Source organism: Citrobacter sp. MGH105 (genome assembly GCF_001037485.2).
Taxonomy (GTDB): domain Bacteria; phylum Pseudomonadota; class Gammaproteobacteria; order Enterobacterales; family Enterobacteriaceae; genus Citrobacter; species Citrobacter portucalensis.
The window spans coordinates 342,162-569,632 of record NZ_CP073048.1; the positions used below are offsets into that span (position 1 = coordinate 342,162).

Annotated in this window: 220 protein-coding genes, 3 tRNA genes, 4 rRNA genes and 3 pseudogenes (1 of these 230 only partly in view); 142 read left to right on the plus strand and 88 right to left on the minus strand. The window is 52.5% G+C overall.

Annotated elements, in window-relative coordinates; genetic code table 11:
- Positions 1–41 precede the first annotated feature (41 nt).
- The 6 genes from asd (at position 42) to glgP (ending at position 10,791) form a co-directional block, all read left to right on the plus strand.
- Positions 42–1,148 (plus strand): aspartate-semialdehyde dehydrogenase, encoded by a 1,107-nt coding sequence (gene asd / locus SK35_RS01615; protein ID WP_048215390.1) that lies wholly within the window; start codon positions 42–44, stop codon positions 1,146–1,148.
- A 273-nt stretch (positions 1,149–1,421) separates the two neighbouring features.
- On the plus strand, positions 1,422–3,605 hold the full coding sequence (gene glgB, locus SK35_RS01620; protein ID WP_032945237.1) for a 1,4-alpha-glucan branching enzyme: 2,184 nt from the start codon (positions 1,422–1,424) through the stop codon (positions 3,603–3,605).
- Positions 3,605–5,581, plus strand: coding sequence for a glycogen debranching protein GlgX (gene glgX / locus SK35_RS01625; RefSeq protein ID WP_048215391.1), 1,977 nt, complete (start codon positions 3,605–3,607; stop codon positions 5,579–5,581). The genes glgB and glgX overlap by 1 nt, the downstream gene beginning before the upstream one ends.
- Positions 5,582–5,595: 14 nt before the next feature.
- Positions 5,596–6,891: a glucose-1-phosphate adenylyltransferase gene (gene glgC / locus SK35_RS01630; RefSeq protein ID WP_006687433.1), complete on the plus strand. Its 1,296-nt coding sequence runs from the start codon at positions 5,596–5,598 to the stop codon at positions 6,889–6,891.
- The gene (glgA, locus tag SK35_RS01635; RefSeq protein WP_003827622.1) at positions 6,891–8,324 is read left to right on the plus strand and encodes a glycogen synthase GlgA; all 1,434 of its coding nucleotides are present in this window, start codon (positions 6,891–6,893) and stop codon (positions 8,322–8,324) included. Before glgC ends, glgA begins: the two co-directional genes overlap by 1 nt.
- A gap of 19 nt (positions 8,325–8,343) precedes the next feature.
- A complete protein-coding gene (glgP, locus tag SK35_RS01640; protein WP_048215392.1) occupies positions 8,344–10,791 on the plus strand; it encodes a glycogen phosphorylase in 2,448 nt (815 codons plus the stop codon).
- A gap of 90 nt (positions 10,792–10,881) precedes the next feature.
- Here glgP and glpD read toward each other — a convergent pair whose 3' ends face one another.
- Positions 10,882–12,390 carry a glycerol-3-phosphate dehydrogenase gene (gene glpD, locus SK35_RS01645; RefSeq protein ID WP_008786343.1) on the minus strand — a complete coding sequence of 503 codons (1,509 nt, stop codon included), beginning with the start codon at positions 12,388–12,390 and terminating at the stop codon, positions 10,882–10,884.
- A 198-nt stretch (positions 12,391–12,588) separates the two neighbouring features.
- Between glpD and glpE the strand changes: the two genes are divergently transcribed.
- The 3 genes from glpE to SK35_RS01660 all read left to right on the plus strand — a co-directional run bounded on the left by glpE (position 12,589) and on the right by SK35_RS01660 (position 14,628).
- On the plus strand, positions 12,589–12,915 hold the full coding sequence (gene glpE / locus SK35_RS01650; protein WP_003827629.1) for a thiosulfate sulfurtransferase GlpE: 327 nt from the start codon (positions 12,589–12,591) through the stop codon (positions 12,913–12,915).
- A 75-nt stretch (positions 12,916–12,990) separates the two neighbouring features.
- Complete coding sequence (gene glpG / locus SK35_RS01655; protein ID WP_032945236.1) at positions 12,991–13,824, plus strand: rhomboid family intramembrane serine protease GlpG; 834 nt, start codon at positions 12,991–12,993, stop codon at positions 13,822–13,824.
- A 45-nt stretch (positions 13,825–13,869) separates the two neighbouring features.
- Positions 13,870–14,628 (plus strand): DeoR/GlpR family transcriptional regulator, encoded by a 759-nt coding sequence (locus SK35_RS01660; RefSeq protein WP_003023499.1) that lies wholly within the window; start codon positions 13,870–13,872, stop codon positions 14,626–14,628.
- A 41-nt stretch (positions 14,629–14,669) separates the two neighbouring features.
- Here the strand turns inward: SK35_RS01660 and malT are convergent, their stop codons facing one another.
- From malT to SK35_RS01680, 4 genes are all read right to left on the minus strand, one after another.
- The gene (gene malT, locus SK35_RS01665; protein WP_003827634.1) at positions 14,670–17,375 is read right to left on the minus strand and encodes an HTH-type transcriptional regulator MalT; all 2,706 of its coding nucleotides are present in this window, start codon (positions 17,373–17,375) and stop codon (positions 14,670–14,672) included.
- A 394-nt stretch (positions 17,376–17,769) separates the two neighbouring features.
- A complete protein-coding gene (locus tag SK35_RS01670; RefSeq protein ID WP_032945233.1) occupies positions 17,770–18,246 on the minus strand; it encodes a DUF1240 domain-containing protein in 477 nt (158 codons plus the stop codon).
- Entirely contained in the window at positions 18,212–19,078 is an 867-nt protein-coding gene (locus tag SK35_RS01675; protein ID WP_048215394.1) for a hypothetical protein, read from the minus strand. Before SK35_RS01675 ends, SK35_RS01670 begins: the two co-directional genes overlap by 35 nt.
- 29 nt (positions 19,079–19,107) lie before the next feature.
- Positions 19,108–19,587, minus strand: a complete 480-nt coding sequence (locus SK35_RS01680) for an Hcp family type VI secretion system effector (protein WP_048215395.1) — start codon at positions 19,585–19,587, stop codon at positions 19,108–19,110.
- A 393-nt stretch (positions 19,588–19,980) separates the two neighbouring features.
- On the opposite strand from SK35_RS01680, the gene malP reads away from it, so the two are divergent.
- Complete coding sequence (gene malP, locus SK35_RS01685; protein ID WP_048215396.1) at positions 19,981–22,374, plus strand: maltodextrin phosphorylase; 2,394 nt, start codon at positions 19,981–19,983, stop codon at positions 22,372–22,374.
- A 9-nt stretch (positions 22,375–22,383) separates the two neighbouring features.
- Complete coding sequence (malQ, locus tag SK35_RS01690; protein WP_048215397.1) at positions 22,384–24,471, plus strand: 4-alpha-glucanotransferase; 2,088 nt, start codon at positions 22,384–22,386, stop codon at positions 24,469–24,471.
- Positions 24,472–24,558: 87 nt separating this feature from the next.
- On the opposite strand, the gene gntT is transcribed toward malQ, so the two are convergent.
- The 3 genes from gntT to gntX form a co-directional block, all read right to left on the minus strand.
- Positions 24,559–25,875, minus strand: coding sequence for a gluconate transporter (gntT, locus tag SK35_RS01695; RefSeq protein WP_003023507.1), 1,317 nt, complete (start codon positions 25,873–25,875; stop codon positions 24,559–24,561).
- Between the two features lie 369 nt (positions 25,876–26,244).
- Positions 26,245–26,820, minus strand: coding sequence for a Fe-S biogenesis protein NfuA (nfuA, locus tag SK35_RS01700; RefSeq protein WP_003023509.1), 576 nt, complete (start codon positions 26,818–26,820; stop codon positions 26,245–26,247).
- A 58-nt stretch (positions 26,821–26,878) separates the two neighbouring features.
- The gene (gene gntX / locus SK35_RS01705) at positions 26,879–27,562 is read right to left on the minus strand and encodes a DNA utilization protein GntX (protein WP_048215398.1); all 684 of its coding nucleotides are present in this window, start codon (positions 27,560–27,562) and stop codon (positions 26,879–26,881) included.
- A gap of 37 nt (positions 27,563–27,599) precedes the next feature.
- Here gntX and bioH point away from each other — a divergent pair, with 37 nt between their 5' ends.
- Positions 27,600–28,370, plus strand: a complete 771-nt coding sequence (gene bioH, locus SK35_RS01710; protein WP_048215399.1) for a pimeloyl-ACP methyl ester esterase BioH — start codon at positions 27,600–27,602, stop codon at positions 28,368–28,370.
- Positions 28,371–28,414: 44 nt separating this feature from the next.
- Here bioH and SK35_RS01715 read toward each other — a convergent pair.
- The 6 genes and pseudogenes from SK35_RS01715 to greB form a co-directional block, all read right to left on the minus strand.
- Positions 28,415–28,930 (minus strand): annotated as a pseudogene (locus SK35_RS01715) (Rpn family recombination-promoting nuclease/putative transposase); the annotation flags it as partial.
- Between the two features lie 233 nt (positions 28,931–29,163).
- Positions 29,164–29,400: a [Fe-S]-dependent transcriptional repressor FeoC gene (feoC, locus tag SK35_RS01720; protein WP_003023516.1), complete on the minus strand. Its 237-nt coding sequence runs from the start codon at positions 29,398–29,400 to the stop codon at positions 29,164–29,166.
- An 11-nt stretch (positions 29,401–29,411) separates the two neighbouring features.
- The gene (gene feoB / locus SK35_RS01725) at positions 29,412–31,730 is read right to left on the minus strand and encodes a Fe(2+) transporter permease subunit FeoB (protein ID WP_008786334.1); all 2,319 of its coding nucleotides are present in this window, start codon (positions 31,728–31,730) and stop codon (positions 29,412–29,414) included.
- 18 nt (positions 31,731–31,748) lie between these two features.
- Positions 31,749–31,976: a ferrous iron transporter A gene (gene feoA, locus SK35_RS01730; protein WP_003023519.1), complete on the minus strand. Its 228-nt coding sequence runs from the start codon at positions 31,974–31,976 to the stop codon at positions 31,749–31,751.
- A 432-nt stretch (positions 31,977–32,408) separates the two neighbouring features.
- Positions 32,409–34,742 carry a Tex family protein gene (locus SK35_RS01735; protein WP_048215400.1) on the minus strand — a complete coding sequence of 778 codons (2,334 nt, stop codon included), beginning with the start codon at positions 34,740–34,742 and terminating at the stop codon, positions 32,409–32,411.
- Between the two features lie 98 nt (positions 34,743–34,840).
- Positions 34,841–35,314 (minus strand): transcription elongation factor GreB, encoded by a 474-nt coding sequence (greB, locus tag SK35_RS01740; protein WP_048215401.1) that lies wholly within the window; start codon positions 35,312–35,314, stop codon positions 34,841–34,843.
- Positions 35,315–35,539: 225 nt separating this feature from the next.
- Between greB and ompR the strand changes: the two genes are divergently transcribed.
- Positions 35,540–36,259, plus strand: a complete 720-nt coding sequence (gene ompR, locus SK35_RS01745) for an osmolarity response regulator transcription factor OmpR (RefSeq protein ID WP_001157751.1) — start codon at positions 35,540–35,542, stop codon at positions 36,257–36,259.
- A complete protein-coding gene (gene envZ, locus SK35_RS01750) occupies positions 36,256–37,608 on the plus strand; it encodes a two-component system sensor histidine kinase EnvZ (protein WP_003827658.1) in 1,353 nt (450 codons plus the stop codon). Before ompR ends, envZ begins: the two co-directional genes overlap by 4 nt.
- 74 nt (positions 37,609–37,682) lie before the next feature.
- Here envZ and pckA read toward each other — a convergent pair whose 3' ends face one another.
- Entirely contained in the window at positions 37,683–39,305 is a 1,623-nt protein-coding gene (gene pckA / locus SK35_RS01755; RefSeq protein WP_003023529.1) for a phosphoenolpyruvate carboxykinase (ATP), read from the minus strand.
- A 378-nt stretch (positions 39,306–39,683) separates the two neighbouring features.
- On the opposite strand from pckA, the gene SK35_RS01760 reads away from it, so the two are divergent.
- The gene (locus tag SK35_RS01760) at positions 39,684–41,402 is read left to right on the plus strand and encodes a DUF4153 domain-containing protein (RefSeq protein WP_048215402.1); all 1,719 of its coding nucleotides are present in this window, start codon (positions 39,684–39,686) and stop codon (positions 41,400–41,402) included.
- Between the two features lie 109 nt (positions 41,403–41,511).
- Here SK35_RS01760 and hslO read toward each other — a convergent pair whose 3' ends face one another.
- The 4 genes from hslO to igaA all read right to left on the minus strand — a co-directional run bounded on the left by hslO (position 41,512) and on the right by igaA (position 45,693).
- On the minus strand, positions 41,512–42,390 hold the full coding sequence (gene hslO, locus SK35_RS01765) for an Hsp33 family molecular chaperone HslO (RefSeq protein ID WP_003023531.1): 879 nt from the start codon (positions 42,388–42,390) through the stop codon (positions 41,512–41,514).
- 24 nt (positions 42,391–42,414) lie between these two features.
- Complete coding sequence (hslR, locus tag SK35_RS01770; RefSeq protein ID WP_003837900.1) at positions 42,415–42,816, minus strand: ribosome-associated heat shock protein Hsp15; 402 nt, start codon at positions 42,814–42,816, stop codon at positions 42,415–42,417.
- Between the two features lie 10 nt (positions 42,817–42,826).
- Complete coding sequence (gene yrfG / locus SK35_RS01775; RefSeq protein ID WP_003023533.1) at positions 42,827–43,495, minus strand: GMP/IMP nucleotidase; 669 nt, start codon at positions 43,493–43,495, stop codon at positions 42,827–42,829.
- A gap of 62 nt (positions 43,496–43,557) precedes the next feature.
- Positions 43,558–45,693 (minus strand): intracellular growth attenuator protein IgaA, encoded by a 2,136-nt coding sequence (igaA, locus tag SK35_RS01780; RefSeq protein ID WP_032945218.1) that lies wholly within the window; start codon positions 45,691–45,693, stop codon positions 43,558–43,560.
- Positions 45,694–46,015: 322 nt separating this feature from the next.
- Between igaA and nudE the strand changes: the two genes are divergently transcribed.
- Positions 46,016–46,576, plus strand: coding sequence for an ADP compounds hydrolase NudE (nudE, locus tag SK35_RS01785; protein WP_003827667.1), 561 nt, complete (start codon positions 46,016–46,018; stop codon positions 46,574–46,576).
- A 105-nt stretch (positions 46,577–46,681) separates the two neighbouring features.
- Here the strand turns inward: nudE and mrcA are convergent, their stop codons facing one another.
- On the minus strand, positions 46,682–49,234 hold the full coding sequence (gene mrcA, locus SK35_RS01790) for a peptidoglycan glycosyltransferase/peptidoglycan DD-transpeptidase MrcA (RefSeq protein WP_003827669.1): 2,553 nt from the start codon (positions 49,232–49,234) through the stop codon (positions 46,682–46,684).
- A 120-nt stretch (positions 49,235–49,354) separates the two neighbouring features.
- Here mrcA and SK35_RS01795 point away from each other — a divergent pair, with 120 nt between their 5' ends.
- From SK35_RS01795 to SK35_RS01890, 20 genes are all read left to right on the plus strand, one after another.
- Positions 49,355–50,137 (plus strand): hypothetical protein, encoded by a 783-nt coding sequence (locus tag SK35_RS01795; protein ID WP_048215403.1) that lies wholly within the window; start codon positions 49,355–49,357, stop codon positions 50,135–50,137.
- A complete protein-coding gene (locus SK35_RS01800) occupies positions 50,134–50,673 on the plus strand; it encodes a PilN domain-containing protein (RefSeq protein ID WP_048215404.1) in 540 nt (179 codons plus the stop codon). Before SK35_RS01795 ends, SK35_RS01800 begins: the two co-directional genes overlap by 4 nt.
- Entirely contained in the window at positions 50,657–51,112 is a 456-nt protein-coding gene (locus tag SK35_RS01805; RefSeq protein ID WP_048215405.1) for a HofO family protein, read from the plus strand. The genes SK35_RS01800 and SK35_RS01805 overlap by 17 nt, the downstream gene beginning before the upstream one ends.
- Positions 51,102–51,515, plus strand: a complete 414-nt coding sequence (locus SK35_RS01810) for a HofP DNA utilization family protein (protein WP_048215406.1) — start codon at positions 51,102–51,104, stop codon at positions 51,513–51,515. Before SK35_RS01805 ends, SK35_RS01810 begins: the two co-directional genes overlap by 11 nt.
- Positions 51,418–52,665 (plus strand): DNA uptake porin HofQ, encoded by a 1,248-nt coding sequence (gene hofQ / locus SK35_RS01815; protein WP_075551229.1) that lies wholly within the window; start codon positions 51,418–51,420, stop codon positions 52,663–52,665. The genes SK35_RS01810 and hofQ overlap by 98 nt, the downstream gene beginning before the upstream one ends.
- 404 nt (positions 52,666–53,069) lie before the next feature.
- Positions 53,070–53,591: a shikimate kinase AroK gene (aroK, locus tag SK35_RS01820; RefSeq protein WP_003023552.1), complete on the plus strand. Its 522-nt coding sequence runs from the start codon at positions 53,070–53,072 to the stop codon at positions 53,589–53,591.
- Positions 53,592–53,648: 57 nt separating this feature from the next.
- Entirely contained in the window at positions 53,649–54,737 is a 1,089-nt protein-coding gene (gene aroB, locus SK35_RS01825; protein ID WP_003827681.1) for a 3-dehydroquinate synthase, read from the plus strand.
- 96 nt (positions 54,738–54,833) lie between these two features.
- Positions 54,834–56,138: a cell division protein DamX gene (gene damX, locus SK35_RS01830; protein WP_008786321.1), complete on the plus strand. Its 1,305-nt coding sequence runs from the start codon at positions 54,834–54,836 to the stop codon at positions 56,136–56,138.
- Positions 56,139–56,255: 117 nt separating this feature from the next.
- Positions 56,256–57,092, plus strand: coding sequence for an adenine-specific DNA-methyltransferase (dam, locus tag SK35_RS01835; RefSeq protein ID WP_048215408.1), 837 nt, complete (start codon positions 56,256–56,258; stop codon positions 57,090–57,092).
- 17 nt (positions 57,093–57,109) lie between these two features.
- Positions 57,110–57,787: a ribulose-phosphate 3-epimerase gene (rpe, locus tag SK35_RS01840; RefSeq protein WP_003023561.1), complete on the plus strand. Its 678-nt coding sequence runs from the start codon at positions 57,110–57,112 to the stop codon at positions 57,785–57,787.
- Positions 57,780–58,538, plus strand: a complete 759-nt coding sequence (gene gph, locus SK35_RS01845; RefSeq protein WP_048215409.1) for a phosphoglycolate phosphatase — start codon at positions 57,780–57,782, stop codon at positions 58,536–58,538. Before rpe ends, gph begins: the two co-directional genes overlap by 8 nt.
- A complete protein-coding gene (trpS, locus tag SK35_RS01850) occupies positions 58,531–59,535 on the plus strand; it encodes a tryptophan--tRNA ligase (RefSeq protein WP_003827687.1) in 1,005 nt (334 codons plus the stop codon). Before gph ends, trpS begins: the two co-directional genes overlap by 8 nt.
- A 165-nt stretch (positions 59,536–59,700) precedes the next feature.
- Positions 59,701–60,606 carry a GntR family transcriptional regulator YhfZ gene (gene yhfZ / locus SK35_RS01855; RefSeq protein WP_048215410.1) on the plus strand — a complete coding sequence of 302 codons (906 nt, stop codon included), beginning with the start codon at positions 59,701–59,703 and terminating at the stop codon, positions 60,604–60,606.
- A 15-nt stretch (positions 60,607–60,621) separates the two neighbouring features.
- On the plus strand, positions 60,622–60,984 hold the full coding sequence (locus tag SK35_RS01860) for a hypothetical protein (protein ID WP_048215411.1): 363 nt from the start codon (positions 60,622–60,624) through the stop codon (positions 60,982–60,984).
- An 83-nt stretch (positions 60,985–61,067) separates the two neighbouring features.
- Positions 61,068–62,231, plus strand: coding sequence for a YhfX family PLP-dependent enzyme (locus tag SK35_RS01865; protein WP_048215412.1), 1,164 nt, complete (start codon positions 61,068–61,070; stop codon positions 62,229–62,231).
- Entirely contained in the window at positions 62,231–63,457 is a 1,227-nt protein-coding gene (locus SK35_RS01870) for a phosphopentomutase (protein ID WP_048215413.1), read from the plus strand. Before SK35_RS01865 ends, SK35_RS01870 begins: the two co-directional genes overlap by 1 nt.
- Positions 63,454–64,332, plus strand: coding sequence for a phosphotriesterase-related protein (locus SK35_RS01875; protein ID WP_048215414.1), 879 nt, complete (start codon positions 63,454–63,456; stop codon positions 64,330–64,332). The genes SK35_RS01870 and SK35_RS01875 overlap by 4 nt, the downstream gene beginning before the upstream one ends.
- Before the next feature lie 10 nt (positions 64,333–64,342).
- Positions 64,343–64,696, plus strand: coding sequence for a DUF2620 domain-containing protein (locus SK35_RS01880; RefSeq protein ID WP_003023576.1), 354 nt, complete (start codon positions 64,343–64,345; stop codon positions 64,694–64,696).
- A gap of 11 nt (positions 64,697–64,707) precedes the next feature.
- Positions 64,708–66,012 carry a YhfT family protein gene (locus tag SK35_RS01885; RefSeq protein ID WP_008786313.1) on the plus strand — a complete coding sequence of 435 codons (1,305 nt, stop codon included), beginning with the start codon at positions 64,708–64,710 and terminating at the stop codon, positions 66,010–66,012.
- Positions 66,013–66,025: 13 nt separating this feature from the next.
- Positions 66,026–67,120, plus strand: a complete 1,095-nt coding sequence (locus SK35_RS01890) for an aminotransferase class V-fold PLP-dependent enzyme (RefSeq protein ID WP_048215415.1) — start codon at positions 66,026–66,028, stop codon at positions 67,118–67,120.
- A 67-nt stretch (positions 67,121–67,187) separates the two neighbouring features.
- Here the strand turns inward: SK35_RS01890 and SK35_RS01895 are convergent, their stop codons facing one another.
- The 7 genes from SK35_RS01895 to tsgA all read right to left on the minus strand — a co-directional run bounded on the left by SK35_RS01895 (position 67,188) and on the right by tsgA (position 80,505).
- Entirely contained in the window at positions 67,188–67,358 is a 171-nt protein-coding gene (locus tag SK35_RS01895) for a YhfL family protein (RefSeq protein ID WP_048215416.1), read from the minus strand.
- Between the two features lie 196 nt (positions 67,359–67,554).
- On the minus strand, positions 67,555–73,494 hold the full coding sequence (gene bigA, locus SK35_RS01900) for an autotransporter adhesin BigA (RefSeq protein WP_156174803.1): 5,940 nt from the start codon (positions 73,492–73,494) through the stop codon (positions 67,555–67,557).
- A 310-nt stretch (positions 73,495–73,804) separates the two neighbouring features.
- On the minus strand, positions 73,805–75,178 hold the full coding sequence (gene cysG / locus SK35_RS01905; RefSeq protein ID WP_048215418.1) for a siroheme synthase CysG: 1,374 nt from the start codon (positions 75,176–75,178) through the stop codon (positions 73,805–73,807).
- A gap of 11 nt (positions 75,179–75,189) precedes the next feature.
- Positions 75,190–75,999: a nitrite transporter NirC gene (gene nirC, locus SK35_RS01910; RefSeq protein ID WP_008786308.1), complete on the minus strand. Its 810-nt coding sequence runs from the start codon at positions 75,997–75,999 to the stop codon at positions 75,190–75,192.
- A gap of 186 nt (positions 76,000–76,185) precedes the next feature.
- Positions 76,186–76,512, minus strand: coding sequence for a nitrite reductase small subunit NirD (gene nirD, locus SK35_RS01915; RefSeq protein WP_003023590.1), 327 nt, complete (start codon positions 76,510–76,512; stop codon positions 76,186–76,188).
- Positions 76,509–79,052, minus strand: a complete 2,544-nt coding sequence (nirB, locus tag SK35_RS01920) for an NADPH-nitrite reductase large subunit (RefSeq protein WP_008786307.1) — start codon at positions 79,050–79,052, stop codon at positions 76,509–76,511. Before nirB ends, nirD begins: the two co-directional genes overlap by 4 nt.
- 271 nt (positions 79,053–79,323) lie before the next feature.
- Positions 79,324–80,505: an MFS transporter TsgA gene (gene tsgA / locus SK35_RS01925; protein WP_048215419.1), complete on the minus strand. Its 1,182-nt coding sequence runs from the start codon at positions 80,503–80,505 to the stop codon at positions 79,324–79,326.
- 264 nt (positions 80,506–80,769) lie between these two features.
- On the opposite strand from tsgA, the gene ppiA reads away from it, so the two are divergent.
- From ppiA to argD, 5 genes are all read left to right on the plus strand, one after another.
- The gene (ppiA, locus tag SK35_RS01930) at positions 80,770–81,342 is read left to right on the plus strand and encodes a peptidylprolyl isomerase A (protein WP_003023595.1); all 573 of its coding nucleotides are present in this window, start codon (positions 80,770–80,772) and stop codon (positions 81,340–81,342) included.
- Positions 81,343–81,448: 106 nt separating this feature from the next.
- A complete protein-coding gene (locus SK35_RS01935; protein ID WP_003827708.1) occupies positions 81,449–81,616 on the plus strand; it encodes a YhfG family protein in 168 nt (55 codons plus the stop codon).
- The gene (locus SK35_RS01940) at positions 81,606–82,208 is read left to right on the plus strand and encodes a putative adenosine monophosphate-protein transferase Fic (protein ID WP_048215420.1); all 603 of its coding nucleotides are present in this window, start codon (positions 81,606–81,608) and stop codon (positions 82,206–82,208) included. The genes SK35_RS01935 and SK35_RS01940 overlap by 11 nt, the downstream gene beginning before the upstream one ends.
- Positions 82,209–82,239: 31 nt before the next feature.
- The gene (pabA, locus tag SK35_RS01945; protein ID WP_048215421.1) at positions 82,240–82,803 is read left to right on the plus strand and encodes an aminodeoxychorismate synthase component 2; all 564 of its coding nucleotides are present in this window, start codon (positions 82,240–82,242) and stop codon (positions 82,801–82,803) included.
- An 85-nt stretch (positions 82,804–82,888) separates the two neighbouring features.
- Entirely contained in the window at positions 82,889–84,106 is a 1,218-nt protein-coding gene (gene argD, locus SK35_RS01950) for a bifunctional acetylornithine/succinyldiaminopimelate transaminase (protein ID WP_008786303.1), read from the plus strand.
- 90 nt (positions 84,107–84,196) lie between these two features.
- On the opposite strand, the gene SK35_RS01955 is transcribed toward argD, so the two are convergent.
- Both SK35_RS01955 and crp read right to left on the minus strand, forming a co-directional pair.
- Positions 84,197–86,284, minus strand: a complete 2,088-nt coding sequence (locus SK35_RS01955; protein WP_008786302.1) for a YccS/YhfK family putative transporter — start codon at positions 86,282–86,284, stop codon at positions 84,197–84,199.
- Positions 86,285–86,335: 51 nt separating this feature from the next.
- On the minus strand, positions 86,336–86,968 hold the full coding sequence (crp, locus tag SK35_RS01960) for a cAMP-activated global transcriptional regulator CRP (RefSeq protein WP_000242758.1): 633 nt from the start codon (positions 86,966–86,968) through the stop codon (positions 86,336–86,338).
- Between the two features lie 308 nt (positions 86,969–87,276).
- On the opposite strand from crp, the gene SK35_RS01965 reads away from it, so the two are divergent.
- A complete protein-coding gene (locus tag SK35_RS01965) occupies positions 87,277–87,684 on the plus strand; it encodes an OsmC family protein (RefSeq protein ID WP_003827750.1) in 408 nt (135 codons plus the stop codon).
- Between the two features lie 93 nt (positions 87,685–87,777).
- On the opposite strand, the gene SK35_RS01970 is transcribed toward SK35_RS01965, so the two are convergent.
- The 4 genes and pseudogenes from SK35_RS01970 to SK35_RS01985 form a co-directional block, all read right to left on the minus strand.
- A complete protein-coding gene (locus tag SK35_RS01970; RefSeq protein WP_003827751.1) occupies positions 87,778–88,647 on the minus strand; it encodes a phosphoribulokinase in 870 nt (289 codons plus the stop codon).
- Positions 88,648–88,700: 53 nt separating this feature from the next.
- On the minus strand, positions 88,701–88,919 hold the full coding sequence (locus SK35_RS01975; RefSeq protein WP_003023615.1) for a YheU family protein: 219 nt from the start codon (positions 88,917–88,919) through the stop codon (positions 88,701–88,703).
- A pseudogene (locus SK35_RS01980) lies at positions 88,916–89,984 on the minus strand (hydrolase). Before SK35_RS01980 ends, SK35_RS01975 begins: the two are co-directional and overlap by 4 nt.
- A gap of 35 nt (positions 89,985–90,019) precedes the next feature.
- Positions 90,020–90,739, minus strand: a complete 720-nt coding sequence (locus tag SK35_RS01985) for an NUDIX domain-containing protein (protein WP_008786298.1) — start codon at positions 90,737–90,739, stop codon at positions 90,020–90,022.
- A 191-nt stretch (positions 90,740–90,930) separates the two neighbouring features.
- Between SK35_RS01985 and prs the strand changes: the two genes are divergently transcribed.
- Both prs and SK35_RS01995 read left to right on the plus strand, forming a co-directional pair.
- Positions 90,931–91,791 carry a ribose-phosphate diphosphokinase gene (prs, locus tag SK35_RS01990; RefSeq protein ID WP_048215422.1) on the plus strand — a complete coding sequence of 287 codons (861 nt, stop codon included), beginning with the start codon at positions 90,931–90,933 and terminating at the stop codon, positions 91,789–91,791.
- A gap of 14 nt (positions 91,792–91,805) precedes the next feature.
- On the plus strand, positions 91,806–93,296 hold the full coding sequence (locus tag SK35_RS01995) for a nicotinate phosphoribosyltransferase (RefSeq protein WP_048215423.1): 1,491 nt from the start codon (positions 91,806–91,808) through the stop codon (positions 93,294–93,296).
- Positions 93,297–93,348: 52 nt separating this feature from the next.
- Here SK35_RS01995 and SK35_RS02000 read toward each other — a convergent pair whose 3' ends face one another.
- Positions 93,349–95,250 carry an ABC transporter ATP-binding protein gene (locus SK35_RS02000; RefSeq protein ID WP_003827754.1) on the minus strand — a complete coding sequence of 634 codons (1,902 nt, stop codon included), beginning with the start codon at positions 95,248–95,250 and terminating at the stop codon, positions 93,349–93,351.
- A 132-nt stretch (positions 95,251–95,382) separates the two neighbouring features.
- Here SK35_RS02000 and kefG point away from each other — a divergent pair, with 132 nt between their 5' ends.
- The 4 genes from kefG (at position 95,383) to slyD (ending at position 98,655) form a co-directional block, all read left to right on the plus strand.
- Positions 95,383–95,934 carry a glutathione-regulated potassium-efflux system ancillary protein KefG gene (gene kefG / locus SK35_RS02005; protein ID WP_003023629.1) on the plus strand — a complete coding sequence of 184 codons (552 nt, stop codon included), beginning with the start codon at positions 95,383–95,385 and terminating at the stop codon, positions 95,932–95,934.
- A complete protein-coding gene (kefB, locus tag SK35_RS02010; protein ID WP_003827759.1) occupies positions 95,934–97,739 on the plus strand; it encodes a glutathione-regulated potassium-efflux system protein KefB in 1,806 nt (601 codons plus the stop codon). Before kefG ends, kefB begins: the two co-directional genes overlap by 1 nt.
- Positions 97,740–97,748: 9 nt before the next feature.
- Entirely contained in the window at positions 97,749–97,949 is a 201-nt protein-coding gene (locus tag SK35_RS02015; RefSeq protein ID WP_003023632.1) for a YheV family putative zinc ribbon protein, read from the plus strand.
- Between the two features lie 94 nt (positions 97,950–98,043).
- Positions 98,044–98,655 carry a peptidylprolyl isomerase gene (gene slyD / locus SK35_RS02020; protein ID WP_008786294.1) on the plus strand — a complete coding sequence of 204 codons (612 nt, stop codon included), beginning with the start codon at positions 98,044–98,046 and terminating at the stop codon, positions 98,653–98,655.
- Positions 98,656–98,768: 113 nt separating this feature from the next.
- Here slyD and SK35_RS02025 read toward each other — a convergent pair whose 3' ends face one another.
- On the minus strand, positions 98,769–98,987 hold the full coding sequence (locus SK35_RS02025; protein ID WP_003023639.1) for a protein SlyX: 219 nt from the start codon (positions 98,985–98,987) through the stop codon (positions 98,769–98,771).
- A 232-nt stretch (positions 98,988–99,219) separates the two neighbouring features.
- Here SK35_RS02025 and fkpA point away from each other — a divergent pair, with 232 nt between their 5' ends.
- From fkpA to bfr, 11 genes are all read left to right on the plus strand, one after another.
- Entirely contained in the window at positions 99,220–100,038 is an 819-nt protein-coding gene (fkpA, locus tag SK35_RS02030; protein ID WP_003827768.1) for an FKBP-type peptidyl-prolyl cis-trans isomerase, read from the plus strand.
- A 167-nt stretch (positions 100,039–100,205) separates the two neighbouring features.
- Positions 100,206–100,928: a helix-turn-helix transcriptional regulator gene (locus SK35_RS02035; protein WP_003023643.1), complete on the plus strand. Its 723-nt coding sequence runs from the start codon at positions 100,206–100,208 to the stop codon at positions 100,926–100,928.
- The gene (tusD, locus tag SK35_RS02040; protein WP_008786293.1) at positions 100,928–101,314 is read left to right on the plus strand and encodes a sulfurtransferase complex subunit TusD; all 387 of its coding nucleotides are present in this window, start codon (positions 100,928–100,930) and stop codon (positions 101,312–101,314) included. Before SK35_RS02035 ends, tusD begins: the two co-directional genes overlap by 1 nt.
- Complete coding sequence (tusC, locus tag SK35_RS02045) at positions 101,314–101,673, plus strand: sulfurtransferase complex subunit TusC (protein ID WP_003827771.1); 360 nt, start codon at positions 101,314–101,316, stop codon at positions 101,671–101,673. The genes tusD and tusC overlap by 1 nt, the downstream gene beginning before the upstream one ends.
- Before the next feature lie 7 nt (positions 101,674–101,680).
- Complete coding sequence (gene tusB, locus SK35_RS02050) at positions 101,681–101,968, plus strand: sulfurtransferase complex subunit TusB (RefSeq protein ID WP_008786292.1); 288 nt, start codon at positions 101,681–101,683, stop codon at positions 101,966–101,968.
- A 125-nt stretch (positions 101,969–102,093) separates the two neighbouring features.
- Entirely contained in the window at positions 102,094–102,468 is a 375-nt protein-coding gene (rpsL, locus tag SK35_RS02055; RefSeq protein WP_003023654.1) for a 30S ribosomal protein S12, read from the plus strand.
- 95 nt (positions 102,469–102,563) lie between these two features.
- On the plus strand, positions 102,564–103,034 hold the full coding sequence (gene rpsG, locus SK35_RS02060) for a 30S ribosomal protein S7 (protein WP_003023657.1): 471 nt from the start codon (positions 102,564–102,566) through the stop codon (positions 103,032–103,034).
- A 96-nt stretch (positions 103,035–103,130) separates the two neighbouring features.
- On the plus strand, positions 103,131–105,245 hold the full coding sequence (gene fusA, locus SK35_RS02065) for an elongation factor G (RefSeq protein ID WP_003023659.1): 2,115 nt from the start codon (positions 103,131–103,133) through the stop codon (positions 105,243–105,245).
- 69 nt (positions 105,246–105,314) lie between these two features.
- Positions 105,315–106,499 carry an elongation factor Tu gene (gene tuf / locus SK35_RS02070; RefSeq protein WP_003031109.1) on the plus strand — a complete coding sequence of 395 codons (1,185 nt, stop codon included), beginning with the start codon at positions 105,315–105,317 and terminating at the stop codon, positions 106,497–106,499.
- 185 nt (positions 106,500–106,684) lie between these two features.
- Complete coding sequence (gene bfd / locus SK35_RS02075; RefSeq protein ID WP_003031111.1) at positions 106,685–106,879, plus strand: bacterioferritin-associated ferredoxin; 195 nt, start codon at positions 106,685–106,687, stop codon at positions 106,877–106,879.
- A 71-nt stretch (positions 106,880–106,950) separates the two neighbouring features.
- A complete protein-coding gene (gene bfr / locus SK35_RS02080) occupies positions 106,951–107,427 on the plus strand; it encodes a bacterioferritin (RefSeq protein WP_003827773.1) in 477 nt (158 codons plus the stop codon).
- On the opposite strand, the gene SK35_RS02085 is transcribed toward bfr, so the two are convergent.
- Positions 107,424–107,891: a prepilin peptidase gene (locus SK35_RS02085; protein ID WP_032945174.1), complete on the minus strand. Its 468-nt coding sequence runs from the start codon at positions 107,889–107,891 to the stop codon at positions 107,424–107,426. The two genes, bfr and SK35_RS02085, sit on opposite strands and share 4 nt — an antisense overlap.
- 379 nt (positions 107,892–108,270) lie before the next feature.
- Here SK35_RS02085 and rpsJ point away from each other — a divergent pair, with 379 nt between their 5' ends.
- The 31 genes from rpsJ to arfA all read left to right on the plus strand — a co-directional run bounded on the left by rpsJ (position 108,271) and on the right by arfA (position 123,108).
- On the plus strand, positions 108,271–108,582 hold the full coding sequence (gene rpsJ, locus SK35_RS02090) for a 30S ribosomal protein S10 (RefSeq protein WP_001181005.1): 312 nt from the start codon (positions 108,271–108,273) through the stop codon (positions 108,580–108,582).
- A 32-nt stretch (positions 108,583–108,614) separates the two neighbouring features.
- Positions 108,615–109,244 (plus strand): 50S ribosomal protein L3, encoded by a 630-nt coding sequence (gene rplC / locus SK35_RS02095; RefSeq protein ID WP_015369422.1) that lies wholly within the window; start codon positions 108,615–108,617, stop codon positions 109,242–109,244.
- A gap of 10 nt (positions 109,245–109,254) precedes the next feature.
- Entirely contained in the window at positions 109,255–109,860 is a 606-nt protein-coding gene (rplD, locus tag SK35_RS02100) for a 50S ribosomal protein L4 (RefSeq protein ID WP_003031119.1), read from the plus strand.
- A complete protein-coding gene (rplW, locus tag SK35_RS02105; RefSeq protein WP_000617546.1) occupies positions 109,857–110,159 on the plus strand; it encodes a 50S ribosomal protein L23 in 303 nt (100 codons plus the stop codon). The genes rplD and rplW overlap by 4 nt, the downstream gene beginning before the upstream one ends.
- Before the next feature lie 17 nt (positions 110,160–110,176).
- Entirely contained in the window at positions 110,177–110,998 is an 822-nt protein-coding gene (gene rplB / locus SK35_RS02110) for a 50S ribosomal protein L2 (protein WP_000301869.1), read from the plus strand.
- A gap of 16 nt (positions 110,999–111,014) precedes the next feature.
- The gene (gene rpsS / locus SK35_RS02115) at positions 111,015–111,293 is read left to right on the plus strand and encodes a 30S ribosomal protein S19 (protein ID WP_001138115.1); all 279 of its coding nucleotides are present in this window, start codon (positions 111,015–111,017) and stop codon (positions 111,291–111,293) included.
- A 14-nt stretch (positions 111,294–111,307) separates the two neighbouring features.
- The gene (gene rplV / locus SK35_RS02120; RefSeq protein ID WP_000448832.1) at positions 111,308–111,640 is read left to right on the plus strand and encodes a 50S ribosomal protein L22; all 333 of its coding nucleotides are present in this window, start codon (positions 111,308–111,310) and stop codon (positions 111,638–111,640) included.
- Between the two features lie 17 nt (positions 111,641–111,657).
- On the plus strand, positions 111,658–112,359 hold the full coding sequence (gene rpsC / locus SK35_RS02125) for a 30S ribosomal protein S3 (protein WP_000529945.1): 702 nt from the start codon (positions 111,658–111,660) through the stop codon (positions 112,357–112,359).
- 12 nt (positions 112,360–112,371) lie between these two features.
- The gene (gene rplP, locus SK35_RS02130; RefSeq protein WP_000941208.1) at positions 112,372–112,782 is read left to right on the plus strand and encodes a 50S ribosomal protein L16; all 411 of its coding nucleotides are present in this window, start codon (positions 112,372–112,374) and stop codon (positions 112,780–112,782) included.
- Entirely contained in the window at positions 112,782–112,973 is a 192-nt protein-coding gene (gene rpmC, locus SK35_RS02135; protein ID WP_000644742.1) for a 50S ribosomal protein L29, read from the plus strand. The genes rplP and rpmC overlap by 1 nt, the downstream gene beginning before the upstream one ends.
- Positions 112,973–113,227, plus strand: a complete 255-nt coding sequence (rpsQ, locus tag SK35_RS02140) for a 30S ribosomal protein S17 (RefSeq protein WP_003031120.1) — start codon at positions 112,973–112,975, stop codon at positions 113,225–113,227. Before rpmC ends, rpsQ begins: the two co-directional genes overlap by 1 nt.
- A 163-nt stretch (positions 113,228–113,390) precedes the next feature.
- Positions 113,391–113,762: a 50S ribosomal protein L14 gene (gene rplN / locus SK35_RS02145; RefSeq protein WP_000613954.1), complete on the plus strand. Its 372-nt coding sequence runs from the start codon at positions 113,391–113,393 to the stop codon at positions 113,760–113,762.
- Positions 113,763–113,772: 10 nt separating this feature from the next.
- The gene (gene rplX, locus SK35_RS02150) at positions 113,773–114,087 is read left to right on the plus strand and encodes a 50S ribosomal protein L24 (protein WP_003031122.1); all 315 of its coding nucleotides are present in this window, start codon (positions 113,773–113,775) and stop codon (positions 114,085–114,087) included.
- 14 nt (positions 114,088–114,101) lie between these two features.
- On the plus strand, positions 114,102–114,641 hold the full coding sequence (gene rplE, locus SK35_RS02155) for a 50S ribosomal protein L5 (RefSeq protein WP_003031123.1): 540 nt from the start codon (positions 114,102–114,104) through the stop codon (positions 114,639–114,641).
- A 14-nt stretch (positions 114,642–114,655) separates the two neighbouring features.
- Positions 114,656–114,961, plus strand: a complete 306-nt coding sequence (rpsN, locus tag SK35_RS02160; RefSeq protein ID WP_003031125.1) for a 30S ribosomal protein S14 — start codon at positions 114,656–114,658, stop codon at positions 114,959–114,961.
- 30 nt (positions 114,962–114,991) lie between these two features.
- Positions 114,992–115,384 carry a 30S ribosomal protein S8 gene (gene rpsH / locus SK35_RS02165; protein WP_003031127.1) on the plus strand — a complete coding sequence of 131 codons (393 nt, stop codon included), beginning with the start codon at positions 114,992–114,994 and terminating at the stop codon, positions 115,382–115,384.
- 12 nt (positions 115,385–115,396) lie between these two features.
- Positions 115,397–115,930 (plus strand): 50S ribosomal protein L6, encoded by a 534-nt coding sequence (rplF, locus tag SK35_RS02170; RefSeq protein ID WP_003031129.1) that lies wholly within the window; start codon positions 115,397–115,399, stop codon positions 115,928–115,930.
- A 9-nt stretch (positions 115,931–115,939) separates the two neighbouring features.
- The gene (gene rplR, locus SK35_RS02175; RefSeq protein ID WP_000358960.1) at positions 115,940–116,293 is read left to right on the plus strand and encodes a 50S ribosomal protein L18; all 354 of its coding nucleotides are present in this window, start codon (positions 115,940–115,942) and stop codon (positions 116,291–116,293) included.
- Positions 116,294–116,307: 14 nt separating this feature from the next.
- Positions 116,308–116,811, plus strand: a complete 504-nt coding sequence (gene rpsE / locus SK35_RS02180; RefSeq protein WP_003031131.1) for a 30S ribosomal protein S5 — start codon at positions 116,308–116,310, stop codon at positions 116,809–116,811.
- A gap of 3 nt (positions 116,812–116,814) precedes the next feature.
- On the plus strand, positions 116,815–116,994 hold the full coding sequence (rpmD, locus tag SK35_RS02185) for a 50S ribosomal protein L30 (protein ID WP_001140434.1): 180 nt from the start codon (positions 116,815–116,817) through the stop codon (positions 116,992–116,994).
- A 3-nt stretch (positions 116,995–116,997) separates the two neighbouring features.
- Positions 116,998–117,432, plus strand: a complete 435-nt coding sequence (gene rplO / locus SK35_RS02190; protein ID WP_048215424.1) for a 50S ribosomal protein L15 — start codon at positions 116,998–117,000, stop codon at positions 117,430–117,432.
- Positions 117,433–117,439: 7 nt separating this feature from the next.
- Positions 117,440–118,771, plus strand: a complete 1,332-nt coding sequence (gene secY / locus SK35_RS02195) for a preprotein translocase subunit SecY (protein WP_001118864.1) — start codon at positions 117,440–117,442, stop codon at positions 118,769–118,771.
- A 30-nt stretch (positions 118,772–118,801) separates the two neighbouring features.
- Complete coding sequence (gene rpmJ, locus SK35_RS02200) at positions 118,802–118,918, plus strand: 50S ribosomal protein L36 (RefSeq protein ID WP_000868187.1); 117 nt, start codon at positions 118,802–118,804, stop codon at positions 118,916–118,918.
- A 146-nt stretch (positions 118,919–119,064) separates the two neighbouring features.
- A complete protein-coding gene (gene rpsM, locus SK35_RS02205; RefSeq protein WP_003031135.1) occupies positions 119,065–119,421 on the plus strand; it encodes a 30S ribosomal protein S13 in 357 nt (118 codons plus the stop codon).
- Positions 119,422–119,437: 16 nt separating this feature from the next.
- Positions 119,438–119,827 carry a 30S ribosomal protein S11 gene (gene rpsK, locus SK35_RS02210; RefSeq protein ID WP_003031137.1) on the plus strand — a complete coding sequence of 130 codons (390 nt, stop codon included), beginning with the start codon at positions 119,438–119,440 and terminating at the stop codon, positions 119,825–119,827.
- A gap of 33 nt (positions 119,828–119,860) precedes the next feature.
- Complete coding sequence (rpsD, locus tag SK35_RS02215) at positions 119,861–120,481, plus strand: 30S ribosomal protein S4 (RefSeq protein WP_003031138.1); 621 nt, start codon at positions 119,861–119,863, stop codon at positions 120,479–120,481.
- Between the two features lie 25 nt (positions 120,482–120,506).
- Entirely contained in the window at positions 120,507–121,496 is a 990-nt protein-coding gene (locus tag SK35_RS02220; protein ID WP_003031139.1) for a DNA-directed RNA polymerase subunit alpha, read from the plus strand.
- A gap of 40 nt (positions 121,497–121,536) precedes the next feature.
- Positions 121,537–121,920, plus strand: coding sequence for a 50S ribosomal protein L17 (gene rplQ, locus SK35_RS02225; RefSeq protein WP_001216370.1), 384 nt, complete (start codon positions 121,537–121,539; stop codon positions 121,918–121,920).
- A 107-nt stretch (positions 121,921–122,027) separates the two neighbouring features.
- A complete protein-coding gene (locus SK35_RS02230; protein WP_048215425.1) occupies positions 122,028–122,396 on the plus strand; it encodes a DUF1992 domain-containing protein in 369 nt (122 codons plus the stop codon).
- Between the two features lie 10 nt (positions 122,397–122,406).
- A complete protein-coding gene (gene zntR, locus SK35_RS02235) occupies positions 122,407–122,832 on the plus strand; it encodes a Zn(2+)-responsive transcriptional regulator (RefSeq protein ID WP_003031145.1) in 426 nt (141 codons plus the stop codon).
- A gap of 57 nt (positions 122,833–122,889) precedes the next feature.
- Positions 122,890–123,108 carry an alternative ribosome-rescue factor ArfA gene (gene arfA, locus SK35_RS02240; protein ID WP_003828276.1) on the plus strand — a complete coding sequence of 73 codons (219 nt, stop codon included), beginning with the start codon at positions 122,890–122,892 and terminating at the stop codon, positions 123,106–123,108.
- Here arfA and mscL read toward each other — a convergent pair.
- From mscL to def, 5 genes are all read right to left on the minus strand, one after another.
- The gene (mscL, locus tag SK35_RS02245; protein WP_003031152.1) at positions 123,105–123,518 is read right to left on the minus strand and encodes a large-conductance mechanosensitive channel protein MscL; all 414 of its coding nucleotides are present in this window, start codon (positions 123,516–123,518) and stop codon (positions 123,105–123,107) included. The two genes, arfA and mscL, sit on opposite strands and share 4 nt — an antisense overlap.
- A 141-nt stretch (positions 123,519–123,659) precedes the next feature.
- The gene (gene trkA, locus SK35_RS02250) at positions 123,660–125,036 is read right to left on the minus strand and encodes a Trk system potassium transporter TrkA (RefSeq protein ID WP_003031153.1); all 1,377 of its coding nucleotides are present in this window, start codon (positions 125,034–125,036) and stop codon (positions 123,660–123,662) included.
- Between the two features lie 21 nt (positions 125,037–125,057).
- On the minus strand, positions 125,058–126,347 hold the full coding sequence (gene rsmB / locus SK35_RS02255) for a 16S rRNA (cytosine(967)-C(5))-methyltransferase RsmB (protein WP_048215426.1): 1,290 nt from the start codon (positions 126,345–126,347) through the stop codon (positions 125,058–125,060).
- Between the two features lie 51 nt (positions 126,348–126,398).
- Entirely contained in the window at positions 126,399–127,346 is a 948-nt protein-coding gene (gene fmt / locus SK35_RS02260) for a methionyl-tRNA formyltransferase (RefSeq protein ID WP_048215427.1), read from the minus strand.
- A gap of 14 nt (positions 127,347–127,360) precedes the next feature.
- On the minus strand, positions 127,361–127,870 hold the full coding sequence (gene def / locus SK35_RS02265; RefSeq protein ID WP_003828283.1) for a peptide deformylase: 510 nt from the start codon (positions 127,868–127,870) through the stop codon (positions 127,361–127,363).
- Positions 127,871–127,999: 129 nt separating this feature from the next.
- Here def and dprA point away from each other — a divergent pair, with 129 nt between their 5' ends.
- The 6 genes from dprA to SK35_RS02295 are packed head-to-tail and all read left to right on the plus strand — an operon-like array spanning position 128,000 to position 131,792.
- Positions 128,000–129,124, plus strand: a complete 1,125-nt coding sequence (gene dprA, locus SK35_RS02270; protein ID WP_048215428.1) for a DNA-protecting protein DprA — start codon at positions 128,000–128,002, stop codon at positions 129,122–129,124.
- Positions 129,096–129,569, plus strand: coding sequence for a DUF494 family protein Smg (gene smg / locus SK35_RS02275; RefSeq protein WP_003031162.1), 474 nt, complete (start codon positions 129,096–129,098; stop codon positions 129,567–129,569). Before dprA ends, smg begins: the two co-directional genes overlap by 29 nt.
- Positions 129,570–129,595: 26 nt before the next feature.
- Positions 129,596–130,138 carry a DNA topoisomerase family protein gene (locus SK35_RS02280; RefSeq protein WP_008786284.1) on the plus strand — a complete coding sequence of 181 codons (543 nt, stop codon included), beginning with the start codon at positions 129,596–129,598 and terminating at the stop codon, positions 130,136–130,138.
- A gap of 4 nt (positions 130,139–130,142) precedes the next feature.
- The gene (tsaC, locus tag SK35_RS02285; protein ID WP_048215429.1) at positions 130,143–130,715 is read left to right on the plus strand and encodes an L-threonylcarbamoyladenylate synthase type 1 TsaC; all 573 of its coding nucleotides are present in this window, start codon (positions 130,143–130,145) and stop codon (positions 130,713–130,715) included.
- Position 130,716: 1 nt separating this feature from the next.
- Entirely contained in the window at positions 130,717–131,538 is an 822-nt protein-coding gene (gene aroE, locus SK35_RS02290; protein ID WP_048215430.1) for a shikimate dehydrogenase, read from the plus strand.
- The gene (locus tag SK35_RS02295; protein WP_008786281.1) at positions 131,535–131,792 is read left to right on the plus strand and encodes a DUF1488 domain-containing protein; all 258 of its coding nucleotides are present in this window, start codon (positions 131,535–131,537) and stop codon (positions 131,790–131,792) included. The genes aroE and SK35_RS02295 overlap by 4 nt, the downstream gene beginning before the upstream one ends.
- Here SK35_RS02295 and SK35_RS02300 read toward each other — a convergent pair.
- The gene (locus tag SK35_RS02300) at positions 131,768–132,322 is read right to left on the minus strand and encodes a gamma carbonic anhydrase family protein (RefSeq protein ID WP_048215431.1); all 555 of its coding nucleotides are present in this window, start codon (positions 132,320–132,322) and stop codon (positions 131,768–131,770) included. The two genes, SK35_RS02295 and SK35_RS02300, sit on opposite strands and share 25 nt — an antisense overlap.
- 474 nt (positions 132,323–132,796) lie before the next feature.
- Here SK35_RS02300 and SK35_RS02305 point away from each other — a divergent pair.
- The 7 genes from SK35_RS02305 to rrf (SK35_RS02335) all read left to right on the plus strand — a co-directional run bounded on the left by SK35_RS02305 (position 132,797) and on the right by rrf (SK35_RS02335) (position 138,238).
- Positions 132,797–134,338 (plus strand): 16S ribosomal RNA (locus SK35_RS02305).
- 71 nt (positions 134,339–134,409) lie between these two features.
- Positions 134,410–134,486: transfer RNA gene (locus SK35_RS02310), tRNA-Ile, on the plus strand.
- Positions 134,487–134,595: 109 nt separating this feature from the next.
- Positions 134,596–134,671 (plus strand) — tRNA-Ala (locus tag SK35_RS02315).
- A 209-nt stretch (positions 134,672–134,880) separates the two neighbouring features.
- Positions 134,881–137,787 (plus strand): 23S ribosomal RNA (locus SK35_RS02320).
- Between the two features lie 91 nt (positions 137,788–137,878).
- Positions 137,879–137,994, plus strand: a 5S ribosomal RNA gene (gene rrf / locus SK35_RS02325).
- 14 nt (positions 137,995–138,008) lie between these two features.
- Positions 138,009–138,084: transfer RNA gene (locus SK35_RS02330), tRNA-Thr, on the plus strand.
- 38 nt (positions 138,085–138,122) lie between these two features.
- A 5S ribosomal RNA gene (gene rrf, locus SK35_RS02335) occupies positions 138,123–138,238 on the plus strand.
- Together the 16S, 23S and 5S rRNA genes with 3 tRNA genes alongside form the textbook arrangement of a ribosomal RNA operon.
- A 256-nt stretch (positions 138,239–138,494) precedes the next feature.
- Here the strand turns inward: rrf (SK35_RS02335) and SK35_RS02340 are convergent.
- The 7 genes from SK35_RS02340 to SK35_RS02370 all read right to left on the minus strand — a co-directional run bounded on the left by SK35_RS02340 (position 138,495) and on the right by SK35_RS02370 (position 147,889).
- A complete protein-coding gene (locus SK35_RS02340; protein ID WP_003025300.1) occupies positions 138,495–139,253 on the minus strand; it encodes an amino acid ABC transporter ATP-binding protein in 759 nt (252 codons plus the stop codon).
- Positions 139,254–139,260: 7 nt separating this feature from the next.
- The gene (locus SK35_RS02345; RefSeq protein ID WP_048215432.1) at positions 139,261–140,364 is read right to left on the minus strand and encodes an amino acid ABC transporter permease; all 1,104 of its coding nucleotides are present in this window, start codon (positions 140,362–140,364) and stop codon (positions 139,261–139,263) included.
- Positions 140,365–140,373: 9 nt separating this feature from the next.
- Positions 140,374–141,555 carry an amino acid ABC transporter permease gene (locus SK35_RS02350; protein WP_048215433.1) on the minus strand — a complete coding sequence of 394 codons (1,182 nt, stop codon included), beginning with the start codon at positions 141,553–141,555 and terminating at the stop codon, positions 140,374–140,376.
- A gap of 69 nt (positions 141,556–141,624) precedes the next feature.
- Positions 141,625–142,650: an amino acid ABC transporter substrate-binding protein gene (locus tag SK35_RS02355; protein ID WP_048215434.1), complete on the minus strand. Its 1,026-nt coding sequence runs from the start codon at positions 142,648–142,650 to the stop codon at positions 141,625–141,627.
- Between the two features lie 460 nt (positions 142,651–143,110).
- Complete coding sequence (locus SK35_RS02360) at positions 143,111–143,332, minus strand: lipoprotein (protein ID WP_003025292.1); 222 nt, start codon at positions 143,330–143,332, stop codon at positions 143,111–143,113.
- Positions 143,333–143,603: 271 nt separating this feature from the next.
- Positions 143,604–146,717: an efflux RND transporter permease subunit gene (locus tag SK35_RS02365; RefSeq protein ID WP_048215435.1), complete on the minus strand. Its 3,114-nt coding sequence runs from the start codon at positions 146,715–146,717 to the stop codon at positions 143,604–143,606.
- Between the two features lie 11 nt (positions 146,718–146,728).
- Positions 146,729–147,889: an efflux RND transporter periplasmic adaptor subunit gene (locus tag SK35_RS02370; protein ID WP_032945162.1), complete on the minus strand. Its 1,161-nt coding sequence runs from the start codon at positions 147,887–147,889 to the stop codon at positions 146,729–146,731.
- A 414-nt stretch (positions 147,890–148,303) separates the two neighbouring features.
- Here SK35_RS02370 and envR point away from each other — a divergent pair, with 414 nt between their 5' ends.
- Positions 148,304–148,960, plus strand: coding sequence for an acrEF/envCD operon transcriptional regulator (gene envR, locus SK35_RS02375; RefSeq protein ID WP_047026429.1), 657 nt, complete (start codon positions 148,304–148,306; stop codon positions 148,958–148,960).
- 34 nt (positions 148,961–148,994) lie between these two features.
- On the opposite strand, the gene SK35_RS02380 is transcribed toward envR, so the two are convergent.
- The 13 genes from SK35_RS02380 to acuI all read right to left on the minus strand — a co-directional run bounded on the left by SK35_RS02380 (position 148,995) and on the right by acuI (position 160,311).
- On the minus strand, positions 148,995–149,159 hold the full coding sequence (locus SK35_RS02380) for a DUF2556 family protein (protein WP_048215436.1): 165 nt from the start codon (positions 149,157–149,159) through the stop codon (positions 148,995–148,997).
- An 82-nt stretch (positions 149,160–149,241) separates the two neighbouring features.
- Positions 149,242–150,126, minus strand: a complete 885-nt coding sequence (gene yhdJ, locus SK35_RS02385) for an adenine-specific DNA-methyltransferase (protein ID WP_048215437.1) — start codon at positions 150,124–150,126, stop codon at positions 149,242–149,244.
- Between the two features lie 88 nt (positions 150,127–150,214).
- Positions 150,215–150,511, minus strand: coding sequence for a DNA-binding transcriptional regulator Fis (gene fis, locus SK35_RS02390; RefSeq protein WP_000462905.1), 297 nt, complete (start codon positions 150,509–150,511; stop codon positions 150,215–150,217).
- 25 nt (positions 150,512–150,536) lie between these two features.
- Positions 150,537–151,502, minus strand: coding sequence for a tRNA dihydrouridine synthase DusB (gene dusB, locus SK35_RS02395; RefSeq protein WP_008785970.1), 966 nt, complete (start codon positions 151,500–151,502; stop codon positions 150,537–150,539).
- 298 nt (positions 151,503–151,800) lie between these two features.
- The gene (locus SK35_RS02400; RefSeq protein WP_231912264.1) at positions 151,801–152,535 is read right to left on the minus strand and encodes a carbonic anhydrase; all 735 of its coding nucleotides are present in this window, start codon (positions 152,533–152,535) and stop codon (positions 151,801–151,803) included.
- 170 nt (positions 152,536–152,705) lie between these two features.
- Positions 152,706–153,587, minus strand: coding sequence for a 50S ribosomal protein L11 methyltransferase (gene prmA, locus SK35_RS02405; RefSeq protein ID WP_003025221.1), 882 nt, complete (start codon positions 153,585–153,587; stop codon positions 152,706–152,708).
- Between the two features lie 11 nt (positions 153,588–153,598).
- Positions 153,599–155,050: a sodium/pantothenate symporter gene (gene panF / locus SK35_RS02410; RefSeq protein ID WP_048215439.1), complete on the minus strand. Its 1,452-nt coding sequence runs from the start codon at positions 155,048–155,050 to the stop codon at positions 153,599–153,601.
- A complete protein-coding gene (locus SK35_RS02415) occupies positions 155,040–155,282 on the minus strand; it encodes a YhdT family protein (protein WP_003828839.1) in 243 nt (80 codons plus the stop codon). Before SK35_RS02415 ends, panF begins: the two co-directional genes overlap by 11 nt.
- A gap of 107 nt (positions 155,283–155,389) precedes the next feature.
- Positions 155,390–156,739 carry an acetyl-CoA carboxylase biotin carboxylase subunit gene (gene accC, locus SK35_RS02420; RefSeq protein WP_003828838.1) on the minus strand — a complete coding sequence of 450 codons (1,350 nt, stop codon included), beginning with the start codon at positions 156,737–156,739 and terminating at the stop codon, positions 155,390–155,392.
- A 10-nt stretch (positions 156,740–156,749) separates the two neighbouring features.
- On the minus strand, positions 156,750–157,220 hold the full coding sequence (gene accB, locus SK35_RS02425; protein WP_003025210.1) for an acetyl-CoA carboxylase biotin carboxyl carrier protein: 471 nt from the start codon (positions 157,218–157,220) through the stop codon (positions 156,750–156,752).
- Between the two features lie 392 nt (positions 157,221–157,612).
- On the minus strand, positions 157,613–158,212 hold the full coding sequence (gene msrQ, locus SK35_RS02430; protein WP_048215440.1) for a protein-methionine-sulfoxide reductase heme-binding subunit MsrQ: 600 nt from the start codon (positions 158,210–158,212) through the stop codon (positions 157,613–157,615).
- Positions 158,213–159,217 carry a protein-methionine-sulfoxide reductase catalytic subunit MsrP gene (gene msrP / locus SK35_RS02435; RefSeq protein ID WP_048215441.1) on the minus strand — a complete coding sequence of 335 codons (1,005 nt, stop codon included), beginning with the start codon at positions 159,215–159,217 and terminating at the stop codon, positions 158,213–158,215. It abuts the gene before it with no gap.
- Positions 159,218–159,336: 119 nt separating this feature from the next.
- A complete protein-coding gene (gene acuI, locus SK35_RS02440; protein ID WP_003828832.1) occupies positions 159,337–160,311 on the minus strand; it encodes an acrylyl-CoA reductase (NADPH) in 975 nt (324 codons plus the stop codon).
- A gap of 225 nt (positions 160,312–160,536) precedes the next feature.
- Here acuI and csrD point away from each other — a divergent pair, with 225 nt between their 5' ends.
- Positions 160,537–162,477, plus strand: coding sequence for an RNase E specificity factor CsrD (csrD, locus tag SK35_RS02445; RefSeq protein ID WP_048215442.1), 1,941 nt, complete (start codon positions 160,537–160,539; stop codon positions 162,475–162,477).
- A gap of 8 nt (positions 162,478–162,485) precedes the next feature.
- On the opposite strand, the gene SK35_RS02450 is transcribed toward csrD, so the two are convergent.
- Complete coding sequence (locus SK35_RS02450; RefSeq protein ID WP_153752135.1) at positions 162,486–162,806, minus strand: hypothetical protein; 321 nt, start codon at positions 162,804–162,806, stop codon at positions 162,486–162,488.
- Here SK35_RS02450 and mreB point away from each other — a divergent pair.
- The 7 genes from mreB to tldD all read left to right on the plus strand — a co-directional run bounded on the left by mreB (position 162,784) and on the right by tldD (position 172,970).
- On the plus strand, positions 162,784–163,827 hold the full coding sequence (gene mreB, locus SK35_RS02455; protein WP_000913396.1) for a rod shape-determining protein MreB: 1,044 nt from the start codon (positions 162,784–162,786) through the stop codon (positions 163,825–163,827). The two genes, SK35_RS02450 and mreB, sit on opposite strands and share 23 nt — an antisense overlap.
- 66 nt (positions 163,828–163,893) lie before the next feature.
- Positions 163,894–164,916 (plus strand): rod shape-determining protein MreC, encoded by a 1,023-nt coding sequence (mreC, locus tag SK35_RS02460; protein ID WP_003828827.1) that lies wholly within the window; start codon positions 163,894–163,896, stop codon positions 164,914–164,916.
- Positions 164,917–165,405: a rod shape-determining protein MreD gene (gene mreD, locus SK35_RS02465; RefSeq protein WP_003025196.1), complete on the plus strand. Its 489-nt coding sequence runs from the start codon at positions 164,917–164,919 to the stop codon at positions 165,403–165,405.
- Between the two features lie 7 nt (positions 165,406–165,412).
- Entirely contained in the window at positions 165,413–166,006 is a 594-nt protein-coding gene (locus SK35_RS02470; RefSeq protein WP_048215443.1) for a Maf family protein, read from the plus strand.
- A complete protein-coding gene (gene rng / locus SK35_RS02475; RefSeq protein WP_003025190.1) occupies positions 165,996–167,465 on the plus strand; it encodes a ribonuclease G in 1,470 nt (489 codons plus the stop codon). The genes SK35_RS02470 and rng overlap by 11 nt, the downstream gene beginning before the upstream one ends.
- A 111-nt stretch (positions 167,466–167,576) precedes the next feature.
- The gene (gene yhdP, locus SK35_RS02480) at positions 167,577–171,377 is read left to right on the plus strand and encodes an AsmA2 domain-containing protein YhdP (protein ID WP_048215444.1); all 3,801 of its coding nucleotides are present in this window, start codon (positions 167,577–167,579) and stop codon (positions 171,375–171,377) included.
- A gap of 147 nt (positions 171,378–171,524) precedes the next feature.
- The gene (gene tldD / locus SK35_RS02485; RefSeq protein WP_048215445.1) at positions 171,525–172,970 is read left to right on the plus strand and encodes a metalloprotease TldD; all 1,446 of its coding nucleotides are present in this window, start codon (positions 171,525–171,527) and stop codon (positions 172,968–172,970) included.
- An 86-nt stretch (positions 172,971–173,056) separates the two neighbouring features.
- Here tldD and aaeR read toward each other — a convergent pair whose 3' ends face one another.
- Positions 173,057–173,986 carry an HTH-type transcriptional activator AaeR gene (gene aaeR, locus SK35_RS02490; protein ID WP_048215446.1) on the minus strand — a complete coding sequence of 310 codons (930 nt, stop codon included), beginning with the start codon at positions 173,984–173,986 and terminating at the stop codon, positions 173,057–173,059.
- 184 nt (positions 173,987–174,170) lie between these two features.
- Between aaeR and aaeX the strand changes: the two genes are divergently transcribed.
- From aaeX to SK35_RS02510, 4 genes are all read left to right on the plus strand, one after another.
- Entirely contained in the window at positions 174,171–174,374 is a 204-nt protein-coding gene (gene aaeX, locus SK35_RS02495; protein ID WP_003828816.1) for a p-hydroxybenzoic acid efflux pump operon protein AaeX, read from the plus strand.
- Between the two features lie 7 nt (positions 174,375–174,381).
- The gene (aaeA, locus tag SK35_RS02500; protein WP_003828814.1) at positions 174,382–175,314 is read left to right on the plus strand and encodes a p-hydroxybenzoic acid efflux pump subunit AaeA; all 933 of its coding nucleotides are present in this window, start codon (positions 174,382–174,384) and stop codon (positions 175,312–175,314) included.
- 5 nt (positions 175,315–175,319) lie between these two features.
- Positions 175,320–177,287: a p-hydroxybenzoic acid efflux pump subunit AaeB gene (gene aaeB / locus SK35_RS02505; RefSeq protein WP_048215447.1), complete on the plus strand. Its 1,968-nt coding sequence runs from the start codon at positions 175,320–175,322 to the stop codon at positions 177,285–177,287.
- A 119-nt stretch (positions 177,288–177,406) separates the two neighbouring features.
- Positions 177,407–177,685, plus strand: coding sequence for a barstar family protein (locus SK35_RS02510; RefSeq protein ID WP_008785955.1), 279 nt, complete (start codon positions 177,407–177,409; stop codon positions 177,683–177,685).
- A 57-nt stretch (positions 177,686–177,742) separates the two neighbouring features.
- On the opposite strand, the gene yhcN is transcribed toward SK35_RS02510, so the two are convergent.
- Together yhcN and argR are read right to left on the minus strand one after the other, a co-directional pair.
- Positions 177,743–178,009 (minus strand): peroxide/acid stress response protein YhcN, encoded by a 267-nt coding sequence (gene yhcN, locus SK35_RS02515; protein ID WP_003828812.1) that lies wholly within the window; start codon positions 178,007–178,009, stop codon positions 177,743–177,745.
- 377 nt (positions 178,010–178,386) lie between these two features.
- Positions 178,387–178,857, minus strand: coding sequence for a transcriptional regulator ArgR (gene argR, locus SK35_RS02520; RefSeq protein ID WP_003025162.1), 471 nt, complete (start codon positions 178,855–178,857; stop codon positions 178,387–178,389).
- A gap of 436 nt (positions 178,858–179,293) precedes the next feature.
- Here argR and mdh point away from each other — a divergent pair, with 436 nt between their 5' ends.
- Positions 179,294–180,229, plus strand: a complete 936-nt coding sequence (mdh, locus tag SK35_RS02525) for a malate dehydrogenase (RefSeq protein ID WP_008785953.1) — start codon at positions 179,294–179,296, stop codon at positions 180,227–180,229.
- A gap of 146 nt (positions 180,230–180,375) precedes the next feature.
- Here mdh and degS read toward each other — a convergent pair whose 3' ends face one another.
- From degS to zapG, 3 genes are all read right to left on the minus strand, one after another.
- The gene (degS, locus tag SK35_RS02530; RefSeq protein ID WP_032945146.1) at positions 180,376–181,443 is read right to left on the minus strand and encodes an outer membrane-stress sensor serine endopeptidase DegS; all 1,068 of its coding nucleotides are present in this window, start codon (positions 181,441–181,443) and stop codon (positions 180,376–180,378) included.
- A gap of 89 nt (positions 181,444–181,532) precedes the next feature.
- Entirely contained in the window at positions 181,533–182,900 is a 1,368-nt protein-coding gene (gene degQ / locus SK35_RS02535; RefSeq protein ID WP_008785951.1) for a serine endoprotease DegQ, read from the minus strand.
- 168 nt (positions 182,901–183,068) lie between these two features.
- Positions 183,069–183,467, minus strand: coding sequence for a Z-ring associated protein ZapG (zapG, locus tag SK35_RS02540; RefSeq protein WP_003025147.1), 399 nt, complete (start codon positions 183,465–183,467; stop codon positions 183,069–183,071).
- A 192-nt stretch (positions 183,468–183,659) separates the two neighbouring features.
- Between zapG and zapE the strand changes: the two genes are divergently transcribed.
- From zapE to sspB, 5 genes are all read left to right on the plus strand, one after another.
- Positions 183,660–184,787, plus strand: a complete 1,128-nt coding sequence (zapE, locus tag SK35_RS02545; RefSeq protein WP_048215448.1) for a cell division protein ZapE — start codon at positions 183,660–183,662, stop codon at positions 184,785–184,787.
- A 218-nt stretch (positions 184,788–185,005) separates the two neighbouring features.
- Positions 185,006–185,434: a 50S ribosomal protein L13 gene (gene rplM / locus SK35_RS02550; protein ID WP_003025141.1), complete on the plus strand. Its 429-nt coding sequence runs from the start codon at positions 185,006–185,008 to the stop codon at positions 185,432–185,434.
- A 15-nt stretch (positions 185,435–185,449) separates the two neighbouring features.
- Positions 185,450–185,842, plus strand: coding sequence for a 30S ribosomal protein S9 (gene rpsI / locus SK35_RS02555; RefSeq protein WP_003025138.1), 393 nt, complete (start codon positions 185,450–185,452; stop codon positions 185,840–185,842).
- Between the two features lie 316 nt (positions 185,843–186,158).
- Positions 186,159–186,797, plus strand: a complete 639-nt coding sequence (gene sspA / locus SK35_RS02560) for a stringent starvation protein SspA (RefSeq protein ID WP_003025132.1) — start codon at positions 186,159–186,161, stop codon at positions 186,795–186,797.
- Between the two features lie 5 nt (positions 186,798–186,802).
- Entirely contained in the window at positions 186,803–187,306 is a 504-nt protein-coding gene (sspB, locus tag SK35_RS02565) for a ClpXP protease specificity-enhancing factor (RefSeq protein ID WP_032945142.1), read from the plus strand.
- 55 nt (positions 187,307–187,361) lie between these two features.
- Here sspB and dcuC read toward each other — a convergent pair whose 3' ends face one another.
- Positions 187,362–188,729 carry an anaerobic C4-dicarboxylate transporter DcuC gene (gene dcuC / locus SK35_RS02570; RefSeq protein WP_048215449.1) on the minus strand — a complete coding sequence of 456 codons (1,368 nt, stop codon included), beginning with the start codon at positions 188,727–188,729 and terminating at the stop codon, positions 187,362–187,364.
- A gap of 359 nt (positions 188,730–189,088) precedes the next feature.
- On the opposite strand from dcuC, the gene nanR reads away from it, so the two are divergent.
- The 5 genes from nanR to nanQ all read left to right on the plus strand — a co-directional run bounded on the left by nanR (position 189,089) and on the right by nanQ (position 194,069).
- Positions 189,089–189,880, plus strand: a complete 792-nt coding sequence (nanR, locus tag SK35_RS02575; RefSeq protein ID WP_008785946.1) for a transcriptional regulator NanR — start codon at positions 189,089–189,091, stop codon at positions 189,878–189,880.
- Between the two features lie 259 nt (positions 189,881–190,139).
- On the plus strand, positions 190,140–191,033 hold the full coding sequence (gene nanA / locus SK35_RS02580; RefSeq protein ID WP_048215450.1) for an N-acetylneuraminate lyase: 894 nt from the start codon (positions 190,140–190,142) through the stop codon (positions 191,031–191,033).
- A gap of 109 nt (positions 191,034–191,142) precedes the next feature.
- Positions 191,143–192,633 carry a sialic acid transporter NanT gene (gene nanT / locus SK35_RS02585; protein WP_048215451.1) on the plus strand — a complete coding sequence of 497 codons (1,491 nt, stop codon included), beginning with the start codon at positions 191,143–191,145 and terminating at the stop codon, positions 192,631–192,633.
- A gap of 96 nt (positions 192,634–192,729) precedes the next feature.
- On the plus strand, positions 192,730–193,599 hold the full coding sequence (gene nanK / locus SK35_RS02590) for an N-acetylmannosamine kinase (protein WP_048215452.1): 870 nt from the start codon (positions 192,730–192,732) through the stop codon (positions 193,597–193,599).
- Positions 193,600–193,601: 2 nt separating this feature from the next.
- Positions 193,602–194,069 carry an N-acetylneuraminate anomerase gene (nanQ, locus tag SK35_RS02595; RefSeq protein WP_048216381.1) on the plus strand — a complete coding sequence of 156 codons (468 nt, stop codon included), beginning with the start codon at positions 193,602–193,604 and terminating at the stop codon, positions 194,067–194,069.
- Between the two features lie 58 nt (positions 194,070–194,127).
- On the opposite strand, the gene SK35_RS02600 is transcribed toward nanQ, so the two are convergent.
- The 4 genes and pseudogenes from SK35_RS02600 to gltB form a co-directional block, all read right to left on the minus strand.
- Entirely contained in the window at positions 194,128–195,408 is a 1,281-nt protein-coding gene (locus SK35_RS02600) for a cytosine deaminase (RefSeq protein ID WP_008785942.1), read from the minus strand.
- Positions 195,398–196,648: pseudogene (gene codB, locus SK35_RS02605) on the minus strand (cytosine permease). Before codB ends, SK35_RS02600 begins: the two are co-directional and overlap by 11 nt.
- Before the next feature lie 247 nt (positions 196,649–196,895).
- Positions 196,896–198,314 (minus strand): glutamate synthase small subunit, encoded by a 1,419-nt coding sequence (locus SK35_RS02610; RefSeq protein ID WP_048215454.1) that lies wholly within the window; start codon positions 198,312–198,314, stop codon positions 196,896–196,898.
- A 12-nt stretch (positions 198,315–198,326) separates the two neighbouring features.
- Positions 198,327–202,787, minus strand: coding sequence for a glutamate synthase large subunit (gene gltB, locus SK35_RS02615; protein WP_123969743.1), 4,461 nt, complete (start codon positions 202,785–202,787; stop codon positions 198,327–198,329).
- Between the two features lie 684 nt (positions 202,788–203,471).
- On the opposite strand from gltB, the gene SK35_RS02620 reads away from it, so the two are divergent.
- From SK35_RS02620 to mtgA, 4 genes are all read left to right on the plus strand, one after another.
- Complete coding sequence (locus tag SK35_RS02620; RefSeq protein ID WP_156174804.1) at positions 203,472–204,401, plus strand: TIGR01212 family radical SAM protein; 930 nt, start codon at positions 203,472–203,474, stop codon at positions 204,399–204,401.
- Between the two features lie 195 nt (positions 204,402–204,596).
- Complete coding sequence (gene arcB / locus SK35_RS02625; protein WP_020996355.1) at positions 204,597–206,933, plus strand: aerobic respiration two-component sensor histidine kinase ArcB; 2,337 nt, start codon at positions 204,597–204,599, stop codon at positions 206,931–206,933.
- 229 nt (positions 206,934–207,162) lie between these two features.
- Entirely contained in the window at positions 207,163–207,816 is a 654-nt protein-coding gene (elbB, locus tag SK35_RS02630; RefSeq protein WP_048215456.1) for an isoprenoid biosynthesis glyoxalase ElbB, read from the plus strand.
- On the plus strand, positions 207,813–208,532 hold the full coding sequence (gene mtgA, locus SK35_RS02635) for a monofunctional biosynthetic peptidoglycan transglycosylase (RefSeq protein ID WP_048215457.1): 720 nt from the start codon (positions 207,813–207,815) through the stop codon (positions 208,530–208,532). The genes elbB and mtgA overlap by 4 nt, the downstream gene beginning before the upstream one ends.
- Before the next feature lie 66 nt (positions 208,533–208,598).
- On the opposite strand, the gene npr is transcribed toward mtgA, so the two are convergent.
- From npr to SK35_RS02690, 11 genes are all read right to left on the minus strand, one after another.
- A complete protein-coding gene (gene npr, locus SK35_RS02640) occupies positions 208,599–208,871 on the minus strand; it encodes a PTS phosphocarrier protein NPr (protein WP_003828770.1) in 273 nt (90 codons plus the stop codon).
- Positions 208,868–209,722: an RNase adapter RapZ gene (gene rapZ, locus SK35_RS02645; protein ID WP_003025085.1), complete on the minus strand. Its 855-nt coding sequence runs from the start codon at positions 209,720–209,722 to the stop codon at positions 208,868–208,870. The genes npr and rapZ overlap by 4 nt, the downstream gene beginning before the upstream one ends.
- Before the next feature lie 45 nt (positions 209,723–209,767).
- A complete protein-coding gene (gene ptsN / locus SK35_RS02650; RefSeq protein WP_032945121.1) occupies positions 209,768–210,259 on the minus strand; it encodes a PTS IIA-like nitrogen regulatory protein PtsN in 492 nt (163 codons plus the stop codon).
- 83 nt (positions 210,260–210,342) lie between these two features.
- Positions 210,343–210,630 (minus strand): ribosome hibernation promoting factor, encoded by a 288-nt coding sequence (hpf, locus tag SK35_RS02655; protein ID WP_003025078.1) that lies wholly within the window; start codon positions 210,628–210,630, stop codon positions 210,343–210,345.
- 22 nt (positions 210,631–210,652) lie between these two features.
- On the minus strand, positions 210,653–212,086 hold the full coding sequence (gene rpoN / locus SK35_RS02660) for an RNA polymerase factor sigma-54 (protein WP_032945120.1): 1,434 nt from the start codon (positions 212,084–212,086) through the stop codon (positions 210,653–210,655).
- 46 nt (positions 212,087–212,132) lie between these two features.
- Positions 212,133–212,858: an LPS export ABC transporter ATP-binding protein gene (gene lptB, locus SK35_RS02665; RefSeq protein WP_003828761.1), complete on the minus strand. Its 726-nt coding sequence runs from the start codon at positions 212,856–212,858 to the stop codon at positions 212,133–212,135.
- 6 nt (positions 212,859–212,864) lie between these two features.
- Positions 212,865–213,413: a lipopolysaccharide ABC transporter substrate-binding protein LptA gene (lptA, locus tag SK35_RS02670; RefSeq protein WP_048215458.1), complete on the minus strand. Its 549-nt coding sequence runs from the start codon at positions 213,411–213,413 to the stop codon at positions 212,865–212,867.
- Positions 213,382–213,957, minus strand: coding sequence for an LPS export ABC transporter periplasmic protein LptC (gene lptC, locus SK35_RS02675; protein ID WP_003828757.1), 576 nt, complete (start codon positions 213,955–213,957; stop codon positions 213,382–213,384). The genes lptA and lptC overlap by 32 nt, the downstream gene beginning before the upstream one ends.
- On the minus strand, positions 213,954–214,520 hold the full coding sequence (gene kdsC / locus SK35_RS02680; RefSeq protein ID WP_032945113.1) for a 3-deoxy-manno-octulosonate-8-phosphatase KdsC: 567 nt from the start codon (positions 214,518–214,520) through the stop codon (positions 213,954–213,956). Before kdsC ends, lptC begins: the two co-directional genes overlap by 4 nt.
- Positions 214,521–214,540: 20 nt before the next feature.
- Positions 214,541–215,527, minus strand: coding sequence for an arabinose-5-phosphate isomerase KdsD (kdsD, locus tag SK35_RS02685; protein ID WP_048215459.1), 987 nt, complete (start codon positions 215,525–215,527; stop codon positions 214,541–214,543).
- A gap of 13 nt (positions 215,528–215,540) precedes the next feature.
- Entirely contained in the window at positions 215,541–216,518 is a 978-nt protein-coding gene (locus SK35_RS02690; RefSeq protein ID WP_048215460.1) for a calcium/sodium antiporter, read from the minus strand.
- A gap of 215 nt (positions 216,519–216,733) precedes the next feature.
- On the opposite strand from SK35_RS02690, the gene mlaF reads away from it, so the two are divergent.
- The 7 genes from mlaF (at position 216,734) to murA (ending at position 221,582) form a co-directional block, all read left to right on the plus strand.
- Complete coding sequence (mlaF, locus tag SK35_RS02695) at positions 216,734–217,546, plus strand: phospholipid ABC transporter ATP-binding protein MlaF (protein ID WP_003828749.1); 813 nt, start codon at positions 216,734–216,736, stop codon at positions 217,544–217,546.
- 7 nt (positions 217,547–217,553) lie between these two features.
- On the plus strand, positions 217,554–218,336 hold the full coding sequence (gene mlaE, locus SK35_RS02700) for a lipid asymmetry maintenance ABC transporter permease subunit MlaE (RefSeq protein WP_003025053.1): 783 nt from the start codon (positions 217,554–217,556) through the stop codon (positions 218,334–218,336).
- 4 nt (positions 218,337–218,340) lie between these two features.
- Positions 218,341–218,898 carry an outer membrane lipid asymmetry maintenance protein MlaD gene (gene mlaD, locus SK35_RS02705; protein WP_003828747.1) on the plus strand — a complete coding sequence of 186 codons (558 nt, stop codon included), beginning with the start codon at positions 218,341–218,343 and terminating at the stop codon, positions 218,896–218,898.
- Between the two features lie 18 nt (positions 218,899–218,916).
- Positions 218,917–219,552, plus strand: a complete 636-nt coding sequence (gene mlaC / locus SK35_RS02710) for a phospholipid-binding protein MlaC (protein ID WP_048215461.1) — start codon at positions 218,917–218,919, stop codon at positions 219,550–219,552.
- Positions 219,552–219,845 (plus strand): lipid asymmetry maintenance protein MlaB, encoded by a 294-nt coding sequence (mlaB, locus tag SK35_RS02715; RefSeq protein WP_003025045.1) that lies wholly within the window; start codon positions 219,552–219,554, stop codon positions 219,843–219,845. The genes mlaC and mlaB overlap by 1 nt, the downstream gene beginning before the upstream one ends.
- Before the next feature lie 169 nt (positions 219,846–220,014).
- On the plus strand, positions 220,015–220,269 hold the full coding sequence (ibaG, locus tag SK35_RS02720) for a BolA family iron metabolism protein IbaG (protein ID WP_003025040.1): 255 nt from the start codon (positions 220,015–220,017) through the stop codon (positions 220,267–220,269).
- A gap of 53 nt (positions 220,270–220,322) precedes the next feature.
- Positions 220,323–221,582 (plus strand): UDP-N-acetylglucosamine 1-carboxyvinyltransferase, encoded by a 1,260-nt coding sequence (gene murA, locus SK35_RS02725; RefSeq protein WP_003839949.1) that lies wholly within the window; start codon positions 220,323–220,325, stop codon positions 221,580–221,582.
- A gap of 56 nt (positions 221,583–221,638) precedes the next feature.
- Here murA and sfsB read toward each other — a convergent pair whose 3' ends face one another.
- Positions 221,639–221,923 (minus strand): DNA-binding transcriptional regulator SfsB, encoded by a 285-nt coding sequence (sfsB, locus tag SK35_RS02730; protein WP_003025035.1) that lies wholly within the window; start codon positions 221,921–221,923, stop codon positions 221,639–221,641.
- A gap of 220 nt (positions 221,924–222,143) precedes the next feature.
- Entirely contained in the window at positions 222,144–223,115 is a 972-nt protein-coding gene (gene ispB, locus SK35_RS02735; protein ID WP_003839953.1) for an octaprenyl diphosphate synthase, read from the minus strand.
- 258 nt (positions 223,116–223,373) lie between these two features.
- On the opposite strand from ispB, the gene rplU reads away from it, so the two are divergent.
- The 4 genes from rplU (at position 223,374) to cgtA (ending at position 226,243) form a co-directional block, all read left to right on the plus strand.
- Positions 223,374–223,685 (plus strand): 50S ribosomal protein L21, encoded by a 312-nt coding sequence (gene rplU / locus SK35_RS02740; protein ID WP_003025032.1) that lies wholly within the window; start codon positions 223,374–223,376, stop codon positions 223,683–223,685.
- 19 nt (positions 223,686–223,704) lie between these two features.
- A complete protein-coding gene (gene rpmA / locus SK35_RS02745) occupies positions 223,705–223,962 on the plus strand; it encodes a 50S ribosomal protein L27 (RefSeq protein WP_003025030.1) in 258 nt (85 codons plus the stop codon).
- Between the two features lie 127 nt (positions 223,963–224,089).
- Entirely contained in the window at positions 224,090–225,055 is a 966-nt protein-coding gene (locus SK35_RS02750) for a DMT family transporter (protein WP_008785922.1), read from the plus strand.
- A gap of 15 nt (positions 225,056–225,070) precedes the next feature.
- Positions 225,071–226,243, plus strand: coding sequence for an Obg family GTPase CgtA (gene cgtA, locus SK35_RS02755; protein ID WP_003828732.1), 1,173 nt, complete (start codon positions 225,071–225,073; stop codon positions 226,241–226,243).
- A gap of 105 nt (positions 226,244–226,348) precedes the next feature.
- Here the strand turns inward: cgtA and dacB are convergent, their stop codons facing one another.
- Positions 226,349–227,471, minus strand: the 3' portion of a protein-coding gene (gene dacB / locus SK35_RS02760) for a serine-type D-Ala-D-Ala carboxypeptidase (protein WP_032945109.1). It continues 311 nt past the right edge of the window; 1,123 of the gene's 1,434 nt are visible here — the last part of the coding sequence; the start codon falls outside the window, past its right edge; the stop codon is at positions 226,349–226,351.

Genomic DNA, 227,471 nt, shown 5'->3' on the forward strand with positions numbered 1-227,471 from the left:
GGTTAGCATACACAGCACACATCTCTGCAGGAAAAAACGCTATGAAAAATGTTGGTTTTATCGGCTGGCGCGGTATGGTCGGCTCTGTTCTCATGCAACGCATGGTTGAGGAGCGTGACTTCGACGCCATTCGCCCTGTTTTCTTTTCTACTTCCCAGCTCGGGCAGGCGGCACCGACGTTCGGTGGCACCGCGACCGGCACACTTCAGGACGCTTTTGATCTGGATGCGCTGAAGGCGCTCGATATCATCGTGACCTGTCAGGGCGGCGATTATACCAACGAAATCTATCCAAAGCTTCGTGAAAGCGGTTGGCAGGGTTACTGGATTGACGCAGCCTCTTCGCTGCGTATGAAAGACGATGCCATCATTATTCTCGACCCGGTTAACCAGAATGTCATCACCGACGGCCTGAACAAAGGCATTAAGACCTTTGTCGGCGGCAACTGTACCGTTAGCCTGATGCTGATGTCCCTCGGTGGCCTGTTTGCCAATGACCTGGTTGACTGGGTTTCCGTGGCGACCTATCAGGCGGCTTCCGGCGGCGGCGCGCGCCATATGCGTGAACTGCTGTCTCAGATGGGTCATCTGTATGGTCATGTGGCCGAGGAACTGGCGACCCCTTCCTCTGCTATTCTCGACATCGAACGTAAAGTGACGACCCTGTCCCGCAGCGGCGAACTGCCGGTTGATAACTTTGGCGTACCGCTGGCCGGTAGCCTGATTCCGTGGATCGACAAACAGCTCGATAACGGTCAGAGCCGTGAAGAGTGGAAGGGACAGGCGGAAACCAACAAAATTCTCAACACGTCTTCCGTGATCCCGGTTGATGGCCTGTGCGTGCGCGTCGGTGCACTGCGCTGCCACAGCCAGGCGTTCACCATTAAACTGAAAAAAGATGTGTCTATTCCGACCGTGGAAGAACTGCTGGCGGCGCACAATCCGTGGGCCAAAGTTGTACCAAACGATCGGGATATCACCATGCGTGAGTTAACCCCGGCGGCCGTTACCGGCACGCTGACCACGCCAGTAGGCCGTCTGCGTAAGCTGAACATGGGACCGGAGTTCCTGTCAGCCTTTACCGTGGGCGACCAGTTGCTGTGGGGTGCTGCGGAGCCATTGCGCCGTATGCTGCGCCAATTGGCGTAATAGTTTGTTAACGATCAAGGGGTGAGGAATCACCCCTTTTTTTGCGTAATACAGGAGTAAGCGCAGATGTTTCATTTTTTACCAGGAGTAAGATAAAGCATTGGCTATTCTTTAAGGGTGACTTAGTACCGGAGGTATTAAGTTGTTGCCTGAAGGTGGGACGACGCAGAGAGGATGCACAATTGTGCTGCGCCGTTCAGGTCAAAAAAAGTGTCACTACCTGATGTCGAAAATCAGTTGGAAGGGGTGACGCCATAAAACAGGATGACAACCATGTCCGTTCGTATCGATAGAGACGTGATTAATGCGCTAATTGCAGGCCATTTTGCGGATCCTTTTTCCGTACTCGGTATGCACCAAACTGATGCTGGACTTGAAGTCCGCGCCCTATTACCTGACGCCACCGAAGTGTGGGTGATCGAACCCAAAACCGGACGCAAAGTCGGCAAGCTGGATTGCCTCGACTCTCGCGGTTTTTTCTGTGCTGTACTTCCCCGCCGTAAAAATTTCTTTCGCTACCAGTTGGCCGTTGTCTGGCATGGACAACAGAATCTGATTGATGACCCTTATCGTTTTGGCCCGCTGATCCAGGATATGGATGCCTGGCTGTTATCTGAAGGTACGCACCTGCGACCTTACGAAACGCTGGGTGCGCATGCGGATACCATGGATGGCGTAACCGGTACGCGCTTCTCAGTCTGGGCACCTAACGCTCAACGCGTGTCAGTGGTTGGGCAGTTCAACTACTGGGATGGTCGTCGCCACCCGATGCGCCTGCGTAAAGAAAGCGGTATTTGGGAGCTGTTTATCCCCGGTGCGCAGCATGGTCAACTGTATAAATACGAGATGATCGATGCCAACGGTAAGCTGCGAATCAAAGCGGACCCTTACGCCTTCGAAGCGCAAATGCGTCCGGAAACCGCGTCACTTATCTGTGGTCTGCCGGAAAAAGTAGTGCAAAGCGAGGCGCGCAAAAAAGCCAACCAGTTTGATGCACCGATCTCTATCTATGAAGTTCACCTGGGGTCATGGCGTCGTCATACCGATAACAACTTCTGGCTGAGCTACCGCGAGCTGGCGGATCAGTTGGTGCCGTACGCCAAATGGATGGGCTTTACCCACCTCGAACTGTTGCCGATTAACGAGCATCCGTTCGACGGTAGCTGGGGCTACCAGCCTACCGGCATGTATGCGCCGACCCGTCGCTTCGGGACGCGCGATGATTTCCGCTATTTCGTGAATGCTGCGCATCAGGCGGGGCTGAACGTCATTCTCGACTGGGTGCCGGGTCATTTCCCGTCGGACGACTTTGGTTTGGCTGAGTTTGATGGCACCAACCTGTATGAACACAGCGACCCGCGCGAAGGATATCACCAGGACTGGAACACGCTGATCTACAACTATGGTCGCCGTGAAGTCAGCAACTACCTGGTGGGCAACGCCCTGTACTGGATTGAACGCTTTGGTATTGACGCGCTGCGCGTGGATGCCGTGGCGTCGATGATTTATCGCGACTACAGCCGCAAAGAAGGGGAATGGATCCCAAACGAATTTGGTGGTCGTGAAAACCTCGAAGCCATTGAATTTTTGCGCAATACCAACCGCATTCTTGGCGAGCAGGTGCCTGGTGCGGTGAGCATGGCGGAAGAGTCGACCGACTTTGCCGGCGTTTCAAGACCACAGGATATGGGCGGTTTAGGGTTTTGGTATAAGTGGAACCTCGGCTGGATGCACGACACGCTGGACTACATGAAGCTGGATCCGATTCATCGTCAGTACCATCACGACAAGCTGACCTTCGGCATGCTGTACAACTACACCGAAAACTTTGTCCTGCCGCTGTCGCATGATGAAGTGGTACACGGTAAAAAATCCATTCTCGATCGCATGCCGGGAGACGCATGGCAGAAGTTTGCCAACCTGCGCGCCTACTACGGCTGGATGTGGGCCTTCCCGGGCAAAAAACTGCTGTTTATGGGCAACGAGTTTGCGCAGGGACGTGAATGGAACCATGACGCCAGCCTCGACTGGCACCTGCTGGAAGGTGGCGATAACTGGCACCACGGCGTACAGCGTCTGGTGCGCGATCTGAACCACACCTACCGTCATCACAAAGCGCTGCACGAGCTCGACTTTGACGCCTATGGTTTTGAATGGCTGGTGGTGGATGACAACGAACGTTCGGTGCTGGCTTTCGTGCGTCGTGACAAGGTCGGCAATGAAATCATCGTGGTCAGTAACTTTACGCCTGTGCCCCGCCACGGCTATCGCTTCGGTATCAATCAGCCAGGTAAATGGCGTGAGATCCTCAATACCGACTCGATGCATTACCACGGTAGCAATACCGGCAACGGCGGTGCGGTGCACAGCGATGAAATCGCCAGCCATGGTCGTCAGCACTCACTGAGCCTCACGTTACCGCCGTTGGCAACGATCTGGCTGGTCAGGGAGGGGTAATGACGCAACTGGCAACCGGCAACGCCACCCCCCATGGTGCAACGTATGACGGCCATGGTGTCAATTTCACACTCTTCTCGGCCCACGCTGAACGCGTTGAATTATGCGTATTCGATGAGCAAGGGTGCGAACTTCGCTATGACCTGCCGGGGCGTAGCGGTGATGTCTGGCACGGCTATCTGGCCAACGCCCGGCCCGGTCTGCGCTATGGCTATCGTGTTCATGGCCCATGGCAACCGCAGCAGGGCCACCGGTTTAATCCGGCCAAGCTGCTGCTTGACCCTTGCGCCCGTCGGGTGGATGGCGAGTTAAAAGATAACCCGCTGCTGCACGGTGGGCTAAATGAACCGGATCATCATGATAATGCCACCATCGCGCTGAAGGGCGTGGTGGTGTCCGATCATTATGACTGGGAGGATGATACCCCGCCGCGCACGCCGTGGGGCAATACCGTGATTTACGAAGCGCATGTCAAAGGGTTGACGTATTTGCATCCAGACCTGCCGGAAGAGATTCGCGGAACCTACAAAGCGCTGGGCCATCCAGTGATGATCGATTACTTCAAGCGCCTCGGCATTACCGCGCTGGAGCTGCTGCCGGTGGCGCATTTTGCCAGCGAACCACGGCTTCAGCGGCTGGGGCTGTCGAACTATTGGGGCTACAACCCGGTAGCGATGTTTGCGCTGCATCCGGCCTATGCCTGTTCGCCGGAGAGTGCGCTTGATGAGTTTCGCGACGCGGTAAAAGCGCTGCACAAAGCGGGGATTGAGGTCATTCTCGATATCGTTTTGAACCACAGCGCTGAGCTGGATCTCGAAGGCCCCGTCTTCTCGCTGCGCGGAATTGATAACCGTAGCTATTATTGGATCAGGGACGATGGTGATTACTACAACTGGACCGGTTGTGGGAACACCCTCAATCTGAGCCATCCAGGCGTTGTGGAATACGCATGTGAATGCCTGCGGTACTGGGTTGAAACCTGCCATGTGGATGGTTTTCGTTTTGATTTGGCTTCCGTCATGGGGCGTACACCTGCGTTTCGTCAGGATGCGCCACTGTTTACCGCGATCCAAAACTGTCCGCTGCTCTCACGCGTTAAGCTGATTGCGGAACCGTGGGATATTGGTGAAGGCGGGTATCAGGTGGGGAATTTTCCCCCGCCGTTTGCCGAGTGGAATGACCATTTCCGCGATGCGACCCGACGCTTCTGGCTCCAGCGTAATCTCTCGTTGGGTGAGTTTGCCGGGCGTTTTGCCGCATCCAGCGACGTGTTTAAACGCGATGGTCGCAAACCCAGCGCGACGGTCAATCTGGTGACTGCGCACGACGGTTTTACGCTACGCGACTGTGTGTGCTTCACAAATAAGCACAATGAAGCGAATGGTGAGGAAAATCGCGACGGCACTAGCAATAACTACAGCGACAATCATGGTAAAGAAGGATTAGGCGGCACACTGGACCTGATTGAGCGGCGGCGCGACAGCATTCATGCGCTGTTATCCACGCTGTTGCTCTCCCAGGGGACGCCGATGTTGCTGGCGGGCGATGAGCATGGTCATAGCCAGCACGGCAACAATAACGCTTACTGCCAGGATAACGCTCTAACCTGGCTGGACTGGCAGCAGGCAAACAGCGGGCTAACCACATTTACCGCTGCCCTGATCCATCTTCGTCAGCAAATTCCTGCATTAACGGACGATCGCTGGTGGGAAGAGGGCGATGGCAATGTTCGTTGGCTGAATAAGTACGCACAACCCTTAAGTGCGGATGAGTGGCAAAACGGCCCGAGGCAGATGCAAATCCTGCTATCAGACCGTTTTCTGATTGCAATAAATGCCACGCTTGAGGTGACAGATATCGTTTTACCTGAAGGGGAATGGTGCGCCGTTCCCCCATTTGCCGGAGAGGATAATCCGGTGCTTACGGCTGTCTGGCAGGGACCTGCGCACGGACTGTGTGTGTTCCAGAGAAGATAAAAAAGGAGTTAGTCATGGTGAGTTTAGAGAAGAACGATCGTGTAATGTTGGCGCGCCAGCTGCCATTAAAATCTGTTGCCCTGATCCTGGCCGGTGGCCGCGGTACCCGCTTAAAAGATTTAACCAACAAACGTGCCAAACCTGCTGTGCACTTTGGCGGTAAGTTCCGCATTATCGATTTTGCCTTATCCAACTGTATTAACTCCGGGATCCGCCGTATTGGCGTGATCACCCAGTACCAGTCCCACACGCTGGTGCAGCATATTCAGCGCGGCTGGTCGTTCTTTAGCGAAGAGATGAACGAGTTTGTCGATCTGCTGCCTGCCCAGCAGAGAATGCAGGGTGAAAACTGGTATCGCGGTACGGCGGATGCGGTGACCCAAAACCTGGACATCATTCGACGCTATAAAGCGGAATATGTGGTGATCCTCGCGGGCGATCATATCTACAAGCAGGACTACTCACGCATGCTTATCGACCACGTCGAGAAAGGCGCGCGTTGCACCGTGGCCTGTATGCCAGTGCCTATTGAAGAGGCCAGCGCGTTTGGCGTAATGGACGTGGACGACAGCGACAAAATTATCGAGTTTGTTGAAAAACCCGCTAACCCGCCAGCCATGCCAGGCGACCCGACCAAATCTCTTGCCAGTATGGGGATCTACGTTTTCAACGCCGATTATCTGTATGAATTGCTGGCGGAAGATGACCTCGATGAAAACTCCAGTCACGATTTCGGTAAAGACATTATCCCGAAAATCACCGAAGCTGGCATGGCGTATGCACATCCATTCCCGTTGTCCTGCGTGCAGTCTGACCCGGAATCCGAGCCGTACTGGCGTGACGTGGGTACGCTGGAAGCCTACTGGAAGGCGAACCTCGATCTGGCTTCGGTGACGCCTGAACTGGACATGTACGACCAGGACTGGCCAATCCGTACGCACATGGAATCGCTGCCACCGGCGAAATTTGTTCAGGACCGTTCCGGCAGCCACGGAATGACGCTGAACTCGCTGGTTTCTGGCGGATGCATAATTTCAGGTTCGGTGGTGGTGCAGTCCGTTCTGTTCCCGCGAGTGCGGGTGAATTCATTCTGTAACATTGATTCGGCAGTGTTGTTACCTGAAGTGTGGGTGGGACGTTCGTGCCGCTTACGTCGTTGCATTATCGACCGCGCCTGCGTTATTCCCGAAGGCATGGTGATTGGTGAAAACGCGGAAGAAGATGCGCGTCGTTTCTACCGTTCAGAGGAAGGTATTGTGCTGGTCACGCGTGAAATGCTACGCAAACTGCAGATCAAACAGGAGCGATAATGCAGGTTTTACACGTTTGTTCAGAGATGTTCCCCCTGTTAAAAACCGGGGGACTGGCGGATGTTATTGGGGCGTTACCCGCAGCGCAAATAGCGGACGGCGTGGATGCCCGCGTGCTGCTCCCGGCGTTTCCTGATATCCGTCGCGGCATTCCCGATGCTCAGGTTGTAACGCGTCGGGATACCTTCGCCGGACGTATCACGCTGCTGTTCGGGCATTTCAACGGCGTGGGTATTTACCTGATTGATGCGCCGCATCTCTATGACCGCCCCGGTAGCCCGTATCACGACACTAACCTGTTTGCGTATACCGATAACGTGCAGCGTTTTGCATTGCTGGGCTGGGTTGGCTGTGAAATGGCCTGTGGCCTTGACCCATTCTGGCGCCCGGATGTGGTGCATGCGCACGACTGGCATGCGGGTCTGGCTCCGGCGTATCTGGCGGCGCGCGGCCATCCGGCGAAATCGGTGTTCACCGTCCACAACCTGGCGTATCAAGGCATGTTTTATGCAAAGCATATGGATGACATCCAATTGCCATGGTCGTTCTTTAATGTGCACGGACTGGAGTTTAACGGGCAGATTTCGTTTTTGAAGGCAGGATTGTACTACGCCGACCACATTACGGCGGTCAGTCCGACCTACGCGCGGGAAATTACCGAGCCGCAGTTTGCCTACGGCATGGAAGGTCTGTTGCAGCAGCGTCATCGCGAAGGGCGTCTTTCCGGCGTGCTGAACGGCGTTGATGAAAAAATCTGGAGCCCGGAAACCGATCTCCTGCTGGCATCGCGATATACGCGCGACACACTGGAGGAGAAGGCAGAAAACAAACGTCAGCTTCAGATAGCGATGGGACTTAAGGTCAACGATAAAGTACCGCTGTTTGCCGTGGTGAGCCGTCTGACCAGTCAAAAAGGGCTGGATCTGGTGCTGGAAGCGCTGCCGGGGTTGTTAGAGCAGGGTGGACAGCTGGCATTGCTAGGCGCGGGCGATCCGGTATTACAGGAAGGATTCCTCGCCGCAGCGGCGGAACATCCAGGACAGGTGGGGGTGCAGATCGGCTATCACGAAGCCTTCTCGCACCGCATCATGGGTGGGGCCGATGTGATATTGGTCCCCAGCCGTTTTGAGCCGTGTGGCTTAACGCAGTTGTATGGACTGAAGTACGGCACGCTGCCGCTGGTGCGGCGCACCGGTGGGCTGGCTGATACAGTCTCTGACAGTTCGCTGGAAAACCTGGCGGACGGTATCGCCAGTGGGTTTGTATTTGAAGATAGTAATGCCTGGTCGCTGTTACGCGCGATCCGGCGTGCTTTCGTATTGTGGTCCCGGCCTTCGCTTTGGCGGTTTGTACAACGTCAGGCCATGACCATGGATTTTAGCTGGCAAGTCGCGGCGAAGTCATACCGTGAGCTTTACTATCGCTTGAAATAGATATCCAGGAATCACCTATATGAATGCTCCATTTACTTATGCATCGCCCACACTCAGCGTAGAGGCACTTAAGCATTCTATTGCCTATAAGCTGATGTTCACGATTGGTAAGGACCCGGTCATTGCCAATAAACATGAGTGGCTGAACGCCACGTTGTTCGCGGTGCGCGACCGTCTCGTGGAGCGCTGGCTGCGTTCTAACCGTGCGCAATTATCTCAGGAAACTCGTCAGGTCTATTACTTGTCTATGGAGTTTCTGATTGGCCGCACGCTTTCCAATGCACTGTTATCGCTGGGCATTTATGACGATGTCAAAAATGCGCTGGAAGGTATGGGGTTGGATCTTGAAGATCTGATCGACGAAGAAAACGACCCGGGTCTTGGCAATGGCGGTCTCGGGCGCCTGGCGGCCTGCTTCCTGGACTCTCTGGCAACGCTGGGATTGCCGGGACGCGGTTACGGTATTCGTTATGACTACGGTATGTTCAAGCAGAACATTGTTGATGGCCGCCAGAAAGAGTCGCCGGACTACTGGCTGGAATACGGTAACCCGTGGGAATTCAAACGCCACAACACGCGCTACAAAGTGCGTTTTGGCGGGCGTATTCAGCAGGAAGGTAAGAAAACGCGCTGGATAGAAACCGAAGAGATCCTCGCGGTCGCCTACGACCAGATTATCCCCGGCTACGACACCGACGCCACCAACACGCTGCGCCTGTGGAATGCCCAGGCCAGTAGCGAGATCAACCTCGGTAAATTTAACCAGGGCGACTACTTTGCGGCTGTGGAAGATAAAAACCACTCCGAGAACGTCTCCCGCGTACTGTACCCGGACGACTCCACCTATTCAGGACGCGAGCTGCGGTTGCGCCAGGAGTATTTCCTGGTCTCCTCTACGGTGCAGGACATCCTGAACCGTCATTATCAGCTGCACAAAACCTACGACAATCTGGCGGATAAAATCGCCATTCACCTCAACGATACCCATCCGGTGCTGTCGATCCCTGAGCTGATGCGCTTACTGATCGATGAACATAAGTTCAGTTGGGACGATGCGTTTGAGGTCTGCTGCCAGGTCTTCTCGTATACCAACCACACCTTGATGAGCGAAGCGCTGGAGACCTGGCCCGTCGATATGCTGGGCAAAATTTTGCCGCGCCATCTGCAAATCATCTTTGAAATCAACGACTACTTCCTGAAGACGTTGCAGGAACAGTATCCAAACGATACTGCTCTGCTGGGGCGGACGTCGATTATCGATGAATCAAACGGCCGTCGTGTGCGTATGGCATGGCTGGCGGTGGTAGTGAGCCACAAGGTTAACGGCGTTTCCGAGCTGCACTCCAACCTGATGGTGCAGTCGCTGTTTGCTGATTTTGCGAAGATTTTCCCGACTCGTTTTTGCAACGTCACCAACGGCGTGACGCCGCGCCGCTGGCTGGCGCTGGCTAACCCGTCGCTCTCTGAAGTGCTGGATGAGAACATTGGTCGCACCTGGCGAACCGATCTCAGCCAGCTCAGCGAGCTTGAGCAGCACTGCGATTACCCACTGGTAAATCAGGCTGTGCGCCGCGCGAAGCTGGAGAATAAAAAGCGTCTGGCCACGCTCATCGCCCAGCAACTGAACGTGGTGGTGAACCCGAAATCGCTGTTTGATGTGCAGATCAAGCGTATTCACGAATACAAACGCCAGTTGATGAACGTGCTGCATGTGATCACCCGCTACAACCGCATTAAGGCCGATCCTGACGCTGAGTGGGTGCCGCGTGTGAATATCTTCGCCGGTAAAGCGGCTTCTGCTTATTACATGGCGAAACACATCATTCACCTGATCAACGACGTCGCGAAAGTGATCAACAACGATCCGCAAATTGGCGACAAGCTGAAAGTGGTGTTTATCCCCAACTACAGCGTCAGCCTGGCGCAGGTGATTATTCCTGCTGCCGACCTTTCTGAACAGATTTCTCTGGCCGGGACCGAAGCCTCCGGTACCAGTAATATGAAATTTGCTCTTAACGGCGCGCTGACCATCGGTACGCTGGACGGCGCCAACGTTGAGATGCTGGAGCATGTGGGCGCAGAAAATATCTTTATCTTTGGTAATACGGCGGAGGAGGTCGAGGCTTTACGCAGCCAGGGCTACAAGCCGCGTGAGTATTACGAGAAAGACGAAGAGCTGCACCAGGTGCTGACACAGATCGGCAGTGGCGTATTCAGCCCTGAGGAGCCGGGACGCTATCGCGACCTGGTGGATTCGCTGATTAACTTTGGCGACCACTATCAGGTTCTGGCGGATTATCGCAGCTACGTTGATTGCCAGGATAAGGTTGATGAACTGTATCGTCACCCGGAAGAGTGGACCACCAAGTCGATGATTAATATCGCCAACATGGGATACTTCTCGTCGGACAGGACGATCAAAGAGTACGCCGAAAACATCTGGCATATCGATTCGGTGCGGTTGTAACACACGATGCCGGGGGCGCTTCGCTTGCCCGGCCTACGTTTATGCACTCTTGTAGGCCGGATAAGGCGCTAGCCGCATCCGGCATTTTTATCAGGACGCCAGCGACAACTGGTGTTTTTCAATGTACTCCGCCAGCCACTGGGTCATACGCGACTGCTGCTCAGCATTCAGCCACATACCTTCTTTCGTGCGACGCCACAACGCATCTTCCGCACGACGAACCCATTCATGATCGACCAGATATTTCAGCTCGGCCTCATAAAACTCATGGCCAAAGTCTTCACCTAACTCGGCAAGCGAGGTGGCTTCGCCGATAACCCATTCGGTGTTGCTGCCGTAGGTGCGAGAGTAATGGCGTGCCAGCGACTCGGTCAGGAACGGGTAGCGACGGCGCAGTTTGGCCGCGTAATCTTCGCGATCGCCGCCAATGTCACCGCCTGGCAGAATGCACTCTTTCGTCCATGCCGGACCAATACCCTGGTAGTACGATGCCAGTTTTTCCATCGCGTGCTCAGCCAGCTTACGATAGGTGGTCAGCTTACCGCCAAAGACCGACAGCAGCGGCGCTTTGCCGTTTTCGTCGTGGATATCCAGCGTGTAATCACGGGTGATCGCCTGCGGTGAGTCAGACTCGTCATCGCACAGCGGACGCACGCCTGAGTAAGTCCAGACGATATCATCACGGCCCAGCTGTTTCTTAAAGTGCGCGTTGTAGACCTTCAGCAGGTAATTGATTTCGCTTTCATCAATTTTCACTGCTTTCGGATCGCCTTTGTATTCAACGTCTGTCGTCCCGATGATCGAGAATTCGTCCATCCATGGGATAACAAACACAATACGCTTATCTTCGTTTTGCAGAATATAAGCTTGCTTCTGGGTATGTACGCGCGGCACTACGATGTGGCTGCCTTTAATCAGGCGAATGCCGTACGGTGATGGCAGGTGCATACCGTCGTCGAAGAACTCTTTCACCCACGGACCGGTGGCGTTGACCAGGCCACGCGCCTGCCAGGTGTATTTTTTGCCGGTATCGATATCTTCAGCTTCAACAATCCACAAACCGTTTTCACGGCGAGCAGAAGTGGCGCGAGTGCGGGTTAATACTTCTCCGCCTTTGCGTACGACCATTTGGGCGTTTGCCAAAACCAGTCGCGCATCGTCTACCCAGCAGTCGGAATATTCGAAACCGCGCACAATCTCAGGTTTCATTACGGAATCCGCGCCAAAACGCAAACCGGTAGAGCTTGGCAAACTGGTGCGTTTGCCCAGATGATCGTACATAAACAAACCAATGCGGATCATCCACGCCGGACGCAGGTGCGGGCGATGGGGCAGGCGAAAGCGCATCGGGAAGGCGATATGCGGTGCCATTTTCAACAGCACTTCACGTTCGGCCAGCGCTTCGCTTACCAGACGAAATTCGTAGTGTTCCAGGTAGCGCAGGCCACCGTGGATGAGTTTGGAGCTAGCGGAAGAGGTGGCGCAGGCTAAATCCTGCGCTTCCAGCATCAGCACGGATAAACCGCGTCCAGCGGCATCTGCCGCGATACCGGCACCGTTGATGCCTCCACCTATCACAATCAGATCTTTGGTTTCCATGCTGGCCTCTCGCACTTTCGTTATAGCTCATTAATGTTCGTTATCGAGCATAATAGCAAAGAATCGCGCCATTGGTAACATCGGATAAACAATTTACAGTGATACATATAACATTATGGCGTTTAACTGCCGTCGGGACGTACACTAAGCAGTAACATGTCTGAAAAGCGTCACCTGCCATATAAAGAAGAGAGAGCAATGGATCAGTTTGAATGTATTAATGTCGAAGAAGCGCATCAGAAGCTGCATCAGGGGAGCGCGGTGTTAGTGGATATCCGTGATCCGCAAAGCTATGCCATGGGTCATGCCCCGCAGGCGTTTCATCTGACGAACGACACGCTGGGGTCATTTATGCGCGAGCATGATTTCGACACCGCCGTGTTGGTGATGTGTTATCACGGCAACAGCAGTAAAGGTGCGGCGCAATATCTTCTTCAGCAGGGTTATGACGCGGTTTACAGCGTTGACGGCGGCTTCGACGCCTGGCATCGACATTTTCCGGCAGAAGTGGCATACGGTTCGTAAGCTAACAAAGATGCAGCCTGAAACGGGTAGGATATATATACTGTCCTCTTTTGTGTGGATGAAGCGACAGCAACCATGTTGATGATTACCTCTTTTGCTAACCCCCGCGTGGCGCAGGCATTTGTTGATTATATGGCGACACAGGGCGTTATCCTGACGATTCAACAACATCAGCAAACGGATGTCTGGCTGGCGGATGAGTCCCAGGCCGAGCGCGTGCATGCTGAACTGGCGCGATTTCTGGAGAATCCGGGCGATCCGCGCTACCTTGCGGCAAGCTGGCAGTCGGGTCAGACCGACAGCGGTCTGCACTACCAGCGTTATCCGTTCCTGGCCACATTGCGCGAACGCGCAGGCCCGGTAACCTGGTTGGTGATGGCCGCGTGTGTGCTGGTGTTTATCGCGATGAACGTGCTGGGCGACCAGGCGGTGATGCTCTGGCTGGCATGGCCGTTTGACCCTTCGCTGAAATTTGAATTCTGGCGTTATTTCACCCACGCTTTTATGCACTTCTCGCTGATGCATATTCTGTTCAACCTGTTGTGGTGGTGGTATCTCGGCGGTGCGGTTGAAAAGCGTCTGGGCAGTGGAAAACTGATTGTTATTACCGTGATCAGCGCCCTGTTGAGCGGCTATGTTCAGCAGAAATTTAGCGGCCCGTGGTTTGGTGGACTGTCTGGCGTGGTATATGCGCTGATGGGCTACGTGTGGTTGCGCGGCGAGCGCGATCCGCAAAGCGGTATTTTCCTGCAGCGTGGTTTGATTATCTTTGCTTTGATCTGGATTGTTGCCGGCTGGTTTGATCTATTCGGCATGTCGATGGCGAATGGCGCTCATATCGCCGGATTGGCCGTGGGTCTGGCAATGGCGTTTGCCGATACGATGAATGTGCGGAAACGAACTTTGTAGGCCGGATAAGCGTTAGCGCATCCGGCAAAATTTCAGGGAACACTAATGAAGCAAACACAACGACATGACGCGATCATCGAGCTGGTAAAAAAACAGGGATACGTCAGTACTGAAGAGCTGGTGGAGCATTTCTCCGTCAGCCCGCAGACTATTCGCCGCGATCTTAACGATCTGGCCGATCAGAACATGATTTTGCGCCATCACGGCGGCGCGGCGCTGCCATCCAGCTCGGTCAACACCCCGTGGCATGACCGTAAAGCGACGCAGACGGCGGAAAAAGAGCGCATTGCCCGCAAAGTTGCCACGCAAATCCCGAACGGCTCAACGCTGTTTATTGATATCGGAACCACGCCGGAAGCGGTGGCTCACGCGCTGCTTAATCACAGCAATTTACGCATTGTGACCAACAACCTCAATGTGGCGAACACGCTGATGGCGAAAGAGGATTTCCGCATAATCCTCGCCGGTGGTGAACTGCGTAGCCGCGACGGCGGTATTATGGGCGAAGCGACCCTCGACTTTATTTCTCAGTTCCGTCTGGACTTCGGCATCTTAGGGATCAGCGGCATCGACAGCGACGGTTCCCTGCTGGAGTTTGATTATCACGAAGTTCGTACCAAGCGCGCGATCATTGAGAATTCACGGCATGTGATGCTGGTGGTGGACCACTCGAAGTTTGGGCGTAACGCGATGGTGAATATGGGCAGCATCAGCATGGTGGATGCGGTGTATACCGACACGCTGCCGCCTGCTGGTGTGATGCAGGTGATTGCTGACCATCATATCCAGTTAGAGCTGTGCTAAGGTAATTCCAGGCCTGATAAGCGTTGCGTATCAGGCATTAACTAAACGCCGTACCCCATCATCTTCAGCAGCTTCTGTGCATGTTGCACCGCATCCTGGCGATGTGCGACGCCGAGTTTTTGGTACAAATTGCGGATGTGCGTCTTGATGGTCGTTGCCGCGACGGCCAGCTCTCCGGCGATCTGCTCGTTGCTGTAGCCCGAATAAATCAGTCCCAGAACCTGCCATTCGCGCTGGGTCAGCGGGCTGGTGCGGATAAGCTCCGGCACTTCCGGGTGAGTAAGCAGACGCTCAACGAATCCTTCATCGAAGTGGGCAAATTTATGGCGGTGGTGCTGGTTAATTTCACGCAAAATGCGCTGGGCGCGGTGCTGATCGAGCTCCGGTAAGGTATTGAGCTGAATCAGCTGACGCAGTTGTTGCGCCATGGCCTCGCCTTCGATAACAAAGTGGCTGATAAACCCGGTACGGTTCGCCAGCTGTAGGGCGTCGAGTAACACACGCTGGGCGTCATTTTTGCGCCCTGCTTGCCAGTAGAGCTGATTAAGCAGCAACAGGTTGCGGTTCAGATCGCTCATCAGGCGCAGGTTGCGCGCATTTTCATTCAACTCTTCCAGCACAATCTCAGCCGGTTCAAACTCGCCGAGCAGGATTTGCGCGCGAGCGATGTTGCGCCACTGGCTTTGCAGGAAGTGGTTATTGGCGAATTCTGGTTTCGGCGTGTGGCGCAGCCAGTTGGCGGCCGAGTTTTTGTCGCCCACCATTTGCCAGTAAATCACCCGCACCTTATCGGCGTTGGAGATCCAGTCGCTGTGATAGTGACCGTTGCCCAACAGGTTTTCCAGACGGTTGAGCAGGCTGCGAGCGTTATCGAGATCGCCCCGTGCCAGTGAACACTGAACCAGCAGCGCCAGACACTGTAGCTGTTGCTGCGGCTGGAAAGTGGAAAGCAGTTCAATACCGCTACGGGCAGAAGCTTCTGATTCATCCAGACGCGCCCATGCCCACAGTAGCTGCGCGCGAATACGTACCAGGAATTCGTGCATCGGCAGCTGTTCCAGGTGCTGTTCTTTGATCAGTTGGAACGCTTTTTCCTGAGTTTCCCAGGCGGCCTGTAAAAAGCCCTGGGCAAACAAAATTTCGCTTTGCTGGATAAGACTCCACAGTGCGTAATGCCAGACGTCATGATGGCGCGCCATTTGCTCGGTTTGCTGCATCAACGCCAGAGAGCGCGTGAGATCGCCCTTACAGTGCAGGACTTCGCCGTGCACCGAGGTGGCGACGATCCGGCTATAGAACCAGGCGATGGGTAACTCATCCAGCGCCAGTTTCGCCAGGCGTTCGGCTTCGTCAGGGTTGCCGTCGTTAATCGCTACCTGCGCCCGTAAAGCGTTGAATTCGGCGTGCAGTGTTGGCTCCATGTCGCCTTTCATTTCCTGCTCTGCGCGCGCCAGCAAGGTGTTAACCTCTCCGTAGCGGTGCTGGCTTTGCATCAGCCAGGCTTGCAACAGAACCAGACGCGGATTTTCCAGCAGGCTTTCCCACGGCAGGGCTTTCAGCGACTCTTCCAGTAACGTCAGCTCGCTATGGTTAAACAGTCCCCACGCATGATTAAGCAGGATATCGCGCAGCATATGGGCGTCGCCGGCCGCCAGCGCGTGGTGGATAGCTTCGCTGGGGAAGCCTTGCGCCATCCAGCTTTCAGCAGCGGCGCGGTGTATTTCGGGCAGTTCGTTCGCCAGCTCCCATTGGCAGCGCTGGCGTAAAAAGCTGCCAAACAGCGGGTGATAGCTGAACCACTCGCCAACGTCATCCATTCGCTGCAGGAATAACCCCTGGCGCTCAATTTCTTCCAGCCGCATCTGGCCGTTTTCTTCCCCTGTAACGCGGACGATTAGCGCATCGTTCATGGAACGCAGAATGGCGCTTTTCAGCAGGAAGTGACGGGTGCCGAGGTCGACGCTGTCCAGCACTTCATCAACCAGATAATCGGACAAATGGCTGGCGTTGATCCCCGCGAGGCGTCGTGCTGACTGGTGCGCGGAATGATTGTTCTGGCGGGCGGAAAGGGCGATCAGTTGTAATGCCGTGGCCCAGCCAGCAACGTCATCGCACATCCGGCTGCTTTCAGCCGCTTCGATGGGGGAGGACAAACGTCGGTCGAAAAATTGTTTGGCTTCCTGATGGTTAAAGGCTAACTGTTGGCTGCCTATCTCCAGTAGTTGATCGCGTACCCGCAGGTTAGCAATGCCCAACTGCGGCAGGTTGCGCGACAGCACGACCAGCGTAAGGTTTTCAGGCTGGTGACGCAGGAAGAAACGCATCGCTTCGTGAATGGCCGGATTAGAGATCAGATGATAATCATCTACTACCAGGTAGAGCGGGCGGTGCCACTCGGCCAGTTCGATAAATAGCTGGGCAAACAGTGACGTCAGGCTGGCGTACTGACGTTTTTGCACCATCGCTTCGCTGGTGGTGCAGTGTCCACCGGTTGCCTGTTGGATAGCGGCGATCAGATAACTGGCAAAGCGCTCTTGCTGATTATCGCCCTCATCCAGAGAGTACCAGCCTAAATCATTTTTCCCTGCCGCCCATTGTGAAACCAGCGTCGTTTTTCCATAACCAGCAGGACTTGTTATCAGGGCAAGCCTGAAATTGTTCGCGCCGGAAAGTTTAGCCAACAGGCGCTCACGAACCACCGTATGGTCGAGTCGAACCGGACGACTTAATTTAGACGGAATCAACATAAGTTAGTCACTTCACTGTGTGAAAATAGGGAAGAATGATTTTTTTTGCGCTTCGTAATTAATAGATATAAGGTCGGCCAGATTAAGATTTATTGCAAGTTATGTCCGGGATTGGACTGTCTTATTTTGCGCTATGTCACAAATTCTTAAGATGATAGACACCTACTGAAACCGGTGTCAGGATGCGCGGCTGTTGAAGTGTTTGACCAAGGGCGGCGATTGAACCCCTTCTGACGAAGCATGATTTGCTGTTATAGAATTATCTTAATTGTTACTGTTGGTGATAATTTTTAATGTAAATCATTGGTGACTATAGATTTTGCAGAGTTCTATACTCATTTTCTTTGAAAATAACGATTCAATTCCTTAAATTAATAAAAGTATGATGAATCCGTTACCACAAGCCACGTTTATCTACGATAGTTTTACACAGTTCGATATCTGTAACGTAGAAATCATGAAGCTTCTTCTGGGGGCAGGATGTGTATGATAATCCAAACAATAAAAAAGGAACGAAACAGTTAGCAATAACGCCAATAATAAAGGAAAAAGTGATGGCAGTGAGTACCAAACTTTCATAAGGATTGGGAAGTGAACGGTACTGTGCATCTTTACTCAGTAAAATTCTGACGACAGCAATCATTGTATAACTTATTAGTGGTACTGAACCTATCAGTGCGCATGTCTTATCATAAGAGATAATATCGCCCATTTTTATTAATGATAAAAATTCAGTCATCGTCCTTCCAAATAACAAACTGTAAATAACAGCGGTTAAAAAAATAATCACAAAAAAAGCCCAGATTCGTAAGTGTATTTTTTTCATGTCATCTTTTCTAGAACGAGTAAAAATATTGAGAATTGAATCCATAATCAGAACCTCTTCTTTCCATTTTACGGAAATATTCACGGATTCTTGTTTTTAATTCTACAGATAGTCCAATATCATCCTCAATATGATTTAACCTATTATTAAGGTATAACCCTAAGGCTATTATAAAAAAAGTAGTTACAATGATGGGTGAACTGGCGAGAGCAAGCCCTCCAGCAATGACCCCAATCACTACCCCCGACACCACCGCCTTTGCAGCATCCATTGAGATATCTACCAAAAAATCCACCAGATCATAATCAGACTTAAAAATCAGTTCAATTGCCCGCCAGACAAGTGAGAAGTAGATGCAGTATTTGACACCATTTCGGATATTGTTATAAAGCCCACGTTTACCCAATGCCATTTCCAGCATCTGTGGATGGCTTGCTCCGTAGCGGGTTCCGTTAAGAATCCGGCGCAGGGCGGGATACCCGGTAATTTTGATATAGGTTTTACCGCCGATTTTGTATTCAATAGCTTTAATGCGGATTGCACTGAAATTAAAGACCAACTCCTGTGCGGAATTGTAATAGGTAGTAAGCTTAGAGAGACTGCGGAAGCCATCCAGGCCATCTTTGAAGTTGCCGGGTGCTGCGCGGTAGGAAAAAAATTTATCCACTCCGCCGATTAAATCGTCCGTCACCTGCTGTGCTTCTTCGAGAGTGAGCAGAAGGATGTGATGACTTTGCGTGATAAATGAGCCATCCATAAAGGCCATATCGCGCTGCACAGGGTTCATGGTATGCCAGCTATTAAAATCTCTTGCCTGCGGTCGTTCGTCCCGAAACCTGAGTGAGTTGCCATTTAACATGGAGTTACGTTTACGCATGATTTTTCCTTATCAAGAGATGTCTGGCGTCAGAAAGTTCGTTCACTCCACAAACTATAAGCGCTGGTACTTGCCATGCAGTGTTCCCAACTAATCGATTCATAAATAAAGGAAACGCGTTCTTGTGCTTCGTTTCCGTTTTCAATGATATTGTGAGGGACTATTAATTTAATGTTTGATATATGTGCTTTGAATAATTTAATTTTATAATAGACTTCTTGCATTCCTGTTGGTGTGGTTCGATAGAGGAATATTTCGCACTCCAGCGTTTCGTTATCGTTGATCGCTTTGTTCAGCAAAGGGGACGAACGATCAACAGGTTTGATAATCTGGAGTTCGTGGTGATTAACGTTCTGCTGACGCGTTGTTTCATGCTCAAGTCCATAAATCATAATTTGGTTGAGATGGTTTGTCTGAGATTTATTTCCTATAGAGTACCTGGAGCCGCAGTTTTCGGAAATATCACCCTGTAATTCACCTTTCAGAGTAATCCAAGATAAGTTTGCCATATATATCCTTGGATAGTATTTGTTTGATTTATTTTTATGTCGAAGATTTATCTTAGTGTGCTCTTGAATTATTTTGATTTCAACCGTCTTGTTATTTTAAAAATAGCGGCTGTAGTAATTGTTGTAAAAGTTATAATTATTAATTTGTCATCTCGTCTTGCAAGGTATTATGCTGATTCTTGTCAAATCAGGCGAGGCGTCTCAGGTACAGTGCACTGCGAAGTCAGTCGATTTATTGGCGTAGTTGGTAATAATAAAGTGGCGGCGATCACACTTTTATGCTCATCCCCGCTCCTCCTCCCTCCCTAATCCGTGCCAGGATGAGGAATGTCAACAACGAGCCAGGCAAACTAGCGATAACGTTGTTTTATTACCTAAGGATCTGGAACCCCTATGTCACAGCCTACTTTCAACAAAGATCAATTTCAGGCTGCCCTGACGCGTCAGTGGCAGCGCTTCGGTTTACTGTCGGCTCAAGAAATGACGTCGCGCCAGTGGTGGCAGGCAGTGAGTGGGGCGTTGGCTGAGTTACTCAGCGCCCAGCCTGCGGCGAAACCGGCAAAAAATCAGCGTCACGTTAACTACATCTCGATGGAGTTTTTGATTGGTCGCCTGACCGGCAACAACTTACTCAACCTCGGCTGGTATCAGGCGGTGAGCGATGAGCTGAAAGTGCATGACGTCAACCTGACTGACCTGCTGGAAGAAGAGATCGATCCGGCGTTGGGTAACGGTGGATTGGGACGCCTGGCGGCCTGCTTCCTTGATTCGATGGCGACAGTCGGCCAGTCGGCGACGGGCTATGGCCTCAACTACCAGTACGGCCTGTTCCGTCAGTCGTTTGCCGATGGCCAACAGATGGAAGCCCCGGATGACTGGCATCGTGGCAGCTACCCGTGGTTCCGTCACAACGAGGCGCTGGATGTGCAGGTTGGGATTGGCGGCAAGGTCACCAAAGAAGGGCACTGGGAGCCAGGGTTTACTATCACCGGCCAGGCCTGGGATCTGCCGGTTCTCGGTTACCGTAACGGCGTAGCGCAACCGCTGCGTCTTTGGCAGGCCAGCCATGCGCACCCGTTTAACCTGACCAAATTTAATGACGGCGATTTCCTGCGCGCAGAGCAGCAGGGCATCGACGCTGAAAAACTGACGAAAGTGCTGTACCCGAACGATAACCACACCGCGGGTAAAAAGCTGCGCCTTATGCAGCAGTACTTCCAGTGCGCCTGCTCCGTAGCCGACATTCTGCGCCGCCATCATCTGGCAGGGCGTAAGCTGCACGAACTGGCTGATTACGAAGTCATTCAACTTAACGATACTCACCCGACTATCGCGATCCCTGAACTGCTGCGCGTGCTGATTGATGAGCACCAGATGAGCTGGGACGATGCGTGGGCGATTACCAGCAAGACCTTCGCTTACACCAACCACACCCTGATGCCGGAAGCGTTAGAGTGCTGGGATGAGAAACTGGTGAAAGCACTCCTGCCGCGCCACATGCAAATCATCAAAGAGATTAACGACCGCTTTAAGACGTTGGTTGATAAAACCTGGCCGGGTGATGCTGAAGTCTGGGCGAAGCTGGCAGTGGTGCACAATAAACAGGTGCGTATGGCCAACATGTGCGTGGTCAGCGGTTTTGCGGTCAACGGTGTGGCGGCGCTGCACTCCGATCTGGTGGTGAAAGATCTGTTCCCGGAATATCACCAGCTCTGGCCGAACAAATTCCATAACGTCACTAACGGGATTACTCCGCGTCGCTGGATTAAGCAATGCAACCCGGCGCTTGCCGCACTGCTGGATAAATCGCTGAAAAAAGAGTGGGCTAACGACCTCGACCAGCTGATTAACCTGGAAAAATACGCGGACGATGCGAAATTCCGTCAGCAGTATCGTGACATCAAGCTGGCGAACAAAGAGCGTCTGGTGAAGTTTATTAAAGCGCGTACCGGTATTGAAATAACGACTAACGCTATCTTTGATATTCAGATTAAACGTCTTCATGAGTACAAGCGCCAGCACCTGAATCTGCTGCATATTCTGGCGTTGTACAAAGAAATCCGTGAGAACCCGCAGGCAGATCGCGTGCCGCGCGTATTCTTGTTTGGCGCAAAAGCTGCTCCGGGTTACTACCTAGCGAAAAATATCATCTTCGCCATCAACCAGGTTGCACAAACCATCAATAACGACCCGAAAGTCGGTGACAAGCTGAAGGTCGTCTTCCTGCCGGATTATTGTGTCTCGGCGGCGGAAATGCTGATCCCGGCGGCGGATATCTCTGAGCAGATTTCAACCGCAGGGAAAGAGGCTTCCGGCACCGGTAACATGAAGCTGGCGCTGAACGGTGCGTTAACCGTAGGTACGCTGGATGGCGCAAACGTCGAAATCGCCGAGAAGGTGGGTGACGAGAATATCTTTATCTTTGGTCATACCGTGGAAGAGGTGAAGGCGCTCAAAGCCAAAGGCTACGACCCGGTGAAATGGCGTAAAAAAGACAAAGTGCTGGATGCTGTCCTGAAAGAGCTGGAAAGCGGGAAATACAGCGATGGCGACAAGCATGCCTTTGACCAGATGCTGCACAGTATCGGCAAGCAGGGCGGCGATCCGTATCTGGTGATGGCGGACTTCGCGGCCTACGTTGAAGCTCAGAAGCAGGTTGACGTGTTGTATCGTGACCAGGACGCCTGGACCCGGGCGGCGATTCTGAATACCGCGCGTTGCGGCATGTTCAGCTCGGATCGCTCCATCCGCGATTATCAGGCTCGTATCTGGCAGGCGAAACGTTAAGGAATCGCGATGGAAAGCAAACGTCTGGATAATGCCGCGCTGGCGGCGGGGATCAGCCCCAATTACATTAATGCCCACGGTAAACCGCAGTCTATTGGCGCCGAAACCAAACGGCGTTTGCTTGACGCCATGCATCGCACCACCGCTGCCACTCAGGTGGCGGTAACCCCGGTGCCGAATGTCATGGTCTATACCGCTGGCAAGAAAATGCCGCTGGCGGTTGAGGGAAGCGGAGAGTTTAACTGGCTGCTGACCACCGAAGAGGGCGTGCAGCACAAAGGGCATGCCGTCGGCGGTAAATCTTTTAACCTTCCGGCGAAGCTGCCGGAGGGGTATCACACGTTGACCCTGACCCAGGGCGAGCTGCGTTCCCATTGTCGTATCATCGTGGCACCAAAGCGCTGCTATGAACCGCAGGCGTTGTTAGCCGGGCAGAAGCTGTGGGGCGCATGTGTTCAGCTCTACACTTTGCGATCGGAAAAGAACTGGGGGATTGGCGATTTCGGCGATCTCCGCACCATGCTGGTGGATGTGGCGCAACGCGGCGGCGCGTTTATCGGGCTTAATCCGATTCACGCGCTGTATCCGGCGAATCCGGAGAGTGCCAGCCCGTACAGCCCGTCGTCACGTCGCTGGTTGAACGTTATTTATATTGATGTAAACGCCGTAGATGATTTCCGTCTGAGTAAAGAGGCGCAGGCGTGGTGGAAGAAACCCGCGACTCAGCAAGCTCTGCAACGCGCCCGCGATGCCGAGTGGGTTGATTATTCTGCTGTTACCGCACTGAAGATGACGGCGCTACGTATGGCGTGGAAAAGCTTCTCTGCGCGTGATGATGAGCAGATGGCGGCATTTCGCCAGTTTGTGGCTCAGGAAGGGGATAGCCTCTACTGGCAGGCGGCCTTTGATGCGCTGCATGCGCATCAGGTGAAAGAGGACGCATTGCGCTGGGGCTGGCCGGTGTGGCCAGAAGCTTTCCAGTCAGTGGACTCGCCAGAGGTAAAACGCTTCTGCGAAGAACATCGTGATGACGTAGATTTCTACCTGTGGTTACAGTGGCTGGCGTATACCCAGTTTGCTGACTGCTGGAAAACCAGCCAGGGCTTTGCAATGCCGATAGGGTTGTATCGCGACCTGGCCGTTGGCGTGGCCGAAGGCGGGGCGGAAACCTGGTGTGACCGCGAGTTGTATTGCCTGAAAGCTTCAGTTGGCGCGCCGCCGGATATTCTCGGTCCGCTTGGGCAAAACTGGGGACTGCCGCCGATGGATCCGCACATCATCACGGCACGCGCCTACGAACCGTTTATCGAACTGCTGCGCGCCAATATGCAGAACTGCGGCGCGTTGCGTATCGACCATGTCATGTCGATGCTGCGTCTGTGGTGGATCCCTTACGGTGAAACTGCCGATCACGGTGCCTACGTGCATTATCCGGTCGATGATTTGCTTTCAATTCTGGCGCTGGAAAGTAAACGTCACCACTGCATGGTGATTGGTGAAGATCTGGGTACCGTGCCGGTGGAGATCGTCAGCAAGCTGCGTGACAGCGGCGTCTACTCCTACAAAGTGCTTTATTTTGAGAATGACCATGAGAAAAACTTCCGTGCGCCGAAAGCGTACCCGGAACAATCAATGGCAGTCGCGGCGACGCATGACCTTCCTACGCTTAAAGGTTATTGGGATAGCGGCGATCTGACGCTAGGTAAAGCACTGGGCCTGTATCCGGATGAAGTCGTGCTGCGCGGGTTGTATCAGGACCGGGAACTGGCGAAACAAGGGCTGCTGGACGCGCTGCACAAATACGGCTGCCTGCCAAAACGTGCCGGTCACAAGGCGTCCCTGATGTCGATGACGCCGATTCTGAATCGCGGCATGCAACGCTACATCGCTGACAGCAACAGTGCGCTGCTGGGCCTGCAACCGGAAGACTGGCTGGATATGGCTGAGCCGGTCAACATTCCGGGGACCAGCGACCAGTACAAAAACTGGCGGCGTAAGCTCACCGCCACGCTGGAACAGATGTTCGCCGATGAAGGCGTGAATAAGCTGATTAAGGATTTGGATAAGCGGCGAAAAGCGGCCGCGAAGAAGAAGTAAAAAAGCCGGGGATTTCCCCGGCTTTTTTATGGTGATGGCTCGTAGCACGTAGGCCTGATAAGCGTAGCGCCATCAGGCTCAGTTTTATCAGACCACCATACCCAGCAGCAGACACCCTACCAGACCGCAGACGGAGATAATGGTTTCCAACATTGACCATGACTTGATGGTTTCACCGATGGTCAGGTTGAAGTACTCCTTGAACAGCCAGAACCCAGGATCGTTCACGTGGGAGAAGATGACGGAACCGGAACCAACCGCAATAACCATCAGCTCAGGGCTTACGCCGGTCGTTGCAATCAGCGGTGCCACAATCCCACCTGCAGTAATCGCTGCAACGGTTGCGGAACCCAGTGCGATACGCAGTACTGCAGCGATAGACCATGCCATCAGCAGCGGAGAAACGTTAGAGCCGTGCATCATTGAAGCGATGTATTTGTCTACGCCGCTATCAACCAGAACCTGTTTGAAGGCACCACCACCACCGATGATCAACAGCATCATCGCGATGATTTTGATTGAGGACACCAGCGTGTCGTTAATCTGATCCATCGAACGTCCGCGGTTCAGACCAAAAGTGAACATCGCAATCAGCACCGCAATCAGCGTTGCCATGACCGGGTCACCGAGGAATTCTGCAACCGTCAGGAAAGCATGGCCTTTCGGCAGAATCATCTCCGCCACGGCGCGCATTGCCATCAGGATAACCGGGACCAGAGAGGTCCAGACGCTGACGCCAAAGCCTGGCATCTCTTCTTCAGTGAAGGTTTTTGCGCTGTACAGACCTTCCGGGATTGGCTTATCGATGCCTTTCAGGAAACGCGCGTATACCGGACCGGCGAGAATAACGGTCGGGATTGCCAGAATCGTACCAAACAGCAGAGTTTTACCCATATCTGCGTGGAAAATGGTGGCAATAGCGGTTGGACCCGGGTGCGGTGGCAGGAAGCCGTGAGTAACGGACAGCGCAGCCGCCATCGGCACACCAACGTACAGCAGCGGGATGTTAGCAGCGGCAGCAATGGTGAATACCAGCGGCAGCATCAGCACGAAGCCAACTTCGTAGAACAGGGCAAAACCGACGGTGAAGCCGGTTAATACCACCGCCCACTGAATGTGTTTTTTGCCGAATTTAGCAATCAGCGTGGTTGCGATGCGCTGTGCGCCGCCGCAGTCCGCCAGCATTTTGCCCAGCATGGCGCCAAAACCCATAATCAGGGCGAGGCTGCCAAGGGTTCCGCCGACGCCGGCTTTAATCGAACCGATGACTTTATCCAGTGGCATCCCTTGCATCAATCCGACAGCAAGCGCCACCAGGACGAGAGCGATGAAGCCGTTCATTTTGAAACGGATCATCAGGAGGAGTAACAAGATTACACCGATAGCAACGATGACTAATGGCATGATTTACCTGGCCTTTACTTTGTTATGGGTAACGTCAGTGTTTAGATGACAAATTCCGATTGTCCCGACCGGGAACAGAGTATTCTCAGCACCAATGCTGGTTGCCTTCAAAACTAATCAGTTTAACTGGCTATTATGGGTGTGTTAGGTGCTGATACGAATGATACGGGTAACATGCTGCGCTTGAAAATCACCTGGACAGGCAAAATTTAAAATATGAGAGGCTGGTCAAATTATGCGGGGGATTGTTGCAGGGCACAGGCAGAGAAATGCAGTGTTGTAGGCCGTTACGCTGCCATTCGGCAGCAATGCCCGATAGCGACGCGGGTGCGTCTTATCGGGCCTACGGATACTCTACAGGTTCGGGCGTTAGTAGTAAGAGTGCTCGCCGCGCTGGTGTTCGGTTAAATCGCGAACGCCTTTCAGTTCAGGGAATTCAGCCAGCAGCTGCTTCTCGATACCTTCTTTCAGCGTTACATCTACCATTGAACAGCCGTTACAGCCGCCGCCAAACTGCAGAATGGCGTAGCCTTCATCGGTGATTTCCATCAGAGAGACACGACCACCGTGGCCAGCCAGCTGTGGGTTGATCTGCGATTGCAACATGTACTCCACGCGTTCCATCAGCGGCGCATCATCGGCAACTTTACGCATTTTGGCGTTTGGTGCTTTCAGGGTCAGCTGGGATCCTAACTGGTCGGTAACGAAATCGATTTCTGCATCTTCCAGATACGGTGCGCTCAGTTCATCAACATATGCGGTCAGCAGGTCAAATTTAATGGCGGTGTCGGTTGCTTCCACGGCGTCCGGCGGACAATAAGAAACGCCACATTCAGCGTTAGGCGTGCCGGGATTAATCACAAATACGCGGATTTGTGTCCCTTCTTCCTGATTTGCCAGCAGTTTGGCAAAGTGCGCTTGTGCAGCATCGGAAATATGGATCATAGTAATGGCCTAATAGTTGACTATTTTACTTGGTTATAATACGCCCATCATCGAGGCTCTACAAGGTTCGACACAGGCACCATACCTGGACAGTCGCCGCGCCGTTGCGTAAAAGCAGCTGCGCGATTTCCGCGACGGTACTTCCGGTAGTGACGACATCATCCACAATAACCATATGGAGTCCTTGCACCGGCAATTCAAGGCGAAAGGCATTTTTCAGGTTACGTTTACGTAATCGGGCGCTGAGATGGTGCTGTGTGGCGGTTGCCCGAACCCGCGAGATGGTCCGGCTGTCCCAGTCGCAACCCAGCCAGCGCGCCAGCGGACGGCACAGTAAATCGCTCTGATTAAACCCTCTGCGCCAGTGTCGGCGTTGCCAGAGCGGGACGCTGACCAGCCTGTCCGGTAGAGGAAGGCCGCTGGCGCGCCGGGCCTGTAGTACCTCCAGTAATAGCAAACGTGAAAGAGCTGAGGCTGTTTCGCTGCGTCGTGAAAACTTGAGCTGGTGGATAAGCCCGCTCAACGGCGGAACATAGTCGCTGACGGTAACCAGTCTCTGCCACGGCGGCGGTTTTTGCAGGCAGCGCCCACAGGGAATGACGGTATGAGCGGCAGGGAGTCCACATTGAGGGCACAGGCTGGCGTGTTGACGCGTTGCCCGCGTACAGACTGAGCAGATCCCCCAATGCCCTAATGTCAGGGGCATTCGGCATAGCCAGCACAATCCCGGTACTGTTAGCATAGATGCATCCTTTCAGGCTAAAAGAGAACAATAACTGATGAATGACATCTGGTGGCAGACCCAGGGTTCGGGAAATTGCCATCTTGTGCTGCTGCACGGATGGGGACTGAATGCGCAAGTGTGGCATTGCATAAGCGAGGAACTGAGCTCGCATTTTACACTGCATCTTGTCGACTTACCGGGATTTGGTCGTAGCCAGGGTTTCGGTGCAATGTCACTGGAAGAGATGGCTGAGCGGGTATTGAAACAGGCACCGGAGAAAGCTATCTGGCTCGGCTGGAGTCTGGGCGGGCTGGTCGCGAGTCAGGTGGCGTTAACGCATCCTGAGCGTGTTCAGGCGCTGGCGACCGTCGCGTCTTCCCCTTGCTTTAGCGCGCGGGATGAGTGGCCGGGAATCAAGCCAGAGGTGCTGGCAGGTTTCCAGCAGCAGCTGAGCGAAGATTTCCAGCGTACGGTGGAGCGTTTTCTGGCATTGCAAACGATGGGCACAGAAACTGCGCGTCAGGATGCGCGAGCGCTAAAGAAAACGGTACTGGCTTTACCCATGCCGGACGTCGAGGTGCTCAATGGTGGACTTGAGATCCTGAAAACGGTCGATCTGCGAGAACCGCTGTGCGCGGTGGAAATGCCTTTCCTGCGGTTGTATGGCTATCTTGACGGGCTGGTGCCGCGCAAAGTCGTCCCGATGCTGGATGCACTGTGGCCGCAGAGCGAGTCTTTGGTGTTTGCCAAAGCGGCGCATGCGCCGTTTATCTCGCATCCCGTAGAGTTCTGTGCAGCGCTTGTGGCGTTAAAACAGAAACTATAAATTTGATGTGTTGCCCGGTGGTGCCATGCTCGCCGGGCCTGAGATTAATGGCTGCGCGTAGCCAGATTCTCAGCGGTCAAGCCAGTAATTCTGAAGATGGTTAGTGGGTCTATACCATCAGCCTGCATAGTTGATGCAATACGTAATGCTTCCTCTCGTTTGCCTTGTTGCAGACCCGTTTGTAACCCCTCCTGTAGCCCTTCTTGCAACCCTTTCCTATGGCCTTCCTGAAGACCATTTAGGTGCCCTTCCTGTCGTAATCTTTCGGCGATAGTCATCAACTTGTCCTTATGTTGGGGTAAACGTTCGGCGACTTCATGAAGAAACTCGCCAAAATGTGTGGTGTTACCGGCCTGCATTAAATAATTAAACAAGGCTTTCAACTGGTTGTCATTAGCGTGTCCTTTAACAAGCAGGATGGCCAGTTTTTCTACCAGCCCCATCAAATCGCGTTTACGAATATGCTTTTGGATGAGCTCCAACAGCGCCATCCGGCGATGCTGCATAATCTCGTCATCGGGCACAACAGTGATATCGATCAGTGGAAACGCGGTGCTATACCTGAGAAAAAAGATGACGAGACTCTACTTCCCAGGTTACCAGTAATCATCCACGAATTAATAACGATGCGTGGCTGGCTGGAGGATAGAACTTTTTTGCTGAAATAATGAAATCTGTGTGGAATCCATTACGCAAAAAAGCCGGATATCAGCGTAAACGCGTTATCCGGCCTGGACGTTTGCATCATTTGTAGGCCGGATAAGCGTAGCGCCATCCGGCAAAGAGCATCTGATTAGCGTAAAGCCCACCACTCGCGCAGGCAGGCTTTACCTTCTGGGCAACTTTTGCAGCTTCCGGAAAGACACCCGTCGGCATCTTCCTGAATCCGCACCGCTTTGCCCATCTTTTCTAACTGATTCAGCATGGCGTCAATCATGGGCTGCGGGGTATGCAGCGTGTGGCTAATTTGTGTAGCCTCCATGCGCCCCCGCAAAGCCAGTAAATCACGAACCTGAATAAGCGATGCCATTGTCGATAACCTTAGTGGCAATCGCCAGTCGTGCTGGAACAGCAGGAACTCGCCGTCCTGTTGGTTGCCAGCAGTGCGAGGTCCACGCGGCTGCGAGCTCGACGCAGCAGGCCCAGCAACACGATGTTAAACAGGATGACCGCTAAAATGCACACCAGGCTGTAGGTCGGGTGCTCTTTGTAGCTGACCGTCTGATAAAACAGCGTCGACAGAGAGTAGGCGATATTCAGGCCCCACAGAATCGAGAAGCTCATCCAGCCACGGCTGGATTCACGTGCGATAGCGCCCATCACTGAAATGCACGGTACATACAGCAGAACAAAGATCAGATAGCTGTACGCGGCGGCGGCGCTGCCAAATTTCTCGCCCATCACGCCCATTGCACCGGTAGCCATTTCACCGTCGCCCTTGCTGGCTTCGATAGGGTTAGCCAGCACGCTCAGGCTGAAAGTGTCTTTCAGGCTTTGCCAGGTTTCATCTACCGCGCTGAGCAGCTCATCACCGAGGTGGAAATCTGCCGGGTTGAACTCTTCTTCCTGAATGTTTTCTGCGGTATAGAGCGTGTTCAGCGTACCGACAACCACTTCTTTCGCCATCGCGCCGGTGAACAGACCTACGGTTGCCTGCCAGTTATCTTCGTGAACACCAATCGGTTTGAAGACTGGGGTAATGACGCGGCTCACGGAAGCCAGAGCAGAGTCGTTGATGTTGTCGACGATTTTCCCGCTCAGTGAGAAGCTGTTAAAGGCACTGAGGAAAATGCTGACGATGATGATGACTTTACCTGCACGCAGAACGAAGCCTTTCAGACGTTGCCAGGTTTGAATGATCAGACTCTTAATGTGCGGCACGTGATATACCGGCAGCTCCATCACGAACGGCGTTGCTTCGCCACGCATGATGGTGTGTTTGAGCATCAGGCCGGTCAACACCGCCATGACGATACCCAGTACGTACAGCGAGAAGACCGCCAGCGCGCCGTTCTGACCAAAGAACGCGGCGGCAAAGACGGCGAAAATCGCCAGACGTGCACCACAGGACATAAACGGCGCCATCATGATGGTCATCAGACGCTCACGCGGGGCATCCAGCGTACGTGCGCCCATCACTGACGGTACGTTACAGCCAAAGCCGACGATCAGCGGGACGAACGATTTGCCCGGCAGTCCCAGCGCCTGCATTAGACGGTCCATCACAAATGCGGCGCGCGCCATGTAGCCGGAGTCTTCAAGGAAGGAGAGGAACAGATACATCATGCCGATTTGCGGTACCAGCGGCAGCACGGTGTTAATCCCGCCGCCAAGGCCCTGGGCCAGGAAGATGGTCAGCCAGTCCGGGAAATGCAGCGTATAGCCAATCCACTGAATACCATGGATAAAGAGTGCCACGGAGCCAACATCAAACAACGGTTGCAGCGCGCCGCCAATGTTGATGGCAAGCAGGAACATCAGGTACATCACGAACAGGAAAATCGGCAGACCGAGGAAGCGGTTGAGGATAATTTTATCTACCGCGGTGGTGAAACGGCTCGGCTCTGCCGTCAGGGTATTACTGACGGTATCGCAGATAGCAGCAATGCACTGGTAACGTGCATCGGCAATATGTAGCGCCGGGTCGTCCATTGTCTCACTCAGGCGAGCAACAGCAGCATCAAGGTTTTGTGCTGCATCACCGGCGTAAGCACGGCTGTAGATATCGCCTTCGAGCATCTGCAGGCCCAGCCAGCGGCGCTGTTTAAGCGGCATATCTTTGGCCATTGCGTCGGCGAGGGAGTCAGCTTCTTGCAGCAGCGGCTGGGCATAATGGACCAGCTCAACGGTGTCGTTTTCTTTGTAGCGATCGATCGCCAGCTTCAGTGCTTCAATGCCGCGCGCACGAGTGGAAACCAGTGGAACCACCGGACAGCCAAGACGAGCGGAGAGGGCGTCGATATCGATACGGATTTGCTGTTTCTCAGCAATATCCAGCATGTTCAGTGCGACGATGCAGGGAATACCCAGCTCAAGCAGTTGCAACGTCAGGTAGAGGTTGCGTTCAAGGTTTGAAGCATCGACCACGTTGATCAAGAGATCCGCGTCGCCGCTTAAAATATAGTGGCAGGCAATCTGCTCATCGAGAGAGGTTTGCGATGAGATTGTCGTCAGAGAATAGGTGCCGGGTAAATCGACCAGCGTGACCTGGTGGTCCGTCGTGGCGAAATGGCCTTCTTTACGCTCAACGGTAACGCCAGCCCAGTTGCCTACACGCTGGCGCGCGCCGGTGAGCTGGTTGAATAAAGTTGTCTTGCCGGAATTAGGATTACCAATTAAACCAATGGTTAGTTTTTTCATTTTTATAGACTCACTGTATTAACAGGAAACCGCTTCCACTTCTAATAACGCCAGATCCTTCTTACGCAATACCAGACTTACGCGACGCGTTTCGATATGGATAGGATCGCCGAGCGGGGCGACGCGTACCACGTTGAAGGATGAGCCGGGTAGCATGCCAAGTGACAACAGTTTCTGACGATAAGCCGGGCTGATTTCACGGGCAAAACCGGTAATTTTCCACGCACTGTCAGGAGTGAATTGCATAGGGACCTACTTATATCTCGCTAACTGGATGATAACCTCATGGGGCGACAGGGCGGCATGAGACCAGATGATTAGCCAACGTAAGGAAAGAGTAAATAATCAACAAATCAATGATAATGAGAATGGTTTCTATCATCAATAGAATAAATGTGACGGAATGTACAATTGGATAATAATTTGAGCCAATTTTGATATTCCTCAATATTTATTCTGGTTGGAAACGAGTGATTCGCGGAAGTAATTATTGGGGATCTTAATGTTTAATTAAGGTTTCATCTGTTAATGAAGTGATAAATATATTGTGGTGCAAAGCGGTGCATGGATTAAATATGCCGGATGGCGTCGCTCATGCGTCTTATCCGGCCTGCAAATTAATTGCGATAACCTGGCCGGACAGGGCGTTTACACCACCATCCGGCACAGGGTTTAAACTTAGCGTTTTTTACCCATTGCCGCAGCCAGCGCATCCATCATCGCGCTGTTGCCCGCAGGCTGTGCGTCACGGCCACGCGGTTTCGCCGCTTTTGGCGTCGGGCGATTACCCTGAGCGCGATCGTTATTCCCGCCGCCGCGACGCGCATTGGTTTCACCCGGCTGCTCGTCCAGACGCATGGTCAGCGCGATACGCTTACGTTGCAGGTCCACTTCCAGCACTTTCACCTTCACAATGTCGCCCGCTTTCACCACGGTGTGTGGATCTTCGACGAACTTATTCGACAGTGAAGAGATATGCACCAGACCATCCTGATGCACGCCGATATCAACAAATGCGCCGAAGTTGGTGACGTTGGTGACTGCCCCTTCAAGAATCATTCCCGGCAGCAGATCGTTCATGGTTTCTACACCATCGGCAAACTGCGCGGTTTTAAATTCAGGACGCGGATCGCGGCCCGGCTTTTCCAGCTCTTTGATGATGTCGGTGACGGTCGGCACCCCGAAGCGTTCGTCGGTAAAATCAGCGGCTTTCAGATTACGCAATTCGCTGCTGTTACCCATCAGATCACGCAACGATTGCTCGGTGGCAGCCAGAATGCGTTCCACAACCGGATAAGCTTCCGGGTGAACGGTAGAGGCATCCAGCGGGTTATCGCCGTGGTTGATACGCAGGAAGCCCGCGCACTGTTCAAAGGCTTTAGGACCCAGGCGGCTGACTTTTAACAGTTGCTGACGGTTCTGGAATTGACCGTTCTCATCACGCCAGGCAACGATATTCTGCGCCATCATGCGCGTCAGACCAGCAACACGGGTCAGCAGCGGTACGGAGGCGGTATTCAGATCGACGCCGACGGCGTTCACGCAGTCTTCCACCACCGCATCCAGCTTACGCGCCAACTGAGTCTGGCTTACGTCGTGCTGATACTGGCCCACGCCGATAGATTTCGGATCGATTTTCACTAGCTCAGCCAGCGGATCCTGCAGACGACGGGCGATAGACACCGCGCCACGCAGAGATACGTCGAGGTCCGGGAACTCCAGCGCCGCCAGTTCGGATGCGGAGTAAACCGACGCGCCGGCTTCACTGACGATCACTTTCTGCGCGGTCACTTGCGGGAACTGCTTTTGCACGTCGAGGAAGAAACGCTCGGTTTCGCGCGACGCCGTACCGTTACCAATCGCCACCAGTTCAACGTTGTGTTTTTCACACAGCGCCGCAACGGCAACGGCGGCTTTGGCGGCCTGACCGGTATGCGGATAAATGGTGTCGGTCGCGACCAGCTTGCCGGTACCGTCAACCACTGCCACTTTTACACCGGTACGCAGACCTGGATCGAGGCCCATGGTGGCGCGCAGCCCGGCCGGAGCGGCCATCAGCAGGTCATGCAGGTTACGGGCAAAGACGTTGATAGCTTCATCTTCCGCACGTTCGCGCACGGTACCCATCAGCTCCGTTTCGAGGTGCATCAGCACTTTGATGCGCCAGGTCCAGCTAACCACGCCTTTACGCCAGCTGTCTGCTGGGGCGTTGTTCAGGCGTAGTCCCAGGTGATCCCGGATAATCTGTTCGCCGTGGCTCTCTTTTGGTGGCTCATCGAATTGCGGATCGGCATTCAGTGAAAGTTGCAACACGCCTTCGTTACGGCCACGGAACATGGCCAGCGCACGGTGGGATGGTACTGTAGAAATCGGTTCGTGGTGATCGAAGTAGTCGCGGAACTTAGCGCCTTCCTCTTCTTTACCGCTTACCACGGTGGCAACCAGATGGGCGTTTTTCCACAGATAATCACGTACTTTCGCCAGCAGAGCAGCGTCTTCAGCGAAGCGCTCCATCAGAATGTAGCGCGCGCCGTCGAGGGCGGCTTTGGTATCCGCCACGCCGTTTTCGGTGTTGAGATATTTTGCGGCTTCCGTTTCCGGGTCGTGAGATGGTTCGTTCCACAGCAGGTCTGCCAACGGCTCCAGTCCGGCCTCAATGGCGATCTGCCCACGGGTGCGGCGCTTTGGTTTATACGGCAGATAGAGATCTTCGAGTTCGGTCTTACTTAACGTACCGTTGATCGCTTTCGCCAGATCGTCGGTCAGTTTGCCTTGCTCGCCGATAGATTTCAGGATTGCCTGACGGCGGTCTTCCAGTTCACGCAGATATCCCAGACGGGTTTCCAGATTACGCAGTTGCGTATCGTCCAAACCGCCGGTGATTTCCTTACGATATCGTGCGATAAACGGCACGGTGTTCCCTTCGTCAAGCAGGCGAACGGCAGCTTCTACCTGTTCAGCACGAGCCTGAATTTCACCTGCGATAATGCGGCAGAAAGAATCATTCATCATGGATAGCTTCGTCTATAGGATAAAAAATCAGGGGATAGTTATACGGATTGACTGGCAAAAATGCCAGCCATCTGCCGGGGCTTCGGATTGTTCCGGTCTCACTTCACGTATTCAATCTCGTTCACGTACCAGCTGGCTTCGCCACTTGGGGTGTTTACTACTGCGAGATCGCCGACCTCTTTTTTCAATAGCGCCCGCGCCATTGGTGAGTCGATTGAGATGTAATCTTTACGACCGAAGATCTCATCGTAGCCAACAATACGGAATTTGCGGATGTCGCCATCGTCATTTTCAATCTCAACCCATGCGCCAAAGAAGACTTTGCCTTCCTGCTGCGGGGAGTAATCGACGATTTTTAGATTCTCCATGCACTTGGTCAAATAACGGACGCGGCGGTCGATCTCACGCAGGCGCTTTTTATTATACTGGTAGTCGGCATTTTCGCTGCGGTCACCCAGACTTGCGGCCCAGGTAACTTTTTTGGTGACTTCCGGGCGCTCTTCACGCCAGAGATAATTCAGCTCTTGTTTAAGTTTTTCATACCCTTCACGGGTTATCAGGGGCGTTTTCATCTTATTGTTTTACCTTCGACTCTGTGATGATGCGCACAATTAGTATTAAGTGAGCATATCAACAGAATAAATAATGTATTGCGAGAAACATTGTATACTTAAGCTGCTGTTTAATATGCTTTGTAACAATTTAGCCTGGAATTCATACCAGAATTCGCTGGTGACTCACGTTAGCTTTCTTAAGAATATACACTTAATTGTTGCGAACCTTTGGGAGTAATAACAATGCAAGAGAACTATAAGATTCTGGTGGTCGATGACGACATGCGCTTGCGTGCGCTTCTGGAGCGTTATCTGACCGAGCAGGGCTTCCAGGTTCGAAGCGTCGCAAACGCTGAGCAGATGGATCGTCTGCTGACCCGTGAGTCCTTTCACCTGATGGTGCTGGATTTAATGCTGCCGGGAGAAGATGGCCTGTCTATTTGCCGTCGCCTGCGCAGCCAGAGCAACCCGATGCCGATCATTATGGTCACAGCGAAGGGTGAAGAAGTTGACCGTATCGTAGGGCTGGAAATCGGTGCCGACGATTACATCCCGAAACCGTTTAACCCGCGTGAGCTGCTGGCACGTATTCGCGCAGTCCTGCGTCGTCAGGCGAATGAACTGCCGGGCGCACCTTCTCAGGAAGAAGCGGTTATCGCTTTTGGTAAGTTCAAACTGAACCTCGGTACGCGTGAAATGTTCCGCGAAGATGAGCCGATGCCGCTCACCAGCGGGGAATTTGCGGTACTGAAAGCGCTGGTAAGCCACCCGCGCGAGCCGCTGTCGCGAGACAAGCTGATGAACCTCGCCCGTGGTCGTGAATATTCTGCGATGGAACGTTCTATCGACGTCCAGATCTCCCGTCTGCGCCGCATGGTGGAAGAAGATCCGGCTCATCCACGCTACATTCAGACCGTATGGGGTCTGGGCTACGTCTTTGTTCCGGACGGTTCTAAAGCATGAGGCGAATGCGCTTCTCACCACGAAGTTCGTTTGCCCGCACGTTATTGCTCATCGTCACCTTGCTGTTTGCCAGCCTGGTGACGACATACCTGGTAGTGCTGAACTTCGCGATTCTGCCGAGCCTCCAGCAGTTTAATAAGGTCCTGGCGTACGAAGTTCGTATGCTGATGACCGATAAACTGCAACTGGAGGACGGTACGCAACTGGTGGTGCCGCCCGCATTCCGCCGGGAAATTTATCGTGAGCTGGGTATTTCCCTCTATTCCAATGAGGCCGCTGAAGAGGCCGGACTGCGTTGGGCGCAACACTATGAATTCTTAAGCCATCAGATGGCGCAGCAGCTGGGTGGCCCAACGGAAGTCCGCGTTGAGGTCAACAAAAGCTCGCCGGTCGTGTGGCTGAAAACCTGGCTGTCGCCCAATATCTGGGTACGCGTGCCGCTTACGGAAATTCATCAGGGCGATTTTTCACCACTGTTCCGCTATACGCTGGCGATTATGCTGCTGGCTATCGGTGGGGCGTGGCTGTTTATCCGTATCCAGAACCGGCCATTGGTGGATCTTGAACATGCGGCGCTGCAGGTGGGGAAAGGTATCATTCCGCCGCCGTTGCGTGAGTATGGCGCTTCAGAGGTGCGCTCCGTAACCCGAGCCTTTAACCATATGGCCGCGGGCGTGAAGCAGCTGGCCGATGACCGTACACTGTTAATGGCGGGCGTGAGCCACGATTTACGTACCCCGCTGACGCGTATTCGTCTGGCGACGGAAATGATGGGCGAGGAAGACGGTTATCTCGCGGAGTCCATCAATAAGGACATCGAAGAGTGTAACGCCATCATCGAGCAGTTTATCGATTACCTGCGTACCGGTCAGGAGATGCCAATGGAGATGGCAGATCTGAACTCGGTGCTGGGTGAAGTGGTTGCGGCAGAAAGCGGCTACGAACGTGAAATCGAAACTGCGCTGCTGCCGGGCAGCATTCAGGTGAAGATGCACCCGCTGTCGATCAAGCGTGCAGTTGCCAATATGGTGGTTAACGCCGCCCGCTACGGCAACGGCTGGATTAAGGTCAGTAGCGGAATGGAGCAGCATCGCGCCTGGTTCCAGGTAGAAGATGATGGTCCGGGCATCAAGCCGGAGCAGCGTAAGCACCTGTTCCAGCCGTTTGTCCGCGGCGACAGCGCGCGCAGTACCAGCGGCACGGGCCTGGGGCTGGCGATTGTGCAGCGTATTATTGATAACCATAACGGTATGCTGGAGATTGGTACCAGTGAACGCGGTGGGTTGTCGATTCGTGCATGGCTTCCGGTTCCCTTCACTCGCGCGCCGGGCAACACGAAAGACGCATAACAAAGGGAGGCAAAATGCCTCCCTTTTTGTTGCTGTAGGCCGGATAAGGCGAAACCGCCATCCGGCACTTTTCGTTACAGCTTCGGTCCGGCGCTAACCAGCGCTTCACCCGCAGGGGTATCGGTATATTTCTCGAAGTTCTCGATAAACAGTTTCGCCAGTGCATTGGCTTTTTCCTGCCACTGCTCCGGAGATGCGTAGGTATTACGCGGATCGAGAATGCGAGTGTCCACACCCGGCAGCTCGGTCGGGATAGCCAGGTCAAACATTGGCAGACGGAACGTTTCCGCGTCATCCAGCGAACCGTTCAGGATGGCGTCGATAATCGCACGGGTATCTTTGATAGAGATACGCTTGCCGGTACCGTTCCAGCCGGTGTTAACCAGATACGCCTGCGCACCTGCCGCCTGCATACGTTTCACCAGCACTTCTGCGTACTGCGTTGGGTGCAGAGACAGGAATGCTGCGCCGAAGCAGGCTGAGAAGGTTGGGGTCGGTTCGGTGACGCCGCGTTCGGTACCGGCCAGTTTGGCGGTGAAGCCAGACAGGAAGTGGTACTGTGTTTGGTCTGCGGTCAGGCGAGAAACCGGCGGCAGCACGCCAAATGCGTCGGCGGTCAGGAAGATCACTTTGGTAGCATGGCCCGCTTTTGACACCGGCTTAACGATATTATCGATGTGATAAATCGGGTAGGAAACGCGGGTGTTCTCAGTTTTTGAACCATCATCGAAATCGATGGAACCATCTTCGCGCACGGTGACGTTTTCCAGCAGCGCGTCACGACGGATCGCGTTGTAGATTTCCGGCTCGGCATCTTTAGACAGTTTGATGGTCTTCGCGTAGCAACCGCCTTCGAAGTTAAACACACCGTCGTCATCCCAGCCGTGTTCGTCATCGCCAATCAGGCGACGTTTCGGGTCGGTGGACAGCGTGGTTTTACCGGTGCCGGACAGGCCAAAGAAGACTGCCACATCGCCTTTTTCCCCAACGTTTGCTGAGCAGTGCATGGAGGCAATGCCTTTCAGCGGCAGCAGGTAGTTCATTACGGAGAACATACCTTTCTTCATTTCGCCGCCGTACCAGGTACCACCAATCAGCTGGATACGCTCAGTCAGGTTGAAAGCCACGAAGTTTTCTGAGTTCAGACCCTGCTCTTTCCACTGTGGGTTGGTGCATTTAGCGCCGTTCATCACGATGAAATCAGGTTTGAAATCAACCAGCTCTTCGTCGCTTGGGCGGATGAACATGTTTTTGACAAAATGCGCCTGCCAGGCAACTTCGGTAATGAAGCGCACGGAAAGACGGGTATCGGCGTTAGCGCCGCAGAAAGCATCAATGATAAACAGGCGCTTGCCGGAAAGTTGCTGGGTGACTAATCCTTTCAGATGCTGCCAGGTTTCCGGGGAGAGCGGTTTGTTGTCGTTCTTACCTTTACCTTTGTCGGACCACCACAGCGTGTCGCGCGTGGTGTCGTCACGGACAATGTACTTATCCTTTGGCGAACGTCCGGTAAAGATACCGGTATCAACGGCAACGGCGCCCAGATTCGTTAACACGCCACGTTCATAACCTTCCAGGTTTGGATCAAGTTCTTCCTGGAAAAGCGTGTCGTAGTCTGGATTGTAAACGATATCCTGAACGTCATTGATACCATAAGCCTTGAGATCTTGCGGGGTTAAACTGTTGTTCACACGCATTTCACTGCTCCTTAGCCAATATGTATTACCTGGAATAGTAAGGTTTTTTAGGGATTGTTAACCGCGACAAGGCTCATAGATTTACGCATCCGGGAAAATCACGGGCGACCGAATGCGCTGCGACTCCTGTCACAAAGAGGCAGATATTATGGCAGGAAACCCTTTTTTGTTGTGGAAAATGTTCTTAAAACGTTAATGGAGAGTGTTTTTGGCGGGAATCTTGTGAGTGTAATCGCATTCATGTAAGAAATGAATGTGGGTTATACATGAACAATATCGATTCACTTCCCGTCGTCGTGGTCTGAAATCGCTCTATCAATGCTCAAAATTGTGAAGTTGATGCGATAATTAGCTTTTCCCTTCATTCTGGATACTGACATGGATAGTGCTGAAATTTCACGTACGACGCGTTGGGGCATGATATTCATCGGCCTGTTGCAGGGGACATTATGCTATCTGCTGATGACATATCTGGTGCCCCATAATGACGGCTGGCTGTTCTATGGCATGCCTGCGACGATTGCGATCACCTCGGCTCTTTTACTTACTGTTGTTTCTTTCAAACAACGCGCGCTGTGGTACTGGATGGCGCTGATCTTTGTTGTCGTGCTGGCGATGAGTGTCTGGCTAAAGTGGCAAGTCGAGGACAGTGATAAGTGGCGGCAACATGAAGTTTTTATGTTCTATGGTTGGCGCTTACTGCTGATGGCGATGCTTGCTTTGCCCTGGATTCAGTACTCGCTTCATGTCTCTCGTGAGCAGGCGCGTTACCCTCATTTTTATCGGCAATTGTGGCTTAATGCGTTGACGTTGCTGATTGTCTTTGTCGCCAACGGTTTGTTCTGGCTGGTGCTCCTTCTATGGAGCGAGATGTTTAAGCTGGTCGGTATTCCCTTCTTCAGCACGCTCTTCTTTGATACTGACTGGTTTGGCTATGTGGCCTTTGGTCTGATTACCGCACTGGCAGTGGTACTGGCCCGAACACAGTCGCGTCTGGTCACGGCGGTACAAAAATTACTGACGTTTATCGCCACCGGTCTGTTACCTCTGGTCGCGCTGTTGGCGCTGATGTTCATACTGACCTTACCCTTCACCGGGCTGGAGGCTATTTCGCAACACGTGTCTGCGGCCGGGTTGATGTCAACGCTGACGCTGCTCCTGTTGCTGTTGATGGCTATTGTGCGTGAACCGCAAAAAGAGGCGTTACCCTATCCTGGCGCGTTACGCTATCTGATCAAATGCTCTCTGATTGTCGCGCCTATCTATATGCTGATTGCCGGTTGGTCACTGTGGGTGCGAATACAACAGTACGGTTGGACGCCTGAGCGTTTGTATGGCGTGCTGGTGGTCGTGGTACTGCTGGTATGGTCGTTTGGCTATCTGGCCAGCATTTTGCGCCGCGGGCGCAATCCACTTGAGCTTCAGGGGCCGGTCATTCTTGGCGTTTCGTTGCTGGCGTTGGGGCTGTTGGTTCTGCTGTCATCGCCGGTTATTGATGCCTGGCGCATCAGCGTTAACAGCCATATGAGGCTGTATCACAGCGGAAAAATTAAACCGGATCAAGTCAGCCTGTATATGTTGGATCACAGTGGAAAACCAGGGCGCGCAGCGTTGGAAGCATTACAAAAAGATGTGGCGTTTAATCAAGACAGTAAACGCAGACGCGACTTGATTTCTCTGCTGCAAGGGCGCCGGGATCCGGTTAAAGAGCTAACCGCAACACAGTTAGTATCGAAGGTTGTGATTGCTCCGGGGAGCCAGAAGCCAGACGATGCGTTCTGGGCGTTTGTCAAAACACAGGGGTATCGCATCACCTCTTGTGCTGAGCAGAATGCGTGCGTACTGGTGAGTCAAGACCTCAATGCGGATGGTCATCCTGAGCAGGTGTTATATGCCTTTGGCGATGGGGAGAGTCTGGTCTTCGGCGTGCAAAAAAACAAATGGGATTTGTTAGCTGTTGCCAGGCTACCTGAAGGATTCAATAAGGATAAATTGCTGCAGGCGGTGGCGAATCAGCAACTGGGCTCAGCCCCCAGAATCTGGCGGGATATCACTATTGATGGCAAAAGACTGCCGATGACTTATTACACCGAGTGAGTGTGTTGCCGACATCGTTTTTGCCGGATGGCAGCGCGAACGCCTTATCCGGCCTACGACAGTTTTTCCGTAGGCCTGATAAGCGCCGTGCCATCAGGCAAGACAGTGATTAATGCACCTGGGGATCGGCAGGGGAGGCATTGCTGCGGATCTCAGCAATATCCATGGCGTTAAACAGATAGTGACTACCGCAGTAATCGCAGTGCATATCGATCTCGCCTTCTTCCGCCAGAATGCTGTCCACTTCTTCGTCCGGCAACGTTTTCAGTGCGCCTGCGCAGCGTTCGCGTGAACAGGTGCATTTGAACTCAACGTCCTGTGGATCGTAGAGAGTAACCTCTTCTTCGTGGTACAGGCGCCACAGCACTTCGTTGGCCGGCAGCGTCAGCAGCTCTTCGGCTTTGATGGTTTCGGTCAGGGCGGTCAGGTGATCGAAATCATCTGCCTGTGCGTTTTGCGCCGGCATTACCTGCAGCAGCATTCCGCCAGCAGCGGGTTTGCCATCGACGTCGCCAGTGCGGATGAACAGGCGTGTCGGCAGCTGTTCAGAACGCATGAAGTAATCTTCCAGACACGCTGCCAGCGTGTCACCTTCCAGACCGACCACGCCTTGATAACGCTCGCCTTCTTCCGGGGTAATGGTGATCACCAGGTAACCGTTGCCCACCAGCGTTTTCAGATCGGCATCTTCAGGAATATCACCCTGCATGCGGGCCACGCCGCGCATCTGCTGGTTGTTGTTGCCGTTGATGACGGCCAGGCTCAGCGGACCATCACCCTGCAACTGCACAGTGATATCACCGGCAAACTTCAGCGTGGCGGTGAGCAAGCTGGTGGCAACCAGCAGCTCAGCCAGCACGTTTTTGACCGGCTGCGGGTAAGTATGATTTTCGAGGATCTGTTGCAGGGTTTCCGAAACGGTCACCAGCTCGCCGCGCACGGCAAAGTTTTCAAACAGATAACGATGTAATTGGTCATGTTGCGGCATAATCATCTCTCTTGCAGGTGACAGTCACTCGCTGTCGCCGTGTTTAAATCGTAACAGGTCGCGGCGCTCTTTCTTGTCCGGTCGTCTGTCCGGGTGCGGCATGGTTAACGCGTTAAGTTTACGCGCCAGCGCCATTTTTTCGCGTTTTTCCACGCTTTCCGCGGTTTCTTCATACAGCGTAACGGCTTCCGTTGCCGGGCGACGCTGCTCGGTAATGGCCTTGATAATGACCGTTCGTTCGTCATTTCCCTGGCGCAGGGTGAGGGTGGCGTTCAGCTCGACAATCTTGCTTGGCTTACTGCGCTGGCCGTTGTAGTGCACCTTACCGCCTTCAACCATTTCGCGGGCTAGCGCACGCGTTTTGTAAAAGCGTGCAGCCCACAGCCATTTATCCAGCCTGACTTCAGCAGAGGGCTTTTCTTTCATGGCGTCTCCTTCACATCAGTGAGGGGATCAGTCGGCGGTAGTCATTCAGTGACGGATGGCGTGCGTACTGTTTTTCGGCGATGCCGGAGTCGGGATTGGTTACGCCGAGGCAGTAACGAATACCGTACAGAGCAGCGGCGTCGAGAATGGGTTCGCTGTCGTCAATAAACAGCGTCTTCTCTGCACTCATTCCCGTTTCTTCAGCCACAGCGTGCCATAACCGCTGATCCTCTTTGGGATAACCAAATGTGTGGGTGGAAAGTAATAAATCAAGGTGTGAGGCCAGACCGGTATGCTCAAGCTTCACCGCCAGATTATGCGGATGCGCGTTGGTGAGCAAAATGCGGCGCTTGCCGCTGGCTTTTAAGGCATCAAGAAACGGTACGGTATCTTCGCGCAAAACGGCGCGCGGTCCCTGTTCCGTGGTCATGGCGCAAATATCCAGATCCAGGCACTCGCTCCAGTAATCCAGGCAATACCAGTTTAGCGTATGCTGCACGGCATGATACTGCTGACGAATATAGTCCTGAGCTTCCTGAGGAGAGATACCCTGCTTCGCGCCATAGGTTTCCGGCACCAGTTTTTGCCAGAAATAGTTATCGAATGCCAGGTCGAGCAGCGTGCCGTCCATATCTAACAACACGGTGTCGACATCCTGCCAGGCAATATTGATATGCATGGAAACTCCCCAGAAGAAAACATGATGCGCGACAGGGTAGCATATCCTGGCGCGCGAGCGTGTTATCGAATCAGGCTTTCCGGGTTGTCAATCAGTGTTGGATTGAGGCAACTTTCATAGTAGCTCTGAATTTCCGCGATGCGGGTGCGGTGACGCTGGTAGCGTCTGAATGCCTGTATGCTGTTGTAGATAGCGCATCCGAGCATGGAGAACATCAGCAGCGTCGTGCCAAGGTAGCGCCATAATCCTGAACGATCCGGGATACGGTGCAGTCCAATGTGCTGGGTGCCATTGGCGTCAGTCGAAATATTGGTGACGATCCCCTCCGCGCGAAACGGCGTCTGCATTAGCATCTGCGCCAGGCGCTGGAAGGCGTTCCACTGTTCCTGAGGCGGATAGTCATATAGCGAGGTCGTCGGCCACGGCTGATCGACCAGATCGCTGCCTTCGTCGCTGATAATCAGGAAACCACCGGGAGCAGGGCTATTCAGCGCCTGGGCTGCTCGCGCAGTCTCGCGTGAAATAAACGGTGCCGTAGAGGTATTCACCAGATTATCCAACGACTCTGCGCTTACCGGACGCAGCAGCACGTTCACGCCATCCAGTTTGCCTGCGTTTGCCCGTTTCACCAGCGCGGCCCAGTCTTTACTGTTACCGAGGTTAACCAGTGCATTCTTTAAGCGTACACATTCATCTTTGGCTGCACACAGATCGGCCGTTTTCAGGACAATCTCACCAAAATCGTCCAGTAACACCATGCCGGACTTTTGGATTGCCGAGCGTAGCGATGCGCTGACGCGAGAGTCATCGTCAGGTTTGGGATGCAGCTGACGGCTCACTGCCTGCGTGAGGGCGGTAGCCTTATTCACCAGGTCAGACTCAGGCAGCGGCAATGCGCGCGCGTCATTCCAGATAATTTGCGAGCAATCGAAAGGCATAAACGGCGTGGCAGGCTGCGCATTCCAGCTCCCTTGGGTATGAATGTTACACATACCCGTACCACTCAGGTGCAGCGTGTCACCCACGCGAACGCCCGCGTTTTCGAGCTGTTTAACGCTGGTGGCTTCGATAGTTTGCGCGCCCTTCATCCAGGAGAGCGTGACCTTTATCGGCATATCCAGCGGGATCCAAAACAGCAGCATCAGTAGTACCAGCAACGAGCCGCCTGCGATGACGGCGTTGCGCAGCCAGTGCTGTAACGGGAAGTTTTTCACTTCATCGTGCAGAGATAAAAAACGCCCCTGGCGGGCAACGTGGCGATCGAGATAAATATCGATATCCGTTTGCTGGCCAAGGTCTTGGGCGATGTAAGGTTGCCAGTGAGGTGGGTAGATCAGATCAATAATACCCAGCGAGATATTATTAATTTGTTCCTGGTCGTTTTCGCCAAACAACCCCCAGCGACGCGGCGTACCGCGCAGACAATGAATTTCCCGCAGAGCGCTTTTGGACGGCGGGGCGAACAATCCCCACAGACCCGCAGCTAACAGCAATACCGCGCCACCAACTGCCCACGGAACAAACGTGTTCGGGATAACCAAACAGAAAAAGAACAGCAGGAATGAGGCGGTTATCAGCAACGCCTCGCGCAATCCCGAAGGGCGGCTGAGCGCATATTCTTCATGGGTTTCCTGGCGAATATTCAGCAGTTCAATCTGCTCACTTTCTTCACCACGAATGGAAGCCTGGGTAGAAGCGGTGTGCTGTAACGCATAACCTCGCGCTTCCTGCATATATTCCTGCAGCGTATGGCCGTTCAACGAGATAACCAGCGGTATCGTATTGGTGTGGATTATCTCAACGCTGTTTTCGTCGTTGATGTATTGTTCCCAGAAAGGGGGAAGATGTACCTCAACGGAATCAAGATAGTAGCGCCATTTGTTAGGATCGTCGGTGGTAATGCCGTAACGTGTAATCGAACGAGTAAGCACGATGACGCTATTACTTTGGGCATTCAACGTTAATGAGACCGGCGCAGCACTGGCTCCTGTTGGACCAGGAACTTGCTGAATTTGACTAAGGCTTTCGAGATAGTTTTCGACTGCGCTGCGTTCTTCAGGTGTGAGTTTACGTTTCGAGGCGTCTGAGAAGACGCTGCTCAAGGGTAAATTTTTCTGCCTGGATTTTGATTTGAGTAGCCATCCTGCAAGCAATGAGCAGGCCAGCAAAGCAGCTAAAAAAATCAGAATGGTGCTCATGCTTTCCCCATCTTACTTAGTCTGTCAGGCGTGGTCAGTCGCACCCTGTTCAATATTCGTGATTCTGTGGTTGGCTATCGGCAAGTGTGGAGTCGAACTTGAGCATCTTTAAGTACAGCCCAGTAAATGCGAATCATAGCAAAATCACCAAAAATGGAATATCAGCAAATTCCTGGAGTTATTTCAACCTATTGACTTTTAATTTGAAATAGGGATTAACTTTTAGTACGTTACATAAATGTAAATAAACGGCAATTCACATTGCCGAAACCGTGCGGTATATCGCACAATAACCCCAGATTTCACAGCATAGATCCTCACAATGAGCAAATCATTACAGAAACCCACGATTTTGAAAGTGGAAACCGTCGCCCAATCCCGGCTGTTTAAGGTCGAAAGCGTGGACCTTGAGTTCAGCAATGGCGTACGCCGCGTTTATGAACGTATGCGTCCATCCACGCGTGAAGCGGTAATGATTGTGCCGATTGTTGACGACCATCTGATCCTTATTCGCGAGTACGCGGTCGGGACGGAGTCCTACGAACTGGGTTTTTCCAAGGGATTAATCGATCCTGGCGAAAGCGTGTTTGAGGCGGCGAATCGGGAGCTGAAAGAAGAGGTGGGGTTTGGCGCAAAAGATCTGACGTTTTTAAAGAAACTCAGCATGGCGCCATCTTATTTCTCCAGCAAGATGAACATCGTGGTGGCAGAGGACTTATATCCTGAATCGCTGGAGGGTGATGAACCCGAGCCATTACCGCAGGTGCGCTGGCCGCTGGCGCATTTGATGGACCTGCTGGAAGATCCTGATTTTCATGAAGCACGTAATGTCAGTGCGCTGTTCCTCGTCCGTGAATGGCTGAAAGGGCAGGGACGGCTTTAATTACGATTGCCAACTGATACCTTATCCAGCCTACAAAATTCAGGAAGATCAAATAATTGTACCGAAATTGTAGGCCGGATAAGCGAAGCGCCATCCGGCAATCGATCAGAACAGTTCGTGTGTCTCACCATTATCGATAATGGTTGTCCCTACCTCGTGTACCGCCTGCTGCGTTGGCTGAGTACCTTCAATGAAATACTCTGCACGGCTGTTACCGCCGCTCGCCAGTTGACCGGTACTGCGATCGATATTGACCGTCACGATACCCGGTGGTGGCGTCAGCGGTTGTTCAGGCACACCTTCCAGCACGGATTTCATGTAAGCATCCCATGCAGGCTGTGCACTCTTCGCACCGCCTTCGTAGCCGGAGATTTGGTCTTTGATCGCGCCGGAAGCCGTTGTATGACCAAGGTTGCGGCGATGGTCATCAAAGCCGATCCATACCGACGTTACTACCCCTGGTCCGTAACCGGAGAACCACGCATCTTTAGAGCTGTTGGTGGTCCCGGTTTTCCCACCGATATCATGACGCTGTAAATCGCGACCTGCGCGCCAACCGGTTCCCATCCAGCCTGGTTCACCAAAGATATTGGTGTTCAGCGCGCTTTTAATCAGGAAGGCCAGCGGCGTGTTGATCACGTGCGGAGCGTACTCCTGTGTGCCGCTTTGCGCGACCAGAGCCTGGTTTGCCTGCTCAAGTTGCGGCATAGGCACGGCGGCATTCTGCTGTTCTTGCGAGACGGCGACATCTTCTACGTTACTGTTTTCCAGCACATTAGATTTCTGGGTATCGCCATATATCACCGGAATATCGCATTCCGGGCAGGCAATTTTCGGCTTCGCTTCGAAGATAACGCCGCCCATATCGCTTTCAATCTTACTGATGAAATACGGATCGACCAGGAAGCCGCCATTAGACATCACCGCGTAACCGCGCGCCACCTGCAACGGCGTGAACGAAGCCGAACCCAGCGCCAGTGACTCGGTATGCACAATGTTCTGTGCCGGGAACCCGAAACGTTGCAAATACTCTGCCGCGTAATCCACGCCCATAGCGCGCATGGCGCGTACCATCACTACGTTTTTCGACTGACCCAGCCCCTGACGTAAGCGGATAGGACCGGCGTACTGCGGCGGGGAGTTCTTCGGCTGCCAGTCAGAACCAGCACCGGCATCCCAGCGGGAGATTGGCACGTCGTTGAGCATGCTCGCCAGCGTCAGACCTTTATCCATCGCGGCGGTATACAGGAATGGCTTGATGTTGGAGCCCACCTGGCGTAACGCCTGGGTTGCACGGTTAAACTTGCTCTGGTTGAAGTCAAAACCACCAACCAGCGCCAGCACCGCGCCGTTTTGTGGATTGATGGAGACCAGGGCGGAGTTGACGTCCGGCACTTGCGCCAGCCACCAGGCATCTCCCACCTGGCGTACCCAGATTTGCTGACCAGTCTGTACTACGTCGGTCACTTTACGCGGCGTTGGGCCTTGTTGAGTATCCGAACGGTAAGGACGCGCCCAGCGCATACCATCCATCCGTAATGACACTGATGTACCATCCGCCAGCGCGGCAATGGCTTCCTGTGGATTGGCGCTGGTAACAACCGCCGGCAGCAGGGGGCCATAAGTCGGCAGCGCTTTCAGCGTATCGGTAATTTTCTTGCTGTCCCAACTGCTTTCGCCCACTTTCCACAGCACGTTCGACGGGCCGCGGTAGCCGTGGCGCATGTCGTAATCCATCACGTTGTTACGTACTGCCTGCTGAGCTGCCTGCTGTACTTTGCGCGTAATGGTGGTGGTGATGCGATACCCGTCTTCATAGGCTTTCTCGCCATAACGGTTATACATCTCCTGGCGCACCATTTCAGACAGATACGGTGCAGAGAAAGCGATTTCCGGCGCGTGGTAGTTAGCGTCAATGGCCTCGCCGCGCGCCTGATCGTACTGGGCCTGCGTGATGTAGTTTTCGCTCAACATACGCGACAGTACAACGTTACGTCGCGCGGTTGCACGGTCCATCGAATAGAGCGGGTTGAAGGTTGACGGAGCTTTTGGCAGACCAGCAATCACCGCAATTTCACTTAAGCTGAGTTGATCCACCGTCTTACCGAAATAGACCTGCGCGGCAGCACCCACGCCATAGGCGCGATACCCCAGATAGATCTTGTTCAGATACAGTTCGAGGATCTCATCTTTACTCAGCAGTTGTTCAATGCGGATCGCCAGGAACACTTCTTTGATCTTACGCATCAGCGTACGTTCCGGGCTCAGGAAGAAGTTTCTCGCCAACTGTTGGGTAATGGTACTCGCCCCTTGCGACGCGTGACCAGAGAACAATGCGACGCTGGCCGCACGGAAGATCCCCACCGGGTCTACCCCATGGTGCTCATAAAAGCGGCTGTCTTCTGTGGCGATAAAGGCTTTAACCATTACCGGCGGCATCTGATCCAGCGTGACCGGGATTCGACGTTTCTCGCCATATTGCGCGATTAGCTCGCCGTCAGCGCTGTAAACCTGCATCGGGATCTGTAAACGCACATCTTTGAGCGTCGCGACGTCAGGTAATTGCGGCTCGATATAGCGATAAAGGCCATAAATCGAGCCTGCTCCCAGCAGGATGCAACATACTGCAAGGATTAATAAATACTTTACGAACTTCACTGGAGATTTCCCATTTAGTGGCATTTGGGCAGTTTATAAACAAACGCGCGGTAGTATAAAGGCAAGCCAGACGCATTGATATACCCGTTAAAGCGACGGGTGATAAGGAGATCATCAGCAATGGCTTTCAATATCTGGAAAATTGGTCTGCATATTCAGCAACATGAAGCGCTGGCTGTCGCTATCGTTCGCGAAGCATCAGGTTGGTATCTGCAACGCTGGTGGCGTATACCGCTGACGCCTCAGGCTATCGTCGATGGCCACATTCGCGAGCCTGAACAGCTGGTCGCCGCGCTGCTGCCGTGGAGCCGGGAGCTTCCTCGCCGACACCATATTCATCTCTCTTTTCCCGCCAACAGGACGTTACAAAAAAAGTTTCCTCGTCCGACAATGACGTTACGCGAGCCAGAGCAAACCGCATGGTTGTCTGGTTCGATGGCGCGTGAACTGGATATGGCGCCGGATGCGCTGCATTTTGATTATAGCGAAGACACGTTGAGCTCGGCGTTTAACGTCACTGCTGCGCAAAGCAAAGAGATTTCAGCGCTTCTGACGCTTATCCAAACCCTGAAGGTGCAGGTTACGGCGATTACACCGGATGCCAGCGCGTTACAGCGATTTATTCCCTTCTTGCCAGAGCATCAGCAGTGTCTGGTATGGCGTGATGACGCCCAGTGGTTATGGGCGACCCGTTCGGCATGGGGACGTAAATCAACGGGCGATATTGGCAGTATCGATGAGCTTGCCACGACATTATCTCTGCCCACGACAGCCATTGCGCAATGCTCCCCTGGCGGCTTCGATCCTTTGAGCGCCGTGTCTGTACGCCAGCCGCCCATTCCAACGCAAAGTCATCACTTCGCCATTGCGCTGGGACTCGCTATGGGAGGCGCGTACCGATGATAGCGACCATTAATCTTCTGCCCTGGCGTCAGACTCGGCGTTACGCTTGCCTGCGCTTCTGGGGCATCTTATTTAGCGCTTCGCTACTGCTTAGTACTGGCGTGTTGTTGCGCTATTACAGCGTGTTGAGTGTAGAAAATCGGGCTGAATTGTTGCTGGCAGATGCCGAAAAGACGCGTGTCGAGGCCTTAATGGCGCTAAAGCCGCGTATGCAGCAGCGCCAGCAACGATGGCAACAGGTGCAGGCACGGAACAAACAGCGTGAGCAGACCCGAAGCTGGCAGTCGGTTTTGCAAGAGCTGGCGGAATTACTGCCTGAGCAGGCGTGGTTAACAAAAATGGCATGGCAGCAGGACACGCTGGAACTGACGGGAAACACGCTGAACTTTGCCGCGCTGAAGACTCTGGAAGCGCAATTACGCCAGCAGCCATTATTTCAGTTGAGCAGCCCCGGTGAAACGCAGCAGGATGCGCAGGGACGCTGGCAATTCCACTATCGACTGACACGGAGCGGCGCGCATGATAACGCTCTGTGATGTCTGGTTAGCGCAGTCGCCGCGCTTTCGACTCATCTGCTGGTGCGGCTGGATGTTGGGGCTACTCATACTGGTGACGTTATGTCTTTATCCCGTAGCGCGGGAGCGGACGATGCAACGCGAGACGCTGGTCCAGCAACGGGCAGCTATTCAGATGCAATGGAGAGATGTCTATCTGTTAGCGGCATCACCAGCAGAGCCGGAAGAGAAACTGACCCTGTTCTCTCCACTACTGTTTCAGACTTCACTTACTCGTCTTATCCACTGGCAACCCTCTGCGCAAGGCGGAGAGATGGCGCTGATATCGGCCTGGGATGCTATCCCGCTGACGTTTGTCCAGTTGGCGGATCAGGGGATGAACGTCAGCCGATTTTCGCTTAGCGCAGAAGACACGGAGCTGCTGCTAACGCTACAGCTGGAGCGTCTGAATGACGGTTGAACGCTGGCTGTTGATATGCGTAAGCGTACTGATGCTCACCGGTATGCGTAATCCCTTCCTGCCGCCGGAGGACCGTTGCCAAATTGCTGAGCTGTCGACATGGCGTTTTCAGGGCATGGTGAGCCAGGGCACGCGACCCATTGGCATCGTTCAGGATAGCCAGAAAAAATGGCGGCGGGTTAAGCCAAATGACGTCCTGAAAAACGGTTGGACGATTACGCAGATAACGGCCCAGAACATAACCCTCGACACAGAAAAAAACTGCGAACCGCCGCGGTGGCAGTGGCAACGACAAGGAGCGGTAAATGAAGCGATGGATAGCGTGGATAGTAATAGCGCTGGTGGTCGGGATAACGAGCGCGCTGGCGACGAAACCGCAAAACGTGACGCTGGTGGTCGATGATGTGCCGGTTACTCAGGTATTGCAGGCGCTGGCTGAACAGGAACAGAAAAACCTGGTGGTTTCGCCAGATGTCAGCGGTGTGCTGTCGCTGCATTTGACGGATGTCCCCTGGAAGCAGGCATTGCAGACGGTGGTAAAAAGTGCCGGACTGGTATTACGCCAGGAGGGAAACATCCTGCATGTACATTCTGTTCAATGGCAGAGTGAAAATGCGGCCCGCCAGGACAATGAACAGGCGCGGATTCAGGCCAGTATGCCGCTGGAGCAGCGCAGCATTATTTTGCACTATGCCGATGCTGCCGAGCTGGCAAAAGCAGGAGAAAAGCTGCTCAGTGCCAAGGGAAGCATGACGGTGGATAAACGGACCAACCGATTACTGCTGCGTGATAATAGCGTTGCGCTTAACACCCTGGAAAAGTGGGTATCGGAAATGGATTTGCCGGTTGCCCAGGTCGAACTGGCGGCGCATATCGTGACTATTAATGAAAAAAGTTTGCGCGAGCTGGGAGTGAAGTGGTCGCTGGCTGACGCACAACACTCGGGGGCGGTTGGGAATGTCACGACGCTCGCCAGCGACCTTTCTGTAGCCACCGCCACATCCCGTGTGGGATTTAACATTGGCCGTATTAACGGTCGTTTACTGGAACTGGAGTTGTCTGCGCTGGAGCAAAAACAGCAGTTGGATATCATCGCCAGTCCACGATTACTGGCATCTCACCTGCAACCTGCCAGTATTAAGCAGGGCAGTGAGATCCCTTATCAGGTCTCCAGCGGTGAAAGCGGTGCGACATCCGTCGAATTCAAGGAAGCGGTACTGGGGATGGAGGTAACACCAACGGTGTTGCAGAAAGGGAGAATCAGGCTGAAACTGCATATCAGCCAGAATGTTCCCGGACAGGTTCTACAGCAGGCAGATGGCGAAGTGTTGGCTATCGACAAGCAGGAGATTGAAACGCAGGTCGAGGTAAAAAGCGGCGAGACGATTGCGCTTGGCGGGATTTTTTCACATAAGAATAAATCCGCAGCCGACAGCGTGCCGCTATTAGGCGACATTCCCTGGCTTGGCTCTCTTTTTCGCCATGATGGTAAAGAAGACGAACGGCGCGAATTAGTGGTCTTTATTACGCCCAGACTGGTTTCAACGGAATAACTTATGCATGAAAAGCCGTTGTTTTTGCACTGAACACGTTTCAGGGATTTGACGTGAGGGTGTATTTAGCATACAAGGAGTACCGATTTGAGCGTCGGTACTTTTCTTTACTTATGCGGCAGTGAATACGCTTTGCCTTTCCGGTGGTGAGCCATAGGCTTATTGGGTGTCATTTGACTGCGCGATACGTCGCCAGGTCTGATGTTTGCAGGGTAGCATGCCTGCCACGACCAGAAATGCGTTAGGTTTGGTGATTTATTCAGTTGCCAAACCCGCTTGAGTATTGAGATAATTTTCAGTCTGACTCTCGCAATATCTTATGAGGTTTCAGTTCATGTCCTGCTGCGCTGGGTGTCTGCGAAGCGGGTTTACCATTAACGAATAGTCTTAGTAGTACCGAAAAAATGGCAGAGAAACGCAATATCTTTCTGGTTGGGCCTATGGGTGCCGGAAAAAGCACTATTGGGCGCCAGTTAGCTCAACAACTCAATATGGAATTTTACGATTCTGATCAAGAGATTGAGAAACGAACCGGAGCTGATGTGGGCTGGGTCTTCGATGTAGAAGGTGAAGACGGCTTCCGTGATCGCGAAGAAAAAGTCATCAACGAGTTGACGGAAAAACAGGGTATTGTGCTGGCAACTGGCGGTGGCTCTGTAAAATCACGTGAAACACGTAACCGTCTTTCCGCGCGTGGCGTCGTGGTCTATCTTGAAACGACAATTGAAAAACAACTTGCACGTACTCAACGTGACAAGAAACGCCCGCTGCTGCAGGTAGAATCACCGCCTCGTGAAGTTCTGGAAGCGTTGGCTGACGAACGCAATCCTCTGTACGAAGAGATTGCTGACGTGACCATTCGCACCGACGATCAGAGCGCAAAAGTCGTAGCAAACCAGATTATTCATATGTTGGAAAGCAACTAATTCTGGCTGAATACACACTCGTCTGCGGGTACAAGTAACTAAGGTGGATGTCGCGTAATGGAGAGGATCACAGTCACTCTCGGGGAACGTAGTTACCCTATCACCATCGCGGCTGGTTTGTTCAATGAGCCAGCTTCATTCTTACCGCTGAAATCGGGCGATCAGGTTATGTTGGTGACCAACGAAACCCTGGCTCCCCTTTATCTCGATAAGGTTCGCGGCGTACTTGAACAGGCGGGTGTTAACGTTGATAGCGTTATCCTTCCCGATGGCGAGCAGTATAAAAGCCTGACGGTTCTGGATACGGTTTTCACCGCGTTACTGCAAAAACCGCACGGTCGTGATACCACGTTAGTTGCCCTTGGCGGCGGCGTGATTGGCGATCTGACCGGTTTTGCGGCAGCCAGCTATCAACGTGGTGTTCGTTTTATTCAAGTCCCGACAACTCTGTTGTCGCAGGTCGACTCCTCCGTTGGCGGCAAAACCGCCGTAAACCATCCCCTCGGTAAAAATATGATTGGCGCGTTTTACCAACCGGCCTCCGTGGTGGTGGATCTCGATTGTCTGAAAACGCTTCCTGCGCGTGAGCTGGCATCGGGGCTGGCGGAAGTGATCAAATACGGCATCATTCTTGACGGTGAATTTTTCAGCTGGCTGGAAGACAATCTGGATGCGTTACTGCGTCTGGATGGTCCGGCAATGGCGTACTGTATCCGTCGTTGTTGTGAGCTGAAAGCAGAAGTTGTCGCAGCAGACGAGCGTGAAATGGGCTTACGTGCTTTACTGAATCTGGGACACACGTTTGGCCATGCGATCGAAGCTGAAATGGGTTATGGCAATTGGTTACATGGTGAAGCAGTCGCAGCAGGTATGGTAATGGCTGCCCGTACGTCAGAACGTTTGGGTCAGTTCACCTCCGCTGATACGCAGCGCATCATTACGCTGTTACAGCGAGCTGGCTTACCGGTGAATGGGCCGCGTGAAATGTCCACCGAGGCTTATCTGCCGCACATGCTGCGAGATAAAAAAGTGTTAGCGGGAGAGATTCGTTTGGTGCTTCCGCGAGCGATAGGGAAGAGTGAAGTGCGCGGCGGAGTGTCGCACGAGGTGGTTCTTAACGCTATTGCTGATTGCCAGCAGGCGTAACAACAAGAAAGGTCAGGCTTACGTTGCGAAACGTAGGTCTTTTAGCTTCAGGTTATGTGCAAAGTCGTAAGCATTAACCTTTGAGTGGGGTGTTAAATGGATGAATTCAAACCAGAAGACGAGCTGAAACCCGATCCCAGCGATCGTCGTACTGGTCGTTCTCGTCAATCGTCTGAACGCGATAATGAGCCGCAAATCAATTTTGATGATGTTGATCTGGATGCTGACGATCGCCGTCCTGCACGTGCACGCAAAGAGCGTGAAGAAGAGCAGGACATTGAAGAAGAGTATGAATCTGATGACGATGCCGTGGATGAAGAGCGTGTAGAACGTCGTCCGCGCAAGCGTAAGAAAGCCGCCAGCAAACCTGCCTCCCGCCAATACATGATGATGGGTGTGGGTGTTCTGGTACTGCTGCTGCTGATTATCGGCATTGGTTCTGCGCTGAAAGCCCCCTCATCTTCTTCCAATGAGCAGGCAGCATCTGGTGAGAAGAGCATCGATCTTTCTGGCAGCAATGCAACGGATCAGGCGAGCGCAACGACACCTGCAACGGGCACTGAGCAGACCGCTGGCAATACCCAGCAGGATGTTTCCCTGCCACCGATTTCCTCTACCCCGACTCAAGGTCAGGCACCTGCGGCAACCGAAGGCCAGCAGCGTGTTGAAGTGCAGGGCGATTTGAACAATGCTCTGACACAACCACAGGGTCAGGAGCAGGTTAACAACGCAGTGGTTAACTCTACGCTGCCGACCGAACCTGCGACCGTTGCGCCGATGCGTAATGGTAATGCTGCGCGCCAGACGGCGAAAACGGAAACGACTGAGCGTCCTGCTGCTACGCGCCAGGAACGTAAACAGGCCGTTATTGAGCCGAAGAGCAAACCGCAAACTACGGTGAAAGCGACGCCGACAGAGCCGAAACCTGTTGCTCAGGCAAAACCAACCGTAACTGCTACCGCGCCGACCACCACAACTAAAGCACCTGTGGTAACCGCTACGCCGAAAGCGACCGCTGAGCCGAAAGCAACTGCGACGCCAACGCAGACCGCAACGCCTGCGCCAACGGCGACAGCAACAACGACAACGCCTGTTGCTGGCGGAGCGAAAAGTGCAGGTAATGTTGGAGCGTTAAAATCTGCGCCGTCCAGCCATTACACGTTGCAGCTCAGCAGTTCTTCTAACTACGACAACCTGAACGGTTGGGCGAAGAAAGAAAACCTGAAGAACTACGTGGTGTACCAGACGACGCGTAACGGTCAACCGTGGTATGTTCTGGTGACAGGCGTGTATGCGTCTAAAGAAGATGCGAAACGTGCAGTGTCTACGTTACCCGCTGATATTCAGGCGAAAAACCCGTGGGCAAAACCGCTGCATCAGGTTCAGGCCGATTTGAAGTAAGATAGGATATGTTCTGCAATGGTTTGATGTTTCGCCCAATTGCGGGACAAAGACTAAAGCGCAGGATGCTGTCGGAGCTTTCTCCACAGCCGGAGAAGGTGTAATTAGTTAGTCAGCATGAAAAAAAATCGCGCTTTTTTGAAATGGGCAGGGGGGAAATACCCCCTGCTTGATGATATCAAACGGCATTTACCTCAGGGTGAGTGCCTGATTGAACCTTTCGTGGGTGCCGGGTCGGTGTTTCTCAACACCGACTTTTCTCGTTATATTCTTGCCGATATCAACAGCGACCTTATCAGTCTCTATAACATCGTGAAGACTCGTACCGATGAGTATGTGCAGGCTTCGCGTGAGCTGTTTATGCCTGAAACCAATCAGGCTGAGGTGTACTATCGGTTCAGAGAAGAATTTAATGCCAGCGAGGATCCGTTCCGCAGAGCAGTGCTGTTCTTGTATCTGAACCGCTTTGGTTACAACGGATTGTGCCGTTATAACCTGCGCGGCGAGTTTAACGTCCCGTTTGGGCGTTATAAAAAACCTTACTTCCCGGAAGCCGAGTTGTACCATTTTGCTGAGAAAGCGCAGAATGCGGAGTTCCATTGCCTTTCCTATGAAGAGTGCATGGACCGTGCGGATAGCAACTCTGTGGTCTATTGTGACCCGCCTTATGCACCACTTTCGGCGACGGCAAATTTCACTGCGTATCACACCAACAGCTTTAGCCCGAAAGAGCAAGCGCATTTGGCCGAGATGGCAGAAAAGCTGGTCAGTAAGCAGATCCCGGTGTTAATTTCGAACCACGATACGCCCGATACCCGTGAATGGTACCGAGCGGCGAAACATTTTCAGGTCAAAGTGCGGCGCAGCATAAGCAGCAATGGCGGCACGCGTAAAAAGGTGAACGAACTGCTGGCACTGTATAAACCAGGAGTTGTAACGCCTGCGAAGAAATAAATCTCAAGGAGAAGCGGATGAAACAGTATTTGATCGCCCCCTCAATTCTGTCGGCTGATTTTGCCCGCCTGGGTGAGGACACCGCGAGAGCGCTGACTGCCGGTGCCGATGTCGTGCACTTCGACGTCATGGACAATCACTATGTACCGAACCTGACCATCGGACCGATGGTACTGAAATCGCTGCGTAAATATGGCATCACCGCCCCGATTGATGTTCACCTGATGGTGAAACCGGTCGATCGTATTGTCCCGGACTTCGCCGCCGCTGGCGCCAGCATCATTACTTTTCATCCGGAAGCCTCCGAGCATGTCGATCGCACTTTACAGCTGATCAAAGAGCATGGCTGTAAAGCGGGCCTGGTATTCAACCCGGCAACACCACTGAGTTATCTGGACTACGTCATGGATAAGCTCGATGTGATCCTGCTAATGTCCGTTAACCCAGGCTTTGGCGGACAGTCCTTCATCCCACAAACGCTGGATAAGCTGCGCGAAGTGCGTCGTCGTATTGATGAATCTGGCTACGATATCCGCCTCGAAGTGGACGGTGGCGTCAAAGTGAATAACATTGGTGAAATTGCCGCAGCAGGCGCAGATATGTTTGTCGCAGGCTCCGCCATTTTCGACCAACCAGACTACAAAAAAGTCATTGATGAAATGCGCAATGAACTGGCGAAGGTAAGTCATGGATAAGTTTCAGGAAATTCGGGGTGCTGCATTTGACCTCGACGGCACGTTGGTCGACAGCGCGCCGGGATTAGCCGCAGCGGTGGACATGGCGCTGTATGCGCTGGAACTGCCGGTTGCTGGAGAAGAACGCGTTATCACCTGGATTGGTAACGGTGCAGATGTACTGATGGAGCGCGCGCTGGCGTGGTCCCGTCAGGAGCGCGCAACATTACGTAAAACGATGGGTAAACCACCCGTTGATGATGATATTCCCGCCGAGGAGCAGGTACGTATTTTGCGTAAGCTGTTCGACAGATACTACGGCGATGTCGCAGAAGAGGGGACATTCCTGTTCCCTGATGTTGCCGACACGCTGGGCGCGCTACATGCGAAAGGATTGCCGCTGGGTCTGGTGACCAACAAACCGACCCCGTTTGTCGCGCCATTGCTCGAAGCATTAGATATCGCCAAGTACTTTAGCGTGGTCATCGGTGGTGACGACGTGCAGAATAAAAAACCGCATCCGGATCCGCTGCTGCTGGTGGCAAGTAAGCTTGGTATCAAGCCTGAGCAAATGCTCTTCGTAGGGGATTCACGCAATGATATTCAGGCGGCAAAAGCTGCTGGCTGTCCGTCCGTTGGCCTGACCTATGGCTACAACTACGGCGAGTCGATCGCGCTGAGCCAGCCCGACGTTATTTACGACCGTATTAATGAACTACTGCCCGCTCTCGGGCTTCCGCATAGCGAAAATCAGGAATCAAAAAATGACTAAGCCCATCGTTTTTAGTGGCGCACAGCCCTCAGGTGAATTGACCATTGGCAACTATATGGGTGCGCTGCGTCAGTGGGTGAGCATGCAGGATGACTACCATTGTATCTACTGCATCGTTGACCAACATGCCATCACCGTTCGTCAGGATGCTCAGCAGCTGCGTAAAGCAACGCTCGATACGCTGGCGCTGTATCTGGCATGCGGTATCGATCCTGAAAAAAGCACCATTTTCGTGCAGTCTCACGTACCGGAGCATGCACAGTTAGGTTGGGCGCTGAACTGCTACACCTACTTCGGCGAACTGAGCCGTATGACCCAGTTCAAAGACAAATCCGCGCGCTATGCGGAGAACATCAACGCCGGTCTGTTTGATTATCCGGTACTGATGGCGGCAGACATCCTGTTGTATCAGACCAACCAGGTACCGGTTGGCGAAGATCAGAAACAGCATCTGGAACTGAGCCGCGATATCGCCCAGCGCTTTAATGCCCTGTATGGCGACATCTTCAAAGTGCCTGAGCCGTTCATTCCTAAATCCGGCGCGCGCGTGATGTCGCTGCTGGAGCCGACGAAGAAAATGTCCAAGTCGGATGACAACCGCAACAACGTGATCGGTCTGCTGGAAGATCCGAAATCTGTGGTTAAGAAAATCAAACGTGCGATGACCGACTCTGAAGAGCCGCCGGTTGTACGCTACGACGTGCAGAACAAAGCGGGTGTTTCCAACCTGCTGGATATTCTCTCCGCCGTCACCGGCAAGAGCATTCCGGAGCTGGAACAGCACTTCGAAGGCAAAATGTATGGTCATCTGAAAGGTGAAGTCGCAGAGGCCGTTTCCGGTATGCTGACTGAGCTTCAGGAACGTTATCACCGTTTCCGTAACGATGAAGCTTTCCTGCAGAAAGTGATGAAAGAAGGTGCGGAAAAAGCCAGCGCCCGCGCATCTGTTACGCTGAAAGCCGTTTACGAAGCGATTGGTTTTGTCGCCAAGCCGTAATGCTCCCTGCGATACTGAAGAAACCGGGTTACGCCCGGTTTTTTTTCGCCTGCTCGTTTGTGAACCTCAAAAAATGTGAAGCGCCTCGCCGTTTGCATATTTCCTCATTGCGTTATATCTTCACTTTAATGAAGATATAAATATTCAATTTACTGAAAATATAAAATGCGTCGGACATTTATCAAGAAAGAGGGGGTTGTGCTGACAACCCTGGCCCGTTACCTGCTCGGTGAGAAGTGTGGTAACAGACTGAAAACTATTGATGAACTGGCAGCCGAGTGTCACTCATCGGTAGGGTTAACCCAGGCCGCGTTGAAAACGCTGGAATCCTCAGGGGCGATCCGTATTGAGCGTCGCGGACGTAACGGTAGCTATCTGGTGGAGATGGATAACCGTACGCTGCTAAAGCATGTAGATATTAATAACGTAGTTTGTGCGATGCCGCTGCCCTACACCCGTTTATATGAAGGGCTGGCGAGTGGGCTGAAGGCGCAGTTCGACGGGATCCCGTTTTATTACGCACACATGCGTGGGGCTGATATTCGCGTGGAATGCCTGCTAAACGGCGTCTACGACATGGCGGTGGTTTCTCGTCTGGCGGCGGAAAGTTACCTTGCCCAGGACAGATTGCGTATCACGTTGGCGCTGGGGCCGCATACCTACGTTGGCGAGCACCAGCTGATTTGTCGCAAGGGCGAATCTGTAACAGTAAAACGTGTCGGTCTGGATAACCGTTCGGCGGATCAGAAAATCATGACCGAGGCCTGTTTTGGCGACCGTGACGTTGAATTGATCGATATGCCCTATCACGAGAGTTTGCAGCGCATCGCGAAAGGGGATGTGGACGCGGTTATCTGGAACGTAGTTGCGGAGGCCGAGCTGGCAGTTTTGGGATTAGAAGCCACGCCGCTCACCAACGATCCGCGGTTTCTTCAGGCCACGGAGGCCGTGGTACTGACTCGGGCAGAGGATTATCCGATGCAACAGCTACTGCGGGCCGTTGTTAATAAAGAGGCGCTGCTTGCCCACCAGCAACGTGTGGCGAACGGTGAACAGGAACCCAGTTATTAAGTGAAGGCGAACGACATGGAAAACAGGCTTAACCTGCTGTGCGAAGCAGGCGTTATCGACAAGGATATTTGCAGCGGCATGCTGCAAGTAGTCAGGCGGTTGGATGAAGAGTGGTGTTTGCCGATTCAAAATGAGCAAGGAATCATGGCGATGACCCATATGGCGAGCGCGTTAATGCGTAGCCGCAAGGGCGAAGTGATTGAAGCACTGGATGGTGAGCTGTTAGAGGAGCTGACGCAATCTCATCTCTGGCCAACTATTTTGCTGGTACATCAGGCGTTGCTGAAAGAGTTCACGGTGACGCTGCACGCGAATGAAGAAGGCTACATGCTGGCGAACTTGTATGGATTGTGGATGGCTGCGAACGAAGGCGTCTAAAACCCATGGAGAATTAGCCTATTGCACCCTAAATATTCAAAAAAATGAATATTTAGCTGAAGGATTAGAAACGAGGCAGAGAAATGTTTATAGAGGCATTGAAACGCCAGAACCCCACGCTTATCTCGGCTGCTATCGCGTTGTGGCAGCAGGGAAAGATCGCACCTGACAGTTGGGTTATTGATGTTGACCAGGTTATTGAGAATGGCAAACGTCTGCTGGATGTCGCGAGGCAACATGGCATCTCGCTATATCTGATGACCAAACAGGTAGGACGTAACCCGTGGCTGGCGGACAAGCTGTTGCAGCTTGGCTATGAAGGCATCGTGGTTGTCGATTACAAGGAGAGTCGTGTGATGCGTCGTGCCGGGTTACCGGTTGCGCACCAGGGACATCTGGTGCAGATCCCGTCGCGACTGGTCAATGACGCAGTCGCGCAGGGCACCGAGGTCATCACGTTGTTCTCGCTGGAGAAAGCGCGTGAAGTTTCAGCTGCAGCGGTGAAGGCCAGCTGTGAACAGAACGTGATGCTGAAAGTGTACGACAAGGATGATTTTCTCTATCCGGGGCAGGAAAGCGGATTTCCGCTGATGTATCTGACGGATGTGGTCAATGAAATTCGCAGGCTGCCGGGCTTACGCCTGAGCGGGTTGACCCATTTCCCCTGCCTGTTATGGGATGAAAACTCAGCGCAGACGATGCCGACGCCTAATCTGCACACGCTGGTGAATGCACGACGTCAGTTGGCGGAAGCCGGGATTGCCATTGAGCAACTTAACGCGCCGTCAGCCAGTAGCTGTTCGTCACTCCCTCTGCTGGCGGAATATGGCGTCACCCACGCCGAGCCGGGTCATGCACTGACAGGCACTATTCCTTCCAATCAAAAAGGCGACCAGCCGGAACGAATCGCGATGCTCTGGCTGAGCGAGGTATCGCACAATTTTCGCGGGGACAGTTATTGCTACGGTGGGGGTTATTACCGTCGCGGCCATGCGCAAAATGCGCTGGTCTTTACGCCAGAAAGTGACTCGCCGATCGCAGCGAAGCTAAAACCCGTAGATGACAGCAGTATTGACTACTACCTGCCTGTTGCCGGGGAGTTTCCGGTGAGCAGCGCGGTGATCTTCTGTTTTCGCACCCAGATCTTCGTGACGCGTAGCGACGTGGTGCTGGTGTCGGGTATTCAGCACGGTGCAGCTGAAATCGTCGCGCGTTACGACAGTCTCGGCAATATTCTGGAGGACTAATGGCCCGATTCGTGGTGTTAGTAATCGACAGTTTTGGCGTTGGTGCAATGAAAGACGTCGCGCGTGTCAGGCCGCAGGATGCCGGAGCGAATACCTGTGGTCATATCCTGGGCGAACTCCCGCAGTTACGGCTGCCAACGCTTGAGAAGTTGGGGCTGATTAACGCTCTGGGCTTTGCGCCGGGCGTGATGAAACCTTCAGCATCTGCAGTCTGGGGCGTTGCAGAGCTACAGCATGAAGGGGGAGATACCTTTATGGGCCATCAGGAGATTTTAGGCACACGGCCTCAGGCCCCGCTGCGGATGCCATTTAGCGACGTCATCGATGGAGTTGAACAGGCGCTGAAAGCTGCGGGCTGGCATGTGGAACGCCGCGGCGACGACCTGGCGTTTCTTTGGGTCAACGATGCGGTTGCGGTGGGCGATAACCTCGAAGCGGATTTAGGTCAGGTCTACAACATTACCGCCAATCTTGCCGTTATCCCGTTTGATGAGGTGCTAAAGATAGGCCAGGTGGTGCGTGAGCAGGTTCAGGTTGGGCGCGTGATCGCGTTTGGCGGTCAGCTTGCAGACAGCCAGCGCATTCTGGATGCAGCCGAGACCAAAGAGGGACGCTTTATCGGTATTAACGCCCCACGCTCCGGCGCCTATGAAAATGGCTTCCAGGTCAGGCATATGGGTTTTGGTGTAGATGAGCAGGTACAGGTACCGCAAAAACTGCATGACGCCGGAATCCCTACCGTGCTGGTCGGTAAAGTGGCGGACATCGTTGGCAATCCGCACGGGCGCAGCTGGCAAAACCTGGTGGATAGCCAGCAGATCATGGATATCACGCTTAACGAATTTAACGCTGAGTCGACGGTATTTATCTGTATCAACATTCAGGAGACCGACCTCGCCGGACACGCGGAAGACGTGGCACGTTATGCGGAGCGGTTGCAGCTTGTCGATCTTAATCTTTCGCGCCTTCTGGCCGCTATGGATCCAAATGACTGCCTGGTGGTTATGGCCGATCACGGTAACGATCCGACCATTGGTCACAGCCATCATACCCGGGAAGTTGTGCCGGTATTGGTATATCAACAGGGGCTGGAGCCTGCGCAATTAGGCATCCGGGCGACGTTATCTGACGTTGGCGCTACGGTGTGTGAATTTTTCGGCGCGGCGGCACCACAAAATGGCTGTTCTTTTCTCTCGGCATTGCGCCTTACAGGAGACACTTTATGAACTTTGATCCGACGGGCTACACCTGGGTCCACGAACATCTGCATATCGATCTCTCCGGGTTCAAGAATAACCTCGACTGCCGGTTAGATCAGTACGATCTCATTTGTCAGGAAATGAAGGATCTCCGGGCGTTAGGCGTCAGCAACATTATTGAGATGACCAACCGCTATATGGGGCGTAATCCGCAATTCATGCTCGACCTGATGCGCGAGACCGGAATCAACGTCGTGGCCTGCACAGGCTATTACCAGGATGCGTTCTTCCCTGAACATGTTGCGGCCCGCAGCGTGGAACAGCTCGCGCAGGAGATGGTCGATGAGATAGTCATCGGTATTGATGGTACTGAATTAAAGGCCGGAATTATCGCGGAAATCGGCTCCAGTGAAGGCGTGATTACGCCGCTTGAAGAGAAGGTGTTTATCGCCGCGGCGCGGGCACACATCGAAACCGGACGCCCCATCTCAACCCATACCTCTTTTAGCACGATGGGGGTGGAACAGCTGGTGTTGCTACAGGCGCACGGCGTTGACCTTTCCCGCGTAACCGTTGGTCACTGCGACCTGAAAGATAACCTCGACAATATCTTACGCATGATCGATCTCGGTGCGTATGTGCAATTCGATACCATCGGTAAAAACAACTATTACCCGGACGAGAAGCGCATTGGCATGCTGCATGAGCTACGTAATCGCGGGCTGCTTAATCGCGTGATGCTCTCCATGGATATTACCCGCCGCTCGCATTTAAAAGCCAATGGCGGTAATGGCTATGACTATCTGTTAACCACTTTTATCCCACAGTTGCGCCAGTCAGGATTCAGCCAGGCCGATGTGGACACGATGTTGCGTGATAACCCCTCACAATTTTTCCAATAAGGACAGAATCATGAAAAAGATTGGCGTTGCTGGCTTACAGCGTGAGCAGATTAAAAAGACCATCGAAACCGCAGCACCGGGCTGCTTTGAAGTCTCCATTCATAACGATATGGAAGCGGCGATGAAGGTGAAATCTGGACAACTGGATTACTACATCGGCGCTTGTAACACCGGCGCGGGTGCAGCGCTGTCGATTGCCATCGCGGTGATTGGCTACAACAAAAGCTGCACTATCGCCAAGCCGGGTATTAAGGCGAAAGACGAACATATCGCAAAAATGGTTGCGGAAGGGAAAGTGGCTTTTGGTCTCTCCGTCGAACATGTTGAACATGCGATTCCGATGCTGGTTAACCACCTGAAATAAAAGGCATGACTATGGATCTGTATATTCAGATTGTGGTGGTGGCCTGCCTGACCGGCATGACGTCACTTCTGGCACACCGCTCGGCGGCCGTCTTTCATGACGGCATCCGCCCGATTCTGCCGCAGCTGATCGAGGGGTACATGAATCGCCGTGAGGCGGGAAGTATCGCGTTTGGTCTGAGTATCGGCTTTGTGGCGTCGGTGGGGATCTCCTTTACCCTGAAAACCGGCTTGCTCAACGCCTGGTTGCTGTTCCTGCCGACGGATATTCTCGGCGTGCTGGCGATGAACAGCCTGCTGGCGTTCGGTCTGGGCGCTATCTGGGGCGTATTGATTCTGACCTGCCTGCTGCCGGTGAACCATTTGCTCACGGCGCTGCCGGTTGATGTACTGGGTAGCCTCGGTGAACTGAGTTCTCCAGTGGTTTCCGCATTCGCACTCTTCCCGCTGGTGGCGATTTTCTACCAGTTTGGCTGGAAGCACAGCATTATCGCGGCGGTGGTAGTACTGATGACTCGCGTGGTGGTGGTGCGTTACTTCCCGCATCTGAACCCAGAATCGATTGAGATTTTTGTGGGGATGATGATGCTGCTGGCGATCGCCATTACGCATGATATTCGCCACCGCGGTGATGAGGAGATGGATGCCAGCGGGCTATCGGTCTTTGAAGAACGAACTTCGCGGATTATTAAAAACCTGCCGTATATTGCCATCGTCGGCGCGCTGATTGCCGCCGTTGCCAGTATGAAAATTTTTGCTGGCAGTGAGGTCTCAATTTTTACGCTGGAAAAAGCCTATTCGGCAGGGATTACGCCGGAGCAGTCGCAGACGCTGGTTAACCAGGCGGCGTTGGCGGAGTTTATGCGCGGGCTGGGCTTTGTACCGATGATTGCGACAACCGCACTGGCGACGGGCGTTTACGCGGTAGCGGGTTTCACCTTCGTTTATTCCGTTGGCTACCTGGCACCGAATCCGTGGATTGCGGCAATCCTTGGCGCTATCGTGATTTCAGCGGAAGTGCTGCTGCTGCGCTCTATTGGCAAATGGCTGGGGCGTTATCCATCAGTACGTAACGCATCGGACAATATTCGTAATGCGATGAATATGCTGATGGAAATGGCACTGTTGATCGGTTCGATTTTTGCCGCCATCAAGATGGCAGGCTACACCGGTTTCTCAATTGCGGTAGCGATCTACTTCCTCAATGAATCGATTGGACGTCCAGTACAGAAGATGGCTGCGCCGGTAGTGGCGGTGATGATCACCGGTATTGTACTGAATATTCTCTACTGGTTTGGTCTGTTTGTTCCGGCCTGAGGAGGCGTAAAACATGAAGACGTTTCCTCTGCAAAGCCTGACGCTCACGCAAGCACAGCAAAAGCAGTTTGCGCTGGTGGATACGATTTGCCGTCACTTTCCTGGCGCTGATTTTCTGGCCGGAGGTGATTTGGGATTGGCTCCGGGGCTAAATCAGCCTCGGGTGACGCAACGTGTGGAAAAGGTGCTGGCCGAGGCATTTCATGCTGAGGCCGCAGCGCTGGTTCAGGGGGCGGGCACCGGGGCTATTCGCGCCGGGCTGGCTGCGCTGCTCAAACCCGGCCAGCGTCTGCTGGTTCATGATGCGCCTGTGTATCCCACAACGCAGGTACTTATTGAGCAGATGGGTATTACCCTGGTCAGGGCGGATTTCAACTGCCTCCCGACAATCACGCAGGCGATTACGCAGCATCGTCCTGACGCCGCACTGGTGCAGCATACGCGTCAGCAACCGCAGGATCGTTACGTGTTAGCCGAGGTGTTGGCGGAAATAACAAAGTGCGGCGTGCCGACGTTAACCGACGATAACTACGCGGTGATGAAAGTTGACGGCATCGGCTGTGAATGTGGGGCGACGCTGTCTACCTTTTCCTGCTTCAAGCTCTTTGGTCCGGAGGGAGTAGGGGCGGTGGTCGGCAAGGCGGAGGCTATCGCTAAAATCCGTGCGACGCTTTATTCCGGTGGCAGCCAGATTCAGGGCGCGCAGGCGCTGGAGGTGCTCCGCGGCCTGGTTTTCGCTCCGGTGATGCATGCGGTACAGGCTGGCGTTTCCGAACGGTTGCTGACGATGCTCAATAGCGGAGTGCTGCCCGAGGTGAAAAAAGCCGTCATTGCCAATGCTCAGTCGAAGGTGCTGATCGTGGAGTTTCACCAGCCGATTGCCGCTCGTGTGCTGAAAGCGGCACAAGAGAGAGGTGCGCTGCCATACCCGGTGGGAGCAGAGTCGAAGTATGAGATCCCTCCACTGTTCTATCGTCTTTCGGGGACGTTTCGCGAAGCAAATCCGTCGCTGGGCGATTATGCGATTCGAATCAATCCAAACCGAAGTGGAGAAGAAACGGTGCTGCGTATTTTACGCGAGAGTGTGAGTGCGATAACATGTGAATGAGCATCGAATCTATAAATGCAAAAAACCGGGATATTCCCGGTTTTTTGTATCTGCGCAATCGCTTTTATTACTGATTTGCAGCCGGACCACAGCCACCAATAATTTTAGAAATCGAAATTGCTGGATGCAGGAAGTAATCGTAGCTGCAGTTATTTTTTGTGTTTTCGATATGACCAGTACACGCGGTCAGCGTAGCCAGAACACCAGCAATTAAGGTGATTTTTGCAAATTTCAGCATGTCAAAATCCTTGTTAGATATCTATTTCTAAATGGATGAAGTCCATTTTTCGCCGGATAAGATATCAACTAACATAAACTTTAAGTAGTCCAGAAATGGACATGTTGCTTTATATATAAAGCATACGATTAGTGAATTTAATTTAAATAAAAAGCCTGGTATTAATAAATAATACCAGGCTGCTGGGTTTAATTAATTAACGAAATGTTTTTCTGAAATTCAACATAAAGCCTTTATCGTTGATGTTGTCCTCTTTCCACTGGTAAGCGTCCAGATTCAGACTGGCGTCTTTGGCGCTGTATTTCACACCGACCGTCGCCAGACCGTTGATGCCTCCGCCTTTTTGGTCGTCGTCTACGCCAAAGGACTGGCCTGCGGCACCTTGCAGTGACGCAGTACGCTGGCTTTTGCTGTAGCTCAGGTTCGGACCGCCTTCCAGTGTGGCGCTGGCGCTCCAGCCATTTTCACCGGTATAGGCGAACTTCATTCCGACAATGGAATCTACGGCGGTTTCGCTGCCAGCGTTCATCGACAGGTTAAAGTCCCCCGCGCTACGCTCTTTGTAGCCGCCTTCCAGCGTATGACGGAATTTCACCCCGGCGTACGGCGTGACTTTCAACGTATCGTTGAGCATGGTGAAGGTTTTCGCCCCTTCGCTGCGGAACTCAAGATACTGCTGACGTGCGTTGGAATCCGCCACCTTGTTGGTGTCGCCATAAGAGACAGAACGGCTGCTGTCGAGATTGTGCACGTCATAACGCAGGTTGTTGTTCCACGCCAGACCTTCATTAAACGCCATGCTGTGCTTCAGACCAAAGAACTGGCTGTAGCCACCGGTCAGATCGTTATCGCCCGCGGTCTTCGAACCGTCACCGTCCAGACGTGCGATACCGTACTCCAGCGTCAGATTCTGGCTTGCGGTGAGATCCAACGACTGACGTAATGCCAGCATGTCGTACTGGGTATCGTTGCCCAATTCAGCGCGTGGGTCGCCTTTCGCTACGACGTTGAACGCCAGGCCATCTTTAATTTGCGGCGCGGCATCGGCCAGCATGGTAAAGCGGTTGCTTAGCACGCGGGCTTCACGGAACGCGGTGATAGCCTGACTGCCGCTTACCTGTTTCAGCGCGCTGTTCAGCTCAGCGGTGGTGCTTACGTTAAGGCTGGTGTACAGCTCGTTGTTGGTGTAACCGGCGTCGAGCGCCTGCGCCACGTCACTGACAGAACCATCGGTCGCCACATCGGCATAGGCGTTTTTGGTCATGGTGACGTCAACGTTGCCGTCGCTGTCCTGGCTACCCTGTGCGTTCCACACTACGCTGGTGGATGTGATGTTGTCCGCACCCTGGATATTGCTGCCGGTGAAGGCGTTATCCACCACCACGGTGGTCTCCGCCGTGCCGCTGGTAAAACCGGTATCCACCTTCACGTTGTCGCCAATCACCAGATTATTGGCTTTCAGCGTACCGGAACTGCCATCGACGTTGGTGCCGACAATATAGTTGGAGAGCTGCTGCGGCGCGTTTGGATCCGCTGGCGGCGTGGGGATGCTGCCCTCGGTTGGGGCGGTAGCCGCATCTGGGATAACGATGTCTGCCGTACCGTTGTGGTCATTCAGCGTACCGGTGGTGCCCGGAGCGTAGATGTCGCAGCCGCTGTCGCACAGCAGGTTGATTTCACCGTTGTTAATGATGGCTTTGGTCTGGCCGCCAAACGCATACGAGTCATCCGCGTAAACGTTGATCACGCCGTCTGCGGTGTTGTTAATGGTGGTGGCATTACCGTTGCCTTTGATGCCGATAAGCCCGGTGCCGTTGGTGCCGTCCTCTTTGCCCTGCTCGGTTCCGACGTTGATGGTGCCGCTGTTGACCAGGTTGATTACATAGCTGCTGGTGCCGCCGCTAATCGCTACGGCGTTATCGCCCTGCACGTTGATAGTGCCCTGGTTGCCGAAGTTATAGCCGCGGCCCAGATTGATTAGCGGCGCATCCGGGTTTATACCGTTAATCACGCCGGTTTCGGTGTTCCAGATCCATTTGGGACTGTTGCTGCCGTTGACCGTGGTGATGGCGCTGTAACCGTTGGTGGCGGTAATGGTGCCGCTGTTCACCTGTGTCAGCGAATCGTTGGCGCGCGTCAGGTTGATGATAGTGTTCTCGCCGCCTTCCACCGCGCTGCCGCTGTTGGTAAGTGTTGCGCCCTCTTCGTTATAGAAATAGAAGCTGCCGCTGACCAACGATTTGCCATCTTCCGCCACCGTCATATCGCCAGTATTGACGATTTCCTGCTGGTAGCTGGTGCCCGCGATGGAGCCGGTGAAATCGCCGTTATTGTAAAAAGTGACGTCGCCGTTAAGGGTTAACAGATCGGTGGTGATGCTGCCGCCCGCTTCATTGAAGAGGCTGTGCCAGGTGGAAATAGCGTTCGCGTCCAGCGTCCCGTAGTTGGCCAGCGCGTTAGCCCCGCCGTTAATCGTCAGGGTACCGTTGACGGTGAGCGAGGCCCCCGTCTCGTTGTACAGCCAGCCCCCGTTAACGTCCACATCGCCGTTCAGCGTTTCATTGCCGTAATTCGCCAGCGTGCCGTTGGTGAAGAAACCCGCATCAGAGGTCTGGGTGTCGCTGTCGCCGCTGCCGGGCAGGGACTGGATCCAGATTTTATCCGTTGGCGTACTGCCCATATGGGAATCGGCGTCATCCATCGGGCTGCCGTTGAGGTTGATGGCGCCGTTATTGATGATGTAGCTGGTACTGTCGCTCAGGAACGCCTGGCCGTAATCAGCATCAATATTGATGGTGCCAGTCGTATCGTTAATCACGATGCCGCCATTGAGCGCCGCCATACCGACCAGCTCGTTTGCCTGGCCGGTCACGCCCTCATCGGCGGTCAGGGTGATCACACCCTGGTTAATCGCGGTGCCGCCATTAAGCGCCATCATGCCGAACCCGGCGTTATTAACGGTAATGGTGCCGGTGTTGGTAGCGGTAGCGTCGCCATCGCCACCGTCGGTGGAACCAGCCACCATTCCTGAGCTGGTGAGATAGAGCGATGATGGCTGCCAGTAGCTGGTGCCAGTGATGTTGTTTTCATCGTCCAGCGTCGGGATAAAACCATCCAGGTAAATATCGCCTTCGTTTATCGCTGTTCCTCTGCTGGCGCTAACGCCATATACGCCTGCGCCCTGCAAATGGATAGTTGCGCCTTTATCATTGATAACGCTGCCGTATCCGGAGGACAGCATGGCGTAAAAGGTGTGGGTGTACCATTTCAGTGGGTATACGCTTATACCACCGATGTACGCCGGCGTTTGGTCAGAAATAACGGTGATATCCCCGCCAGCCTTGTTCTGAACAACAGAGCCGTTACCGTTAGCCTGAGTAATACCTGTACGGTCATCGCTGCCGCTGACGTTATTGCCCGTTGCATAAATAAGGATATTGCCGCTGTTGCTGATTTCTGCGCCATCGTCAGCGCGCATGATGGTATATACGCCCTGACTGGTGATGCTGCCGTTGTTTTCAATCGATGAACTTTCCCCGTCGGCCATTAGCAAGGCATTTGAGGTGAAATTGAACGAATCCACATATTTGGCATTAATATCAATAACTGAGCTGTCATCCAAAACCAGTGTGCCGCCATTTTTGACCTGAGCCAGCACGACATTGCCGCCGCTAAGAGTTGCCGTATCTACCGTAGAGTGACCGCTTAGCGTGGCTTCGCTGTTTCCATTGATATCAATACCATGAATAAGCACATCGTCAATATCGCCATATTCGCTGTGAGTAATATTAATACCGCCATCGATCGCGACACTGTTCCCGTCACCCGTCACGTTTAAGCCAACAACGTTCAGGTACTGCCCGCTGCCAGCGGACTGATCGCTAACATCAATGTTAAGCCCGCCATCGAGCGAAATATTATTGTTGTCGCCGCCGACAGTGACGCCGGTTAGTGATGTATCGCTCGCTATCAGAGAGTCCTGCATATAGTCAGCACTCATATTTACATTACCAGTGATATTAACGGTGTTGCTATCGCCACTGATGTTTACACCCGTTGCGCCACGAAATACGCCATCGCTGTCCTGCGCTGAGGTAACGTTAATATCACCATCAAGCGTTGCCTGTGACGAATCGCTACTCACCTGGGCGCCAGTACCATTCAGGCTGACGTCGATGTTCCCTTTGTTGTAAAAGGTGTTTTGTTCGCCCGCGATGATAAATCCGACGGAGCTTTCATCACGCACGGTCGCGTGACCGGTGTTTTTGATTTCGTTACCTGTCCCGTCTGTGACGATGCCCGTCGCACCGTTGGTGACCAGCATGTCACCTGCCTGGGTCAGATTATTATCATTACCATCAATGACTGCGGCAGTAGAGCCCGCGCCATCCACGGTGATATCACCCGTATTCGCGATTCGGGAATTATCGCCCGCAATGACGGTACCCGTTGCGCCCTGCGCAATGGTTTGATCTCCTTCGCCAATAACCAGCGCCTTATTACCTGCGATGTACAGTCCGGTAGACCCCGCGCCGGTGACCGCGGAGTCGCCGGTGTTATCAATCACCGTACCGTCACCGGTCATTTTGGCTCCAGTCGCGCCGTCGGTAACGTTTAGCTCACCATCGTTAGTAATACGCGTTTTGTCGCCGGTGATGCTGATACCGATAGAGCCTGCGCCGTTGACATCGGTGGTGCCGATATTATCGAAGGTGGCGCTGTTGCCGTTAATCAGGATGCCCGTTGCGCCGCCGGAAATATCCTGCTTCCCTTCGCTGTTAATGGTTGCGTTGTCGCCGTCAATATATAGCCCGGTAGAACCTGCACCGCTGGCGGTGGTATCGCCTTTGTTGTCGATGAGGACATCATCACCGGTAATCTTTGCCCCGGTAGCGCCGTCGGCCACATAGAGTTCGCCATCGTTAATAACGTGCGAGTTGTCGCCATTGACGATGGAGCCGGTTGAACCTTGACCGCTGATGTTAGAGGTGCCGGTATTCGCCACCGTGGTTTCGTTGCCATCGATCACCATGCCGGTGCCGCCACCTGTGACGTCAATGCCACCTGAAATGCGGGTGGTGGTGCCGTTACCTGAAATCAGTGCGCCGGTTGCGCCGTCGACGGTGCTTTGTCCTGAAATCGTATTGGTGGTGTTGTCACCGGTAATGACGATGCCGACCGCACCATCGCTGACGGAGGAATCACCGCTTAACGTGTTGTTTGTCCTATCGCCGGAGATGATGACCCCGGTTTTACCTTCACCACGGGTATCAACCCCGCGATCGGCAACGTGTGACTCGTCGTCGCCCGTTGCAACGGTGGTTTGATCATCGGCAACGATCAGGTATCCCTGGCTGTCATATTTCCAGTACAGATCGCTTCCTTGCACCGTACCTTCAATGACGGCGGCATTCTCGTCGGTTACTTTCCAGTCGGATACCAGCAGCGTTTTACCGTCTTGTAACGTGATCTGCCACCGATCGTCCTGTTCGACGTAATTCCACACGGCGCCGCCGAGGTCCGTGCCGCTATCCAGCTTGATGCCGTCAAATGTCAGTGTGTTCAGGCCTTTATCGATGGTAACGCCGTTACTGAAGGTAATAACAGAGGTATCATCAGGTGGTGTAGGTGTTACATCGCCGCCATCGTCGTCGGGAGGTGTGGGCGTTACATCGCCGCCATCGTCGTCGGGAGGTGTGGGCGTTACATCGCCGCCATCGTCGTCGGGAGGTGTGGGCGTTACATCGCCGCCATCGTCATCGGGAGGCGTGGGCGTTACATCACCGTTATCGTCGTCAGGAGGTGTGGGCGTTACATCGCCATTATCTGATGGGGTTGCCGGAGTATCATTATGGTGGGAATGGCCGCCGCCATTGTTATCGATACCTATCGCTACACCAGCTGTTAGCGCAGCGACACCACCCGCGACCCATCCCCAGTGATTGTCTTGTTCTGTATAATCTGCCAGGCAGCGTGCGGAGAGTTTGTCACGTTCGGCTTTTGATAATACGGATATATCAGTAGGGCAATCATTGTCATCGTCGCTGCTATTTGCGGCTATCGCCGGGAGATAGTAAGTTTGCAACGCAAGAGCAATACCCACAGCAATGAGTTTTTTCCTTTGCATAATCGACATCCTTAAATAAATACGCACAAAACATGCCATTGAAGGCATGAATTTATTTCGAGGTAATTTATTATTTTGCCACTGAATGACAGTGTTTCGTCAAATTACTCAATGGTCAGGTATTATTTAGGATGTGAATTTAATTTATGGGTTGTTCGGATATAAACAGGGTTTTTTACGTGTTTTTTATAAATAAGAGCGTAAATACATTTTGTTTATGAATGAATTTAGTCTTTCTTAATTCAGCTTTGAGAATAAATCATGAATAACAAACGAGAAAATAAATGCCCTGAGAGTCAGGGCATTTATTAGCATTCAATTAATGATTCGAGAACCAGTTCAACTTATCGCGAAGGCCTACCACACGGCCAACAATAATTAGCGCTGGGCTTTCAACCTGTTGCGCTAATTCTCCGAGCTGCGTCAGCACACCATTGACGACACGCTGTTTCACGGAGGTACCGTTTTCTACCAGGGCGACGGGCATATCGGGCTGCATGCCAAATTCGATCAATTTTTCCTGGATCGTGGCCGCCTGGTTTAGCCCCATGTAGAACACCAGCGTTTGTTTCTCTGCTGCCAGGTTTTCCCAGTCCAGCTCTCCGCCGGTTTTCAGGTGTCCGGTAACCAGACGCACGCTCTGAGCGTAATCACGATGGGTCAGTGGAATGCCGGAATAGGCAGAACAACCGGAGGCTGCGGTAATACCCGGCACTACAGAGAATGGAATACCGGCATGGCACAGCGTTTCCAGCTCTTCGCCACCGCGGCCAAAGATGAACGGGTCGCCACCTTTCAGTCGTACCACGCGCTTGCCCTGTTGTGCTTCACGCAGCAGGATCTGGTTGATCTCTTCCTGCGGTACGCAGTGATAGCCTGCACGTTTACCAACGAATACCCGGTCTGCGTCGCGGCGTACAAGGTTCATGATATCGTCGGAAACCAGACGGTCATAGACCACAACATCCGCTTGCTGGATCTGCTGTAGCCCTTTCAGCGTCAGCAGGCCGGCATCGCCAGGACCGGCGCCAACCAGCACCACTTCACCACGGTGATCCAGCGGTTCGCTGAGCATTTGCTCAGTGGTTTCCTCGACGGCTTTCAGGTCATTGTTCGCCAACGACTGCGCCAGGCGGTCATTCACGAACAATTTTTCCCAGAAGCGGCGACGTTCACCCATGCTGGCAAACTGTTGCTTCACTCGGGAGCGCAACTTGCCGGCATACTGCGCGACCTGGCCCAGATGCTGAGGCAGTACGGATTCAAGTCTTTCACGCAGCAGACGGGCCAGCACTGGCGATGTCCCGCCGGAGGAGACCGCCACCATCAGCGGTGAGCGGTCGATAATGGAGGGCATGATAAAACTGGCTGCTTTTGGCGCATCGACCACGTTGCAGAAGATACGACGTGATTCTGCGGCGGTGCTGACGCTTTGGTTGACGGCATCGTCATCGGTGGCGGCAATAGCCAGCCAGCAGGTGTCGAGCAGGGACTCATCGAACGGTCCCTCCACCAGCGTCAGCATGCCTTCATCTGCCCATACGGTGAACTGTGGAATAAACGCCAGCGCATTAACCGTTAAACGGGCGCCCGCTTCCAGCAGTAACCGCGCTTTGCGTTCTGCGACATCACCACCGCCGACGATCAAGCAGTCGCGGTCACGTAGTTGACAAAATATAGGCAAATGATCCACGACATTACCCCTTAATTATTGGCAGCAGCCTCTGGCTGATTGATTTTTGCCGGAGCCGGACGCTCCGATTTTGGCGTAGCATACCAATAACCTAATCCCATGAATACGACACCGGACAAAGTATTACCGAGTGTCACCCACAGCAGGTTATGACCAATTCCTGACAGGGTATAGGCTTCGCTGTGATGGCCGAACCAGGAGAGGGCAAACAGCGTCATGTTGGCAACGGAGTGCTCGTAGCCGGAAGCGATAAACGCCAGCAGACACCACCAGATAGCGAGGAATTTTGCCGCGCCTTCGGTACGGATTGCCATCCAGATTGCCAGACAAACCAACCAGTTACACAGTGCGCCTTTAAAGAACAAAACCATTGCAGGCGCGGTCGTTTTCGCCAGAGCAACCGAATGGACGATGCTGGTATCGACCGGCAGCAGGCTACCGCCACCCCAGCTGTAAAGCAGAGCGACAAACACGGAACCGACCAGGTTACCCAGCCAGGTTTTTGGCAGGATTGCCCACATCTGACCGTGGCTGATGGTGCCTGCTTTGACGCCGAGCGTCAGAAACATGGTGTGACCGGTAAACAGTTCCGAACCGGCAATAATGACCAGCGTTAAGGCGATACCAAAGGTTGCACCCATCACAAGAGGACGAACGGACGGGTCGAGCAGATTACCGAGGGTGAAAATAAGAATGATGCCGAGACCCACATAGGCTCCCGCCATTGCCGAACTGATCCAGAATCCGAGCGGGTTATTAGCCGACAGGCGTGCGATGCGCGCAGCGTTAGCCGCACACTTATTGATAGTGTCTGTGAACATGTGTTGATTATCCTTGAAGTACAAACAATAAAAAGAAATCGTAACCGTAGGCCGGACAAGGCATTTATGCCGCCATCCGGCAATGTGCTTGTGCAATTGCCTGATGGCGCTACGCTTATCAGGCCTACTAATAAAAGACCTACAAATACGTCAAAAAAGGGGAGGCGTTGCGCCTCCCAAAATTAATTAACCGCGCAGTTGCACCGTGCCGTCTTTCACTCGCGCTTCGTAATGTTTCACGGAGAACTGTTCGTCTTCCATGCACAGACCGTCGCTTAAGCGAAAACGCTGTTTTTTCAGCGGGCTGGCAACCCACAATTCGCCCTGATGTTCAGCAATCAGCCCACGAGAAAGCACGCTGGACTCAAAGAACGGGTCGATGTTGCTGATCGCAAACACCTGGTCGCTGTGATACGGGCGGAAAATCGCAACCTGCTCGTTACCTAACAGGGCGCAGACGCCTGTTGCAGGCAGAATGTCATCGATTTTGCAGATGTTTTTCCACTGGCTCATGCGTTTTCCTCCACCAGAGTCACCGGGATACGCTCATAAGGCGTGGCCGGACGATGTTGTTCACGTTCAGGCACAACCTGGACATTCGGATCGCGTTTTTCGCTGTTGATAAAGTGTTTGAAGCGAACCTGCGCGGATGGGGTGTTAACGGTTTCTGTCCACTCACACACCACTGCTTCACGCAGACGGGCCATCTCTTCTTCAAGATGCTGGTTCAGACCCAACTTGTCGTCGATGATGACGGACTTCAGATACTCAATACCGCCTTCCAGATTGTCTAACCACGGTGCGGTACGGGTCAGTTTGTCGGCAGTACGGATGTAGAACATCATGAAACGGTCAAGGTACTTGAGCAGCGTTTCGCGATCGATATCCGCTGCCAGCAGGTCTGCATGACGAGGTTTCATCCCGCCGTTACCGCAAACGTACAGGTTCCAGCCTTTCTCAGTGGCGATGATACCCACGTCTTTACCCTGAGCTTCCGCACATTCACGGGTACAGCCGGAGACGCCGAACTTCATTTTGTGCGGGGTACGAATGCCTTTGTAGCGATTTTCCAGCTCCACGCCGAAGCCCACGCTATCGCCGACGCCGTAACGGCACCAGGTGCTGCCTACGCAGGTTTTCGCCATACGCAGCGCTTTGGCATACGCGTGACCGGTTTCAAAACCGGCTTCAATCAGCTGACGCCAGATTTCCGGCAGGTCATCTTTCTGCGCGCCGAACAAGCCGATACGCTGAGAACCGGTAATTTTGGTGTACAGGTTAAATTCACGCGCGATACGGCCCACAGCTACCAGGCCTTCAGGGGTAATTTCGCCACCCGCAGAGCGCGGGATCACGGAGTAAGTACCGTCTTTCTGGATGTTCGCCAGGAAATTGTCGTTGGTGTCCTGCAACGGCGTGTGCTGCGGTTTGAGGATGTACTCATTCCAGCAGGAAGCCAGCAGGGAACCTACGGTAGGTTTACATACTTCACAGCCGTAACCTTTCCCGTGTTTTGCCAGCAGCTCTTCGAAGGTTTTGATGCCTTCTACGCGGATGAGATGGAACAGTTCCTGACGTGAGTACGGGAAGTGTTCACACAGATTGTTGTTAACTTCGATACCCTGTTTCGCCAGTTCGGCGTTCAGAACCTGCGTTACCAGCGGGATACACCCGCCGCAGCCGGTCCCGGCTTTGGTTTCTGCTTTCAGCGCCGCAACGGTATGGCAGCCCTTGTTGATAGCGGCAACCAGCATGCCTTTGGTGACGTCAAAACAGGAGCAAATCTGCGCGCTGTCCGGCAGTTTATCGACACCGATAGACGGCTTACCGCTGCCCGCGTGTGCTGGCAGAATCAGTGAATCCGGATTTTCCGGCAGTTCGATGGCGTTCAGCACCAGTTGCAGCAGATTGCCGTAATCGCTGGTGTCGCCCACCAGAACCGCGCCGAGCAGGGTTTTGTTATCTTCGCTAACGATCAGGCGTTTGTAGACTTCTTTGCTTTCGTCGAGATAGACATAGCTACGGGCGCCCGGCGTGCGCGCATGCGCGTCGCCAATACCGCCGACGTCAACGCCGAGCAGCTTCAGCTTGGCGCTCAGGTCCGCGCCTTCAAAGGCGTTTTCAGTTTCGAGAATATGGTCAACGGCAACCTGCGCCATTTTATAGCCTGGAGCGACCAGACCATACACGCGGTTGTTCCAGCTGGCGCATTCGCCGATGGCATAGATGTCCGGGTCAGATGTCTGGCAAGTGTCGTTAATGACGATACCGCCGCGTGGCGCGACGTCCAGACCGCACTGGGTGGCCAGTTTGTCGCGTGGACGAATACCGGTAGAGAAGACGATGAAATCGACTTCCAGTTCGCTACCGTCGGCAAAACGCATGGTTTTGCGCGCTTCGGTGCCTTCCTGAACGATCTCTTTGGTGTTTTTGCTGGTGTGCACACGCACGCCCATGCTTTCAATTTTGCGACGTAACTGCTCGCCACCCATATGATCCAGCTGTTCAGCCATCAGCATTGGGGCGAATTCAATCACGTGGGTTTCAACGCCGAGGCTTTTCAGCGCACCGGCGGCTTCCAGGCCCAGCAAACCACCGCCGACGACAGCACCGCGTTTGCTGCGGCGTGCGCAAGACTCAATGGCGTTGAGGTCTTCGATGGTGCGGTAAACGAAGCAGTCCTGGGTTTCCGAACCTTTAATCGGCGGGATCCACGGATAAGAGCCCGTCGCCATGATCAGCTTATCGTAGTAAACCGTACGACCTGCGCTGGAGTGGATCACCTTCTCCTGGCGGTTAATGGTAATTGCGCGCTCGCCCACTAACACCTTAACACCGTGCTTCTCGTAGAATCCTTCACGCACCAGAGAAAGCTCTTCGGCGGTGTGGTGTGAGAAGTAGGAAGACAGGTGTACGCGGTCGTACGCTTTGCGGGGTTCTTCACAGAAGACGGTAATATCAAAATTGGCAGCGTCGGATTTATCAAGAAGATCCTCAATAAAGCGATGGCCGACCATACCATTACCGATAATAGCGAGTCTGACTTTGCTCATTTTTGCCTCGATTTCTTTTCTATTACTGCCTACCTTAACGATTCAGCAACCGCGCTTATTGATACAAATCAAATTCGCCCTTATATACTCCTTAAGAGGTATATAACTGATTTGTCAGCATTTTTATAAGTGACGGAATTATTTGGGTTTTCGTGTTTGTATAAATAGCGTACAAATTAAAGGGTTTTTGTAAGAATTGGCCTACATGACCAGTGAAAGAAGAGAGGGGTGAGAATGTGCCGGATGATGTGGATACCATCCGGCAGTGAGATTAATGCGCTGCTGGGGCGTTATGCTGGCGATGGCGCGTGACAAACCCAAGAATAAAGCACATCACGAATACAACCGCATACAAGCCGTTAGCTGTTTGCAATGCCGCCTGCGGGCCGCTGTGTGCCACGATAGGGCCGGTGACGACGAAAGTGAGCATGGTGCCGATGGTGCCGCAGGTCAGAACGAAGTTAACCAGTTTGGGTGAGGCGACCTTCGTCTGCTGGGAGCCAAGGGTAATGATGGTGGTATAAATCGCACTGGAGAAGAAGCCCAGAGTCATAATAAACCACGGCATATGCTCTGGCGTACCGGTGATAAACAGATACATCAGGACGGTAGCCAGACCCGCCAGTACGGTCAGGATGCGCTGCAAATCGAAGAAACGCAGAATAAAGCTAAATGCCCACATGCCAACCATGTAAGACATCCAGAAGTCGCTGACCAGTTTACCCGCATCGTTCAGGCTCATGCCCAGACTTTTGGCGTATTCCGGAACCCAGGAGATAAAACCCAACTGACCGAGGATGTAGCACAGCGCGGCGATCGCCAGAAACAGCACGCCAATCCCCCATTTTTCTTTTACTACCGGCGCGTCTGACTGCTGAGCGTGTTTACCCAGTGCCGGGAATTCACAACCGAAGGTCAGCAGGAAAATGGCGACGTATACGAGGCCGATGCAGGCATAGACCCAATACCATTCGATGCTGCGCGCTAACAGGAACGCGGCAACCATTGGGAAAATCATACCGGCCATGCTGAAGAAGGAGTCAGTAAACAGCAGGCGGGAACCGCGCTGACGACCTTCGTACATTTGAGTTACCAGGAACGTACCAATCGACATGGTGATACCGCTTACCAGGCCCAATACAAACATGGCGGCGGAGAACAAGGCCAGGCTATGGCTGAACATCAGTCCGGCAACGGCCAGTACCATCAGGATAAAGCCGAAGCGCAACTGGGTTTTCAGTGGCACGATTTCCATTAACCATGCATTCAGAAAGATAGAGATCAGAATGCCGGCATTCAGGAAGGTGAAGGTGTTACTCATGCTGGAAACGGGCAAATGGAAGTAATCTGCGATGTTTCCCATCACCATCCCGGTGACAATTACCAACGCACCTGTCAGGGCGTAGGAGAGAAAGCTAATCCATGTGAGCTTGATGCGATTGCTGTTAGTCATGACTGGCCTGTATAGAAGTGTAAGGCGCATTGACTGCGCCGTGAGCGGGCAGATTTTAGGCGCTTTAGTGATGTATTTAAATATTTATCGGTAATAACTTGGTGCGTTACATTTTTCAATGTGATCTTGATCACATTGATACTTGCAGCCATGAGGTTACATTTGTTTCAGGTACGTAAAATTAAGTAAAGGGATGGCCTTGTCCTTGAAGGCTCTTTAGAATCAATTCACTTGCTTCATTTCTGCTCTTGTTAAGGAATTCTCATGCTCAAATCGACTCTGGCGGCTGTTGCAGCTGTTCTCGCTCTTTCTGCTCTCTCTCCCGCAGCACTGGCAGCAAAAGGTGATCCACATGTTCTGCTGACAACCTCTGCTGGTAACATTGAGCTGGAGCTGAACAGTCAGAAAGCCCCGGTTTCAGTGCAAAACTTTGTCGATTATGTCAACAGTGGTTTCTATAACAACACCACGTTCCACCGTGTGATCCCAGGCTTCATGGTGCAGGGCGGCGGTTTTACCGAGCAGATGCAGCAGAAGAAACCTAACCCGCCAATCAAGAATGAAGCCGATAACGGACTGCGTAACACTCGCGGCACGATTGCTATGGCGCGTACAGCGGATAAAGACAGCGCGACCAGCCAGTTCTTTATCAACATTGCAGATAACGCTTTCCTCGATCACGGCCAGCGCGACTTTGGCTACGCTGTTTTCGGTAAAGTTGTGAAAGGTATGGATGTCGCGGATAAGATCTCTCAGGTACAGACCCATGATGTCGGTCCATACCAGAATGTCCCGTCAAAACCGATTGTTATCCTTTCTGCTAAAGTCCTGCCGTAATCGTATCTTGCGCGGGTAGTTCTTGCCCGCGTTCACCCCTCTCTCTGCGTAACCCGAAATTGCTGCTTATACTTGTGGCAAGTGTCGGCTCATTCAGGGAGGTCACGTGAAAAAACTCACCGATAAACAAAAGTCCAGGCTGTGGGAACAACGGCGAAACGCCAATTTCCAGGCCAGCCGACGGCTGGAAGGCGTAGATATTCCACGGGTTACTCTGAGTGCTGAAGACGCCCTGGCGCGTCTTGAAGAGCTGAGGAGGCACTATGAGCGATAAATTCGGTGATGGTCGCGACCCGTATTTATATCCGGGCCTGAATGTCATGCGTAACCGTCTGGGGATTCATCAGGCGCAGCGTTTGGCGCAGGCTGCTTATGAACTGACAGCGCTGCGTGCTGCGACTATCGAATTGGGGCCACTTAAACGGGGCTTACCGCACCTGTGCGCCATTCATCGCCAGCTGTATCGGGATATTTTTGACTGGGCGGGACACCTGCGTGAAGTCGATATTTACCAGGGCGATACTCGCTTTTGCCACTTCGCCTATATCGAGAAAGAGGGCAATGCGCTGATGCAGGACCTGGAAGAGGAGTCCTGGCTGGTGGGATTGCCGGAAGACAAGTTTGTCGATCGTCTTGCCCACTATTATTGCGAAATCAATGTGCTGCATCCGTTTCGCATTGGCAGTGGCCTGGCGCAGCGTATTTTCTTCGAACAGTTAGCGATTCATGCCGGGTATATGCTGAGCTGGGATGGCATTCCGGTTGAGGAGTGGAATCAGGCTAATCAGAGCGGGGCGATGGGTGACCTGTCTGCACTGCGGGCGATATTTCGTAAAGTGGTAAGCGAAGCCCCGGAAACTGAGTAGAATAGCGCGGTTCTTATGTACCGGAGCCGCCATGATCCTGCTTATTGATAACTATGATTCTTTTACCTGGAACCTGTACCAATACTTCTGCGAACTGGGCGCTGATGTCCTTGTCCGGCGCAACGACGAGCTGACGCTGGCGCAAATCGACGCGCTGAACCCGCAAAAAATCGTGATTTCCCCTGGGCCATGCACGCCGGATGACGCCGGTATCTCACTGGAGGTTATTCGTCATTTCGCCGGTAAGCTCCCCTTGTTGGGTGTTTGTCTTGGCCACCAGGCGATGGCGCAGGCCTTTGGCGCGAGCGTAGTTCGGGCGGCTAAAGTGATGCACGGTAAAATCTCGCCGATTACCCATACCGGGCAGGGTGTTTTTCAGGGACTCGCTAACCCATTAACGGTGACGCGCTACCACTCTCTGGTGGTTGCCCCTGAGACGCTTCCCGAGTGCTTTGAGGTGACGGCCTGGAGTGAAACGCAGGAGATTATGGGCATTCGTCACCGCGAGTGGGATATGGAAGGGGTACAGTTTCACCCGGAGAGTATTCTCAGCGAACAGGGGCATCAGCTGCTGGCTAATTTTCTCAATCGCTGATTTGTAGTTGCTATTCAGTGATTTTTTATTCATATTTTGTGATTATAATTTCACTGGCGTTTCTGCTTAACAGGGTGGTAATGACATGGCAACTGAACAAACTGCAATTACGCGCGCGACATTCGATGAAGTGATTCTGCCGATTTATGCACCGGCTGAGTTTATCCCGGTAAAAGGAAAAGGGAGTCGAGTGTGGGATCAACAGGGCAAAGAGTATGTTGATTTCGCGGGCGGCATTGCAGTGACCGCGTTAGGGCATTGCCATCCGGCATTGGTTGAGGCGTTAAAAACCCAGGGCGAAACCCTGTGGCATACCAGCAACGTATTTACCAACGAACCGGCGTTGCGCTTAGGCCGTAAAATCATTGATGCGACCTTTGCCGAGCGCGTGCTGTTCATGAACTCCGGTACTGAAGCCAACGAAACCGCCTTTAAGCTGGCGCGCCATTATGCCTGCGTGCGTCATAGTCCGTTCAAAACCAAAATCATTGCCTTCCATAATGCGTTTCACGGCCGTTCGCTGTTTACCGTGTCCGTTGGTGGGCAGCCGAAATACTCCGACGGCTTTGGGCCAAAACCGGCGGATATCATCCATGTCCCGTTTAACGATCTGCATGCGGTCAAAGCGGTGATGGACGATCACACCTGCGCGGTGGTCGTTGAGCCTATTCAGGGAGAGGGTGGCGTCACTGCGGCTACGCCGGAATTCCTGCAAGGTTTGCGTGAACTTTGTGACCAGCACCAGGCGCTGTTGGTATTTGATGAAGTGCAGAGTGGAATGGGGCGTACCGGCGATTTGTTTGCCTATATGCACTACGGCGTGACGCCGGATATCCTCACCAGCGCGAAGGCGCTCGGTGGCGGCTTCCCGGTAAGCGCGGTGTTGACCACTCAGGAGATTGCCTCCGCGTTCCACGTGGGTTCGCACGGCTCCACTTACGGCGGTAACCCGCTGGCCTGCGCGGTAGCGGGGGCAGCGTTTGATATCATCAACACGCCGGACGTGCTGGGAGGGATTCAGGCCAGGCGTCAGGCGTTTGTCCAGCATTTGCACAAGATTGATCAACAGTTCGATATTTTCAGCGATATTCGCGGGATGGGGCTGCTGATTGGCGCTGAGCTGAAGCCGCAGTTTAAAGGCCGGGCGCGCGATTTCCTCTATGCCGCCGCGCACGAAGGGGTGATGGTGCTGAACGCCGGGCCGGACGTGATGCGTTTCGCACCGTCGCTGGTAGTGGAGCAGGCGGATATCGATGAAGGAATGCAACGTTTCGCGCAGGCGGTAGCGAAGGTGGTGGGCTGATTGCCGGATAGCGGCGCGAGCGCCTTATCCGGCCTACAGGGTAAGGTGTGATTCGTAGGCCGGATAAGCGTAGCGCATCCGGCAAATCTCTTAACCTTTCATGTCCCGTAGTCGGCGGCTCAGCCAGATCCCGTGGTGCGGTCGCTGACGCCATGCTACCGACGAAATGGTATGCATGGTGTTCAGATGCCCAAGAACCCGCTGCAGATGCTGCTCAAGGGTGCTTAACGGACCATGGGACAGCATCTCTGGCGCTTCGAGAATATTCACATCTCCCGAGCTTCCCGGCCCATCATATTCCAGCCGCTGCTGACAGCGCTGGAGCGCAATTTCACAGGACTCCAGATACCGCTGCGCCAAATCCGGCGTCAGCATCGTATGTTCCCTTGCCAGCGTGGTCATCGCGTTGATGTGTTCAACGATGAACTGGCTGTGCGTGACCCACAGTTTCATGTCTGCAAGGTAGTGCGAGTTAAATCCCGGCTCCTGCATTGCCTGGTTCAGCGAGTTGAACAGCGTGTTTTGCGTCTGGTTGACGCGCATGCGTTGATACGCCAGCGGCGTGGCCTGTGGATCGTTGCTGAGGATCAGACGAATTGCCTCCTGGTCGGCTTCTAACGCATCGTGGGCGTTCTTACGCAGCAGACCGCTCTGCCACTGTGGCCACAGCCAGAGCGTGCCGCCAAAGGCGATTAAGCAGCCAATGACCGTATCGACAAACCGCGGCACGATAAACTCTTCCCCGTTCAGCGTCAGCAGTTGCAGGGTGTATACCGCCGTTACCGTAAAACCGACGGTAGCCCAGCCGTAGTTTTTACGGATGATCAGATAGCTCACCAGGGTGATCAGCAGCATGGCCGCCAGCGTGAAACCTTCGGGAATATGAAAGTGCAACGTGACGCCGGCAATAACCAGTCCAACGAGCGTACCTACGGAACGGTGTAAGATGCGCACCCGGGTCGCCCCGTAGCCATTTTGCGTAACAAACAGGACTGTCATCAAAATCCAGTAAGGCTTTGGCAGGTGTAAAGCGCTGCCCATCAGGCTGGCGATACTCAACATAACGCTGATGCGTCCGGCATTGCGCAGCGCTGGGGATTTCAACGACAGGTAGTTTTTCAGGGCAGGGATCAGCGGCAACCGACGCTGCTTGTCAGCCATTAAGTCACGGGCATACAGCGGGCGCTGGGTCCGTAGCACGCGGGCAATACGGCTGAAGTGCCAGTAGCAAAATTGCCCCACCGGATTGTCCGGATGCTGCCTGGCGATTTTCTCCAGCGTGCCAATCTGCTTTTCCATCGAGAAACGGGTCGGCAAGCGGTGATACAAAATATCATCGGCCAGTACCCGAAGGCGTTCGGCGACGGTTCGCGCGTTCCAGCGAATTACCTGCTCTGCGTGGCTACGCTCAACCAGTTTTTGCACTTCTTCTGGCTGGTGGAGGCTAACGGAAATATGCTCCTGTAAATCCAGCGCCTCCTGAAAGGCACGCAGCAGGCGTTTGTATTCGTTGTTGTGATGTGCCGACAGCATATGCATTTGCTGATAACACTGGGTAATCAGATCCACCGCCTTTTGTTGGCGAACCAGCAGGGGAGGCAGCGCTTTTTCTGGGTCGGCATGCTGGGTCAGCATGCTGTACTTGGCTTCACAGTAATCGGCTAATTCACGGTACAGCAAGCTGAGCGATTCACGGAGCGGTTGCTCGCGCCACATCCAGAACCAGAACCAGTTGAACAGGCCGTACCATAACGTGCCCAGCGCGTAGATCAGCAGCGGCTCCCAGACGGGCATATTCCCGGCCAGGCTGAGCGTGAAAATCGCCGCGATAAGCGAGGCTGGCAGTAATCGCGCATGCAAGGGGCTTAGCTCGGCGGTTACGCCAAGAATCAGCGTCAGGCCGGTGAGGATCAATGGTAGCGGTATAGTTTGCGCAAGCAGTAGCTGCATGATCAAGCTGCACCCGGCAAACAGCGATGCACCAATGACTAAGCGTTTGAAAAAGCGCTTGTGCGGGGTATCAAGACCGGCAATGTTGCAGCAGGCAGGGACGAGGGAAAAGAGAAGCCCCAAATGAAGCTGACCGATGATCAGACCAACAGCCACAGGTAAACATAGCACCAGCGTTTGTCGTAGTGCGTAGTTGATCTCTGGGTGGTATATCAGTCTTCGCCACATCGGAGTAAACAAAAGTGGCGCATTACTGGGTAACGCGCCACTTCGATGGGGTTAACGCGTGCCGTAGACGACGATGGTCTTACCGTGTGCGGAGATCAGGTTCTGATCTTCCAGCATCTTCAGAATACGACCGACGGTCTCACGGGAGCAGCCAACGATCTGGCCGATTTCCTGACGGGTGATTTTAATCTGCATGCCGTCCGGGTGGGTCATCGCATCAGGCTGTTTCGCCAGATTCAGCAGAGTCTGCGCGATACGACCGGTTACGTCGAGGAAGGCAAGGTTGCCCACTTTTTCAGACGTGACCTGCAGACGACGAGCCATCTGAGAAGACAGGCGCATCAGAATATCCGGGTTGACCTGGATTAATTGGCGAAATTTTTTGTAGGAAATTTCAGCGACTTCACATGCGGTTTTGGCACGTACCCAGGCGCTACGTTCCTGACCTTCTTCGAAGAGGCCTAATTCACCAATAAAATCGCCCTGATTCAGATAAGAAAGGATCATTTCTTTCCCTTCTTCATCTTTGATCAGCACTGCCACGGAGCCTTTAACGATGTAATACAACGTTTCCGCTTTTTCACCCTGGTGAATCAGCGTGCTCTTCGATGGGTACTTATGAATATGGCAATGAGACAAGAACCATTCGAGAGTCGGGTCTGTTTGCGGTTTGCCAAGCACCATGCGCGGTTATCCTCTGTTATAAGCTGTCTCCAGAGCCAGAAAACGACGCTGCCTCTGGGTTTGCAAAAATATGCTTCCCGCTACCTGGGAAAGGGGCTGTCAAAAATATACTGCAGCCTGTAATGTGATGTCCTCTGCATACATGCAGTACGTCAATGTATTACTGTAGCATCCCGTCTGTTTTAGCATAGCTTTCGCCGTGTGTCTCCTGGTGTCTCGCTTCAGCATGACGCAGGTCGCCTTCCGTTGCGAGAATTGTTATGTGCGCGTAATCTGTCAGGAAAATTGAAACATTGGAGTTACGAAATATGCAAGCGCGTGTAAAGTGGGTTGAGGGGTTAACCTTCCTCGGTGAGTCCGCCTCTGGCCACCAAATTTTGATGGACGGTAACTCCGGTGATAAAGCGCCGAGCCCGATGGAAATGGTATTAATGGCTGCCGGCGGTTGTAGCGCAATTGATGTGGTATCGATCCTGCAAAAGGGTCGTCAGGATGTGACCAACTGCGAAGTGAAACTGACTTCAGAGCGTCGTGATGAAGCACCGCGCCTGTTTACCCACATCAACCTGCATTTCATCGTAACGGGTAACGATCTGAAAGATGCGTCAGTCTCCCGCGCCGTCGATCTTTCAGCGGAAAAATACTGCTCCGTGGCGTTGATGCTGGAAAAGGCAGTGAATATTACCCATTCCTATGAAGTGGTTGCTGCTGCGTGATGTCATGCCTGATGGCGTTTCACTTATCAGGCCTACAGGATATAAACACGTAGGCCGGATAAGGCATCAGCCGCCATCCGGCAAAAGACCACATCACTCTATCTTCTTACCTTCCATCAGTCGCTGTACCAGCGGCAGCATAATCAATTCCATCGCCAGACCCATCTTGCCGCCAGGTACGACTAACGTATTGATATGGGAAATGAATGATCCCTGCAACATGGCCAGTAACCACGGGAAGTCGATCCCTTCCAGGTTACGAAAATGAATCACGACAAAGCTTTCATCCAGTGATGGAATGCTCTTAGCGGCAAAGGGGTTGGAGGTATCGACGGTCGGTACGCGCTGGAAGTTAATATGCGTCCGGGAAAACTGCGGCGTGATGTAATTGATGTAATCGTCCATTGAACGCACCACCGAGTCCATCACCGCTTCACGCGAATGTCCACGCTCGCTGGTATCGCGGGTCAGCTTCTGGATCCATTCCAGGTTTACGATAGGTACCACGCCAACCAGCAGATCGACATGCCGGGCCACGTTTTGCTGCGGGGTGACAACACCGCCGTGCAGCCCTTCGTAGAACAGTACATCCGTCGGTTCAGGCAGCGGCTGCCAGGGCGTGAATGTCCCCGGAACCTGGTTCCATGGTACGGCCTCATCGTAAGTGTGCAGATATTTTCGCGACTGGCCTTTGCCCGTCTGACCGTATTCGATGAAGGTTTGTTCCAGCAAGCCGAAGTCATTAGCTTCAGGGCCAAAATAGCTGATATGCCGCCCGGCATCGCGCGCTTTGCGAATCGCCATGTCCATTTCTGGACGGGTATAGCGATGAAAACTGTCACCTTCCACCTCGGCGGCGCGCAGATTTAACTGCGCGAAAATTTTACGAAACGCGAGGCTGGTGGTGGTGGTCCCCGCGCCGCTGGATCCTGTTACCGCAATCACCGGATGTTTGGCAGACATAACAACTCCATGAAATGGTTGTAATTATAGTAAAGTCGGCCGGCGGCTACGGATTACTCGTGAATCTGCTTCCTCGGCATAATGTTGACCGTTTCATGCAGTTCAGACCACACCAGCACGGCTTCACCTGATTGTAGTTGGCGTTTGACGTCGGCGACTTTTTGTTCGAGCGAGCGTTCATGTTCACCATAATCGGTGCCTTCGCGCAAGACAAAGCTTTCAATCAAATTGTCCAGCGCGTCCGGGGAGATATCTTGCCAGGGGATAATCATGATGATGCCTCCAGATACGTTGTCAGCCAATCCGGGATTCTTGATTCCAGCCACATCTCAGGACGGCGCACCGTGCCACCTATAAATCCGACGTGGCCGCCGTGTTCAGTAAGCTGGTACTCCACCTGTGAGGGCAGATTTTCCGGTTTCGGGATCACATGATGATCCATAAACGGATCGTCTTTCGCATGGATAATCAGCGTTGGTTTGGCGATCCGATTGAGCAACGGCATGGCGCTGCACTGGCGGTAATAGTCTATAGCATCGGCGAAACCGTGGATTTTGGCGGTGATTAGATCGTCAAAATCGCGAATGCGGCGCAAAGATTTCAACTGGGCCAGACTCACCGGCAACGAACCTGGATAAGCTTCAAGCTTCCGTGAGGCATTGGCTTTCAACAGATTGAGCAGGTAGCGCTGGTAGACCCGGGAGAAGCCCTTGTCCATATGGTAGCTACAGGCTTCCAGCACGAAAGGTGCAGAAACGATAACCGCCGCATCTATCGGAATATCGTTGCCTTCTTTTGCCAGCAGGCAAGCCAGCATGTTTCCACCGAGTGAATAACCTACCGCCGCGGTCGGTACGCGACCGAACTCACGCTCCAGCCAGTGTAAAAACCAGGTGCCATCTTCTGTTTCACCGGAGTGATAAATGCGGTTCAGACGATTGGGTTCGCCGCTGCAACCGCGAAAATGCATTACCACGCCCAGCCAGCCGCGCTTTTGCGCCGCTTCAATCAGGCCATGTGCGTAGGGGCTGTTCAGACTACCTTCCAAACCGTGAAAAACCACCAGGCGCGGTTTGTGTTTCGCCTGTTGCGGATCTTCACTCCACGCCAGATCGACGAAATCACCGTCAGGCAATTCCAGACGCTGCCAGTGGGCGTCGAACTTCACCTTGCGGCGAATTAAACGCGGCAGCATCGTCTGCAGATGGCGGTTACTGATACCGCGCATCGGGCGGAATTCTCGCGAATCGTCGGTAGGTGGGGTCATTTCTGTGGACGTGATTTCAACCATAACACCGGAGCAATTAATAATCGGAAAGAATAACTATACCGCGCACAGCGCGTGCGGGTTAGCCAATATGTGATTTTGTCGCTAGTCAGTCAGCAGGTTACGCGAGAAAAGATGAAAATCGACGTTGGGTTTACGTCGCCACAGGCGGGCTTTACGCGTCCCTGTCGCCACGCTTTCTCCGGTATCTTCAAACATTCCTGACGCTTCAAAGCGACGAATCAGACTTTTACGCTGGATCGACTGACCGAGGATCACCTCGGTGGCTTCGAGCAGTTGCCCATGGGTAAATGTTTCCGGCAAGCAGTATACGGGCAGGAGCGAGTACATCGTTTTTTGCCGTAAGCGGTGTAGCGCCGCGGTAATGATTTTCTCGTGATCAAACGCGAGTGAATAGTTTTTCAGTTCATCAACCGGCACCCAACGGGCATTGCTGACGCTGGCGATATGGGGCGCGCAGTCTACCCAGGCGATTAGTGCAAACCAGGTGACCGTCAGGCTCCAGCCGCGCGGGTCACGATCAGGGCCGGAAAAGGTATCCAGTTGTTCCAGCCACGAAGGCGAAACGCCTGTTTTTTCGGTGAGTTTGCGCAGCGCGGTGGCGCGGGTTGAATCATCGTTTTCGATATCAATAAAGCCGCCGGGTAATCCCCAACGCCCTTTTTGCGGCTGATTTGCCCGCTCGACCAGTAATACGCACAGCGCCTGCTGATGCAGGGTAAATAACACGCTATCTACCGTCACCAGAGGTGAAGGGAAGCGGCTGGCATCGTACTGATTCAGGTAGTCGGCTTCGGTGGTCATAAGGTACTCACGATGATTTGTAACGCTGACAAGTGTACCAGCCCGACACCGGGGGGCAAGGTTCGTTTTTTCTTATTGCTTATCAGTGGATTAGCTCACGCCTTAAAAATAATTCATTTTATGCTTGCTTAATATGTGTCACAGGGACATTATTAATTGTGTCGAAGGGACACAATTGAGGGGTGAGCGCGATGAACATAAAATTGACACTAACTTTGGACGACCAGACCTATGCCGTTGCCAGCGGTGTTTTTCCTGATGGTGCTGTCTGGTTAAAAGTCACCGATGCGTTGCCAACCTTTGCTCGCCTGATGCGCATCCGTGCCACGGCTATGCGTGATATGAACGATTTTATGCTGCTGGCGCAACTGGTTGAGGCGGTACGTCATCAGACCGATGTACTGGTCAGCCATCTCGACCTTCCCTGGCTGCCGTGGGCGCGTCAGGACAGACATATGGTATCGGGTGACAGCTTTGCGCTGAAAGTCTTCGCCAGTCAGCTCAATACGTTGAAATTTGACAAGGTCAACGTGCTCGACCCGCACAGCGATGCGGCGGCGGCTGCAATCGACAACTTTGTGGCGATCCCCCAGGAGGTCTGCCTGATGCAAAGCGAGTCATTATCGCGGCTGTTTCAGCAAAACGCGCTGATGCTGGTTGCTCCCGATGCGGGATCGCTGAAGAAGATTGATGCTGTAGCCAGAGTAGCCGGTGTGGAGCAGTACGCCATCCTGAGTAAAAAACGTGATGTGGCAAGCGGCAGCCTGACGGGATTTGCGTTATTGGCCGGAGACGTCAGGGGTAGGGATCTGCTGATTGTTGACGATCTGTGTGACGCAGGCGGTACGTTTATAGGCTCTGCACAGGTGTTACGTGATGCTGGCGCCCGCAGTGTCAGCCTGTATGTCACCCACGGTATCTTTTCTAAGGGCGTTGATCACCTGTTTGCAAACGGTATTGATGCTATCTACACCACCACCTCTTTAACTGCCCCTGCGTTGGTACATCCGCAGCTTGAGCTTATCGACATTGACGCGATTTACCGCGCCTGAGGGAGAGACTGATTATGAAAATGAACCCGATTCTGGCTATCGACGGCTACAAAGTTTCTCATCGCGTACAGTATCCACAGGGTACCCATCGCGTGTATTCCAACTTTACCCCGCGCAGCGATCGCTTTTTCTCCTCGCCGTTGGCGGATGGCAAACTGGTATTCTTCGGCCTGCAGGGTTTTATGCAGTGGTTTTTAGTCGACCTGTTTAATGAGGCGTTCTTTGCCCGCCCGGAAGACGAGGTGGTCAGCGAATACAAACAGGTCATGGACAGCTATCTGGGCAAAGATGCGGTGGCGGTGGACCATATTCGTGCACTGCATCAGTTGGGCTATCTGCCGCTGCACATTAAGGCGCTGGATGAAGGCAGCAAAGTCCCGATGGCGGTACCGGTTTTAACTATCATCAACACCCAACCTGAGTTTTTCTGGCTGGTGAATTACCTGGAGACCGTGCTGTCGGCGGAGCTGTGGAAGGCGTCAACAAATGCCACGATAGCTCACCACTACCGCAAAATCTGCGCTCGCTGGGCAGAGCAAACCTGTAGCGACCTGACGCACCTTGACTTCCAGTGCCATGACTTTTCATTTCGCGGTATGTCCGGATTACAGGACACCATGCAGGCGGGCAGTGGGCATTTGTTAAGCTTTAAAGGGACCGACAGTATTCCATCTCTGCTGTACGCTCGCGATTACTACACCGACGGCGAGCCCTATTTTATCGGCGCCAGCATTCCGGCTACCGAACACAGCGTGATGTGTATGGGTGAGCGCGAGCATGAAATTGAAACCTTCCGCCGCCTGATTGCCGATCTCTACCCGCAAGGATTTGTATCGATAGTCTCTGATACCTGGGACTACTGGCAGGTGCTGACGGAATATACCCGCGAACTGAAGAACATCATTCTGGCGCGTGAAGGTCGGGTGGTATTCCGTCCGGATAGCGGCAACCCGGTGGAGATCCTGTGTGGTACTGGCGAAGATGACGATACAAGCAGCGATCGTTCCGCTCAGGAGAAAGGGTCTGTGGAAGTGTTGTGGGAGATTTTTGGCGGCACGATTAACGCCAAAGGCTACAAGGTGCTCGACCCGCATGTCGGACTGATTTATGGCGACTCCATCACCCTTGAGCGAGCGAATGAGATCCTGCGTCGTCTGGAAGCGAAAGGATTTGCCAGTTCAAACGTCGTGTTTGGCGTTGGTTCTTTTACTTATCAATACAACACACGTGACACCTTTGGTTTTGCGATGAAAGCGACGTGGGGAGAAGTCGACGGCAAAGGCCGGACGATTTTTAAAGAACCGAAAACTGATAATGGTCTGAAACGTTCAGCCCGTGGTCTGCTTCGCGTCACACGTGATGAGCAAGGGGAACTGCGTCTGCATGACGAACAGACCTGGGAGCAAGAGCAGGAAGGGGAGCTGAAAACTCGTTTTCTCAACGGCAAGCTGTGTAACCGCGAGCATTTCGAAGAAATCCGCCAGCGTCTGGCGACACAGGGATAATTCAACAAAAATGCCGGATGAGACGTGTTGGCGTCGGATCCGGCAATGATGACTACTCGGCCAGCATCTGCTCAAGCTGTTCCTGAGCCTCCAGCCAGGCCATTTCACACTCTTCCAGCCCGGATTTCGCACTGGCCTGCTGCTGCAAACAGGCGGTAAGTTCGGCTTTGCGACTTTGGTCGTACAGTTCGCTGTCGCCGAGTTTTTCTTCCGCCTGCGCCAGCTGCGCGTGCAGTTTCTCCATCTCTTTTTCCAGACGGGTAATCTCTTTACGCAGCGGCTGCGTCAGGGAGCGCAGTTCCGCTTCGCGGCGCTTCTGGTCTTTACGCGCCTGGGCGCTGTTAACGCTCTCTTTCGCCGGTTCGTCGCCCTGGTTTTCCTGTTTCTGGACATCGCTCAGCCACTGCTGATAATCCTCCAGATCGCCATCAAACGGCTCGACTTTCTTGTCGTGTACCAGATAGAGGTCGTCGGTGGTGGAGCGGATCAGGTGACGGTCGTGCGAGACGACAACCAGCGCGCCTTCAAAATCGATCAGCGCCTCGGTCAGCGCCTGACGCATATCCAGGTCCAGGTGGTTGGTTGGTTCATCGAGCAGCAGCAGGTTAGGGCGCTGCCAGACGATCAACGCCAGTACCAGACGCGCTTTTTCGCCACCGGAGAAGCGGCGTGTCTCTTCGCTGACTTTATCGCCCTGGAAGCCGAATCCACCCAGGTAGTCACGCAGTTTCTGCTCCAGTTCCTGCGGCGCCATGCGTGCCAGATGCTGAATGGGTGATTCATCGGCGCGTAAAAACTCCAGCTGGTGCTGCGCGAAGTAGCCCAGTTTGATGCCTTTCGCCAGGCCAATCTCACCGCTGATTGGGGCCAGTTCGCCGGCCAGCAGCTTAATCAGCGTCGATTTACCCGCGCCGTTGCGACCGAGCAGGCCGATGCGGGAACCCGGCACCAGATTCAGTTTGATCGAATCGAGAATGACGCGATCGCCGTAGCCTGCGCTAACCTTTTCCATCTTCAGCAGCGGGTTTGGCAGGCTTTCCGGCTCACGGAAGCTGAAGTGGAACGGGTTGTCCACGTGCGCTGGGGCAATCAGCTCCATGCGTTCCAGCATTTTGATACGGCTCTGTGCCTGCTTCGCTTTCGTTGCTTTGGCGCGAAAACGATCGATATAGCTTTGCAGATGCGCCACGCGCTCCTGCTGGCTTTCGTACATAGCCTGTTGCTGTGCGAGGCGGGTCGCACGCTGGATTTCAAACGCGCTGTAGTTGCCGGTGTACTCGAACATGGTTTGCTGTTCGATATGAATAATTTTATCTACCACCGGATCGAGGAAGTCGCGATCGTGGGAGATCAAAATCAGCGTGCCCTGATAGCTTTTCAGCCATCTTTCCAGCCAGATCACCGCGTCGAGATCGAGGTGGTTGGTGGGTTCATCGAGCAGCAGTAGGTCTGAACGGCAAATCAGCGCCTGGGCCAGGTTGAGACGCATACGCCAGCCACCGGAGAAGTCGCTGACCGGGCGCTCAAGCTGTTCGTTGGAGAAGCCGAGGCCATGCAGCAGGCTGGCGGCGCGTGAGCGCACGGTCCAGGCGTCGATGGCATCCAGCTTGCCATGGACAGTGGCAATGGCATGTCCATCGTTACGTTCGTTGGCGTCGTTCAACTGCGCTTCCAGTTGACGATACTCGCGGTCGCCGTCAATGACGTACTCCAGCGCGGGCTGTGGCAATGCAGGCGTTTCCTGATTCACCCACGCGAGCTGCCAGTTTCCCGGATAGGTAAATCCTCCAGCGTCGGCGCTGAGTTCATTTTTCAGCAATGCCAGCAGGGTAGATTTACCGCAGCCATTTTTACCCACCAGGCCAACCTTCTGCCCAGGATTAATGGTGGCCGTGGCATTGTCCAGCAAGACGCGCACGCCGCGACGAATTTGTAACGATGAGAAAACAATCATAAGGCGCCGTATGTTCAGACTATGTTAATTTATCATTATGATAATGTAATGTGCGGGCCGTTTGCCGCACCGAGGCGCAATGGTAGCCCAAAACGTCGAAAATAGACAAAAGACAAAACCGGGAGGGGGATGATGTTCCAGCCAGCGAAAGTCTTGCTGCTGTATGCCCATCCGGAATCTCAGGACTCGGTCGCGAACCGTGTTCTGCTTAAACCGGCCATGCAGCTCAGCAATGTTACCGTGCACGACCTTTACGCGCACTATCCTGATTTTTTTATCGATATTCCGCATGAACAGGCGCTGCTGCGTGAGCATGATGTGATTGTTTTTCAGCACCCACTCTATACCTATAGCTGTCCGGCGCTGTTAAAGGAATGGCTTGACCGCGTACTGAGCCGCGGATTTGCCAGCGGTCCCGGAGGGAATCAACTGGCGGGAAAGTACTGGCGTAGCGTTATCACTACCGGAGAACCGGAAAGTGCCTACCGCTATGACGCGCTAAACCGTTATCCAATGAGCGATGTGCTGCGTCCTTTCGAGCTAACGGCCGGTATGTGCCGCATGCACTGGATGAGCCCAATTATCGTTTACTGGGCCAGACGGCAAACGAAGCAGGAGCTGGACAGCCATGCGAAAGCGTATGGTGACTGGCTGGCGAATCCGATCCCTGTGGGAGGCCGCTGATGGAAGGTTCTGATTTATTGACAGCAGGAGTGTTGTTCCTCTTCGCGGCGGTGGCTGCAGTTCCCCTGGCCTCAAAGCTGGGTATCGGTCCGGTGCTGGGTTACTTGCTGGCGGGTATTGCTATCGGCCCGTGGGGATTAGGGTTCATCAGCGATGTGGATGAAATCCTGCATTTTTCCGAGCTGGGCGTAGTCTTTCTAATGTTCATAATTGGGCTGGAACTTAATCCCGCCAAACTGTGGCAACTGCGGCGTTCAATTTTTGGCGTCGGTGCCGCGCAGGTGATGCTGAGCGCGGTGGTGCTGGCCGGATTATTGATGCTCACTGCGTTCTCCTGGCAGGCGGCAGTGGTTGGCGGCATTGGTCTGGCGATGTCATCTACCGCTATGGCGCTACAGTTGATGCGCGAAAAAGGCATGAACCGCAGTGAATCCGGACAACTGGGTTTTTCGGTACTGCTGTTTCAGGATCTGGCGGTGATCCCCGCGCTGGCGCTGGTTCCGCTGCTGGCGGGTTCTGCTGACGAACATTTTGACTGGATCAAAGTGGGAATGAAGGTGCTGGCCTTTGCCGGCATGCTGATTGGCGGTCGCTATTTGCTGCGTCCGGTTTTCCGCTTTATTGCGGATTCTGGCGTGCGGGAAGTGTTCACCGCTGCCACGCTGCTGTTGGTGCTGGGGTCTGCTCTATTTATGGATGCGCTGGGGCTGTCAATGGCGCTGGGAACGTTTATCGCGGGCGTGCTGCTGGCGGAAAGCGAATACCGACATGAGCTGGAAACGGCAATCGATCCGTTTAAAGGCCTGTTGCTCGGGCTGTTTTTTATCTCCGTTGGCATGTCGCTCAACCTCGGCGTGCTCTACACCCATATTCTGTGGGTGGCAGCGAGCGTGATCGTGCTGGTGGTCGTAAAAATGCTGGTGTTGTATGTGCTGGCGCGTCTTAACGGCATGAGAAGCTCTGAACGGATGCAATTTGCCGGGGTTTTAAGTCAGGGTGGTGAATTCGCTTTCGTGCTGTTTTCAACGGCATCCTCGCAACGGCTGTTTCAGGGCGACCAAATGGCGTTGCTGCTGGTGACCGTCACGCTGTCGATGATGACCACGCCGCTGGTGATGAAGTTGATTGATAAATGGCTCTCCCGCCAGTTTAACGGCACGGATGAGGAAGACGAAAAACCCTGGGTGGAAGATGATAAACCGCAGGTGATTGTGGTGGGGTTTGGGCGTTTTGGTCAGGTTATTGGTCGCCTGTTGATGGCCAATAAAATGCGCATTACCGTTTTGGAGCGGGATATCAGCGCGGTGAATCTGATGCGTAAATATGGCTATAAGGTTTATTACGGTGATGCCACGCAGGTGGAACTGTTGCGCTCCGCAGGGGCAGAGGCGGCGCAATCTATTGTTATTACCTGTAATGAGCCTGAAGACACCATGAAACTGGTGGAACTGTGCCAACAGTATTTTCCGCATTTGCATATTCTTGCGCGAGCGCGCGGACGTGTAGAGGCGCATGAGTTATTACAGGCTGGTGTGACGCAGTTTTCCCGCGAAACGTTCTCCAGTGCGCTGGAGTTGGGGCGTAAAACGCTGGTTACACTGGGAATGCATCCGCACCAGGCTCAGCGCGCTCAGCTGCATTTTCGGCGGCTGGATATGCGCATGCTGCGGGAACTGATCCCCATGCATACAGATACGGTACAAATCTCTCGAGCCAGGGAAGCCCGGCGCGAGCTGGAGGAAATTTTCCAACGAGAGATGCAGCAAGAGCGACGTCAGCTGGATGGCTGGGATGAATTTGAGTAGAGGATAACCATGGCAATTCGTAAACGTTTTATCGCAGGTGCAAAATGTCCGTCCTGCCAGTCGCAGGATACGCTGGCGATGTGGCGCGAAAATAATATCGATATTGTTGAGTGTGTTAAGTGCGGTCATCAGATGCGGGAAGCCGATAAAGAGGCGCGCGAGCACGTTCGCAAAGAAGAGCAAGTGATCGGGATTTTTCATCCGGACTAGCGATATGGCGCAGCTTTTTTTAAGCTAGAGGGTACACGGGTGCAGAATTCCGCTACAATCTGCGCCACTATTCTTTCCATGCTCAGGAGATATCATGAAAGTAGCAAAGGACCTGGTGGTCAGCCTGGCCTATCAGGTACGTACAGAAGACGGTGTGTTGGTTGATGAGTCTCCGGTGAGTGCACCGCTGGACTACCTGCATGGTCACGGTTCCCTGATTTCTGGCCTGGAAACAGCGCTGGATGGTCACGAAGTTGGCGACAAATTCGATGTTGCTGTTGGCGCAAACGACGCATACGGTCAGTACGACGAAAACCTGGTGCAGCGCGTTCCTAAAGACGTCTTCATGGGCGTTGACGAACTGCAGGTTGGCATGCGTTTCCTGGCTGAAACTGACCAGGGTCCAGTACCGGTAGAAATTACCGAAGTGGAAGACGACCACGTTGTGGTTGACGGTAACCACATGCTGGCTGGCCAGAATCTGAAATTCAACGTAGAAGTTGTTGCTATCCGCGAAGCGACCGAAGAAGAACTGGCTCACGGCCACGTTCACGGTGCGCACGGTCACGACCACGATCATGACCACGGTCATGACGGTTGCTGCGGTGGTCACGGCCACGGTCACGACCATGGTCACGAGCACGGCGGCGAAGGCTGCTGCGGCGGTGGCGGTAAAGGTAACGGCGGCGGCTGCGGTTGCCACTGATCGGTATGATTGCCTGATGGCGCTACGCTTATCAGGCCTACCGTAGGCCGGATAAGACGTTTACGTCGTCATCCGGCACAAAAAAGCGGGGATATCCCCGCTTTTTTTACGTCTCAATAATGTGGCGGCGGGGTCTCTTCAGACTGCGACGCAATGTGGGACGGCTGCGTTGCTTTGAGCTTTTCCGTCAGCAGACGCAGATGGTCGCGCAGTTTGGCCATTTCCAGTTCATGCGCGGTCACCGTCACGTTGAGCTCTTCAATGGTGATCTCCTGAAATGCCAGGCGACTTTCCAGTTCAGCCAGGCGAGTTTCCATTGTTGTATCCTGCATGATTCACCTCTTTCTTTTTTCTCCGGCAGATCGCGGACTGCGGCGAATTCTACTTAACTTTGCCTGTTTGCACAGCACTCAATCTTCGGTAACGAAACTAATTTAAACAAAAAGAGTCTGAAAAGTGGTGATAATAGGGCGTGCCTGTATGTTGATTTGTTCTGCAACGCTTTATAGTACATTTTTATGTTAGCTAACCCTGGGGTGAGATGCCCCGGCCCTGGAGATATGGATGAAATCACTGTTTAAAGTAACGCTGCTGGCGACCACAATGGCTGTTGCTCTGCATGCCCCGATCACCTTCGCTGCTGATGCTGCGAAACCAGCCGCTACTGCTGACAGCAAAGCAGCATTCAAGAATGACGACCAAAAAGCCGCTTACGCGCTGGGCGCGTCCCTGGGTCGTTATATGGAAAACTCTCTGAAAGAGCAGGAAAAACTGGGCATCAAACTGGATAAAGATCAGCTGATCGCTGGTGTTCAAGATGCGTTTGCAGACAAGAGCAAACTGTCTGACCAGGAAATCGAACAAACTCTGCAGGCGTTTGAAGCGCGCGTGAAGAGCTCCGCTCAGGCGAAAATGGAAAAAGACGCGGCTGACAACGAAGCCAAAGGTAAAGTTTACCGCGAGAAATTTGCTAAAGAGAAAGGCGTTAAAACCTCTTCTACTGGCCTGGTCTACAAAGTAGAGAAAGAAGGTACTGGCGCTGCACCGAAAGACAGCGATACCGTGGTAGTCAACTACAAAGGTACGCTGATCGATGGTAAAGAGTTTGATAACTCCTACACCCGTGGTGAGCCGCTGTCTTTCCGTCTTGACGGTGTCATCCCTGGCTGGACTGAAGGCCTGAAAAACATCAAGAAAGGCGGCAAAATCCAGCTGGTTATCCCACCGGATCTGGCTTACGGCAAAACCGGCGTCCCGGGTATTCCGGCCAACTCTACGCTGGTCTTTGATGTTGAACTGTTAGACATCAAACCGGCACCGAAAGCTGACGCGCAGCCAGATGCTGCACCGGCAGATAAAGCTGCAGACAGCAGCAAAAAATAAGCTAACAGAAACCGCCGCCCACAGGGCGGCGGTTTTTTATTATCGACAGGATATAATTAATACTGGAAAGCGCCTTGTGCGCTGTATTACTTTAGATGCCCCTATAATAGTGATGAGCCTGCCCTGACAACATAACGACAGGCTCCTGAAAAGGAGTGCTTTTTTTCATGTCCAGGTCGCTTTTAACCAACGAAACCAGTGAGCTAGATTTGCTGGATCAACGTCCTTTCGATCAAACCGACTTCGATATCCTCAAATCCTACGAAGCGGTAGTGGACGGGTTGGCGATGCTCATTGGTTCCCATTGTGAAATCGTATTGCACTCTTTGCAGGATTTGAAATGCTCGGCCATCCGCATTGCTAACGGTGAACACACGGGCCGTAAAATTGGCTCACCGATTACCGACCTTGCGTTGCGTATGCTGCATGATATGACGGGTGCGGATAGCAGCGTGTCGAAGTGTTACTTCACACGTGCGAAAAGCGGTGTCTTGATGAAGTCGGTGACGATTGCCATTCGCAACCGTGAGCATCGCGTGATTGGTCTGCTGTGCATCAACATGAACCTTGATGTTCCTTTCTCGCAGATAATGAATACCTTTATACCACCGGAAACCCCGGAAGTGGGCTCTGCCGTCAACTTCGCTTCTTCGGTGGAAGATCTGGTTACCCAGACGCTGGAATTCACGATCGAAGAAGTGAATGCCGATCGCAATGTTTCCAACAACGCGAAGAACCGCCAGATCGTCCTGAATTTATATGAGAAAGGTATCTTCGATATTAAAGATGCCATCAATCAGGTCGCCGATCGGCTGAACATCTCCAAACATACGGTCTACCTCTATATTCGTCAGTTCAAAAGCGGCGATTTCCAGGGGCAAGACAAGTAATGCGTTTTGCCATCATGGTGACAGGGCCTGCTTATGGCACGCAGCAGGCGAGTAGCGCGTTGCAATTTGCACATGCGCTTCTCGAAGAAGGGCATGAGTTATGCAGCGTCTTTTTCTATCGAGAAGGTGTATATAACGCCAACTTACTGACTTCACCCGCCAGTGATGAATATGATCTGGTGCGGGCCTGGCAACAGCTGAACCAACAGCATGGTGTTACGCTGAATATCTGCGTGGCGGCGGCGTTGCGTCGCGGCGTTGTTGATGAAACTGAGGCAAAGCGTCTGGGACTGGCAGGGGCTAATTTACAATCAGGTTTTAACCTCAGCGGGCTTGGATCGCTGGCTGAGGCATCCCTGACCTGTGATCGCGTGGTGCAGTTCTGATGAAACGTGTTGCTTTTGTCTTTTCTACCGTGCCGCATGGCAGCGCATCTGGCCGTGAAGGATTAGATGCATTGCTAGCGACATCTGCATTAACGGAAGACCTCGGCGTGTTTTTTATCGGCGATGGCGTCTTTCAAATCCTCCAGGGACAACAACCGGATGCCGTGCTGGCGCGAGACTATATCGCAACCTTCAAGCTGTTAGGGTTGTACGATATCGATCAATGTTGGCTCTGCGCTGCCTCATTACGCGAGCGAGGCCTTCAGCAGGGTGTTAATTTTGTGGTCGATGCGACAGCGCTTGAACCGGAAGATTTACGCCGTGAGTTAGGCAACTTTGACGTCATTTTAAGGTTTTGAGACCCTCATGCTGCACACACTACATCGCTCCGCGTGGCTTACCGATTTCTCCTCTCTTCTTCGCCTGGTAGATAAAGACGATGAGCTTTTATTGCTCCAGGATGGCGTGACGGCGGCAATAGAAGGCAGCCGTTTCCTTGAAAGTCTGCAAAATGCCTCCATTAAGGTCTATGTACTGGAAGAAGACATTAAGGCTCGCGGTTTGAGTGGTCAAATTTCAGACAGTGTCGTCAGGGTTAGCTATACTGACTTCGTCAGACTTACGGTGAAGCATCCCAGCCAGATGTCCTGGTAATTGTGGGATCGTTGTATATTTCTTGACACCTTTTCGACACCGACCTAAAATTCTGCGTCCTCATATTGTATGAGGTCGTTTTATTACGTGTTTACGAAGCAAAAGCTAAAACCAGGAGCTATTTAATGGCAACAGTTAACCAGCTGGTACGCAAACCACGTGCACGCAAAGTTGCAAAAAGCAACGTGCCTGCGCTGGAAGCATGCCCGCAGAAACGTGGCGTATGTACTCGTGTATATACTACCACTCCTAAAAAACCGAACTCCGCACTGCGTAAAGTTTGCCGTGTTCGTCTGACTAACGGTTTTGAAGTGACTTCCTACATCGGTGGTGAAGGTCACAACCTGCAGGAGCACTCCGTGATCCTGATCCGTGGCGGTCGTGTAAAAGACCTCCCGGGTGTTCGTTACCACACCGTTCGTGGTGCGCTTGACTGCTCCGGCGTTAAAGACCGTAAGCAATCACGCTCCAAGTATGGCGTGAAACGTCCTAAGGCTTAATGGTTCTCCGTTAAGTAAGGCCAAACGTTTTATATTAATGTCAAACTAAACTCTTAGAGTTTTGGACAATCCTGAATTAACAACGGAGTATTTCCATGCCACGTCGTCGCGTCATTGGTCAGCGTAAAATTCTGCCGGATCCGAAGTTCGGATCAGAACTGCTGGCTAAATTTGTAAATATCCTGATGGTAGATGGTAAAAAATCTACTGCCGAAACTATCGTATACAGCGCGCTGGAGACCCTGGCTCAGCGTTCTGGTAAAAACGAACTGGAAGCTTTCGAAGTAGCTCTCGAAAACGTGCGCCCGACTGTCGAAGTTAAGTCTCGCCGCGTTGGTGGTTCTACTTATCAGGTACCAGTTGAAGTCCGTCCGGTCCGTCGTAATGCTCTGGCAATGCGTTGGATCGTTGAAGCTGCTCGTAAACGCGGTGATAAATCCATGGCTCTGCGCCTGGCGAACGAACTTTCTGATGCTGCAGAAAACAAAGGTACTGCAGTTAAGAAACGTGAAGACGTTCACCGTATGGCAGAAGCCAACAAGGCGTTCGCACACTACCGTTGGTAATCCCTTCGGAGTTTTAGTCACCAGGCGGGCGCTTCTAGTAAGCAGCCCGCTTTGGGCTACTTAAATTGAACGCCTAAAAGATAAACGAGGAATCAAATGGCTCGTACAACACCCATCGCGCGCTACCGTAACATCGGTATCAGTGCGCACATCGACGCCGGTAAAACCACTACTACCGAACGTATTCTGTTCTACACCGGTGTAAACCATAAAATCGGTGAAGTTCATGACGGCGCAGCCACCATGGACTGGATGGAGCAGGAGCAGGAACGTGGTATTACTATCACCTCCGCAGCGACTACTGCATTCTGGTCTGGTATGGCTAAGCAGTATGAACCGCATCGCGTAAACATCATCGACACCCCGGGGCACGTTGACTTCACTATCGAAGTAGAACGTTCCATGCGTGTGCTTGATGGTGCAGTAATGGTTTACTGCGCAGTTGGTGGTGTTCAGCCTCAGTCTGAAACCGTATGGCGTCAGGCAAACAAATATAAAGTTCCGCGCATTGCGTTCGTTAACAAAATGGACCGTATGGGTGCGAACTTCCTGAAAGTTGTTGGTCAGATCAAAACCCGTCTGGGCGCGAACCCTGTTCCGCTGCAGCTGGCAATTGGCGCTGAAGAAGCGTTCACCGGTGTTGTTGACCTGGTGAAAATGAAAGCCATCAACTGGAACGAAGAAGATGCAGGCGTAACCTTCACTTATGAAGATATCCCGGCTGACATGCAGGAACTGGCTGAAGAATGGCACCAGAACCTGATCGAGTCCGCTGCAGAAGCTTCAGAAGAGCTGATGGAGAAATACCTGGGTGGTGAAGAACTGACTGAAGAAGAGATCAAAAAAGCTCTGCGTCAGCGCGTTCTGAACAACGAAATCATCCTGGTAACCTGTGGTTCTGCGTTCAAGAACAAAGGTGTTCAGGCGATGCTGGATGCGGTAATTGATTACCTGCCATCCCCAGTAGACGTACCTGCGATCAACGGTATTCTGGACGACGGTAAAGATACTCCTGCTGAGCGTCATGCTAGCGATGACGAGCCGTTTGCTGCTCTGGCATTCAAAATCGCTACTGACCCGTTCGTGGGTAACCTGACCTTCTTCCGCGTGTACTCTGGTGTGGTTAACTCCGGTGACACCATCCTGAACTCCGTGAAAACTGCACGTGAACGTTTCGGCCGTATCGTACAGATGCACGCTAACAAACGTGAAGAGATCAAAGAAGTTCGCGCGGGCGATATCGCTGCTGCAATCGGTCTGAAAGACGTGACCACTGGTGACACTCTGTGTGACCCGGATCACCCGATCATTCTGGAACGTATGGAATTCCCTGAGCCGGTAATTTCCATCGCGGTAGAACCGAAAACCAAAGCTGACCAGGAAAAAATGGGTCTGGCTCTGGGCCGTCTGGCTAAAGAAGACCCGTCATTCCGCGTATGGACTGACGAAGAATCTAACCAGACCATTATCGCTGGTATGGGTGAGCTGCACCTCGACATCATCGTTGACCGTATGAAGCGTGAATTCAACGTTGAAGCGAACGTCGGTAAACCTCAGGTTGCTTACCGCGAAGCGATTCGCGCGAAAGTTACCGATATCGAAGGTAAACACGCTAAGCAGTCTGGTGGTCGCGGTCAGTACGGTCATGTTGTTATCGACATGTACCCGCTGGAGCCGGGTTCAAACCCGAAAGGCTACGAGTTCATCAACGACATCAAAGGTGGTGTAATTCCTGGCGAATACATCCCGGCCGTTGATAAAGGCATCCAGGAACAGCTGAAATCTGGCCCGCTGGCTGGTTACCCGGTTGTTGATCTGGGCGTGCGTCTGCACTTCGGTTCTTACCATGACGTTGACTCCTCTGAGCTGGCGTTTAAACTGGCCGCTTCTATCGCCTTCAAAGATGGCTTTAAGAAAGCGAAACCAGTTCTGCTTGAGCCTATCATGAAGGTTGAAGTAGAGACTCCGGAAGAGAACACCGGTGACGTAATCGGTGACTTGAGCCGCCGTCGTGGTATGCTTCGTGGTCAGGAATCCAACGTCACTGGCGTTGTTATCCATGCTGAAGTTCCGCTGTCTGAAATGTTCGGATATGCAACCCAGCTGCGTTCTCTGACCAAAGGCCGTGCTTCTTACTCCATGGAGTTCCTGAAGTACGACGATGCGCCGAACAACGTTGCTCAGGCCGTTATTGAAGCCCGTGGTAAATAATCCACAGGATTAAAACCTAAGTCCCGTGCTCTCTCCATAGGGGAGAGCACTATAGTAAGGAATATAGCCGTGTCTAAAGAAAAATTTGAACGTACAAAACCGCACGTTAACGTCGGCACCATCGGCCACGTTGACCACGGTAAAACTACCCTGACCGCTGCAATCACTACCGTACTGGCTAAAACCTACGGCGGTGCTGCTCGTGCATTCGACCAGATCGATAACGCGCCGGAAGAAAAAGCTCGTGGTATCACCATCAACACTTCTCACGTTGAATATGACACCCCGACTCGCCACTACGCACACGTAGACTGCCCGGGCCACGCCGACTATGTTAAAAACATGATCACCGGTGCTGCGCAGATGGACGGCGCGATCCTGGTTGTTGCTGCGACTGACGGCCCGATGCCGCAGACTCGTGAGCACATCCTGCTGGGTCGTCAGGTAGGCGTTCCGTACATCATCGTGTTCCTGAACAAATGCGACATGGTTGATGACGAAGAGCTGCTGGAACTGGTAGAAATGGAAGTTCGTGAACTTCTGTCTCAGTACGATTTCCCGGGCGACGACACTCCGATCGTTCGTGGTTCTGCTCTGAAAGCGCTGGAAGGCGAAGCAGAGTGGGAAGCGAAAATCATCGAACTGGCTGGCTTCCTGGATTCTTACATCCCAGAACCAGAGCGTGCGATTGACAAGCCGTTCCTGCTGCCTATCGAAGACGTATTCTCCATCTCCGGTCGTGGTACCGTTGTTACCGGTCGTGTAGAGCGCGGTATCATCAAAGTTGGTGAAGAAGTTGAAATCGTTGGTATCAAAGAGACTGCTAAGTCTACCTGTACTGGCGTTGAAATGTTCCGCAAACTGCTGGACGAAGGCCGTGCTGGTGAGAACGTTGGTGTTCTGCTGCGTGGTATCAAACGTGAAGAAATCGAACGTGGTCAGGTACTGGCTAAGCCGGGCTCTATCAAGCCGCACACCAAGTTCGAATCTGAAGTGTACATTCTGTCCAAAGACGAAGGCGGCCGTCATACTCCGTTCTTCAAAGGCTACCGTCCGCAGTTCTACTTCCGTACTACTGACGTGACTGGTACCATCGAACTGCCAGAAGGCGTAGAGATGGTAATGCCGGGCGACAACATCAAAATGGTTGTTACCCTGATCCACCCGATCGCGATGGACGACGGTCTGCGTTTCGCAATCCGTGAAGGCGGCCGTACTGTTGGTGCGGGCGTTGTTGCTAAAGTAATGAGCTAATTATTGATTAATTAGCTTTGAGCTTAAAAAGGGCGCTTCGGCGCCCTTTTTGCTACCTGCAATTTAGTCGTTGTCATATTTATTCGCATTTTTTATTCATTCTCCCGCCGCGTAAATCGCGTTGTGCTATTGTAATCATAACTATTCTCATTTACACTTTGCGCAGAAATTGAACGGGAGCGATCATGTACGTTTGTTTGTGTAATGCGATAAGTGATAAAAAAATACGTCAGGCTGTTCGCCAGTTTCATCCTCAGTCCTTTCAGCAATTACGTAAATTTATTCCTGTTGGAAATCAATGCGGTAAGTGCATTCGTGCTGCCCGCGAAGTCATGCAGGATGAATTAACGCAAATGCCAGAATTTAAAGAGATCGCCTAAGTCACACTCTTTTTTTTGACATCCCTGTAGCCCCATCTACGCTCTAAGAGTGGAAGCGGAGGGACTATAAAATGAAAGGTGATGTTAAAATCATAAATTATCTCAATAAACTATTGGGAAATGAGCTTGTCGCGATCAACCAGTATTTTCTCCATGCTCGTATGTTTAAAAACTGGGGACTGACTCGCCTCAATGATGTTGAGTACCATGAATCTATCGATGAGATGAAACACGCTGATAAATATATCGAGCGTATTTTATTCTTAGAAGGGATCCCGAACTTGCAGGATCTTGGTAAGTTGGGTATTGGCGAAGACGTTGAAGAGATGCTGCAATCCGATCTTCGACTCGAACTCGATGGTGCTAAAGACTTACGTGAAGCCATTGCCTATGCCGATAGCGTTCATGATTATGTCAGCCGGGATATGATGATTGAGATCCTGACTGAAGAAGAAGGGCATATTGACTGGCTCGAAACCGAGCTGGACCTGATTGCAAAACTTGGCTTACAAAATTATCTGCAATCGCAAATTAAAGTCAGTGACTAACCGCCCTGTATCATACTTACCAGGCCAATAACAAAACCCGCAGCCGCCAGATATGGCCCAAATGGCAGCGGGTTTTTTAGTACCTGTTTCCCGTAACGGACGCAGGAAATCCCGGTGAGGCAACATGCCATACCCGCGGCAAGTAAAACCAAAAGTGGTAATGATTCCCAGCGATGCCATGCACCTAGCGCGGCAAGAAATTTGACGTCGCCAAAGCCTAATCCTTCCTGTCGGCATATCAAACGATACCCCCAGTAGAACAAAGCAAATACCCCATAGCCCGCTACGGCCCCCCAAAGCGCGTCGGATAACTGTGCAGGTCTGCAGCATTGATGATAAATAAGACCGCCCCACAAAAGAGGGCAGGTAAATTTGTCGGGCAGTAACCCGGTACGTAGGTCATGGACTAAGAGCAGCCCTGATAGCGAAACATAAATCAACAGAAAGGGGAGGTCGATGTACATGGGCAAGCCTTATCTGGTAAAGAGTTTACCTTCAGGTAAACCCGGCGGCCCTACAAGCCCGGGATGTGGGTTATGGATGCTCTCTTCCACGGAAAACGCGTTGCACCACAGGACATACAATCAGAGTGGAAGGAGCGCCGCATTTGTGAACGAGTGATTAATTTCTACGCGGCACTTGCTTAAGACTGAGATTTACGTATAATGCGCGGGCTTGTCTAATATTGACAGCGGTTCGATATGAGCCACCGGTACTGCGAAAGCAATACCAGACAATGTTCCCAATCGGGGAACTCTGTAAGAACGGTTACACTCTCCCATCAATCGTAATGGGTTTGAGGAGTAACTATTTCGTCTATAAAATAATTGGAGCTCTGGTCTCATGCAGAACCAAAGAATCCGTATCCGTTTGAAAGCGTTTGATCATCGTCTGATCGATCAATCAACCGCGGAAATCGTCGAGACTGCCAAGCGCACTGGTGCGCAGGTTCGTGGTCCGATCCCGCTGCCGACCCGCAAAGAGCGTTTCACCGTTCTGATCTCCCCGCACGTCAACAAAGACGCGCGTGATCAGTACGAGATCCGTACTCACAAGCGTCTGGTTGACATCGTTGAGCCAACTGAAAAAACCGTTGATGCTCTGATGCGTCTGGACCTGGCTGCCGGTGTAGACGTGCAGATCAGCCTGGGTTAATCAGGTCATCGAGCGATTGAGAGGTTGATACAATGATTGGTTTAGTCGGTAAAAAAGTGGGTATGACCCGCATCTTCACTGAAGATGGCGTATCTATCCCAGTAACCGTTATCGAAGTTGAAGCAAACCGCGTTACTCAGGTTAAAGATCTGGCTAACGATGGCTATCGCGCTATTCAGGTTACCACCGGTGCTAAAAAAGCTAACCGTGTAACTAAGCCGGAAGCTGGCCACTTTGCTAAAGCTGGCGTAGAAGCTGGCCGCGGCCTGTGGGAATTCCGTCTGGCAGATGGTGAAGAATACACCGTTGGTCAGAACATTAGCGTTGAACTGTTTGCTGACGTTAAAAAAGTTGACGTAACCGGTACCTCTAAAGGTAAAGGTTTCGCTGGTACCGTTAAGCGCTGGAACTTCCGTACCCAGGACGCTACTCACGGTAACTCCTTGTCTCACCGCGTTCCGGGTTCTATCGGTCAGAACCAGACTCCGGGCAAAGTGTTCAAAGGCAAGAAAATGGCAGGTCAGCTGGGCAACGAACGTGTAACCGTTCAGAGCCTGGACGTAGTACGTGTTGACGCTGAGCGCAACCTGCTGCTGGTTAAAGGTGGTGTTCCGGGTGCGACCGGTTGCGACCTGATCGTTAAACCAGCTGTGAAGGCGTAAGGGGATAGCAATGGAATTAGTATTGAAAGACGCGCAGAGCGCGCTGACTGTTTCCGAAACTACCTTCGGTCGTGATTTCAACGAAGCGCTGGTTCACCAGGTTGTTGTTGCTTATGCAGCTGGTGCTCGTCAGGGTACTCGTGCTCAGAAGACTCGTGCTGAAGTAACTGGTTCAGGCAAAAAGCCGTGGCGCCAGAAAGGTACCGGCCGTGCGCGTTCAGGTTCTATCAAGAGCCCGATCTGGCGTTCAGGTGGCGTGACCTTCGCTGCTCGTCCACAGGACCACAGTCAAAAAGTTAACAAAAAGATGTACCGCGGCGCGCTGAAAAGCATTCTGTCCGAACTGGTACGTCAGGATCGTCTGATCGTTGTCGAATCATTCTCTGTAGAAGCGCCTAAAACTAAGCTGCTGGCACAGAAACTGAAAGACATGGCTCTGGAAGATGTGCTGATCATCACCGGTGAGCTGGACGAAAACCTGTTCCTGGCTGCGCGCAACCTGCACAAGGTTGACGTACGCGATGCAACTGGTATCGACCCGGTTAGCCTGATCGCCTTCGACAAAGTCGTAATGACTGCTGATGCTGTTAAGCAAGTTGAGGAGATGCTGGCATGATTCGTGAAGAACGTCTGCTGAAAGTGCTGCGCGCACCGCACGTTTCTGAAAAAGCGTCTACTGCGATGGAAAAAACTAACACCATCGTTCTCAAAGTTGCTAAAGACGCGACCAAAGCAGAAATCAAAGCTGCTGTGCAGAAACTGTTTGAAGTCGAAGTCGAAGTCGTTAACACCCTGGTAGTTAAAGGGAAAGTTAAACGTCACGGACAGCGTATCGGTCGTCGTAGCGACTGGAAAAAAGCTTACGTCACCCTGAAGGAAGGCCAGAATCTGGACTTCGTCGGCGGCGCTGAGTAAGTCGGAGGAGTAATACAATGGCAGTTGTTAAATGTAAACCGACATCTCCGGGTCGTCGCCACGTTGTTAAAGTGGTCAACCCAGAGCTGCACAAGGGCAAACCTTTTGCTCCGCTGGTTGAAAAAAACAGCAAATCCGGTGGTCGTAACAACAATGGCCGCATCACCACTCGTCACATCGGTGGTGGTCACAAGCAGGCTTATCGTATTGTTGACTTCAAACGCAACAAAGACGGTATCCCGGCAGTTGTTGAACGTCTTGAGTACGATCCGAACCGCTCCGCGAACATCGCGCTGGTTCTGTACAAAGACGGTGAACGCCGTTACATCCTGGCCCCTAAAGGCCTGAAAGCTGGCGACCAGATTCAGTCTGGCGTTGATGCTGCAATCAAAGCAGGTAACACCCTGCCGATGCGCAATATCCCGGTTGGTTCTACCGTTCATAACGTAGAAATGAAACCAGGTAAAGGCGGTCAGCTGGCACGTTCCGCTGGTACTTACGTTCAGATCGTTGCTCGTGATGGTGCTTATGTCACCCTGCGTCTGCGTTCTGGTGAAATGCGTAAAGTCGAAGCAGACTGCCGTGCAACTCTGGGCGAAGTTGGCAATGCTGAGCATATGCTGCGCGTTCTGGGTAAAGCAGGTGCTGCACGCTGGCGTGGTGTTCGTCCTACCGTTCGCGGTACTGCGATGAACCCAGTCGATCACCCACATGGTGGTGGTGAAGGTCGTAACTTTGGTAAGCACCCGGTAACTCCGTGGGGCGTTCAGACCAAAGGTAAGAAGACCCGCAGCAACAAGCGTACTGATAAATTCATCGTACGTCGCCGTAGCAAATAATTTTAGAGGATAAGCCATGCCACGTTCTCTCAAGAAAGGTCCTTTTATTGACCTGCACTTGCTGAAGAAGGTAGAGAAAGCGGTGGAAAGCGGAGACAAGAAGCCCCTGCGCACTTGGTCCCGTCGTTCAACGATCTTTCCTAACATGATCGGTTTGACCATCGCTGTCCATAATGGTCGTCAGCACGTTCCGGTATTTGTTTCCGACGAAATGGTCGGTCACAAACTGGGTGAATTCGCACCGACTCGTACTTATCGCGGCCACGCTGCTGATAAAAAAGCGAAGAAGAAATAAGGTAGGAGGAAGAGATGGAAACTTTAGCTCAACATCGCCATGCTCGTTCTTCTGCTCAGAAGGTTCGCCTTGTTGCAGACCTGATTCGCGGTAAGAAAGTGTCGCAGGCTCTGGATATTCTGACCTACACCAATAAGAAAGCGGCTGTACTGGTTAAGAAAGTCCTGGAATCTGCCATTGCTAACGCTGAACACAACGATGGCGCTGACATTGACGATCTGAAAGTTACGAAAATTTTCGTAGACGAAGGCCCGAGCATGAAGCGCATTATGCCGCGTGCAAAAGGTCGTGCAGATCGCATCCTGAAGCGCACCAGCCACATTACTGTGGTTGTGTCCGATCGCTGAGACTCTGGAGACTAGCAATGGGTCAGAAAGTACATCCTAATGGTATTCGCCTGGGTATTGTAAAACCATGGAACTCAACCTGGTTTGCGAACACCAAAGAATTCGCTGACAACCTGGACAGCGATTTTAAAGTACGTCAGTACCTGACTAAGGAACTGGCGAAAGCGTCTGTATCTCGTATCGTTATCGAGCGTCCGGCTAAGAGCATCCGTGTGACCATTCACACCGCTCGCCCGGGTATCGTTATCGGTAAGAAAGGCGAAGACGTAGAAAAACTGCGCAAAGTCGTAGCGGATATTGCTGGCGTTCCTGCTCAGATCAATATCGCCGAAGTGCGTAAGCCTGAACTGGACGCAAAATTGGTTGCTGACAGCATCACTTCTCAGCTGGAACGTCGTGTTATGTTCCGTCGTGCTATGAAGCGTGCTGTACAGAACGCAATGCGTCTGGGCGCTAAAGGTATCAAAGTTGAAGTTAGCGGCCGTCTGGGCGGCGCGGAAATCGCACGTACCGAATGGTACCGCGAAGGTCGCGTACCTCTGCACACTCTGCGTGCTGACATCGACTACAACACCTCTGAAGCGCACACCACTTACGGTGTAATCGGCGTTAAAGTGTGGATCTTCAAAGGCGAGATCCTGGGTGGTATGGCTGCTGTTGAACAACCGGAAAAACCGGCTGCGCAACCTAAAAAGCAGCAGCGTAAAGGCCGTAAATAAGGAGCGTCGCTGATGTTACAACCAAAGCGTACAAAATTCCGTAAAATGCACAAAGGCCGTAACCGCGGTCTGGCTGCTGGCGCGGATGTTAGCTTCGGCAGCTTCGGTCTGAAAGCTGTTGGCCGTGGTCGTCTGACTGCCCGTCAGATCGAAGCAGCACGTCGTGCTATGACCCGTGCAGTTAAGCGTCAAGGTAAGATCTGGATCCGTGTATTCCCGGACAAACCGATCACTGAAAAGCCGCTGGCAGTGCGTATGGGTAAAGGTAAAGGTAACGTGGAGTATTGGGTTGCCTTGATTCAGCCGGGTAAAGTCCTGTATGAAATGGACGGCGTACCGGAAGAGCTGGCCCGTGAAGCATTCAAGCTGGCAGCAGCGAAACTGCCGATTAAAACCACCTTTGTAACTAAGACGGTGATGTAATGAAAGCAAAAGAGCTGCGTGAGAAGAGTGTTGAAGAGCTGAACACCGAGCTGCTGAATCTGCTGCGTGAGCAGTTCAACCTGCGTATGCAGGCTGCAAGTGGCCAGCTGCAACAGTCTCACCTGTTGAAGCAAGTGCGTCGTGACGTCGCACGCGTTAAGACTTTACTGACTGAGAAGGCGGGTGCGTAATGACCGATAAAATCCGTACTCTGCAAGGTCGCGTTGTTAGCGATAAAATGGAGAAATCCATCGTTGTTGCTATCGAACGTTTTGTGAAACACCCGATCTACGGTAAATTCATTAAGCGTACGACCAAACTGCACGTACATGACGAGAACAACGAATGCGGTACTGGTGACGTGGTTGAAATCCGCGAATGCCGTCCGCTGTCCAAGACTAAGTCCTGGACGCTGGTTCGCGTTGTAGAGAAAGCCGTTCTGTAATACAGTAGGCATTCTCAACGAATAAACGGCTCAGCGATGAGCCGTTTATTTTTTCTACCCATATCGTTGAAGCGGTGTTATAATGCCGCGCCCCCGATATGGGGCTTTTTTAACGACCTGATTTTCGGGTCTCAGTAGTAGTTGACATTAGCGGAGCACTAAAATGATCCAAGAACAGACTATGCTGAACGTCGCCGACAACTCCGGTGCACGTCGCGTAATGTGTATCAAGGTTCTGGGTGGCTCGCACCGTCGCTACGCAGGCGTCGGCGATATCATCAAGATCACCATCAAGGAAGCAATTCCGCGTGGTAAGGTCAAAAAAGGTGATGTGCTGAAGGCGGTAGTGGTGCGCACCAAGAAGGGTGTTCGTCGCCCGGACGGTTCTGTCATTCGCTTCGATGGTAATGCATGCGTTATTTTAAACAATAACAGCGAGCAACCTATCGGTACGCGTATTTTTGGGCCGGTAACTCGTGAACTTCGTAACGAGAAGTTCATGAAAATTATCTCTCTGGCACCAGAAGTACTCTAAGGAGCGAATCATGGCAGCGAAGATCCGTCGTGATGACGAAGTTATCGTGTTAACCGGTAAAGATAAAGGTAAACGCGGTAAAGTTAAGAATGTCCTGTCTTCCGGCAAGGTCATTGTTGAAGGTATCAACCTGGTTAAGAAACATCAGAAGCCGGTTCCGGCCCTGAACCAACCAGGCGGCATCGTAGAGAAAGAAGCAGCTATTCAGATCTCTAACCTTGCTATCTTCAACGCGGCAACCGGCAAGGCTGACCGTGTAGGCTTTAGATTCGAAGACGGCAAAAAAGTCCGTTTCTTCAAATCTAACAGCGAAACTATCAAGTAATTTGGAGTAGTACGATGGCGAAACTGCATGATTACTACAAAGACGAAGTAGTCGCTAAACTCATGACTGAGTTTAACTACAATTCTGTCATGCAAGTCCCTCGGGTCGAGAAGATCACCCTGAACATGGGTGTTGGTGAAGCGATCGCTGACAAGAAACTGCTGGATAACGCAGCAGCTGACCTGACAGCAATCTCCGGTCAAAAACCGCTGATCACCAAAGCACGCAAATCAGTTGCAGGCTTCAAAATCCGTCAGGGCTATCCGATCGGCTGTAAAGTAACTCTGCGTGGCGAACGCATGTGGGAGTTCTTTGAGCGCCTGATCACTATTGCTGTTCCACGTATCCGTGACTTCCGTGGCTTGTCCGCTAAGTCTTTCGACGGTCGTGGTAACTACAGCATGGGTGTCCGTGAGCAGATCATCTTCCCAGAAATCGACTACGATAAAGTCGACCGCGTGCGTGGTTTGGATATTACCATTACCACTACTGCGAAATCTGATGAAGAAGGCCGTGCTCTGCTGGCTGCCTTTGACTTCCCGTTCCGCAAGTAAGGTAGGGTTACTGAATGGCTAAGCAATCAATGAAAGCACGCGAAGTAAAGCGCGTAGCTTTAGCTGATAAGTACTTCGCAAAACGCGCTGAACTGAAAGCTATTATCTCTGATGTGAACGCGACCGACGAAGATCGTTGGAACGCAGTTCTCAAGCTGCAGTCTCTGCCGCGTGATTCCAGCCCGTCCCGTCAGCGTAACCGCTGCCGTCAAACAGGTCGTCCGCATGGCTATGTGGGCAAGTTCGGGTTGAGCCGTATCAAACTGCGTGAAGCCGCCATGCGCGGTGAAGTACCAGGCTTGAAAAAGGCTAGCTGGTAATTACCAATTGAATCACGGGAGTAAAGACAGATGAGCATGCAAGATCCGATCGCGGATATGCTGACCCGTATCCGTAACGGTCAGGCCGCGAATAAAGCTGCGGTCACCATGCCTTCCTCCAAGCTGAAAGTGGCAATTGCCAACGTGCTGAAGGAAGAAGGTTTTATTGAAGATTTTAAAGTTGAAGGCGACACCAAGCCGGAACTGGAACTTACTCTCAAGTATTTCCAGGGTAAAGCTGTTGTAGAAAGCATTCAGCGTGTCAGTCGCCCAGGTCTGCGCATTTATAAGCGTAAAGACGAGCTGCCGAAAGTTATGGCTGGCATGGGTATCGCAGTTGTTTCTACCTCTAAAGGTGTTATGACTGATCGTGCAGCGCGCCAGGCTGGTCTTGGTGGCGAAATTATCTGCTACGTAGCCTAATCGGAGGAAAAAATGTCTCGTGTTGCTAAAGCACCGGTCGTTATTCCTGCCGGCGTTGATGTAAAAATCAACGGTCAGGTTATTACGATCAAAGGTAAAAACGGCGAGCTGACTCGTACTCTCAACGATGCTGTTGCAGTAAATCATGCAGATAATGCACTGACCTTCGGTCCGCGTGATGGTTACGCAGATGGATGGGCTCAGGCTGGTACCGCGCGTGCCCTGCTGAATGCAATGGTTGTCGGTGTTACCGAAGGCTTCACTAAGAAGCTTCAGCTGGTTGGTGTAGGTTATCGTGCAGCGGTTAAAGGGAATGTAGTAAACCTGGCTTTAGGTTTCTCTCACCCAGTTGACCATCAGCTGCCTGCGGGAATCACTGCAGAATGTCCGTCTCAGACTGAAATCGTGCTGAAAGGCGCTGATAAACAGCTGATCGGTCAGGTTGCAGCAGATCTGCGCGCCTACCGTCGTCCTGAGCCTTATAAAGGCAAGGGTGTTCGTTACGCCGACGAAGTCGTGCGTACCAAAGAGGCTAAGAAGAAGTAAGGTAACACTATGGATAAGAAATCTGCTCGTATCCGTCGTGCGACCCGCGCACGCCGCAAGCTCCAGGAGCTGGGTGCAACTCGCCTGGTGGTACATCGTACCCCGCGTCATATTTACGCACAGGTAATTGCACCGAACGGTTCTGAAGTTCTGGTAGCTGCTTCTACTGTAGAAAAAGCTATCGCTGAACAATTGAAGTACACCGGTAACAAAGACGCTGCTGCAGCTGTAGGTAAAGCTGTTGCTGAACGCGCTCTGGAAAAAGGCATCAAAGATGTTTCTTTTGACCGTTCCGGGTTCCAATATCATGGTCGTGTCCAGGCACTGGCAGATGCTGCCCGTGAAGCTGGCCTTCAGTTCTAAGGTAGAGGTGTAAGATGGCTCACATCGAAAAACAAGCTGGCGAACTGCAGGAAAAGCTGATCGCGGTTAACCGCGTATCTAAAACCGTTAAAGGTGGTCGTATTTTCTCCTTCACAGCTCTGACTGTAGTTGGTGATGGTAACGGTCGCGTTGGTTTTGGTTACGGTAAAGCGCGTGAAGTTCCAGCAGCGATCCAGAAAGCGATGGAAAAAGCCCGTCGCAATATGATTAACGTCGCGCTGAACCACGGCACCCTGCAGCACCCGGTTAAGGGTACTCACACGGGTTCTCGTGTATTCATGCAGCCGGCTTCCGAAGGTACCGGTATCATCGCCGGTGGTGCAATGCGCGCCGTTCTGGAAGTCGCTGGAGTTCGTAACGTTCTGGCTAAAGCGTATGGTTCCACTAACCCGATTAACGTGGTTCGTGCAACTATCGATGGCCTGGAAAATATGAAATCTCCGGAAATGGTCGCTGCCAAGCGTGGTAAATCCGTTGAAGAAATTCTGGGGAAATAAACCATGGCAAAGACTATTAAAATTACTCAAACCCGCAGTGCAATCGGTCGTCTGCCGAAACACAAGGCAACGCTGCTTGGCCTGGGTCTGCGTCGTATTGGTCACACCGTAGAGCGCGAGGATACTCCTGCTGTTCGTGGTATGGTCAACGCGGTTTCCTTCATGGTTAAAGTTGAGGAGTAAGAGATGCGTTTAAATACTCTGTCTCCGGCCGAAGGCTCTAAAAAAGCGGTTCGCCGCCTGGGTCGTGGTATCGGTTCTGGCCTCGGTAAAACCGGTGGTCGTGGTCACAAAGGTCAGAAGTCTCGTTCTGGCGGTGGCGTACGTCGCGGTTTCGAGGGTGGTCAGATGCCTCTGTACCGTCGTCTGCCGAAATTCGGCTTCACTTCACGTAAAGCAGCGATTACAGCCGAAGTTCGTCTGTCTGACCTGGCTAAAGTTGAAGGCGGTGTTGTAGACCTGAACACGCTGAAAGCAGCTAACATTATCGGTATCCAGATCGAGTTCGCGAAAGTGATCCTGGCTGGTGAAGTCACTACTCCGGTAACTGTTCGTGGCCTGCGTGTTACTAAAGGCGCTCGTGCTGCTATCGAAGCTGCTGGCGGTAAAATCGAGGAATAAGTAGCAGATGGCTAAACAACCGGGATTAGATTTTCAAAGTGCCAAAGGTGGCTTAGGCGAGCTGAAACGCAGACTGCTGTTTGTAATCGGCGCGCTGATTGTGTTCCGTATTGGCTCTTTCATTCCGATCCCTGGTATTGATGCCGCTGTACTTGCCAAACTGCTTGAGCAACAGCGAGGCACCATCATTGAAATGTTTAACATGTTCTCTGGTGGTGCTCTCAGCCGTGCTTCTATCTTTGCTCTGGGGATCATGCCGTATATTTCGGCGTCGATCATTATCCAGCTGCTGACGGTGGTTCATCCAACGCTGGCAGAAATTAAGAAAGAAGGGGAGTCTGGTCGTCGTAAGATCAGCCAGTACACCCGCTACGGTACTCTGGTGCTGGCAATATTCCAGTCGATCGGTATTGCTACCGGTCTGCCGAATATGCCTGGTATGCAGGGCCTGGTGATGAACCCAGGCTTTGCATTCTATTTCACCGCTGTTGTAAGTCTGGTTACAGGGACGATGTTCCTGATGTGGTTGGGCGAACAGATTACTGAACGTGGTATCGGCAACGGTATCTCAATCATTATCTTCGCCGGTATTGTCGCGGGACTCCCGCCAGCCATTGCCCATACTATCGAGCAAGCGCGTCAAGGCGACCTGCACTTCCTCGTGTTGCTGTTGGTTGCAGTATTAGTATTCGCAGTGACGTTCTTTGTTGTATTTGTTGAGCGTGGTCAACGCCGTATTGTGGTAAACTACGCGAAACGTCAGCAAGGTCGTCGTGTCTATGCTGCACAGAGCACACATTTACCGCTGAAAGTGAATATGGCGGGGGTAATCCCGGCAATCTTCGCTTCCAGTATTATTCTGTTCCCGGCGACCATCGCGTCATGGTTCGGGGGCGGGACTGGTTGGAACTGGCTGACAACAATTTCGCTGTATTTGCAGCCTGGGCAACCGCTTTATGTGTTACTCTATGCGTCTGCAATCATATTCTTCTGTTTCTTCTACACGGCGTTGGTTTTCAACCCGCGTGAAACAGCAGATAACCTGAAGAAGTCCGGTGCATTTGTACCAGGAATTCGTCCGGGAGAGCAAACGGCGAAGTATATCGATAAAGTAATGACCCGCCTGACTTTGGTTGGTGCGCTCTACATTACCTTTATCTGCCTGATCCCGGAGTTCATGCGTGATGCAATGAAAGTACCGTTCTACTTCGGTGGGACCTCACTGCTTATCGTTGTTGTCGTGATTATGGACTTTATGGCTCAAGTGCAAACTCTGATGATGTCAAGTCAGTACGAGTCTGCATTGAAGAAGGCGAATCTGAAAGGCTATGGCCGTTAACAGTCGCCCGAGAAGTTACGGAGAGTAAAAATGAAAGTTCGTGCTTCCGTCAAGAAATTATGCCGTAACTGCAAAATCGTTAAGCGTGATGGTGTCATCCGTGTGATTTGCAGTGCCGAGCCGAAGCATAAACAGCGCCAAGGCTGATTTATTCGCATATTTTTCTTGCAAAGTTGGGTTGAGCTGGCTAGATTAGCCAGCCAATCTTTTGTATGTCTGTGCGTTTCCATTTGAGTATCCTGAAAACGGGCTTTTCAGCATGGTGCGTACATATTAAATAGTAGGAGTGCATAGTGGCCCGTATAGCAGGCATTAACATTCCTGATCAGAAACATGCTGTGATCGCATTAACTTCGATCTACGGCGTCGGCAAGACCCGTTCTAAAGCCATTCTGGCTGCCGCGGGTATCGCTGAAGATGTTAAGATCAGTGAGCTGTCTGAAGAACAAATCGACACGCTGCGTGACGAAGTTGCCAAATTTGTCGTTGAAGGTGATCTGCGCCGTGAAGTTAGCATGAGCATCAAGCGCCTTATGGACCTTGGTTGCTATCGCGGTTTGCGTCATCGTCGTGGTCTCCCGGTTCGCGGTCAGCGTACCAAGACCAACGCACGTACCCGTAAGGGTCCGCGCAAACCGATCAAGAAATAATCGGGGTGATTGAATAATGGCAAAGGCACCAATTCGTGCACGTAAACGTGTAAGAAAACAAGTCTCTGACGGCGTGGCTCATATCCATGCTTCTTTTAACAACACCATCGTTACCATTACTGATCGTCAGGGTAACGCACTGGGTTGGGCAACAGCCGGTGGTTCCGGTTTCCGTGGTTCTCGCAAATCCACTCCGTTTGCAGCTCAGGTTGCAGCAGAGCGTTGCGCTGAAGCCGTAAAAGAATACGGTATCAAGAATCTGGAAGTTATGGTCAAAGGACCGGGTCCAGGTCGCGAATCTACTGTTCGTGCTCTGAACGCCGCTGGTTTCCGCATCACTAATATTACTGATGTGACTCCGATCCCTCATAACGGTTGTCGTCCGCCGAAAAAACGTCGCGTATAACGCTGTCGTTTCTAGGATTGTTGGAGAAAGAAAATGGCAAGATATTTGGGTCCTAAGCTCAAGCTGAGCCGTCGTGAGGGCACTGACTTATTCCTTAAGTCTGGCGTTCGCGCGATCGATACCAAGTGTAAAATTGAACAAGCTCCTGGCCAGCACGGTGCGCGTAAACCGCGTCTGTCTGACTATGGTGTGCAGTTGCGTGAAAAGCAAAAAGTTCGCCGTATCTACGGTGTGCTGGAGCGTCAGTTCCGTAACTACTACAAAGAAGCAGCACGTCTGAAAGGCAACACCGGTGAAAACCTGTTGGGTCTGCTGGAAGGTCGTCTGGACAACGTTGTATACCGTATGGGCTTCGGTGCCACTCGTGCAGAAGCACGTCAGCTGGTCAGCCATAAAGCAATTATGGTAAACGGTCGTGTTGTTAACATCGCTTCTTATCAGGTTAGTCCGAATGACGTTGTTAGCATTCGTGAGAAAGCGAAGAAGCAGTCTCGCGTGAAAGCCGCTCTGGAGCTGGCTGAGCAGCGTGAAAAGCCAACCTGGCTGGAAGTTGATGCTGGCAAGATGGAAGGTACGTTCAAGCGTAAGCCGGAGCGTTCTGATCTGTCTGCGGACATTAACGAACACCTGATCGTCGAGCTTTACTCCAAGTAAAGCTTAGTACCAAAGAGAGGACACAATGCAGGGTTCTGTGACAGAGTTTCTAAAACCGCGCCTGGTAGATATCGAGCAAGTGAGTTCGACGCACGCCAAGGTGACCCTTGAGCCTTTAGAGCGTGGCTTTGGCCATACTTTGGGTAACGCACTGCGCCGTATTCTGCTCTCATCGATGCCGGGTTGCGCGGTGACCGAGGTTGAGATTGATGGTGTACTACATGAGTACAGCACCAAAGAAGGCGTTCAGGAAGATATCCTGGAAATCCTGCTCAACCTGAAAGGGCTGGCGGTGAGAGTTCAGGGTAAAGATGACGTTATTCTTACCTTGAATAAATCTGGCATTGGCCCTGTGACTGCAGCCGACATTACCCATGATGGTGATGTCGAAATCGTCAAGCCACAGCACGTGATCTGCCACCTGACCGATGAGAATGCATCTATTAGCATGCGTATCAAAGTTCAGCGCGGTCGTGGTTATGTGCCGGCTTCTACCCGAATTCATTCGGAAGAAGATGAGCGCCCAATCGGCCGTCTGCTGGTCGACGCATGCTACAGCCCTGTAGAGCGTATTGCCTACAATGTTGAAGCAGCGCGTGTAGAACAGCGTACCGACCTGGACAAGCTGGTCATCGAAATGGAAACCAACGGCACAATCGATCCTGAAGAGGCGATTCGTCGTGCGGCAACCATTCTGGCTGAACAACTGGAAGCTTTCGTTGATTTACGTGATGTACGTCAGCCGGAAGTTAAAGAAGAGAAACCAGAATTCGATCCGATCCTGCTGCGCCCTGTTGACGATCTGGAATTGACTGTCCGCTCTGCTAACTGCCTCAAAGCAGAAGCTATCCACTATATCGGTGATCTGGTACAGCGTACTGAGGTTGAGCTTCTTAAGACGCCTAACCTTGGTAAAAAATCTCTTACCGAGATTAAAGACGTGCTGGCTTCCCGTGGACTGTCTCTGGGCATGCGCCTGGAAAACTGGCCACCGGCAAGCATCGCTGACGAGTAACCGGATCACAGGTTAAGGTTTTACTGAGAAGGATAAGGTCATGCGCCATCGTAAGAGTGGTCGTCAACTGAACCGCAACAGCAGCCATCGCCAGGCTATGTTCCGCAATATGGCAGGTTCACTGGTTCGTCATGAAATCATCAAGACGACTCTGCCGAAAGCGAAAGAGCTGCGTCGCGTAGTTGAGCCGCTGATTACTCTTGCCAAGACTGATAGCGTAGCTAATCGTCGTCTGGCATTCGCCCGTACTCGTGATAACGAGATCGTGGCAAAACTGTTTAACGAACTGGGCCCGCGTTTTGCGAGCCGCGCCGGTGGTTACACTCGCATTCTGAAGTGTGGTTTCCGTGCAGGCGACAACGCGCCGATGGCATACATCGAGCTGGTTGATCGTTCAGAGAAAACAGAAGCTGCTGCAGAGTAATCTGTAGTAACGTAAAAAAACCCGCCTCGGCGGGTTTTTTTATATCCGTCATATCCCCACTTATCTACAATATCTGTACTCTTTTTGTTCATCCCCTGGAGTGTTGTATGTGGTTACTGGACCAGTGGGCAGAGCGCCATATTATTGATGCACAGTCTAAAGGCGAGTTTGATGATTTACCGGGAACGGGCGAACCGATGACTCTTGACGATGACTCCCATGTTCCGCCTGAACTCCGAGCCGGATACCGTTTATTAAAAAATGCAGGTTGCCTTCCTCCTGAGCTCGAGCAACGCAGAGAGGCAATACAGCTGCTTGAAATACTTGCGGGGATCCGCAAAGATGATCCCAGTTATCCTGAGGTGAGCCGAAGACTGTCGCTATTGGAACTTAAACTTCGGCAGGCTGGACTCAGCACCGAGTTTTTGCGCGGTGACTACGCAGATAAGCTGCTAAAAAAGATCAACGATGAATAGCGGAGAGAGCATGTACCGAATTGGTGAAATAGCGAAACTGGCTGACGTTACGCCAGATACTATCCGCTACTATGAAAAGCAGCAGATGATGGAGCATGAAGTGCGTACTGAAGGCGGATTTCGCCTCTATACAGAAAGCGATCTTCAGCGCTTGAAGTTTATTCGTTATGCCCGGCAGCTTGGTTTCACTCTGGAGTCGATCCGTGAATTGCTTTCGATCCGGGTTGATCCCGAACACCATACCTGTCAGGAATCAAAAGGGATCGTCCAGGAAAGACTGCAAGAAGTCGAAGCCCGTATTGCTGAACTTCAGACGATGCAGCGGTCTCTGCAGCGATTGAATGATGCATGCTGCGGCAAGGCACACAGCAGCGTGTACTGCTCTATTCTTGAAGCTCTTGAGCAAGGCGCCAGTGGAACAACATCAGGCTGTTGATTTCTTGAACTGCCAGGTCTACACTCGCGGCGTAAATTACTACAAACTGGAGATATTATGAGTCGTTATCAGCACACCAAAGGGCAGATAAAGGACAACGCCATTGAGGCGCTTCTGCATGACCCACTGTTCAGACAGCGCGTTGAGAAAAATAAGAAAGGGAAAGGAAGTTATCTGCGTAAAGGCAAACATGGCAATCGGGGTAACTGGGAGGCCAGTGGCAAGAAAGTAATTAACTTTTTTACCACTGGCCTTCTTGTTTCAGTGAGTGCTTAAGAGCGGTTATTCTGTTCTTTCAGCAGGTCACGAATTTCACTTAGCAATACTTCTTCTTTCGATGGAGCTGGCGGTGCAGCCGGCTCTTCCGCTTTTTTACGGTTCAGTTTATTGATCAGTTTGATTGCCATAAAGATAGCAAACGCAACAATAATGAAATCGAATACATTCTGAATAAATACACCGTAATGCATGACCACGGCAGGGATGTCTCCCTGTGCATCACGTAGCGTTAAAGCAAACTGTTTAAAATCAATTCCACCAATTAACAGCCCCAGCGGCGGCATAATGATATCGGCAACCAGTGATGAAACAATCTTACCGAATGCCGCACCAATAATGACACCCACTGCCAAATCGACAACATTCCCGCGCATCGCGAATTCGCGAAACTCTTTAATAATGCTCATTTTATTCTCCCTATGCAGCTGACGTTTATAAGTTTAACAAATGTTTAGGCAATTTCCATTTATGTATTGCCGAAAGGAAAATTTATTAGACCATGAAAAATAAAGGGAAATAAAAAAGGCGCTGTATTAGCGCCCAAATTATTACAGGAAGAAAGGACTTGGCTGGAATAGTCGCTCGACGTCGGTAATAAACTTTTTATCTGTCAGGAACATAATTACGTGATCGCCCTGCTCAATGCGCAGGTTATCGTTGGCAATCATGACATCGTTACCACGTACAACGGCGCCAATAATGGTTCCGGGCGGAAGTTTAATTTCATCAATTGAACGCCCTACAACTCTCGACGTCGTTTCATCCCCGTGTGCGACGGCTTCAATGGCTTCCGCGACGCCACGGCGAAGTGAAGAAACGCCAACAATATCAGCTTTACGCACGTGGCTCAGCAGCGCGGAGATGGTCGCCTGCTGCGGTGAAATCGCAATATCGATCACGCTGCCTTGCACCAGATCGACGTATGCTCTGCGCTGGATCAACACCATTACTTTCTTGGCACCCATCCGTTTGGCAAGCATCGCCGACATGATATTTGCTTCATCATCGTTGGTCACTGCGATGAACAGATCGACCTGATCGATATGTTCTTCGGCCAGTAACTCTTGATCCGAAGCATCACCAAAAAAGACGATCGTATTTTGTAGTTTCTCTGCAAGTTCGGATGCGCGTTGTTGATTACGTTCGATCAGTTTGACGCTGTAATCTTTTTCCAGACGACGTGCCAGACCCGCACCGATATTACCACCACCCACTAACATAATGCGTTTGTACGGCTTTTCCAGACGCTGCAGTTCACTCATTACGGCGCGTATATGCTGTGATGCCGCAATAAAGAAGACTTCATCACCCGCTTCAACGATCGTAGAACCTTGCGGACGGATCGGTCGGTCATGACGGAAAATCGCCGCAACGCGGGTATCGATGTGCGGCATATGCTCACGCATTGTTGACAGCGCATTACCGATAAGCGGCCCGCCGTAATAGGCTTTTACTACTGCCAGACTGACTTTACCTTCGGCAAAATTCACCACTTGCAATGCGCCCGGATATTCAATCAGGCGATAAATGCTATCGATAACCAGTTGCTCAGGCGCAATCAGGTGATCGATTGGCACTGCATCGGATTGGAACAGCTTGTCGGCATCGCGAACGTAATCTGGTGAACGAATACGGGCGATGCGATTAGGCGTATTAAACAGTGAATAAGCTACCTGGCAGGCAACCATATTTGTTTCATCTGAGCTGGTTACGGCAACCAGCATATCGGCATCGTCGGCACCGGCTTCACGTAATACGCGGGGATGCGAGCCATGCCCTTGCACGACACGGAGATCAAACTTGTCCTGCAGGCTGCGCAGGCGTTCACCATTGGTATCGACTACCGTGATATCGTTGTTCTCTCCGACCAGGTTTTCAGCCAGCGTACCGCCAACTTGCCCTGCGCCCAGAATGATAATTTTCATCAGTCGCGACCCGTTATCTCATCACTTTTTGATTAGCTTAGCGTAAAAGAAGCCATCGCCATCTTCTGCACCCGGTAAATTCTGACGTCCGGGTTTTTCCTGCGTACCGGTTTCGCTTAATACCGCATCCGGTGTGCGTGCCAGGAAGTCGGCAATTTGCTGCTGGTTCTCTTCTGGCAGGATAGAACACGTTGCATACACTAGCGTGCCGCCAGATTTAAGATGTGACCAGGTAGCGTTCAGGATCTCAGCCTGTAATTGGGCAAGTTCGGCAATATCCCGGTCGCGGCGCAGCCATTTGATATCCGGATGGCGACGGATCACCCCGGTAGCAGAACATGGGGCGTCCAGCAAAATACGGTCAAACAGTTGTTCACCGCACCACTGCTGTGGATAGCGGCCATCTCCCTGTTTTACGGTTGCCTTCATGCCCAGACGTTTCAGATTGTCGTAAACGCGCGATAAGCGTTTTTCATCCACATCGACGGCCATGACGTTAGCTAGCGGAGCAACTTCCAGAATGTGAGTGGTTTTACCGCCCGGCGCACAGCACAGGTCGAGGATCTGCTCACCGTCCTCCGGCAACAGATAATTTACGCATCCTTGAGCGGAAGCATCCTGAACGGTGACCCAACCTTCGTCAAAACCAGGGAGGGCGTGAACTGGAGCCGGTGTTTCCAGACGCACTGCATCCGGGTAGTCTGGATGCGGGAAACCTGTCAAACCCGCTTCGGTAAGCAGGTCTAGCCAGGCGTCGCGAGTATGGTGATTACGATTGACTCGTAGCCACATCGGCGGTCGCTGGTTATTGGCTTCAATAATGGCTTCCCACTGCTGCGGATACGCACTCTTAATACGTTTCACCAGCCAGGAGGGGTGTAAGAAGCGCAAATCGCTTTGCGCAAACTCGGCCAGCAGTTCATCCTGACGGCGTTGAAACTGGCGCAGTACGCCGTTGATCAGCCCTTTCAGCTGTGGACGCTTAATAACGACCGCGCCTTCTACGGTCTCAGCCAACGCAGCGTGCGCTGGAATACGAGTATGCAACAGTTGATAGAAGCCCACCATGATCAGGTAGTGAACGGTGCGCTGTTTGCCCGTCATTGGACGTTCCATCAGTTGCTGGATCATCCACTCCAGTTGAGAGAGTGTACGCAATACGCCGAAGCAAAGTTCCTGTAACAGCGCTTTGTCTTTATCGGCAACTTTTTGCTGCATGGCGGGCAGCACGTTACTTAGTGATTGTCCTTTCTCGACAACCTGTTCGACGGCCTGGGCCGCCATACTGCGTAAATTAAGATGTTTTTTCATAAGCGCAAAAATAAAAATGCCCGGAGACACCGGGCTTAAAGAGATGAACCGTCAGGCCAGACGGTTTCCGGGCACGAACCACTCCCGGCGCGAATTAAGCAGATCCTGCGCGCTCATGGCTTTTTTACCGGCAGGCTGCAAAGAGATAAGATTCAGAATGCCGTCGCCTGTTGCGACCTGGATACCCTGCTTTGTCGCCTCTAAAATGGTGCCTGGCTCGGCCTGGGTGTTTACAGCAATAACCGAAGCTTGCCAGACTTTCACTGGCTGACCATCGATTTCAAGCCAGCTCATTGGCCAGGGGTTAAAGGCGCGGATGCAGCGTTCCAATTGAACAGCCGAAAGCGACCAGTCGATACGGGCCTCTTCTTTGCTGAGTTTTTCTGCATGCGTAACCAGTGATTCGTCTTGTACCACCGGTTTTATTGTGCCGGCAGCCAGCTGTTTTAGCGTTTCAATCAGCCCCTGAGGCCCCAGTTCTGCCAGCTTGTCATATAACGAACCGCTGGTATCTTCTGCCGTAATTGGGCAGGACAGCTTTAGCAGCATATCACCGGTGTCGAGGCCAACATCCATCTGCATGATGGTAACACCGGTTTCGGCGTCGCCTGCCCACAGTGAGCGCTGGATCGGTGCTGCACCCCGCCAGCGCGGAAGCAGGGAACCGTGAACGTTGATACAACCCAGGCGCGGCATTTCCAGTACGGCTTTTGGCAGGATCAGGCCATATGCCACCACCACCATCACGTCTGCGTGTAAATCAGCAACCAGTTGCTGGTTTTCCTGAGGGCGAAGAGAGACGGGTTGAAAGACCGGTATCCCTTTTTCTTCTGCCAGCACTTTTACCGGGCTGGGCATCAGCTTTTTACCGCGTCCCGCCGGGCGGTCCGGTTGGGTAAACACGCCAACGACGTTATGTCCAGAAGACAGCAGCGCGTCGAGATGACGCGCTGCAAAGTCAGGTGTACCCGCAAAAATAATACGTAGTGAGTCTGACACGTTGATCCTTGTCCTTAAGCTCGGGCGTTCAGGCGGTCGAGTTTTTCAACTTTCTGACGAATGCGTTGTTGCTTCAACGGAGACAGATAATCGATAAATAGTTTACCGACCAGGTGATCCATTTCATGTTGAATGCAGATAGCGAGCAGGCCATCGGCTTCCAGTTCAAAAGATTTGCCGTCGCGATCGAGCGCACGAATTTTTACTTTCTCTGCACGCGGTACTAACGCACGCTGTTCAGGAATAGACAGACAGCCTTCTTCAATGCCGGTTTCGCCGTCTTTTTCCAGCAGTTCTGGGTTAATGAGTACCAACTGCTCATCGCGATTTTCAGAGACATCAATAACAATGATGCGCTGATGAATATCGACCTGTGTTGCTGCCAGACCGATACCTTCTTCGGCGTACATCGTTTCGAACATATCATCAACGATACGCTGAATTTCTGCATTCACTTCTTCAACCGGTTTTGCGACTTTGCGAAGGCGCTCGTCCGGAATATGTAACACTTGCAAAACTGACATAGTTATCCAGAGTTGAGTTCAGGAGTTGAAAAGATTATTACCTCTATTCTAGACAAAACCCCCTCTGATTGACAGCATCAGTGACCAATCGCAAAGATTGCCAGGACTGCTTGTGGCAGGGGAACAGGGATGACCCAAATCGAAATTTGGCTACGTTTAGCGCAAGTGAATGAACTGTATGGTGATGAGATAGTGCGCGTTGCTCACTGGCTCAATACTCAACCGTGCATTAACAACGCGGTACTCTTGCAGGCAGGATTCTCTCCACGCCAGGCAAGACGCTTTTTAACCTTTTCAGATCTGACGCTGGAAAAAACGCTGCGCTGGCTTGAACAGCCTAACCACCATTTTGTGGTTGCCGACAGCGAGCATTATCCGCCACAGCTCCGTGCGATTGAGGATTATCCTGGGGTGCTTTTTGTGGCAGGAGCTCCCGCATGCCTCCACTCATTTCAAGTTGCCGTTGTCGGTAGTCGACAACATTCATGGTATGGCGAACGCTGGGGACGGTTGTTTTGTGAAAAGCTTGCTGCATGTGGGGTGACGATCACCAGCGGTCTGGCCCGGGGGATTGATGGCGTGGCGCACAATGCTGCGATAAACCGACAAGGCACAAGTATTGCGGTGCTGGGAAATGGACTTGAGACCATTCATCCACGACAGCATATCCGTCTTGCGGAGCGACTTATTGAGGCTGGGGGCGCACTGGTGTCTGAGTTCCCATTAGATATGCTCCCTTTGCCGCGCAATTTTCCCCGACGAAATCGCATTATCAGTGGTCTAAGTAAAGGTGTACTGGTTGTCGAAGCTGCACAGCGTAGCGGGTCGCTGGTTACTGCTCGCTGTGCAATTGAACAAGGGCGGGAGGTGTTTGCTTTACCTGGGCCGATTGGGAGCCCGGGAAGTGAAGGCCCGCATTGGCTTATTCAGCAGGGAGCCATGCTTGTGACGACACCAGAGGAAATTCTTGAAAATTTGCAATATGGGCTGCAATGGTTGCCAGATGAACCTGAAAAATCAATTTATTCGCCAGATCACGAAGAGGTGGCATTGCCATTTCCGGAGCTCCTGGCTAACGTAGGAGATGAGGTAACACCTGTTGACGTCGTCGCTGAACGTGCCGGCCAACCTGTGCCAGAGGTAGTGGCTCAACTGCTCGAACTGGAGTTAGCAGGGTGGATCGCAGCTGTACCCGGCGGCTATGTCCGATTGAGGAGGGCATGCCATGTTCGACGTACTAATGTATTTGTTTGAGACATATATCCATAACGAAGCTGAGCTGCGTGTGGATCAGGACAAACTGGAACGGGATCTTACCGACGCTGGTTTTGATCGTGAAGACATTTACAACGCGTTACTTTGGCTGGAGAAGCTTGCTGACTATCAGGATGGTCTTGCTGAACCTATGCAGCTGGCATCGGACCCTCTTTCTATACGTATTTATACTGCGGAAGAGTGCGACCGACTGGATGCAAGCTGTAGAGGATTCCTGCTATTCCTGGAGCAGATTCAGGTGCTAAACCTCGAAACGCGAGAAATGGTTATTGAGCGCGTACTCGCGCTAGATACGGCAGAGTTCGATCTGGAAGACCTGAAGTGGGTGATTCTGATGGTGCTATTCAACATTCCAGGTTGTGAAAATGCCTATCAGCAAATGGAAGAATTACTCTTTGAAGTGAATGAAGGTATGCTGCATTAATCAATCTTCATTCAGTATGAGTTGTTATGGCTAAATCAGCACTGTTCACGGTGCGTAAAAACGAGCCCTGCCCACAATGCGGGGCTGAACTGGTTATTCGTTCCGGGAAACACGGTCCGTTTCTCGGTTGTTCACACTATCCAGAATGCGATTACATCCGTCCGCTGAAATCTTCCGCGGACGGACATGTAGTCAAAGTTCTGGAGGGTAAGCTTTGTCCTGCATGTGGCGCTGAGCTGGTGCTGAGACAGGGACGATTCGGTATGTTTATTGGATGCAGTGACTATCCTGCGTGCGATCACACCGAGCTCATCGACAAGCCTGATGAAACAGCAATAGTCTGTCCTCAATGCCAGACTGGTCATCTTGTCCAGCGGCGTTCCCGTTATGGCAAAACCTTTTACTCCTGCGATCGCTATCCGGAGTGCCAGTTTGTCATTAACTTCAAACCGTTAGCCGGAGAATGTCCTGAGTGTCATTATCCGCTTCTCATCGAAAAGAAAACCGCGCAGGGTGTGAAGCATTTCTGTGCCAGTAAACAATGTGGAAAGCCGATTTCGGCGGAATAAAAAAGTGAATAATAGCCTGCCCACAGACGCTATCGCTGCGGCGATAGCGGTTCTGAAACAAGAAAAAGTCATCGCCTATCCAACTGAAGCTGTATTTGGTGTCGGCTGCGACCCCGATAGCGAAACGGCTGTAACCCGTTTGTTGGCGCTAAAACAACGTCCGGTCGATAAAGGGTTAATTTTAATCGCGTCAAACTTTGAACAACTTAAACCATATATCGACGATAGCATGCTCACCGATGCTCAACGTGACGCTGTTTTCGCCCGTTGGCCTGGTCCTGTTACCTTCGTTTTCCCAGCGCTTGCGACAACGCCACGCTGGTTGACCGGGCGCTTTGATTCTCTGGCTGTTCGCGTCACCGATCACCCGCTGGTGGTTGCGTTGTGCCAGGCTTATGGCAAACCGTTAGTTTCTACCAGTGCTAATTTGAGTGGCTTACCGCCTTGCAGAACGGTAGATGAAGTTCGCGCACAGTTCGGTACAGACTTTCCCGTGGTTGAAGGGGAGACCGGGGGGCGTTTGAATCCTTCGGAGATCCGTGATGCTCTGACAGGTGAACAGTTTCGACAGGGGTAATATGAAAGAAGCCTATGCTGTTTTTGGTAATCCGATAGCGCACAGTAAATCGCCCTTTATTCATCAGCAATTTGCAGAGCAGCTGAAGATTGATCACTCCTATGGGCGTGTACTGGCGCCTATCAATGATTTTGTGAATACGCTGAACGCTTTTTTTGCTGAGGGCGGGAAGGGGGCAAATGTCACCGTGCCTTTTAAAGAAGAGGCATTTGCACGTGCCGATGAACTAACGGAGCGGGCATCGCTTGCTGGAGCCGTCAATACCCTTAAACGGCTGGAGGATGGACGTTTACTGGGAGACAACACGGATGGTATCGGCTTGTTGAGCGATCTTGAGCGTTTATCTTTTATTCGTCCCGGATCGCGAGTTCTGTTGATTGGTGCGGGTGGTGCATCCCGTGGAGTTTTATTACCTCTTCTTTCTATGGATTGTGCGGTGACTATTGTTAACCGTACCGCTTCGCGCGCTGAAGAACTGGCACAAATCTTCTCCCATACCGGCAGCGTACAGGCGGTAGGAATGGACGAGCTTGATAATTACAGTTTTGATCTAATTATTAACGCGACATCCAGCGGAATTAGCGGTGAGATACCGGCTATTCCGACATCTCTTATTCACCCATCTGTCTATTGTTATGACATGTTTTATCAGAAAGGAGATACACCGTTCCTCTCCTGGTGTGCCGAACATGGGGCGAAACAATATGCTGATGGCCTGGGTATGCTGGTGGGGCAAGCAGCGCACGCCGTTTTACTCTGGCATGGGGTTTTGCCGCAGATTGAACCCGTCATTAAAAGCATGCAGCAGGAATTGTCGGCATGAATCAGGCGATCCAGTTTCCCGATCGAGAAGAATGGCGCACGGATGTCAACGCCGTTGTGTTTCCGGCGATGGTTCATGGTATGCAGTTAACATGTGCCATCTCTGGAGAGATGCTGGCGTCCCGCTTTGGCGGCGACACGCCTGAACAGTGGTTGGAAATCTTTCAACAGCATCGCTGGGATCTGGAAGAAGAAGCTGAAGGATTGATCCAGGCCCAGCAGGAAGATGCTCAAGGTTGGGTTTGGTTACTCTGACTTAAATATTCATCTTTCCACTTAACATAGTTGTTAGCTGAATATTGTAAGCCTGCTTTCTCTTCATCGCTTAATGGACGGATTTGTTTAACCGGGCTTCCCAGGTACAGATACCCGCTTTCCAGGCGTTTGTTTTGGGGAACCAGGCTCCCAGCCCCAATCATAACGTCGTCTTCTACTACCACGCCATCCAGCAGAATCGAACCCATGCCGACTAATACTCGGTTGCCAATGATGCAGCCGTGTAGCATGACCTTGTGACCGACCGTTACATCCTCACCCACGATCAATGGATTACCCTGCGGATTAGACGTGGATTTATGTGTGACATGGAGAACGCTGCCGTCCTGAATGTTTGTACGGGCACCAATTTGTACATAGTTAACGTCGCCACGAATGGCAACCAGTGGCCAAATTCCGACATCATCAGCCAAACGGGCATCACCAATGACGACACTGCTGGTGTCGATCATTACGCGATTTCCGATCTGTGGGAAAAGATCCTTATAAGGACGCAGTACATCAGACATGTTTACCTCAACGAAAATAGAGCAGTAATGAAGACTTTGGTTGGATTATTGAGACTGTGCAAGTGGTTTAGCTATCAAAAATCAGCCAAATTGCGCAGGAATGTAGCGAAAGGAGTGAAAAACAAGCATTCAGAAAAAAAGATCCAAAAAATACTTGTGCTAAAAAATGGGATCCCTATAATGCGCCTCCATCGACACGGCGGATGTGAATCACTTCACGCAAACAGCCGGTTCGGTTGAAGAGAAAAACCTGAAAATGAGGGTTGACTCTGAAAGAGGAAAGCGTAATATACGCCACCTCGCGACAGAGCGCTAAAGCGCGTCGCAACTGCTCTTTAACAATTTATCAGACAATCTGTGTGGGCACTCGAAGATACGGATTCTTAACGTCGCAAGACGAAAAATGAATACCAAGTCTCAACGAGTGAACACGTAATTCATTACGAAGTTTAATTCATTGAGCATCAAACTTTTAAATTGAAGAGTTTGATCATGGCTCAGATTGAACGCTGGCGGCAGGCCTAACACATGCAAGTCGAACGGTAGCACAGAGGAGCTTGCTCCTTGGGTGACGAGTGGCGGACGGGTGAGTAATGTCTGGGAAACTGCCCGATGGAGGGGGATAACTACTGGAAACGGTAGCTAATACCGCATAACGTCGCAAGACCAAAGAGGGGGACCTTCGGGCCTCTTGCCATTGGATGTGCCCAGATGGGATTAGCTAGTAGGTGGGGTAACGGCTCACCTAGGCGACGATCCCTAGCTGGTCTGAGAGGATGACCAGCCACACTGGAACTGAGACACGGTCCAGACTCCTACGGGAGGCAGCAGTGGGGAATATTGCACAATGGGCGCAAGCCTGATGCAGCCATGCCGCGTGTATGAAGAAGGCCTTCGGGTTGTAAAGTACTTTCAGCGAGGAGGAAGGTGTTGTGGTTAATAACCGCAGCAATTGACGTTACTCGCAGAAGAAGCACCGGCTAACTCCGTGCCAGCAGCCGCGGTAATACGGAGGGTGCAAGCGTTAATCGGAATTACTGGGCGTAAAGCGCACGCAGGCGGTCTGTCAAGTCGGATGTGAAATCCCCGGGCTCAACCTGGGAACTGCATCCGAAACTGGCAGGCTAGAGTCTTGTAGAGGGGGGTAGAATTCCAGGTGTAGCGGTGAAATGCGTAGAGATCTGGAGGAATACCGGTGGCGAAGGCGGCCCCCTGGACAAAGACTGACGCTCAGGTGCGAAAGCGTGGGGAGCAAACAGGATTAGATACCCTGGTAGTCCACGCCGTAAACGATGTCGACTTGGAGGTTGTGCCCTTGAGGCGTGGCTTCCGGAGCTAACGCGTTAAGTCGACCGCCTGGGGAGTACGGCCGCAAGGTTAAAACTCAAATGAATTGACGGGGGCCCGCACAAGCGGTGGAGCATGTGGTTTAATTCGATGCAACGCGAAGAACCTTACCTACTCTTGACATCCAGAGAACTTAGCAGAGATGCTTTGGTGCCTTCGGGAACTCTGAGACAGGTGCTGCATGGCTGTCGTCAGCTCGTGTTGTGAAATGTTGGGTTAAGTCCCGCAACGAGCGCAACCCTTATCCTTTGTTGCCAGCGGTTCGGCCGGGAACTCAAAGGAGACTGCCAGTGATAAACTGGAGGAAGGTGGGGATGACGTCAAGTCATCATGGCCCTTACGAGTAGGGCTACACACGTGCTACAATGGCATATACAAAGAGAAGCGACCTCGCGAGAGCAAGCGGACCTCATAAAGTATGTCGTAGTCCGGATTGGAGTCTGCAACTCGACTCCATGAAGTCGGAATCGCTAGTAATCGTGGATCAGAATGCCACGGTGAATACGTTCCCGGGCCTTGTACACACCGCCCGTCACACCATGGGAGTGGGTTGCAAAAGAAGTAGGTAGCTTAACCTTCGGGAGGGCGCTTACCACTTTGTGATTCATGACTGGGGTGAAGTCGTAACAAGGTAACCGTAGGGGAACCTGCGGTTGGATCACCTCCTTACCTTAAAGAAACGTTCTTTGTAGTGCTCACACAGATTGTCTGATGAAAATTAGCAGTAAGAAAATCTCTGCAGGCTTGTAGCTCAGGTGGTTAGAGCGCACCCCTGATAAGGGTGAGGTCGGTGGTTCAAGTCCACTCAGGCCTACCAAATTCGCCTCCGTGCTGTGTTACGGCGATGCTCGCATACTTCAGTATGCTTCGCACCACCGCGCCTTGCCCGGAAACGAATTAGGGTACAGAGATTAGCATTCTACGATGGGGTTATAGCTCAGCTGGGAGAGCGCCTGCCTTGCACGCAGGAGGTCTGCGGTTCGATCCCGCATAGCTCCACCATCTCTTACTGCAAAAACACAAGAAAACTTCAGAGTGTACCTGAAAAGGTTCACTGCGAAGTTTTGCTCTTTAAAAATCTGGATCAAGCTGAAAATTGAAACGACACACTGTTTCATTTCTCCGTAATAAGAAATGGAAAATGGTGTGTTCGAGTCTCTCAAATTTTTGCAAGTCGATGATGAATCGAAAGAAACATCTTCGGGTTGTGAGGTTAAGCGACTAAGCGTACACGGTGGATGCCCTGGCAGTCAGAGGCGATGAAGGACGTGCTAATCTGCGATAAGCGTCGGTAAGGTGATATGAACCGTTATAACCGGCGATTTCCGAATGGGGAAACCCAGTGTGTTTTGACACACTATCATTATGTGAATACATAGCGTAATGAAGCGAACCGGGGGAACTGAAACATCTAAGTACCCCGAGGAAAAGAAATCAACCGAGATTCCCCCAGTAGCGGCGAGCGAACGGGGAGCAGCCCAGAGTCTGAATCAGCATGTGTGTTAGTGGAAGCGTCTGGAAAGTCGCACGATACAGGGTGAAAGTCCCGTACACAAAAGTGCATGTGTTGTGAACTCGAAGAGTAGGGCGGGACACGTGGTATCCTGTCTGAATATGGGGGGACCATCCTCCAAGGCTAAATACTCCTGACTGACCGATAGTGAACCAGTACCGTGAGGGAAAGGCGAAAAGAACCCCGGCGAGGGGAGTGAAAAAGAACCTGAAACCGTGTACGTACAAGCAGTGGGAGCACCCTTTGGGGTGTGACTGCGTACCTTTTGTATAATGGGTCAGCGACTTATATTCTGTAGCAAGGTTAACCGAATAGGGGAGCCGAAGGGAAACCGAGTCTTAACTGGGCGTTAAGTTGCAGGGTATAGACCCGAAACCCGGTGATCTAGCCATGGGCAGGTTGAAGGTTGGGTAACACTAACTGGAGGACCGAACCGACTAATGTTGAAAAATTAGCGGATGACTTGTGGCTGGGGGTGAAAGGCCAATCAAACCGGGAGATAGCTGGTTCTCCCCGAAAGCTATTTAGGTAGCGCCTCGTGAATTCATCTTCGGGGGTAGAGCACTGTTTCGGCTAGGGGGTCATCCCGACTTACCAACCCGATGCAAACTGCGAATACCGAAGAATGTTATCACGGGAGACACACGGCGGGTGCTAACGTCCGTCGTGAAGAGGGAAACAACCCAGACCGCCAGCTAAGGTCCCAAAGTCATGGTTAAGTGGGAAACGATGTGGGAAGGCACAGACAGCCAGGATGTTGGCTTAGAAGCAGCCATCATTTAAAGAAAGCGTAATAGCTCACTGGTCGAGTCGGCCTGCGCGGAAGATGTAACGGGGCTAAACCATGCACCGAAGCTGCGGCAGCGACACTATGTGTTGTTGGGTAGGGGAGCGTTCTGTAAGCCGTTGAAGGTGTATCGTGAGGTATGCTGGAGGTATCAGAAGTGCGAATGCTGACATAAGTAACGATAATGCGGGTGAAAAACCCGCACGCCGGAAGACCAAGGGTTCCTGTCCAACGTTAATCGGGGCAGGGTGAGTCGACCCCTAAGGCGAGGCCGAAAGGCGTAGTCGATGGGAAACAGGTTAATATTCCTGTACTTGGTGTTACTGCGAAGGGGGGACGGAGAAGGCTATGTTAGCCGGGCGACGGTTGTCCCGGTTTAAGCATGTAGGCGGAGGTTCCAGGTAAATCCGGTACCTTTTAACGCTGAGGTGTGATGACGAGGCACTACGGTGCTGAAGTAACAAATGCCCTGCTTCCAGGAAAAGCCTCTAAGCATCAGGTAACACGAAATCGTACCCCAAACCGACACAGGTGGTCAGGTAGAGAATACCAAGGCGCTTGAGAGAACTCGGGTGAAGGAACTAGGCAAAATGGTGCCGTAACTTCGGGAGAAGGCACGCTGATATGTAGGTGAAGTGATTTACTCATGGAGCTGAAATCAGTCGAAGATACCAGCTGGCTGCAACTGTTTATTAAAAACACAGCACTGTGCAAACACGAAAGTGGACGTATACGGTGTGACGCCTGCCCGGTGCCGGAAGGTTAATTGATGGGGTTATCCGTAAGGAGAAGCTCTTGATCGAAGCCCCGGTAAACGGCGGCCGTAACTATAACGGTCCTAAGGTAGCGAAATTCCTTGTCGGGTAAGTTCCGACCTGCACGAATGGCGTAATGATGGCCAGGCTGTCTCCACCCGAGACTCAGTGAAATTGAACTCGCTGTGAAGATGCAGTGTACCCGCGGCAAGACGGAAAGACCCCGTGAACCTTTACTATAGCTTGACACTGAACACTGGTCCTTGATGTGTAGGATAGGTGGGAGGCTTTGAAGTGTGGACGCCAGTCTGCATGGAGCCATCCTTGAAATACCACCCTTTAATGGCTGGTGTTCTAACGTAGACCCGTGATCCGGGTTTCGGACAGTGTCTGGTGGGTAGTTTGACTGGGGCGGTCTCCTCCTAAAGAGTAACGGAGGAGCACGAAGGTTAGCTAATCCTGGTCGGACATCAGGAGGTTAGTGCAAAGGCATAAGCTAGCTTGACTGCGAGAGTGACGGCTCGAGCAGGTGCGAAAGCAGGTCTTAGTGATCCGGTGGTTCTGAATGGAAGGGCCATCGCTCAACGGATAAAAGGTACTCCGGGGATAACAGGCTGATACCGCCCAAGAGTTCATATCGACGGCGGTGTTTGGCACCTCGATGTCGGCTCATCACATCCTGGGGCTGAAGTAGGTCCCAAGGGTATGGCTGTTCGCCATTTAAAGTGGTACGCGAGCTGGGTTTAGAACGTCGTGAGACAGTTCGGTCCCTATCTGCCGTGGGCGCTGGAGAATTGAGGGGGGCTGCTCCTAGTACGAGAGGACCGGAGTGGACGCATCACTGGTGTTCGGGTTGTCATGCCAATGGCATTGCCCGGTAGCTAAATGCGGAAGAGATAAGTGCTGAAAGCATCTAAGCACGAAACTTGCCCCGAGATGAGTTCTCCCTGACCCTTTAAGGGTCCTGAAGGAACGTTGAAGACGACGACGTTGATAGGTCGGGTGTGTAAGTGTAGCGATACATTGAGCTAACCGATACTAATGAACCGTGAGGCTTAACCTTACAACGCCGAAGATGTTTTGGCGAAGAGAGATATTTTCAGCCTGATACAGATGACATCGACATGCAAAAGCGTGTTGATAAACAGAATTTGCCTGGCGGCTGTAGCGCGGTGGTCCCACCTGACCCCATGCCGAACTCAGAAGTGAAACGCCGTAGCGCCGATGGTAGTGTGGGGTCTCCCCATGCGAGAGTAGGGAACTGCCAGGCATCAAATTTAGTGTGCTGATATGGCTCAGTTGGTAGAGCGCACCCTTGGTAAGGGTGAGGTCCCCAGTTCGACTCTGGGTATCAGCACCAGTTTTTCGGTTAAAGTTCGGCACTTAGAAAAGAATTTGTCTGGCGGCTGTAGCGCGGTGGTCCCACCTGACCCCATGCCGAACTCAGAAGTGAAACGCCGTAGCGCCGATGGTAGTGTGGGGTCTCCCCATGCGAGAGTAGGGAACTGCCAGACATCAAATAAAAGCGAAAGGCTCAATCGAAAGACTGGGCCTTTTGTTTTATCTGCTGTTTGTCGGCGAGCGCTCTCTTGAGTAGGACAAATCCGCCGGGAGCGGATTTGAACGTTGCGCAGCAACGGCCCGGAGGGTGGCGGGCAGGACGCCCGCCATAAACTGCCAGACATCAAATAAGTGAAAAGGCCATCCGAAAGGATGGCCTTTTTGCATTTATACGCGGAAATCCACCGGAACTGTATCCGGCATATATATTTAATGAATAACCTGCGATAAAAACGCGCGAGTGCGTTCCGATTTGGGGTGAGCAAAAAACTCATCCGGTGGTGCCTGTTCCACAATCTCGCCAAGATCCATAAAGATCACCCGATCAGCTACTGTGCGGGCAAAGCCCATTTCATGGGTTACACATAGCATGGTCATGCCCGATTGCGCCAGACCTATCATGGTATCCAGCACTTCTTTTACCATTTCAGGATCCAACGCTGATGTGGGTTCATCAAATAACATGATTTTGGGTTTCATACACAGTGAGCGTGCAATGGCTACGCGCTGTTGTTGTCCACCAGAAATTTGCCCGGGATATTTATGTGCATGTTCGGCAATGCGGACCCGCTCAAGGTAGTGCATTGCCAGTACTTCAGCCTCTTTTTTCGGCATCTTTTGCACCCAGATAGGTGCCAGCGTGCAGTTTTGCAAGACAGTTAAATGAGGAAAGAGATTAAAGTGCTGAAAGACCATGCCAACTTCTTGTCGGACGCGCTCAATATTGCGGATGTCTTCATTGAGCTCAATCCCATCCACTACTATGCGTCCTTGCTGATGTTCTTCCAGATGGTTAATACAGCGGATAGTTGTCGATTTACCCGAACCGGAAGGCCCGCATAATACGATGCGCTCTCCCTGTTTTACCTTCAGGTTGATGTTTTTCAGGACATGAAACTGTCCGTACCATTTGTTGACGTTTTCCAGCGTAATCATCGCGTCGGTAGACGGCATTAATAATTGGCTCATAAATTCCTCAGTGCGGTGTACGCCCGGTGTTAAAACGTTTTTCCAGATGCTGGCTGTAACGCGACATACTGAAACAGAAGATCCAGTAAATCAGTGCAGCGAAAACATATCCTTCTGTCGACATACCCAGCCACGCGGGGTCCACAGTTGCCTGCTGCACGCTACTGAAGAGATCAAACAGACCGATGATGATGACCAGGCTGGTATCCTTGAACAGGGCGATAATCGTGTTAACCAGACCCGGGATAACCAGCTTGAGGGCTTGCGGAAGAATGACCAGCCCCTGAGTTTTCCAGTACCCTAGCGCCAGTGATTCAGCGGCCTCATACTGACCTTTCGGTAGGGCCTGTAACCCTCCGCGAACCACTTCTGCGACATAGGCCGACTGGAAAAGAATAACGCCGACCAGCGCCCGGATAAGCTTGTCGATACTGGTTCCTTCGGACATAAACAGAGGAAGCATGACCGAGGACATAAACAGAACGGTAATCAACGGTACACCGCGCCAGAACTCAATGAAAATGACGGATAAAACCCGCACGACTGGCATATGGGAACGACGTCCCAACGCCAGTAAAATACCCCATGGAAGCGCGCCTGCAATCCCCACGGATGCAATAATAAGCGTCAGTGTTAATCCACCCCACTGCCGGGTTTCTACGCGTTCAAGCCCGAAAAAACCACCGTACATCAGCCACCAGACGACAATCGGATAAATGACTGCCCAGATGGCGATATAACGGCCTCGGTGGGGAATGGTTTTCCAGAACATCGGAACAATAGAAACCAGACCAATTATCAGGGCCAGATTTACACGCCAACGCTGATCGTGTGGATAAAGCCCATACATGAATTGCCCGAAGCGTTCATGGATGAACACCCAGCAGGCTCCGGCTTTGGTACAGTCTGCCCGGGTAGAACCGACCCAGTTGGCCTGAAAGAATACCCAGTTCAACAGTGGCGGGAGAAATGACCAAATCAGCCATACGCATAGCAGGGTGAGCAGGCTATTTGACCAACTGGAGAACAGGTTTTTACGCACCCAGAGTAGACAGCGGCTTGCCGGATTGCTGCGCTGGCGCGAGGGGTGAGACAGCAGTGCTTTTGTCATCATGGCTCCTTAGCGCTCAATCAGTGCAATACGGCGGTTATAAATATTCATCAGCAAAGAAATACTCAGACTGATGATCAGGTATACCGACATGGTGATGGCGATCGTTTCAATGGCTTGCCCTGTTTGATTGAGTACCGTGCCGGCAAACAGTGAAACCATGTCCGGGTAGCCAATGGCGGCTGCAAGAGAAGAGTTCTTGACGATATTCAGGTACTGGCTGGTCAGTGGGGGAATGATGACGCGTAGCGCCTGTGGGATGATTACCTGGCGTAGCGTCACCGGATTTGGCAGACCCAGCGAGCGTGCGGCTTCATGTTGGCCGTAAGGAACGGCCTGAATGCCCGCCCGAATAATTTCTGCAATAAATGCCGAGGTATATACCGAAAGCGCCAGAGTTAGTGCCGCCAGTTCAGGAATAAGCACCATACCGCCACGGAAGTTAAAACCACGGAGCTCGGGAATATCCCAGTGAAGCGCAGCGCCAAACATCCACTGTGAAATCACCGGTAAAAGTACGATCAACGCCAGAGCTGTGGGCCAGGTCCGACGTAGCTGACCGGTTTTGGTCTGATGCATTCTGTTGAAGCGAAATAATCCGATGGTGACGACGATAGCGATAACGACAGCGGTGCAAAAGGCAAAAAAACCTTCTCCCATTTGCGGGGACGGAATATAGAGCCCCCGGTTACTCAGGAACATCAAATCCAGCGCGTTAACGGCCTGGCGTGGGCCGGGCAGATTACGTAATACGGCGAAATACCAGAAGAAGATCTGCAGCAGCGGCGGTATATTGCGGAACGTTTCGATGTAGATCGTCGAGAGCTTTCGCAATAACCAGTTATCTGACAGGCGTGCCAGCCCGAGAAAGAAACCGAGAATTGATGCGAAAACAATGCACAGTGCTGAAACTAACAGCGTATTGAGCAGGCCGACCACAAAGACACGACCATACGTATCGCCTTGCTCGTAATCGATCAGATGCTGGACGATGCCAAATCCGGCGCTGCGATCGAGAAAAGAAAACCCCGAGGTAATACCGCTATTGTTCAGGTTATTTATCGTGTTATGAATGAGATAGACCGCAATGCTGATAACCGCAATGACGGCGAGTATTTGAAATAACCAGGCGCGGACCGCAGGGTTAGAAAAGGATAACGATCCTTTTACGGTTGAGCGGCGATGGAACATAAGAAAACCTCAGTAACTATGACTCTGGGCTGAGCGCCGCAGTTGCGGCGCCCGTTACATCACTACGCATTAGCGCACCGGTGGCGCATACTGAATGCCACCGTTATTCCAGAGGTTGTTCTGTCCACGTTTGATCTTCAGCGGACTTTCCGATCCAACGTTACGTTCAAAGATCTCCGAATAGTTACCAACTTGCTTGATAATGTTGTAGGCCCATTTGTTATCAAGCTTCAGATCCTTGCCATAATCCCCTTCTTTACCCAACAGGTGTGCCATATCCGGTGTTGCTGGATTAGCCGCTTTTTCATCGACGTTTTTCGAGTTAACACCCATTTCTTCCGCATTTAGCATGGCGAACAGCGTCCAGCGAACAATGGAGAACCACTCATCGTCCCCACGACGTACGACAGGTCCCAGAGGTTCTTTAGAAATAACTTCTGGCAGGACGATCCATTCCGCAGGATTGCTCAGCTTGATGCGTAGGGCATACAGCTGAGACTGGTCGGAAGCCAGCGTATCGCAACGTCCAGATTCCAGAGCTTTGGCTGATTCATCCGAACGGTCAAAGGTGACGGGGGTGTACTTCATCTTGTTGGCTTTAAAGTAGTCGGCCACGTTTAGTTCGGTATCGGTTCCCGCCTGAATACAGACCGTTGCACCATCCAGCTCTTTAGCGCTCTTCAGGCCTGCTTTATTGTGGGTAAGAAAACCAATGCCGTCGTAATACGTTACACCAGTGAAGGACATGCCCATACCGGCATCACGAGAAGAGGTCCACGTGGTATTACGAGAGAGCATGTCGACTTCACCAGACTGTAATGCGGTAAAGCGTTCCTTGGCGGTGAGCGGGGTATATTTTACTTTGCTATCATCGCCAAATACGGCGGAGGCAACGCCACGACATACATCAACATCAATACCCGAGAACTTGCCGCTTGCATCGGCGTAAGAAAAGCCAGGCAAGCCGTCGCTGATCCCACATTGCACAAACCCTTTTTTCTTTACGGCATCAAGTGTTGCGCCGGCATGTGCCTGATTTTCAACAGCAAGCAGCACACCGGCCGCAGCCAGGCTGGCGATTATCATCTTTTTCATAGAGCATCCTGTGTGGAGGAATTATTGTTATGGAAACGTTCTGAAAACGTCTTTTACCTGTCTGTGGCTTTGGCCATACTCTTTTAAGCAAAGGTAGTGCCAGTTTTTTGCGCCTGATTATTCGACGCAATATGCAGAGTGTAGACAGGAAAAAATAAATGCAGCGCCCTGAAGTGGTGCAAAATTGAAACGTAAGCCACATTTCGGCGCAAAAAATTTAAAAATCAGACAGGACGCGTGATAACGATTTCTGGCGTTAATATTAATGGCGTGAGAATAATGAAAAGAAAATGTGGTGTTACGAAAAACAGAAAAAATGCTAATTTCAAATCGCGGATGTGTGAGTGAAATCTATAATAATTTTATTACATGTCAGGTTCTATTAAGCAACGTTTTGTCTTATATGCAGATTTTATGCTTATTGCTAAAAGCGCGGTAATAACCGCGCTTTTAAGATGATTTATTTGGTCAGGGCGACAATCCCAAGCGTCAGTCCGGCAACGGCTGCAGCACCACCGGCGATGGCCCCGGCTGTTTCCCAGTTATCCTGGGTGGTGCCTTTCATACAGGTATTGGTATGAACCAGGCGTCCCTGATCGTCGTATACAGGTACGCAAGGAGAATCGTGTGCACAGCCAGCCAGGAATGCGGTAAGCAGTGCAACGGATATTAATCTTTTCATGGTGTTACCTCAAAAATAAGCGTTTCGCTAATAGAGCAAAGACAAACGCTAAGCCATCTGCGAACTCGGCGATTATTTTACCACTTCTTAAAAAAGGACTGACATGAGGAATAATCTCAATTCATGTGGATTGTAAAAATAATGGATAAAAAGAAAGGTCGCGGGCGCGTTTAAAGGAATGCTTTAAATGAAATAAATGGCTATCTTATTAATAAATAAAGAGGCGTAACATGGGTGAAAAAGGCGTCCGTAGACGCCTTTATTTTACAAATTAATCGTTGTGCCGACTAAAACGCCGTCTTACGACAACAAAGAAGACGGGGACGAAGAAGATAGCCAACAATGTTGCGGTCAGCATTCCTCCCATAACACCTGTACCGACCGCATTCTGCGCACCACTACCTGCACCGTGACTGATAACCAGAGGCATAACCCCCAGAATAAAGGCCAGGGATGTCATCAGGATAGGACGAAGACGCATGCGCGATGCCTCCAGCGTCGCTTCAATCAACCCCTTGCCTTCTTTATCCATCAGGTCTTTGGCAAACTCGACGATCAGGATGGCGTTCTTAGCCGAGAGGCCGATTGTGGTTAGTAAGCCAACCTGGAAATACACATCGTTATTCATCCCACGCAGTGATGCTGCTAACAATGCGCCCACAACACCGAGCGGTACAACCAGCATCACCGAGAAAGGAATAGACCAGCTTTCATACAATGCGGCAAGGCAAAGGAAAACAACGATTAGCGAGATGGCATACAGCGCAGGAGCCTGGTTACCCGACAGTCGTTCCTGATAGGACATCCCCGTCCAGTCATGACCAATACCGTTTGGCAGTTTTTCCGCCAGGCTTTCCATTAGCGCCATTGCTTCACCGGTACTTCTGCCAGGCGCAGCTTCTCCCAGCAGTTCCATAGAAGGCATACCGTTATAGCGCTCCAGGCGCGGTGAGCCGTAGATCCAGTGTGCGGAACTGAACGTGGAGAACGGAACCATTTCGCCATTGGCGCTACGAACATACAGATTATTGATGTCTTCCGGCAACATACGGAATTTGGCATCGGCCTGTACGTACACTTTTTTCACGCGGCCACGGTCAATGAAGTCATTGACGTAATAGCCGCCTAGCGCAGCTGAGATAGTTTCGTTGATATCAGACAGCGAGACGCCAAGGGCCTGAGCTTTTTCCTGATCGACATCCAGCTTGAACTGTGCGGTATCCTCGAGCCCGTTTGGACGCACACGAACCAGCAGGTCAGGGTGTTTGGCAACCATGCCCAGCAGTTGGTTACGTGCCTGGGTTAGCGCAGCATGCCCCAACCCGCCCTGGTCAATCAGCTCGAAGTCGAAGCCCGTTGCGGTACCCAGTTCAACGATGGCTGGCATGTTGAAAGGGAACACCAGACCATCACGAATCTGACTAAACGCTCGGGTAGCGCGGGCGATAATTGATTCAACGTTATTTTCGTTACCGCTACGTTCTTCCCAGGGCTTGAGGCTGACGAACGCCATCCCTGAGTTTTGCCCCTGGCCGCTGAAGCTAAAGCCGTTAACCGTAAAGACGCTTTCAACGTTGGCTTTTTCATTGTTCAGGTAGTAGTGGGTGACCTGATCAAGCACCTTCTGGGTGCGTTCTTGCGTGGCGCCTGCAGGAAGTTGAATCATCGTCAGGAAGACGCCCTGATCTTCCTCTGGCAGGAAGGAGGTTGGCAGGCGCATAAACAGCACAGCCATCCCGATGACGATTATCAGGTAGACGACCAGGTAACGCCCAGTTTTACGCACAATACCGCTGACGCTATTGGTGTAGTGATTGACGCTGTGATCGAATTTGGCATTGAACCAGCCAAAGAAACCGCTTCTTTTCTCGTGATGTTCAGCTGATAAGGGCTTCAGCAACGTTGCACAAAGTGCGGGAGTCAGGATCAGCGCGACCAGTACTGAAAGCGCCATGGCGGAAACGATGGTGATGGAAAATTGCCGATAGATAGCCCCGGTTGAACCGCCAAAGAAGGCCATCGGGATAAATACCGCAGACAGCACCATGGCAATACCAACCAGTGCTCCCTGTATTTGTGACATGGATTTTTCCGTCGCCTCTTTGGGCGGCAGATGATCCTCCATCATCACGCGTTCTACGTTTTCCACCACCACTATCGCATCATCGACCAATAGACCGATGGCGAGTACCATGCCGAACATCGTCAGGGTGTTTATTGAGTAGCCAAACGCAGCAAGCACGGCAAATGTGCCCAACAATACGACAGGTACGGCGATGGTTGGAATGAGCGTTGCCCGGATGTTTTGCAGGAACAAATACATGACCAGGAACACCAGCACGATCGCTTCAAACAACGTTTTTACCACTTCATGAATGGAGATGGTCACAAACGGCGTCGTGTCGTACGGGTAGACCACCTTCATTCCCTGTGGGAAGAATGGCTGCAGTTCAACCAGCTTGGCTTTAATCGCGTTAGCAGTATCCAGCGCGTTTGCCCCGGTTGCCAGCTTGATCCCAAGGCCGGATGCAGGCTTACCGTTAATACGCGCCACGACGTTGTAGTTTTCCCCGCCTAACTCGATACGCGCGACGTCTTTCAGGTGAACAACCGAGCCATCGCTGTTCACGCGTAACGTCACTTTGCCGAACTCTTCAGGGTCTTTCAGTCGCGTTTGCGCAATGATAGAGGCGTTCAGCTGCTGGTTAGGTAATGCAGGCGTACCCCCTAACTGACCTGCGGCAATCTGATCGTTCTGTACCTTCAACTGATTGATCACATCAACCGGCGTGAGCTGATATTTGTTCAATAAGTTTGCATCCAGCCAGATGCGCATGGCGTACTGTGCACCAAACAGCTGCACGTCACCCACGCCATTCAGACGGCTGATTGAGTCTTTAACGTTCGAAGCGACGTAGTCGGAAATGTCATCCTGTGTGGTTTGTGGGTTGTCAGAAACAAAACCCGCAACCATCAAAAAGCTGCTGCTGGATTTCTCAACGCTGATCCCTTGCTGCTGAACTTCTTGCGGCAGTAACGGAGTGGCGAGCTGCAGTTTATTTTGCACCTGCACTTGCGCGATATCGGGATCGGTACCGGACTGGAAAGTCAGTGTAATAGTCACACTCCCGGCCGAGTCGCTGGTGGAGGACATATACATCAGGTTATCGATACCATTCATATTCTGTTCGATAACCTGTGTGACTGTATCCTGAACCGTCTGTGCATCTGCACCAGGGTAGGTGGCAGAAATGGCGACCGCAGGAGGCGCAATGGTCGGGTACTGTGCCACGGGCAGTTGCATGATTGCCAGAGCACCCGCCATCATCAGAATGATAGCCAATACCCAGGCAAAGATAGGACGCCTGATAAAAAAGTTAGCCATGTCCGGTTACCTTATTGGGCTTTCGTGGCAGGGGTTTCGGTATCGGCGGTTGCTTTAACCTGAACGCCTGGACGTGCTTTCTGTAAGCCGCTCACGATAACTTTGTCACCCGGTTGCAGGCCTTCGCTGATGAGCCACTTGTCACCAATAGCTTGTGCGGCAACGACTGCGCGAGACTCAACCTGACTCTTGTCGTTAACGACCATTACGGTGGCATCACCGCGAGGAGTACGCGTTACCCCCTGCTGCGGAACGAGAATGGCATTCGGCTGGACGCCTTCATCAATGCGTGCGCGCACAAACATGCCCGGCAACAGCGTGTGCTGTGGGTTAGGGAATACGGCTCTGAGGGTGATTGAGCCGGTGCTTTCATCAACCGTCACATCAGAAAACTGCAAAGAGCCTTTTAGCGGGTATGACTGACCATTTTCCATCACCAGTTCGACAGTACTGCTGGCGCTGTCTTTATGCAGACTCCCTTGTTCAACGGACTGTTTGAGGCGCATAAAGTCGTTACTGGACTGTGTCACGTCGACGTAAATGGGATCGAGCTGTTGAACGGTAGCAAGCTCTGTAGCCTGGCCATTCGTGACTAATGCACCTTCGGTGACGTTGGATTTACCGATGCGTCCGCTAATTGGCGATGTCACTTTGGTGTAGGCCAGATTGATACGCGCGCTTTCGACCGCCGCTTTTGCTGCGATCACGGAGGCATCGGCCTGACGAGCATCAGCAATTGCCTGATCGTACTCTTGCTGGCTGATGTACTTGGTGCCAACCAACGGCACATAGCGTTTCACCGTTAAATGCGCGATTGCAGCCGCCGCTTCACTCTTCGCCAGTTCACCTTTGGCGCTGTCATAGTCAGCCTGATAAGTCGCGGGATCGATCTGATAAAGTGACTGCCCGGCTTCAATATCGCTTCCCTCAGTGAAATTCCGTTTAAGTACAATTCCACTAACCTGAGGACGGACTTCTGCAATACGAAATGCTGTGGTGCGTCCGGGTAATTCGGTCGTCACGGCTAAAGGGGCCTTTTCGACGACATGGACAGTCACCTGCGGCTCTGCGGGATGTGCTTGTGTTTCTCCCTGATCGTTACAACCGGCGAGTAATGCAGCGGAGATGATGATGAATGAGGGCAGGAGTGAAAACCTGGCATTTTTCGTCATTTCTATTCCTTAAAAAACCGAACGCTCGTTATTAACCGAGTAACAATAGGGGTGATAACGCGCACAAGAAAAAATAATAGTTGGCTATCCTACAAATTATTAGCTTGCGATGTAAGCAATACTTATTTATGGGCGGGGTTCACGGCACATAAAAGCAAAAAAAGATTAATCAGCTACCGTTTCATTGTGATATTTATAGCAACACCATGATGCTGATAAATACATTTTGAAATGATCATCTGAATGGTGAATATATTTGTTTTTGTTATTTGTTTTATCTATTCGTGTGTAATGTCCGCAATTAAATACTTTAGACCTCGTCTAAATAAACGCTAAGTGATACATTTGTTCCAGATCGAAAATATTAGATAAGAAAGTTAATCATTCTCTACTCCAATCCAGATAGTCGGAATCATGGCCAGAAAAACGAAAGCGGATGCCCTCAAAACGCGACAGCACCTGATGGAAACGGCGATTGTACAGTTTGCCGCACGTGGCGTAGGTAATACGACGCTAAACGACATAGCGGATGCCGCCAATGTGACACGGGGTGCACTTTATTGGCATTTCGAAAATAAAACTCAATTGTTTAATGAGTTATGGTTACAACAACCTCCTTTACGCGATCTTATTCAGGACAAGCTAATTGGTCGTTGGGGTGATAACCCTTTACAGCGACTGCGTGAAAAATTTGTGGTGGGATTACAATATATTGCGGAGAACCCTCGTCAGCAGGCATTAATGCAGATTTTATATCATAAATGCGAATTCCATAAAGATATGATATCAGAGCAGGCCATTCGCGATAAAATAGGTCTCAGCCACCAAAGTATTCGCGATTCTCTCCAACGATGCATAGATGAAAATTTGATTGCCACCAGCTTGGATTTAGACGTTATCATCATTATTTTGCATGGTAGCTTTAGCGGAATAATAAAAAACTGGTTAATGAATCCAGAGAGTTATGATCTGTATGGGCAAGCGCCAGCATTAGTTGATAATGTATTAAAAATGTTAAGCCCGGACGGCTGCGTAATGCAATTAATGCAGAGTGAAAACCAGGTTGGGTAGTCTAGCCGCCAGGGCCTGACGGCTGTCGACGGTGCTAGTCGAGGTCGACGCAGTTGACCAGCTTTAGGGGATTCACTGAGTTCATATTCCGGCACTTGTCGTGCTCTGTTGTCATCAGCTCTATCCATTGGATGAGCAGCGCATCAAAAAGAAAAACGAAGACCGCAAAAACAACCAGCCACCAATACTTGCGAATCATTCCTAAACCCTGTGTATTCATGCCCAAGCGTGCAGGGAATATACACGAAATTTTTAAGCTGAAAAGCAGACTTACAATGCCTTTACTTTGTTGAAAGAGCGCCACTCTTTGCCGTCAATCGACTCTTTTTAGACAGGTTTTTTGTCTTACGTTTTTTCACCTTGGCAAGCTCAATTTCTGAAAAATGAGAACCGATACTCAGTCTTCTGAGCCCCATTTTTACGTATTCAGTATTGATCTCAATCCCGACAAACTTGCGACCCAATTCCACGGCGGTAGCTCCGGTGGTGAAGCTGCCGGCAAACGGATCCAGTACCTTGTCATCTGGGTTCGAGGACGCCAGAATTATACGCTCCAGGAGGGCTTTGGGTTTCTGGGTGGGGTGGTTTTCGTATTCGTCCATCAGATAGCGTACGCGTGGGAACTCCCAGACATTGCCCGGCACTTTTTTCTGATTGTAGGGCTGCGGCGGGTTTTTTCTGTAGTCTATTAGCGCGCGTTTAGCGCCAGTTTTGGCTTCAACCAGAATATCGTCACGATTAAATGTGTAGTTTTTCTGATCTTTTACCATCATCAGGATCGGTTCATACATCGAACCAAAGTAATTTTTGGCCTGTACCCCCGAGCTATCATATGACCACACGATACGGCTCTTGATGGTAAAAAGCGGGCGGCATTTGAGGTCGATGTACGGCATGTTCTCCGTACTGTTCATGATGTACATGGTGCCGTGTGGTTTGAGGATGCGATGGCACTCGTCGATGCACTCAAACAACCACGCCAGAAAGGCCTCTTCGTCCCAGGATTCCACCATCCCGTCAAAGTCTTTCCCGATGTTATAAGGAGGGTCAGCAAAAATGAGTTCGACGCTTTCAGACGGCAGTTTTTTCAGTTCAGTTAGCGCGTCACCCAGGATTATCTTTTTAGATTCATCGCCAAAATAGACAGGTTCACATCTCGCGTTCATCGCCAAAGCCTCCCGTGTGACGTCAATAAAAAAGGCGCTTCCCCATGCCGAGTAGCGCCTTTTAAAACAAACATTTAACTGATTAGTATCAGTTCATGCCGTATTTTTTCAGTTTTTTACGCAGCGTACCACGGTTGATGCCCATCATCAGGGCAGCACGGGTCTGGTTACCGCGGGTGTATTGCATCACCATGTCCAACAGGGGCTGTTCTACTTCAGCCAGTACCAGCTCATAGAGATCATTCACATCCTGACCATTCAATTGAGCAAAATAGTTCTTCAGTGCCTGTTTAACCGAGTCACGCAGGGGCTTTTGAGTTACCTGGTCCTGAGAGTTAACGGTAGAAACGGTCAGTACGTCAGAATTTACGCGTTGTTCGAACATAGTTCTGTCAGCTCTTTATTTCTGTTTACGCAAAATTTTCGAAGTATGCCTCCAACGCCGCCAGCTGTTCGCTGGAATCTTCAATGGCGTTGAATGTGCGCCGAAACTGGTCATCCGGAGCGTGTTCCTGGAGATACCAGGATACGTGTTTACGCGCAATTCGGTACCCTTTTGCCTGACCATAAAAGTCGTGCAGTTCCCGAATATGCGCACAAAGCAAGCGCTTCACCTCTGCCAGAGGCAGCGGGGGCAGCAGCTCCCCAGTGTCCAGATAATGCTGGATTTCCCGAAAGATCCAGGGTCTTCCCTGAGCTGCACGTCCTATCATCAGGGCATCCGCCCCCGTATAGTCGAGTACAGCTCTGGCTTTATGCGGGTCAGTAATGTCGCCATTCGCGATAATCGGAATGGAAACTTTCTGCTTAACTGCCCGAATACTGTCGTACTCAGCATCTCCATTGAACAAACAGGCGCGGGTGCGTCCATGAATGGTCAGAGCCTGAATGCCACAGTCTTCAGCCAGTTGGGCAATCTCTACGCAGTTACGGTGTTCCGGAGCCCAGCCGGTGCGAATCTTGAGTGTGACAGGAACGTCCACTGCATTGACGACCTCGGTTAGTATCGATTTCACTAAATCCGGGTACTGCAAGAGGGCTGAACCTGCGAGCTTGCGATTCACTTTTTTAGCCGGACACCCCATATTGATATCAATAATCTGGGCGCCGCTTTCCACGTTAATACGTGCGGCATCGGCCATCTCAACAGGGTCGCTACCGGCAATTTGCACCGTGCGAATTCCTGGCTCATCAACGTGCACCATCCGTAAACGAGACTTGTCACTTTCCCAAACCTGCGGGTTAGAAGACATCATCTCGGATACTGTCAATCCTGCTCCCATCTCATAGCACAGCGTCCTGAATGGTCTGTCAGTGATGCCAGCCATAGGTGCTGCGATCAGGCGATTTCTGAGCTGGTATTGTCCGATGCGCATGAGTTAAGAAATGACCATACTGTGACTGCAAGGCGGCGTATATTACGCATTTTTCGCACGAGATGAAAGGCCAAACTTTGACCAATCCACTGAGGTGGATCAATGAATTGCCGTAAATGTGAACGCATGAAAATATTTAATCATATAAATCATCACATTATAAAAATGTGTCGATTTTATATACACATATAATTTTGCGTAACTTCTCATTTTTTCTTCAGCTGCAGACGGTACTGACAAGATATTCTGCTGAATTAATCAGCAAATTACCTCGTCATTGTGTGATCGCTACCTCATTTTAGTACAGGATCTCGGTATCCCCAGAATAGCTGTCCGTAATCTTGCGTTCATTCAACGGCTGCAGCGGGCGATTGTTTGCTGGCCCAACAATGTAGTGGAATTTATCCATCTGTTCGGCAGAAAGAGCAACAGGCGTTTTCAGGATAGTCCAGGTGACGCCTTCGGTGCAGGGAGGTGTTGTTAACGAACCACGGTAGCGCCAGTAGGTTTTATTGTCGGGTAAAAGCTGGTGGATATCGACCGGCGAGAAGACGGCCATGCTGCTGTCCTCCATGGTTGGAAAGGACTCCCACAAATTTTGAATCGCCTGGTTTGGCTCGCCGATGTCAAACATAACCGCCACGATAGCGATGTCTCCGGATTGATTTTTGTGGACCAGCTGCAGCTCCAGCGGATAGGTTTTACCGTTGAGGGTATGTTCGCTCGGGGCATGAAAATCAAATTGTTTTAAATAATAAAGCGTTTCATCAATTTCAATAGAATTAGATGTGTAGCTACTCATCGTTGCCTGCAACGTATGGTTAATGCTCCGAAATCTGGTTGGGCCATCGACGTACTGCATGTTCAGCGCGGGGAGACCGAGTTTACTGGTTGTGGTGGTCTGGATGTCTATGGGGGATTGGTTTATGCCTGTCTGGCACGTTGCATACGCTTTGCTGATTTCTCCCCACCGTGCGGGGCCGTTTTCTTCGGTATATCCCCATGGTACGGCCAGCGTGGTCAGTGGCATCATGCATGCTGCCAGCAAAGTTGTTGTAAAACAGTTGAAACGCATACGTTTACTCAACGAAAATCAATATAAAAAATAACAAAATCAATTGATTATTATATCGCTGAGGAAAGTGTCGGTATGCTGGTCAATTGTCTGAAAATGGCGTGGTCAGATAACCACGCCGGAAGGGATTATTTTTTCTGGCCGGTAATGCGGCACCACTCTTCTTTCTCGATAACCGGATCGAGCGTAAAGAGATCGGCATAGGCTTCACAGACGCTTTCCGCCTGGCTGGCAAGAATACCAGAAAGCCCCAGCAAACCGCCCTCAACGGGCAGTACGCTGATTAACGGAGCTAGTTCACGTAATGGGCCAGCAAGAATGTTGGCGACCACCACGTCGGCTTTCATCGCCTCTGGCTGGTCTTTCGGCAGATAAAGCTCCAGACGCTCAGAAACACCATTACGCTGGGCGTTATCACGGCTGGCCTGAATCGCTTGCGGATCGATATCCACGCCAATGGCTTTCGCCGCACCCAGCTTCAGTGCCGCAATGGCAAGAATGCCGGAGCCGCAGCCAAAGTCGATAACCGTTTTACCGTTAAGATCAAGACCGTCCAGCCATTGCAGGCACAGAGAGGTAGTGGGGTGCGTGCCTGTACCAAACGCCAGACCCGGGTCCAGCATCACGTTGACAGCATTCTCATCCGGGACATCGCGCCAGCTTGGGCAAATCCACAGACGCTCACCAAAGCGCATCGGGTGGAAGTTATCCATCCATTCGCGTTCCCAGTCTTTGTCTTCGAGCTGTTCGATTTTATGCGCGAAGCCTTCACCCAGCAGCGGATGCTGTTCCAGGATGGCAACCACTTCTTTCATGTCGGTTTCTGCATCGAACAAGCCGATAACGTCGGTATCACCCCACAGGCGAGTCTCGCCCGGCAGAGGTTCAAATACCGGCGTATCATGCGTATCCTGGAAAGTAATGGAAACGGAGCCCGCTTCCATCAGCGCATCGCTCAACTCTTCAGCGTTGGCACCGGTCGTGTTCAGTTTCAGTTGGATCCATGGCATGGCAAAACTCTTTATTTATCAGTAGTCAATATGGCGGCTTGCGGGACGACGGAACCGAAACGGTTGCCTATCAAGAAAGCCAGCAAGCTTATCAGTAACGAGGGCACGATTGGGTGGAAGCCCAGGAACTGAACGTTAAAGGTGGCGAGTAGAGCATAAAGCACGCCGCCGACAATCATCGCGCTCAATGCGCCTGACGCGTTTGCCCGTTCCCAATAGAGGCCTAGCACCAGAGGCCACAGGAAGACGGCTTCCAGCCCGCCAAACGCCAGCAGATTAAGCCAGATAATCATCTCTGGCGGTTTCCAGGCGGCCAGCAACAGTAACGCGCCCAGCAGCAGGGTAATCACTGCCGACATGCGTTTCAGCCGGGTTTCGTTTTCCAGCTGTTCCGGGCGAAGGTTCAGGTACAGATCCTTAATAATCGTAGCGGAGCTTTGCAGCAATTGGGCATTGATCGTCGACATAATCGCAGCCATAGGTGCGGCGAGGAAGATCCCGGCAGCGACCGGCGGCAGGACTTTGACCATCAGCGTAGGGATTACCAGATCCGGTACCGTCAGGTCAGGGATTACCGCCCGTCCCAGGGCGCCCGCCAGATGCATACCAAACATCAGAATCGCCACCACGATGGTGCCGATGATAATGCCGCGGTGTACCGCTTTACTGTCTTTATAAGAGATACAGCGCACCGCCGTATGCGGCAGGCCAATCACGCCAAAGCATACCAGCACCCAGAATGAGGTCATAAACGTGGGTGACAAAATGTCATCAGCGCCCTGCGGCGAGACCAGTTTAGGATCGATAGTCTGCAGGGTTACCACCGCATTGCTGAGGCCACCGGCAGCATGAACAACGCCGACCAGCAAAACGATAGTACCAATCAGCATCACCATGCCCTGCATGGTATCGTTCAGTACGCTGGCGCGAAAGCCGCCGAACGCCGTGTATAACGCGATGCTGACGCCAAAAATCAGCAGACCGGTTTCGTAGGGGATACCCGCTGCGGTTTCCAGCAAACGTGCGCCGCCAATAAACTGTACGGTCATTGCCCCGACAAACGCGACCAACAGGCTGAGGCTCGCCAGCCATACCAGCAGGCGGCTCTGGTAGCGCGCAAATAGCATATCGTTGAGGGTAACCGCATTATAACGGCGTGCCAGAATGGCGAATTTCTTACCAAGAATTCCCAATGAGAGCCATACGGCGGGCAACTGGATCATCGCTAGCAGCACCCATCCCAGTCCGTATTTGTAAGCGGCACCAGGACCGCCAATAAACGAGCTGGCGCTAATGTAGGTTGCCGTTAGCGTCATCGCTAACACGACACCGCCCATGGAACGGCTGCCGAGGAAATATTCATTCAGGAAGGTACCTGTCGATCTCTTGCGCATGGCATAAACTGAGAGACCGAAGACCACCAGAAGATAGGCGACCAGCGGTAAAATAACTTCAAGCTGCATCGTCATCCTCCAACGGAATGTCGCGATAGATAAACTTCACCATCGCCCAGCACAGCACGATAAAAACCAGCGGCGTTAGCAGGCAGGCCATTTCGAACCAGTGCGGTAAGCCGGTAAAACCCAGCGTTGAATCTGGTAAGTAAGCGGCCACTAACCATGTGACCAGATATAAAAGGGTTAGCCACAGCGCCCAGCGCGCCTCTTTATGGGCCTGAACAAAACGAGCGTCCATTTTTTGTCCCTTGTGGATAAAGAAAGCGGGGATTGTACCTTATGGCACGTGCGGGAGGGGAGAAAAACAAAAGGCCGGAATTTCCGGCCTTTTCGGTTAACGCACGCTTACTTTTCCTGAAGTCCGAGTTTTTTCTCCAGGTAGTGGATATTGGTTCCACCGTGCTGGAAGTGCTCGTCATTCATGATACGGATCTGCAGGTCAACGTTGGTTTTGATACCGTCGATGATCAGTTCCTGCAATGCGTTTTTCATACGGGCGATAGCGACGTCGCGGTTTTCGCCATAGCAGATCAGCTTACCGATCATTGAGTCATAGTACGGAGGTACGGTGTAGCCTGCGTAAATATGAGACTCCCAACGCACACCAAAGCCACCCGGCGCGTGGAAACGCGTGATTTTACCCGGGCTTGGCAGGAAGGTGTTCGGGTCTTCGGCGTTGATACGGCATTCTACCGCATGGCCTTTAACCACAACTTCGTCCTGCTTGATGGACAGCGGTTGGCCCGCTGCGATGCGCAGCTGCTCTTTGATCAGATCAACGCCGGTGATCATTTCGGTTACCGGGTGTTCAACCTGAATACGGGTGTTCATCTCAATGAAGTAGAACTCGCCGTTTTCGAACAGGAACTCGAAAGTACCCGCCCCGCGATAGCCGATATCAACACACGCTTTGGCGCAACGCTCGCCGATGTAGCGACGCAGTTCCGGGGTAATGCCTGGCGCTGGTGCTTCTTCGACAACTTTCTGGTGACGACGCTGCATGGAGCAGTCACGTTCTGCCAGATAAATTGCGTTACCCTGACCGTCAGCCAGCACCTGAATTTCAATGTGGCGTGGGTTTTCCAGGTATTTCTCCATGTAGACCATGTCGTTATTGAAAGCGGCTTTTGCTTCCGCTTTGGTCATGGAGATGGATTGTGCCAGTTCGGCATCGCTGCGCACGACGCGCATACCGCGACCGCCGCCGCCGCCGGAGGCTTTGATGATAACCGGGTAGCCGATGCGTTTAGCATGAGCGCGGTTAGCGTCCATGTCATCGCCCAGCGGACCGTCAGAGCCTGGGACTGTCGGTACGCCCGCTTTCTTCATCGCGGTGATTGCGGACACTTTGTCGCCCATCAGGCGGATGGTGTCGGCTTTCGGGCCGATGAAGATAAAGCCAGAACGCTCTACCTGCTCAGCAAAATTGGCGTTCTCAGAGAGGAAGCCATAGCCCGGGTGAATTGCCACCGCGCCGGTGATTTCAGCGGCGCTGATGATAGCCGGGATGTTCAGATAGCTTTTTACGGACGGAGCCGGGCCGATACAGACCGTCTCATCCGCCAGCAATACGTGTTTTAAATCGCGATCCGCACTTGAATGCACAGCGACAGTCTTGATGCCCAGTTCTTTACAGGCACGAAGAATACGCAGGGCAATCTCGCCGCGGTTGGCGATAACAATTTTATCCAACATGTTCGCCTCGTTATTCGATGACGACCAGCGGCTCGTCAAATTCTACCGGTTGACCACTTTCTACCAGGATCGCTTTAACTACGCCGGATTTGTCGGCTTCGATCTGGTTCATCATTTTCATGGCTTCAACGATGCACAGGGTATCGCCCGCATTCACTTTCTGTCCGATTTCGATGAACGCTTTAGCATCCGGGCTCGGGGTGCGGTAGAACGTACCAACCATTGGGGAGCGTACGATGTGACCACTGATTTCCGCTGCTGCCGGAGCTTCCATACTTGGAGAGGCAGTTTGTGCGACAGCGTTAGACAGAGCTGGTTGCTGCATCACTGGTGCAGCATAAGCCTGTTGCATCATCGGAAAACTTGCAGCTGGCGCCGCACGGCTGATGCGTACAGATTCTTCGCCTTCAGAAATTTCCAGTTCGGAGATGCCTGATTCTTCAACCAGCTCGATCAGTTTTTTAATCTTACGAATATCCATGAGTGGGTTCCGTACTCTTTGTTTAGTGAGATTGTGACAGACGTTTTACCGCCGTCTGTATAGCATTTTTATAACAGTGAGTGACAAGATGCCACGCATCTCAGGCGCTGCACTGGGTGCTGCTGCCATTAAGTGAGATTGCCAGACTTGTTAGTCATTGTGCGGCTATCTTCTGCCATTTTCGGGTAAAAGACAAAATATACCTTCAATATGCGATTGTCACCCTTTCAGCGCCTTAAAAACGCTACCGGGGATAGCAAAGTCGCACATTATAACTATTTCGTAGCAATTGGCAGCTAAATACTGGTCTTATCAGGGAAGATAATCAACCGTTAACATGTAAAGAAAATCGGATCGTCCGTGTTTTGCAACGCACTGCACATATCGTGAAACTACCGCCACCACTGGCGAAACTTCTTGTAACGGCACGCTAATAGCACCGCAGCGAGCGCTGCATAAATAATCGGTTGAGGGGAGATAATTTTTACCGACCACAGATAATGTATGGGTGCCAGGATCGCCACAAGATAGACGAAGTTGTGCAAATACTGCCAGTTTTTACCCAGCTTTCGCTGCGCAGCCTGCGTGGATGTTAAGGTGAGGGCGAATAATATGACCCAACTGACAATGCCCAAGGTTAAATAAGGCCGCGTAATTAATTCCCGCCCTAACAACGCCAGATTATTAATGCCCAGTTCCAGTAACGCGTAGCTGGTTAAATGCAGTGTTGCCCAGGCGAAACACCATAGCCCTAACAGGCGACGTGTGCGTATCAATAATGGCTGTTTAGCGTAGCGCGCGAGTGGAGAGACCAGCAAGGTTGCCAGCAAGAATTTCAGAGCTGTCCTACCAGTAAAGTGCTGGATATCTTTGACCGGATCCGCGCTCAGACCGCCGTGATTTATCGCCCAAAATAGCCAGATAAACGGCAAAAAACCGGCAAGATGCAGGCAAAATTTCAGCCCGGTAATGTGCTTTGCGGTCAGTCGCACTTAAAAATTCTCCTGCAAATTGAGTCCGCGATACAGTGACGCAACCTCTTCGGCATAGCCGTTAAACATCAGCGTGGGCTGACGCTGTACGTCCAGAATACCGCCAGCGCCAATAAAACGCTCAGTGGCCTGGGACCAGCGGGGATGATCGACATGCGGATTCACGTTGGCATAAAACCCGTATTCATTGGGCGCGGCCAGATTCCAGGTTGTCGGAGGGTGTTCGCGCGTGAGTTTGATACTCACGATCGACTTAATGCCTTTAAATCCATATTTCCACGGCACAATTAAGCGAATGGGCGCGCCATTTTGTGGCGGAAGGGCCTTACCATAAACCCCCACGGTAAGCAGTGTGAGTGGGTGCATCGCTTCATCCAGGCGTAACCCTTCAACATAGGGATACTTCAGCCCGCCGCCAATAAAGCGATCTTTTTGCCCTGGCATTTCTTCCGGTGCGTACAGCGTTTCGAACGCGACATACTTCGCATTGCTGGTGGGTTCCACTTGCGCCAACAGTTTATGTAACGGGAAACCAATCCACGGCACGACCATTGACCAGGCTTCCACGCAGCGCATGCGGTAAATCCGTTGCTCCAGCGGGAAACGGGTGGTCAAGGTATCGTGATCGAGAGTGAGTGGTTTGGCGACCTCACCACTGATTTTTAATGTCCACGGATCGGTTTTCAGGCTACCCGCGTTGGCTGCCGGATCCGCTTTGTCGAGACCGAATTCATAGAAGTTGTTGTAGCCAGAAACTTTATCCGCTGGGGTTAAAGGAAGCGAATTTTGCCAGGCGGCGGGCTTGCTGAAATCAAGCGGCTTTCCCGCAGGCGCGGGCGGGCGGTCATTACCCTTAAACCAACTCAGAAGGTCAGCCTGCGTAGAGTGGGGTAAAGACAACGCGGCTGCGCTGATCCCTAATGCTTTCAGTACATGGCGACGCTGCATAAAAAAAGCCGACTCGTCAGTGACGTCGGCTTCTGTAAATGGACGTAATTTCTTCATAACAGACTCCCGGCTTACGCGTCATAACTGACAGGGGACGCGTAGTTAATATGGCAGGGAGTCTGTAGATGTGCCGCGAAATTTCGTTAATTAAGTGTAAATTTCTGCGCCAGAGTCTGTTACTTCACCTTCACCAGCGTACGGCCTTGCACCTGGTTATTGATGATGGCATCGGCGAACTTCGGCGCATCCGCCAGCGTAATTTCCGTTGCAGCCTGAGCATAGAACGATTCCGGCAGATCCTTAACCAAACGCGCCCAGGCTTCTGCACGGCGTGCCGGCGGGGTCATCACCGAGTCCACTCCTTGCAAACGAACGTTACGCAGAATGAATGGCATCACGGTGGTTGGCAGAGCGAAACCGCCCGCCAGGCCGCAGGCGGCAACACAGCCGCCGTAGTTCATCTGCGCGAGGACTTTCGCCAGAACTTTGTCGCCAACGGTATCCACCGCGCCAGCCCACAGCTGTTTTTCCAGCGGGCGAGATTCAGCAAATTCATCGCGGCCAAGAATGCGGTTAGCGCCCAGGCTTTTCAGGTAGTCGTGGGTGCTTTCACGACCCGAAACCGCCGCAACCTGATAACCCAGCTTATGCAGTAACGCAACGGCCGTGCTGCCCACGCCTCCGCTGGCGCCAGTGACGACAATCTCACCGTCTTGCGGACGAATTCCTGCATCTTCAAGCGCCATGACGCAAAGCATGGCGGTAAAGCCAGCGGTACCGATGACCATGGCTTTACGTCCATCCAGCCCTTTTGGCAACGCAACCAGCCAGTCGCCTTTCACGCGTGCGCGTTCTGCCAGTCCACCCCAATGATTTTCACCTACGCCCCAACCGGTCAGTAAAACCTCCTGACCCGCATGAAAACGGGGATCTTCGCTTGCTCGCACGGTACCAGCGAAATCGATACCAGGAATCATCGGAAAATTACGAATGATTTTTCCCTTGCCGGTGATAGCCAGGGCGTCTTTATAGTTCAGGCTTGACCAGTGGACATCCACCGTCACATCGCCTTCCGGTAGCTGATTTTCGTCGAGGGGTTGAACGGATGCGAGGGTTTTTCCGTCCTGCTGTTCTAAGATCAAAGCCTGCATAACCTGTCCTCAATTCGTATAGTGGATTGGAAAATTAATAATGAAGACTATACTCGCTAATCAAAACATGATGCCGATTCTGCGCAATAAATTGCCAGATATACCTGATTTGGTAGTATGCCCTCACAGTTTGTATAAATTGGCGGATTTTGTGGTCAGTTTTGCATTTTAGAGTCGATTTATCACTTTCAGGCCTGTTTCATAACTGTCGGAGTTAACACAAGGATGCGATTAACGACGAAATTTTCAGCTTTTGTCACGCTGCTTACCGGGTTAACGATCTTCGTGACTCTGATCGGCTGTTCGCTGAGTTTCTACAACGCTATTCAATATAAGTTCACCACGCGCGTTCATGCAGTCGCGACGGCGATTGATACGCATCTGGTCTCCAGAGATGTCGTTGCGTTAACTCCGCAAATAGATGAACTGATGGTTTCTGTTGATATCGTGCGCATCGAACTGTTGCAGGGCGAAAACGTGGTGTATGACCACTCACGGACCAGCAGCTACCGACCGGCAGGGACAAACAATCTCTACCGCGAGATTACCGTACCGTTGGTCAAGCATCCGGGTATGTCATTGCGTCTGGTTTATCAGGATCCGATGGGTAACTATTTCCATTCGCTACTGACCACCGCACCGCTCACGATAGCCATTGCTTTCATTATTCTGATGCTCTTTTTGTCTGTGCGCTGGCTTCAGCGCCAGCTTTCGGGTCAGGAGCTGCTGGAGATCCGTTCTACGCGTATTCTGAACGGCGAACGTGGACCGAACGTACGGGGAACGGTCTATGAATGGCCTGCGCGTACCAGCAGTGCGCTCGATATGCTGCTGACTGAAATTCAAAATGCCCGCGAGCAACGCAGCCGCCTGGATACGCTGATTCGTTCCTATGTCGCGCAGGATACAAAAACCGGGCTAAGCAACCGCTTGTTCTTTGATAACCAACTGGCCACGCTGCTGGAAGATCAGGAAAAAGTAGGCTCGCATGGCGTCGTGATGATGGTGCGCCTACCGGACTTTACGCTGCTGCGCGATAGCTGGGGAATCACCCTCGCGGAAGAACAAATCTCGACGCTGATCAATTTGTTGTCGACTTTTATGACGCGCTATCCGGGCGCGTTGCTGGCGCGCTACCACCGTAGCGATTTTGCTATCCTGCTGCCGCACCGTACTCTAAAAGAGGCGGAAAGCATCGCCGGGCAATTATTAAAAGCGGTAGATGCACTTCCGGCTAATAAAATGATCGATCGTGCCGATATGGTTCATATTGGCATTTGCGTTTGCCGCAGCGGTCAGTCGCCGGAGCAAGTAATGGATCATGCCGAAGCCGCCACCCGGAATTCGGTATTGCAGGGCGGAAATAGCTGGTCGGTCTATGATGACTCGCTGCCGGAAAAAGGTCGGGGCAATGTACGCTGGCGAACGCTGATCGAACAGATGCTCAGCCGGGGTGGGCCAAGAATTTATCAAAAGCCTGCGGTAACGCGCGAAGGCCGGGTGCACCATCGGGAGTTGATGTGCCGTATTTTTGATGGCAACGAAGAGGTCATTTCGGCGGAATATATGCCGATGGTCCTGCAATTTGGTCTGGCAGAAGAATATGACCGTTTGCAGATAAGCCGTCTGATCCTGCTTTTGGGCTACTGGCCGCAGGAAAATCTGGCGATGCAGACAACGGTTGAATCGCTTATTCGTCCACGTTTTCAGCGCTGGCTGCGTGATACGCTGATGCAGTGCGAAAAATCATTACGCAAACGCATAATTATTGAACTTGCTGAGGCAGATGTCTGTCAACATATCAGCCGGTTACAGCCCGTCATCAGATTGATGAATGCGCTGGGCGTGCGTATTGCCGTTACGCAGGCGGGGTTAACGCTGGTGAGCACCAGTTGGATCAAAGAGCTTAACGTTGAGTTATTGAAGCTTCATCCAAGTCTGGTGAGGAACATTGATAAGCGAACGGAAAATCAGCTTCTGGTTCAAAGCCTGGTGGAGGCCTGTTCGGGAACACCCACGCAGGTTTACGCCACGGGCGTACGTTCGCGTAGTGAGTGGCATACGCTGACAGAACGCGGAGTTGCAGGTGGGCAAGGGGATTTTTTTGCCGCATCACAACCACTTGACACTAACGTGAAAAAATATTCGCAAAGATACTCGGTTTAACCTGCCGTTTAATTTGTTTTCACGTAGAATAACGCGCGCTGTGCCTTCTGGGGGTGTGCTTGCCTGCTCGCCAGGTTGTAACAGCAAACATGCAGGTGAATGACCTTTGACAGGTTGCAAACAAAAGCGAGGAGTGCTGCTGATTTATTCAGCCCTGATGGACTCAGGCCGGTTTTGTAACAAAGGAAACGAACTGCACTAATTTTCACCGTAGCAGATGATTTTTGCGCCTTGTCGCTGCTGCGTGTGGTTGGTAAAGTAAGCGGATTTTGTTTTCCGCCCCAGCTTTCAGGATTATCCCTTAGTATGTTGAAAAAATTTCGTGGCATGTTTTCCAATGACCTGTCCATTGACCTGGGTACCGCGAATACCCTTATTTATGTAAAAGGACAAGGCATCGTATTGAATGAGCCTTCTGTTGTGGCCATTCGTCAGGATCGTGCCGGTTCGCCGAAAAGCGTGGCTGCAGTAGGTCATGATGCGAAGCAGATGCTGGGTCGTACGCCGGGCAATATCGCTGCAATTCGCCCAATGAAAGACGGCGTTATCGCTGACTTCTTCGTGACTGAAAAAATGCTCCAGCACTTTATCAAGCAAGTGCACAGCAATAGCTTCATGCGCCCAAGCCCGCGCGTACTGGTGTGTGTACCGGTTGGAGCAACTCAGGTTGAACGCCGTGCGATCCGTGAATCCGCTCAGGGCGCAGGTGCTCGTGAAGTGTTCCTGATCGAAGAGCCGATGGCGGCCGCGATCGGTGCGGGTCTGCCAGTCTCTGAAGCAACCGGTTCAATGGTTGTTGATATCGGTGGTGGTACCACTGAAGTTGCCGTTATCTCCCTGAACGGCGTGGTTTACTCCTCTTCTGTCCGTATTGGCGGCGACCGCTTCGATGAAGCCATCATTAATTATGTTCGTCGTAACTACGGTTCACTGATCGGTGAAGCGACCGCAGAACGTATTAAACACGAGATCGGTTCCGCTTATCCGGGTGACGAAGTGCGCGAAATCGAAGTTCGCGGTCGTAACCTGGCTGAAGGCGTTCCGCGCGGCTTTACCCTGAACTCTAACGAGATTCTGGAAGCTCTGCAGGAACCACTGACCGGTATCGTAAGCGCAGTAATGGTTGCACTGGAACAGTGCCCGCCGGAACTGGCGTCTGACATCTCCGAACGCGGTATGGTGCTGACCGGTGGCGGTGCGCTGCTGCGTAACCTTGACCGTCTGTTAATGGAAGAAACCGGTATTCCAGTTGTTGTTGCTGAAGATCCGCTGACCTGCGTGGCGCGCGGCGGCGGTAAGGCGCTGGAAATGATCGACATGCACGGCGGCGACCTGTTCAGCGAAGAGTAATCGGATGCAGGTTGGGTAGCCCCCGCGGGTTGCCCTTCCGCTCTGATACGAGAATACGCATAGACTATGAAGCCAATTTTTAGCCGTGGCCCGTCGCTACAGATTCGCCTTATTCTGGCGGTGCTGGTGGCGCTCGGCGTTATTATTGCCGACAGCCGCCTGGGTACGTTTAGTCAAATCCGAACGTACATGGATACCGCCGTCAGTCCTTTCTACTTTATCTCAAATGGTCCTCGTGAATTACTCGACGGCGTGTCGCAAACGCTGGCTTCGCGTGACCAACTCGAACTTGAAAACCGGGCGTTGCGTCAGGAACTGCTGCTGAAAAATAGCGAACTACTGATGCTGGGGCAATACAAACAGGAGAACGCGCGTTTGCGTGAGCTGCTGGGATCGCCATTGCGTCAGGACGAACAAAAGATGGTGACGCAGGTCATCTCAACGGTTAATGACCCTTACAGCGATCAGGTCGTGATCGACAAAGGGAGCGTTAACGGCGTCTACGAAGGCCAGCCGGTTATTAGCGACAAAGGCGTAGTAGGTCAGGTCGTGGCGGTGGCTAAATTGACCAGCCGCGTGCTGCTGATTTGCGATGCGACGCATGCGCTGCCCATTCAGGTACTGCGTAACGATATCCGCGTGATCGCTGCGGGTAACGGCTGCACCGACGATCTTCAACTCGAACACCTGCCAGCCAACACCGATATTCGCGTTGGCGATGTGCTGGTCACCTCGGGTCTGGGTGGACGTTTCCCTGAAGGTTATCCGGTTGCTGTTGTTTCTTCCGTTAAGCTGGACACTCAGCGCGCATATACCGTGATTCAGGCTCGCCCGACTGCGGGTCTGCAGCGTCTGCGCTATCTGCTGCTGTTGTGGGGTGCCGATCGTAATGGCGCAAACCCGATGACGCCGGAAGAAGTACACCGCGTTGCGAATGAACGTCTGATGCAAATGATGCCGCAAGTTCTGCCTGCACCAGATACCATGGGGCCACCTGCGCCAATGCCAGCACCTGCAACAGGCGTGGCTCCAGCGCCCGCAGATACCACGCCGCCACAACCTGCTCCGCGTAAGCCGGGAGGACAGTAAGTGGCAAGCTATCGTAGCCAGGGACGTTGGGTGATTTGGCTCTCGTTCCTTATTGCACTGTTGCTGCAAGTCATGCCCTGGCCGGATGACATTCTGGTTTTCCGGCCAAACTGGGTGCTGCTCATCTTGTTGTATTGGATCCTGGCGCTGCCGCATCGCGTAAATGTGGGCACGGGATTTGTGGTGGGTGCCATACTGGATCTCATCAGCGGCTCCACGCTTGGCGTGCGAGCATTGTCGATGAGTATCATTGCTTATCTGGTCGCGTTGAAATTCCAGCTATTCCGAAACCTCGCGCTCTGGCAACAGGCGCTGGTGGTCATGTTGTTATCACTGGTCGTGGATATTATTGTTTTCTGGGCCGAGTTTTTAGTGATCAACGTCTCTTTCAGACCTGAAGTGTTCTGGAGTAGTGTAGTGAATGGTGTGCTTTGGCCATGGCTATTCTTACTGATGCGTAAAGTCCGTCAGCAGTTTGCGGTGCAATAAGGTTGATATGAATACTCTGTATCTTGCTTCAGGTTCTCCACGTCGTCAGGAGTTGCTCGCTCAGCTTGGTATTACGTTTGAACGACTGGTCCCTGGGATTGAAGAACAGCGGCACCCGCAGGAAAGCGCGCAGCAGTACGTTTCCCGTCTGGCGCGCGAAAAAGCGCAGGCTGGCGTAGCGCTGGCCCAGCGCGATTTGCCGGTATTGGGTGCGGATACCATCGTTATCCTTAATGGCGAAGTGCTGGAAAAACCTCACGACGCCGACCATGCCGCAGCAATGCTGCGCAAACTGTCGGGCAAAACGCATCAAGTTATGACGGCCGTGGCACTGGCCGATCGCCAGCACAGTCTGGACTGCCTGGTAGTGACGGAAGTGACATTCAGAGCACTAACCGATGAGGACATCGCGGGCTATGTTGCCAGCGGTGAACCAATGGATAAAGCAGGTGCATACGGTATTCAAGGGTTAGGTGGCTGTTTTGTCAGGAAGATAAATGGCAGCTATCACGCCGTAGTCGGCTTACCGCTGGTAGAAACGTATGAGTTGCTGACCAATTTTAACGCACTGCGTGAGAAAAGGGATAAACATGACGGCTGAATTGTTGGTAAACGTAACGCCATCGGAAACTCGGGTGGCTTACATCGATGGTGGTATTCTGCAGGAAATTCATATTGAACGTGAGGCGCGACGCGGAATCGTAGGCAATATCTACAAAGGTCGTGTAAGTCGTGTACTTCCGGGTATGCAGGCGGCTTTTGTAGATATTGGACTGGATAAAGCCGCATTTCTTCACGCTTCTGACATCATGCCGCACACCGAATGCGTGGCGGGTGAAGAACAAAAACAGTTCACCGTACGCGACATTTCTGAACTGGTGCGCCAGGGTCAGGATCTGATGGTACAGGTGGTAAAAGATCCGTTGGGAACTAAAGGCGCACGCCTGACGACGGACATCACGCTGCCTTCCCGTTATCTCGTCTTTATGCCGGGGGCTTCGCACGTTGGCGTATCCCAACGTATCGAAAGCGAAACCGAACGCGAACGCCTGAAAAAAGTGGTGGCGGATTACTGCGATGAGCAGGGTGGCTTCATCATTCGCACGGCGGCGGAAGGCGTATGCGAAGAGGATCTGGCCTCGGATGCTGCCTACCTGAAGCGCGTCTGGACGAAAGTCATGGAGCGTAAAAAGCGCCCGCAAACGCGCTACCAGATGTATGGTGAATTGGCACTGGCACAGCGCGTGTTGCGTGACTTTGCCGATGCGCAGCTTGACCGCATCCGCGTCGACTCCCGTCTGACCTATGAGGCGTTACTGGAATTTACGGCGGAATATATCCCCGAGATGACCAGCAAGCTGGAACATTACAGCGGGCGACAGCCTATTTTTGATCTCTTTGACGTTGAGAATGAAATCCAGCGCGCGCTGGAACGCAAAGTTGAGCTGAAGTCCGGCGGTTATTTGATCATCGATCAAACCGAAGCGATGACCACCGTGGATATCAACACTGGCGCGTTTGTTGGGCATCGTAATCTCGACGACACTATCTTTAATACTAATATTGAAGCAACGCAGGCCATTGCTCGTCAGCTGCGTCTGCGTAACCTCGGCGGTATTATCATTATCGATTTTATCGACATGAATAATGAAGATCACCGTCGCCGGGTGCTGCACTCCCTGGAGCAGGCTCTGAGCAAGGATCGCGTAAAAACCAGCATTAACGGTTTTTCACAGCTGGGCCTGGTGGAGATGACGCGCAAACGCACACGTGAAAGCGTGGAACATGTACTGTGCAACGAGTGTCCGACCTGCCATGGGCGTGGTACGGTGAAAACGGTGGAAACCGTATGCTATGAAATCATGCGCGAAATCGTGCGCGTACACCATGCATATGACTCCGATCGTTTCCTGGTTTATGCCTCTCCGGCAGTGGCTGAAACCCTGAAAGGTGAAGAGTCACATGCGCTGGCGGAAGTTGAGATCTTTGTCGGCAAACAGGTCAAAGTACAAATCGAACCGCTGTATAACCAGGAGCAGTTCGACGTCGTCATGATGTAAATCGTGTAGTGGCACCCGCGCATGTAGGCCGGATAAGGCGCAAGCGCCGTTATCCGGCAATATTCACTCAAGGGGTGTGAGTCATATTTTTTGGTAGACAAGGAGAGGCGCGTGAGGCGATTGCCGGGGATTTTACTGCTCACTGGAGCCGCATTCGTTGTCATCGCAGCGCTGCTGGTCAGTGGACTGCGCCTTGCGTTACCTCATCTTGATAGCTGGCGTCCGGCCATTCTTGGCAAGATTGAATCCGCCACTGGTCTACCTGTTTCCGCCAGCCAGCTTTCTGCCAGCTGGCAAAATTTCGGTCCTACGCTTGAAGCGCGTAATATCCATGCGCAGCTGAAAGATGGGGGAGAATTTTCGGTAAAACGCGTCACGCTGGCGCTGGATGTCTGGCAAAGTTTGCTGCACATGCGCTGGCAGTTTCGCGATCTCACCTTCTGGCAACTGCAGTTGCGCACCAATACTCCTATCCAGCGCAGCGAAGGCGGAGATGGGATTGAAACCGGCCATCTCAGCGATCTCTTCCTGCGTCAGTTTGATCATTTCGATCTACGCGACAGCCATATCAGCTTTATAACCCTCTCAGGTCAACGTGCTGAACTGGCGATCCCACAGCTTACCTGGTTGAATGGTAAAAATCGGCATCGCGCCGAGGGTCAGGTCAGTCTCTCCAGCCTGACCGGACAGCACGGCATTATGCAGGTGCGTATGGATCTGCGTGATGACGAAGGGCTGTTGAATAACGGTCGAGTCTGGCTGCAGGCAGACGACATCGACGTCAAACCGTGGCTGGGCAAATGGATGCAGGATAATGTCGCGCTACAAACCGCGCGTTTTAGCCTGGAAGCATGGATGACGATCAACAAAGGCGTCGTTTCTGGTGGTGATGTCTGGCTGAAAAAAGGCGGGGCAAGTTGGCTGGGTGAAAATCGTACGCACACGCTCTCCGTCGATAATCTGACGGCGCACATCAGCCGTGAAGAGCCGGGCTGGCAATTCTCTATTCCCGATACGCGTATCACCATGGATGATAAGCCCTGGCCGAGCGGGGCATTAACACTGGCCTGGATCCCCGAGCAGGAAGTCGGTGGCGAGAATAACAAACGCAGTGATGAGCTACGCATTCGCGCCAGTAATCTGGAACTGGCCGGGTTAGAAGGACTGCGTCCGATGGCGTCCCGGTTATCACCTGCGCTGGGTGATATCTGGCGGGCCACGCAACCCAGCGGCAAAATAGATGTGCTTGCGCTGGATATCCCGTTACAGGCGACAGAAAAAACCCGCTTCCTGTCCTCGTGGACCGATTTGGCCTGGAAACAGTGGAAGCTGCTGCCGGGGGCAGAACATTTCTCCGGTACGCTTGCGGGCAGCGTTGAAAATGGGGCGCTTACCGCCTCCATGAAACAAGCCAAAATGCCGTATGAAACCGTCTTCCGCGCGCCGCTGGAAATAGAGAACGGCGTGGCGACGCTAAGCTGGCTGAAGAATGATAAAGGCTTCCAGTTAGACGGGCGCAACATTGATGTTAAAGCGAAAGCGGTACATGCGCGCGGTGGTTTTCGCTATCTGCAACCGGCTGATGATGAGCCATGGTTGGGCATTCTGGCCGGTATCAGCACCGACGATGGCTCCCAGGCCTGGCGCTATTTCCCGGAAAACCTGATGGGTAAGGATCTGGTTGACTACCTCAGCGGCGCTATTCAGGGCGGCGAAGCGGATAACGCCACGCTGGTGTATGGCGGTAACCCGAATCTGTTCCCGTATCTGCACAATGAAGGGCAGTTTCAGGTCCTGGTGCCGCTACGCAATGCGAAATTTGCTTTCCAGCCCGACTGGCCTGCGCTAACCGATCTTAATATCGAACTAAACTTCATTAACGATGGCCTGTGGATGAAGACGGATAGCGTCAATCTAGGCGGCGTGAAGGCCAGTAACCTGACGGCTAATATTCCCGACTATGCAAAAGAAAAGCTGCTGATTGATGCCGATATCAACGGGCCAGGCAAGGCGGTTGGACCTTATTTTGATGAGACTCCGTTGAAGGATTCTCTCGGCGCCACGCTGGAACAGTTGCAAATTGACGGTGATGTGAATGCTCGCTTACATCTTGATATTCCGCTAGACGGCTCGCTGGTTACCGCCAAAGGCGACGTCAACCTGCGTAATAACAGTCTGTTTATTAAACCACTCGACAGCACGCTGAAGAATTTGAATGGTAAATTCAGCTTTATCAACGGCGATCTGAAGAGCGAGCCGATGACGGCGAACTGGTTTAATCAGCCGCTGAACGTCGACTTCTCCACCACCGAAGGTGCGAAAGCCTATCAGGTAGCCGTGAACCTGCAAGGCGACTGGCAGCCAACCCGCATGGGGATTTTACCGGCGCAGGTCAACGATGCCTTAAGCGGCAGCATGGCGTGGAATGGCAAGGTGGGTATCGATCTTCCGTATCATGCCGGGCCGACTTACGACATTGAGCTAAAGGGGGACCTGAAGAATGTAAGTAGTCACTTACCGGCTCCGCTGAATAAGGCGGTCGGTGAGGCGTTGCCGGTGAATGTTAAGGCCAACGGTAATCTGCGCAGCTTTGAACTGACCGGCAATGCTGGCAGTAAGAACCACTTTAACAGCCGCTGGTTGCTGAATCAGAAACTGACGCTTGACCGCGCTATCTGGACGTCGGAAAGCCGTACTGTGCCCGCGTTACCCGATCAGCAAGGCATTGAGCTTAATCTTCCCCCTATGGATGGCGCGCAATGGCTGGCGTTGTTCCAAAAAGGCGCAGCGGATAACGTTGGCACTAATGCCAACTTCCCACAACGCATCACCGTGCGTACGCCATCATTATCCCTGGGCGGTCAGCAGTGGAATAATTTGAGTATTGTGTCTGAGCCTGCGAGCAATGGCTCCATCGTGCAGGCGCAGGGTCGTGAAATTAATGCCACGCTGGCGATGCGCAATAATGCGCCATGGCTGGCCAATATTAAGTATCTTTATTACAACCCCAGCGCGGCGAAAGCGTCACCGGGCAACACATCAGCCTCGCCGTTTTCCGCCGTGGACAACTTCAGCTTCCGCGGCTGGCCTGACCTTCAGTTACGCTGTGCCGAGTGCTGGATGTGGGGACAGAAATATGGGCGCATTGATGCCGATGTAGCAATTAAAGGCGACACGCTAACGTTGAGCAACGGTCTGTTGGATACGGGCTTTGCCAGACTGACCACCGATGGCGTGTGGGTGAATGCGCCGGGCAAAGAGCGAACGTCACTGAAGGGTAAACTGAGCGGTAATAAAATTGACTCTGCGGCCAGTTTCTTTGGCGTATCGACCCCGATTCGTAATTCTTCGTTCAACGTGGAGTATGACCTGCACTGGCGTAACCCGCCGTGGGATCCGGACGAAGCATCGCTGAATGGGATTTTGCGTACCCGGTTGGGCAAAGGTGAGCTTACCGAACTCAGTACCGGGCATGCGGGGCAACTGTTGCGACTGCTGAGCTTTGATGCGTTGCTACGTAAACTGCGTTTTGATTTTAGCGATACCTTCAGTGAAGGTTTCTATTTCGACTCGATTCGCAGCACGGCGTGGATTAAAGATGGTGTGATGCATACCGACGACACGCTGGTGGATGGTCTGGAGGCAGACATTGCGATGAAAGGCTCAGTGAACCTGGTCCGTCGGGAGCTGGATATGGAAGCCATCGTCGCGCCTGAAATTTCTGCCACCGTAGGGGTTGCCGCTGCGTTTGCTGTCAACCCGATTGTCGGTGCGGCGGTATTTGCTGCCAGTAAGGTTCTGGGACCATTATGGAGCAAAGTTTCGATTCTGCGCTATCGCATCACCGGTCCGGTCGATAAACCGCAGATTAACGAAGTTCTGCGTCAGCCGCGCAAAGAAAGCCAGCAATGATTTGACGGGGGCAAGTAATTGCCCCAATCTCAGTACATAGTATTGCCGGATGGAGCAGCGCTTATCCGGCCTACAGTAGCCTAACAACGTAGGCCGGATAAGGCGTTTTTGCCGCCATCCGGCAGAATTAAATGAGTAACCAAAACGATGAGTCTGAACCTGGTAAGTGAACAATTGCTAGCGGCGAATGGCCTGAAACATCAGGATCTGTTTGCCATTCTGGGCCAACTGGCCGAACGCCGTCTTGACTACGGCGATCTCTATTTTCAGTCGAGCTATCACGAATCCTGGGTTTTAGAAGACCGCATCATTAAAGACGGCTCTTACAATATCGATCAGGGTGTTGGCGTGCGCGCCATCAGCGGCGAAAAAACAGGGTTTGCCTATGCAGACCAGATCAGCCTGCTGGCGCTGGAGCAAAGTGCTCATGCTGCCCGTACTATCGTGCGTGACAGCGGTGACGGCAAAGTAAAAACGCTGGGAGCGGTTGAGCATCAGGCGCTTTACACTTCGGTTGATCCGTTACAGAGCATGAGCCGCGAAGAGAAACTGGATATTCTGCGTCGCGTTGATAGCGTGGCCCGTGCCGCCGACAAACGCGTCCAGGAAGTAACCGCCAGCCTGACCGGTGTTTATGAACTGATTCTGGTAGCAGCGACCGACGGTACGTTGGCCGCTGACTTTCGTCCGCTGGTACGCCTGTCCGTAAGCGTACAGGTCGAAGAGGACGGTAAGCGCGAGCGCGGTGCCAGCGGTGGTGGCGGTCGTTTTGGCTATGACTATTTCCTTGGCGACCTTGATGGTGAAGTCCGTGCTGACGCTTGGGCGAAAGAAGCCGTACGCATGGCGTTAGTTAATTTGTCCGCGGTAGCAGCGCCTGCTGGTACGCTGCCGGTAGTACTCGGCGCTGGCTGGCCTGGCGTTCTGCTGCATGAAGCGGTCGGTCATGGTCTGGAAGGTGACTTTAACCGCCGTGGTACCTCGGTATTCAGCGGTCACATGGGTGAGCTGGTGGCGTCGGAACTGTGTACCGTTGTGGATGATGGCACAATGGCGGACCGTCGTGGCTCTGTGGCTATTGATGATGAAGGCACACCGGGTCAGTACAACGTGCTGATCGAAAACGGTATTCTGAAAGGCTACATGCAGGACAAACTGAACGCGCGCCTGATGGGCGTCGCGCCAACGGGTAACGGTCGCCGTGAATCTTACGCGCACCTGCCGATGCCACGTATGACCAACACCTACATGCTGCCGGGGAAATCCACGCCGCAGGAAATCATCGAATCCGTTGAATACGGTATTTATGCACCTAACTTCGGCGGCGGCCAGGTGGATATCACCTCCGGGAAATTTGTGTTCTCGACGTCTGAAGCGTATCTGATTGAAAACGGTAAAGTAACCAAACCGGTGAAAGGCGCGACGCTGATTGGGTCTGGTATCGAAGCGATGCAGCAGATTTCGATGGTAGGTAACGACCTGAAGCTGGATAACGGGGTTGGTGTGTGCGGTAAAGAAGGGCAGAGCCTGCCGGTGGGCGTGGGCCAGCCGACGCTGAAGGTGGATAACCTGACGGTAGGTGGTACTGCATAACATCATGATGTATGCCCGATAAGCACCAGCGCTATCGGGCATCTTTCCGGACGCGGCGTCAACGCCTTATCCGGCCAATACTCTTTTTATTTCTCTTTTCCCCGGCCGTACATCCCCTGAAAAAGCTGCGCTACATCGACAAAATACTCCGTCAGATAGTTAATCACCACCTGGACCTTGAGCGGCAGTTTGTCTTTTTCGGTATATAGCGCATAGACCGGACGCGGATCCGACTGGTAGCGGGGAAGGAGGATCTCCACTTCGCCACGATTGATCTCATTGATCACCCACATCAGCGGAACATAGGCAATGCCCGCACCCGCAGCCAGCCAGCGCACCAATGTCATCGGATCGTTAGTCACAAAACGACCCTCTGGGATCAGGCGGGTGGAAATTCCTTCCGGAGCGATAAGCTCGAATTCATTATCCGGGCGCACGCTGTATTCCAGCCACGAGTGGTTGCTGAGATCGGCGGGTTTCTCCGGGGCACCAAACTGTGCGAGATAGCTTTTAGCCGCGCAGACCACCATCGGCATGGCGCCCAGGCGACGCGAGAACAGACTGGAGTCCTGCAACGCACCGACGCGGATGACCACGTCCAGACCATCGGCGATTAAATCCGGTGCCGGGATGCCTGTTACCGGATTTACCGTCAGACCGGGGTATTCCTTCAGCATGGTCGCAGTCAATCCGGCGAGGACATTTTGTGCCATGGTTGAAGAACAACCAATGCGCAGCGTACCGATGGGCGTGTTGTTAAAGGCATAAAGCTGCTCGTGAACATCCTGCACTTCGTGCAGCATTCTCCGGCAGCCCTGATAGTAAATTTTACCAGCTTCGGTCAGCCCAATGCTGCGTGTACTGCGGTTTAACAGCTTGACCTGTAGCTCATCTTCCAGTTTAGAGACCGTCTGGCTTATCGATGAAACGCTCATTTGTAGCTGTCTTGCGGCGGCGGTGAAGGAGCCCAGTTCGACGACTTTGGCGAACACCGACATACGTTTTAATCGTTCCATTGTTCACTCTGGCTTAAAAGTGATTTAGATCACATAATATAGATAACAGCATAACAGTTACGTTAATATATTATTATTCAAATAACAGCTATGTCGCTCTCGCCTGGCTCATCCTTGCCCTTCTCTGCGGTGACATACGCTAGAAAATCTATCACCTGCACTCTCTTAAGTTACCAAGGTCAACATGAGTCTGTTTCCCGTTATCGTGGTGTTTGGTTTGTCCTTCCCACCGATTTTTTTCGAATTACTTTTGTCACTGGCGATTTTCTGGCTGGTGCGCCGGATGCTGGTTCCAACCGGCATCTATGATTTTGTCTGGCATCCGGCTCTGTTTAACACCGCGCTGTATTGCTGCCTGTTCTATTTAATAACGCGCCTGTTCGTTTGAGGTTGAAGTGAAAACACTAACAAAAAAACTCTCCCGTACGGCCACGACTCTCGTACTGGTCATTCTGGCCTTCATCGCTATTTTTCGCGCATGGGTGTATTACACCGAGTCGCCATGGACACGTGATGCGCGTTTCAGCGCGGAAGTTGTCGCTATTGCGCCGGATGTTGCGGGTCTTATTTCCAACGTTAACGTCCATGATAACCAACTGGTGAAAAAGGATCAGATTCTGTTCACCATCGATCAGCCACGCTACAAGAAAGCCCTTGAGCAGGCCGAAGCTGATGTTTCTTATTATCAGGTTCTGGCCCAGGAAAAACGCCAGGAGGCTGGACGTCGTAACCGCCTTGGCGTGCAGGCCATGTCTCGTGAAGAGATTGACCAGTCAAACAACGTCCTGCAAACCGTATTACACCAGCTTGCGAAAGCACAAGCGACCCGCGACCTGGCAAAATTAGATCTGGAACGTACCGTCATCCGCGCACCAGCAGACGGTTGGGTCACTAACCTGAACGTCTATAGCGGCGAATTTATTACGCGTGGTTCCACAGCGGTGGCACTGGTCAAACAGCATTCTTTCTATGTGCTGGCCTATATGGAAGAAACCAAACTGGAAGGCGTTCGCCCTGGTTATCGCGCTGAGATCACCCCGTTGGGCAGTAATAATGTCTTAAAAGGCACCGTTGATAGCGTGGCGGCGGGGGTAACAAATGCCAGCAGTACGCAGGATGCAAAAGGTATGGCGACCATTGATTCAAATCTGGAATGGGTGCGCCTGGCGCAGCGTGTACCGGTGCGAATCCGCCTTGATGAACAGCAGGGAACTCTGTGGCCTGCCGGGACAACGGCTACCGTTGTCATTACCGGTAAGCAGGACCGTGATGCAAGCCAGGAGTCCTTCTTCCGTAAAATGGCGCACCGCCTGCGCGAGTTTGGTTAATCGTGATGGGTATTTTCTCCATTGCCAACCAGCATATCCGCTTTGCGGTAAAACTGGCGTGCGCGATTGTACTGGCGCTGTTCGTTGGTTTTCACTTCCAACTTGAAACTCCGCGTTGGGCGGTGCTGACTGCAGCTATTGTGGCGGCAGGCCCGGCCTTTGCTGCCGGTGGGGAACCCTATTCAGGGGCTATTCGCTATCGCGGCATGCTGCGTATTGTCGGGACATTTATCGGTTGTATTGCCGGACTGATCATTATCATCAGTATGATCCGCGCTCCGTTATTGATGATCCTGGTGTGCTGTATTTGGGCCGGTTTTTGTACCTGGATCTCGTCACTGGTGAAGATCGAGAACTCCTATGCCTGGGGGCTTTCGGGCTATACGGCGCTGATCATCGTCATTACCATTCAGGCTGAACCGCTGCTGACGCCACAGTTTGCACTCGAACGTTGCAGTGAAATTGTGATGGGGATTGTCTGCGCCATTGTGGCCGATCTGCTTTTTTCTCCCCGTTCGATAAAACAAGAGATTGATGTTGAGCTGGATAGCCTGCTGGTGGCGCAATATCAACTGATGCAGTTGTGCATTAAGCACGGCGACAGCGAGGTTGTGGATAAAGCCTGGGGCGATTTAGTCCGTCGTACGGCAGCGCTGGAAGGCATGCGCAGTAACCTGAATATGGAGTCTTCACGCTGGGGGCGTGCTAACCGCAGGCTTAAAGCATTGAACACGCTGTCGCTCACGCTCATCACGCAGTCCTGTGAAACCTATCTTATTCAAAATACCCGCCCGGAACTTATCACCGACACCTTCCGCGAGTTGTTCGATACGTCGGTTGAAACGGCGCAGGATGTCCACAAACAGCTGAAGCGGATGCGTCGGGTGATTGCCTGGACTGGCGAGCGCGAAACGCCGGTCACCATATACAGCTGGGCGGGGGCCGCGACGCGCTACCTGCTGCTCAAACGTGGTGTGGTGAGTAATACCAAGATTAGCGCTACGGAAGAAGAGATCCTGCAAGGTGAGCCGGTGGTGAAAGTGGAGTCTGCCGAGCGTCATCATGCGATGGTTAACTTCTGGCGTACCACGCTTTCTTGTGTGCTGGGGACCTTATTCTGGCTATGGACCGGATGGACTTCCGGCAGCGGTGCAATGGTGATGATTGCGGTCGTCACCTCGCTGGCAATGCGTTTGCCAAATCCTCGCATGGTGGCGATAGACTTTATCTATGGGACGTTGGCAGCGTTACCGCTCGGAGCGCTCTATTTCCTGGTGATTATCCCTAATACGCAACAAAGCATGCTGTTACTGTGTCTGAGCCTGGCGGTGCTGGGATTCTTTCTGGGGATTGAGGTACAGAAACGACGGTTGGGATCGATGGGGGCGCTGGCCAGCACCATTAATATCATTGTGCTGGATAACCCGATGACCTTCCACTTTAGCCAGTTCCTTGATAGTGCGCTGGGGCAGATTGTTGGCTGCGTGTTGGCGTTTATCGTCATTCTGCTGGTGCGTGATAACTCCCGTGACAGAACAGGCCGCGTATTGCTCAACCAGTTCGTGTCGGCGGCGGTTTCAGCAATGACCACCAATGTAGTCCGTCGTAAAGAAAATCATCTTCCGGCACTTTATCAGCAGCTGTTTTTGCTGATGAACAAGTTTCCCGGCGATCTGGCGAAGTTTCGCCTGGCGCTGACGATGATCATCGCGCACCAGCGCCTGCGTGATGCACCGGTACCGGTAAACGAGGATCTATCTGCGTTCCATCGTCAGCTTCGGCGTACTGCCGATTACGTAATTTCAGCAGGAAATGACGACAAGCGCCGACGCTACTTTAGCCAGTTACTGGAGGAGCTCGAGGTCTACCAGGAGAAATTAATTATCTGGCAAGCACCGCCGCAGGTGACCGAGCCGGTAAAACGACTCAGTGGGATGCTGCACAAATACCAGCATGCGCTGGTCAGTAATTAAGAGTTGTAAACCGACGCTAAAAGCGTCGGTTTTTTTATGGCTATACTTACCTGAAAATGCGAGAGACCCTTGGATATTGGCGGTCTGTAGAGTAGCTGGCGTCGGGATGGTGGCTATAGATGAACATCTATACATTTGATTTTGACGAGATAGAAGATCAGGGCGATTTCTATCGCGAGTTCACGCGCACATTCGGTCTGGCCCGGGAAAAGGTGGTTGATTTGGATTCTCTGTGGGAGGTGGTGATCGGGGAAGTCTTGCCGCTGCCGCTGGAGATTGAATTTGTCCATTTACCGGAGAAGCTGCGCAGGCGATACGGCGCGTTGATTTTACTGTTCGATGAAGCGGAAGAAGAGCTGGAAGGGCAGTTGCGTTTTAACGTTCGTCACTCAATGTAAGACATAAAAAAGCCCCCGGCAGGCGGGGGCAAGTCGTCGGACTTAGACGACGAGGGTTTATTTGTAGAGTTCTGCAGTAGCGTGCCAGTGAGCACCTTCACGGAGTTCGGTGACGCGATAGCTGCTGGCGCCTGCTTTTTCAGCTTTAGCGGCGATGGCCTGACGCATGTCCATTGGTGAACTACCGATCTGAGAGACGGAGACGCTACCGATGGATTGCAGATTCTGTGCTTCTTGTGAGTTCACCTGAGTAACCGCGGCGCTTGCACCGAAGGAGAGAACAGAAAGAAGGCTTAAGGTTGCAATAGTAGTTTTGATTTTCATGATATTTACCTCGTCGAATTCTTTTATTGGGGGTCTGTGTTTCGTGACCCTCATCACAAAATCAAGTATACACTAATCACCCAATAAATTAATACCACGCTAATTGTTTCACTGGGTTTTGAGTGTTAAGAAAATGATTTTTTATAACTCAATGGAATTAAAAAGAGCATTTCAAACAGCTTATACAAAATAAATTTAATTAAATCATGTAGATGCTTTATTTTGCAAAATGTGCGTTTTTAAGGCTGCATATTCACCATGTGAATGTGTTTTGATGGTTAAACGCACCATTTGTTAAATCAATAGCAGTGGAAAAGAGAAGGAGGGGGATGAAAAGAGAGTGTTTTCCCCCGCCGCGAGGCGACGGGGAGGCGGTATTACAGTTCTTGTTCGAACAGTTCCAGAATGGCTTCGTACAGATCTTTTACCGTAAAACCCTTAGCTGGGGTGGTGAAGATGGTATCGTCACCTGCAATCGTACCCAGGATACCTTCCGCTTTCCCCAATGAGTCCAGCAGACGTGCAATCAACTGAGCAGCGCCGGGGCTGGTATGAATAACTACGACCGCATCGTTATAGTCGATATCCAACACCAGATTTTTCAGCGGGCTTGAGGTCGTGGGTACGCCCAGCTCCGCCGGAAGACAGTACACCATTTCCATTTTCGCATTGCGGGTACGCACGGCGCCAAATTTGGTCAGCATGCGTGAAACCTTGGACTGATTGATATTATCAAAGCCCTGATCCTGCAACGCGAGGACGATTTCGCCTTGAGAGCTGAACTTTTCTTCTTTAAGCAGCGCTTTAAACGCCTTTACTAATTCTTCTTGTTTTGCCGAGCTTCGCATAAGTCACCCGTAATATGGCGGTAGAAACAACATTATTGTGCATACAGATGAATTTTTATGCAAACAGTCTGCCTTGTTCAAGGCTGAAATAATGTTATGAAAGAGCGGAATTTTATCAAATTTCGTTATCAAGAAACATGCCTGTGTCACGGCTCGCAAATAAGGTTAAAAGTAAATTAAATGTTATCAAATTGATGTTGTTTTGAGAGGCGGGTAGGGTATATTGTCAGCACCTGTTGGAAAGTTGCTCTACTGTGTGGGTGGTTTTGAATTACGTAACTTAGGTTTTATTTTACGTAAGTTAAATGCATAAAAGCCAAATTTGCGTGACTACGCATTCTTGACGCGTGGTTGTTGTATTCATTGGATTTGTGAATTAAGGTCGCCGCCGCGGAGCAATAGACATTTTGCTTATCAATATAATAAGGAGTTTAGGATGAAAGTTGCAGTCCTCGGCGCTGCTGGTGGTATCGGTCAGGCGCTAGCATTACTGTTAAAAACCCAACTGCCTTCAGGTTCAGAACTCTCCCTGTACGACATCGCTCCAGTAACACCTGGTGTGGCCGTTGATTTGAGCCATATCCCTACTGCTGTGAAAATCAAAGGCTTCAGCGGCGAAGATGCTACCCCTGCACTGGAAGGTGCTGATGTGGTACTGATCTCTGCGGGTGTCGCACGTAAACCGGGTATGGATCGTTCCGACCTGTTCAACGTCAACGCCGGAATCGTGAAGAACCTGGTGCAGCAAGTTGCTAAAACCTGCCCGAAAGCGTGTATCGGTATCATCACCAACCCGGTGAATACTACCGTTGCTATCGCTGCAGAAGTGCTGAAAAAAGCAGGCGTATACGATAAGAACAAACTGTTTGGCGTGACCACGCTGGACATCATCCGCTCCAACACCTTTGTTGCGGAACTGAAAGGCAAACAACCAGGCGACGTTGAAGTTCCGGTTATTGGCGGCCATTCTGGCGTGACCATCCTGCCACTGCTGTCACAAATTCCTGGCGTAAGCTTCACCGAACAAGAAGCAGCTGACCTGACTAAACGTATCCAGAATGCGGGTACTGAAGTTGTGGAAGCCAAAGCCGGTGGCGGTTCTGCAACCCTGTCTATGGGTCAGGCTGCTGCACGTTTCGGCCTGTCCCTGGTTCGCGCATTGAGCGGCGAAAAAGGTGTGGTTGAATGTGCTTACGTTGAAGGCGACGGCCAGTATGCTCGTTTCTTCTCTCAGCCGCTGCTGCTGGGTAAAAACGGCGTAGAAGAGCGTCAGTCTATCGGCAAGCTGAGCGCGTTTGAACAAAGCTCGCTGGAAGGCATGCTGGATACGCTGAAAAAAGATATTACTCTGGGCGAAGAGTTCGTTAAGTAACGCGAGAGAGGCCTGCGTGTATTTGTAGGCCTGATAAGCGTAGCGCCATCAGGCATTACGTACTAACTCTCTACGATATCGCCTAATAAAAACCGGAGCCAACATGCTCCGGTTTTTTTATGGTCAGTAGGCCGCCAGACGTGACGTTAATTGGTGGCTGGGTATTCCTGGATCGTTACCTGCAGCGTCAACTGTTTGTCATCACGCATCACGACAACGGAGATAACTGAACCTGGTCGAATCTCTGCCACCTGGTCCATCGTTTCCAGCGCAGACACCGCCGGTTTGTTATTGACCGAGATAATCAGATCGTTAACCTGAATGCCTGCCTGTGCTGCCGGACCATCCGGGGAAACTTCGTTAACCACAATCCCCTGAATTTGATCCATCCCGCCGCCCTGAGCGTGCAGTGGTGCAATTTCGCGACCGCTGATACCGATGTAGCCACGAATCACGCGCCCGTCACGAATCAGCTTATCCATGATTTTAGTCGCCAACTGAAACGGAATGGCAAAACCGATCCCTTCCGGGGTTTCGCCATCGTTGCTCTTATCAAATGACAGCGTGTTAATCCCCATCAATTCACCCAGTGAGTTGACCAGCGCACCGCCGGAGTTTCCGTGGTTGATGGAAGCATCTGTTTGCAGGAAGTTTTGCCGTCCTGTCGGGTTCAGGCCAATTCGACCGGTGGCGCTGATGATCCCCTGAGTGATGGTTTGCCCAAGGTTGTACGGGTTACCGATGGCGAGTACTACGTCACCAATGTGCGGCACGCGTTTGTTATTAATTGGGATTGTTGGCAGCCCGCCAGTGGCGTTGATTTTCAGCACCGCAAGGTCGGTTAACGTATCAGACCCCACAAGCAGCGCTTCAAATACGCGGCCGTCCTGCAATGCGACGATGATTTGGTCGGCATCGTTAATGACGTGCTTATTGGTAATGATATAGCCGCGCTGATCCATGATAACGCCTGAGCCGAGCGTGCGGATCTCAAGCTGGTTGTGCGCGGTACTGTTCATACTGCGGTTATAAACGTTCACAACGGCAGGCGCTGCGCGGCGAACCGCCGAGTTATAGCTGGCAGGCGTTTCATCTGCACTGTCGAACTGCGGTGCGGTAAGCGTATTAATTTTTCGCAGAGAGGGCATCGCGGCCAGCAGGATGGCGCCGACGATTAAACCAATCGCGACCGAACGTAAAAGCTTCACAAACATGATGGCGGCGTCATTAATAAAGGGAACGGCAGCAGCATATCACGAGTTTGCCGGACATCACACGAGGGGCTGATGTCCGGTTGCATGCGTTAACGCAGGAGCAGGTAAATACTCTCGTTACCGCGCACCACCTGCAGAGCAATGATCGACGGTTTCGCTTCCAGCACTTTTCGCATTTCGGCGATTGAGTTTACGCGATCGCGGTTAACGCCAATGATAACGTCATCTTTATGCAGACCGGCCTGTGCGGCAGGGCTGCTTTTTTCTACGTTATCAATTCTGATGCCTTTGGTGCCGTCTTTTAACTGACCGTCGCTGAGCGTGGCCCCTTGCAACGCAGGCGCAATCATCTCTGCGCTGGCGGACGATGATGTGCTGGTATCGAGGGTGACTTCAACCTCGAGCGGTTTACCGTTACGCAGCAGGCCCAGTTTGACCTTGGTCCCAGGTTCAGTTGTCGCAATGCGTGAACGCAGTTCGGCGAAGCTGTTGAGCGGTTTACCGTTGAGGCTGGTAATGACGTCACCTGATTTCACCCCTGCTTTTGCGGAGCCGGAGTTAGGCAGAACCTCACTGACAAACGCGCCACGCTGTACGTCCAGTTTGAACGCTTTGGCGATATCCGAGGTCATTTCGGTGCCTTTGATACCCAACAGACCGCGTTTGATTTCACCAAACTGCATCAGCTGCTGTGCCAGCGTGCGCGCCATGTTGCTCGGGATTGCAAAACCAATCCCGATGCTGCCGCCGCCGGGGGCCAGAATCGCGGTGTTAATACCGATCAGCTCACCGTTCAGGTTGAGCAATGCGCCGCCGGAGTTACCGCGGTTGATAGAGGCGTCAGTCTGAATAAAGTTTTCCAGACCTTCCAGGTTCAACCCACTGCGACCCAAGGCAGATACAATGCCGGAGGTGGCTGTTTGACCCAAACCGAACGGGTTACCCACAGCCACCGCGAAATCACCCACGCGGAGTTTATCGGAGTCAGCAATGGCAATTTGCGTCAGGTTGCTGGGGTGCTGAATTTGTAGCAGTGCGATATCGCTCTGATCGTCGCTGCCGATAAGCTTAGCGTCGAACTCACGGCCATCATTAAGCTGAACGCTGATTTTTTGCGCCTGATTAATAACGTGGTTATTGGTCAGAACATAGCCTTTGGCTGCGTCAATGATGACCCCTGAGCCCAGCCCTTCAAAGGGTTGTGACGGTTGATCGGGAAGTTCATCACCAAAAAACTTTTTGAACTCTTCCGGGACTTTCTGCCCCTGAGTGGCAGTACCTTCAACCCTTACGCTCACCACTGCAGGTAACACTTTCTCCAGCATCGGAGCGAGGCTGGGAAGCGCAGCCTGACCGGGAACCTGGCCGGGGATAGACGCTGCGGCCGGGAATGGCGCCGAGAGAGTTAACCCGACACTTAACGCTAATGCACTCAACAGCTGGGTTTGTTTTTTCATGGATCCTGCTCTCGTACCTTGAGTAAACGGAAGATGATTCAAAACAGGTTGATGTTATTGAATTTTCGGTTAGGTCACAATGCGGCTAACGACTAAATAATAGCTGGGACAGGAAGAGAAGCGGAGGGCGCAATTGCTGCGCCCAATAAATTTCTTAACGATGTGCGGTTAGTCGCGCTTTGCGCCGCTACGCAGCAGGCCGGATGCCCCTTCAGAATAGTCACGTGGCATCTGAACCGGCGCCTGATCGTTGCCTGCTTCAGACTCTGCCAGACGGTTACGGAACGGGTTGTTTTCCGGCGACATACCCGGCAGCAGGTTGCTGGAGCTTTTCGCCATGTGCTGGTAAATCTGACGATAATCATCCGCCATGTTATCCAGCAATTCAGCGCTGCGGGCAAAGTGGCTCACCAGCTCTTCGCGGTACTCTTCCAGCTCAGCTTTATTTTTTTCCAGTTCGTACTGCAATGCCTGCTGTTGGCGTAATTTACGATTACCAAAACGCATGGCTACAGCACCAATAATGATACCGACGACTAACCCAATTAGCGCATATTCCCAGGTCATGAACATCTCCCGTTGTCTTGTGTTTCCGTAGGGTGTTGGCTTTAGGCTCCATGCCTGCGCCTGATTATGCCACTATAACCGCTAATCCCGTAGAAGTGGAATCCCGTGTTTATATCACGTAATGTAGAACGGCCTTTTTTTCGTCAACCGTGAGCGACGGCACATCGATTCTCAAGGAATAACAATAACATCATGCAAAGCCTTTCCCCGACATCGCGTTACCAGCAAGCCCTCAACGACGGCAGTCATCAACCCGACAACGTACAACTCGAAGCCGTGAATCGACTGGAAACAATTTTCCAGGCGCTTACAACGCCAGCACGTCCTGCGCCGCAGGAGAGTGGACTGATGGCGCGTTTTGGTAAATTGCTGGGCAAGCGTGAGTCACCGATCAACGCACCGGTGCGTGGTTTATATATGTGGGGCGGAGTTGGGCGCGGAAAAACCTGGCTGATGGATCTGTTCTACCATAGCCTGCCGGGCGAACGTAAACAGCGTTTGCACTTTCACCGTTTTATGCTGCGCGTGCATGAAGAGCTTACTGCCTTACAGGGGCAGAGCGATCCGCTGGAAATCATCGCCGACCGCTTTAAGGCCGAAACGGACGTGCTGTGCTTCGACGAATTTTTTGTTTCTGATATCACCGATGCCATGCTGCTTGGCGGCCTGATGAAGGCGCTGTTTGCCCGCGGTATTACGCTGGTGGCGACCTCCAATATTCCGCCAGATGAGCTGTATCGCAACGGTTTGCAACGCACGCGTTTTCTTCCTGCCATTGATGCCATCAAACAGCATTGTGACATCATGAATGTCGATGCCGGCGTCGATTATCGTCTGCGTACCTTAACGCAGGCGCATTTGTGGTTGTCGCCATTGAATGAGGAAACCCGCCAGCAGATGGATAAGCTTTGGCTGGCATTAGCGGGAACCAAAGGTGAACATGCGCCAACGCTGGAGATCAATCATCGTCCGATGCAGACGCTGGCCGTCGAAAACCAAACGCTGGCGGTGTCGTTTACCACGCTCTGCGTCGATGCCCGGAGTCAGCATGACTATATTGCGCTGTCGCGTCTGTTTCACACGGTGCTGTTGTCTGATGTGCCGGTCATGACCCCGCTGATGGAGAGTGAAGCGCGACGCTTTATCGCATTGGTGGATGAGTTCTACGAACGCCACGTCAAGCTGGTGGTCAGTGCGGCATCACCCCTCTATGAAATTTATCAGGGCGAGCGTCTGAAGTTTGAATTTCAGCGTTGTTTGTCGCGTTTGCAGGAGATGCAAAGCGAAGAGTATCTGAAGCGGGAACATTTAGCCGGTTAAACCTGCCGCAAATCACATAAAGGGGTCGATCTTTGACCCTGACTTCTCTATAATCTTGCGACCCCACGTTACGAGAGAGTTTTTTTCCCAAAACTTTCTATGCGCCGGCATAGGCTATTCGAAGGGGTAGGTTTGCTGGACAATGTCGTGTGAACCTCAACTGACAAAACGTTTGGGTGTTCACCAACGTGTAACTTATTTATTTGGGTAAGCTTTTAATGAAAACTTTTACAGCTAAACCAGAAACCGTAAAACGCGACTGGTATGTTGTTGACGCGACCGGTAAAACTCTGGGCCGTCTGGCTTCCGAACTGGCTCTGCGCCTGCGCGGTAAGCACAAAGCGGAATACACTCCGCACGTAGATACCGGTGATTACATCATCGTTCTGAACGCTGACAAAGTTGCTGTAACCGGCAACAAGCGTACTGACAAAGTGTACTATCACCACACCGGCCACATCGGTGGTATCAAACAAGCGACCTTTGAAGAGATGATTGCTCGCCGTCCTGAGCGTGTGCTTGAAATCGCGGTTAAAGGCATGCTGCCAAAAGGCCCGCTGGGTCGTGCTATGTTCCGTAAACTGAAAGTTTACGCTGGCAACGAGCACAACCACGCGGCACAGCAACCGCAAGTTCTTGACATCTAATCGGGATTATAGGCAATGGCTGAAAATCAATACTACGGCACTGGTCGCCGCAAAAGTTCCGCAGCTCGCGTTTTCATCAAACCGGGCAGTGGTAAAATCGTAATCAACCAACGTTCTCTGGAACAGTACTTCGGTCGTGAAACTGCCCGCATGGTAGTTCGTCAGCCGCTGGAACTGGTCGACATGGTTGAGAAACTGGATCTGTACATCACTGTTAAAGGTGGTGGTATCTCTGGTCAGGCTGGTGCGATCCGTCACGGTATCACCCGCGCTCTGATGGAGTACGACGAATCCCTGCGTGGCGAACTGCGTAAAGCTGGCTTCGTTACCCGTGATGCTCGTCAGGTTGAACGTAAGAAAGTCGGTCTGCGTAAAGCACGTCGTCGTCCTCAGTTCTCCAAACGTTAATTGTACTCTGCTTCGGCAGACGACAATTTGCGAAAAAACCCGCTTCGGCGGGTTTTTTTATCGTTATTTCTCGCCTCAGATCCACGGTAATCCGCTGATTGCCACCTCTTTTTCCCCATTTCAAGAATCGACTCACCACAAAGGTCACAAAATCTGGTAAACTATCATCCAATTTTCTGCCCAAATGTCCGGTATCGTTCATTTTTTGTTTGTATTTTGAACAGTAATGACTTTCCCGAGTCTGGGTGACATCACTTCTGGCTGGCCACTGAGTGGCTGGTAGCAGTAAAAATTCTGAATATACCTGGAGGTTTTCATGGCTGTCGCTGCCAACAAACGTTCGGTAATGACGCTGTTTTCTGGTCCTACTGACATCTATAGCCATCAGGTCCGCATTGTGCTGGCTGAGAAAGGTGTTAGTTTCGAGATTGAGCATGTGGAGAAGGACAATCCACCTCAGGATCTGATCGACCTCAACCCGAATCAGAGCGTACCGACACTGGTGGATCGTGAGCTGACCCTGTGGGAATCTCGCATCATTATGGAATACCTGGATGAGCGCTTCCCGCATCCGCCGCTGATGCCGGTTTACCCGGTTGCGCGTGGTGAAAGCCGCCTGTACATGCAGCGTATTGAAAAAGACTGGTACACGCTGATGAACGTCATCGTGAACGGTTCTGCATCTGAAGCCGAAGTCGCGCGTAAGCGTCTGCGCGAAGAACTGCTGGCAATCGCGCCAGTATTTGGCCAGAAACCTTACTTCCTGAGCGATGAGTTCAGCCTGGTAGACTGCTACCTGGCGCCGCTGCTGTGGCGTTTACCGCAGCTGGGTATTGAATTCAACGGTGCAGGTTCGAAAGAACTGAAAGGGTACATGACTCGCGTCTTCGAACGTGACTCTTTCCTGGCTTCTCTGACTGAGCCTGAACGTGAAATGCGTCTGGGCCGGGGTTAACCTGTATGGATTTGCCACAGCTAACACCACGCCGTCCGTATCTGCTGCGCGCGTTCTATGAGTGGTTGCTGGACAACCAGCTCACGCCGCATCTGGTGGTGGATGTGACGCTCCAGGACGTGCAGGTTCCAATGGAATATGCGCGTGACGGGCAAATTGTTCTGAATATTGCACCGCGTGCGGTGGGCAACCTGGAACTGGCTAACGATGAAGTGCGCTTTAACGCGCGCTTCGGTGGTGTGCCGCGTCAGGTGTCTGTGCCGTTGGCTGCCGTTCTGGCAATTTATGCACGTGAAAATGGCGCCGGTACGATGTTCGAACCGGAAGCCGCCTACGACGAAGATGTTGCCAGCTTAAATGATGACGACAACGACACGTCTGGTTTTGAGAGTGAAACGGTCATGTCGGTCATTGATGGCGATAAACCTGATAATGGCGACGACAACGATCCGGATGATACTCCGCCACCGCCTCGCGGTGGGCGTCCAGCGCTGCGCGTAGTGAAATAAATAGTGAAATAAAAAACAGGCCCTTTGGGGCCTGTTCTGTTTTCTGGCTTTGGTATCAATAAAACAGCGCGATGGTGGCTACCATATTCACCACAAATCCTACGGCCATCGGGATTGCTGTACGTTTTACCACTTCAAAGGGCGATACGCCGGCAATACCTGAAGTCACGACGATCACTGCGGTAATAGGTGACACCGCGCGGGCAAGCGTAGTGGCAAAATGCATCGGCATAATCATTACTACGGCAGGAATATGCAGCCCGGCGGCAATATCCGGAATGAGGCTGGCAAAAGACATAAACGGCGCGTTGCCTGACCCCATGACGATTGCGCAGGCGGCGATGACAACCGCCATGATGATCATCACGCCGATACCGCCAAGACCGGAATGCTCTGCGCCTTTTATTACGGCATCGACAGTCCCGATAGTCGTCAACCCTTTCGCAAAGATTTCACCGGCGACCACCAGGGTGACAACGTTGGCAAACTGCGTCCCCATGCCGTCAAAAAAAGCCTGCACATCATCCATCGTTTCGCGCAGATTATGTTTATGCAGGAATTCAACAAACATAGTCAGCGTCATGCTCATTAACATCACCACCACCAGATTCAACTCAGCTTTCATTAGCCCCATTTGTGCAAGGGCAAGCGAGCCCAGCATCAGGATCAGCGGCATCACCGGTAAAATGGCGTAATAGAGCGGGGGTACGTTTTCCAGCGTCTTATGTTCCGCAAATCCGTTACTTTCCGGTGCGGCTTTTTTATCAAATTGACGCTGAACGAAAAAATGCGCAATGGCGACGGCGACAATGACACACGACGCGACGGGCAACTGGTATTGAAAGAAATAGGTGGCGATTTTCATGCCCGCGACCTGCGCGGCAAAAATAGAGTTGGTTTCCAGAATGCCCCATTCAATCGACATCGAAGTGGCAATGACCGCAACAGCGGATAAACGGCTCACGCCAAGACTAACCAGCGTTGGGAACAGCGTCACCATCAGCAACATACCTAACCCGGATGCGCTGGTAATGAACTGCGCCATGATCTGACCAATCACATAGGTGGCGGCAAGAACTACATAGGGGGAACGGATTAGCTTGAGCGGGCGACTTAACAGGCTAACCATCGCTCTGCTGGCCCCCATCCTGTCCATATAACGGGCATAACCGCCCACCGCCATGATTGATAACCCCAGTCCGGCCGCGCGGTTGGAGAGCATACGCAAAATTTCATTGTAAATATCGACCAGTAGATAGCCACTGCTTTTGTCGTTAGTGACCAATGCGCCGTAGCCCAGCCAGACGCCGCAGATCATCAGGAAGATCCCGGCGGCGGCCAGCACGACCTGCGGTTTGTAGTTTTTGAGGATCAGGTAACCCATCGTTAATAAAACGATGACAGAGATAATGATGCCGAACATTGTTTCACTCCATGTCAGAGAAGAAGATAAATCCGGTAATAACGCTGCTGTCAAAACGGATGTTATATTTTTCTGGGCATTTTTTATGGAGTGAATATCTTATTTTTAATTCGATGGTGTAATTATTTATCGTTATAAAATATACGGTTATGATAAATTATCACGTTCATATTCATAATTTTCATGAAGGTGTTTAACTCCATTCAATTAAAATGAGGTAGAAGATACTCGCTTAAAATAATATTGCTGTTACGTATATTATCAATAGGCCAGCCGGATCAGATCGTCCATCATTTCACCCTGCTTTCGATCCTGTGTTAGGATAAACCCGCTGTTGTTTGTCACCACGACTTAGCTGAATGGACCCTATGAACGCATTTGATTCGCAAGCTGAAGACTCTCCATCCACCATTGGCCGTAGCTTACGCAATCGCCCGTTGGCGCGTAAAAAACTGTCTGAAATGGTTGAAGAAGAACTGGAGCAGATGATTCGTCGTCGGGAGTTTGGCGAGGGCGAACAGTTGCCGTCTGAGCGGGAGCTGATGGCCTTCTTTAACGTGGGCCGTCCTTCTGTACGAGAAGCGCTGGCCGCGTTAAAACGCAAAGGTCTGGTACAAATCAACAACGGCGAGCGCGCCCGCGTTTCGCGTCCTTCAGCTGATACCATCATCAGCGAGCTGTCTGGTATGGCGAAAGATTTCCTCGCACATCCCGGCGGCATTGCCCACTTCGAGCAGTTGCGACTGTTCTTTGAATCCAGCCTGGTACGATACGCCGCCGAACATGCGACAGATGAGCAAATCGACAGACTGGCTAAAGCACTGGAGATCAACAGCCAGTCGCTCGATGACAATACGTTGTTCATCCGCTCGGACGTTGATTTTCACCGTGTACTGGCTGAGATCCCGGGCAATCCTATCTTTATGGCTATCCATGTTGCGCTGTTAGACTGGCTGATTGCCGCCCGTCCGACCGTTGCCGATCAAGAGTTGTATGAACACAATAACGTGAGTTATCAGCAGCATATCGCTATTGTCGACGCAATTCGCCAGCGCGATCCTGAAGAAGCTGACCGCGCACTGCAAGAACACCTCAACAGCGTTTCCGCGACCTGGCACGCCTTCAGCAAAAGTAAAAAGTTGCGTAAGTGATCGCGATCCCGACGATCGTTTAAACACAAAATCATTCAAGTTGCATCAAGGCGGCAAGAGAGCGAGTTCCCTGGAGCATAGATAACTATGTGACAGGGGTGAGCGAACGCAGCTAACGCAGAGGCGGCTCGAAGGATGAAGTGTTTAGTGAAGTAGATCGCACTATAAGCGTTCTGTATTGTATTGCTGCTTATTTGATCTGGTATAACAGGTATAAAGGTATGTAGTCAGATAACACTAATCATCGTCAGAGGTCGTTATGGCAAGAGATTTAAAAGGCGTAATGCCAGCGTTGTTAACCCCATTCGATAACCAACAGAGACTGGACATCGAGAGTCTGCGCCGCCTGGTGCGTTTCAACATTGGTCAGGGTGTCGATGGGCTCTATGTCGGTGGCTCAACGGGTGAGGCCTTTGTCCAAAACCGCGTTGAAAGAGAGCAGGTGCTGGAAATTGTGGCCGAAGAAGCGAAAGGCAAGGTGACGCTGATCGCTCATGTTGGCACGGTGAGCACCGAAGAAAGCCAACAGCTGGCGAGCGCCGCGCATCGTTACGGCTTTGATGCAGTTTCGGCCGTCACGCCGTTTTACTATCCGTTCAGCTTTGAAGAGCATTGCGACCACTACCGCGCAATTATTGATTCAGCTAATGGATTGCCGATGGTGGTCTATAACATCCCGGCGCTGAGCGGCGTAAAACTGACGCTGGATCAGATCAACACGCTGGTGACGCTACCTGGCGTTGGCGCGCTGAAACAAACTTCCGGCGATCTCTATCAGATGGAACAGATCCGCCGCGCTCATCCCGATCTGGTGCTTTATAACGGTTATGACGAGATCTTTGCTTCTGGTTTGCTGGCGGGTGCAGATGGCGGTATCGGTAGCACTTACAACATCATGGGGTGGCGCTATCAGGGAATTGTGAAAGCGCTCAAAGAAGGCGACATCCGCACGGCGCAAAAGCTGCAAACTGAGTGCAATAAGGTTATCGATCTGCTCATTAAGGTTGGCGTGTTCCGCGGCCTGAAAACGGTACTGCACTATATGGATGTGGTTTCTGTCCCACTGTGCCGTAAACCCTTTGCCCCGGTAGATGAACAATATCTGCCGGAACTGAAAGCGCTGGCAAACCAACTGCTGGCGGAAAAGGCGTAATCACGGGTCGCCGGGGGCGTTTCGCTTGCCCGGCCTGGATTTTCGACCGTAGGCCGGGTAAGGCAAAGCCACCACCCGGCACAACAACAAAAATCGTCGGGAGAGTAAAATGAGTACTTCTACCCAAAGCATCCCGTGGTATCGCCATCTCAATCGGGCACAATGGCGGGCATTTTCCGCCGCCTGGCTGGGATATTTGCTTGATGGTTTCGATTTTGTGTTAATCGCCCTGGTGCTGACAGAAGTGCAGGGCGAATTCGGACTGACGACGGTGCAGGCTGCCAGCCTGATCTCGGCCGCCTTTATCTCCCGTTGGTTTGGCGGATTAATGTTGGGGGCCATGGGCGATCGTTACGGACGCCGCCTGGCGATGGTCACCAGCATCATTCTGTTCTCCGTGGGGACGCTGGCCTGCGGCTTTGCGCCGGGCTACACCACCATGTTTATCGCCCGACTGGTTATCGGTATGGGGATGGCCGGTGAGTATGGTTCCAGCGCAACCTATGTTATTGAAAGTTGGCCTAAACATCTGCGAAACAAAGCCAGTGGTTTCCTGATTTCCGGCTTTTCCGTTGGTGCCGTGATCGCCGCCCAGGTCTACAGTCTGGTGGTCCCGGTCTGGGGATGGCGCGCGCTGTTCTTCATCGGCATCCTGCCAATTATCTTCGCCCTCTGGCTGCGTAAAAATATTCCGGAAGCGGAAGACTGGAAAGAAAAACACGAAGGCAAAGCGCCAGTGCGCACGATGGTGGACATTCTCTACCGGGGCGAGCATCGGGTAATTAATATTCTGATGACGCTCGCCGCTGCAACTGCGCTGTGGTTCTGCTTTGCTGGCAACCTGCAAAATGCGGCTATCGTGGCGGTCCTGGGACTGATATGCGCCTTTATCTTCATTAGCTTTATGGTGCAAAGCAGCGGGAAACGCTGGCCGACGGGCGTGATGCTGATGGTGGTCGTGCTATTTGCCTTCCTGTACTCGTGGCCGATTCAGGCGCTGTTGCCAACCTATCTGAAAACGGAACTGCTGTACGATCCTTCCACGGTGGCCAGAGTGCTCTTCTTTAGTGGCTTTGGTGCGGCGGTCGGTTGTTGCGTCGGCGGTTTTCTTGGTGACTGGCTGGGCACGCGTAAAGCCTATGTCTGCAGTCTGCTGGCCTCGCAGTTGCTGATTATTCCGGTGTTTGCAATAGGCGGTTCAAACGTCTGGGTACTGGGTTTGCTGCTGTTTTTCCAACAAATGCTCGGCCAGGGGATCTCCGGGATCTTACCAAAACTGATTGGCGGCTATTTCGATACCGATCAGCGTGCGGCGGGATTGGGCTTCACCTATAACGTGGGCGCACTGGGCGGGGCTTTGGCACCGATCATCGGCGCGCTGATTGCCCAACGTCTTGATCTGGGTACCGCGCTGGGATCGCTCTCTTTCGGCCTGACATTTGTGGTGATCCTGCTGATTGGTCTCGATATGCCGTCCCGCGTACAGCGCTGGCTGCGTCCTGAAGCGTTACGTACGCATGACGCCATCGATGGTCGACCGTTTAGCGGGGCCGTGCCGTTCGGCGGTGACAAAAGCACCATGGTGAAATCCAAAAGTTAATCCAATTGCCCGGTGCTGAACCGGGCAATAGCCGTAAGGGAAGAATATGTCGTTCTTTGAGCTACAGAGCGCCACTACGATGCATGAGGCGGCGTCATGACCACACTGGCGATTGATATTGGCGGCACCAAATTGGCTGCCGCGCTGGTAGAGAACAATCTGCAAGTCCGCGAGCGGCGTGAACTGCCGACGCCTGCCAGTAAAACGCCGCAAGCGCTGCGCGCCGCGTTACAAACACTGGTTGCACCGCTACAGGGGCGTGCTAATCGGGTAGCGATCGCCTCGACGGGGATTATCCGTGAGGGGGCTTTACTGGCGCTGAATCCGCATAACCTCGGCGGGTTGATGCATTTTCCGCTGACACAAACGCTGGAGCAAATCACCGACCTGCCGACGCTGGCCGTCAATGACGCACAGGCAGCGGCGTGGGCTGAGTACCATGCGCTTGGTGGTGAGTACCGCGATCTGGTGTTTATTACCGTCTCCACAGGCGTGGGCGGGGGAGTCGTCAGCGGTGGGACACTGCTGACCGGAGTCGGCGGTTTGGCTGGGCATCTGGGACATACGCTGGCCGATCCGCATGGGCCTGTTTGCGGCTGCGGGCGTGTGGGTTGCGTTGAGGCGATCGCATCCGGTCGTGGAATAGCGGCGGCTGCCGAAGGCGCGCTTGCCGGATTCGACGCCAAAACTATTTTTAGCCATGCCGGACAGGGGGATGAGCAGGCAAGCCGGTTGATCCATCGCTCGGCGCGTACTTTGGCAAGGCTTGTTGCCGATGTGAAGGCCACGACCGATTGCCAGATTGTGGTGATTGGCGGCAGCGTTGGGCTGGCTGAAGGGTATCTGGCGCTGGTGGAACATTATCTGGCACAAGAGCCTTTGGCCTATCACGTGGAATTGCTGGCGGCGCATTACCGTCATGACGCTGGATTACTGGGGGCCGCGCTGTTGGCCCTGGGAGAATGATGATGATATCAGATGCGTTGAATTCACTGCCTTCTGCCGGATTACATCCGGTCTTGCAACAGGCGTTAACGCTTGCCATTGCGGCGAATCCGCAGGAGAAGACGCCTGGGCGCTACACGTTGCAGGGCGAGAATATTTTTATGAATGTCATGCAATTTACAACGCAGAGCCCAGAGCATAAGAAAGCGGAGCTGCATCAGCAGTACATTGATATTCAGATGCTGTTGTCCGGCGAAGAACGGATTCTGTTCGGGATGACCGATTCTGCTCGTCACTGTGAAGAGATGCACATCGAGGATGATTATCAGCTGTGCAGCCAGATTGCCGATGAACAGGCTATGGTACTGAAGCCGGGAAAATTTGTGATTTTTATGCCGGGCGAGCCGCATAAACCGGGTTGTGTGGTGCAGGCCCCGATGGACATCAAAAAAGTGGTGATCAAAGTCCGCGCCAGCTTATTACAAGCTTGAGAGTGAGAGACTGTGTCGGATGGCAAGGCTTACGCCATCCGACATGGAATGTAACGACCTAGCGCTTAAACGTCACCGTTTCTGGCTGCGTCAGATGCAGTGTGGTTTGGCTTGGGACCGTCTCGGCAATGACTCGACCATGACGAATGGAATAACGGGCAGGCGTCTGGCGACGAACCGCGTCAAACCCATTTTCTGCAGGCAAGATCACCAGATTCGCAGAATTCCCCACGTTCAGACCGTAGTCCTGCAGGTGCAGGGTTTTCGCGCTGTGGCTGGTGACCAGGTTCAACCCATCGTTAATTTGTCCGTATCCCATCAGTTGGCACACGTGTAATCCCATATGCAGCACCTGCAGCATATTCGCAGTGCCCAGCGGGTACCACGGATCGAAGACGTCATCATGACCGAAGCAGACGTTGATCTCCGCTTCCAGCATCTCTTTGACGCGCGTAACACCACGACGCTTAGGATAAGTGTCAAAGCGCCCTTGCAGGTGAATATTCACCAGTGGATTTGCGACAAAGTTAATGCCGGACATTTTCAACAGACGGAAAAGACGGGAAGCATACGCGCCGTTGTAGGAATGCATCGCCGTGGTATGGCTGGCGGTCACGCGCTCGCCCATATTGTAGCGATGTGCCAGTGCCGCAACGGTTTCAACAAAGCGGGATTGCTCATCATCGATTTCGTCACAGTGCACGTCGATAAGTTTGTCGTATTTTTGCGCCAGAGCGAAAATCTTGTGCAGCGACTCTACGCCATATTCACGCGTGAATTCAAAGTGCGGGATCGCGCCAATGACGTCGGCGCCCAGACGCACGGCTTCCTCCAGGAGCGCTTCACCGTTGGGATAAGAAAGAATGCCTTCTTGCGGGAACGCGACAATCTGTAGCTCTACCCACGGAGCGACTTCTTGCTTCACCTCCAGCATGGCTTTTAGCGCCGTCAACGTAGGGTCGGAAACGTCAACGTGAGTACGGACATACTGGATGCCGTTGGCCATCTGCCACTTCAGGGTCTGCATGGCGCGCGCTTTGACGTCTTCGTGAGTGAGCATTGCCTTACGTTCAGCCCAGCGTTCAATGCCCTCAAACAGCGTACCAGACTGATTCCAGCTCGGCTCGCCCGCGGTTTGTGTAGTGTCCAGATGGATATGTGGCTCAACGAACGGTGGGATAGCCAGACCGCCTTCAGCATCAAGCACTTCACCCTGTGGTAACGTCGCTGCGTCTTGAGGCTCAATACGGCTAAAGCGCCCGTTTTCAATCGTGATTTGCCATAACCCTTCACGTCCCTGTAAACGCGCCTGATGAATGGTGATGTTATTATTCTGCATGGCTGACCTCCGGGGATTTAGCAAGGCTGCGATTGAAAAGTGGATTCAGCAGGATATAGCTGAATACGCCGCCAAGTACGGCATTGACGGGCACGATGCCGGGAATATAGTGACCTGCGGCAACGCCCAGTGCAACGGACAGGATCGCTATCCAGTTTACGGAAATAAATTGCGCTTTGCTGAAGTCGGCATAGCGGCGATGGTTCAGCAGATAGTCGGCGATGATCACCCCGCCAATTGGGGGAATCGCTGCCGACAGAAATGTCAGCCAGCCGACAAAGTTATTGTAAAGCCACAGTGCGCACAGTGTGCCAATAATACCGTTAGCCACTGACAGCGTACGGCTGGAAAGGCCGGTAATATTGGCAAATCCCAGGCCCGATGCGTACAGCGCATTATCGTTGGTGGTCCAGATATTCAGGCCGAGAACGATGATCGCGGGCAGCAGCAGTCCCTGGGCAATCATCACGTCAGAGATATCCGCCTGTCCAACCGCAGCCGCGCCCGCAGCGCCGAAGATGAACATAAGCGAATTGCCAAGGAAAAACGCCACCATGGCGATCAGCACCGCGCCTTTGGCGTTGCGGCCAAAACGGACGAAGTCAGCGGTTAACGTCCCTGCGCTGACAAACGAGCCGACTACCAGCGCCAGTGCGGTGGAGAAATCCAGCGGCGTTTGCGGCACTATCGCTTTTAAATGCTCCAAACCGCCGACATCGCTCACTGCCAGCCAGACGGAGTAGCTGCCAAGTACGACGATGGCAGGCACGGCGATGATAGATAAAACGGTCAGCGCTGAGATGCCAAAAAAGATGGTCAGGGTCATCAACAGACCGGAAATCGCAATCAGGATATTGACGTCAATTCCCGTCGCTTTGCCAACCGGGATAGCAAACATGGCCACACCAACGCCAAACCAGCCTACCTGTGTGCCGCCTAACAGCAGAGAGGGAAGCCATGAACCTTTCACACCAAATGAGTAACGTGCCAGAAGGTGGGTTGAGAGCCCTGTTTTTGCGCCGATAAAACCGAGAAATGCAGTGTAAATACCGAGGAGAAGATTACCGAAGAGAACTGCCAGGAAGAAATCATTATAAGAAAGACCGGTACCGAGTGTGCCACCGGTCCACATACTGGCGGAAAAGAATGTGAGTCCCAACATGACAAATGTTAGTGGAACTACGCCTTTTCACGCCGCCAGAGGGACGGGGCCCTGGCTATAATTGTTGTCTTGCGACACAACGCCTCCATGAATTTTGCCCAAAAAATCCGCCGCATAATATACAGTTCTCAACGTAAAGCAAACGTTTTCGTCTGATTTTTACATGGTTATTATTCATGATGTCGATCTGTTTGGGGTGTTAAGGTTATTTGCCCTGTTTACTAAACGTGTTGTCAGACTGGCTTAATCGGCAGGTTTGGCGGTATTGCGGCAGGAATTTGGCATCTCACCCACCAGGGCAGATGAGATGCCTTAAGAGGCTGTATTACACTTCCAGGTAGTTCAGGATACCGTCTGCCGCTTTACGACCTTCGGCAATCGCGGTGACTACCAGATCCGAACCGCGCACGATGTCGCCACCGGCGAAGATTTTCGGGTTGCTGGTCTGGAAGGCGTTGTCGCTGCGCTCTGGAGCAATAATGCGGCCCTGAGAATCCAGTTCGACGCTGTGTTTTGCCAGCCACTCCATACTGTGCGGACGGAAGCCAAACGCCAGTACCACCGCATCTGCCGGAACAACGTGTTCAGAACCGGCAACGATCTCCGCACGGCGACGGCCCTTCGCATCCGGTTCACCCATTTCGGTACGCGCCATTTTCACACCGCATACCTTACCGTTGGCATTCACTTCCACGCCTAAAGGCTGGACGTTGAACTGGAATTCGACGCCTTCTTCACGCGCATTTTTCACTTCGCGTTTGGAACCCGGCATGTTCTCTTCGTCACGACGATAAGCGCAGATGACATGTGCTGCGTTCTGGCGAACCGAGGTCCGCACGCAGTCCATCGCGGTATCGCCACCGCCGAGAACGACGACGCGTTTGCCTTCCATGCTGATGTACGGCTCGTCGCTGCTTTCGCCAAAGCCCATCAACTGTTTGGTATTGGCGATCAGGAACGGCAGGGCATCAAACACACCGGAAGCGTCTTCGTTTTCCAGCCCACCGCGCATCGACTGATAGGTACCTACGCCAAGGAACACGGCGTCATAATCTTTCAGCAGATCGTTAAGCTGTACATCGCGGCCCACTTCCACGTTCAATTTGAACTCAATGCCCATACCGGTGAAGATCTCACGACGGCGGGTCATGACCTCTTTCTCCAGCTTGAAGGCCGGGATACCGAAGGTCAGCAGACCGCCGATTTCCGGGTGGCGGTCAAATACCACCGCCTTCACGCCGTTGCGGGTCAGCACATCAGCACAGGCCAGGCCTGCCGGACCGGCACCGATGATCGCCACGCGCTTGTCGGTTTGACGCACGCCGGTCATATCCGGGCGCCAGCCCATTTCGAATGCTTTATCGTTGATATAGCGCTCGATGTTACCGATAGTCACCGCGCCGAACTCATCGTTCAGCGTACAGGATCCTTCACACAGACGATCCTGCGGGCATACGCGGCCACAGACTTCCGGCAGAGTGTTGGTCTGGTGCGACAGTTCTGCTGCTTCAAAAATACGCCCCTCGTTCGCCAGTTTCAGCCAGTTCGGGATGTAGTTATGCACCGGGCACTTCCACTCGCAGTACGGGTTACCGCAGGACAGGCAGCGGTCTGCCTGTGCTTTGGCCTGGCCTTCGGAAAACGGCTCGTAGATCTCGATAAACTCGATCTTACGGATCTTCAGCGGCTTCTTAGGCGGATCAACGCGCTGCAGGTCGATAAATTGGTATACGTTCTGACTCATTGCTGCTACCCCTTACTGCGCCTGCACACGCAGCTCTGCTGCGCTACGACTACGGTGACCCAACAGTGCTTTCACATCACTGGATTTTGGTTTTACCAGCGCGAATTTCGCCGAGAATGCTGGCCAGTTAGCCAGGATCTCTTCGCCGTGTGAAGAGCCGGTATGCTGTACGTGCTCGGTAATCAAACCGCGTAGGTGTTCCTCGTGGATAGCCAGCGAGTCCACGCTCAGCACTTCTACCAGTTCCGGGTTCACGCGTTTGCGGAACTCACCGTCTTCATCGAGCACGTAGGCGAATCCGCCCGTCATACCCGCTCCGAAGTTGACGCCCGTTTTTCCGAGAATACAGACGATGCCGCCGGTCATATATTCGCAGCCGTTGTCGCCAATACCTTCAACCACGGTGATTGCGCCGGAGTTACGTACTGCAAAGCGCTCACCCGCACGACCCGCGGCAAACAGGCGGCCACCGGTGGCACCATACAGACAGGTGTTACCAATGATGCTCGCCTCATGGCTACGGAAAGCAGAGCCAACCGGAGGACGCACTGCAAGCAGACCGCCCGCCATACCTTTACCGACATAGTCGTTGGCATCACCGGTCAGATACAACTCCACGCCGCCCGCGTTCCACACGCCGAAGCTCTGGCCTGCGGTACCGCTGAAGTGCGCTTTGATTGGGTCAGACGCCAGCCCCTGATCGCCATGCGTTTGCGCGATATAGCCCGACAGCGACGCGCCAACAGAACGGTCGGTGTTGCGGATATCGAACCAGAAGGTTTTGCTCTGGCGCTCGTCGACAAACGGTTTCGCTTGCTGTAACAACTGAGCGTTCAGCACGCCGTTATCAAACGGCGGGTTGTTCTCGGTGCAATGCAGCGCTTTACCCGGATGCGGTTCGGCGGTTTCCAGCAGACGAGACAGTTCCAGTTTCTGTTGCTTGGCGGTAAACCCTTCCAGCTCTTTGAGCAGGTCGGTACGACCAATCAGATCCACCAGACGCTTCACACCCAGTTGCGCCATCAGCTCACGGACTTCGCGGGCGATAAATTCAAAGTAGTTAGTCACTTTGAACGGTAGGCCGTGATAGTGGTTCTTACGCAGTTTGTCATCCTGAGTCGCCACGCCGGTTGCGCAGTTGTTCAGGTGGCAAATACGCAGGTATTTACAGCCCAGCGCCACCATTGGACCGGTACCGAAGCCGAAGCTTTCCGCACCCAGAATCGCCGCTTTAATGATATCGACACCGGTTTTCAGACCGCCATCAACCTGCAGACGAATCTTGTGACGCAGACCGTTAGCGACCAGCGCCTGCTGGGTTTCCACCAGACCGAGTTCCCACGGGCAGCCCGCATATTTCACCGAGGAGAGCGGGCTTGCGCCGGTACCGCCATCGTAGCCAGCAATGGTGATCAGATCCGCATAGGCTTTCGCCACGCCTGTGGCGATGGTGCCAACGCCTGGTTCGGAAACCAGCTTCACGGAGATCATCGCTTTCGGGTTGACCTGTTTGAGGTCGAAAATCAGCTGCGCTAAGTCTTCGATAGAGTAAATATCGTGGTGCGGCGGCGGGGAGATCAGCGTCACGCCCGGCACCGAATAGCGCAGTTTGGCGATGTACGGGGTGACTTTATCACCCGGTAACTGACCGCCTTCGCCAGGTTTCGCGCCCTGAGCGACTTTAATCTGGATGACATCGGCGTTGACCAGATACGCCGGGGTTACGCCAAAGCGACCGGAAGCAACCTGCTTAATGCGCGACACTTTATTGGTGCCATAGCGCGCCGGGTCTTCACCGCCTTCACCGGAGTTCGAGTTGCCGCCGATGCTGTTCATGGCTTCGGCCAGCGCTTCGTGTGCTTCGGGGCTTAATGCTCCGATGGACATAGCTGCGGTATCGAAGCGTTTAAACAGTTCGGTTGCGGGTTCTACTTCGCTAATGCTTACGGCTTCATCGCCAGGCGTAATCGCCAGCAGATCGCGCAGCGTGGCCGCCGGACGCTCATTGACCAGCTTGGCATATTCCTGATAGTCGCTGTACTCGCCGCTTTGTACCGCCTGTTGCAGCGTGCGCACCACGTCCGGGTTGTAGGCATGGTATTCGCCGCCGTGGACGTATTTGAGCAAACCGCCCTGGCTGATAGGTTTACGTGCCAGCCATGCATGTTTGGAGAGGTTCAGCAGATCCTGCTGGAAGTCGCTAAACCCTGCGCCGCTAATACGGCTGACCACGCCCTGGAAGCACAGCGCCACGACATCATCGTGCAGACCAACCGCTTCAAACAGCTTCGAGCAGCGGTAAGAGGCGATGGTCGAAATGCCCATTTTGGACATGATTTTGTACAGACCTTTGTTGATGCCGTTACGGTAGTTCAGCATCACGGTCCGGTAATCTTTGGCAATCGCCTGAGTGTCGATCAGCCGTCCCAGCGTTTCATACGCGAGATACGGGTAAATGGCCGTCGCGCCAAAGCCGAGCAGGACAGCAAAATGGTGCGGGTCGCGGGCGCTGGCGGTTTCAACGATGATGTTGGCGTCGCAACGCAGGCTTTGTTCTACAAGGCGCGTTTGCACTGCGCCCACGGCCATCGGTGCCGGAACCGGCAGGCGGTTTTTCGCGATGTTACGGTCAGAGAGCACCAGCAGCACCGTACCGTTACGCACCATCTGTTCCGCCTTATCGCACAATGCTTTGACGGTCTCTTCGAGGGTGGTTTCGGTCACATCGAAGGTGATATCCAGGCGGTCGGCGCGGTAATGCTCCTCTTTCATGGTGGTGAGCTGGGTGAAATCGGAGTACAGCAGGATCGGCGATTTAAAGCTCAGGCGGTGTGCCTGACCTTCGGCTTCGCAGAAGACGTTCATCTCACGACCGATGCTGGTGGCCAGCGACATAACGTGCGCTTCACGCAGCGGGTCGATCGGCGGGTTAGTCACCTGCGCGAACTGCTGGCGGAAGTAGTCATAAATGATGCGCGGCTGGCTGGACAGCACGGCAAACGGGGTATCATCACCCATTGAGCCGACCGCTTCCTGACCGTTTTCACCTAGCACGCGGATCACGGAATCCAGCTCTTCGGCGCTGTAGTTAAACTGTTTCTGATAGCTGGCGAGCGTGTCATCGTCCAGTTCGCGGCTGCCGACCTGATCGTCTGCGAGGTCTTCGAACGGCACCAGACGGCGGACGTTCTTCTCCATCCACTCTTTGTACGGATGGCGGCTTTTCAGATCGTCATCGGTTTCGGCGGAGTGCAGAATGCGCCCGCTGCGGGTATCGATAACCATCAGCTCGCCAGGGCCGACGCGACCTTTCTCAACCACTTCATCCGGCTGATAATCCCAGATCCCGACTTCAGAAGCGCAGGTAATCAGCTTGTCTTTGGTGATGACGTAGCGCGCCGGACGCAGGCCGTTACGGTCAAGGTTACAGGCGGCAAAGCGGCCGTCGGACATAACAATGCCCGCCGGGCCATCCCACGGCTCCATGTGCATGGAGTTAAAGTCAAAGAACGCGCGCAGCTCCGGGTCCATATCCGGGTTGTTCTGCCAGGCCGGCGGCACCAGTAAACGCATGGCACGGATAATGTCCATCCCGCCAGCCAGCAGCAGTTCCAGCATGTTATCCATTGAGCTGGAGTCGGAGCCGGTTTCGTTAACGAACGGTGCGGCGTCGTGCAGGTCAGGGATCAGCGGTGTCTGGAATTTATAGGTACGTGCGCGTGCCCACTGGCGGTTGCCGGTGATGGTGTTGATTTCACCGTTATGCGCCAGGTAGCGAAACGGTTGGGCCAGCGGCCAGCGCGGTACGGTATTGGTGGAGAAGCGCTGGTGGAACAGGCAGATGGCCGATTCCAGACGCAGGTCCGCCAGGTCCAGGTAAAAGCGCGGCAGATCCGCCGGCATACACAGACCTTTATAGATATTGACCAGGTTCGACAAGCTACACACGTAGAAGTCTTTATCGTCCTGGAGGCGTTTTTCGATGCGACGGCGCGCGATGAACAGGCGGCGCTCCATATCACGCGGACGCCAGCCCGCAGGGGCGTTGACAAAAATTTGCTCGATACGAGGCAGGGAGGAGAGGGCGATTTCACCGAGAACACCTTCGTTGGTCGGCACGTCGCGCCAGCCGACAATCGACAGGGTCTCCTGCTGTAATTCTTCTTCGACAATGCGACGAGAAGCCGCAGCCAGTTCAGCGTCTTTATTTAAAAAGATCATGCCGACGGCATAGTTTTTAGCTAAACGCCAGCCGCGCTCTTGCGCCACGATGCGGAAAAAGCGGTCAGGTTTTTGTAACAGCAAACCGCAACCATCGCCGGTTTTACCATCGGCTAGAATTGCGCCACGGTGCTGCATGCGGGCCAGTGCGTGTATGGCGGTACGCACTACCTTGTGGCTAGGTTCGCCTTCTATGTGGGCGATCAGGCCGAAACCACAGTTATCCCTCTCAAGGGATTTATCGTACAACATATCAGTGAACCTCCCCAGGCTCTGCGGGATTCCCATCTGGACCGTTGCGCACGGGCACACCAAGAGCATGGCGACGGGGTTTGCGTGTCATACGCTTACCTCGCATTCGCCCTCTTTATCCTTTTCGCATAGGTCAAACAAGTTTGAGGACTTGCTTCAGAGGGAATCTCAATTACTGCATAAATATGATGAGCAGGCTGCTCATCCAGAAAGCTTCCAGCGGATTTCCACGTTATCGGGAATCCACACACAGGTCAAATGGCAATCTTATTTATGCAAAAATGTGCTATAGGGCGATTAACTTTATGAATATGTTGAAATTTAAGGCTTTTTTACATTGATTTAACGCAAGGGGGATGGGGAGCGAAGTGTGATCTGTCTCACTGTCAGAAAGGCTGTATATCCCCCGTCCTCCCTTTGTTTATCGCTATGCTTGGCATTTTATGCTGGTTTTTGGAGTTTTGGCGTCTTAAAGATACTGTTTTTATGCTGAGAGTATAAGAAGATAAAAAAAACAGTCGGATATAAGGAAAAGTAATTTCATTTTGAATGAATGAAATTTCGATTATTTTGATTTGTTATGCAATGAATAAAAGCACGCCAGGGCGATTGATCCAGGTCATCGCCGACTGGGGCAAAAAATGGCAGGCTTTGGCCTCTTTTCAAGGCGCGGTCTACCAGATTATGCAGTTACAGAAATTAGTCAATATGTTTGGTGGGGATCTTTCTCGCCGTTACGGGCAAAAGGTTCATAAACTCACGCTTCACGGCGGCTTTAGCTGTCCAAATCGTGATGGCACCATCGGACGTGGCGGGTGTACTTTCTGCAATGTCGCCTCGTTTGCCGATGAAGCACAGCAGCACCATTCTATTGCCGAGCAGCTTGAGCATCAGGCGCATCTGGTCAATCGCGCGAAACGCTATCTGGCCTATTTCCAGGCCTATACCAGCACCTTTGCTGAAGTGCAGGTGCTGCGTTCGATGTATCAGCAGGCGGTCAGCCAGGCCAGTATCGTCGGGTTATGCGTTGGGACGCGCCCCGACTGCGTGCCGGATGCGGTACTCGATCTGCTTTGCGAGTATAAAGACCTCGGCTATGAGGTATGGCTGGAACTCGGTTTGCAAACCGCGCATGACAAAACCCTGCATCGTATTAACCGCGGCCATGATTTTGCCTGCTACCAACGCACTACGCGACTGGCACGCGAGCGTGGGCTGAAAGTGTGCTCGCACCTGATTGTCGGTCTGCCGGGAGAAGGGCATGCAGAATGCCTGCAAACCATGGAACGTGTAGTGGAGACGGGTGTTGACGGTATTAAGCTGCACCCGCTGCATATTGTGAAAGGCAGTACGATGGCGAAAGCCTGGGAAGCCGGGCGGCTGAACGGAATTGAACTGGACGACTATACGGTTACCGCCGGGGAGATGATCCGTCATACGCCGCCAGAGGTGATTTATCATCGAATTTCCGCCAGCGCGCGCCGCCCAACGCTGTTGGCACCGCTATGGTGTGAAAACCGCTGGACCGGCATGGTCGAACTGGATAAGTACCTTAACAAGTACGGTGTGCAAGGCTCGGCGCTCGGTACGCCATGGGCGCAGCCTGAGAACTAACTCTCCGTAGGCCGGATAAAGCAAAGCCGACATCCGGCAATCTGCGCCTGCTTGCCTGATGGCGCTTTGCTTATCAGGCCTACGATGGCCTCTCCGCGGTCATTTCACCGATAACCTCCGCATTTCTTGCACAATCTTCAACGTCACGCTGAGAATTGAGTATTATTGTGCCAAGTTGTCGTGAAGGAACCCTCTATGAAGCAAATCCGTATGCTGGCGCAATATTACGTCGACCTGATGATGAAGTTAGGTCTGGTGCGCTTTTCGCTGCTGTTGGCGCTGGCTCTGGTCGTGTTGGCAATTGTGGTGCAGATGGCTGTCACCATGGTGCTGCATGGCCAGGTAGAAAGCATTGATGTCATCCGTTCTATCTTTTTTGGTCTGTTAATTACCCCCTGGGCCGTCTATTTCTTGTCTGTGGTGGTGGAGCAACTTGAGGAGTCCCGGCAACGCCTGTCACGACTGGTACAAAAGCTGGAAGAGATGCGCGAGCGAGATCTCAAGCTCAATGTGCAGTTGAAAGATAATATTGCCCAGCTCAATCAGGAAATTGTTGAGCGTGAAAAAGCCGAAGCAGAGCGCCAGGAAACATTCGAGCAACTGAAGGTTGAAATCAAAGAGCGCGAAGAAGCACAGATCCAGCTTGAGCAACAGTCTTCCTTTTTACGCTCTTTCCTTGATGCCTCGCCGGACCTGGTTTTTTATCGCAATGAAGATAAAGAGTTTTCCGGCTGTAACCGTGCTATGGAGCTGCTGACTGGCAAAAGCGAAAAGCAGCTGGTGAACTTAAAACCGGCTGACGTTTACTCTCCTGAAGCGGCTGAAAAGGTGATTGAGACCGACGAGAAGGTGTTCCGCCATAATGTTTCGCTCACCTACGAACAGTGGCTGGACTACCCGGACGGGCGCAAAGCCTGCTTTGAAATTCGCAAAGTGCCTTACTATGACCGCGTAGGTAAGCGACATGGTCTGATGGGCTTTGGGCGCGATATTACCGAGCGTAAGCGTTATCAGGATGCGCTTGAGCGCGCCAGCCGCGATAAGACCACCTTTATTTCTACCATCAGCCACGAGCTGCGCACCCCGCTTAACGGCATTGTCGGCTTAAGCCGGATCCTGCTGGATACGGATCTGACCGCGGAGCAGGAAAAATACCTGAAAACAATCCACGTCTCTGCTGTGACGCTGGGGAATATTTTCAACGATATTATCGACATGGATAAGATGGAGCGACGTAAAGTCCAGCTCGATAACCAGCCGATCGATTTCACCAGTTTTATGGCGGATCTGGAAAACCTCTCTGGCCTACAGGCGCAGCAAAAGGGGCTGCGTTTTGTGCTTGAGCCGACGTTACCGCTGCCGCATAAGGTCATTACCGACGGAACGCGTCTGCGTCAGATCCTGTGGAATCTGATCAGCAACGCCGTGAAGTTTACCCAGCAGGGGCAGGTGACCGTGCGGGCGCGCTATGACCAGGGGAATATGCTGCATTTCGAAGTTGAAGATTCTGGCATCGGCATTCCGCAGGATGAGCAGGATAAAATCTTCGCTATGTATTATCAGGTGAAGGACAGTAACGGCGGTAAACCGGCAACGGGGACAGGGATTGGTTTGGCTGTGTCGAAGCGTCTGGCGAAAAACATGGGCGGTGATATTACGGTTTCCAGCCAGGCAGGAAAAGGGTCCATCTTTACGCTAACCGTGCATGCCCCTGCGGTAGCGGAAGAGATTGAAGATGCTTTTGAAGACGATGAAATGCCGCTGCCAGCCCTGAATGTGCTGCTGGTAGAAGACATTGAGCTGAACGTTATTGTTGCGCGCTCCGTGCTGGAAAAATTAGGCAACAGCGTGGATGTCGCGATGACCGGGAAAGCCGCGCTGGAAATGTTTACGCCGGGTGAATATGACCTGGTGCTGTTGGATATTCAGCTACCGGATATGACCGGTCTGGATATCTCGCGGGAGCTCACGCAAAAATACGCCCGTGAAGATCTGCCACCGCTGGTTGCACTCACCGCCAACGTACTGAAAGATAAAAAAGAGTATCTGGACGCAGGCATGGACGACGTGCTGAGTAAGCCGCTGTCGGTTCCGGCGCTAACCGCCATGATCAAAAAATACTGGGATACCCGAAACGAAGAGGAGAGCACTGTGACATCTGAAGAAAGCAGTAAATCGCAAGCGCTGTTAGATATTCCTATGTTGGAACAATACCTCGAGCTGGTGGGACCGAAGTTAATTACCGACGGGCTGGCGGTGTTTGAGAAGATGATGCCGGGATATTTGAGCGTGCTGGAGTCCAACCTGACGGCACGGGATAAAAAAGGTGTTGTTGAGGAAGGCCATAAAATTAAAGGCGCAGCAGGTTCAGTGGGGCTGCGTCACCTGCAACAGCTAGGTCAGCAAATCCAGTCGCCGGATCTTCCTGCTTGGGAAGATAACGTTGCTGAATGGATTGAAGAGATGAAGCAGGAGTGGCAGCACGACGTGGCAGTATTAAAAGCCTGGGTGGCGAGCGTGGAAAAAAAATGACCCCGGCTTGACCGGGGTGCGCGAATACTGCGCCAACACCAGGGAAATCGTGGCTGCGCCGTAAATTATTATCATTGTTTACAAGGGCGCAGCCCTAATTTTCAGGCCGCACGCAGTTAAGATAGCAAATCTTAAATAATTTGTTACATGAATCAGTTAAATGTGTGAAGCGTAGCATTTAAATCATAATAACTAATATGTTTCAGCCAGTTGAGAAAGGAGTATCACGATGAAAAAAGTGGGTGTAGTGCTCAGCGGATGCGGCGTGTATGACGGTGCAGAGATCCATGAAACTGTTCTCACGCTTCTGGCCATTGCCCGCAACGGCGCTCAAGCCGTCTGTTTTGCACCGGATAAACAACAAGCGGATGTGATTAATCATCTGACCGGCGAGCCGATGCAGGAAACTCGCAATGTGCTGATTGAAGCCGCGCGCATCACACGTGGCGATATTCGCCCACTTGCGCAGGCAGTCTCATCGGAACTGGATGCGTTGATCGTGCCGGGTGGGTTTGGTGCGGCCAAAAATCTGAGCAATTTTGCCAGTCAGGGCAGCGAATGCCGGGTTGACAGCGATTTAGCCGCGCTGGCGGTGGCCATGCATCAGGCGGGTAAGCCGTTGGGGTTTATGTGCATTGCGCCTGCCATGTTACCAAAAATTTTTGACTTCCCGCTGCGTCTGACCATCGGCACTGATATCGACACGGCAGAGGTGCTGGAAGAGATGGGCGCTGAGCATGTGCCTTGTCCGGTTGATGACATTGTCGTCGATGAAGACAACAAAATCGTCACCACGCCTGCCTATATGCTGGCGCAGGACATCGCTCAGGCTGCGAGTGGCATCGATAAACTGGTATCGCGTGTGCTGGTGCTGACTGAATGAGAAAAGGAGTAACCGCCTTTCTGCGACGTATTTTTCTGCGGGTGGTGGTTGTCCTCGCCGTATTCTGGGGCGGGGGCATCGCACTTTTCAGCGTGATGCCTGTGCCTTTCTCGGCGGTAATGGTCGAGCGACAGCTGGGCGCATGGCTGTCCGGTGATTTCGGCTATGTGGCGCACTCGGACTGGGTGAGCATGGATGAGATCTCACCGTGGATGGGACTGGCGGTGATTGCTGCAGAGGACCAGAAGTTTCCAGACCACTGGGGGTTTGACGTCACCGCCATAGAGAAAGCGCTGGCGCACAATGAACGCAATGAAAACCGCATTCGCGGGGCGTCAACGTTATCGCAACAGACGGCGAAAAACCTCTTTTTGTGGGATGGACGTAGCTGGGTGCGTAAAGGTCTCGAAGCCGGGCTAACGCTGGGTATGGAAACCGTCTGGAGTAAGAAACGTATTCTGACCGTCTATTTGAATATCGCCGAGTTTGGCGATGGGATATTTGGCGTGGAGGCGGCGGCGCAACGGTATTTTCATAAACCGGCCAGTCGGTTGAGCCTGTCTGAAGCGGCCTTGCTGGCGGCAGTATTGCCCAATCCTTTGCGTTTTAAGGCGAATGCGCCTTCTGGTTATGTGCGTAACCGCCAGGCCTGGATTATGCGCCAAATGCGCCAGTTAGGTGGTGAGTCGTTTATGCGGGAAAATAATCTGTATTAGCGTAGTTATTGCCGGATGCGGCGTAAACGCCTTATCCGGCCTACTGGCTACGTTCTGTGTACTCGATTAATCTTCATCAAACCCTGAATTAAACAGGGCAATCACTGCGGCCAGGGCTTCTACTTCCTGTGGTCCCGTGGCTTCGACTTCTATCTGACGCCCTTTGGCTGAATCCAGCATCAGCAGAGCGATAACGCTGTTGGCCTCAGCTTCCGTTCCTTCATCATTACGCAGCAAAACTTCTGCTTCGAAACCCTGCATCAATTCAAACAGTTTCATCGCTGGGCGGGCATGCATGCCCAGCTTATTGGTGATTTCAACGGTTTGCTTCACGGTCATGATTTACGTTTTTCCAGCGTACGATGGCGTGACTGCACGTTTTTACCGCGTGAGCGGAAGTAGTCTGCCAGCTGCTCTGCAATATACACCGAACGGTGTTTCCCGCCGGTACAGCCGATGGCTACGGTAAGGTAGCTACGGTTGTTGGTCTCCAGCATGGGTAACCATAGCTCAAGATAGCTGCGAGTCTGGTAGATAAAATTGTGTACTTCTGTGTGCCTGTCGAGGAATGCGGCGACAGGGCGGTCAAGACCGGTCATTGGGCGCAGCTTCGGATCCCAGTGTGGGTTAGGCAGGAAGCGCACGTCAAAGACGTAATCCGCATCAATCGGGATACCGTGTTTGAAACCAAAGGATTCGAATACCATCGTCAATTCACGTTCACGTTTACCCAGCAGTCGGGTACGTAACATTTCTGCCAGTTCGTGTACGGACATTTCGGAGGTATCAACGATCAGGTCAGCGCGAGAGCGTAGAGGCTCCAGCAAATCGCTTTCCTTATCGATAGCGCTTTCCAGAGACAAGTTCTTGCTGGAGAGCGGGTGTAAACGGCGCGTGTCGCTGTAGCGACGAATCAACGTGTTACGGTCTGCATCAAGGAACAGCAGCTGTGGTGAGAAACCCTCGGGCAGATTATTCATTGCCTGCTCGAAAATTTCCGGGGACTCAGGCATGTTGCGCACATCAATGCTGACGGCCGCAGAAATCTGGCGATCGGCCAGTGTACGAGCCAGATCGGGCAACAGCACTACGGGAAGGTTATCCACGCAGTAAAAACCCATATCTTCCAGCGCACGCAGGGCGACAGATTTACCTGACCCTGAACGGCCGCTGACGATCATCAGTACCATGTACTGTTTCTCCTCACAACGACAAAAAAGGATGCCATTGGGTTGTTATGCTTCATCCTGTCCACCTTCGGTGTCCGTGATGATTTGATACAACTCCTGGTCACTCTGCGCGGCGCGCAGACGACGACAGATGGTTTTATCTGCCAGACGTTTTGCGACCAGTGACAACGTATGCAAATGCGTCTTGGTTTGGTCTGCCGGGACCAGCAGGGCGAAAAGCAGATCGACAGGTTGATTATCAATGGCGTCGAAGGCGATGGGTGTTTCGAGTTGAACAAACACACCAACCGCGCGCATCGTGTCTTCTTCCAGCTTTCCGTGCGGGATAGCAATACCATTACCGATGCCGGTACTGCCCATTTTTTCACGCGTCAGAATGGCTTCAAATACCACCTGAGCAGGCAAGCTAAGCTGTTTTGCCGCAAGTTCGCTGATGATTTCCAGTGCGCGCTTCTTGCTTTGGCAGTGAACGCCTGCGCGTGTACATTCCTGGTTAAGAACAGTGCTCAGTTGTAGAGTCGTATCGTTATTTGTCATAATTTCACCTAAGCGCTAACTGTACAAATGGCCCGTTGTGCTACACAACAGGCCGTCCTGCACCCGCTAACTGCCCGGACAAGTTAGTGCTGTTTCAGTTTATCTTTATGTTTTGTTAACTGCCGAGCCAGTTTATCAATTAAACCGTCAATGGCGGCGTACATATCCTGACCTTCCGCGCTGGCATGAATTTCGCCACCGTTCACATGCAGTGTTGCATCCGAGATATGTGTAACCTTCTCCACTTTCAACACAATATAGACCTGATTAATCCGGTCGAAATATTGTTCGAGCTTGGCAAATTTTGTATTCACAAAATCGCGCAGGGCTTCGGTGATTTCGACGTTGTTTCCAGTGATGTTGAGCTGCATAGTGTCTTCCTTATCGGTTGGGTCACACCAGCTGTTTGCGCTGGTTAGACGGCGGAATGGATAAAGACTCTCGGTACTTCGCAACGGTGCGGCGTGCCACCATGATACCCTGTTCTGACAGCATAGAGGTTAACTTGCTGTCACTCAGCGGTTTCGCGGGGTTTTCCGCAGCAATTAATTTCTTCACCAGCGCACGGATAGCTGTGGATGAGGCTTCACCTCCGCCTTCAGTGTTAACGTGACTGGAAAAGAAATACTTCAATTCAAAAATGCCGCGCGGACTGTGCAGATACTTTTGCGTGGTCACACGGGAAATGGTCGATTCGTGCATCTCGACGGCCTGGGCGATATCCGCCAGCACCATCGGTTTCATAAACTCTTCGCCTTGCTCAAAGAAAGCTTGCTGCTGCTCAACGATGCAGCGGCTGACGCGCAGCAACGTATCATTGCGGCTTTCCAGGCTTTTAATCAGCCACTTCGCATCTTGCAGATTGCTACGAATAAACTGGCTGTCGGCATCGTTGCGCGCGCTATTGCACATGGCGGCGTAGTGCTGGTTAATCTGTAAGCGCGGAATGCTGTCGCCGTTGAGTTCGACCACCCAGCGATCGTTATGCTTACGCACCAGCACATCCGGAATGACGTACTCCGGCTCGCCGGTCTGGATCGATTGCCCTGGGCGGGGATCAAGCGACTGGATGAGGTTGACGGCTTCTTTCAGCACGTCTTCTTTCAGCCGGGTCACGCGCATCAGGGTGCGGAAGTCATGGTTGGCTAACAGATCGAGGTGATCGCTGATGATCAGACGCGCTTCTTCCAGCCACGGCGTGGCTTTATCAAACTGCGAAAGTTGGATCAGTAAGCAGTCACGGAGATCTTTGGCGGCCACGCCAACGGGATCAAAGCGCTGAACGCGTTTAAGCACGGCTTCGATTTCGTCCATACCGACGTCGTCATCGCCCATGCTTTCGAGAATATCGTCCAGGGTCACGGTGAGATAACCGGTTTCGTCTACCGCATCCACAATGGATGTCGCAATGGCGCGATCGGTATCCGAGAACGGGGTCAGTTCCACTTGCCACATCAGGTAATCCTGTAGTGATTGCGTGGTCTCACCCTGATACACAGGCAGTTCGTCGTCGATGTAATCTCCGCTGGTGCCCGAAGGCGTCCCGGCGGTGTAAATTTCATCCCAACTGGCGTCAAGCGGTAACTCCTCAGGCATCTCTTTTTGTTCGAGTGCATCTGCGGTGTCGAGGGTTTCGCTGTCCTGTTTTTCCTGGGTATCAATTTCGTCGTGAAGATCGGTTTGCTCGAGCAGTGGGTTACTTTCCAGCGCTTGCTGAAGTTCTTGCTGAAGTTCCAGCGTGGACAGCTGCAACAGACGGATAGCCTGTTGTAGCTGAGGCGTCATCGCCAGTTGTTGGCTAAGCCTGAGTTGCAAACCTTGCTTCATGTTCAGAGTTGTTTTCTCCTGCAGTGACGTGAAGTCTTCTACCCTATCAGAGTCTGAAGTCTTCCCCAAGGTATACGCGCTTAACGTGCTCATCCTGCAGTATTTCTGTTGGCGTGCCGTGTGCGATCAGGTGTCCCTGACTTACGATATAGGCGCGCTCACACACTGCCAGCGTTTCGCGGACGTTATGGTCGGTAATCAGCACGCCAAGGCCGCTGTCGCGCAGGTGTTCGATGATCCGTTTAATATCAATAACAGAAATCGGGTCAACACCGGCAAACGGTTCATCCAGCAGGATAAATTTCGGATTAGCGGCCAGTGCGCGGGCGATCTCCACGCGGCGTCGTTCACCACCGGAGAGCGACTGACCTAAGCTGTCGCGCAGGTGCTCGATGTGGAATTCTTCCATCAGCTCGTTGGCACGATCTTCCCGCTGCTCGCTGGTCAGATCGTCACGAATTTGCAGTACCGCCATCAGGTTATCAAACACGCTCAGGCGACGGAAAATCGATGCTTCCTGCGGTAAGTAGCCGATGCCGCGACGTGCGCGCGCATGCAGAGGCAGCAGACTGATGTCTTCGTCATCAATGATAATGTTACCCGCATCGCGCGGGACAATGCCGACTACCATGTAAAAGGTTGTTGTCTTGCCTGCACCGTTAGGACCGAGCAGACCGACGATCTCCCCTGAGTTGACGGTCAGACTGACATCTTCAACCACACGACGGCCTTTATAGGCTTTTGCAAGGTTCTTTGCAGTTAATGTTGCCATAACGAATCAGTTACCTTTTTTCTCTGCCGGAGCCTTGTTTTTGTCCTGCAACTGCGACGGAACCAGAACGGTGGTGACGCGTTTGCCTTTATCGCTGAAGGCCTGCATTTTCTGCTCTTTTACCAGATAGGTGATCTTATCGCCTGTGATGTTGCTATCAAGCTGTTCCAGGTAAGCCTTACCGGTGAGAACGACGAAGTCTTTCGCCAGTTCATAGTGCATGTGTGAGGCGCGGCCTTTCACTGGCTTACCGTTGTCCTGCATCTGGTAAAACGTGGCCGGATCACCGTAACCATCAATCACTTCTTTACCGTCTTCACCGCCCGGGCGGGTCACAACGACTTTATCGGCGTTAATTTTGATGGTGCCCTGGGTCACAATCACGTTGCCAGTAAACGTCACCACGTTGCCCTGCATATCCAGGGACTGCTGGTCCGACTCAATGTGAATCGGCTGGTCGGTATCGCCGGTGACGGCAAATGCCGGAATGCTGGCGGCCAGAAGTGAGCTGGCAAGCACAAGATTAAGGCTGAGTTTGTTTGTTTTGGATTTCATATGAGGTTCTAACCTTTTCAATCAGCTCGGCGTTCTTGCTGCGTAAGTTGCCGCGCATCTTCAGTCCGCTGGAGTTAAATGTTGTGCCATACAACGTCACCAGATCATCGGAAGTGACGTCTTGTGTCACCAGGTTAATCTGCGCGTTATCGGTCGTAATTCTGCGTAGTTGAGAGTCAGGCACCAGGGCGTTAACCTCAACATGGCCGTACAGATACAGCATCCGATCGTTGGTCAATTTGGCTTTATCGGCCTTGATCGTCCAGGTCGGTACTTTATCCTTATCAAACGTGGTTAATACCGGTTGAGTAAACCACGAAACCGCTTGTTCCGAATAATATTCAACGTGTTGTGCGATCAAGTGATAGCTCAGCGCGCCTTCCGGACTATACACGACGGTATCAGTATGTTCGCTCTTATAGGTTGGCTCGTTGTTATTGACGACGACCTGAGCGGTGTCATCTTTGTCTGCCAGATTAATACCAATCATCACAAGGACAGCCAGCGACAGTAGAATGATAACCCAACGTCTGGTTTTGCTCATATCGATTGCCCTTTGGCCTCGTCCAGTTTGCCCTGCGCCAGGAGTAATAAATCGCAGACTTCACGCACAGCGCCACGTCCCCCATCAATGTGGGTGACATAATCGGCTCGCGGGATCAGCAGAGGGTGGGCATCTGCCACCGCGACGCTCAATCCTACTTTAGCCATCACCGGCCAGTCGATCAGGTCATCGCCAACGTAGGCGACATTCTCCGGCGCGATCGCCAGTTTGCTAAGGAGATCGCCAAAGGCAACCAGTTTGTCTGACTGCCCCTGATACAGGTGGGTGATCCCCAAAGTGGCACAGCGATCTTCTACAAGTTTAGCCTTTCGTCCGGTAATAATGGCAACCTCAATACCGGAAGTGAGCGCACAGCGAATTCCGTAACCATCACGGACGTTAAAAGCCTTCAGCTCTTCACCGTTGTTGCCCATATAAATCAGACCATCAGACAGTACGCCATCCACATCCAGGATCAGCAAACGGATGTTTTCTGCCCGGGTGATAACGTCTGCGCTGACGGGTCCATAACAGGTCGCAAGCGACGCACCTGCTTTACTCATTTTCGTTATCCTTGAGTTTCTTACACTACACCTGCACGCAGCAGATCATGCATATGTAACACACCGAGTAACTGGTCGCCATCAGCAACCATTACCGAGGTGATATGGCGGGACTGCATTAAGTTCAGGGCATCGACGGCAAGAATACCCGGACGCACGCGAATGCCTCCAGGGGTCATCACATCGGCAATGCCTAACTGGCGTACATCAACGCCCATATCGAAGACACGACGTAAATCGCCATCGGTGAAAATACCGTCAATCTTCATGGCATCATCGCAAATGACGGTCATGCCGAGATTTTTACGCGTGATCTCAATTAAGGCGTCACGCAGGCTGGCGTTTTTGCTCACATGCGGGATCTCGTCGCCCGTATGCATAATATCGTTAACGCGCAGTAAAAGCTTACGGCCCAGTGCGCCACCGGGATGAGACAACGCAAAATCTTCCGCGGTAAAGCCGCGCGCTTTTAATAATGCCACCGCTAGGGCATCGCCCATCACCAGTGTTGCTGTCGTACTGCTGGTCGGCGCCAGGCCTAACGGACAAGCTTCCTTGGGCACTTTAACACACAGATGCACATCTGCCGCACGCGCCATACTGCTTTCAGGACGACCGGTCATGCAGATAAGCGGTACATGAAGACGTTTTAATACCGGGATCAGCGCCGCTATCTCATTGGATTCACCGGAGTTAGAGATGGCGATGACCACATCCTGCGGCGAGACCATACCCAGATCGCCATGTGCGGCTTCGCCTGGGTGTACAAAAAATGAGGGGGTGCCGGTGCTGGCAAATGTGGCTGCCATTTTCCGCCCGATATGGCCGGATTTCCCCATTCCCATCACCACCACTTTGCCCGGGCAGCTGAATATTTTCTCGCATGCGAGGGTAAAATTTTGGTTGATGTACTGATCAAGCTCCGCCAGGCCTTCACGTTCAATTGCCAGGACTTCCTTGCCTGCTTGCTGAAAGTCAAAACCCGGTTGCAACTCTAAGTGCGACATAATGCGTTTCCAGTTATCCAACGAGAAGTGGCGATAACCAATACAGCATCGCCAGCCATATGATAAAACCGCCGGTCAGCAGCGCACCTGCGCCGCGACCAATCTGGCGCGGACGTCGCCAGCAGAGTAGTGCAAAAATCACGCTCACCAGCAGCATGACGCTATAGTCACGGGTGAAGGCCATTGGATTGACTTCACCTGGCGTAATCAACGCCGGTAGCCCGAGGACGATAGCGATATTAAAAATGTTTGCGCCGATAATGTTACCGACGGCAATATCGTTTTCACCTTTACGCAGACCCGCAATCGCTGTTGCCAGCTCCGGCAGGCTGGTACCAATGGCGACCACTGTCAGCCCGATAGTAAGTTCGCTCATGGCGAAATAGTTCGCCAGCACGGTAGCGTTATCCACCACCATACGTGTTGCCATTGGCATGATAATCAGCGCAATGCCCAACCACAAAAATGCGACCGGTAATCCGCCTTCGCGCGGCAGCTCAGCTATCTGCTCACGCGTCAGGCTGTCATTGCCTTGTCGCTCGGCCAGACGGGCGATTTTAACAATGAATAGCAGCCATAGCACGGCCAGAAGCAGAAGAAAGAAACCGTCGCTGCGGCTTAACTGCCCGTCATACAGGACCGATGCAGCTAAAATACTTACCAGCAACATTAGCGGTAATTCACGACGCAGAACATCAGAATGCACGGTAAAAGGATGAATCAGCGCCGACAGGCCTAAAATAAGCAGAATGTTGGTGATGTTAGAACCTATGGCGGTCCCGACAGCCAGATCGAGTTGCCCATTCATCGATGCGGCAACGGAGACAATGATCTCGGGTAACGACGTACCCATGCTGACCACGGTCATTCCGATGATAATGGGAGGAATACCGAAATTTCGACATAAAATGGATGCGGCAAATACCAGACGGTCGGCACCGTAGACCACCAGAAGTAAACCAATTATTAACAGCGCCGTCGCTAAAAGCATCTAAAGTCCTTTCTTCAGGTATACTCGCCGGTCCACTTGAAGGATCTTCTGGAAGCCGTAACGAAGTCTTAATTTTGACTTTATGCGGCTAAAAAGTAAAACAAATGCCAGCTTTCGCTAACCAGGACAGGCAATAATCTGTAAATATGTTGAGTTCATGGCTAAATTGAGCGCCAAACTCTTCGATCAACGAGGCAATAGTAAAGGATGAATCAATGGGGCAGTCTGTGGCGAATCTAGTCGATATGCGCGATGTCAGCTTTTCCCGGGGTGACCGCTGCATCTTTGATAATATTTCCCTGACGGTACCGCGCGGTAAGGTGACGGCGATCATGGGGCCATCAGGCATCGGCAAAACGACGCTGTTGCGTCTGATTGGCGGACAGATCCCCCCGGATAAGGGCGAGATCCTGTTTGACGGTGAGAACGTCCCGGCCATGTCCCGTTCGCGTTTATTTACCGTGCGTAAGCGCATGAGTATGCTGTTTCAGTCTGGTGCGCTATTTACCGACATGAATGTGTTTGACAACGTCGCGTACCCTCTGCGCGAGCATACGACGTTGCCAGCGCCGTTGCTGAAGAGCACGGTGATGATGAAGCTCGAGGCCGTCGGCCTGCGGGGTGCGGCCAAATTAATGCCTTCTGAATTATCCGGTGGGATGGCGCGTCGCGCCGCGTTAGCACGTGCTATCGCGCTGGAGCCAGACCTCATCATGTTTGATGAGCCGTTCGTCGGCCAGGATCCCATCACCATGGGCGTTCTGGTGAAGCTGATTTCAGAACTGAACAGCGCGCTGGGCGTCACCTGTGTGGTGGTATCACATGATGTGCCTGAGGTACTGAGTATTGCGGATTACGCCTATATAATGGCGGACAAAAAAATAGTGGCCTACGGTAGTGCTCAGGCACTACAAGAAAATGCCGATCCGCGCGTACGCCAGTTCCTTGACGGCATTGCCGATGGACCGGTTCCGTTCCGTTACCCGGCGGGCGACTACCACATCGATTTACTCAAAACAGGGAGTTAAGCCACCCATGTTGTTAAATGCGCTGGCATCACTCGGACATCGGGGAATAAAAACCCTCAGGACGTTCGGGCGAGCCGGATTAATGTTGTTCAATGCGGTTGTCGGCAAGCCGGAGTTTCGCAAACATGCGCCGCTGCTGATACGCCAGCTCTATAATGTCGGTGTCTTATCGATGCTGATCATTATTGTTTCTGGCGTGTTCATCGGTATGGTGCTGGGGTTGCAGGGATACCTGGTGCTGACCACCTACAGCGCGGAAACCAGCCTCGGTATGCTGGTGGCACTGTCATTGTTACGTGAGTTGGGACCGGTTGTTGCGGCGCTGCTGTTTGCCGGGCGGGCCGGGTCGGCCTTAACCGCAGAAATTGGCCTGATGCGGGCGACCGAACAGCTTTCCAGTCTGGAGATGATGGCCGTCGATCCACTGCGCCGGGTGATTTCCCCACGTTTTTGGGCTGGCGTCATTTCATTGCCGCTGCTGACGATTATTTTTGTCGCAGTGGGTATCTGGGGTGGTTCACTGGTTGGCGTAAGCTGGAAGGGTATTGATGCAGGCTTCTTCTGGTCGGCTATGCAAAATGCCGTCGACTGGCGTCTGGACCTGGTTAACTGTCTGATTAAGAGCGTGGTGTTCGCCATTACGGTCACCTGGATTGCATTGTTCAATGGTTATGATGCGATCCCGACCTCTGCCGGGATTAGCCGGGCAACGACACGCACCGTTGTGCACGCCTCTCTTGCCGTTCTGGGGCTGGATTTTGTGCTGACCGCACTGATGTTTGGGAATTGAGTTCATGCAAACGAAAAAAAATGAAATTTGGGTCGGGTTATTCCTGCTGGTTGCGCTGCTGGCAGCGCTGTTTGTTTGCCTGAAGGCGGCGAACGTTACCTCAATGCGTACTGAGCCGACTTACACGATTTATGCGACCTTTGATAATATCGGCGGCCTGAGAGAGCGTTCTCCGGTGCGGATTGGCGGGGTGGTAGTTGGACGCGTATCGGACATCTCGTTAGATCCGAAAACGTACCTGCCGCGCGTGACGCTGGAAATCGAATCGCGTTTTAACCATATTCCTGACACCAGTTCTCTGAGCATCCGTACTTCCGGTCTGCTGGGCGAACAGTATCTGGCATTGAATGTGGGTTTTGAAGATCCTGAGCTGGGAACGTCTATCCTCAAAGATGGCGGTACGATTCAGGACACGAAATCCGCGATGGTGCTGGAAGATATGATTGGTCAGTTCCTTTACAACAGCAACAGTAAAGGTGATGACAATAAGAATTCTGGCGATGCGCCAGCCGCAACTGACGGCAATAATGAAGCCACTACGCCTGCGGGCGCAACGAAATAATCTCAGGAGAATCGACGTATGTTTAAACGATTGATGATGGTGGCTATGCTGGTGATTGCCCCGCTTAGCGCAGCAACTGCAGCCGACCAAACGAACCCGTACAAACAGATGAATGAGGCGGCGCAGAAGACATTTGACCGTCTGAAGAATGAACAACCTAAAATCCGCGCAAACCCGGATTACCTGCGCCAGGTTGTCGATCAGGAACTGTTGCCATACGTGCAGGTTAAATATGCGGGTGCGCTGGTACTGGGTCGCTACTACAAAGATGCGGCCCCTGCTCAGCGTGAAGCCTATTTTGCCGCATTTCGTGAATATCTGAAGCAGGCCTACGGCCAGGCTCTGGCGATGTACCATGGCCAGACTTATGAAATTGCACCAGAGCAACCGCTGGGTGATGCGACCATCGTGCCTATCCGCGTAACCATCATCGATCCAAACGGTCGTCCTCCGGTACGTTTGGATTTCCAGTGGCGTAAAAACTCCCAGACCGGTAACTGGCAGGCTTATGACATGATTGCTGAAGGCGTAAGTATGATCACCACCAAACAAAATGAGTGGAGCGACCTGCTGCGTACCAAAGGTATTGATGGCCTGACGGCGCAGCTGAAATCTATTGCTCAGCAGAAAATCACGCTGGAAGAGAAAAAATAATGACGCAGTCACTCACCTGGACGCGTGAAGGCGACAAGCTGGTGCTGGTGGGGGAGCTGGATCAGGACGTGTTAAACCCATTATGGGATGCGCGAATTGAGGCGATGAAAGGGGTATCCTGCATCGACCTGAACCAGGTATCCCGGGTAGATACCGGCGGTCTGGCGTTACTGTTGCATCTGATTAATCAGGGCAAGCAGCAGGGAAACAGCGTTTCACTCACTGGTGTTAACGATAAAGTGTACACGCTGGCGCAGCTTTACAATCTACCTGACGATGTCCTTCCGCGTTAATTTTTCCAGGCCGGATAAGGTCTTGTGCCGCTATCCGGCAAAACCCCTGAGGGGGATCTGCCACTAAAGCCTTGTCTGATTTATCAGCGAGGCTTTTTGCTTATTTATGACAGCGCCACTTTGCTCTAAGATGTTGGGCTGTTTTCACTATCTGACGAATGAAGAGCCCATGGAAAATAATGAAATTCAGAGCGTGCTGATGAATGCACTCTCCCTCCAGGAAGTCCACGTTTCTGGCGACGGCAGTCACTTTCAGGTTATTGCCGTGGGTGAGATGTTTGAAGGCATGAGCCGGGTCAAGAAGCAGCAATCGGTCTATGGCCCGTTGATGGAGTACATTGCGGACAACCGCATTCATGCCGTGTCGATTAAGGCGTTTACCCCAGCGGAATGGGCGCGCGATCGCAAACTTAACGGTTTTTGAGCTACGGGTGATGTGCCGGTAGCGAAGATAAATTCTTAACAGAGAACAGAATAATGGATAAATTTCGTGTTCAGGGGCCAACTAAGCTCCAGGGCGAAGTCACAATTTCAGGCGCTAAAAACGCCGCACTGCCGATCCTGTTTGCGGCGCTGCTGGCTGAAGAACCTGTAGAGATCCAAAACGTCCCGAAACTGAAGGACGTTGACACATCAATGAAGCTGCTGAGCCAGCTGGGTGCGAAAGTTGAGCGTAATGGTTCTGTGCACATCGATGCGCGTGATGTGAACGTCTTCTGTGCGCCGTACGATCTGGTGAAAACCATGCGTGCATCCATTTGGGCGCTCGGGCCGCTGGTTGCCCGCTTTGGTCAGGGTCAGGTTTCACTGCCTGGCGGCTGCACTATCGGCGCACGTCCGGTTGACCTGCACATTACCGGCCTGGAGCAGTTAGGCGCGACTATTAAGCTGGAAGAAGGCTATGTGAAGGCGTCCGTTGATGGCCGTCTGAAAGGCGCGCATATCGTCATGGACAAAGTGAGCGTCGGCGCGACGGTCACCATCATGTGCGCAGCAACGCTTGCCGAAGGCACCACCATCATCGAAAACGCTGCGCGCGAGCCGGAGATTGTGGATACCGCGAACTTCCTGATTGCGCTGGGCGCGAAGATCACGGGTCAGGGCACCGATCGTATTACCATCGAAGGCGTTGAGCGTCTTGGCGGTGGTGTTTATCGCGTTCTGCCAGATCGTATCGAAACCGGTACCTTCCTGGTGGCGGCGGCAATTTCTCGCGGCAAGATTATCTGCCGTAATGCACAGCCGGACACGCTGGATGCCGTTCTGGCGAAGCTGCGTGATGCGGGTGCGGATATTGAAGTGGGTGATGATTGGATCAGCCTTGATATGCACGGTAAACGTCCGAAAGCGGTCAATGTGCGTACTGCACCGCATCCGGCGTTCCCTACAGACATGCAGGCCCAGTTTACATTGCTGAACCTGGTGGCAGAAGGGACCGGCTTCATCACGGAAACCGTGTTTGAGAACCGCTTTATGCACGTGCCTGAGCTGAGCCGTATGGGCGCTCACGCAGAAATCGAAAGCAATACCGTGATTTGCCACGGCGTGGAAACGCTCTCTGGCGCACAGGTTATGGCGACCGATCTGCGCGCATCTGCAAGCCTGGTGCTGGCAGGGTGTATTGCTGAAGGTACGACGGTAGTCGACCGTATTTATCACATCGATCGCGGCTATGAGCGCATCGAAGATAAACTGCGTGCGCTGGGCGCAAACATTGAGCGCGTGAAAGGCGAGTAATCGTCAACGTCTCTTGTAACCCCCAGTTCAGTTGGCCGGGGGTTACAGCTCAATGTTCATTCCGGATTCTTTTTCTCTCTGCGACTCCTCATCATCCGCGTTCTGTCGATGAACTCATGCGTTTTGGCATCGTGATAGCGTGACGGCCAAATCACCCAGGGGTCAGTTCCCAGTGCCCGGGCGATAATCAACTCACCTTTTGGCCATGGTCTCGTTAACGCATTGGCCAGCGTTGATGAACTCAATCCATTTTTACGTGATTCAGCGGCCATTGAGGTCCCTTTCTTGCGCAGTCCGGCGATGATGTCGGCCGGATGCCAGTCAATCAGCTTGCTTTCCATCAATTCATCTCTCCTTTGGTTAACGGCTTACGGTTTCACGATCGGTTGTGCCGACACTATAACGCCCGAAGAACGAATGTTCTAAAATGTTCATGTAAAGTGTGTGTATATTCAGAATATGCCAAGGTTCTGCGTGATTATCTGGAAGGGGGAAATGATTACTGGAACTTATAAGAAAATCCCGTGCAGGACACGGGATGAGGGAAGATGCTGTAGGGAATTAACGGTCGCGCTGTACGGCAATATGTGCCAGACCAATCAGCGCTTCTCTCCACGGCGTATCGGGCAGCACCTGAAGCGCAGCGATGGCTTTATCAGCCTCTTCTTCTGCCCGCTGACGGGTCCATTCCAGAGAACCACAGGCGTTCATCGCTTCCAGAACCGGCTCCAGAAGGTGACGACCATTACCTTGCTCAATGGCCTGGCGGATCATTAGCGCTTGTTCTGGGGTGCCGTGGCGCATGGCATGCAACAGTGGCAGCGTTGGTTTACCCTCGTTGAGGTCATCACCGACGTTTTTACCCAGCTGCTCGCCATCTGCGCTGTAATCCAGCAAATCGTCAATTAACTGGAAAGCGGTACCGAGATAACGGCCATAATCCTGCAACCCTTTTTCTTGTTCTTCGCTACAGCCAGCCAGAATACCTGAACATTGGGCTGCCGCTTCAAACAAACGCGCGGTCTTACTGTAGATGACGCGCATATAGTTTTCTTCGGTGATGTCCGGGTCGTTGACGTTCATCAACTGCAAGACTTCACCTTCGGCAATGACGTTGACTGCTTTCGACATGACTTCCAGCACTTTCAACGAGCCAAGGCTGGTCATCATCTGAAATGCACGGGTATAGATAAAATCGCCAACCAGCACGCTGGCCGCATTACCAAACGCCGCATTTGCCGTAGCTTTCCCACGGCGCATGTCTGACTCATCCACAACATCGTCGTGCAGCAGGGTCGCTGTGTGGATAAACTCGATGAGGGCCGCAATCGTAACGTGCGCATTTTCCTGGTAACCAACGGCCCGCGCGGCGAGGACGGCGATCATTGGGCGAATGCGTTTTCCGCCGCCGCTAACGATGTAGTACCCCAGTTGATTGATCAACTGAACGTCGGAATTGAGCTGTTCAAGGATTGTCGCATTGACCCCCGCCATATCTTGCGCGGTTAACTCATTGATTTTTTCTAAATTCATCGCAAAAGCCGGGCTTCTCGCCCCGATTACCTTACTGTGTGGGAAGGTAACGTCGGGTTTAGGGTTATAAATATATGCTGATTGTACTGAAAAAACGCCGTAGATAAACGTTACCGTACGTGTTGTGTTTTTTTTCTTCATGTATTGACGGTAGCACTTGTCAAAGGCTCGCGTTTTGCGTAATATTCGCGCCCTATTGTGAATATTTATAGCGCACTCTGAATCATCAAAAAGGTGTGCGCGGAAGCGGAGTTTTTTATGTACGCGGTTTTCCAAAGTGGTGGTAAACAACACCGAGTAAGCGAAGGTCAGACCGTTCGCCTGGAAAAGCTGGACATCGCAACTGGCGAATCTGTTGAATTCGCAGAAGTTCTGATGATCGCAAACGGTGAAGAAGTCAAAATCGGCGTTCCTTTCGTTGATGGCGGCGTTATCAAAGCTGAAGTCGTTGCTCACGGTCGTGGCGAGAAAGTTAAAATTGTTAAGTTTCGTCGTCGTAAACACTACCGTAAGCAGCAGGGCCATCGTCAGTGGTTCACTGATGTGAAAATCACTGGCATCAGCGCTTAAGTTAAGGGGAGCAGATTAAATGGCACATAAAAAGGCTGGCGGCTCGACTCGTAACGGTCGCGATTCAGAAGCTAAACGTCTGGGCGTAAAACGCTTCGGCGGTGAAACAGTTCTGGCTGGTAGCATCATCGTTCGTCAACGTGGTACTAAATTCCACGCTGGCTCCAACGTTGGTTGCGGCAAAGACCACACTCTGTTTGCTAAAGCAGACGGTAAAGTGAAATTTGAAGTGAAAGGCCCGAAAAACCGTAAATTCATCAGCATCGTTGCTGAATAAGTTTTTCGCGTCCCGGTAACGGATAAAAGCCCCGCAACACGTTGCGGGGCTTTTTACATTCGACGGCCGGTAAATACGCTCGTCGCGCCGTGACAACCCGGAAACGAGCCCTTGCAGGGAATACGGCATGAAGCAGCAGGCAGGCATTGGTATTCTGTTAGCACTCACAACGGCGGTATGTTGGGGCGCTTTGCCAATAGCAATGAAGCAAGTGCTGGAGGTGATGGAGCCTCCTACCGTGGTGTTCTACCGTTTTTTAATGGCAAGCGTTGGCCTTGGCGCTATTCTTGCGGTTAAAAAAAAGCTCCCTCCGTTGCGTATTTTTCGCAAAGCGCGTTGGCTGGTGTTGCTGGCTATCGCAACCGGTGGGTTGTTCGGTAACTTCATTCTGTTTAGTTCATCCTTGCAGTATTTGAGCCCAACGGCTTCGCAGGTTATCGGTCAGCTGTCACCGGTTGGTATGATGATCGCCAGCGTCTTTATCCTGAAAGAAAAGATGCGCGGCACGCAGGTGATTGGCGCCATTATGCTTCTGAGCGGCCTGGTCCTGTTTTTTAATACCAGTCTGATCGAAATTTTTACCCGACTCACCGATTACACCTGGGGCGTTATCTTTGGTGTCGGTGCGGCGATGGTCTGGGTGAGCTATGGGGTCGCGCAAAAGGTGTTATTGCGCCGCCTGGCATCACCGCAGATCCTGTTTTTACTGTACACTTTATGTACGATTGCGTTGTTGCCGCTGGCTAAACCCGGTGTCATCACGCAGCTCAGCGACTGGCAGCTGGCATGCCTGATATTCTGCGGCCTGAACACGCTGGTAGGATATGGCGCTCTCGCGGAAGCAATGGCGCGTTGGCAGGCGGCGCAGGTGAGCGCTCTTATCACGCTCACACCGCTGTTTACGTTGTTATTTTCAGATTTATTATCACTGGCCTGGCCCGATTTCTTCGCCAGACCGATGCTAAACCTATTAGGTTATCTCGGTGCGTTTATCGTGGTTGCGGGCGCGATGTATTCCGCCATTGGTCATCGAATTTGGGGCGGTTTACGTAAGCATGAAACGGTGGTTTCGCAACCCCGCTCAGGCGAATGATTTACGGAGAGTAAAATGAAGTTTGTTGATGAAGCATCGATTCTGGTCGTTGCAGGTGATGGCGGTAATGGTTGCGTCAGCTTCCGCCGCGAAAAGTACATCCCAAAAGGCGGTCCGGACGGTGGTGATGGTGGTGACGGTGGTGACGTTTGGCTGGAAGCCGACGAAAACCTGAACACGCTGATCGATTACCGTTTTGAAAAATCATTCCGTGCGGAACGTGGTCAGAATGGCGCGAGCCGTGATTGCACCGGTAAGCGTGGCAAAGACGTTACCATTAAAGTACCTGTTGGTACGCGTGTTATCGATCAGGGCACGGGCGAAACCATGGGCGACATGACCAAACACGGTCAGCGTCTGATGGTCGCTAAAGGTGGCTGGCACGGTCTGGGCAACACCCGTTTCAAATCCTCGGTTAACCGTACTCCGCGTCAGAAAACAATGGGTACGCCGGGTGATAAGCGCGATCTGATGCTGGAGCTGATGCTACTGGCGGACGTGGGTATGCTGGGCATGCCAAACGCTGGGAAATCGACGTTTATCCGTGCGGTGTCCGCGGCGAAGCCGAAAGTCGCTGATTATCCGTTTACCACCCTGGTGCCGAGCCTGGGCGTGGTGCGTATGGACAACGAAAAGAGCTTCGTGGTTGCCGACATTCCGGGACTGATTGAAGGCGCGGCTGAAGGCGCAGGCCTGGGCATCCGCTTCCTGAAACACCTGGAACGTTGCCGTGTACTGCTTCACCTCATCGATATCGATCCGATTGATGGCTCTGATCCAGTTGAAAACGCACGTATCATTATTGGCGAACTGGAAAAATACAGTCAGGATCTGGCATCTAAACCGCGCTGGTTAGTGTTCAACAAAATTGATTTGATGGACAAGGCTGAAGCGGAAGAGAAAGCGAAAGCTATCGCCGAAGCGTTGGGTTGGGAAGGTAAATATTACCTGATCTCTGCCGCCAGCCAACTGGGCGTGAAAGATCTCTGCTGGGATGTGATGACCTTTATCATCGAGAACCCGATTGTTCAGGCTGAAGAAGCGAAACAGCCAGAGAAAGTTGAGTTCATGTGGGATGATTATCACCGCCAGCAGCTCGCTGAAGTCGAAGACGAAGCGGAAGATGACTGGGATGACGATTGGGACGAAGACGACGAAGAAGGCGTTGAGTTCATCTACAAGCGTTAATCGCATTAAAAACCCCGGCCATGTTGCCGGGGTTTTTGTTTCCAGGTCTCACTGTAGGCCGGATAAGGCACGTTAATGCCGCCATCCGGCAATCAAATTACCCATTTAGTTGTTCTGATAAATATCCTTGTACAACCGGCTCTCGAAGCGCACCAACGGAATACGGCGATTACGCTGGTCAGCTGGCTCTACCGCATAACCAGATAAATATTGCACGAATGCCATGCGTTGGCCGCTTGCCGTGGTGATGAAACCTGCGAGGTTATAAACCCCCTGCAGCGAGCCTGTCTTCGCCGATACTTTGCCATCCACACCAGCCTGATGCAGACCCGCACGGTATTGCAGAGAGCCGTCGTGGCCCGCCAGCGGCAGCATAGTGATAAAGTTCAGCTCGTTATCGTGTTGAGCGATATATTGCAGCACCTGCATCATGGTCGCTGGGGCAATCAGGTTATGGCGGGAGAGGCCAGAACCGTCGGCAATAATAGTGTTGCCGATATCGACGCCTGCCTGCTGACGCAAAATCTGGCGCACGGCGTCAGAACCCGCCCGCCAGGTGCCCGGCACGTTAAATCGGGCATGACCAATCATACGGAAAACGGTATCGGCAATCATGTTGTCCGATTTTTTCAGCATAATCTTAAGCAGGTCGTGCAGCGGTGCCGACTGCTTACTGGCGACCACCGTTCCTGGTTCGTTGACCAACGTCTGGCGCAGCAGTGTACCGCTGTAGGTGATACCTGCTTGTTTTAGCTCATCTTTGATAATTGCCCCGGCATAGCTGGCACCGTCCTGAATGGCGAACGCCAGCGGCAGCGGATCGGCACGTTGTGGCAGGCATCCAGTCAGCGTATAGCGGTTGAGATCGCCGGGAACCACATCCAGTTCACAATATTGCGCTTCCGCAGAACCTCGGGCGAGAGTACGCACCTGACTGAACATGGTGACCGGGTAATAAGATGCCACGCGAATAAAGGCGAGATCGTTGGGTTTTTGCGCGCTGTAGAGTGAAACCGAGAAACAGTTTCTATCGACAATAGCCGCTGCGGGCGGTGCGCTAAAACACTGCGTCATGTCGTTCCAGGGCCAGCCGGGCGCTTTATCATGACTGGCAAAAATAGAGGTGTCGATCAGGACATTCCCGGCAATTTGCGTCACACCTGATTTTTTCAGGGTCGCCACCATATTGCGAATATCCTGGCGTTTTAGCGTCGGATCGGCACCAAAT

What these genes read in the sequence shown, in the direction of transcription:
- kefB (WP_003827759.1), top strand. Translation starts at nt 95,934, where the DNA reads ATGGAAGGTTCTGATTTATTGACAGCAGGAGTGTTGTTCCTCTTCGCG.
- arcB (WP_020996355.1), top strand. Translation starts at nt 204,597, where the DNA reads ATGAAGCAAATCCGTATGCTGGCGCAATATTACGTCGACCTGATGATG.
- rplR (WP_000358960.1), top strand. Translation starts at nt 115,940, where the DNA reads ATGGATAAGAAATCTGCTCGTATCCGTCGTGCGACCCGCGCACGCCGC.
- bigA (WP_156174803.1), bottom strand. Translation starts at nt 73,494, where the DNA reads ATGTCGATTATGCAAAGGAAAAAACTCATTGCTGTGGGTATTGCTCTT.
- malT (WP_003827634.1), bottom strand. Translation starts at nt 17,375, where the DNA reads ATGTTGATTCCGTCTAAATTAAGTCGTCCGGTTCGACTCGACCATACG.
- sspB (WP_032945142.1), top strand. Translation starts at nt 186,803, where the DNA reads ATGGATTTGCCACAGCTAACACCACGCCGTCCGTATCTGCTGCGCGCG.
- panF (WP_048215439.1), bottom strand. Translation starts at nt 155,050, where the DNA reads ATGCAGCTTGAAGTTATTTTACCGCTGGTCGCCTATCTTCTGGTGGTC.
- hofQ (WP_075551229.1), top strand. Translation starts at nt 51,418, where the DNA reads ATGAAGCGATGGATAGCGTGGATAGTAATAGCGCTGGTGGTCGGGATA.
- aaeR (WP_048215446.1), bottom strand. Translation starts at nt 173,986, where the DNA reads ATGGAACGATTAAAACGTATGTCGGTGTTCGCCAAAGTCGTCGAACTG.
- SK35_RS02370 (WP_032945162.1), bottom strand. Translation starts at nt 147,889, where the DNA reads ATGACGAAAAATGCCAGGTTTTCACTCCTGCCCTCATTCATCATCATC.
- hslR (WP_003837900.1), bottom strand. Translation starts at nt 42,816, where the DNA reads ATGAAAGAAAAGCCCTCTGCTGAAGTCAGGCTGGATAAATGGCTGTGG.
- glgC (WP_006687433.1), top strand. Translation starts at nt 5,596, where the DNA reads ATGGTGAGTTTAGAGAAGAACGATCGTGTAATGTTGGCGCGCCAGCTG.
- aaeB (WP_048215447.1), top strand. Translation starts at nt 175,320, where the DNA reads ATGGGTATTTTCTCCATTGCCAACCAGCATATCCGCTTTGCGGTAAAA.
- ibaG (WP_003025040.1), top strand. Translation starts at nt 220,015, where the DNA reads ATGGAAAATAATGAAATTCAGAGCGTGCTGATGAATGCACTCTCCCTC.
- pabA (WP_048215421.1), top strand. Translation starts at nt 82,240, where the DNA reads ATGATCCTGCTTATTGATAACTATGATTCTTTTACCTGGAACCTGTAC.
- SK35_RS02350 (WP_048215433.1), bottom strand. Translation starts at nt 141,555, where the DNA reads ATGTTCCATCGCCGCTCAACCGTAAAAGGATCGTTATCCTTTTCTAAC.
- hpf (WP_003025078.1), bottom strand. Translation starts at nt 210,630, where the DNA reads ATGCAGCTCAACATCACTGGAAACAACGTCGAAATCACCGAAGCCCTG.
- crp (WP_000242758.1), bottom strand. Translation starts at nt 86,968, where the DNA reads ATGGTGCTTGGCAAACCGCAAACAGACCCGACTCTCGAATGGTTCTTG.
- kdsC (WP_032945113.1), bottom strand. Translation starts at nt 214,520, where the DNA reads ATGAGTAAAGCAGGTGCGTCGCTTGCGACCTGTTATGGACCCGTCAGC.
- tsgA (WP_048215419.1), bottom strand. Translation starts at nt 80,505, where the DNA reads ATGACTAACAGCAATCGCATCAAGCTCACATGGATTAGCTTTCTCTCC.
- aaeX (WP_003828816.1), top strand. Translation starts at nt 174,171, where the DNA reads ATGAGTCTGTTTCCCGTTATCGTGGTGTTTGGTTTGTCCTTCCCACCG.
- SK35_RS01965 (WP_003827750.1), top strand. Translation starts at nt 87,277, where the DNA reads ATGCAAGCGCGTGTAAAGTGGGTTGAGGGGTTAACCTTCCTCGGTGAG.
- accC (WP_003828838.1), bottom strand. Translation starts at nt 156,739, where the DNA reads ATGTTGGATAAAATTGTTATCGCCAACCGCGGCGAGATTGCCCTGCGT.
- SK35_RS02230 (WP_048215425.1), top strand. Translation starts at nt 122,028, where the DNA reads ATGTGGTTACTGGACCAGTGGGCAGAGCGCCATATTATTGATGCACAG.
- argD (WP_008786303.1), top strand. Translation starts at nt 82,889, where the DNA reads ATGGCAACTGAACAAACTGCAATTACGCGCGCGACATTCGATGAAGTG.
- SK35_RS02355 (WP_048215434.1), bottom strand. Translation starts at nt 142,650, where the DNA reads ATGAAAAAGATGATAATCGCCAGCCTGGCTGCGGCCGGTGTGCTGCTT.
- rplB (WP_000301869.1), top strand. Translation starts at nt 110,177, where the DNA reads ATGGCAGTTGTTAAATGTAAACCGACATCTCCGGGTCGTCGCCACGTT.
- tldD (WP_048215445.1), top strand. Translation starts at nt 171,525, where the DNA reads ATGAGTCTGAACCTGGTAAGTGAACAATTGCTAGCGGCGAATGGCCTG.
- glgB (WP_032945237.1), top strand. Translation starts at nt 1,422, where the DNA reads ATGTCCGTTCGTATCGATAGAGACGTGATTAATGCGCTAATTGCAGGC.
- tusC (WP_003827771.1), top strand. Translation starts at nt 101,314, where the DNA reads ATGAAACGTGTTGCTTTTGTCTTTTCTACCGTGCCGCATGGCAGCGCA.
- nanA (WP_048215450.1), top strand. Translation starts at nt 190,140, where the DNA reads ATGGCAAGAGATTTAAAAGGCGTAATGCCAGCGTTGTTAACCCCATTC.
- glpG (WP_032945236.1), top strand. Translation starts at nt 12,991, where the DNA reads ATGTTGATGATTACCTCTTTTGCTAACCCCCGCGTGGCGCAGGCATTT.
- argR (WP_003025162.1), bottom strand. Translation starts at nt 178,857, where the DNA reads ATGCGAAGCTCGGCAAAACAAGAAGAATTAGTAAAGGCGTTTAAAGCG.
- SK35_RS01760 (WP_048215402.1), top strand. Translation starts at nt 39,684, where the DNA reads ATGGATAGTGCTGAAATTTCACGTACGACGCGTTGGGGCATGATATTC.
- SK35_RS02400 (WP_231912264.1), bottom strand. Translation starts at nt 152,535, where the DNA reads ATGATGCCACTGACCACGCTGGCCGTACCATGGGGATATACCGAAGAA.
- SK35_RS02470 (WP_048215443.1), top strand. Translation starts at nt 165,413, where the DNA reads ATGAATACTCTGTATCTTGCTTCAGGTTCTCCACGTCGTCAGGAGTTG.
- msrP (WP_048215441.1), bottom strand. Translation starts at nt 159,217, where the DNA reads ATGAAGAAATTACGTCCATTTACAGAAGCCGACGTCACTGACGAGTCG.
- lptB (WP_003828761.1), bottom strand. Translation starts at nt 212,858, where the DNA reads ATGGCAACATTAACTGCAAAGAACCTTGCAAAAGCCTATAAAGGCCGT.
- rplV (WP_000448832.1), top strand. Translation starts at nt 111,308, where the DNA reads ATGGAAACTTTAGCTCAACATCGCCATGCTCGTTCTTCTGCTCAGAAG.
- nirB (WP_008786307.1), bottom strand. Translation starts at nt 79,052, where the DNA reads ATGAGCAAAGTCAGACTCGCTATTATCGGTAATGGTATGGTCGGCCAT.
- glpE (WP_003827629.1), top strand. Translation starts at nt 12,589, where the DNA reads ATGGATCAGTTTGAATGTATTAATGTCGAAGAAGCGCATCAGAAGCTG.
- mtgA (WP_048215457.1), top strand. Translation starts at nt 207,813, where the DNA reads ATGAGAAAAGGAGTAACCGCCTTTCTGCGACGTATTTTTCTGCGGGTG.
- SK35_RS02510 (WP_008785955.1), top strand. Translation starts at nt 177,407, where the DNA reads ATGAACATCTATACATTTGATTTTGACGAGATAGAAGATCAGGGCGAT.
- SK35_RS02345 (WP_048215432.1), bottom strand. Translation starts at nt 140,364, where the DNA reads ATGACAAAAGCACTGCTGTCTCACCCCTCGCGCCAGCGCAGCAATCCG.
- nirC (WP_008786308.1), bottom strand. Translation starts at nt 75,999, where the DNA reads ATGTTCACAGACACTATCAATAAGTGTGCGGCTAACGCTGCGCGCATC.
- nanQ (WP_048216381.1), top strand. Translation starts at nt 193,602, where the DNA reads ATGATATCAGATGCGTTGAATTCACTGCCTTCTGCCGGATTACATCCG.
- fis (WP_000462905.1), bottom strand. Translation starts at nt 150,511, where the DNA reads ATGTTCGAACAACGCGTAAATTCTGACGTACTGACCGTTTCTACCGTT.
- ppiA (WP_003023595.1), top strand. Translation starts at nt 80,770, where the DNA reads ATGCTCAAATCGACTCTGGCGGCTGTTGCAGCTGTTCTCGCTCTTTCT.
- SK35_RS01660 (WP_003023499.1), top strand. Translation starts at nt 13,870, where the DNA reads ATGAAGCAAACACAACGACATGACGCGATCATCGAGCTGGTAAAAAAA.
- trpS (WP_003827687.1), top strand. Translation starts at nt 58,531, where the DNA reads ATGACTAAGCCCATCGTTTTTAGTGGCGCACAGCCCTCAGGTGAATTG.
- mlaF (WP_003828749.1), top strand. Translation starts at nt 216,734, where the DNA reads ATGGGGCAGTCTGTGGCGAATCTAGTCGATATGCGCGATGTCAGCTTT.
- SK35_RS02600 (WP_008785942.1), bottom strand. Translation starts at nt 195,408, where the DNA reads ATGCAGAATAATAACATCACCATTCATCAGGCGCGTTTACAGGGACGT.
- rng (WP_003025190.1), top strand. Translation starts at nt 165,996, where the DNA reads ATGACGGCTGAATTGTTGGTAAACGTAACGCCATCGGAAACTCGGGTG.
- zapE (WP_048215448.1), top strand. Translation starts at nt 183,660, where the DNA reads ATGCAAAGCCTTTCCCCGACATCGCGTTACCAGCAAGCCCTCAACGAC.
- kefG (WP_003023629.1), top strand. Translation starts at nt 95,383, where the DNA reads ATGTTCCAGCCAGCGAAAGTCTTGCTGCTGTATGCCCATCCGGAATCT.
- rpsC (WP_000529945.1), top strand. Translation starts at nt 111,658, where the DNA reads ATGGGTCAGAAAGTACATCCTAATGGTATTCGCCTGGGTATTGTAAAA.
- SK35_RS02280 (WP_008786284.1), top strand. Translation starts at nt 129,596, where the DNA reads ATGGCTAAATCAGCACTGTTCACGGTGCGTAAAAACGAGCCCTGCCCA.
- kdsD (WP_048215459.1), bottom strand. Translation starts at nt 215,527, where the DNA reads ATGTCGCACTTAGAGTTGCAACCGGGTTTTGACTTTCAGCAAGCAGGC.
- SK35_RS01995 (WP_048215423.1), top strand. Translation starts at nt 91,806, where the DNA reads ATGAAAATGAACCCGATTCTGGCTATCGACGGCTACAAAGTTTCTCAT.
- rpmD (WP_001140434.1), top strand. Translation starts at nt 116,815, where the DNA reads ATGGCAAAGACTATTAAAATTACTCAAACCCGCAGTGCAATCGGTCGT.
- yhdJ (WP_048215437.1), bottom strand. Translation starts at nt 150,126, where the DNA reads ATGAACGCGAGATGTGAACCTGTCTATTTTGGCGATGAATCTAAAAAG.
- csrD (WP_048215442.1), top strand. Translation starts at nt 160,537, where the DNA reads ATGCGATTAACGACGAAATTTTCAGCTTTTGTCACGCTGCTTACCGGG.
- tusB (WP_008786292.1), top strand. Translation starts at nt 101,681, where the DNA reads ATGCTGCACACACTACATCGCTCCGCGTGGCTTACCGATTTCTCCTCT.
- rplE (WP_003031123.1), top strand. Translation starts at nt 114,102, where the DNA reads ATGGCGAAACTGCATGATTACTACAAAGACGAAGTAGTCGCTAAACTC.
- rplD (WP_003031119.1), top strand. Translation starts at nt 109,255, where the DNA reads ATGGAATTAGTATTGAAAGACGCGCAGAGCGCGCTGACTGTTTCCGAA.
- lptC (WP_003828757.1), bottom strand. Translation starts at nt 213,957, where the DNA reads ATGAGCAAAACCAGACGTTGGGTTATCATTCTACTGTCGCTGGCTGTC.
- SK35_RS02025 (WP_003023639.1), bottom strand. Translation starts at nt 98,987, where the DNA reads ATGCAGGATACAACAATGGAAACTCGCCTGGCTGAACTGGAAAGTCGC.
- degQ (WP_008785951.1), bottom strand. Translation starts at nt 182,900, where the DNA reads ATGAAAAAACAAACCCAGCTGTTGAGTGCATTAGCGTTAAGTGTCGGG.
- SK35_RS02085 (WP_032945174.1), bottom strand. Translation starts at nt 107,891, where the DNA reads ATGTACATCGACCTCCCCTTTCTGTTGATTTATGTTTCGCTATCAGGG.
- yhcN (WP_003828812.1), bottom strand. Translation starts at nt 178,009, where the DNA reads ATGAAAATCAAAACTACTATTGCAACCTTAAGCCTTCTTTCTGTTCTC.
- glgA (WP_003827622.1), top strand. Translation starts at nt 6,891, where the DNA reads ATGCAGGTTTTACACGTTTGTTCAGAGATGTTCCCCCTGTTAAAAACC.
- SK35_RS02015 (WP_003023632.1), top strand. Translation starts at nt 97,749, where the DNA reads ATGGCAATTCGTAAACGTTTTATCGCAGGTGCAAAATGTCCGTCCTGC.
- dusB (WP_008785970.1), bottom strand. Translation starts at nt 151,502, where the DNA reads ATGCGCATCGGACAATACCAGCTCAGAAATCGCCTGATCGCAGCACCT.
- SK35_RS02220 (WP_003031139.1), top strand. Translation starts at nt 120,507, where the DNA reads ATGCAGGGTTCTGTGACAGAGTTTCTAAAACCGCGCCTGGTAGATATC.
- SK35_RS01975 (WP_003023615.1), bottom strand. Translation starts at nt 88,919, where the DNA reads ATGATTATCCCCTGGCAAGATATCTCCCCGGACGCGCTGGACAATTTG.
- gntX (WP_048215398.1), bottom strand. Translation starts at nt 27,562, where the DNA reads ATGCTAACAGTACCGGGATTGTGCTGGCTATGCCGAATGCCCCTGACA.
- rplN (WP_000613954.1), top strand. Translation starts at nt 113,391, where the DNA reads ATGATCCAAGAACAGACTATGCTGAACGTCGCCGACAACTCCGGTGCA.
- nirD (WP_003023590.1), bottom strand. Translation starts at nt 76,512, where the DNA reads ATGAGCCAGTGGAAAAACATCTGCAAAATCGATGACATTCTGCCTGCA.
- SK35_RS02415 (WP_003828839.1), bottom strand. Translation starts at nt 155,282, where the DNA reads ATGGACGCTCGTTTTGTTCAGGCCCATAAAGAGGCGCGCTGGGCGCTG.
- ispB (WP_003839953.1), bottom strand. Translation starts at nt 223,115, where the DNA reads ATGAATTTAGAAAAAATCAATGAGTTAACCGCGCAAGATATGGCGGGG.
- SK35_RS02750 (WP_008785922.1), top strand. Translation starts at nt 224,090, where the DNA reads ATGAAGCAGCAGGCAGGCATTGGTATTCTGTTAGCACTCACAACGGCG.
- slyD (WP_008786294.1), top strand. Translation starts at nt 98,044, where the DNA reads ATGAAAGTAGCAAAGGACCTGGTGGTCAGCCTGGCCTATCAGGTACGT.
- envZ (WP_003827658.1), top strand. Translation starts at nt 36,256, where the DNA reads ATGAGGCGAATGCGCTTCTCACCACGAAGTTCGTTTGCCCGCACGTTA.
- SK35_RS02340 (WP_003025300.1), bottom strand. Translation starts at nt 139,253, where the DNA reads ATGAGCCAATTATTAATGCCGTCTACCGACGCGATGATTACGCTGGAA.
- zntR (WP_003031145.1), top strand. Translation starts at nt 122,407, where the DNA reads ATGTACCGAATTGGTGAAATAGCGAAACTGGCTGACGTTACGCCAGAT.
- SK35_RS01885 (WP_008786313.1), top strand. Translation starts at nt 64,708, where the DNA reads ATGGATCTGTATATTCAGATTGTGGTGGTGGCCTGCCTGACCGGCATG.
- lptA (WP_048215458.1), bottom strand. Translation starts at nt 213,413, where the DNA reads ATGAAATCCAAAACAAACAAACTCAGCCTTAATCTTGTGCTTGCCAGC.
- rpsG (WP_003023657.1), top strand. Translation starts at nt 102,564, where the DNA reads ATGCCACGTCGTCGCGTCATTGGTCAGCGTAAAATTCTGCCGGATCCG.
- rpsH (WP_003031127.1), top strand. Translation starts at nt 114,992, where the DNA reads ATGAGCATGCAAGATCCGATCGCGGATATGCTGACCCGTATCCGTAAC.
- rplM (WP_003025141.1), top strand. Translation starts at nt 185,006, where the DNA reads ATGAAAACTTTTACAGCTAAACCAGAAACCGTAAAACGCGACTGGTAT.
- dam (WP_048215408.1), top strand. Translation starts at nt 56,256, where the DNA reads ATGAAAAAAAATCGCGCTTTTTTGAAATGGGCAGGGGGGAAATACCCC.
- mlaE (WP_003025053.1), top strand. Translation starts at nt 217,554, where the DNA reads ATGTTGTTAAATGCGCTGGCATCACTCGGACATCGGGGAATAAAAACC.
- rpe (WP_003023561.1), top strand. Translation starts at nt 57,110, where the DNA reads ATGAAACAGTATTTGATCGCCCCCTCAATTCTGTCGGCTGATTTTGCC.
- SK35_RS01670 (WP_032945233.1), bottom strand. Translation starts at nt 18,246, where the DNA reads ATGGATTCAATTCTCAATATTTTTACTCGTTCTAGAAAAGATGACATG.
- sfsB (WP_003025035.1), bottom strand. Translation starts at nt 221,923, where the DNA reads ATGGAAAGCAAGCTGATTGACTGGCATCCGGCCGACATCATCGCCGGA.
- zapG (WP_003025147.1), bottom strand. Translation starts at nt 183,467, where the DNA reads ATGACCTGGGAATATGCGCTAATTGGGTTAGTCGTCGGTATCATTATT.
- rpsE (WP_003031131.1), top strand. Translation starts at nt 116,308, where the DNA reads ATGGCTCACATCGAAAAACAAGCTGGCGAACTGCAGGAAAAGCTGATC.
- gntT (WP_003023507.1), bottom strand. Translation starts at nt 25,875, where the DNA reads ATGCCATTAGTCATCGTTGCTATCGGTGTAATCTTGTTACTCCTCCTG.
- malP (WP_048215396.1), top strand. Translation starts at nt 19,981, where the DNA reads ATGTCACAGCCTACTTTCAACAAAGATCAATTTCAGGCTGCCCTGACG.
- accB (WP_003025210.1), bottom strand. Translation starts at nt 157,220, where the DNA reads ATGGATATTCGTAAGATTAAAAAACTGATCGAGCTGGTTGAAGAATCA.
- mreB (WP_000913396.1), top strand. Translation starts at nt 162,784, where the DNA reads ATGTTGAAAAAATTTCGTGGCATGTTTTCCAATGACCTGTCCATTGAC.
- gltB (WP_123969743.1), bottom strand. Translation starts at nt 202,787, where the DNA reads ATGTTGTACGATAAATCCCTTGAGAGGGATAACTGTGGTTTCGGCCTG.
- SK35_RS01985 (WP_008786298.1), bottom strand. Translation starts at nt 90,739, where the DNA reads ATGACCACCGAAGCCGACTACCTGAATCAGTACGATGCCAGCCGCTTC.
- prs (WP_048215422.1), top strand. Translation starts at nt 90,931, where the DNA reads ATGAACATAAAATTGACACTAACTTTGGACGACCAGACCTATGCCGTT.
- nanT (WP_048215451.1), top strand. Translation starts at nt 191,143, where the DNA reads ATGAGTACTTCTACCCAAAGCATCCCGTGGTATCGCCATCTCAATCGG.
- SK35_RS01940 (WP_048215420.1), top strand. Translation starts at nt 81,606, where the DNA reads ATGAGCGATAAATTCGGTGATGGTCGCGACCCGTATTTATATCCGGGC.
- mlaB (WP_003025045.1), top strand. Translation starts at nt 219,552, where the DNA reads ATGACGCAGTCACTCACCTGGACGCGTGAAGGCGACAAGCTGGTGCTG.
- degS (WP_032945146.1), bottom strand. Translation starts at nt 181,443, where the DNA reads ATGTTTGTGAAGCTTTTACGTTCGGTCGCGATTGGTTTAATCGTCGGC.
- tusD (WP_008786293.1), top strand. Translation starts at nt 100,928, where the DNA reads ATGCGTTTTGCCATCATGGTGACAGGGCCTGCTTATGGCACGCAGCAG.
- glgP (WP_048215392.1), top strand. Translation starts at nt 8,344, where the DNA reads ATGAATGCTCCATTTACTTATGCATCGCCCACACTCAGCGTAGAGGCA.
- gph (WP_048215409.1), top strand. Translation starts at nt 57,780, where the DNA reads ATGGATAAGTTTCAGGAAATTCGGGGTGCTGCATTTGACCTCGACGGC.
- rplF (WP_003031129.1), top strand. Translation starts at nt 115,397, where the DNA reads ATGTCTCGTGTTGCTAAAGCACCGGTCGTTATTCCTGCCGGCGTTGAT.
- SK35_RS01880 (WP_003023576.1), top strand. Translation starts at nt 64,343, where the DNA reads ATGAAAAAGATTGGCGTTGCTGGCTTACAGCGTGAGCAGATTAAAAAG.
- rplX (WP_003031122.1), top strand. Translation starts at nt 113,773, where the DNA reads ATGGCAGCGAAGATCCGTCGTGATGACGAAGTTATCGTGTTAACCGGT.
- rpmA (WP_003025030.1), top strand. Translation starts at nt 223,705, where the DNA reads ATGGCACATAAAAAGGCTGGCGGCTCGACTCGTAACGGTCGCGATTCA.
- def (WP_003828283.1), bottom strand. Translation starts at nt 127,870, where the DNA reads ATGTCAGTTTTGCAAGTGTTACATATTCCGGACGAGCGCCTTCGCAAA.
- ptsN (WP_032945121.1), bottom strand. Translation starts at nt 210,259, where the DNA reads ATGACAAATAACGATACGACTCTACAACTGAGCACTGTTCTTAACCAG.
- SK35_RS02610 (WP_048215454.1), bottom strand. Translation starts at nt 198,314, where the DNA reads ATGAGTCAGAACGTATACCAATTTATCGACCTGCAGCGCGTTGATCCG.
- rpsS (WP_001138115.1), top strand. Translation starts at nt 111,015, where the DNA reads ATGCCACGTTCTCTCAAGAAAGGTCCTTTTATTGACCTGCACTTGCTG.
- mlaC (WP_048215461.1), top strand. Translation starts at nt 218,917, where the DNA reads ATGTTTAAACGATTGATGATGGTGGCTATGCTGGTGATTGCCCCGCTT.
- feoC (WP_003023516.1), bottom strand. Translation starts at nt 29,400, where the DNA reads ATGGCATCGCTTATTCAGGTTCGTGATTTACTGGCTTTGCGGGGGCGC.
- dcuC (WP_048215449.1), bottom strand. Translation starts at nt 188,729, where the DNA reads ATGTTCGGCATCATTATCTCTGTCATCGTTTTATTAACGATGGGTTAC.
- yrfG (WP_003023533.1), bottom strand. Translation starts at nt 43,495, where the DNA reads ATGCATATCAATATTGCCTGGCAGGATGTCGACACCGTGTTGTTAGAT.
- pckA (WP_003023529.1), bottom strand. Translation starts at nt 39,305, where the DNA reads ATGCGTGTGAACAACAGTTTAACCCCGCAAGATCTCAAGGCTTATGGT.
- SK35_RS02300 (WP_048215431.1), bottom strand. Translation starts at nt 132,322, where the DNA reads ATGTCTGATGTACTGCGTCCTTATAAGGATCTTTTCCCACAGATCGGA.
- damX (WP_008786321.1), top strand. Translation starts at nt 54,834, where the DNA reads ATGGATGAATTCAAACCAGAAGACGAGCTGAAACCCGATCCCAGCGAT.
- rplW (WP_000617546.1), top strand. Translation starts at nt 109,857, where the DNA reads ATGATTCGTGAAGAACGTCTGCTGAAAGTGCTGCGCGCACCGCACGTT.
- igaA (WP_032945218.1), bottom strand. Translation starts at nt 45,693, where the DNA reads ATGAGCACCATTCTGATTTTTTTAGCTGCTTTGCTGGCCTGCTCATTG.
- SK35_RS01890 (WP_048215415.1), top strand. Translation starts at nt 66,026, where the DNA reads ATGAAGACGTTTCCTCTGCAAAGCCTGACGCTCACGCAAGCACAGCAA.
- mscL (WP_003031152.1), bottom strand. Translation starts at nt 123,518, where the DNA reads ATGAGCATTATTAAAGAGTTTCGCGAATTCGCGATGCGCGGGAATGTT.
- glpD (WP_008786343.1), bottom strand. Translation starts at nt 12,390, where the DNA reads ATGGAAACCAAAGATCTGATTGTGATAGGTGGAGGCATCAACGGTGCC.
- SK35_RS01805 (WP_048215405.1), top strand. Translation starts at nt 50,657, where the DNA reads ATGATAACGCTCTGTGATGTCTGGTTAGCGCAGTCGCCGCGCTTTCGA.
- mdh (WP_008785953.1), top strand. Translation starts at nt 179,294, where the DNA reads ATGAAAGTTGCAGTCCTCGGCGCTGCTGGTGGTATCGGTCAGGCGCTA.
- SK35_RS02035 (WP_003023643.1), top strand. Translation starts at nt 100,206, where the DNA reads ATGTCCAGGTCGCTTTTAACCAACGAAACCAGTGAGCTAGATTTGCTG.
- dprA (WP_048215428.1), top strand. Translation starts at nt 128,000, where the DNA reads ATGACCCAAATCGAAATTTGGCTACGTTTAGCGCAAGTGAATGAACTG.
- SK35_RS01970 (WP_003827751.1), bottom strand. Translation starts at nt 88,647, where the DNA reads ATGTCTGCCAAACATCCGGTGATTGCGGTAACAGGATCCAGCGGCGCG.
- rpmC (WP_000644742.1), top strand. Translation starts at nt 112,782, where the DNA reads ATGAAAGCAAAAGAGCTGCGTGAGAAGAGTGTTGAAGAGCTGAACACC.
- trkA (WP_003031153.1), bottom strand. Translation starts at nt 125,036, where the DNA reads ATGAAAATTATCATTCTGGGCGCAGGGCAAGTTGGCGGTACGCTGGCT.
- SK35_RS01875 (WP_048215414.1), top strand. Translation starts at nt 63,454, where the DNA reads ATGAACTTTGATCCGACGGGCTACACCTGGGTCCACGAACATCTGCAT.
- mlaD (WP_003828747.1), top strand. Translation starts at nt 218,341, where the DNA reads ATGCAAACGAAAAAAAATGAAATTTGGGTCGGGTTATTCCTGCTGGTT.
- elbB (WP_048215456.1), top strand. Translation starts at nt 207,163, where the DNA reads ATGAAAAAAGTGGGTGTAGTGCTCAGCGGATGCGGCGTGTATGACGGT.
- rpsJ (WP_001181005.1), top strand. Translation starts at nt 108,271, where the DNA reads ATGCAGAACCAAAGAATCCGTATCCGTTTGAAAGCGTTTGATCATCGT.
- rpsD (WP_003031138.1), top strand. Translation starts at nt 119,861, where the DNA reads ATGGCAAGATATTTGGGTCCTAAGCTCAAGCTGAGCCGTCGTGAGGGC.
- SK35_RS02690 (WP_048215460.1), bottom strand. Translation starts at nt 216,518, where the DNA reads ATGCTTTTAGCGACGGCGCTGTTAATAATTGGTTTACTTCTGGTGGTC.
- rpsN (WP_003031125.1), top strand. Translation starts at nt 114,656, where the DNA reads ATGGCTAAGCAATCAATGAAAGCACGCGAAGTAAAGCGCGTAGCTTTA.
- acuI (WP_003828832.1), bottom strand. Translation starts at nt 160,311, where the DNA reads ATGCAGGCTTTGATCTTAGAACAGCAGGACGGAAAAACCCTCGCATCC.
- npr (WP_003828770.1), bottom strand. Translation starts at nt 208,871, where the DNA reads ATGACCGTGAAGCAAACCGTTGAAATCACCAATAAGCTGGGCATGCAT.
- rpsI (WP_003025138.1), top strand. Translation starts at nt 185,450, where the DNA reads ATGGCTGAAAATCAATACTACGGCACTGGTCGCCGCAAAAGTTCCGCA.
- SK35_RS02380 (WP_048215436.1), bottom strand. Translation starts at nt 149,159, where the DNA reads ATGATTCGCAAGTATTGGTGGCTGGTTGTTTTTGCGGTCTTCGTTTTT.
- rpsK (WP_003031137.1), top strand. Translation starts at nt 119,438, where the DNA reads ATGGCAAAGGCACCAATTCGTGCACGTAAACGTGTAAGAAAACAAGTC.
- SK35_RS01795 (WP_048215403.1), top strand. Translation starts at nt 49,355, where the DNA reads ATGGCTTTCAATATCTGGAAAATTGGTCTGCATATTCAGCAACATGAA.
- SK35_RS02000 (WP_003827754.1), bottom strand. Translation starts at nt 95,250, where the DNA reads ATGATTGTTTTCTCATCGTTACAAATTCGTCGCGGCGTGCGCGTCTTG.
- SK35_RS01860 (WP_048215411.1), top strand. Translation starts at nt 60,622, where the DNA reads ATGGAAAACAGGCTTAACCTGCTGTGCGAAGCAGGCGTTATCGACAAG.
- SK35_RS01865 (WP_048215412.1), top strand. Translation starts at nt 61,068, where the DNA reads ATGTTTATAGAGGCATTGAAACGCCAGAACCCCACGCTTATCTCGGCT.
- SK35_RS01810 (WP_048215406.1), top strand. Translation starts at nt 51,102, where the DNA reads ATGACGGTTGAACGCTGGCTGTTGATATGCGTAAGCGTACTGATGCTC.
- rpoN (WP_032945120.1), bottom strand. Translation starts at nt 212,086, where the DNA reads ATGAAGCAAGGTTTGCAACTCAGGCTTAGCCAACAACTGGCGATGACG.
- greB (WP_048215401.1), bottom strand. Translation starts at nt 35,314, where the DNA reads ATGAAAACGCCCCTGATAACCCGTGAAGGGTATGAAAAACTTAAACAA.
- smg (WP_003031162.1), top strand. Translation starts at nt 129,096, where the DNA reads ATGTTCGACGTACTAATGTATTTGTTTGAGACATATATCCATAACGAA.
- glgX (WP_048215391.1), top strand. Translation starts at nt 3,605, where the DNA reads ATGACGCAACTGGCAACCGGCAACGCCACCCCCCATGGTGCAACGTAT.
- mreC (WP_003828827.1), top strand. Translation starts at nt 163,894, where the DNA reads ATGAAGCCAATTTTTAGCCGTGGCCCGTCGCTACAGATTCGCCTTATT.
- aroE (WP_048215430.1), top strand. Translation starts at nt 130,717, where the DNA reads ATGAAAGAAGCCTATGCTGTTTTTGGTAATCCGATAGCGCACAGTAAA.
- murA (WP_003839949.1), top strand. Translation starts at nt 220,323, where the DNA reads ATGGATAAATTTCGTGTTCAGGGGCCAACTAAGCTCCAGGGCGAAGTC.
- bioH (WP_048215399.1), top strand. Translation starts at nt 27,600, where the DNA reads ATGAATGACATCTGGTGGCAGACCCAGGGTTCGGGAAATTGCCATCTT.
- aroK (WP_003023552.1), top strand. Translation starts at nt 53,070, where the DNA reads ATGGCAGAGAAACGCAATATCTTTCTGGTTGGGCCTATGGGTGCCGGA.
- rpmJ (WP_000868187.1), top strand. Translation starts at nt 118,802, where the DNA reads ATGAAAGTTCGTGCTTCCGTCAAGAAATTATGCCGTAACTGCAAAATC.
- nfuA (WP_003023509.1), bottom strand. Translation starts at nt 26,820, where the DNA reads ATGATCCATATTTCCGATGCTGCACAAGCGCACTTTGCCAAACTGCTG.
- bfd (WP_003031111.1), top strand. Translation starts at nt 106,685, where the DNA reads ATGTACGTTTGTTTGTGTAATGCGATAAGTGATAAAAAAATACGTCAG.
- malQ (WP_048215397.1), top strand. Translation starts at nt 22,384, where the DNA reads ATGGAAAGCAAACGTCTGGATAATGCCGCGCTGGCGGCGGGGATCAGC.
- rplO (WP_048215424.1), top strand. Translation starts at nt 116,998, where the DNA reads ATGCGTTTAAATACTCTGTCTCCGGCCGAAGGCTCTAAAAAAGCGGTT.
- envR (WP_047026429.1), top strand. Translation starts at nt 148,304, where the DNA reads ATGGCCAGAAAAACGAAAGCGGATGCCCTCAAAACGCGACAGCACCTG.
- SK35_RS01735 (WP_048215400.1), bottom strand. Translation starts at nt 34,742, where the DNA reads ATGATGAATGATTCTTTCTGCCGCATTATCGCAGGTGAAATTCAGGCT.
- SK35_RS02620 (WP_156174804.1), top strand. Translation starts at nt 203,472, where the DNA reads ATGCAGTTACAGAAATTAGTCAATATGTTTGGTGGGGATCTTTCTCGC.
- SK35_RS01680 (WP_048215395.1), bottom strand. Translation starts at nt 19,587, where the DNA reads ATGGCAAACTTATCTTGGATTACTCTGAAAGGTGAATTACAGGGTGAT.
- SK35_RS01895 (WP_048215416.1), bottom strand. Translation starts at nt 67,358, where the DNA reads ATGCTGAAATTTGCAAAAATCACCTTAATTGCTGGTGTTCTGGCTACG.
- feoA (WP_003023519.1), bottom strand. Translation starts at nt 31,976, where the DNA reads ATGCAATTCACTCCTGACAGTGCGTGGAAAATTACCGGTTTTGCCCGT.
- feoB (WP_008786334.1), bottom strand. Translation starts at nt 31,730, where the DNA reads ATGAAAAAACTAACCATTGGTTTAATTGGTAATCCTAATTCCGGCAAG.
- ompR (WP_001157751.1), top strand. Translation starts at nt 35,540, where the DNA reads ATGCAAGAGAACTATAAGATTCTGGTGGTCGATGACGACATGCGCTTG.
- hslO (WP_003023531.1), bottom strand. Translation starts at nt 42,390, where the DNA reads ATGCCGCAACATGACCAATTACATCGTTATCTGTTTGAAAACTTTGCC.
- sspA (WP_003025132.1), top strand. Translation starts at nt 186,159, where the DNA reads ATGGCTGTCGCTGCCAACAAACGTTCGGTAATGACGCTGTTTTCTGGT.
- SK35_RS01675 (WP_048215394.1), bottom strand. Translation starts at nt 19,078, where the DNA reads ATGCGTAAACGTAACTCCATGTTAAATGGCAACTCACTCAGGTTTCGG.
- rpsQ (WP_003031120.1), top strand. Translation starts at nt 112,973, where the DNA reads ATGACCGATAAAATCCGTACTCTGCAAGGTCGCGTTGTTAGCGATAAA.
- SK35_RS02450 (WP_153752135.1), bottom strand. Translation starts at nt 162,806, where the DNA reads ATGCCACGAAATTTTTTCAACATACTAAGGGATAATCCTGAAAGCTGG.
- nanK (WP_048215452.1), top strand. Translation starts at nt 192,730, where the DNA reads ATGACCACACTGGCGATTGATATTGGCGGCACCAAATTGGCTGCCGCG.
- arfA (WP_003828276.1), top strand. Translation starts at nt 122,890, where the DNA reads ATGAGTCGTTATCAGCACACCAAAGGGCAGATAAAGGACAACGCCATT.
- nudE (WP_003827667.1), top strand. Translation starts at nt 46,016, where the DNA reads ATGAGCAAATCATTACAGAAACCCACGATTTTGAAAGTGGAAACCGTC.
- yhfZ (WP_048215410.1), top strand. Translation starts at nt 59,701, where the DNA reads ATGCGTCGGACATTTATCAAGAAAGAGGGGGTTGTGCTGACAACCCTG.
- SK35_RS02365 (WP_048215435.1), bottom strand. Translation starts at nt 146,717, where the DNA reads ATGGCTAACTTTTTTATCAGGCGTCCTATCTTTGCCTGGGTATTGGCT.
- aroB (WP_003827681.1), top strand. Translation starts at nt 53,649, where the DNA reads ATGGAGAGGATCACAGTCACTCTCGGGGAACGTAGTTACCCTATCACC.
- SK35_RS01870 (WP_048215413.1), top strand. Translation starts at nt 62,231, where the DNA reads ATGGCCCGATTCGTGGTGTTAGTAATCGACAGTTTTGGCGTTGGTGCA.
- rsmB (WP_048215426.1), bottom strand. Translation starts at nt 126,347, where the DNA reads ATGAAAAAACATCTTAATTTACGCAGTATGGCGGCCCAGGCCGTCGAA.
- cgtA (WP_003828732.1), top strand. Translation starts at nt 225,071, where the DNA reads ATGAAGTTTGTTGATGAAGCATCGATTCTGGTCGTTGCAGGTGATGGC.
- rpsL (WP_003023654.1), top strand. Translation starts at nt 102,094, where the DNA reads ATGGCAACAGTTAACCAGCTGGTACGCAAACCACGTGCACGCAAAGTT.
- asd (WP_048215390.1), top strand. Translation starts at nt 42, where the DNA reads ATGAAAAATGTTGGTTTTATCGGCTGGCGCGGTATGGTCGGCTCTGTT.
- rplP (WP_000941208.1), top strand. Translation starts at nt 112,372, where the DNA reads ATGTTACAACCAAAGCGTACAAAATTCCGTAAAATGCACAAAGGCCGT.
- nanR (WP_008785946.1), top strand. Translation starts at nt 189,089, where the DNA reads ATGGACCCTATGAACGCATTTGATTCGCAAGCTGAAGACTCTCCATCC.
- fusA (WP_003023659.1), top strand. Translation starts at nt 103,131, where the DNA reads ATGGCTCGTACAACACCCATCGCGCGCTACCGTAACATCGGTATCAGT.
- rplC (WP_015369422.1), top strand. Translation starts at nt 108,615, where the DNA reads ATGATTGGTTTAGTCGGTAAAAAAGTGGGTATGACCCGCATCTTCACT.
- secY (WP_001118864.1), top strand. Translation starts at nt 117,440, where the DNA reads ATGGCTAAACAACCGGGATTAGATTTTCAAAGTGCCAAAGGTGGCTTA.
- rplU (WP_003025032.1), top strand. Translation starts at nt 223,374, where the DNA reads ATGTACGCGGTTTTCCAAAGTGGTGGTAAACAACACCGAGTAAGCGAA.
- fkpA (WP_003827768.1), top strand. Translation starts at nt 99,220, where the DNA reads ATGAAATCACTGTTTAAAGTAACGCTGCTGGCGACCACAATGGCTGTT.
- rplQ (WP_001216370.1), top strand. Translation starts at nt 121,537, where the DNA reads ATGCGCCATCGTAAGAGTGGTCGTCAACTGAACCGCAACAGCAGCCAT.
- SK35_RS02360 (WP_003025292.1), bottom strand. Translation starts at nt 143,332, where the DNA reads ATGAAAAGATTAATATCCGTTGCACTGCTTACCGCATTCCTGGCTGGC.
- SK35_RS01955 (WP_008786302.1), bottom strand. Translation starts at nt 86,284, where the DNA reads ATGTGGCGAAGACTGATATACCACCCAGAGATCAACTACGCACTACGA.
- bfr (WP_003827773.1), top strand. Translation starts at nt 106,951, where the DNA reads ATGAAAGGTGATGTTAAAATCATAAATTATCTCAATAAACTATTGGGA.
- SK35_RS01800 (WP_048215404.1), top strand. Translation starts at nt 50,134, where the DNA reads ATGATAGCGACCATTAATCTTCTGCCCTGGCGTCAGACTCGGCGTTAC.
- prmA (WP_003025221.1), bottom strand. Translation starts at nt 153,587, where the DNA reads ATGCCATGGATCCAACTGAAACTGAACACGACCGGTGCCAACGCTGAA.
- rapZ (WP_003025085.1), bottom strand. Translation starts at nt 209,722, where the DNA reads ATGGTACTGATGATCGTCAGCGGCCGTTCAGGGTCAGGTAAATCTGTC.
- SK35_RS02295 (WP_008786281.1), top strand. Translation starts at nt 131,535, where the DNA reads ATGAATCAGGCGATCCAGTTTCCCGATCGAGAAGAATGGCGCACGGAT.